This is a genomic window from Cupriavidus sp. PET2-C1, assembly GCF_054515855.1.
Genome location: NZ_CM137259.1, coordinates 3,346,667 through 3,574,248 on the forward strand (window position 1 = coordinate 3,346,667; position 227,582 = coordinate 3,574,248).

201 protein-coding genes, 2 tRNA genes, 1 other RNA gene, 1 pseudogene and 1 riboswitch (2 of these 206 running past the window's edge) are annotated in these 227,582 nt (G+C 64.2%); of the genes and pseudogenes, 88 read left to right on the forward strand and 117 right to left on the reverse strand.

Going from position 1 to position 227,582, the window contains the following annotated elements; all coding sequences use genetic code 11:
- The 3 genes in view from ACX12D_RS15065 to apbC are tightly spaced (at most 16 nt apart) and all read right to left on the reverse strand, a layout consistent with a single transcriptional unit that may run on beyond the window.
- Positions 1-285, reverse strand: partial view of a DUF3306 domain-containing protein gene (locus tag ACX12D_RS15065; RefSeq protein WP_459371737.1) — the 5' end (the start) only. Its footprint begins 354 nt before the window's first position; 285 of the gene's 639 nt are visible here — the first part of the coding sequence; it begins with the start codon at positions 283-285; its stop codon lies off the left edge, out of view.
- A gap of 16 nt (positions 286-301) precedes the next feature.
- Positions 302-874 carry a DUF3305 domain-containing protein gene (locus tag ACX12D_RS15070; protein WP_459371738.1) on the reverse strand — a complete coding sequence of 191 codons (573 nt, stop codon included), beginning with the start codon at positions 872-874 and terminating at the stop codon, positions 302-304.
- Between the two features lie 5 nt (positions 875-879).
- A complete protein-coding gene (apbC, locus tag ACX12D_RS15075; RefSeq protein ID WP_441633295.1) occupies positions 880-1,968 on the reverse strand; it encodes an iron-sulfur cluster carrier protein ApbC in 1,089 nt (362 codons plus the stop codon).
- Between the two features lie 328 nt (positions 1,969-2,296).
- On the opposite strand from apbC, the gene ACX12D_RS15080 reads away from it, so the two are divergent.
- From ACX12D_RS15080 to ACX12D_RS15090, 3 genes are all read left to right on the forward strand, one after another.
- A complete protein-coding gene (locus ACX12D_RS15080) occupies positions 2,297-2,929 on the forward strand; it encodes an OmpA family protein (protein ID WP_459371739.1) in 633 nt (210 codons plus the stop codon).
- A gap of 338 nt (positions 2,930-3,267) precedes the next feature.
- Entirely contained in the window at positions 3,268-5,337 is a 2,070-nt protein-coding gene (metG, locus tag ACX12D_RS15085; RefSeq protein ID WP_459371740.1) for a methionine--tRNA ligase, read from the forward strand.
- 140 nt (positions 5,338-5,477) lie between these two features.
- Positions 5,478-7,346 carry a SulP family inorganic anion transporter gene (locus tag ACX12D_RS15090; protein WP_459371741.1) on the forward strand — a complete coding sequence of 623 codons (1,869 nt, stop codon included), beginning with the start codon at positions 5,478-5,480 and terminating at the stop codon, positions 7,344-7,346.
- Here ACX12D_RS15090 and bamE read toward each other — a convergent pair.
- The 3 genes from bamE to ACX12D_RS15105 all read right to left on the reverse strand — a co-directional run bounded on the left by bamE (position 7,343) and on the right by ACX12D_RS15105 (position 14,040).
- Entirely contained in the window at positions 7,343-7,885 is a 543-nt protein-coding gene (gene bamE, locus ACX12D_RS15095) for an outer membrane protein assembly factor BamE domain-containing protein (RefSeq protein WP_441633474.1), read from the reverse strand. The genes ACX12D_RS15090 and bamE overlap by 4 nt on opposite strands.
- 67 nt (positions 7,886-7,952) lie before the next feature.
- Positions 7,953-12,104 (reverse strand): translocation/assembly module TamB domain-containing protein, encoded by a 4,152-nt coding sequence (locus tag ACX12D_RS15100; protein ID WP_459371742.1) that lies wholly within the window; start codon positions 12,102-12,104, stop codon positions 7,953-7,955.
- A 79-nt stretch (positions 12,105-12,183) separates the two neighbouring features.
- Positions 12,184-14,040 carry an autotransporter assembly complex protein TamA gene (locus tag ACX12D_RS15105; RefSeq protein WP_459371743.1) on the reverse strand — a complete coding sequence of 619 codons (1,857 nt, stop codon included), beginning with the start codon at positions 14,038-14,040 and terminating at the stop codon, positions 12,184-12,186.
- Between the two features lie 255 nt (positions 14,041-14,295).
- On the opposite strand from ACX12D_RS15105, the gene ACX12D_RS15110 reads away from it, so the two are divergent.
- The 3 genes from ACX12D_RS15110 to panC all read left to right on the forward strand — a co-directional run bounded on the left by ACX12D_RS15110 (position 14,296) and on the right by panC (position 16,399).
- Entirely contained in the window at positions 14,296-14,484 is a 189-nt protein-coding gene (locus ACX12D_RS15110; RefSeq protein ID WP_006160566.1) for a DUF3460 family protein, read from the forward strand.
- A gap of 46 nt (positions 14,485-14,530) precedes the next feature.
- Positions 14,531-15,412: a segregation and condensation protein A gene (locus ACX12D_RS15115; protein ID WP_174422669.1), complete on the forward strand. Its 882-nt coding sequence runs from the start codon at positions 14,531-14,533 to the stop codon at positions 15,410-15,412.
- A gap of 138 nt (positions 15,413-15,550) precedes the next feature.
- Positions 15,551-16,399 carry a pantoate--beta-alanine ligase gene (gene panC / locus ACX12D_RS15120; RefSeq protein WP_043348819.1) on the forward strand — a complete coding sequence of 283 codons (849 nt, stop codon included), beginning with the start codon at positions 15,551-15,553 and terminating at the stop codon, positions 16,397-16,399.
- Between the two features lie 387 nt (positions 16,400-16,786).
- On the opposite strand, the gene ACX12D_RS15125 is transcribed toward panC, so the two are convergent.
- Positions 16,787-18,007: a PepSY-associated TM helix domain-containing protein gene (locus tag ACX12D_RS15125; RefSeq protein WP_459371744.1), complete on the reverse strand. Its 1,221-nt coding sequence runs from the start codon at positions 18,005-18,007 to the stop codon at positions 16,787-16,789.
- 225 nt (positions 18,008-18,232) lie between these two features.
- On the opposite strand from ACX12D_RS15125, the gene ACX12D_RS15130 reads away from it, so the two are divergent.
- Positions 18,233-18,784 (forward strand): GNAT family N-acetyltransferase, encoded by a 552-nt coding sequence (locus tag ACX12D_RS15130; RefSeq protein ID WP_459374030.1) that lies wholly within the window; start codon positions 18,233-18,235, stop codon positions 18,782-18,784.
- On the opposite strand, the gene ACX12D_RS15135 is transcribed toward ACX12D_RS15130, so the two are convergent.
- Both ACX12D_RS15135 and ACX12D_RS15140 read right to left on the reverse strand, forming a co-directional pair.
- Positions 18,765-19,415 (reverse strand): ParA family protein, encoded by a 651-nt coding sequence (locus ACX12D_RS15135; RefSeq protein ID WP_183036630.1) that lies wholly within the window; start codon positions 19,413-19,415, stop codon positions 18,765-18,767. The genes ACX12D_RS15130 and ACX12D_RS15135 overlap by 20 nt on opposite strands.
- Positions 19,416-19,578: 163 nt before the next feature.
- Complete coding sequence (locus ACX12D_RS15140; protein WP_459374031.1) at positions 19,579-21,030, reverse strand: cobyric acid synthase; 1,452 nt, start codon at positions 21,028-21,030, stop codon at positions 19,579-19,581.
- 156 nt (positions 21,031-21,186) lie between these two features.
- On the opposite strand from ACX12D_RS15140, the gene cobU reads away from it, so the two are divergent.
- Genes cobU through ACX12D_RS15160 form a run of 4 tightly spaced genes read left to right on the forward strand, consistent with a single transcriptional unit; the run spans position 21,187 to position 24,886 of the window.
- A complete protein-coding gene (gene cobU, locus ACX12D_RS15145; protein WP_459371745.1) occupies positions 21,187-21,897 on the forward strand; it encodes a bifunctional adenosylcobinamide kinase/adenosylcobinamide-phosphate guanylyltransferase in 711 nt (236 codons plus the stop codon).
- Positions 21,897-22,907 carry an adenosylcobinamide-phosphate synthase CbiB gene (gene cbiB, locus ACX12D_RS15150; protein ID WP_459371746.1) on the forward strand — a complete coding sequence of 337 codons (1,011 nt, stop codon included), beginning with the start codon at positions 21,897-21,899 and terminating at the stop codon, positions 22,905-22,907. Before cobU ends, cbiB begins: the two co-directional genes overlap by 1 nt.
- Positions 22,904-23,956 carry a threonine-phosphate decarboxylase CobD gene (cobD, locus tag ACX12D_RS15155; RefSeq protein ID WP_459371747.1) on the forward strand — a complete coding sequence of 351 codons (1,053 nt, stop codon included), beginning with the start codon at positions 22,904-22,906 and terminating at the stop codon, positions 23,954-23,956. Before cbiB ends, cobD begins: the two co-directional genes overlap by 4 nt.
- Positions 23,957-23,962: 6 nt before the next feature.
- Positions 23,963-24,886 carry a cobalamin-binding protein gene (locus ACX12D_RS15160; RefSeq protein WP_459371748.1) on the forward strand — a complete coding sequence of 308 codons (924 nt, stop codon included), beginning with the start codon at positions 23,963-23,965 and terminating at the stop codon, positions 24,884-24,886.
- Positions 24,887-25,390: 504 nt separating this feature from the next.
- Here the strand turns inward: ACX12D_RS15160 and cobC are convergent.
- From cobC to ACX12D_RS15195, 7 genes are read right to left on the reverse strand one after another with little or no spacing between them, the layout of a single operon-like run.
- The gene (cobC, locus tag ACX12D_RS15165) at positions 25,391-25,966 is read right to left on the reverse strand and encodes an alpha-ribazole phosphatase family protein (protein WP_459371749.1); all 576 of its coding nucleotides are present in this window, start codon (positions 25,964-25,966) and stop codon (positions 25,391-25,393) included.
- A complete protein-coding gene (locus ACX12D_RS15170) occupies positions 25,951-26,715 on the reverse strand; it encodes an adenosylcobinamide-GDP ribazoletransferase (protein ID WP_459371750.1) in 765 nt (254 codons plus the stop codon). The genes cobC and ACX12D_RS15170 overlap by 16 nt, the downstream gene beginning before the upstream one ends.
- A 41-nt stretch (positions 26,716-26,756) precedes the next feature.
- Positions 26,757-27,797: a nicotinate-nucleotide--dimethylbenzimidazole phosphoribosyltransferase gene (cobT, locus tag ACX12D_RS15175; protein WP_459371751.1), complete on the reverse strand. Its 1,041-nt coding sequence runs from the start codon at positions 27,795-27,797 to the stop codon at positions 26,757-26,759.
- Positions 27,798-27,849: 52 nt separating this feature from the next.
- Positions 27,850-28,491, reverse strand: coding sequence for a cob(I)yrinic acid a,c-diamide adenosyltransferase (gene cobO, locus ACX12D_RS15180; RefSeq protein ID WP_459371752.1), 642 nt, complete (start codon positions 28,489-28,491; stop codon positions 27,850-27,852).
- Entirely contained in the window at positions 28,484-29,320 is an 837-nt protein-coding gene (locus tag ACX12D_RS15185) for an ABC transporter ATP-binding protein (protein WP_459371753.1), read from the reverse strand. The genes cobO and ACX12D_RS15185 overlap by 8 nt, the downstream gene beginning before the upstream one ends.
- A 5-nt stretch (positions 29,321-29,325) precedes the next feature.
- Positions 29,326-30,324 (reverse strand): FecCD family ABC transporter permease, encoded by a 999-nt coding sequence (locus ACX12D_RS15190; RefSeq protein WP_459371754.1) that lies wholly within the window; start codon positions 30,322-30,324, stop codon positions 29,326-29,328.
- 27 nt (positions 30,325-30,351) lie between these two features.
- A complete protein-coding gene (locus ACX12D_RS15195; protein WP_459371755.1) occupies positions 30,352-32,328 on the reverse strand; it encodes a TonB-dependent receptor plug domain-containing protein in 1,977 nt (658 codons plus the stop codon).
- Between the two features lie 98 nt (positions 32,329-32,426).
- Positions 32,427-32,671, reverse strand: a riboswitch (cobalamin riboswitch).
- A gap of 208 nt (positions 32,672-32,879) precedes the next feature.
- Here ACX12D_RS15195 and ACX12D_RS15200 point away from each other — a divergent pair.
- The 6 genes from ACX12D_RS15200 to ACX12D_RS15225 all read left to right on the forward strand — a co-directional run bounded on the left by ACX12D_RS15200 (position 32,880) and on the right by ACX12D_RS15225 (position 36,457).
- Positions 32,880-33,197 carry a hypothetical protein gene (locus tag ACX12D_RS15200; protein ID WP_459374033.1) on the forward strand — a complete coding sequence of 106 codons (318 nt, stop codon included), beginning with the start codon at positions 32,880-32,882 and terminating at the stop codon, positions 33,195-33,197.
- Positions 33,194-33,535, forward strand: a complete 342-nt coding sequence (locus ACX12D_RS15205) for a cell division protein ZapA (RefSeq protein WP_416049477.1) — start codon at positions 33,194-33,196, stop codon at positions 33,533-33,535. Before ACX12D_RS15200 ends, ACX12D_RS15205 begins: the two co-directional genes overlap by 4 nt.
- Before the next feature lie 313 nt (positions 33,536-33,848).
- A non-coding RNA gene (ssrS, locus tag ACX12D_RS15210) (6S RNA) lies at positions 33,849-34,059 on the forward strand.
- A gap of 183 nt (positions 34,060-34,242) precedes the next feature.
- Positions 34,243-34,737 (forward strand): EVE domain-containing protein, encoded by a 495-nt coding sequence (locus ACX12D_RS15215; protein WP_459371756.1) that lies wholly within the window; start codon positions 34,243-34,245, stop codon positions 34,735-34,737.
- A gap of 84 nt (positions 34,738-34,821) precedes the next feature.
- On the forward strand, positions 34,822-35,634 hold the full coding sequence (locus ACX12D_RS15220; RefSeq protein ID WP_459371757.1) for a sulfite exporter TauE/SafE family protein: 813 nt from the start codon (positions 34,822-34,824) through the stop codon (positions 35,632-35,634).
- A 121-nt stretch (positions 35,635-35,755) separates the two neighbouring features.
- Positions 35,756-36,457, forward strand: coding sequence for an SIMPL domain-containing protein (locus ACX12D_RS15225; protein ID WP_459371759.1), 702 nt, complete (start codon positions 35,756-35,758; stop codon positions 36,455-36,457).
- A 131-nt stretch (positions 36,458-36,588) separates the two neighbouring features.
- Here ACX12D_RS15225 and ACX12D_RS15230 read toward each other — a convergent pair whose 3' ends face one another.
- From ACX12D_RS15230 to ACX12D_RS15260, 7 genes are all read right to left on the reverse strand, one after another.
- Entirely contained in the window at positions 36,589-38,142 is a 1,554-nt protein-coding gene (locus ACX12D_RS15230; protein ID WP_441633470.1) for a malonate--CoA ligase, read from the reverse strand.
- Between the two features lie 134 nt (positions 38,143-38,276).
- The gene (locus ACX12D_RS15235; protein WP_441633246.1) at positions 38,277-39,059 is read right to left on the reverse strand and encodes an enoyl-CoA hydratase/isomerase family protein; all 783 of its coding nucleotides are present in this window, start codon (positions 39,057-39,059) and stop codon (positions 38,277-38,279) included.
- Positions 39,060-39,111: 52 nt separating this feature from the next.
- Positions 39,112-40,098, reverse strand: coding sequence for a Bug family tripartite tricarboxylate transporter substrate binding protein (locus ACX12D_RS15240; RefSeq protein ID WP_459371760.1), 987 nt, complete (start codon positions 40,096-40,098; stop codon positions 39,112-39,114).
- Between the two features lie 101 nt (positions 40,099-40,199).
- Positions 40,200-41,654, reverse strand: coding sequence for a malonyl-CoA decarboxylase domain-containing protein (locus ACX12D_RS15245; protein WP_459371761.1), 1,455 nt, complete (start codon positions 41,652-41,654; stop codon positions 40,200-40,202).
- 123 nt (positions 41,655-41,777) lie between these two features.
- Positions 41,778-42,536, reverse strand: a complete 759-nt coding sequence (locus tag ACX12D_RS15250) for a GntR family transcriptional regulator (RefSeq protein ID WP_459371762.1) — start codon at positions 42,534-42,536, stop codon at positions 41,778-41,780.
- A 333-nt stretch (positions 42,537-42,869) separates the two neighbouring features.
- The gene (locus ACX12D_RS15255; protein WP_459374034.1) at positions 42,870-43,688 is read right to left on the reverse strand and encodes an HpcH/HpaI aldolase/citrate lyase family protein; all 819 of its coding nucleotides are present in this window, start codon (positions 43,686-43,688) and stop codon (positions 42,870-42,872) included.
- Positions 43,689-43,702: 14 nt separating this feature from the next.
- The gene (locus ACX12D_RS15260) at positions 43,703-44,875 is read right to left on the reverse strand and encodes a CaiB/BaiF CoA transferase family protein (protein ID WP_459371763.1); all 1,173 of its coding nucleotides are present in this window, start codon (positions 44,873-44,875) and stop codon (positions 43,703-43,705) included.
- 194 nt (positions 44,876-45,069) lie between these two features.
- Here ACX12D_RS15260 and ACX12D_RS15265 point away from each other — a divergent pair, with 194 nt between their 5' ends.
- A complete protein-coding gene (locus ACX12D_RS15265) occupies positions 45,070-46,056 on the forward strand; it encodes a LysR substrate-binding domain-containing protein (protein WP_459371764.1) in 987 nt (328 codons plus the stop codon).
- Between the two features lie 139 nt (positions 46,057-46,195).
- The gene (locus tag ACX12D_RS15270) at positions 46,196-47,170 is read left to right on the forward strand and encodes a Bug family tripartite tricarboxylate transporter substrate binding protein (RefSeq protein ID WP_459371765.1); all 975 of its coding nucleotides are present in this window, start codon (positions 46,196-46,198) and stop codon (positions 47,168-47,170) included.
- Positions 47,171-47,276: 106 nt separating this feature from the next.
- Here the strand turns inward: ACX12D_RS15270 and ACX12D_RS15275 are convergent, their stop codons facing one another.
- The 3 genes from ACX12D_RS15275 to ACX12D_RS15285 form a co-directional block, all read right to left on the reverse strand.
- Positions 47,277-48,002, reverse strand: a complete 726-nt coding sequence (locus tag ACX12D_RS15275; RefSeq protein ID WP_459371766.1) for an HAD family hydrolase — start codon at positions 48,000-48,002, stop codon at positions 47,277-47,279.
- 11 nt (positions 48,003-48,013) lie between these two features.
- Positions 48,014-48,826 carry a prolipoprotein diacylglyceryl transferase gene (gene lgt, locus ACX12D_RS15280; protein ID WP_441633230.1) on the reverse strand — a complete coding sequence of 271 codons (813 nt, stop codon included), beginning with the start codon at positions 48,824-48,826 and terminating at the stop codon, positions 48,014-48,016.
- Between the two features lie 72 nt (positions 48,827-48,898).
- Positions 48,899-49,909, reverse strand: coding sequence for a LysR family transcriptional regulator (locus ACX12D_RS15285; protein ID WP_459371767.1), 1,011 nt, complete (start codon positions 49,907-49,909; stop codon positions 48,899-48,901).
- A 164-nt stretch (positions 49,910-50,073) separates the two neighbouring features.
- Between ACX12D_RS15285 and ilvD the strand changes: the two genes are divergently transcribed.
- Positions 50,074-51,747: a dihydroxy-acid dehydratase gene (ilvD, locus tag ACX12D_RS15290; protein ID WP_441633226.1), complete on the forward strand. Its 1,674-nt coding sequence runs from the start codon at positions 50,074-50,076 to the stop codon at positions 51,745-51,747.
- A gap of 338 nt (positions 51,748-52,085) precedes the next feature.
- Here the strand turns inward: ilvD and ACX12D_RS15295 are convergent, their stop codons facing one another.
- The 3 genes from ACX12D_RS15295 to ACX12D_RS15305 form a co-directional block, all read right to left on the reverse strand.
- Entirely contained in the window at positions 52,086-52,679 is a 594-nt protein-coding gene (locus ACX12D_RS15295; RefSeq protein ID WP_459371768.1) for a hypothetical protein, read from the reverse strand.
- Entirely contained in the window at positions 52,676-53,155 is a 480-nt protein-coding gene (locus ACX12D_RS15300; RefSeq protein ID WP_459371769.1) for a DNA polymerase III subunit chi, read from the reverse strand. Before ACX12D_RS15300 ends, ACX12D_RS15295 begins: the two co-directional genes overlap by 4 nt.
- Positions 53,156-53,260: 105 nt before the next feature.
- Complete coding sequence (locus tag ACX12D_RS15305; RefSeq protein ID WP_459371770.1) at positions 53,261-54,823, reverse strand: leucyl aminopeptidase; 1,563 nt, start codon at positions 54,821-54,823, stop codon at positions 53,261-53,263.
- 139 nt (positions 54,824-54,962) lie between these two features.
- On the opposite strand from ACX12D_RS15305, the gene lptF reads away from it, so the two are divergent.
- The 3 genes from lptF to ACX12D_RS15320 are packed head-to-tail and all read left to right on the forward strand — an operon-like array spanning position 54,963 to position 57,673.
- On the forward strand, positions 54,963-56,087 hold the full coding sequence (lptF, locus tag ACX12D_RS15310) for an LPS export ABC transporter permease LptF (protein WP_459371771.1): 1,125 nt from the start codon (positions 54,963-54,965) through the stop codon (positions 56,085-56,087).
- Positions 56,084-57,238, forward strand: a complete 1,155-nt coding sequence (gene lptG, locus ACX12D_RS15315) for an LPS export ABC transporter permease LptG (protein WP_459371772.1) — start codon at positions 56,084-56,086, stop codon at positions 57,236-57,238. Before lptF ends, lptG begins: the two co-directional genes overlap by 4 nt.
- Before the next feature lie 36 nt (positions 57,239-57,274).
- The gene (locus tag ACX12D_RS15320) at positions 57,275-57,673 is read left to right on the forward strand and encodes a sirohydrochlorin chelatase (RefSeq protein ID WP_459374035.1); all 399 of its coding nucleotides are present in this window, start codon (positions 57,275-57,277) and stop codon (positions 57,671-57,673) included.
- Positions 57,674-57,758: 85 nt separating this feature from the next.
- Here ACX12D_RS15320 and cobA read toward each other — a convergent pair whose 3' ends face one another.
- From cobA to ACX12D_RS15355, 7 genes are all read right to left on the reverse strand, one after another.
- On the reverse strand, positions 57,759-58,529 hold the full coding sequence (gene cobA, locus ACX12D_RS15325; protein ID WP_459371773.1) for a uroporphyrinogen-III C-methyltransferase: 771 nt from the start codon (positions 58,527-58,529) through the stop codon (positions 57,759-57,761).
- 47 nt (positions 58,530-58,576) lie between these two features.
- Complete coding sequence (locus tag ACX12D_RS15330) at positions 58,577-59,881, reverse strand: sulfate adenylyltransferase subunit 1 (RefSeq protein WP_174427935.1); 1,305 nt, start codon at positions 59,879-59,881, stop codon at positions 58,577-58,579.
- Positions 59,882-60,019: 138 nt separating this feature from the next.
- Entirely contained in the window at positions 60,020-60,982 is a 963-nt protein-coding gene (cysD, locus tag ACX12D_RS15335; RefSeq protein WP_459371774.1) for a sulfate adenylyltransferase subunit CysD, read from the reverse strand.
- A gap of 11 nt (positions 60,983-60,993) precedes the next feature.
- Positions 60,994-61,782 (reverse strand): phosphoadenylyl-sulfate reductase, encoded by a 789-nt coding sequence (locus ACX12D_RS15340; protein ID WP_459371775.1) that lies wholly within the window; start codon positions 61,780-61,782, stop codon positions 60,994-60,996.
- A complete protein-coding gene (locus ACX12D_RS15345) occupies positions 61,779-62,360 on the reverse strand; it encodes a DUF934 domain-containing protein (protein ID WP_459371776.1) in 582 nt (193 codons plus the stop codon). The genes ACX12D_RS15340 and ACX12D_RS15345 overlap by 4 nt, the downstream gene beginning before the upstream one ends.
- A 17-nt stretch (positions 62,361-62,377) precedes the next feature.
- A complete protein-coding gene (locus ACX12D_RS15350; RefSeq protein ID WP_441633205.1) occupies positions 62,378-64,057 on the reverse strand; it encodes a nitrite/sulfite reductase in 1,680 nt (559 codons plus the stop codon).
- Between the two features lie 29 nt (positions 64,058-64,086).
- Positions 64,087-64,860, reverse strand: coding sequence for a sulfite exporter TauE/SafE family protein (locus ACX12D_RS15355; RefSeq protein WP_459371778.1), 774 nt, complete (start codon positions 64,858-64,860; stop codon positions 64,087-64,089).
- Positions 64,861-65,016: 156 nt separating this feature from the next.
- Between ACX12D_RS15355 and ACX12D_RS15360 the strand changes: the two genes are divergently transcribed.
- Together ACX12D_RS15360 and ACX12D_RS15365 are read left to right on the forward strand one after the other, a co-directional pair.
- A complete protein-coding gene (locus ACX12D_RS15360) occupies positions 65,017-65,958 on the forward strand; it encodes a CysB family HTH-type transcriptional regulator (RefSeq protein ID WP_006159509.1) in 942 nt (313 codons plus the stop codon).
- Positions 65,959-66,183: 225 nt separating this feature from the next.
- On the forward strand, positions 66,184-67,335 hold the full coding sequence (locus tag ACX12D_RS15365; protein WP_459371779.1) for a 50S ribosomal protein L11 methyltransferase: 1,152 nt from the start codon (positions 66,184-66,186) through the stop codon (positions 67,333-67,335).
- A gap of 174 nt (positions 67,336-67,509) precedes the next feature.
- On the opposite strand, the gene ACX12D_RS15370 is transcribed toward ACX12D_RS15365, so the two are convergent.
- Positions 67,510-67,662, reverse strand: a complete 153-nt coding sequence (locus tag ACX12D_RS15370) for a DUF1484 family protein (protein ID WP_241754344.1) — start codon at positions 67,660-67,662, stop codon at positions 67,510-67,512.
- Between the two features lie 223 nt (positions 67,663-67,885).
- Here ACX12D_RS15370 and ACX12D_RS15375 point away from each other — a divergent pair, with 223 nt between their 5' ends.
- Positions 67,886-69,088: a DUF6402 family protein gene (locus tag ACX12D_RS15375; protein ID WP_459371780.1), complete on the forward strand. Its 1,203-nt coding sequence runs from the start codon at positions 67,886-67,888 to the stop codon at positions 69,086-69,088.
- Positions 69,089-69,582: 494 nt separating this feature from the next.
- On the opposite strand, the gene ACX12D_RS15380 is transcribed toward ACX12D_RS15375, so the two are convergent.
- The 4 genes from ACX12D_RS15380 to ACX12D_RS15395 form a co-directional block, all read right to left on the reverse strand.
- Positions 69,583-69,951: a DUF1484 family protein gene (locus ACX12D_RS15380; RefSeq protein ID WP_459371781.1), complete on the reverse strand. Its 369-nt coding sequence runs from the start codon at positions 69,949-69,951 to the stop codon at positions 69,583-69,585.
- 663 nt (positions 69,952-70,614) lie between these two features.
- A complete protein-coding gene (locus tag ACX12D_RS15385) occupies positions 70,615-71,121 on the reverse strand; it encodes a hypothetical protein (protein WP_459371782.1) in 507 nt (168 codons plus the stop codon).
- A 434-nt stretch (positions 71,122-71,555) separates the two neighbouring features.
- Positions 71,556-71,981, reverse strand: coding sequence for a GNAT family N-acetyltransferase (locus ACX12D_RS15390; protein WP_459371783.1), 426 nt, complete (start codon positions 71,979-71,981; stop codon positions 71,556-71,558).
- A gap of 215 nt (positions 71,982-72,196) precedes the next feature.
- Positions 72,197-73,042, reverse strand: a complete 846-nt coding sequence (locus ACX12D_RS15395; protein ID WP_459371784.1) for a hypothetical protein — start codon at positions 73,040-73,042, stop codon at positions 72,197-72,199.
- 658 nt (positions 73,043-73,700) lie between these two features.
- Between ACX12D_RS15395 and ACX12D_RS15400 the strand changes: the two genes are divergently transcribed.
- Together ACX12D_RS15400 and ACX12D_RS15405 are read left to right on the forward strand one after the other, a co-directional pair.
- A complete protein-coding gene (locus ACX12D_RS15400; protein WP_459371785.1) occupies positions 73,701-73,994 on the forward strand; it encodes a cyclic-phosphate processing receiver domain-containing protein in 294 nt (97 codons plus the stop codon).
- Between the two features lie 131 nt (positions 73,995-74,125).
- Positions 74,126-74,722: a hypothetical protein gene (locus tag ACX12D_RS15405; protein WP_459371786.1), complete on the forward strand. Its 597-nt coding sequence runs from the start codon at positions 74,126-74,128 to the stop codon at positions 74,720-74,722.
- A gap of 57 nt (positions 74,723-74,779) precedes the next feature.
- Here ACX12D_RS15405 and ACX12D_RS15410 read toward each other — a convergent pair whose 3' ends face one another.
- From ACX12D_RS15410 to ACX12D_RS15420, 3 genes are all read right to left on the reverse strand, one after another.
- Positions 74,780-76,237, reverse strand: a complete 1,458-nt coding sequence (locus ACX12D_RS15410; RefSeq protein WP_459371787.1) for a hypothetical protein — start codon at positions 76,235-76,237, stop codon at positions 74,780-74,782.
- The gene (locus ACX12D_RS15415) at positions 76,234-78,750 is read right to left on the reverse strand and encodes a hypothetical protein (protein WP_459371788.1); all 2,517 of its coding nucleotides are present in this window, start codon (positions 78,748-78,750) and stop codon (positions 76,234-76,236) included. The genes ACX12D_RS15410 and ACX12D_RS15415 overlap by 4 nt, the downstream gene beginning before the upstream one ends.
- 426 nt (positions 78,751-79,176) lie before the next feature.
- Entirely contained in the window at positions 79,177-80,013 is an 837-nt protein-coding gene (locus tag ACX12D_RS15420; RefSeq protein ID WP_459371789.1) for an NYN domain-containing protein, read from the reverse strand.
- A gap of 320 nt (positions 80,014-80,333) precedes the next feature.
- Between ACX12D_RS15420 and ACX12D_RS15425 the strand changes: the two genes are divergently transcribed.
- Positions 80,334-80,930, forward strand: coding sequence for a hypothetical protein (locus tag ACX12D_RS15425; protein ID WP_459371790.1), 597 nt, complete (start codon positions 80,334-80,336; stop codon positions 80,928-80,930).
- A gap of 618 nt (positions 80,931-81,548) precedes the next feature.
- Here the strand turns inward: ACX12D_RS15425 and ACX12D_RS15430 are convergent.
- Together ACX12D_RS15430 and ACX12D_RS15435 are read right to left on the reverse strand one after the other, a co-directional pair.
- The gene (locus ACX12D_RS15430; RefSeq protein ID WP_459371791.1) at positions 81,549-82,172 is read right to left on the reverse strand and encodes an OST-HTH/LOTUS domain-containing protein; all 624 of its coding nucleotides are present in this window, start codon (positions 82,170-82,172) and stop codon (positions 81,549-81,551) included.
- 137 nt (positions 82,173-82,309) lie between these two features.
- Complete coding sequence (locus ACX12D_RS15435) at positions 82,310-83,296, reverse strand: hypothetical protein (protein ID WP_459371792.1); 987 nt, start codon at positions 83,294-83,296, stop codon at positions 82,310-82,312.
- A gap of 389 nt (positions 83,297-83,685) precedes the next feature.
- Between ACX12D_RS15435 and ACX12D_RS15440 the strand changes: the two genes are divergently transcribed.
- Entirely contained in the window at positions 83,686-84,144 is a 459-nt protein-coding gene (locus ACX12D_RS15440) for a hypothetical protein (protein WP_459371793.1), read from the forward strand.
- Positions 84,145-85,256: 1,112 nt separating this feature from the next.
- The gene (locus ACX12D_RS15445) at positions 85,257-86,060 is read left to right on the forward strand and encodes a lipid II flippase Amj family protein (RefSeq protein ID WP_459371794.1); all 804 of its coding nucleotides are present in this window, start codon (positions 85,257-85,259) and stop codon (positions 86,058-86,060) included.
- Between the two features lie 181 nt (positions 86,061-86,241).
- Here the strand turns inward: ACX12D_RS15445 and ACX12D_RS15450 are convergent, their stop codons facing one another.
- Positions 86,242-87,468 (reverse strand): FAD-dependent monooxygenase, encoded by a 1,227-nt coding sequence (locus ACX12D_RS15450; RefSeq protein WP_459371795.1) that lies wholly within the window; start codon positions 87,466-87,468, stop codon positions 86,242-86,244.
- Between the two features lie 139 nt (positions 87,469-87,607).
- Between ACX12D_RS15450 and ACX12D_RS15455 the strand changes: the two genes are divergently transcribed.
- From ACX12D_RS15455 to ACX12D_RS15480, 6 genes are all read left to right on the forward strand, one after another.
- Positions 87,608-88,525, forward strand: a complete 918-nt coding sequence (locus ACX12D_RS15455; protein WP_459371796.1) for a LysR family transcriptional regulator — start codon at positions 87,608-87,610, stop codon at positions 88,523-88,525.
- A 346-nt stretch (positions 88,526-88,871) separates the two neighbouring features.
- The gene (locus ACX12D_RS15460; RefSeq protein ID WP_459371797.1) at positions 88,872-89,510 is read left to right on the forward strand and encodes a hypothetical protein; all 639 of its coding nucleotides are present in this window, start codon (positions 88,872-88,874) and stop codon (positions 89,508-89,510) included.
- A gap of 220 nt (positions 89,511-89,730) precedes the next feature.
- Positions 89,731-90,039 (forward strand): SgcJ/EcaC family oxidoreductase, encoded by a 309-nt coding sequence (locus ACX12D_RS15465; RefSeq protein WP_459371798.1) that lies wholly within the window; start codon positions 89,731-89,733, stop codon positions 90,037-90,039.
- A gap of 204 nt (positions 90,040-90,243) precedes the next feature.
- The gene (gene fusA, locus ACX12D_RS15470) at positions 90,244-92,292 is read left to right on the forward strand and encodes an elongation factor G (protein ID WP_459371799.1); all 2,049 of its coding nucleotides are present in this window, start codon (positions 90,244-90,246) and stop codon (positions 92,290-92,292) included.
- A 40-nt stretch (positions 92,293-92,332) separates the two neighbouring features.
- Positions 92,333-93,124, forward strand: a complete 792-nt coding sequence (locus tag ACX12D_RS15475; RefSeq protein ID WP_459374036.1) for an alpha/beta hydrolase — start codon at positions 92,333-92,335, stop codon at positions 93,122-93,124.
- 40 nt (positions 93,125-93,164) lie between these two features.
- On the forward strand, positions 93,165-93,464 hold the full coding sequence (locus tag ACX12D_RS15480) for a hypothetical protein (RefSeq protein ID WP_459371800.1): 300 nt from the start codon (positions 93,165-93,167) through the stop codon (positions 93,462-93,464).
- A 97-nt stretch (positions 93,465-93,561) separates the two neighbouring features.
- Here the strand turns inward: ACX12D_RS15480 and ACX12D_RS15485 are convergent, their stop codons facing one another.
- The 3 genes from ACX12D_RS15485 to ACX12D_RS15495 form a co-directional block, all read right to left on the reverse strand.
- Positions 93,562-94,212 (reverse strand): hypothetical protein, encoded by a 651-nt coding sequence (locus ACX12D_RS15485; RefSeq protein WP_459371801.1) that lies wholly within the window; start codon positions 94,210-94,212, stop codon positions 93,562-93,564.
- 422 nt (positions 94,213-94,634) lie between these two features.
- Positions 94,635-97,577, reverse strand: coding sequence for a bifunctional diguanylate cyclase/phosphodiesterase (locus tag ACX12D_RS15490; protein ID WP_459371802.1), 2,943 nt, complete (start codon positions 97,575-97,577; stop codon positions 94,635-94,637).
- Positions 97,574-98,809 carry an ABC transporter substrate-binding protein gene (locus ACX12D_RS15495; RefSeq protein WP_459374037.1) on the reverse strand — a complete coding sequence of 412 codons (1,236 nt, stop codon included), beginning with the start codon at positions 98,807-98,809 and terminating at the stop codon, positions 97,574-97,576. The genes ACX12D_RS15490 and ACX12D_RS15495 overlap by 4 nt, the downstream gene beginning before the upstream one ends.
- A gap of 590 nt (positions 98,810-99,399) precedes the next feature.
- Between ACX12D_RS15495 and ACX12D_RS15500 the strand changes: the two genes are divergently transcribed.
- The 6 genes from ACX12D_RS15500 (at position 99,400) to ACX12D_RS15525 (ending at position 107,457) form a co-directional block, all read left to right on the forward strand.
- On the forward strand, positions 99,400-99,783 hold the full coding sequence (locus ACX12D_RS15500) for a hypothetical protein (RefSeq protein ID WP_459371803.1): 384 nt from the start codon (positions 99,400-99,402) through the stop codon (positions 99,781-99,783).
- Between the two features lie 244 nt (positions 99,784-100,027).
- Complete coding sequence (locus ACX12D_RS15505) at positions 100,028-100,789, forward strand: SDR family NAD(P)-dependent oxidoreductase (RefSeq protein WP_459371805.1); 762 nt, start codon at positions 100,028-100,030, stop codon at positions 100,787-100,789.
- Positions 100,786-101,553, forward strand: a complete 768-nt coding sequence (locus ACX12D_RS15510; RefSeq protein ID WP_459371806.1) for an SDR family NAD(P)-dependent oxidoreductase — start codon at positions 100,786-100,788, stop codon at positions 101,551-101,553. Before ACX12D_RS15505 ends, ACX12D_RS15510 begins: the two co-directional genes overlap by 4 nt.
- 25 nt (positions 101,554-101,578) lie before the next feature.
- A complete protein-coding gene (locus ACX12D_RS15515) occupies positions 101,579-102,712 on the forward strand; it encodes a DUF5938 domain-containing protein (protein WP_459371807.1) in 1,134 nt (377 codons plus the stop codon).
- A gap of 15 nt (positions 102,713-102,727) precedes the next feature.
- Entirely contained in the window at positions 102,728-104,614 is a 1,887-nt protein-coding gene (locus tag ACX12D_RS15520) for an acyl-CoA synthetase (protein ID WP_459371808.1), read from the forward strand.
- Between the two features lie 83 nt (positions 104,615-104,697).
- Complete coding sequence (locus ACX12D_RS15525) at positions 104,698-107,457, forward strand: LuxR C-terminal-related transcriptional regulator (protein WP_459371809.1); 2,760 nt, start codon at positions 104,698-104,700, stop codon at positions 107,455-107,457.
- Here ACX12D_RS15525 and ACX12D_RS15530 read toward each other — a convergent pair.
- Complete coding sequence (locus tag ACX12D_RS15530; protein ID WP_459371810.1) at positions 107,446-108,441, reverse strand: LysR substrate-binding domain-containing protein; 996 nt, start codon at positions 108,439-108,441, stop codon at positions 107,446-107,448. The genes ACX12D_RS15525 and ACX12D_RS15530 overlap by 12 nt on opposite strands.
- Positions 108,442-108,593: 152 nt before the next feature.
- Here ACX12D_RS15530 and ACX12D_RS15535 point away from each other — a divergent pair, with 152 nt between their 5' ends.
- Together ACX12D_RS15535 and ACX12D_RS15540 are read left to right on the forward strand one after the other, a co-directional pair.
- Positions 108,594-109,415 (forward strand): aminotransferase class IV family protein, encoded by an 822-nt coding sequence (locus ACX12D_RS15535; RefSeq protein WP_459371811.1) that lies wholly within the window; start codon positions 108,594-108,596, stop codon positions 109,413-109,415.
- Positions 109,416-109,501: 86 nt separating this feature from the next.
- Entirely contained in the window at positions 109,502-110,203 is a 702-nt protein-coding gene (locus tag ACX12D_RS15540; RefSeq protein WP_459374038.1) for a cytochrome b/b6 domain-containing protein, read from the forward strand.
- 14 nt (positions 110,204-110,217) lie between these two features.
- On the opposite strand, the gene ACX12D_RS15545 is transcribed toward ACX12D_RS15540, so the two are convergent.
- The 5 genes from ACX12D_RS15545 to ACX12D_RS15565 all read right to left on the reverse strand — a co-directional run bounded on the left by ACX12D_RS15545 (position 110,218) and on the right by ACX12D_RS15565 (position 115,777).
- Positions 110,218-110,676 carry a CHRD domain-containing protein gene (locus ACX12D_RS15545; RefSeq protein WP_459371813.1) on the reverse strand — a complete coding sequence of 153 codons (459 nt, stop codon included), beginning with the start codon at positions 110,674-110,676 and terminating at the stop codon, positions 110,218-110,220.
- Positions 110,677-110,941: 265 nt separating this feature from the next.
- The gene (locus tag ACX12D_RS15550; RefSeq protein WP_459371814.1) at positions 110,942-111,964 is read right to left on the reverse strand and encodes a class I fructose-bisphosphate aldolase; all 1,023 of its coding nucleotides are present in this window, start codon (positions 111,962-111,964) and stop codon (positions 110,942-110,944) included.
- A 155-nt stretch (positions 111,965-112,119) separates the two neighbouring features.
- On the reverse strand, positions 112,120-113,817 hold the full coding sequence (locus ACX12D_RS15555; protein WP_459371815.1) for an adenylate/guanylate cyclase domain-containing protein: 1,698 nt from the start codon (positions 113,815-113,817) through the stop codon (positions 112,120-112,122).
- A gap of 410 nt (positions 113,818-114,227) precedes the next feature.
- Positions 114,228-115,178, reverse strand: a complete 951-nt coding sequence (locus ACX12D_RS15560; RefSeq protein WP_459371816.1) for an IS110 family transposase — start codon at positions 115,176-115,178, stop codon at positions 114,228-114,230.
- Positions 115,179-115,558: 380 nt separating this feature from the next.
- Complete coding sequence (locus ACX12D_RS15565) at positions 115,559-115,777, reverse strand: hypothetical protein (RefSeq protein WP_459371817.1); 219 nt, start codon at positions 115,775-115,777, stop codon at positions 115,559-115,561.
- Between the two features lie 386 nt (positions 115,778-116,163).
- On the opposite strand from ACX12D_RS15565, the gene ACX12D_RS15570 reads away from it, so the two are divergent.
- From ACX12D_RS15570 to ACX12D_RS15585, 4 genes are all read left to right on the forward strand, one after another.
- Positions 116,164-116,508 (forward strand): DUF4148 domain-containing protein, encoded by a 345-nt coding sequence (locus tag ACX12D_RS15570; RefSeq protein WP_459371818.1) that lies wholly within the window; start codon positions 116,164-116,166, stop codon positions 116,506-116,508.
- A 350-nt stretch (positions 116,509-116,858) separates the two neighbouring features.
- A complete protein-coding gene (locus tag ACX12D_RS15575) occupies positions 116,859-117,803 on the forward strand; it encodes a metallophosphoesterase family protein (protein WP_459374039.1) in 945 nt (314 codons plus the stop codon).
- A 93-nt stretch (positions 117,804-117,896) separates the two neighbouring features.
- Positions 117,897-118,187, forward strand: a complete 291-nt coding sequence (locus ACX12D_RS15580) for a cupredoxin domain-containing protein (RefSeq protein ID WP_459374040.1) — start codon at positions 117,897-117,899, stop codon at positions 118,185-118,187.
- A 227-nt stretch (positions 118,188-118,414) separates the two neighbouring features.
- Complete coding sequence (locus ACX12D_RS15585) at positions 118,415-120,628, forward strand: penicillin-binding protein 1A (RefSeq protein WP_459371819.1); 2,214 nt, start codon at positions 118,415-118,417, stop codon at positions 120,626-120,628.
- 16 nt (positions 120,629-120,644) lie between these two features.
- Here the strand turns inward: ACX12D_RS15585 and ACX12D_RS15590 are convergent, their stop codons facing one another.
- Positions 120,645-121,109 (reverse strand): aminoacyl-tRNA deacylase, encoded by a 465-nt coding sequence (locus tag ACX12D_RS15590; RefSeq protein WP_459371820.1) that lies wholly within the window; start codon positions 121,107-121,109, stop codon positions 120,645-120,647.
- A 309-nt stretch (positions 121,110-121,418) separates the two neighbouring features.
- Here ACX12D_RS15590 and katG point away from each other — a divergent pair, with 309 nt between their 5' ends.
- The 4 genes from katG to ACX12D_RS15610 all read left to right on the forward strand — a co-directional run bounded on the left by katG (position 121,419) and on the right by ACX12D_RS15610 (position 126,187).
- Positions 121,419-123,638 (forward strand): catalase/peroxidase HPI, encoded by a 2,220-nt coding sequence (katG, locus tag ACX12D_RS15595; RefSeq protein ID WP_459371821.1) that lies wholly within the window; start codon positions 121,419-121,421, stop codon positions 123,636-123,638.
- Positions 123,639-123,801: 163 nt separating this feature from the next.
- A complete protein-coding gene (locus ACX12D_RS15600; RefSeq protein WP_459371822.1) occupies positions 123,802-124,404 on the forward strand; it encodes a cysteine hydrolase family protein in 603 nt (200 codons plus the stop codon).
- 240 nt (positions 124,405-124,644) lie between these two features.
- Positions 124,645-125,418, forward strand: coding sequence for an arylamine N-acetyltransferase family protein (locus tag ACX12D_RS15605; RefSeq protein WP_459371823.1), 774 nt, complete (start codon positions 124,645-124,647; stop codon positions 125,416-125,418).
- A gap of 199 nt (positions 125,419-125,617) precedes the next feature.
- Entirely contained in the window at positions 125,618-126,187 is a 570-nt protein-coding gene (locus tag ACX12D_RS15610; RefSeq protein ID WP_459371824.1) for a YdeI/OmpD-associated family protein, read from the forward strand.
- 149 nt (positions 126,188-126,336) lie between these two features.
- Here the strand turns inward: ACX12D_RS15610 and ACX12D_RS15615 are convergent, their stop codons facing one another.
- From ACX12D_RS15615 to ACX12D_RS15645, 7 genes are all read right to left on the reverse strand, one after another.
- Positions 126,337-127,347: a CAP domain-containing protein gene (locus tag ACX12D_RS15615; protein WP_459371825.1), complete on the reverse strand. Its 1,011-nt coding sequence runs from the start codon at positions 127,345-127,347 to the stop codon at positions 126,337-126,339.
- A 536-nt stretch (positions 127,348-127,883) separates the two neighbouring features.
- A complete protein-coding gene (locus tag ACX12D_RS15620) occupies positions 127,884-128,138 on the reverse strand; it encodes a phosphopantetheine-binding protein (protein ID WP_459371826.1) in 255 nt (84 codons plus the stop codon).
- Positions 128,138-129,631, reverse strand: coding sequence for a hypothetical protein (locus ACX12D_RS15625; protein WP_459371827.1), 1,494 nt, complete (start codon positions 129,629-129,631; stop codon positions 128,138-128,140). The genes ACX12D_RS15620 and ACX12D_RS15625 overlap by 1 nt, the downstream gene beginning before the upstream one ends.
- A gap of 2 nt (positions 129,632-129,633) precedes the next feature.
- Positions 129,634-131,214, reverse strand: a complete 1,581-nt coding sequence (locus ACX12D_RS15630) for an amino acid adenylation domain-containing protein (RefSeq protein WP_459371828.1) — start codon at positions 131,212-131,214, stop codon at positions 129,634-129,636.
- A gap of 259 nt (positions 131,215-131,473) precedes the next feature.
- On the reverse strand, positions 131,474-131,941 hold the full coding sequence (locus tag ACX12D_RS15635) for a cupin domain-containing protein (RefSeq protein ID WP_459371829.1): 468 nt from the start codon (positions 131,939-131,941) through the stop codon (positions 131,474-131,476).
- A gap of 136 nt (positions 131,942-132,077) precedes the next feature.
- The gene (locus ACX12D_RS15640; protein WP_459374041.1) at positions 132,078-133,664 is read right to left on the reverse strand and encodes an ABC transporter substrate-binding protein; all 1,587 of its coding nucleotides are present in this window, start codon (positions 133,662-133,664) and stop codon (positions 132,078-132,080) included.
- Positions 133,665-133,998: 334 nt separating this feature from the next.
- Positions 133,999-134,883: a LysR family transcriptional regulator gene (locus ACX12D_RS15645; RefSeq protein ID WP_459371830.1), complete on the reverse strand. Its 885-nt coding sequence runs from the start codon at positions 134,881-134,883 to the stop codon at positions 133,999-134,001.
- Positions 134,884-135,012: 129 nt separating this feature from the next.
- Here ACX12D_RS15645 and argC point away from each other — a divergent pair, with 129 nt between their 5' ends.
- On the forward strand, positions 135,013-135,942 hold the full coding sequence (gene argC / locus ACX12D_RS15650) for an N-acetyl-gamma-glutamyl-phosphate reductase (protein ID WP_459371831.1): 930 nt from the start codon (positions 135,013-135,015) through the stop codon (positions 135,940-135,942).
- Between the two features lie 88 nt (positions 135,943-136,030).
- Here the strand turns inward: argC and ACX12D_RS15655 are convergent, their stop codons facing one another.
- Complete coding sequence (locus tag ACX12D_RS15655) at positions 136,031-136,780, reverse strand: carbon-nitrogen hydrolase family protein (RefSeq protein WP_459371832.1); 750 nt, start codon at positions 136,778-136,780, stop codon at positions 136,031-136,033.
- A 385-nt stretch (positions 136,781-137,165) separates the two neighbouring features.
- On the opposite strand from ACX12D_RS15655, the gene ACX12D_RS15660 reads away from it, so the two are divergent.
- Complete coding sequence (locus tag ACX12D_RS15660; RefSeq protein WP_459371833.1) at positions 137,166-137,396, forward strand: hypothetical protein; 231 nt, start codon at positions 137,166-137,168, stop codon at positions 137,394-137,396.
- 57 nt (positions 137,397-137,453) lie between these two features.
- Here the strand turns inward: ACX12D_RS15660 and ACX12D_RS15665 are convergent, their stop codons facing one another.
- The 3 genes from ACX12D_RS15665 to ACX12D_RS15675 all read right to left on the reverse strand — a co-directional run bounded on the left by ACX12D_RS15665 (position 137,454) and on the right by ACX12D_RS15675 (position 140,055).
- Entirely contained in the window at positions 137,454-137,852 is a 399-nt protein-coding gene (locus ACX12D_RS15665; protein ID WP_459371834.1) for a hypothetical protein, read from the reverse strand.
- Positions 137,853-138,084: 232 nt separating this feature from the next.
- The gene (locus ACX12D_RS15670) at positions 138,085-138,771 is read right to left on the reverse strand and encodes a Vgb family protein (RefSeq protein ID WP_459371835.1); all 687 of its coding nucleotides are present in this window, start codon (positions 138,769-138,771) and stop codon (positions 138,085-138,087) included.
- Between the two features lie 63 nt (positions 138,772-138,834).
- A complete protein-coding gene (locus ACX12D_RS15675) occupies positions 138,835-140,055 on the reverse strand; it encodes a helix-turn-helix domain-containing protein (protein WP_459371836.1) in 1,221 nt (406 codons plus the stop codon).
- Between the two features lie 133 nt (positions 140,056-140,188).
- Here ACX12D_RS15675 and ACX12D_RS15680 point away from each other — a divergent pair, with 133 nt between their 5' ends.
- The gene (locus ACX12D_RS15680; RefSeq protein ID WP_459374042.1) at positions 140,189-140,953 is read left to right on the forward strand and encodes a DUF899 domain-containing protein; all 765 of its coding nucleotides are present in this window, start codon (positions 140,189-140,191) and stop codon (positions 140,951-140,953) included.
- A gap of 8 nt (positions 140,954-140,961) precedes the next feature.
- Positions 140,962-141,801, forward strand: coding sequence for a copper chaperone (locus ACX12D_RS15685; protein WP_459371837.1), 840 nt, complete (start codon positions 140,962-140,964; stop codon positions 141,799-141,801).
- A gap of 10 nt (positions 141,802-141,811) precedes the next feature.
- Here ACX12D_RS15685 and ACX12D_RS15690 read toward each other — a convergent pair whose 3' ends face one another.
- The 5 genes and pseudogenes from ACX12D_RS15690 to ACX12D_RS15710 all read right to left on the reverse strand — a co-directional run bounded on the left by ACX12D_RS15690 (position 141,812) and on the right by ACX12D_RS15710 (position 146,292).
- Positions 141,812-143,056 (reverse strand): Bcr/CflA family multidrug efflux MFS transporter, encoded by a 1,245-nt coding sequence (locus tag ACX12D_RS15690; RefSeq protein ID WP_459371839.1) that lies wholly within the window; start codon positions 143,054-143,056, stop codon positions 141,812-141,814.
- 8 nt (positions 143,057-143,064) lie between these two features.
- Positions 143,065-144,048, reverse strand: coding sequence for an aldo/keto reductase (locus ACX12D_RS15695; RefSeq protein ID WP_459371840.1), 984 nt, complete (start codon positions 144,046-144,048; stop codon positions 143,065-143,067).
- Between the two features lie 54 nt (positions 144,049-144,102).
- A pseudogene (locus ACX12D_RS15700) lies at positions 144,103-144,228 on the reverse strand (aldo/keto reductase); the annotation flags it as partial.
- A 134-nt stretch (positions 144,229-144,362) separates the two neighbouring features.
- Positions 144,363-145,256, reverse strand: a complete 894-nt coding sequence (locus ACX12D_RS15705) for a LysR family transcriptional regulator (RefSeq protein ID WP_459371841.1) — start codon at positions 145,254-145,256, stop codon at positions 144,363-144,365.
- A gap of 127 nt (positions 145,257-145,383) precedes the next feature.
- A complete protein-coding gene (locus ACX12D_RS15710; protein WP_459371842.1) occupies positions 145,384-146,292 on the reverse strand; it encodes a LysR family transcriptional regulator in 909 nt (302 codons plus the stop codon).
- Positions 146,293-146,391: 99 nt separating this feature from the next.
- Here ACX12D_RS15710 and ACX12D_RS15715 point away from each other — a divergent pair, with 99 nt between their 5' ends.
- The 5 genes from ACX12D_RS15715 (at position 146,392) to ACX12D_RS15735 (ending at position 149,637) form a co-directional block, all read left to right on the forward strand.
- Positions 146,392-147,285: a pirin family protein gene (locus ACX12D_RS15715; RefSeq protein ID WP_459371843.1), complete on the forward strand. Its 894-nt coding sequence runs from the start codon at positions 146,392-146,394 to the stop codon at positions 147,283-147,285.
- Between the two features lie 76 nt (positions 147,286-147,361).
- Positions 147,362-147,790: a nuclear transport factor 2 family protein gene (locus ACX12D_RS15720; protein WP_459371845.1), complete on the forward strand. Its 429-nt coding sequence runs from the start codon at positions 147,362-147,364 to the stop codon at positions 147,788-147,790.
- On the forward strand, positions 147,790-148,713 hold the full coding sequence (locus tag ACX12D_RS15725) for an NADP-dependent oxidoreductase (protein ID WP_459371846.1): 924 nt from the start codon (positions 147,790-147,792) through the stop codon (positions 148,711-148,713). Before ACX12D_RS15720 ends, ACX12D_RS15725 begins: the two co-directional genes overlap by 1 nt.
- A 59-nt stretch (positions 148,714-148,772) precedes the next feature.
- Entirely contained in the window at positions 148,773-149,141 is a 369-nt protein-coding gene (locus tag ACX12D_RS15730) for a c-type cytochrome (protein ID WP_441641283.1), read from the forward strand.
- Positions 149,142-149,262: 121 nt separating this feature from the next.
- Entirely contained in the window at positions 149,263-149,637 is a 375-nt protein-coding gene (locus ACX12D_RS15735) for a hypothetical protein (RefSeq protein WP_459371847.1), read from the forward strand.
- Between the two features lie 71 nt (positions 149,638-149,708).
- Here the strand turns inward: ACX12D_RS15735 and ACX12D_RS15740 are convergent, their stop codons facing one another.
- Both ACX12D_RS15740 and ACX12D_RS15745 read right to left on the reverse strand, forming a co-directional pair.
- Positions 149,709-150,116, reverse strand: a complete 408-nt coding sequence (locus ACX12D_RS15740) for a hypothetical protein (protein WP_459371848.1) — start codon at positions 150,114-150,116, stop codon at positions 149,709-149,711.
- Between the two features lie 141 nt (positions 150,117-150,257).
- Positions 150,258-150,344 (reverse strand) — tRNA-Leu (locus tag ACX12D_RS15745).
- A 335-nt stretch (positions 150,345-150,679) separates the two neighbouring features.
- Between ACX12D_RS15745 and ACX12D_RS15750 the strand changes: the two genes are divergently transcribed.
- The 4 genes from ACX12D_RS15750 (at position 150,680) to ACX12D_RS15765 (ending at position 154,166) form a co-directional block, all read left to right on the forward strand.
- Positions 150,680-151,030, forward strand: a complete 351-nt coding sequence (locus ACX12D_RS15750; protein WP_459371849.1) for a DUF1428 domain-containing protein — start codon at positions 150,680-150,682, stop codon at positions 151,028-151,030.
- A gap of 387 nt (positions 151,031-151,417) precedes the next feature.
- The gene (locus tag ACX12D_RS15755; protein ID WP_459371850.1) at positions 151,418-152,716 is read left to right on the forward strand and encodes a TAXI family TRAP transporter solute-binding subunit; all 1,299 of its coding nucleotides are present in this window, start codon (positions 151,418-151,420) and stop codon (positions 152,714-152,716) included.
- A 103-nt stretch (positions 152,717-152,819) separates the two neighbouring features.
- Positions 152,820-153,395, forward strand: coding sequence for a TetR/AcrR family transcriptional regulator (locus tag ACX12D_RS15760; protein WP_459371851.1), 576 nt, complete (start codon positions 152,820-152,822; stop codon positions 153,393-153,395).
- Between the two features lie 75 nt (positions 153,396-153,470).
- The gene (locus ACX12D_RS15765) at positions 153,471-154,166 is read left to right on the forward strand and encodes a pentapeptide repeat-containing protein (protein WP_459371852.1); all 696 of its coding nucleotides are present in this window, start codon (positions 153,471-153,473) and stop codon (positions 154,164-154,166) included.
- A 90-nt stretch (positions 154,167-154,256) separates the two neighbouring features.
- On the opposite strand, the gene ACX12D_RS15770 is transcribed toward ACX12D_RS15765, so the two are convergent.
- Together ACX12D_RS15770 and ACX12D_RS15775 are read right to left on the reverse strand one after the other, a co-directional pair.
- Positions 154,257-154,598, reverse strand: a complete 342-nt coding sequence (locus ACX12D_RS15770) for a hypothetical protein (RefSeq protein WP_459371853.1) — start codon at positions 154,596-154,598, stop codon at positions 154,257-154,259.
- A gap of 122 nt (positions 154,599-154,720) precedes the next feature.
- Positions 154,721-155,158 carry a YciI family protein gene (locus tag ACX12D_RS15775; protein ID WP_459371854.1) on the reverse strand — a complete coding sequence of 146 codons (438 nt, stop codon included), beginning with the start codon at positions 155,156-155,158 and terminating at the stop codon, positions 154,721-154,723.
- A 253-nt stretch (positions 155,159-155,411) separates the two neighbouring features.
- Here ACX12D_RS15775 and ACX12D_RS15780 point away from each other — a divergent pair, with 253 nt between their 5' ends.
- The 3 genes from ACX12D_RS15780 (at position 155,412) to ACX12D_RS15790 (ending at position 157,800) form a co-directional block, all read left to right on the forward strand.
- Positions 155,412-156,116, forward strand: coding sequence for a DUF2076 domain-containing protein (locus ACX12D_RS15780; protein WP_459371855.1), 705 nt, complete (start codon positions 155,412-155,414; stop codon positions 156,114-156,116).
- Positions 156,117-156,267: 151 nt separating this feature from the next.
- Positions 156,268-157,224, forward strand: coding sequence for a prolyl aminopeptidase (gene pip, locus ACX12D_RS15785; RefSeq protein ID WP_459371856.1), 957 nt, complete (start codon positions 156,268-156,270; stop codon positions 157,222-157,224).
- Between the two features lie 195 nt (positions 157,225-157,419).
- On the forward strand, positions 157,420-157,800 hold the full coding sequence (locus tag ACX12D_RS15790) for a RidA family protein (protein ID WP_441641272.1): 381 nt from the start codon (positions 157,420-157,422) through the stop codon (positions 157,798-157,800).
- 1,071 nt (positions 157,801-158,871) lie between these two features.
- Here the strand turns inward: ACX12D_RS15790 and ACX12D_RS15795 are convergent.
- The 3 genes from ACX12D_RS15795 to ACX12D_RS15805 form a co-directional block, all read right to left on the reverse strand.
- Positions 158,872-159,945 (reverse strand): IS110 family RNA-guided transposase, encoded by a 1,074-nt coding sequence (locus tag ACX12D_RS15795; protein WP_459373922.1) that lies wholly within the window; start codon positions 159,943-159,945, stop codon positions 158,872-158,874.
- Between the two features lie 384 nt (positions 159,946-160,329).
- Complete coding sequence (locus tag ACX12D_RS15800) at positions 160,330-161,151, reverse strand: alpha/beta fold hydrolase (RefSeq protein WP_459371857.1); 822 nt, start codon at positions 161,149-161,151, stop codon at positions 160,330-160,332.
- 39 nt (positions 161,152-161,190) lie between these two features.
- The gene (locus ACX12D_RS15805; protein WP_459371858.1) at positions 161,191-161,886 is read right to left on the reverse strand and encodes a dienelactone hydrolase family protein; all 696 of its coding nucleotides are present in this window, start codon (positions 161,884-161,886) and stop codon (positions 161,191-161,193) included.
- 265 nt (positions 161,887-162,151) lie between these two features.
- On the opposite strand from ACX12D_RS15805, the gene ACX12D_RS15810 reads away from it, so the two are divergent.
- A complete protein-coding gene (locus ACX12D_RS15810) occupies positions 162,152-162,961 on the forward strand; it encodes an alpha/beta fold hydrolase (RefSeq protein ID WP_459371859.1) in 810 nt (269 codons plus the stop codon).
- Between the two features lie 68 nt (positions 162,962-163,029).
- On the opposite strand, the gene ACX12D_RS15815 is transcribed toward ACX12D_RS15810, so the two are convergent.
- From ACX12D_RS15815 to ACX12D_RS15825, 3 genes are all read right to left on the reverse strand, one after another.
- Positions 163,030-164,034, reverse strand: coding sequence for a Bug family tripartite tricarboxylate transporter substrate binding protein (locus tag ACX12D_RS15815; RefSeq protein WP_459371860.1), 1,005 nt, complete (start codon positions 164,032-164,034; stop codon positions 163,030-163,032).
- 29 nt (positions 164,035-164,063) lie between these two features.
- Positions 164,064-165,473, reverse strand: a complete 1,410-nt coding sequence (locus ACX12D_RS15820; protein ID WP_459371861.1) for an amidase family protein — start codon at positions 165,471-165,473, stop codon at positions 164,064-164,066.
- 108 nt (positions 165,474-165,581) lie between these two features.
- On the reverse strand, positions 165,582-166,358 hold the full coding sequence (locus tag ACX12D_RS15825; protein ID WP_459371862.1) for a FadR/GntR family transcriptional regulator: 777 nt from the start codon (positions 166,356-166,358) through the stop codon (positions 165,582-165,584).
- A 199-nt stretch (positions 166,359-166,557) separates the two neighbouring features.
- Here ACX12D_RS15825 and ACX12D_RS15830 point away from each other — a divergent pair, with 199 nt between their 5' ends.
- The 6 genes from ACX12D_RS15830 to ACX12D_RS15855 all read left to right on the forward strand — a co-directional run bounded on the left by ACX12D_RS15830 (position 166,558) and on the right by ACX12D_RS15855 (position 171,388).
- Positions 166,558-167,124 carry a DUF6817 domain-containing protein gene (locus tag ACX12D_RS15830; RefSeq protein WP_459371863.1) on the forward strand — a complete coding sequence of 189 codons (567 nt, stop codon included), beginning with the start codon at positions 166,558-166,560 and terminating at the stop codon, positions 167,122-167,124.
- 47 nt (positions 167,125-167,171) lie between these two features.
- Positions 167,172-167,684, forward strand: a complete 513-nt coding sequence (locus ACX12D_RS15835) for a GNAT family N-acetyltransferase (protein ID WP_459371864.1) — start codon at positions 167,172-167,174, stop codon at positions 167,682-167,684.
- A gap of 213 nt (positions 167,685-167,897) precedes the next feature.
- Positions 167,898-168,410 carry a DUF6622 family protein gene (locus ACX12D_RS15840; RefSeq protein ID WP_459371865.1) on the forward strand — a complete coding sequence of 171 codons (513 nt, stop codon included), beginning with the start codon at positions 167,898-167,900 and terminating at the stop codon, positions 168,408-168,410.
- 100 nt (positions 168,411-168,510) lie between these two features.
- A complete protein-coding gene (locus ACX12D_RS15845; protein WP_459371866.1) occupies positions 168,511-169,419 on the forward strand; it encodes a sterol desaturase family protein in 909 nt (302 codons plus the stop codon).
- Between the two features lie 19 nt (positions 169,420-169,438).
- Positions 169,439-170,536 (forward strand): sensor histidine kinase, encoded by a 1,098-nt coding sequence (locus ACX12D_RS15850; RefSeq protein ID WP_459371867.1) that lies wholly within the window; start codon positions 169,439-169,441, stop codon positions 170,534-170,536.
- A 33-nt stretch (positions 170,537-170,569) separates the two neighbouring features.
- Positions 170,570-171,388 carry a LytR/AlgR family response regulator transcription factor gene (locus ACX12D_RS15855; RefSeq protein WP_459371868.1) on the forward strand — a complete coding sequence of 273 codons (819 nt, stop codon included), beginning with the start codon at positions 170,570-170,572 and terminating at the stop codon, positions 171,386-171,388.
- Between the two features lie 100 nt (positions 171,389-171,488).
- Here ACX12D_RS15855 and ACX12D_RS15860 read toward each other — a convergent pair whose 3' ends face one another.
- The 5 genes from ACX12D_RS15860 to ACX12D_RS15880 are packed head-to-tail and all read right to left on the reverse strand — an operon-like array spanning position 171,489 to position 178,329.
- A complete protein-coding gene (locus tag ACX12D_RS15860) occupies positions 171,489-172,073 on the reverse strand; it encodes a glycerol-3-phosphate responsive antiterminator (protein ID WP_459371869.1) in 585 nt (194 codons plus the stop codon).
- 5 nt (positions 172,074-172,078) lie between these two features.
- Complete coding sequence (locus ACX12D_RS15865) at positions 172,079-173,650, reverse strand: FAD-binding oxidoreductase (protein ID WP_459371870.1); 1,572 nt, start codon at positions 173,648-173,650, stop codon at positions 172,079-172,081.
- The gene (locus tag ACX12D_RS15870; protein WP_459371871.1) at positions 173,647-175,326 is read right to left on the reverse strand and encodes a glycerol-3-phosphate dehydrogenase/oxidase; all 1,680 of its coding nucleotides are present in this window, start codon (positions 175,324-175,326) and stop codon (positions 173,647-173,649) included. Before ACX12D_RS15870 ends, ACX12D_RS15865 begins: the two co-directional genes overlap by 4 nt.
- A 22-nt stretch (positions 175,327-175,348) precedes the next feature.
- Positions 175,349-176,872, reverse strand: a complete 1,524-nt coding sequence (locus ACX12D_RS15875) for an FGGY family carbohydrate kinase (protein ID WP_459371872.1) — start codon at positions 176,870-176,872, stop codon at positions 175,349-175,351.
- A complete protein-coding gene (locus ACX12D_RS15880; protein WP_459371873.1) occupies positions 176,869-178,329 on the reverse strand; it encodes an MFS transporter in 1,461 nt (486 codons plus the stop codon). The genes ACX12D_RS15875 and ACX12D_RS15880 overlap by 4 nt, the downstream gene beginning before the upstream one ends.
- Before the next feature lie 341 nt (positions 178,330-178,670).
- Between ACX12D_RS15880 and ACX12D_RS15885 the strand changes: the two genes are divergently transcribed.
- Positions 178,671-179,807 carry a zinc-binding dehydrogenase gene (locus ACX12D_RS15885; protein ID WP_459371874.1) on the forward strand — a complete coding sequence of 379 codons (1,137 nt, stop codon included), beginning with the start codon at positions 178,671-178,673 and terminating at the stop codon, positions 179,805-179,807.
- Between the two features lies 1 nt (position 179,808).
- Here ACX12D_RS15885 and ACX12D_RS15890 read toward each other — a convergent pair whose 3' ends face one another.
- A complete protein-coding gene (locus tag ACX12D_RS15890; protein ID WP_459371875.1) occupies positions 179,809-180,198 on the reverse strand; it encodes a DUF302 domain-containing protein in 390 nt (129 codons plus the stop codon).
- 310 nt (positions 180,199-180,508) lie between these two features.
- Between ACX12D_RS15890 and ACX12D_RS15895 the strand changes: the two genes are divergently transcribed.
- Positions 180,509-181,684, forward strand: a complete 1,176-nt coding sequence (locus ACX12D_RS15895; protein WP_459371876.1) for an ABC transporter substrate-binding protein — start codon at positions 180,509-180,511, stop codon at positions 181,682-181,684.
- A 21-nt stretch (positions 181,685-181,705) separates the two neighbouring features.
- Entirely contained in the window at positions 181,706-182,575 is an 870-nt protein-coding gene (locus tag ACX12D_RS15900; protein ID WP_459371877.1) for an NAD(P)-dependent oxidoreductase, read from the forward strand.
- Positions 182,576-182,604: 29 nt separating this feature from the next.
- Here ACX12D_RS15900 and ACX12D_RS15905 read toward each other — a convergent pair whose 3' ends face one another.
- Positions 182,605-183,543 (reverse strand): alpha/beta hydrolase, encoded by a 939-nt coding sequence (locus tag ACX12D_RS15905; protein WP_459371879.1) that lies wholly within the window; start codon positions 183,541-183,543, stop codon positions 182,605-182,607.
- Positions 183,544-184,241: 698 nt separating this feature from the next.
- Between ACX12D_RS15905 and ACX12D_RS15910 the strand changes: the two genes are divergently transcribed.
- On the forward strand, positions 184,242-185,261 hold the full coding sequence (locus ACX12D_RS15910) for a fimbrial protein (RefSeq protein ID WP_459371880.1): 1,020 nt from the start codon (positions 184,242-184,244) through the stop codon (positions 185,259-185,261).
- A gap of 245 nt (positions 185,262-185,506) precedes the next feature.
- Positions 185,507-185,591: transfer RNA gene (locus ACX12D_RS15915), tRNA-Leu, on the forward strand.
- A 96-nt stretch (positions 185,592-185,687) separates the two neighbouring features.
- On the opposite strand, the gene ACX12D_RS15920 is transcribed toward ACX12D_RS15915, so the two are convergent.
- Positions 185,688-186,593 (reverse strand): adenylate/guanylate cyclase domain-containing protein, encoded by a 906-nt coding sequence (locus tag ACX12D_RS15920; RefSeq protein WP_459371881.1) that lies wholly within the window; start codon positions 186,591-186,593, stop codon positions 185,688-185,690.
- A 74-nt stretch (positions 186,594-186,667) separates the two neighbouring features.
- Positions 186,668-187,702 carry a patatin-like phospholipase family protein gene (locus ACX12D_RS15925; RefSeq protein WP_459371882.1) on the reverse strand — a complete coding sequence of 345 codons (1,035 nt, stop codon included), beginning with the start codon at positions 187,700-187,702 and terminating at the stop codon, positions 186,668-186,670.
- A 441-nt stretch (positions 187,703-188,143) separates the two neighbouring features.
- On the opposite strand from ACX12D_RS15925, the gene cls reads away from it, so the two are divergent.
- Complete coding sequence (gene cls / locus ACX12D_RS15930; RefSeq protein ID WP_459371883.1) at positions 188,144-189,652, forward strand: cardiolipin synthase; 1,509 nt, start codon at positions 188,144-188,146, stop codon at positions 189,650-189,652.
- Positions 189,653-190,485: 833 nt separating this feature from the next.
- Here the strand turns inward: cls and hutG are convergent.
- From hutG to ACX12D_RS15985, 11 genes are all read right to left on the reverse strand, one after another.
- Positions 190,486-191,301, reverse strand: a complete 816-nt coding sequence (gene hutG, locus ACX12D_RS15935) for an N-formylglutamate deformylase (protein ID WP_459371884.1) — start codon at positions 191,299-191,301, stop codon at positions 190,486-190,488.
- A gap of 100 nt (positions 191,302-191,401) precedes the next feature.
- Entirely contained in the window at positions 191,402-192,802 is a 1,401-nt protein-coding gene (locus tag ACX12D_RS15940) for a formimidoylglutamate deiminase (RefSeq protein ID WP_459371885.1), read from the reverse strand.
- A complete protein-coding gene (gene hutI, locus ACX12D_RS15945; RefSeq protein ID WP_459371886.1) occupies positions 192,799-194,091 on the reverse strand; it encodes an imidazolonepropionase in 1,293 nt (430 codons plus the stop codon). Before hutI ends, ACX12D_RS15940 begins: the two co-directional genes overlap by 4 nt.
- A complete protein-coding gene (locus tag ACX12D_RS15950; RefSeq protein ID WP_459371887.1) occupies positions 194,088-194,699 on the reverse strand; it encodes a HutD/Ves family protein in 612 nt (203 codons plus the stop codon). Before ACX12D_RS15950 ends, hutI begins: the two co-directional genes overlap by 4 nt.
- Complete coding sequence (hutU, locus tag ACX12D_RS15955; protein WP_459371888.1) at positions 194,696-196,417, reverse strand: urocanate hydratase; 1,722 nt, start codon at positions 196,415-196,417, stop codon at positions 194,696-194,698. The genes ACX12D_RS15950 and hutU overlap by 4 nt, the downstream gene beginning before the upstream one ends.
- Positions 196,418-196,584: 167 nt before the next feature.
- Positions 196,585-198,165: a histidine ammonia-lyase gene (hutH, locus tag ACX12D_RS15960; RefSeq protein ID WP_459371889.1), complete on the reverse strand. Its 1,581-nt coding sequence runs from the start codon at positions 198,163-198,165 to the stop codon at positions 196,585-196,587.
- A gap of 76 nt (positions 198,166-198,241) precedes the next feature.
- The gene (hutC, locus tag ACX12D_RS15965) at positions 198,242-199,015 is read right to left on the reverse strand and encodes a histidine utilization repressor (RefSeq protein ID WP_416049599.1); all 774 of its coding nucleotides are present in this window, start codon (positions 199,013-199,015) and stop codon (positions 198,242-198,244) included.
- Positions 199,016-199,030: 15 nt separating this feature from the next.
- Positions 199,031-199,810 carry an ABC transporter ATP-binding protein gene (locus ACX12D_RS15970; RefSeq protein WP_441636640.1) on the reverse strand — a complete coding sequence of 260 codons (780 nt, stop codon included), beginning with the start codon at positions 199,808-199,810 and terminating at the stop codon, positions 199,031-199,033.
- Entirely contained in the window at positions 199,807-200,679 is an 873-nt protein-coding gene (locus ACX12D_RS15975) for an ABC transporter permease (RefSeq protein ID WP_459371890.1), read from the reverse strand. The genes ACX12D_RS15970 and ACX12D_RS15975 overlap by 4 nt, the downstream gene beginning before the upstream one ends.
- A 13-nt stretch (positions 200,680-200,692) precedes the next feature.
- The gene (locus tag ACX12D_RS15980) at positions 200,693-201,664 is read right to left on the reverse strand and encodes an ABC transporter substrate-binding protein (RefSeq protein WP_459371891.1); all 972 of its coding nucleotides are present in this window, start codon (positions 201,662-201,664) and stop codon (positions 200,693-200,695) included.
- 442 nt (positions 201,665-202,106) lie between these two features.
- A complete protein-coding gene (locus tag ACX12D_RS15985) occupies positions 202,107-203,087 on the reverse strand; it encodes an NAD-dependent epimerase/dehydratase family protein (RefSeq protein ID WP_459371893.1) in 981 nt (326 codons plus the stop codon).
- A 9-nt stretch (positions 203,088-203,096) separates the two neighbouring features.
- Between ACX12D_RS15985 and ACX12D_RS15990 the strand changes: the two genes are divergently transcribed.
- Together ACX12D_RS15990 and ACX12D_RS15995 are read left to right on the forward strand one after the other, a co-directional pair.
- The gene (locus ACX12D_RS15990) at positions 203,097-204,170 is read left to right on the forward strand and encodes a CDP-6-deoxy-delta-3,4-glucoseen reductase (RefSeq protein WP_459371895.1); all 1,074 of its coding nucleotides are present in this window, start codon (positions 203,097-203,099) and stop codon (positions 204,168-204,170) included.
- A 265-nt stretch (positions 204,171-204,435) separates the two neighbouring features.
- Entirely contained in the window at positions 204,436-205,623 is a 1,188-nt protein-coding gene (locus ACX12D_RS15995; protein WP_459371896.1) for an acetylornithine transaminase, read from the forward strand.
- A gap of 111 nt (positions 205,624-205,734) precedes the next feature.
- On the opposite strand, the gene ACX12D_RS16000 is transcribed toward ACX12D_RS15995, so the two are convergent.
- From ACX12D_RS16000 to ltrA, 8 genes are all read right to left on the reverse strand, one after another.
- Positions 205,735-206,451 carry an ABC transporter ATP-binding protein gene (locus ACX12D_RS16000; RefSeq protein WP_459371897.1) on the reverse strand — a complete coding sequence of 239 codons (717 nt, stop codon included), beginning with the start codon at positions 206,449-206,451 and terminating at the stop codon, positions 205,735-205,737.
- 15 nt (positions 206,452-206,466) lie between these two features.
- Positions 206,467-207,243 (reverse strand): ABC transporter ATP-binding protein, encoded by a 777-nt coding sequence (locus tag ACX12D_RS16005; RefSeq protein ID WP_441636628.1) that lies wholly within the window; start codon positions 207,241-207,243, stop codon positions 206,467-206,469.
- Positions 207,244-207,256: 13 nt separating this feature from the next.
- On the reverse strand, positions 207,257-208,417 hold the full coding sequence (locus ACX12D_RS16010) for an ABC transporter permease subunit (RefSeq protein ID WP_441636626.1): 1,161 nt from the start codon (positions 208,415-208,417) through the stop codon (positions 207,257-207,259).
- Between the two features lie 13 nt (positions 208,418-208,430).
- Complete coding sequence (locus tag ACX12D_RS16015; RefSeq protein ID WP_043349266.1) at positions 208,431-209,366, reverse strand: branched-chain amino acid ABC transporter permease; 936 nt, start codon at positions 209,364-209,366, stop codon at positions 208,431-208,433.
- Positions 209,367-209,574: 208 nt separating this feature from the next.
- Positions 209,575-210,780, reverse strand: a complete 1,206-nt coding sequence (locus tag ACX12D_RS16020) for a branched-chain amino acid ABC transporter substrate-binding protein (RefSeq protein WP_441636623.1) — start codon at positions 210,778-210,780, stop codon at positions 209,575-209,577.
- Between the two features lie 641 nt (positions 210,781-211,421).
- Positions 211,422-212,384, reverse strand: a complete 963-nt coding sequence (gene ispH, locus ACX12D_RS16025; protein ID WP_459371898.1) for a 4-hydroxy-3-methylbut-2-enyl diphosphate reductase — start codon at positions 212,382-212,384, stop codon at positions 211,422-211,424.
- Between the two features lie 51 nt (positions 212,385-212,435).
- Positions 212,436-212,933, reverse strand: coding sequence for an FKBP-type peptidyl-prolyl cis-trans isomerase (locus ACX12D_RS16030; RefSeq protein WP_459371899.1), 498 nt, complete (start codon positions 212,931-212,933; stop codon positions 212,436-212,438).
- Between the two features lie 110 nt (positions 212,934-213,043).
- On the reverse strand, positions 213,044-214,747 hold the full coding sequence (ltrA, locus tag ACX12D_RS16035) for a group II intron reverse transcriptase/maturase (RefSeq protein ID WP_459371900.1): 1,704 nt from the start codon (positions 214,745-214,747) through the stop codon (positions 213,044-213,046).
- A gap of 1,195 nt (positions 214,748-215,942) precedes the next feature.
- Between ltrA and radC the strand changes: the two genes are divergently transcribed.
- The 4 genes from radC to nadB all read left to right on the forward strand — a co-directional run bounded on the left by radC (position 215,943) and on the right by nadB (position 219,052).
- A complete protein-coding gene (gene radC, locus ACX12D_RS16040) occupies positions 215,943-216,617 on the forward strand; it encodes a RadC family protein (protein ID WP_459371901.1) in 675 nt (224 codons plus the stop codon).
- A gap of 200 nt (positions 216,618-216,817) precedes the next feature.
- Positions 216,818-217,051, forward strand: a complete 234-nt coding sequence (gene rpmB, locus ACX12D_RS16045; RefSeq protein ID WP_006157507.1) for a 50S ribosomal protein L28 — start codon at positions 216,818-216,820, stop codon at positions 217,049-217,051.
- A gap of 13 nt (positions 217,052-217,064) precedes the next feature.
- Positions 217,065-217,235 (forward strand): 50S ribosomal protein L33, encoded by a 171-nt coding sequence (gene rpmG / locus ACX12D_RS16050; RefSeq protein WP_006157508.1) that lies wholly within the window; start codon positions 217,065-217,067, stop codon positions 217,233-217,235.
- 218 nt (positions 217,236-217,453) lie between these two features.
- Entirely contained in the window at positions 217,454-219,052 is a 1,599-nt protein-coding gene (gene nadB, locus ACX12D_RS16055; RefSeq protein ID WP_459371902.1) for an L-aspartate oxidase, read from the forward strand.
- A gap of 72 nt (positions 219,053-219,124) precedes the next feature.
- Here nadB and nadC read toward each other — a convergent pair whose 3' ends face one another.
- From nadC to ACX12D_RS16085, 6 genes are all read right to left on the reverse strand, one after another.
- Positions 219,125-220,021, reverse strand: coding sequence for a carboxylating nicotinate-nucleotide diphosphorylase (gene nadC, locus ACX12D_RS16060; protein ID WP_459371903.1), 897 nt, complete (start codon positions 220,019-220,021; stop codon positions 219,125-219,127).
- Positions 220,018-221,169 (reverse strand): quinolinate synthase NadA, encoded by a 1,152-nt coding sequence (nadA, locus tag ACX12D_RS16065; protein ID WP_459371904.1) that lies wholly within the window; start codon positions 221,167-221,169, stop codon positions 220,018-220,020. Before nadA ends, nadC begins: the two co-directional genes overlap by 4 nt.
- 169 nt (positions 221,170-221,338) lie before the next feature.
- Positions 221,339-222,529 (reverse strand): DesA family fatty acid desaturase, encoded by a 1,191-nt coding sequence (locus tag ACX12D_RS16070; protein WP_459371905.1) that lies wholly within the window; start codon positions 222,527-222,529, stop codon positions 221,339-221,341.
- 399 nt (positions 222,530-222,928) lie between these two features.
- A complete protein-coding gene (locus ACX12D_RS16075; protein ID WP_459371906.1) occupies positions 222,929-224,332 on the reverse strand; it encodes a mechanosensitive ion channel family protein in 1,404 nt (467 codons plus the stop codon).
- A gap of 280 nt (positions 224,333-224,612) precedes the next feature.
- A complete protein-coding gene (locus ACX12D_RS16080) occupies positions 224,613-226,364 on the reverse strand; it encodes a serine aminopeptidase domain-containing protein (protein WP_459371907.1) in 1,752 nt (583 codons plus the stop codon).
- Positions 226,361-227,582 carry the 3' portion of an amino acid adenylation domain-containing protein gene (locus tag ACX12D_RS16085; protein WP_459371908.1) on the reverse strand. Its footprint extends 434 nt past the window's final position, so 1,222 of the gene's 1,656 nt are visible here — the last part of the coding sequence; its start codon lies off the right edge, out of view; its stop codon occupies positions 226,361-226,363. The genes ACX12D_RS16080 and ACX12D_RS16085 overlap by 4 nt, the downstream gene beginning before the upstream one ends.

The window sequence follows — 227,582 nt, forward strand, 5'->3', positions numbered from 1 at the left end:
CAAGGTCTTGAGCGCGGCGCGCTTCACGTCTTCGTCCACGCCGCGCACAACGAAGCGGGCGATGCTGTCGCCCGGCTGCAGCAAGGCGGCATCGGCTAGCGTGGGAAGCGGTTCAGCGGCTGGGGTAGGTGGAACGGGGTCTGGCAGTGCCTGGGCTACTGGCGCATCCCTGCCGGGAGGCACGGACGACTCCGCCGGCAGGCGTGGCTCAGCCTCAAGCGGCTTGCCGTCGCGCGCCGCGGCCTTGCGACGGGACCAGCGCGACAGGAAGGAAGCATCGCTCATGTGCGGCCTGCCTGCATCAGTAGCGCGCCCTGTCCTCCGGCGCCTTGAATGATTCCGGGCGGCGGCGTTTCTTGGGCTCGGGGCGGTAGTACTGGGCCACGTAGGCTTGCAGCCACTCCAGCTGGTCAGGGGCCAGCGGCACGTTCTCGACGGTTTCGCCGGCGTCAAGCCAGCGTCCGGCCTCGTTGTAGGACAGTGTCACGGTCACCGGGACCGGCAGCGGCTCGCCGTCGCGCGACGTCGGCACGGCAGCCTGCCCGCCCTCCTCTGCCATGCGCCACAGCACGAACCAGCAGGGCGTGGTGGAAGTGAGGTTGAGGTAATAGCCCTCGGCCTCGTCGCGGAACAGCGTGACGGCGTAGCCCGGGTACAGCCAGCGCGCGCCGTGTTCGTCCTGCGCCAGGCAGTGGGGCACGGCGCCGAATTCGCCAAGATCCGGCAGCACGGCGCCGAGCTCCCATTTCCAAGGCTGCCAGCGGCTGGCCAGCGGCACGCGGTGCATCACCACGGCCATGGTCACGCCGGGCCGGCCGGCGGGCACGGCGTCGGGGGCCGGGTTGCCTGCAGCGGAGTCGGCTGGCGTGTCCATGGGGATCAGGTGTTCTGCACCACGATGCTGGGGAACTTGCTGGTCATATCGCGGGCGCGGTCGGCCACCTTGATAGCCACCTTGCGCGCCATGGTGCGGTACAGCTCGGCGATCGGGCTGTCAGGATCGGACACCACCGTGGGCCGGCCGCTGTCGGCCTGCTCGCGGATCGAGCGGTTAAGCGGCATGCTGCCCAGCAGGTCCACGCCGTAGTCCTCGCACATCTTCTCGCCACCGCCCTCGCCGAAGATATGCTCGACGTGGCCGCAGCTCGGGCAGCAGTAGACAGCCATGTTCTCGACGATGCCGAGGATGGGGATGCCCACCTTCTCGAACATCTTCAGGCCCTTCTTGGCGTCCAGCAGGGCGATATCCTGGGGAGTGGTGACGATGACAGCACCCGTCACCGGCACTTTCTGCGACAGCGTCAGCTGGATGTCGCCGGTGCCCGGCGGCATGTCGACGATCAGGTAATCGAGATCGTGCCAGTTGGTCTGGCGCAGCAACTGCTCCAGCGCCGAGGTCACCATCGGGCCGCGCCACACCATCGGGTTGTCCTGCTCGATCAGGAAGCCGATCGAGTTGGCCTGCAGGCCATGGCCTTCGAGCGGCTCCATGGTCTGACCATCGGACGACTCGGGGCGGCCATCGATGCCCAGCATCATGGGCAGGCTCGGGCCGTAGATGTCGGCGTCGAGCATGCCCACGCGGGCACCCTCGGCGGACAGCGCCAGCGCCAGGTTGACGGCGGTGGTGGACTTGCCCACGCCGCCCTTGCCCGACGCCACGGCGATCACGTTCTTGACGCCCGGCAGCAGCTTGACGCCGCGCTGTACCGCATGGGCCACGATTTTCATGCTGACGGCCACGTTGGCATTGGCCACGCCAGGCAACTGGCGCAGCGCATCCACCACTTGCTTGCGAATCGGTTCCAGCTGGCTCTTGCCGGGATAACCCAGCTCCACTTCCAGCGACACATCGCCGCCTTCGACCCGCACATTGCGAGCCGAACGGGTGGACACCAGATCCCGGCCCGTGTTGGGGTCGATCACGGTGCGCAGGACTTCGGTAACCTGGTCGACGGTGAGGCTCAAGACAATCTCCGCTACTGAATATGGGAATATGGGGGAAGGCGCGTACTGTATCAAAGTATGAGCGAAGTGCGGCGCAAGGGTAACGTGAGGGTAACGCGAGGGCGGCAGGCCCATGATCCGCACGTGGAATTACACGCACTTACAACTGTCACAGCAACAGGCTTGTGCACCCGGCATCATCTCCTTATTGTAGTGCGCCAGGAACGCGAGCCCGGTGAATACGGTCCGGACCCTTGTATTCGGGTGTCTTCCGCGTTATTTCTAGCGGTGTTGCGCGCACCACGTCAAAATCAGCCAAAACAAAACGCTTCGTCCTGAAGGAGAAAGCATGAAACTCAAGCTCGTCAGCCTTGCCATTGTCGCCACCCTTGCCGCGGGCTGCGCCACAGAACAAGGCACCCAGACCGCGGTCGGCACTGGCGTGGGCGCGGCGGTCGGCGCCGGCCTGGGCAACCTGATCGGCGGCAATACCACCGGCACGCTCGTCGGCGCGGCGGTCGGCGGGGCCCTGGGCGGGGCCACGGGTTACAACTGGAACGCAATCCGCGGCAAGCTGAGCAAGGACACGGCGGGCACGGGCACGCAGATCACCGAGCAGCCGGACGGCTCGCTCAAGGTGAACATCCCGAGCCAGGTGACCTTCGATACGGACAGCGCCACCATCAAGCCGTCGTTCCGCTCGGTGCTCGACCAGGTCTCGCAGACCCTTGCCCAGCAACAGGACGTTTCCGCCACCGTGGTAGGCCATACCGACAGCACCGGCAACCCGAACTACAACATGCAGCTGTCGCAGCGCCGCGCCCAGAGCGTCGCGGCCTATCTGGGTGACCGAGGCGTCGCCCGGCCCCGCCTGGCAGCCGAAGGACGGGGCCAGACCCAGCCGGTCGCGGACAACGCCACCGAGGCCGGGCGCGCACAAAATCGCCGGGTCGAAATTTATTTGAAACCAATTCAGAGATGATGCGGTCATAGAAATAGGTACCGCTTGTCACCGTTGCTGGCTCGCGATGGGTGGCTGACCTCCCGGGCGGTACCTGATTTCTCCTCCTTTTCCGTTGTGGAAAGCTGCGCCGGTTCTGACCGGCGCTTTTTTTGTCCTCAGCTTATTGAGTGCACTTTTAGTCACTAAATTACAGCCGAAGCACTCCAGCCAAAGCAGGCTCTTCCCGCCACGCCCCTGCGCAGTGCACGCGCTGCCCGCCCCGCTTGTTAGAATAGCCCTCTCACGGTGCCCGCCCGACCTTGGTGGCGACGCCCCCCGCCTTTCCGTCCAACCCCCTCCTGACCGGCAATTTTTCCATGACCGCACGTCGCATCCTCGTTACTTCTGCCCTGCCCTATGCCAACGGCCAGATCCATATCGGCCACCTGGTGGAATACATCCAGACCGACATCTGGGTGCGCTTCCAGCGCATGATGGCGAACGAGGTCTACTACGTCGGCGCGGACGACACGCACGGCACCCCGGTGATGCTGCGGGCCGAGAAGGAAGGCATAACGCCCAAGCAGCTGATCGATCGCGTGTGGACCGAGCACAAGCGCGACTTCGACAGCTTCATGGTGTCGTTCGACAACTACTACAGCACCGACTCGGATGAGAACAAGCAGCTCTCCGAGAAGATCTACCTGGCGCTGAAGGCCGAGGACCTGATCGCCGAGCGCGAGGTCGAACAGTTCTACGACCCGGTCAAGAACATGTTCCTGCCGGACCGCTTCATCAAGGGCGAATGCCCGAAGTGCGGCGCCAAGGACCAGTACGGCGACTCATGCGAAGTCTGCGGCACCACCTACGTGCCCACCGACCTGAAAAACCCGTACTCGGTGGTGTCGGGCGCCACGCCGGTGCGCAAGTCCTCCGCGCATTACTTCTTCAAGCTGTCCGACCCGCGCTGCGAAACCTTCCTGCGCGAGTGGGTGGCTGACCTGGCCCAGCCGGAAGCGGCCAACAAGATGCAGGAATGGCTGGGCGCCGAAGGCGAGGCTTCCACGCTGTCGGACTGGGACATCTCGCGCGATGCGCCCTACTTCGGCTTCGAGATTCCCGGCGCTCCCGGCAAGTATTTCTACGTGTGGCTGGATGCGCCGATCGGCTACTACGCCAGCTTCAAGAACCTGGCCGAAAAGAAGGGCATCGATTTCGACGCCTGGGTAGGCCCGCACTCCACCGCCGAGCAATACCATTTCATCGGCAAGGACATCCTGTATTTCCATACGCTGTTCTGGCCGGCCATGCTGCGCTTCTCGGGCTACCGCACGCCCACCAACGTGTTCGCGCACGGCTTCCTGACGGTGGACGGCGCCAAGATGAGCAAGTCGCGCGGCACCTTCATCACCGCGCAGAGCTATATCGACACCGGCATGAACCCGGAATGGCTGCGCTACTACTTCGCCGCCAAGCTCAATGCCAGCATGGAAGACCTCGACCTGAACCTCGATGACTTCATTGCGCGCGTGAACAGCGACCTGATCGGCAAGTACGTCAACATTGCCAGCCGCGCCGCCGGCTTCCTGGTCAAGCGCTTCGACGGCGTGGTGGACGAGGCCGCGCTGGCCCACCCGCTGCTCAAGCAATTGCGTGAAGCCGCGCCGCAAGTGGCACAGTTCTATGAAGCCCGCGAGTACAGCAAGGCGCTGCGCCTGGTGATGGAGCTCACGGATTCGGTGAACGCCTTCGTCGACACGGAGAAGCCGTGGGAGCTGGCACGCGACGAAAGCAAGCGCGCGGCCCTGCACGCTGCCTGCTCGGTCTCGCTGGAAGCCTTCCGCCTGCTCACCGTCTACCTCAAGCCGGTGGTGCCGCAGATGGCCGCGGGCGTGGAGCGCTTCCTCAATATCGAGCCGCTGGACTGGCGCGGCATCGACAAGCAACTCTCGGCCTCGCGCCCGGTGCAGCCGTACTCGCACCTGATGACGCGTGTCGATGCCAAGCAGGTCGATGCACTGCTGGCCGCCAACCGCGACTCGCTGCAGGCCACCGCGCCCGCCGGTGAAGCGGATGCCGCCGCTGCATCGATCGAGCCCATCGCCGACACCATCACGATCGACGACTTCGCCAAGATCGACCTGCGCGTGGCCAAGATCGTGGACTGCCAGAAGGTGGAAGGCTCGAGCAAGCTGCTGCAGCTCACGCTGGACCTGGGCGAAGGCAAGACGCGCAACGTCTTCTCCGGCATCCAGTCGGCCTACACGCCCGAGCAGCTGGTGGGCAAGCTCACCGTGATGGTGGCCAACCTGGCTCCGCGCAAGATGAAGTTCGGGCTGTCCGAGGGCATGGTGCTGGCCGCATCGGCAGCGGATGAGAAGGCCACGCCGGGCCTCTGGATCCTGGAGCCGCACGAAGGCGCTGTGCCGGGCATGCGCATCGGCTGACCTGCCGCAGGCGGTGAGGCGCGCCAGCGCCGAGCCGCCAATGCGCCATGGCGCATTGGCGCCGGCGCTGATTGACGCCACGCCGCCGGGAAGCTCATACTGCACCCATGCCCGACAGGGTGTTGATGGGATTTCCTGGCATGCCCGACAGCGTTCCCGGCCACGCCCCTTCTGGCACGCCAGCGCCGCCTGCTGGCGGCGGGCCACGCCTGCGCCAGCCCTTCCCCCTCGCCGCCTTCCACCCGCGCCTGCTCGACAGCCTGCGCGACTACCACCGCGCCCTCTTCTTCAAGGACCTTGCCGCCGGGCTCACCGTGGGCGTGGTGGCGCTGCCGCTGGCGATGGCCTTTGCCATCGCCTCCGGGATGCCACCGCAGGCCGGCCTGTTCACCGCCATCATCGCGGGCTTCCTGATCGCCGCGCTGGGCGGCTCGCCGGTGCAGATCGGCGGTCCCGCCGGCGCCTTCATCGTCATCGTCTACGGCATCGTGGCGCGCTACGGCGTGGCCAACCTGCTGATCGCTACCATCCTGGCGGGCGGCCTGCTGTTCGCCATGGGGCTGTTCCGGCTAGGCACCCTGATCCGCTTTATCCCCGTAGCCATCGTGATCGGCTTCACCAACGGCATCGCGGTACTGATCATGGTCTCGCAGATCGCCGATTTCCTTGGCCTGCAAACCGGCAAGCTGCCTGGCAACTTCCTTTCGCAGATGCGTGTGCTGGGACGCTCCCTGCCCACGGTGTCCTGGCCCACGGTAGCACTGGCGGCTAGCTCGCTGGTGGTGGTGGCGGCCTGGTCGCGCTTGGCCCTGCTGGCGGGCAAGCGCTGGCGCCCTGTATCGACGATTGCGGCAAACCCGGCAAATCCGGCAAGCCCGCCCGATGCGCATGGCCGCATTGGCCGTGCGCTGGCCATGGTTCCCGGCACTGTGATAGCGCTGGTGCTAGCCACCGCGGCCAATGCCCTGCTGCACTTGCCGGTGGAGACCATCGGCACGCGCTTCGGCGGCATTCCGCAGGGCCTACCGCCGTTTGCGCTGCCGCAACTGAGCTGGCAACTGGTCCAGCAACTGGTGGCGCCCACGCTGACGATTGCCCTGCTTGGCGCCATCGAATCGCTGCTATGCGCGCGCGTGGCCGACAGCCTGATCGACGACCGCCACGATCCCAACCAGGAGTTGATGGCGCAGGGCATCGCCAATATCGTCACGCCGTTCTTCGGCGGCCTGCCGGCCACGGGCACCATCGCCCGCACCGTCACCAACGTGCGCAGCGGTGGGCGCACGCCGGTGGCGGGCATGATCCACGCCGCCACGTTGCTGCTGATCGTGCTGGTGGCGGCGCCACTGGCCAGCGCCATCCCGCTCGCCACGCTGGCCGCCATCCTGCTCTACGTGGCGTGGAACATGGGCGAGTGGCATGTGTTCGGGCTGACGCACCTGAAGCGCTACAGCAACAACTACCGCATCATCCTGCTCGGCACCTTCGTGCTGACCGTGGTGTTCGACCTGACCGTGGCGGTGCAGGTGGGACTGGTGCTCGCCTGCCTGTTCTTCATCTACCGCATGGCCGCGCTCACTCAGATCGAGGCGATCGCGCCGGCCGCGCTGCCCCCGGCGGCCGACGGCAGGCCGCTGCCGGCCGGCGAGGTGGCGGCCTATCACATGACCGGCGCGCTCTTCTTCGGCGCCGTCAACAAGGTGGAAGCGCTGATCGACCCCCGCGACCGCACGCAGCCGGTACCGGCGGTGCTGATCCTCGACGTGGGCAAGCTGGTGGCGCTGGACACCACCGGCCTGGACACGCTGGACGCATTGCGCAAGACGCTGGCGCGGCGCGGCGGCACGCTGGTGATCTGCGCCGCGGCAGCACAGGTGATGTCGCTGATGCGGCGCGCGGGCTTCCTGGAACAGATGGGCACGACGAACTATTGCGACACGCTGGCCGCAGCCTGCGCCAGGGCCGGCGTGTTGCTTGCCGAGCGGGCCGAGCGGCCCGCGGCAGGCTAACCGCCCTGCAGCCGCTCGTCGCTGCGCGAGGTGTGCGTCACCTTGCCGTCGGCGTCGAAATGCACGTTGAAGAACGCCTTCTCCTGCGCGCTTTCCCACCAGCGGTAGCCCCACACCTCTTCCTTCTTGAGCGCGAACGCTTCCACCTTGGTCGGCTTGCCGACCAGGCGGCGGATATCGTCGCGGCTCATGCCGGCGCGCACGCGCGCGAAGTTCTCCGCGGTCAGCACCTGCTCGATATTGCGCACCTTGCCATCGGCGCCGATCGTCACCATCCAGGTGGTGGCGCCTTCCGGGCCGCGCGGGTATTCCAGCCGGCGGCCGCCGTCCTCCTCTTCCCAGGTGATCTCCGGGCGCCCGGCCTGTTTGCGCACGTCGTCCTCGCTGGATTCGCCCGCCACGATGCCCTTGAACAACTGGCTGTCGGGCTTGACCGAGTTCCAGGTGGCGTGCGCGGTATCGCCCGCCTTCTTCATCGCTTCGTCGACCTTTTGCTGGTCGCACCCGAACAGGGCAAGCACGGAGGAAATCAGTCCCATGGCGGCAAGGCGTCGGTAAGACGCGGCAGTGGCGGAGGTGGGCGGCACGCACATCATGGTGCGTGTCTCAGGGCTGCGCGGGCGCGGTTGCGTCCGTTGCATTGCTATCGGCATCCTGGCTGGCATCGGTCTGGCTCCTCGCGGTTCCGGCGCGGTTGGACGCGCCCGTGAACAAATTGCCCCAACTGTCGAAGCGGCGGTTAAACAGCACAGAGAGCCCGTTGATCGAGCCGCCCTTGGCAATCAGCGACCAGCGCCGCGAGAATGCCCAGGTCATCTTGACCACGTTGCTGGCGCTGGTCAGGCTCTGCTCATAGCCCACCGAGATCTTCTCGGTCACGGCCTTGCCCACGGTGACCACCTGCTGGTCGTTGAGGCCGGCCGTGCTGGGCCCGATCGAAAACTCGTCGATGCCCAGATGCTGCACGATCCCCTTGCCCGCGCGCCCGCCCAGCATGCCCAGCGCGGCACCACCCAGGGCCCCCGCACTCAGTTGCTGCTGCTGTCCGGCCGCGGCGCCTTCCGCGCCGTAGCCGAACATCAGCCATGACAGCTTATCCTCCTCCGGCACATTCGGCTCGGACACCAGCTTGACGCGCGGCAGGCGTACCGTGCCGGTCACCTCCACCCCCGCCTCCACTTCCTGGTTGCGGCGCATGGCGCGGATATTGAGGTTGGGATTGTCCACCGGCCCGTTGAAATTGACGATGCCGCGCTCGATGTTGAGCTTGCGCCCGAACGCTTCATAGGTGCCGTCGGTCACGCGGATGGTGCCGGTGGCGCGCAGCGGCGTCAGCGGGGCGCTGCGCACGCCAAGCTGCCCGCCCAGGCGCAGGTCCGCGCCGGCCCCGCGGAAGCGGAAATTGTCGCCAAGGTCGAGCGTGAGGTCGATCAGCGGGCTGAAGCGGCTGGCCGGCTTGGCCTCCGGCACCGGCGTGGCGGCGGTCTTGATCTCGCGCTGGTCGCGGCGGCGCACCACCACTACATCGTCGCCCAGCTCCGGGGCGCCGGCCTTGGGCAGGTCGAACAAGCCGCGATCCACGCGGAACTTGCCACGGATCACGATCTGGCGGTTCTCGTTGGCGATGCTGGCATCGCCGGAAATGATCAGCGTGCGCTCGGGGCTGGCAAAGAGCTGGAGCTTGTCGGCCACGATCTTGCCCGTCAGATTGGGATCGGTGTCGCCCAGCTTCACGTTGCCGGTGGCCACGATCTTGCCATCGCCGCCACGGAACTCCACCTGCTTGAGCTCGATGGTGTTCTGGTCGAGCGCCACGTGCACGATGCCATCGGTCAGCTGGATACCCAGGTCGTAGAGCGTGATGGCGATGCCGGTGCCGTCGATATTGCCGGTAACCAGGGGCTGCCCGACGCTGCCCGCCAGTTGCAGGACTGCCGCCAGCTTGCCATCGAAGGCGTATTGCGGGCCGCTCAGCGCCTCCAGCGACTTGATCTTCGGCACATCCAGCGAGACCTTGCCCGCCAGCGTGGAAGCCGGCGTCACCGTCATCAGGCCCTGCTCCTGGATCAGCCCGGCGGACGCGTCTACCACCACCTTGCCGACCCGTGCGGCCTCGATGCCGCCTTTCAGGTTGACGCGGCTGCCGGCAAACTCGGCGCGCAGCGCGGTTTCGCCCAGGCCCAGCGCGGTGTAGCCCCGCCCGGCGCTCACCGAGACATCGCCGCTGCGCCGGCGCAGCTCGGCAAAGCCGGAGGCAGACTCGGCCAGGGTGATGTTCCAGCGGCCGTCCAGCACCAGGTCCGAGCGCACCGGCGGCGCTTCGCCGGTCAAGGCCTCGGCCAGGCGCAGCACGTTGGCCACCTGCAGGCCATCGAGGTTGCCCTGGGTGCGGATGCGGCCGTGGTCGAAATCGAAGCTGTCCACGGTCACGCGGGCGCGCTCGAACTGCAGGCTGGCCGCGCCGAGATGCACACGCTGGTCCGCCACCTGCAGCTGCGTCGGCGCGATCAGGCGCACGTTGACCGTGCCGCGCTCCTCGAGCGTGCGGATGGTGCCCTTCCAGCCGGCCGCCCCCTGCCAGGCGCCCTGCCCCGACAAGGCGAGTTGCATCGGCTTGTCGTGCAGCGCGCCGGCCACCTTCAGGTCGAAGGCGTGGCTGGCCTGGGTGCCGCTGAGCGAGGCATCGAGCGTGCGCAGCGTGGCGACCGGGCCGCGATAGTCGCGGGCGTTCAGTTTCAGCGCGAGCGTGCCGTTCAGGCCCCCGCGCAACTCGGCGCTGCCGCTGGCGCTGGCCACGTGGTGCGGGCCCACCACCAGCGACTGCGCGGCATAGCTGGCCACGATCTCGGGCCGCGCCAGCGTGCCGGTGATGTCCGCGTCGAGCTTTAGCACGCCGGCCACGCCGAACTTGAGCCGATCGAGCTGCGGCGCGTCCACATGCACTTTCAGGCGGTCGCCGCGCGCGCCAAAGCTGCCGTTGATCTGGGCCTGGTTGCCGGCCATCTCCAGCGTGGCCTGGCTCGGCAGCAAGCGCTCGCCGGCCAGGCGCAGCTTGCCCTCGCCACGCATCGGCAGCCCCGCATAAACGCTGTCGCGCACCGCGAAGTCCAGCGCCACGCGGTGCTCCGGCGCTAGCGTGCCGCTGGCGGTGAAGTCCGCATTGATGCGGCCGGGCGCCACCTCGGCCACGCGGGCCGGGTCGAAATTGATCAGCTTGCCCTTGAAGCTGAAGGGTTGCGCGTCCTTCAGCGACAGCTTGCCATCGGCGTTGAGCGTGCCCGCGCCGATGCCGGCGCGCAGCGAGGTCAGCGTCACCGCCTCGCCATCCAGATGCGCATCGGCAAAGAGCTTGTACTCGCCGCCGGCCAGGTCCAGCGCCACGCTCTGGCGGCCGGGCTCCATCCGCAGGCTCACCGGCCCGGACAGGCGCACGCGCTTCAGGCTGCCATAGAGGGCCTGCGGGTCGAGGTCGCGCACGTCGATGTCGAAGCCGCCGCGGCCATCGTGCAGCGCGCCGCCGCCGCGGATCTCGCCGCCGCCGGCCAGCGCCACGTGCAGGTCGCGCACCATCTGCGCCGCCTCGCTGACCTCGATATGCGCTTGCACCGATTCCACCGGCAGGCGCTCGGCGTCGAGCTTGCCGGCCTCGTGGTTGACGATGCGCACGTCGCCCGCCACGCGCAGGGGCGCGTTGTCGTGGGCGCTGCCAGGCTTGGCAGCGGGAGCGGAGGCCGGAGTGGCAGCTGCCGTTGCCGCCGCCACCGCCGATGCCGGCGGTGCCGCCGGGGCACTGGCCGCTGCGGCCAGCGCCGGCGTGGCGGCGCCATCCACCGGGCGCAACTCGGCCTGCACGGAGAGATTGGCGCGCGGCGCCGACGGGCTGAACAGGCGCGGGTTGATGTGTTCGCCATTGACCAGCACATGGGTAAACGGCACCTTGCCAAACGGCGTCAGGTCCGCCTCGGCGCGGCCGCGCAGGCGATCGCCGCTGGCCTCGGCTTGCGCGTGCAGGGCGGCAAGCGAGCCGCGCACATTGGCGCTGATGCTGAACGATTCCTTCTGCCAGCTGCCCTCCAACAGCGCGGCGCCGTTCAGCGCGAACGGCGCCTGGCCGGCGATCTGCGCATTGGCGGCCAGCTTGCCGTATGGCGTGACCAGCCGTTCCACGCTGACGCGGTGGCGTTGCCCGTCGGAATGCAGCGAGCCCGCCAGGTCGCTGAACACCATCTCGCTGGGCGTGGCCGGCGGCCCTTGCAGCAAGGTCAGGCGGTCCAGCGTGAGCGTATCCACGTCCACCGCCAACGGCAGGTCGAGCGATTTGGGCAAGGAAGCGGGCGCGCTGTCGGGCTGCGACGGCGGCAAGCGCAGCGTGACGGCGCCCACGCGCAGCGCGCTGACATGCAAGCGGGTCGGCGACCAGCCAAGCGCCCAACTGCCGTCGACACGGTCAACCGTCACCCGTGTCTCGCCGCTGGCAAACACCACATCGCGCAACCGCAGGCCATGCGCCACCGTGCCGCCTTCGAGCTTGCCAGACAACGCGCCTGAGGACAGGCTCGTGGCCAGCGACCACAGCTGGCGCGTGCCGGCCTCCGTACGCAGGGCCTGCACCACCGCCGCAAGCGCCGTCAGCACCAGCAGCAACAGCACCACGACGCACCACGCCAGCCAGCGCCCGAGGCGCGTGCGCCGCGGCCGTGCCGGCCCGGGCGGAACATCGCCGGAGGCGGGAACGGGAGGCATGTCGGGAATGCTCATGTGGCAAATACCCTGCAACTGCGTTCATGGCGGCCGCCGTGCTGGCGGCCGGGCCGCTTCGTCATCGTCAGAACAATCATCAGAACGCGACTCCCAGCGAGATATGCGGGCGGAACTGCTTTGCCTGGATGCCGTAGCCCACGTCGAGCTGCACCGGCCCCACCGGGCTGCGCCAGCGCGCGCCGATGCCCACGCCGTTGTAGAGCTTGACGCCCGTCAGGTTGTCGGTGGCGGTGCCCACGTCCCAGAAGATCGCGGCGCCCCAGTCATGCAGGAACCAGTACTGGTATTCCAGGCCCGCTGTGCCGAGGTACTTGGCCGGCAGCACGCTGGCGCCGTTGCGGGTACCGATCGACTGGTAGCCGTAGCCCCGGATCGAATCCGTGCCGCCCGCCCGGAAACGCAGCGAGGCGGGGATCTTGGTGACGTCGCCGTTGGTGATATCCGCGCCGAGCTCCAGCCTGGCCACCACCAGGTCGCGCTTGCCCACGGGCACGTACTGGCGGATACGCCCGTACAGGCGGAAGAAGGTTTCGTCGCTCAGCATGTGCTTGGCGGCCACGCCCACCTGCGTGTTGATGACGTTGCCGCGGCGCGGGAACACCGGGTTGTCCACGTCGCGCCGCGTCCAGGCAAAGGCAGGCACCAGCGCCCGGCTTAGCTGGTTCGCCTCGCCGAAGGGCTGCAGGTTGTCGTAGTAATAGTCCAGCGAGATGGTGGTGTCGTACTTCTCGCGCGAGCGGGACCGTTTCAGGCCGGTGCGCAGGCTGGTCAGGTCGGTGCTTTCGAGGTCGATGGTGCGTTCGTAGCTGGCATAGGCACTGTTGCGGTACGTCCTGCTGTCCGGCGGCATCGCGATCTCGCCGAACGCGTACTGGCGCTTTTGCTCGATGCGCGCTTGCGAGTCGAACAGCCAGGCGCGGTTGAACAGGTTGTAGTACGAATACCGGCCTTCGACCTGGGCGCCGGTATCGGTGGTATAGCCCACGCCGGATGACAGCCGATTGACGGGATACTCCCGCACCCGGACGTACACCGGCACGGTGACCTTGTCGGCGCGCATGTCGACCTTGGGCTCGGCGACCCGGTCCGGATTGGTGTCGACAATCTTGCCGTCCTCCGTCGTTTCCTGCTCGCCAAGGTCGATCTGCACATTGGAGAAGTACGGCTGGTTCTGGATCGCGCGCTGGAACTCCAGCAAGCGCTCCACGCGGTACGGCTCACCCTCATACAGCGGATTGACGTTGCGGATGATCTGCTCGGGATAGCGCCGCAGCCCGCTGATCTTCAACGGCCCCATGCTGTAGGCCGGGCCGCTGGCAAAGTGCGCGCTCAGGTCCGCCGCGTGCTCGTCCGGCTCGATGCGGGCTTGCGAGCCGGTCAGGCGGGCGCCATAGTAGGTATTGCTCTGCAGCGCCACCAACGCGTCTTCCTTGGCCTTGTCCCAGTCCGCCTGGCGAAACGGCGCGGCTACCGGCAGGCCCCACTTGGCCCTGATTTCGGCGATCCGCTCCGGCGACAGGCTGGCGGCAGGGCCGGTCACATTCAGGTCAACGGCGCGAATCACCGTGCGCGCGCCCAGTTCCACCGTGATGTGCACGGTCCGCTCGTCGCCGCTGCCGTCCACCTTGGTGGTGGTCTGCGGATCGAAATAACCCTCGGTGGAAGTGAACTGGCGGACCTGCTCGCCCACGGTCTCGACCATGTAGTTGAACTGGTCGGGCGAGATATCGTCGCGGGTGCGGTAGCGCGACAGGTCCAGGTGGTCCTGCAGAATTTCCTTGATCGGCTTGGGCGCGTCTACCTCGACTTTATAGGCGGCGGCAGCGGGCCCCGCGGATAGCATCAGGGCCGCCAGCAGCGGGTGCATCAGGCGGCGCAGCACGGCCGGCGCCACCGGCAGTCGGCCGGCAGGGGCGGCAAGGCCGGCGGGCATGGTGCACGGGTTCCCTGGGTCCATCCTCATCGATTGATGCACGTCGCGCAAAGTCGATATTTGACCACACCCGCGCGGCCGGCCTGTGCGGCGCCGCCAAAAAGACCGGCGCGACCGTCACCACGGCGGCCGCCACAACGGTCGCCGAAGGCTAGTGCACGGGATGAAAACCGCAGAATCGCGCGCAATCCCGTTGCCAGGCCCGCCGATACGGTAAAATCCTCGCTGTTTGTTAATTTCACCCTGTTTCCCGCCATGGCTGCCTACGAATCGGATATCACCCAGTTCCTGAAGTCGCTCAAGGACGAGCGCCCTTCCCTGGAAGCGGAACAACGCCAGGGCCGCGCCCTGCTGTGGGACAAGAGCCCGATCAACCTCGAAGAACGTGCCCGTGCCGACGCCTCGCGCGTGGCGCAAAAGCCGTACGTCTACTCGCTGGACTAAAGCCCTTACCCGCCACACCGCCCCACCTCCGAGCGCCCGCCCCTAGATGAACCAGAGCGAGCAGGACAAGCTGAAGCCGGCGATCGAGCTGCCGAGCGTGACGCCCGAGCAGGATTCCACGCCGGCCGCCGTCGACGGCATGGCGTTCGCGCGCCTGTACGGCGAACCTCTGTTCAAGCTGCCGCAAGACCTGTACATCCCGCCGGATGCGCTGGAAATCTTCCTGGAAGCGTTCGAGGGGCCGCTGGATCTGTTGCTTTACCTGATCCGCAAGCAGAACTTCAACGTCCTCGATATCCCGATGGCGCAAGTGACGCGTCAGTACCTCACGTATATCGAGCAGATCCGCAAGAGCAATCTTGAGCTGGCCGCCGAGTACCTGCTGATGGCCGCCATGCTGATCGAGATCAAGTCGCGGATGCTGCTGCCGGTGAAAAAGTCCGACAGCGACGATGAAGAAGAGGATCCGCGCGCCGAACTGGTCCGCCGCCTGCTCGAATACGAGCAGATGAAGCTGGCGGCCATGCGCATCGACCAGGTGCCGCAGCTCGGGCGCGACTTCCTGCACTCGCAGGTCTACATCGAGCAGAGCATTGCGCCGCGCTTCCCCGATGTGGAAGTGGTGGACCTGCAGGCCGCCTGGGCCGACGTGATCAAGCGCGCCAGGCTCAACCAGCACCACAAGATCTCGCGCGAGGAATTATCCGTTCGCGAGCACATGAGCCACATCCTGCGCCGCCTGCAGCATGCCCGCTTCATGGAGTTCAGCGAGCTCTTCGAAGACGCGGTGCGTTCGGGCAAGGGCGTGCCCGTGGTGGTGGTCAACTTCATCGCGATGCTCGAGCTATCGCGCGAAGCCCTGGTCGAGATCACCCAGGCCGAACCCTTCGCACCGATTTATGTGCGATTGGCGTACATTCCCAGCTAAGCCGCACCAATAGCGCCGCCCGCCTCGGGCCACATGTTCTACAATCCGCCGACAATCGGCGCCACCTAGAGCACCGGACCGGCCTCCCGGCGCCCCCCCGCGCCGGGGCATTCCTACCACGACCAGCACACCAACTTCATGAAAGTCATCTCCTCCATTCACGAGTTGCGGGACCAGTTGCGCGGGCAGAACCGGGCGGCGTTCGTGCCGACCATGGGCAACCTGCACGAAGGCCACCTGTCGCTGATGCGCCTGGCGCGCCAGCATGGTGACCCGGTGGTCGCGTCGATCTTCGTCAACCGGCTGCAGTTCGGCCCCAATGAGGATTTCGACAAGTACCCGCGCACGCTGCAGGACGACATCGAGAAGCTGCAAAAGGAAGGCGTCTATGTGCTGTTTGCGCCCACCGAGCGCGACATGTACCCGGAGCCGCAGGAATACCGCGTGGAGCCGCCGCACGACCTGGGCGACATCCTGGAAGGCGAATTCCGCCCCGGCTTTTTCAAGGGCGTGTGCACCGTAGTGATGAAGCTGCTGTCCTGCGCGCAGCCGCGCGTTGCCGTGTTCGGCAAGAAGGACTACCAGCAACTGATGATCGTGCGCCGCATGGTCCATCAGTTCGCGCTGCCGATCGACATCGTCCCCGCCGAAACCGTGCGCGCCGAAGACGGCCTGGCCCTGTCCTCGCGCAACCGCTACCTGACGCCCGACGAGCGCACCGAAGCCCCGGTGCTCTACAAGACGCTGCACGAAGTCCGCGATACCGTCCTGGCCGCCAACAGCGCCAGCGCGGACCTCGCCGCCATCGAAGCCAGCGCCAAGGCCGCCCTGCAAGCCCGCGGCTGGCAACCCGACTACGTATCCATCCGCAAGCGCGTGGACCTGCAAGCCCCCACCCGCGAAGAATATGTAGCCGGCGAACCGCTGGTCATCCTGACCGCAGCCAAGCTAGGCGCGACCCGGTTGATCGACAACCTGGAAATCTGACAAGCCAGGCAATGACGCCTCACGCCCATACGTCTTAGCCGTGTGACCCGCCCCCAGGCGGGGAACACCCCAGCGCGATGCGAAGCGAGCCGTCAAGGTGTGCCAAGGCCGTATGGGGCGCCTCGGGATTCGGCGAAAAGAGCGGAAAAGAGGGACCCATGTCTGAGTATCGCCTTAAGGCGATGCGAGTTTGGGTCCCGGCCGCTCTTTTCGCCGAAGCCCGAGGAGGTAGTCGCCCCATCCGGCGCGCCTTTTTTGCCTACTTTTTTGGCAAGACAAAAAAGTAGGTCGCCGCCCCGCAGGGGTGGTGAAACTGCAGTTGAATTTGAATTTGCAGTTAAGCCATTGAATCTAAAGCTGATTCTGCAGCCACAGACAACCAGCAAATCAAACCTCAACCACCTCCTCCCTCCCCACCTCAGCCTTACCCCCCTTAGCCCTCTCCATCGTCCGCACCACATGCCGCCGATGCCCTCGCCGACGCTTCCACCAGATCAGCACGCCGGTAACCGCAAACATCAGCGGCACCACCCCGAACACCGAAATAAACGCCCGCCCCACCAATCCGAACGCTTCCCCGGTATGCAGCGGATACATCCAGTTAAGAAACGTATCCCCAGCCGGCGCATCCATCGGATCGCGGACCCCGAGCCGCTTGCCCGTATGGGCATCCAGCCAGAGCCGCGTAGCCCCACTGCCCTGGCGGACTTCACCCGGCTGCCGCAGCCGCACCTCGAACGGATCCCCCGCCTTGCGCGGAAAGCTGACCCGCGTCACCAGCGCCGCAGGATAAAGCGCCTGAGCCGCGCTCACGGCCTGCGCCACGCCTAGCAGCGGCGTGCCCGCGGGCGCTGTTGCCGATGCCGGCTTGCCGGGCGGCGACACCGTCATCACGCCAGCCACGATCGGCGTCACCCACTTGGGCAAATCCAGGTACCAGCCGGAAAACGCCATCGTCGCCAGCACCGGCGCCGCAAAGATGCCAGCCGTGCGATGCAGCGAGTAATTAAAACGCGACCACGAGCCGCCATGGCTGATGCGAAAGGCATTGAGCACCGCGCGCGGCTTGAGCTTGGGCCACCACAGCACAACCCCGCCGATCACCAGAATCAGCAACAGCATCCCGGTGATGCCCAGGATCGTCCGGCCCGTCTCGCCAGAGAGCAGGTAGTGGTGCAGCTGGAACAAGGTGGGCAGCAGCAACGGGCGCGACAGGCCGGGCTCGCCCCAGACCCGCTCGCCCTTCACCGCCAATGTGACGGGATCGACCATCACCTGGCGCGAGCGCCCGGCGTTGGGCGTGCCCTTGAGCGGGTACCACGCGATAAACACCTCATGCGGCGCAGACGGCAGCATCAGCAAGGTGGGGCGGCCATAGTGCGGGTCGGCCTGCAGCCGGTCGGCGACCGCTTGCGCCGTGGCCGGCGCTACCGGCATGGGGACTTCGGCCGATGCCGTCAGCAGCGCCGGGTTCAGCAAGGCATCCAGTTCATCGCGCCAGGCGATGACGGTGCCGGTCAGGCCCAGCATGACAAAGAGCAGGCCCAGCCACAAGCCGAGATACAGGTGAATCTTGACGAAAACAACGCGCAGGCGGCCGGTGACCATGGGAGTCGGGGAGCAGATTTGGGGTTGTGGGGATTGTGTTTTCGGACCCCATGCCGGCGTGAGATGAACGCATCACGCCGGCATAATGAGAATGCGAAAGATTCGCGATTCTAACAGGCAGGGCCTGCCAGTGCGTGACAGACGCAAGGGCCGTGGCGAGGCTTGCCTGGATTGCGGCAGAATATTGATCACGCCCGTTGCAGGCCCCGGACAACTCCCTTGAAGATGACCCATTCCATCGAATTGCTACCTGCCGGCCCGCATGATGCCGCGCTGATTGCCGACCTGCACACGCAGAGCTGGCGCCATGCCTACCATGGCCTGTTGCCGGCGCATTACCTGGAGCGCGAAGCACCGGCCCAGCGCGCGCAGGCCTGGCAGGCTCGCCTGGTGGATGGCGCAGATGGCCCGGTGGAAGTCACGCTCGTGCGCGTGGACGGCACGCCGGCCGGCTTTGCCTGCCTGCAACCCGAGGCCGAGCCGCAATATGGCGTGTATCTGGACAACTTGCATGTGATGCCGGGATGGCACGGGCTAGGACTTGGCAAGCGCCTCCTCGCACATTGCGCGCAGCGTGCCGCCGTTGCCTGGCACGGGCAACCCCTCTTTCTCTATGTGCTGGACGGCAATACCCAGGCGCGCGAGTTCTACCGGCGCCTTGACGGCGTGGAGAGCGAGGCGTTCGATGACCAGTTTCCCGGCGCCGATCTGATGGTGGCCGTGCGCCGGGTGAGCTGGCCGTCCGTGGATGCCCTGCTCAGGCGGCTGGGCGCCTAGCCAGCGCCGGCTGCTCGAGCCAGCCGATGATCGGCTGCCACTGCTCCCAGTCCCGCGCCACGCGTGACGGCGCCACATCCCACAGCGTCAGCCCGTGCGCGGCAAGCTGCACGTAGTTCTGGGTATCGCGCAGAAAGCCCAGCACCGGCAGCCCCAGCCCCGCGACAAAGCGCTGCAGCTGCTCGGCCGCGCGGGTGCGCAGGTCGACCCGCATGCCGATCACGCCCACCTCCACCTCACCGTGGCGCACGCGCTTGTCGTCGGCGAGCCGGGTGAGGAAATCCTGGGTGGCGAGGATATCGAACAGGGACGGTTGCAGCGGCACCACCACGCGGTGCGCCAGTTTCATCACATCGTTGAAGCGCCAGCCATGCAGGCCGGCCGGGGTATCCAGCACCACATGGGTCGTGCCTTTGGGCGGGCGCGCGATCTGGTCGGCGCTGATGTCCCAGGTACGGATGGCCGGCGCCGAGGCCGGGCGCAAACCCAGCCAGGCTCGCGAGGATTGCTGCCGGTCCGTGTCGCCCAGCATCACGGCGTGGCCGGCGCTGGCGAAGTATCCCGCCAGGTTGGTGGCCAGCGTGGTCTTGCCTACGCCGCCTTTGGGATTGGCGATCACGACTACGGGCATGGTTGTCTCCGCAATGGCTTTCCATGGCAGCGCCACCGGCGAGCGCGCCGCTCCGGGCTCCGCCTTGGCCCTGCCGTGGGTCGCTGCCGGGCCCTGGCGGAGCGGGCCCGCCTGCGAGTTTAGCAGTTGGCGCGGCGGGTGGCGGGGCTCGCTCTGACACCCGCTATGACGCCTGTAGCGGCGCCAGCAAGGCATCCATGTCCAGGTGCGCGACGAGCGTATCGGCCAGGCGCTCCAGCGAGGCCTCGCGCAGCGCGGCCAGGTCGACACCCTCCGCCCGCGCCAGCCCGGCCCAGCGCAGCAGTGCGCCGCAAGCCTGCGGCTGGTCGAACAGGCCGTGCACGTAGGATGCCAGCACCTGCCCGTCCTCCGATTGCGCGCCGTCCGGGCGCTCGCCTTCCAGCCATAGCGCCGGGCGCGCCAGCGCGGGGCCGGTGGTCACGCCCATGTGGATTTCGTAGCCTTGCACGGCGGCCTCGGTGGCGCCCGCCAGCGCCAGCCGGCCGCTCACCACGCGCAGCTGCTTGTGCGGCGCCAGCACGGTGTCGTAGTCGAGCAGGCCAAAGCCCTCGCTGCTGCCAGCCTTGCCCTCGTTGCCGGCCGGGTCATCCACGCGCCGGCCCAGCATCTGCATGCCACCGCAAATGCCGATGACCTTGCCGCCATAGCGCAGGTGCCGCAGCAAGGCTGGCTCCCAGCCATTGGCGCGCAGGAAAGCCAGGTCGGCGCGCACGCTCTTGCTGCCCGGCAACACGATCAGGTCAGCCGGGGGAATCGGCATGCCGGGGCCGATAAAGCGCAGGTCCACCTGCGGATGCGCGCGCAGCGCATCGAAATCCGTGTGATTGGAAATGCGCGGCAGCACCGGCACGATCACGCGCAGCAGTTCGCCCCGCTTGGCCGCCTGCGCGCCGATGATGGCGTCCTCGGCATCCAGGTGCAGGCCGTGCAGGTAGGGCAGCACGCCCAGCACGGGCTTGCCGGTGCGCGCCTCCAGCCAGTCCAGCCCGGGTTGCAGCAGCGCGATATCGCCGCGGAAGCGGTTGATGATGAAACCCTTGATGCGCGCGCGCTCCGACGCCGACAGGCAGTCGAGCGTGCCCACCAGATGGGCGAACACGCCGCCGCGGTCGATGTCGGCCACCAGCACCACCGGGCAGTCCACCGCTTCGGCAAAACCCATATTGGCGATGTCGCGGTCGCGCAGGTTGATCTCCGCCGGGCTGCCGGCGCCTTCCACCATCACCACCTCGTAGGCGCTGGACAGGCGCTGGTGCGACGCCAGCACCGCCTGCATCGCCACCGGCTTGTAGGCGTGATAGGCCCGCGCGTCCAGGTCCATGCGTGCCTGGCCGTGGATGATGATCTGAGCGCCGGTATCGCTGCTCGGCTTGAGCAGCACCGGGTTCATATCGGTGTGTGGCGCCAGCCCGGCGGCGGCGGCCTGCAAGGCCTGGGCGCGCCCGATCTCGCCACCGTCCGCGGTGACCGCGCTGTTAAGCGCCATGTTCTGCGGCTTGAACGGGACCACGCGCACGCCAGCGCGCGCCAGCACCCGGCACAGGCCCGCCACTAGCGTGCTCTTGCCCGCGTCGGAGGTAGTGCCCTGCACCATCAAGGTACCGCGCAAGCCACCCGGCAATGCCGCGCCAGCGGCTTCGGAGGAGATTTTTTGCATCGTGGGATTATCGCACCGGCGCCCCGCGGCGCTGTCCCGTGCGCGGGCCACTGCGGGCGTGCGATCCATGGATGCGCCCGCTACAATACCCGGATGACCCCGGCCAACGCTTCCGCCACCGCCACCGAGCCCGTGCGCGCATCCACCCATGCGCCGTCCAGCGAACGCTCGCCCCAGGCTGCGGCCGCGCCGCACGCCGCTGCCGCCCCGGGCCGCGCGCGCCAGCTCACGCTGGTGCTGGGCGGCGCGCGCTCCGGCAAGAGCCACTTTGCCGAGCAGATGGCCACCGACCATGCCGCGGCCACCGGCGGCCCCGTTACCTATATCGCTACCGCACGCCACGGCCAGGACAGCACCGACGAAGAGATGGAGGTGCGTATCGCGCTGCACCGCGCGCGGCGCCCGGCCGAGTGGGGCCTGGTCGAAGCGCCGCTGCACCTGGCGGATGCGCTATATGCCCATGCCGCCCACGATGGCTGCATCCTGGTCGACTGCGTCACGCTGTGGCTCAACAACCTGCTGTTCCTCGATGCGCGCAGTTATCCCGAGCATGGCCTGGTAACGCCACCGGCCGCCTTCACCGAGGAAATCGACGCGCTGCTGTCCGCGCTGCCCACCTTGCCCGGGCACGTGATCCTGGTCTCCAACGAGATCGGCTTCGGCGTGGTGCCGATGGGCGCCATCACCCGCTTCTATGTCGACGAGCTGGGCCGCCTGAACCAGAAGCTGGCCGCCGCCGCGGACCGCGTGCGCCTGCTGGTGGCCGGCATCCCTGTCAGCGTGAAAGGCGCCGACCCGGCGTGATGTCGTGGCTGCCATCGCTGCCATCGCTCTCTTCATGGTGGCCGTTTCCCCTATTCAGCTGGCAAGCCTGCGTGGCCGCCGCCGTAGCCGGCGTCTTGCTGGACCAATGGCTGGGCGAGCCGCGCCGCTGGCATCCACTGGTTGGGTTCGGCCGCCTTGCGGCAGCACTTGAACGCCGCCTGAACCGCAGCCAGGCCGGCGCGCCGCTGCGCCAGCGGCTGACCGGCCTGGCGGCCTGGGCGCTGATGGTGCTGGTGCCGGCCGCGCTGGCCGCCCTGCTGGTGCATGTCGCCGCGCAGTTCAGCGCGGCGCTGGCGTGGCTGCTGCAAGCGCTGGCACTCTACGCGGCACTGGGCGCGCGCAGCCTGGCCCAGCATATTGCGCCGATCGCCACCGCGCTCACGCAGGGCAATCTCGCCGATGCGCGCCAGCTCACGGCACGCATCGTCTCGCGCGACACCACCGATGCGGATACCGAAGCGCTGGCCCGCGCCGCCTGCGAATCGGCGCTGGAGAATGGCAACGACGCCATCTTCGGCGCCTTGTTCTGGTTCCTGGCAGGCGGCGCGCCCGCCGTGATCGCCTATCGCCTCGCCAACACACTTGATGCGATGTGGGGCTACCGCACGCCGCGCCTGCTGTATTTCGGCTGGGCGGCTGCGCGGCTTGACGATGTGCTCAACCTGGCGCCTGCCCGCCTGACCGCGCTCTCGTACGCGCTGCTCGGGCGCACCGCCCAGGCGCTGCGCTGCTGGCGCGCGCAGGCACCGGCATGGTCCAGCCCCAATGCGGGCCCGGTCATGGCGGCCGGCGCCGGCGCCGTCGGCGTGGCGCTGGGCGGCCCCGCCCGCTATCACGGCGAATGGGAAGCGCGCCCACCGCTGGGCGTGGGGCACGCGCCCGGCGCGGCCGATGTGCATGCCTGCCTGCGCCTTGTTCAACGCACACTGTGGCTGTGGCTGGCCGCTTCCAGCGCCAGCGCCGCCCTCCTCCACTACGGCTTAGCATGAGTACTCCGATCCGCCACGGCGGCGACCTGCTCGCCGCCGCGCGCCGCCATGGCCGTCCAGTCGAAGACTGGCTCGATCTTTCCACTGGCATCAACCCGGACGGCTATCCCGTGCCAGCCCTGCCCGCCGACGCGTGGCTGCGGCTGCCGCAAGATGACGACGGCCTGGCCGAACTGGCCGCGCAGGCCTACGGCGCGCCGCGCGCGCTGCCGGTGGCCGGCTCGCAGGCCGCCATCCGCACGCTGCCGCAACTGCTCAAGCCCGGGCGCGTTGGCGTGGCGGTGCAGGGATACAGCGAATACGCACCCGCCTTCGCACGCGCAGGGCATGAGGTAGTGCCGCTCGCTGAGCCGGATTTCGCCCATGCGGACCTGGCCGCGCAGCTCGATCACCTCGTGGTGGTGAACCCGAACAACCCGACCGGGCGCACGCTCGCGCAAGCCACGCTGCGGACATGGCACGCGGATCTCGCCGCGCGTGGCGGCACGCTGCTGCTCGACGAAGCCTTCATGGATTGCACGCCCGAGCGCTCGCTGGCCGCGCTGGCGGATCGCCCCGGCATGGTGGTGCTGCGCTCGCTGGGCAAGTTCTACGGCCTGGCCGGCGTGCGCTGCGGCTTTGTGCTGGCCGAGCCCGCGTTGCTGGCGGCGCTGGCCGAGCAGCTCGGCCACTGGACCGTGGCCGGCCCCGCACGCGCGGTGGCACGCCTGGCCCTGGCCGATCGCGCCTGGCAGGCCGCCACGCGCGACCGTTTGCAACAAGCCGGCATCCGGCTCGCAACACTATTGCGCAAGCACGGCCTGATGCCTGTGGGACGCCCCTTGTTCAGCTGGGTGCCGCATGCCGATGCCGCGCGCCTGCACCAAGCGCTCGCGCGGCAAGGCGTGTGGGCGCGGCTGTTCGACGCCCCGCCGGGCATCCCTGGCGTATTGCCAAGCCTGCGCCTGGGTTTGCCACCTGCGCAGGAGCCAGCATGGCAACGGCTCGATGCCGCACTGGCCCAAGCCCTTGCAACAATGCGCTCCGACACCAGCACCCTATCCAGCTAACGCCCGATGACGCCTACCTCGATCACTACCCGTGCCCTGCTGGTCCTCGCCACGCTGCTGGGCAGCGGCCTTTGCAGCCACGCCGGCGCCGCCGTATCCGTGGTCGATGACGCCGGCCAGACCGTCACACTGGACCAGCCCGCGCGCCGCGTGATCTCGCTCGCGCCGCACGTCACCGAAATGCTCTACGCCGCCGGCGGCGGCTCGCGCATCGTCGGCACCGTAAGCTACAGCGACTACCCGCCACAGGCCCGCGACATCCCGCGGGTCGGCGACAACAAGGCGCTGGATCTCGAACGCATCGCCGCGCTCAAGCCCGACCTGATCGTAGTGTGGCGCCACGGCAATGCGCAGAAACAAACCGACCGCCTGCGCGCGCTCGGCCTGCCGCTGTTCTACAGCGAGCCGCGCAAGCTCGAAGGCATTCCCAGCAATATCGAGAGAATGGGCGTGCTGCTCGGCACCGAGCCCACCGCCAACAGCGCCGCCACCAGTTTCCGCCAGCAGATCGACAAACTGCGCCAGACCTATGCGGCGCGTCCGCCGGTGACCGTGTTCTACCAGGTATGGCAACAACCCCTGATGACGCTCAGCGGCCAGCACCTGATCAGCGACGTGCTCGCGCTATGCGGCGGCCGCAACCTGTTCGCCAACGAAGCGCTGCTGGTGCCGACGGTCTCGGTGGAATCCGTGGTAGCCGGCAACCCGGAGGTCATGATGACCGCCAGCATGGGCGCAACCCGCTCCGACCGGCCGCTGCCGGACTTCGCCATGTGGGAACGCTGGAAACAGGTCACTGCCGTGGCACGTGGCAACCTCTACGCCATCGACGGCGACCTGGTCAACCGGGCCGGCCCACGCATCGCCCAAGGCGCGGAAGTCGTGTGCAAGGATCTGGACAACGCCCGGCGCAAACGGCCGGCACAGTAAGAGCAAGACAGGTCAAAGGTCAGGTCTGACATCTCGTACTTGACGAACGCCCGCCCTCTCCCCCGCCCCTCTCCCACAAGTGGGAGAGGGGAGAAAACCTGCGGGATAAGAACGCGCGACGATAGCCAGATCAACGATTCGTTTTAGCCATGATTCCCGCCAGTCAGGCGGGAATCACCCAAGCGCGACGCGAAGCGAGCCGTGGAGGTGTGCCAAGGCCGTATGGGGCGCCTCGGGATTCGGCGAAAAGAGCGGAAAAGAGGGACCCATGTCTGAGTATCGCCTTAAGGCGATGCGAGTTTGGGTCCCGGCCGCTCTTTTCGCCGAAGCCCGAGGGGGTAGTCGCCCCATCCGGCGCGCCTTTTTTGCCTACTTTTTTGGCAAGACAAAAAAGTAGGTCGCCGCCCCGCAGGGGTGGTGAAACTGCAGTTGAAGTCGAAGTTGAAGTTAAGCAGTTGCAGTTAAGCAGTTGCAGTTGCAAGTGCCATTACCACCCCCAAAACCTCACCCCCGATTCCACCACCGCAACCGCGCCACACCACCACCCAGCGTAAACCGGCAACTCGCCCCATAACCAAGATCCCATCCCAGCGTAGTAGCCAGCGGCACCCCAAGCCAGTGCGCCGCCAGCATGCGCATCGGGCCAGCATGGGCAACCACCCACAACCGGTCTGGCGCATCCACCGGTAAGGCGTCGGCCCAAGCCGCCAGGCGCGCCATCGCCTGCGCCACGGTCTCGCCCCCATGAGGCCGCGCATGCAGCAGATCCGCAGCCCACGCATCCAGCTCGGCGCGCGGCACGGCGTCCCATGCGAGGCCTTCCCAACGGCCAAAATCGAGTTCGCGCAACTGCGCATCGGCTTGCGGCACCAAGCCGAAATCCCGGGCAAGTAAATCAGCCGTGGCGCGAGCCCGCGCCATCGTGCTGCAGACAATGCGCTGCGGCGCAAGGCCATCGAGCGCCTGCAGCATGCGCGCAGGCTCGGGCAAAACGGGCTGGGCCAGCGGCAGGTCAAGCGCGCCGTAGCAGATCCCCTGCGCAACCTCAGGCGCCGCGTGGCGGATCAGGACCAGGTCCATGCCGCCGCCACCAGATAGACCAGCAACTCGGCCAGCTGCTGCGCCATGCCGAGGCAATCGCCGGTGTAACCGCCAATGCGGCGAACAAAGTAGCGCCCCAGCAAAAAGCGCAGCATCACCAAGGCAACGATCACCACAGCAGCAAACAGCGGCGACACCAGCAGCAGCGGCAACGCACCGCAAAGCAGCGTGAAAACCAGCCCGATGCCGGACAGCCGCTGCGCCACCGGCTTGGCCTTGCCCTCGGCACGCACGTAGTCCAGCGTGGCAAGATAGCTCACCGCCATGGCGCGGCTGGCCGCATGCGCGGCCACCAGCACGAGCAGCAACTCCACCATGCCGCTGCGCGCGGCAATCGCCACCAGCAGTTGCCACTTGAGCAGCAGCGCCACCACCAGTGCGATAGCGCCAAATGCCCCAATGCGCGAGTCATGCATGATGCGCAGCACGTCCTCGCGCCGGTAGCCGCCGCCGAACGCATCCACGCAGTCGGCCAGGCCGTCCTCGTGAAAAGCGCCGGTGGCCAGCAGCGTCACGGCCATGCCCAGCAGCAAGGCCACGCCCGGCGGCCACCACTGCAGCGCGCCCCAGCTCGCCAACGCGCCCAGCGCGCCAACCAACAGCCCCACCAGCGGAAAGTAACGCGCCGCCGCGTTCAGGTAGTGCGGCGCAAAGCCGACCCAGCGCGGCACCGGCACCCGCGTGAAGTAGCCGACGGCGGTCAGGAAGTAGCGAAGTTCGTCGAGCATGGGCAGGTGCGTTGGGCCAGGTAGCGGGAGCGTGCCGCAGTCTACGCCGACGCGGTGCTGACGCCAGCCGCGCCGAAGGTGGCCATCTCGCGCAGGAAGGCCGCGGCGGACGCGACCAGCGGATAGGCCAGCGCGGCGCCGGTGCCTTCGCCCAGGCGCAGGTCCAGCGCCAGTAGCGGCTCGGCGCCGAAATAATCCAGCAGGCGGCGGTGGCCGTGCTCGTGCGAGCAATGCGAGAACACGCAGTATTGCAGCACCTCGGGCGCGAGGCGCTGCGCCACCAGTAGCGCGGCCGAGGCGATAAAACCATCGACCAGGATCACCATGCGGCTGGCGGCCGCGGCCAGGAAGGCGCCGGTCATCATGGCGATCTCGAAGCCGCCGAAGGCGGCCAGTACGTCGAGCGGCTCCACCGCGTCCGCGTGCAGCGCCAGCGCCTGCGCCAGCACCGCGCGCTTGCGCGCGAGGCCCGCGTCGTCCAGGCCAGTGCCGCGGCCGATGCAATCTTCAATCGGTGTATCGGTAAGCCGGCTCACCAGGCAAGCAGCCGACGAGGTATTGGCAATGCCCATCTCGCCAAAACCAATCACGTTGCTGCCCTGCTGCGCGTGGCGCAGCACGCGCGCCATGCCGGCGGTGAGCGCCGCCTGCACCTGCTCCGCGCTCATGGCGCGCTCAACGGCAAAATTGCGCGTGCCCGCGGCAATGCGGCAGTTGACCAGCCCGGGCGCGGACGGCAACGGCGCGCGCACTCCCGCATCCACCACCTCCAGCGCCAGCCCGTGCAGGCGCGAGAACACATTGATGGCCGCGCCCCCGGCCAGGAAGTTGAGCACCATCTGCGCCGTGACCTCGGCCGGATAGGCGCTCACGCCGGCATCGGCCACGCCGTGGTCGCCGGCGAACACGATCACCGCGGGACGCTTGAGCTCCGGCGCGCCACTGCCGGTAATCAGGCCGATCTGCAAGGCCAGATCCTCGAGCCGGCCGAGCGCGCCGAGCGGCTTGGTCTTGGCATCGATGGCGGCTTGCAAGGTCGGGCGCAGGGAGGCGTCGAGCGGGGCGATGGCGGGTAACTGCATGGTGTTTCTTGGTGTGACTGAGAAAGGATTCGCTGGAACAAGAATAGACGTTTTACATCTCGACGCCACGTTGGGCCTTGATGCCTTGCTGGAAGGCATGCTTGACCGGCGTCATGTCCGTCACGGTATCCGCCGCCTCGATCAGCGCGGGCGGTGCGCCGCGGCCGGTGATGACCACGTGCTGCATCGGCGGGCGGGCACGCAGGTCGGCGATGACGGTGTCGACATCCAGGTAGTGCAGCTTGAGCGCGATATTGAGCTCGTCCAGCAGCACCAGCCCGATCGACGGGTCGCGCAGCAGCGAGCGCGCCACCTCCCACGCGGCCTCGGCCTTGGCCACGTCGCGCGCGCGATCCTGCGTTTCCCAGGTGTAGCCTTCGCCCATCACATGGAAGGCGCACTGCTCCGGAAAGCGCCGCAGGAACAATTCCTCGCCGCTGGGAATCGCGCCCTTGATGAACTGCACCACGCCGGCCTGCATGCCGTGGCCAAGCGCGCGCACCACCATGCCAAAGCCGGAGCTGGATTTGCCCTTGCCATTGCCGGTGGTGATCACGATCACGCCGCGCTCGTCTTGCGCGGCGGCGATCTTGGCATCCACGACATCCTTCTTGCGCAGCATGCGCGCCTTGTGGCGTTCGTCGCGGGCGGCATCTTCCGACGTGGAAGTCTCAATGGCTTTGGGTTCAGTCATGTTGGGTTTCGTCTGGTGCGGGAAAATGCGCCCCGTCGGCAATCAGCGCGGTATGGCGGCCGTCGCTGACGCTGACAATGGGCGTGCGCAGCGCGTGCGAGCAATGCGCGGGGGTCAGGACCTGGGCAGCGGGGCCATGCAGGCACAGGCCGTCTTCGGCCAGCAGCAAGGCATGGGTCGCATAGCGCCGCGCCAGGTTAAGGTCGTGCAGGATTACCATGATGGCGTGGCGGCCGGCGCGTGCCAGCCGGGCCAGGGTTTCCAGCACCATGATCTGGTGGCGCAGGTCGAGGTGGGCGGCGGGTTCGTCCAGCATCAGCAGCGGCGCCTGTTGCGCCAGCGTGGCGGCCAGCGAAACGCGCTGACGCTCGCCGCCGGACAGGGTCAGCACGTCGCGCCCGGCCAGCGCATCGAGATCCATCTCGCGGATCACTGCCGCGACCACCGCGTCATCCTCGCGGCCGGCCCAGCCCCAGCCGGAGAGATGCGGGTGACGGCCCACCGCCACGGCGTCGCGCACCGACATCGAGAAGGTGTCGTGCACCGCCTGAGGCAGGTAGGCGCGGCGCAATGCCAGGGCCGCGGGCGGCGTCTCCAGCGGCGCGCGGCCATCCAGCAGCACCACGCCGCCGTCCGGCTTGCGCAGCCCGGCCAGCACCGACATCAGCGTGGACTTGCCGACGCCGTTCGGGCCCACGATGCACCACAGCTCGCCCGCCTGCATGGACAAGCTCAGGCCATCGAGCAAAGCGCGCGCGCCGGCGCGCAACTGCAAGGACTGCAGCACCAGCGGCGGACACGCGGTAACGGGTTCGTTCCAGGTCGGCATGGGAGTCAGCGCGGCCTGCGCAGCAGTAGAAAGAGGAAGGTCGGCACGCCCAGCAGCGCTGTGATCACGCCCACCGGCAACTGCGCCGGCGCAATCACCGTGCGCGCCACCAGGTCGGCGGCCATCAGCAAGGTGCCGCCGAGCAAGGCCGAGGCAGGCAACATCAGGCGTTGGTCGTTGCCCCAGGCAAGGCGCACCAGGTGCGGCACCACCAGCCCGACAAAGCCGATCGAGCCGGCCGATGTAATGGCCACCGCGATCGCCAGCGAGGCCAACACGAACACCGACATGCGCACCGCGCCGACGCGCACGCCCAGCGCCTGCGCCACAGTCTCGCCCATCAGCATGGCATTGAGCGAGCGCGCCATCGGCATGGCCAGCAGCACGGCCAACGCCAGCGCACCCAGCGCAAGGCCATAGCTGGCGGTGCCGCCCAGGTCGCCGGTCAGCCAGAACAGCATGCCGCGCAAACGGGCCTCGGGCGCCACGCTCAGGATCAGGGTAATCAGCGCGCCCCAGCCAGCGGCCAGGATCACGCCGGTCAGCAGCAGGCGCGAGCCGGCCTCATGATGCCCGCCCTGCACCTGCGGATGCAGCAGGTCGCGGCGCGCCAGCGTGGCCACCAGCACCATCGAGAACAACGCGCCGCCAGCCGCGCCGGCCTGCACCGTCCACAGTGGCCACATCATCAGCATGGCGGTGAGCGCGCCGGTGGCCGCGCCGCCCGATACGCCAAGCACATAGGGCTCGGCCAGCGGATTGCGCAGCAGCACCTGCATCAGCGCGCCGGTCAGCGCCAGCAGGCCGCCGCACGCGAACGCCGCGGCCGCGCGCGGCAGCCGCAGCTCACGCACGATGGCGCCGGCGGTATCGTCGGCGCCGCCGGACAGCGCCTGCCAGACCTGCGCGCCCGACAGCGGCACGCTGCCCACCGCCAGCGACAGCAGGAACACCGCCACGCCGGCGGCGGCAAGCATCAGCCAGACGGCTAGCGCGCGGCGCATGTCAGGCAACCATCCTCAGTGTCAGTGTCATTTCTGACGCCAGCCCAGCGTGACAAAGCCGGCGCGTCCCTGCGTGTTGAAGGGATAGGCGAGCTGATAATTCTTGTCGAACAGGTTTTCCACACGGGCGGCCACGAACCATTGCTTGTCGATGTTATAGCGGGCATTGAGGTTGACGATACCGTATCCGCCCAGCGTGCGCGAGCTCCCAACCGCATCCAAACGCTCGGAGGACAGCAGCCACTCACCGCCAAAACGCCAGTTGCCGAAATTTCGCCCAATGTCGAAGGCGGCATGTCGACGCGCGCGGCGCGGCAGTAGGATATTGCTCTGCTCATCGACCGGATTCTGGAAGGTTACGCTGGCGCCAACATCTGTGTTAAGAATGCTGGCTCGCCACGAGGCCTCCACGCCTTTGACTTCGGCCTGGCTGATATTCTGCGGAATGGAACGCTGATCGTTCACGATCAGGTTGTCATATTGTGTCCGGAACGCCGTAAGACGTAGCAGGCCAAGTTGTTGCGTCTTGTACTGCGCACCGAGCTCTAAGGATTTCACTCGCTCCGGCTGCAGATTGCGGTTGCTAAAACCAGGGAAGTAGAGATTGTTGAATGTCGGCGCACGAAACGCGTTGCTTGCGTTTGCAATCACTTTGAAGGCTTCGGTCACGTTGTAACCGTAGCCGCCAAAGTAGCTCTTCTGGTTGCCGAAATCCGAATAGTGGTCACCACGCACGTTCAGTTGCAGTTGGTGTTTACCGAAGCGGCCATCATAGCCCGCAAATGCGGAAGTTACATTTCGACTCGGCGCGATGTAGGAAGCATCCAGCTCTTGGCGCACGAATTCAGTGCCAAACAAGAGAGTCTGGCCGGAGGCGATCGCGTACTCATTCTGCCAGGTGAATTGGCGATTGCGCGTATTGAATGTGCCGTTGGGACTGCCGTTCAGCGTATTGCTGCTGCGATCCTCGCTTTGCGCAACTTTGAAATGTGTGCTCCAGTTAGGCGTCAGCTTACCGTTGACAAAGCCGGACACGGTATATAGCTCGCTGTCCATCAGGTTCACATCGGTAGGCTTGCCCGCCGTACTGTCGTACGAAAGCGTGCTCTTCGAGTAGTAGGCATTGACGCCTGCGTCCCAGTCACTGGAGAAGCGATGTTTGACTTGACCCGATAAGCTCTTGTTCTCGTAGGGATTGTCATTCGGATTCGGACCGATTCCCTTCTTTGCCTTGGCCGGATTATCGCCGTTCCATTGGGCTGCATTGATCGCCGAAAAGCCATCTGTTTTGAAGGCTGACCCGGTAATGTTGAACGAGGTATCGCCCACCTGCCCGCCGTAGCCCACCGTGCCCTGGCGTGTATTGTTGCTGCCGTATTCGATCTGAGCGTTGGCCGCCGGCGCTTGGCCGGCACCGCTCTTGGTGAATATCTGCACGACACCGCCGATTGCATCCGAGCCATAGAGCGCCGAGACATTGCCGCGCACTACCTCGATATGGTCGATCTGGTCCGACAGAATATTTGACAACTGCGCCGCACCACTGCTTGCAGATGAAACGCGCACACCGTCGATCAAGATCAGGGTCTGCGTTGGACTTGCCCCACGCATGTAGATGCTGGTATTGGCGCCCATGCCCCCGGTAGTAGCAAACTCCACGCCAGCCTGCGTACGCAGCAACGAACGCAGGTCGGGCGCTTGCGAGTTGGCGATATCCTGCTGAGTCACCACCGTGGTGTGCGGCAATGCCTCGGTCAACGGCTGTGAAGTACGAGTGGCAGTGACCACCACCGGGTCGAGCTGCGCATCGGCCGCTGGCTGCGCGGCGGCTTGCCAGGCGGCCTGGGCCATGGCGGCGCCGGGCGCGCACACGGCAAGCAGGGCCAGCAAGGCGACAGGCGTGGCGCGGACTTGCCGGGAGACAGAAACGGAGACAGAAGCGGGGGCGGTGGCGGGGCGCGCCGGCAATGCCGGACGGCTCGACCTGTAAGACGATGAGCGCATGATGCGGGTTTTGGGAGAGAGCTGCCTGGTCCGTTCCCCCGCGGACCGTCTGGCGACGAAGCGCGCCGCTGGCTTGCGCGGCAAAAAGCAGCGGAGGGCGGCGCACTCTCGTTCAGGCCGGTATCCGGGCTGGCGACACCAGTCCGACCGCCTTCCCGAACCTTGCGGTTCAGTGGCTGAGTGGTCGGCCTTGCGATCTTGCGATCACGGTCGCTTACCGTTGCGGGGGCAGCACAGGTTGGCTCGGCCCTGCCCTGGCGGCGGTGGCTGGCTCCCTGTTTCCCGTTGAACTGCAACCCTGTAGTGAATAGGATTACGAGCACCTGGAACGTGCGCGAGTGTAGGCAGTTTCGAGGCAAGCGTCAATGCCACGGCAAAACGGAGCGAAAGCGCCTGGAAACAGGCATAAAGCCGTCGCCACGGATGCCGTTAAACGACGATGCATGCAACTTCGGCACGCAGGCCCGGTCACATACGTCTGCGTTCGCCGTCCGCACGATAGCGCTTGGGCTAAAATCCCAAAACCCGAGACCCTAGATATGACAGGCTCTATGCTCACCGAACTCGAACAACTCGCCGCCAAGATCGGGCGTGTGCTGCACCATGCCGATACCCTGGCGGCGGAGAACCAGCGGCTGCGGGAGGAGATCGAACGCCTGCAGGCCGACGCAAGCCAGCTGCGCGGCGACCGTGAAGCCATGGCCGCCGACCGCGAGCTGCTCAATATCAAGATCGAGGAAGCGCAGCTGCGCATCCAGTCGATCCTGGACAAGCTGCCCACCGCCAGCGACGCCCGCCAGCTCGACCTGCTGGGCGAAGGCGAAGCGGCCGGCCGCGCCGAACAGAAGGCACCCGGAGAAAACGCATGAGCAATAAGCAAGTCGAAGTGAACATTGCCGGCCAGTCCTACCGGTTCGCCATTGCCGCCGACAACGAGGCCGCGCTGCTGGAGGCCGTGGCACTGGTAGACGGCCAGATGACCCGGCTCAAGGGCGGGGTATCCGCCAAGGGCGTGGAACGCGTTGCCGTGATGGCCGCGATCAGCATCGCCTCGGACCTGCTCTCGCTCAAGCGCAAGCAGCAAGAAGATGGCGCGATTCCCGTTGATGCAGTGCGGGCGCGCATTCGCGAGCTGAACGAACGCGCGGACGAAGCCCTGCGCCAGTACGCGCATGTGGGCACCAATTCGCCCGTGCCGCGCAACTGATGCCCTGCCCTGCGCCGGCGGTGTACCGCACGGCACAGGTAGGCGGCGATACGCGCGCGATTTCGGCCCGATGTGCCCCACATGCCGCGCGCGTCAGCAAAATGTAACGACACGCAAAGACGGGCTTGGTATGGAAAGCCTCGCGGTGTATAGTGGAGCCAAGCCGCACCAAGCCACATAGTTGCGGCACCTTAGGTCGGGTTATCGCGCCTGACCGCCGTTTTCATCCCATCCAAGTTAGAAACGGCAAACGTCTGACAGCCATGCCAAAGCAGTATGCGTTTGGCAGTGCAAAAAAGTCAGACGTTTGACAGTTTCCCTGCCTGGTTCGTCAGGATCATATTCCTTGAACCGATAAGCATTTGTTGGTGCGGGATTATGCCGTGTGGGCGAGCGCGTCGCATGGTTCATAGTTGCAGTCTGGACTCCCTGAATCTGTGATGTACCCGAAATGCGGCTTCCGCAGCCACTCTGAACCTCACTTGGGTTCAGGATGCCGATCCAGCGGCCGAGGCGGGGACCCCTCTAAAGGCGGTGGTTATTCAACCACCGCCTTTTCCTTTTGCGGCGCAGGTTGACCTGCGTTGCCTCTGCAGTGCCCTCCCTCTGTTTTTGCGCCACGGCCCGCATCCGCGAGACGGTTTTCTTTTGGCCGTGCTTGCTGCACCATATCGCTGTTGCCAACGTCACGCCCGCCCTGCCCGCCCATGAGCCGATCCACGCAAGCCAATACCGCCGCGCGCGCCCGCCAGTACTGGCTGATGAAGTCGGAACCCGACGAGGCCAGCATCGATACGCTAGCCGAACGCGGCACCCTGCCATGGACCGGCGTGCGCAACTACCAGGCCCGCAACTTCATGCGCGACGGCATGCAGATCGGCGACGGCGTGCTGTTCTATCACTCCTCCTGCCCACAGCCCGGCATTGCCGGCCTGGCCGAGGTCTGCTCGCAGCCCTACCCCGATCCCACCCAGTTCGACCCGAAGAGCGATTACTACGACGCGGCCGCCAAGCTGGACGCACCGCGCTGGATGCTGGTTGACGTGCGCTTTGTCGGCAAGGGCCCGCTGATCTCGCTGGCCGACCTGCGCGCGCATGACGAACTGGCCGACATGGTCGTGCTACGCCGTGGCAACCGGTTGTCGATCACGCCGGTGACCCCGGCCGAATGGCGTTTCATCACCACGCGGCTGATGCGCTAGCCTGGCACCGGCGGCGACAGCAGCGGCATGACACAATGGCTGCCGACGACATAACTACAACACCAGCAAGGTCGATTCCGCGTCATGAGCTTTTCCCTGATTCCCGGGCTGCTGTTGCTCGGCGCCTTTACCGGCTTCTGCGCTGGCTTGCTTGGCGTAGGCGGCGGCATGCTGATGGTGCCCTTCCTCACGCTGCTGTTCACCGCACTGGCCTTCCCGCATGAGGCCATTGTCCATATGGCCATCGCCACCTCCATGGCGACCATCCTGTTCACCTCGTTGTCCTCGGTGCGCGCCCACCACAAGCGCGGCATGGTGCGATGGAAGCTGGTGCTGGCGCTGGCGCCCGGCATCCTGTTTGGCGGCATGATCGGCGGCGGCAAGGTCTTCGCTGCGCTCAAGACCAGTTGGCTATCGCTGCTGTTCGCGGTATTCGTGGGCTTTTCGGCATGGCAGATGCTGCGCAACCGCAAGCCCGCCCCGCATCGGCAACTGCCGGGCACACCGGGCATGCTGGGCGCGGGCGGCGTGATCGGCTTCTTGTCCAGCCTGGTGGGCGCGGGCGGCGGCTTTGTCTCGGTGCCGTTCATGACCTGGTGCAATGTGCCCATCCACAACGCCGTGGCCACCTCGGCCGCGCTCGGGTTTCCCATTGCGGTGGCGAGCGTCATCGGCTATGTGTGGAGCGGGCTGGGCCGGACCGGTCTGCCGGCCGGCTCGCTCGGCTACATTTACCTGCCGGCGCTAGCGGTGATCGCGGTTGCCAGCGTGCTGACCGCGCCGCTGGGTGCGCGCACCGCGCACCGCATGGATGTCGCACAGTTGAAGAAAGTCTTCGCCTGCCTGCTGTTCAGCCTGTCGGCCTACATGATGTGGAAGGCCTGGCACGCGTTCTGAGGCCGCAGGTGCCAAGCGATGCATGGTGCGGATACAAGTAGATACAAGGTCGCACGCGACGTAGCGGAACGATCACCTGGGCGGCGCGTCTGATACCCATTGTCTTGAACGGGAGAATCCAATGAAACAACTGCTTGCCGCCACGCTGCTCGGTACCACCGCCATGGTTGCCTCCGCCCAAGGCGGCGGCCCGACCCACGAGCCGGCCCCTGCCGGCGTGCTGTCGCTGTCCGCCCAGGCCACCACCGACGTGCCGACCGACGTGGTCCACCTGACGCTCGCCGCCGAGCAGGAAGGGGCGGAACCGGGCGCGATTTCCTCGGCGCTGTCGGCCAAGACGGCGGATGTGATCGCGCAGGCCAAGCGTACCAATGGCGTGCAGGCGCAATCGGGCGGCTTCACCATCTATCCGTCCAACGACAAGAACGGGCGCATCAGCACCTGGCGCGGGCGCGCCGAGGTGATTCTGGAATCGCGCGATTTCACCGCCGTGTCCAAGCTCGCGGGGCAGCTCGCCAGCCAGATGCAGGTGCAGAACATCAGCTTCTCGCTCTCGCGCGAAGCCCGCCACGCGGCCGAGGCCAAGCTGACCGAGCAAGCCGTGGCCTCGTTCCGCGACAAGGCCCAGGCCACCACCAAGCTGTTCGGCTATGGCAGCTACACCATCCGTGAAGTGCAGGTGGGCGAGGTGGGCGCGGTGCAGCCGATGCCGCGCATGTACGCGGCCAAGGCCATGATGGCTGATTCCGCACCGGTGCCGGTCGAGGGCGGCAAGGCCCAGGTCACCGTGACGGTGAACGGCTCGGTGCAGATGCTCAAGTAAGCGCTGTCCAAAGCCACAGGCTGAAGGCTCAAGGGTCAAGGCTGAAGGCAGAAGGCACGGAACAAGGCCCCTGCCGCGCAAGCGGCAGGGGCCTTGTCTTTGATGCCTAGGCCATCAGGGAGCGGCCGTGCTTACAGCGCTCCGAACTGCTGGCGCAGCACGTTCTTCTGCACCTTGCCCATGGTGTTGCGCGGCAACTCGTCCACCACGTGCACGCGCTTAGGCACCTTGAAATTGGCAATACGACCCTTGAGCCCGCCAATCAGGCTGAGCGCATCCAGCGAGGCACCGGGCTTGCCAACCACCACCGCCACCACCGCCTCTCCAAAATCGGCATGCGGCACGCCGATCACGGCGCTTTCCGCCACGCCCGGCATCTCGTCGATAAAGCTCTCGATCTCCTTGGGGTAGACGTTGTAGCCACCAGAGATGATCAGGTCCTTGCTGCGGCCGACGATGGTCAGGTAGTCGTCGGGCACCTTGCGCTCGCCAGCCTGGCTGACGATGGCACCGCCAAAGCGGCCCACGTCGCCGGTCTTGAACCAGCCGTCGGCGGTGAACTCTTCCTGCGTCTTCTCCGGCATGCGCCAGTAGCCCTTGAACACATTCGGGCCACGCACTTCCACATTGCCGATCTCGCCGGCCGCGCAAGGCTTGCCGTCGCCATCCACCACCCGCACCGACACACCCGGCAGCGCCTTGCCGACGGTGCCGCCGATACGCTCGCCGTCTTGCGCCTCGTACGGGTTGGAGACCAGCATCACGGTCTCGCTCATGCCGTAGCGCTCCAGGATGGTGTGGCCGGTGCGCTCGCGGAAGGCATCGAAGGTTTCCATCAGCAGCGGCGCGGAGCCGGACACGAACAGGCGCATGCGGCGGCAGGTGTCGTCGTCAAAGCGCGGCTCCTGCACCATGCGCACGTAGTACGTGGGCACGCCCATCATCACGGTGCAGCGCGGCAGGAATTTCAGGATCTGCGCCATGTCGAGCTTGGGCGCCCAGATCATCTTGGCACCGGCCAGCAGCGCGCCATGCGACGCGACGAACAGGCCATGCACGTGGAAGATCGGCAGCATGTGCAGCAGCACGTCGTCGCTGCGCCAGCCCCAGTACGCATGCAGCGTCTTGGCGTTGGAGGCCAGGTTGCCGTGCGTGAGCATGGCGCCCTTGCTGCGGCCCGTGGTGCCCGAAGTGTAGAGAATGGCGGCGAGCTCGTCGGCACCGCGCGCCACCGTGGCGAAGCGGTCCGGTTGCACGGCGGCGCGGGACAACAGCGAGCCTGAGCGGTCGTCGTCCAGCGTGAAAACGTGCTTGGTGCCGTGGCGGAACGCAACCTTGGACACCCAGCCGAAGTTGGCGCTGCTGCACACCACCACCGCCGGCTCCGCGTTGCCGACAAAGTAGTCGATCTCGGCTTCCTGGTAGGCGGTGTTAAGCGGCAGGTAGATGTAGCCCGCACGCAACGTGGCGAGGTACAGGAACAGCGCCTCAGGCGATTTTTCCACCTGCACCGCCACGCGCGCGCCCTCGGGCAGCTTGAGCGCGGCCAGCAGGTTGGCCATCTTGGCGGTGGCGCGGTCCAGGTCGTCCCAGCTGTAGTAGAGGCCGTCGTGGGTTTCAATGCAGCAGGCACTGCGGTCCGCCGGGAAGCGGGATTCGAATAGGGCGAACAGGTTGGCGTTCATATTGCGGAAGATGAAAAACGGAATCGGCAATAGCATGGGCAATCCGCATGGGCAATCCGATCGATAGCCGGCAATGATACCTAAAGCGATTGCCCGTGCTTTTGCCGGTGCTATTGCCCGTGCTATTGCCCGTGCTATTGCCCGCTAAAGCGCGGCGGCCGGCGCACCAGGAATGCCGCCACGCCTTCGGCATGGTCAGCGCTGTCGCCATAGCGGAAATGCGCGTCGAGCTCCGCTGCGGTGAGCGGCGCGGGCACCGGCGCCAGGCGGCGGATGCTCTCCTTGTTGATGCGGGCGGCCAGCGGCGCGCCGGCTACGATGCGCTTGACCGCCGCGGCGACTTCCTCGCCGAGTGCCGCTGCCGGCACCACGCGCGTCAGCAGCCCTTTCTCGCGCGCCTCGGCGGCGTCGAACACCCTGCCCTCCAGCAGGATCTCCAGCGTCACGGCGCGGCCCGCCAGGGCCAGCAGCCCGGTCAGCTCGCCGGGCGCCATGGGAAAGCCAAGCCGGTTGATCGGCACGCCGAAGCGGCTGTCGTCGGCGGCGATGCGCAAGTCGCAATGGCAGGCGATCTCCAGCCCGCCGCCCACGCAAACCCCTTCGATCATGGCAAGCGTGGGATGCAGACAGCCCGCGATGGCGGCCAGCGCAGGCGCAATCACCGCCTCGTGGTAACGGCGCAGCGCGGCGGCATCGCCCCGCTCCTCTGGGAATTCGGCTATGTCGGCGCCGGCGGCAAAGTTGCCATTGGCGCCGCGCACCACCACGCAGCGCAGCGAGGTATCCGCGGACAGGTCCGCAAAGCCCTGCGCCAGCGCGCGCCACATCGCCACGGAAATGGCATTGAGCTTGCCAGCGTGGGACAGCGTGACCGTGGCCACGTCGCCCTCACGCGCGAACACGACCGTGCCGCTCATGCCTGCGCTCCACGCGCACGGGAAACATCGGAAACCATGCAGCGATCCTCCATCAGTCGATCTTGGCGCCGGACTGCTGCACCACCGTAGCCCAGCGCTTGATCTCGGCGCGCTGGAACTGCGCGAACTGCTCTTGCGTGAAAGCCGGCGTATCGGAGCCGTTGGCAAGCCAGATCTGCTTCATCTCAGGCGTGTTCAGTGCTTTCTCCACTTCGGTGTAAAGCCGGTCGACGATGTCCTTGGGCGTGCCCTTGGGCACCCACATCGCGTACCAGGTGGAGACTTCGTAGTTGGGCACCCCGGCCTCGGCGGCGGTGGGCACATTCGGGAACGCGGCCGAGCGTTTGGTCGATGCCACCGCCAGCGCCTTGATGCGGCCCGCGCGGATGTGCTGCGCCGAGGAGCCGAGACCGTCGAAGTCCATGTCCACCTGGCCCGCGATCAGGTCGGACAGCGCAGGGCCCGCACCCTTGTAGGGAATATGCGTGATGAAGGTCTTGGTCTGCAGCTTGAACAGCTCGCCCGCCAGATGGTGGGACGAGCCGTTGCCGGCGGAGGCGTAGTTCAGCTTGCCGGGGTTCTTCTTGGCATAGGCGATCAGCTCGCCCAGCGTATTGGCGCTGACCTTGGTCGGGTTCACCACGATCACCTGCGGCGGCTGCGCGATCACCGTGATGGGGATGAAATCCTTCTCGATGTCGTAGTCGAGCTTCTTGTAGAACGACGGCGCGATGGCGTGGTGCGCGCCGCCGATGAAAACGGTATAGCCGTCGGGCGCGCCCTTGGCCGCGATGCTCGCGCCCACGGTGCCGCCAGCGCCGCCGCGGTTATCGATCACGAACTGCTTGCCGAGCTGCTTGGAAAGCTGCGCGGTCAGCGGGCGGGCGAAGGCATCGGTGCCGCCGCCGGCCGGGAACGGCACGATCACGGTGATGGGCTTGGACGGCCAGGTGTCAGCCTGCGCCACGGGAGCTACCGCGCCCAACCCCGCGCCCAGCGCGCAAGCCAGCCCTGCCAGTTGAAACTGACGACGATTCATGACTCTGTCTCCTCTCTCTTCTGCTGTGGAAAGTCAAAACGAAGAACTGCTGGAATGGCCCATGAACGCGGCCCGCGGCCTTGTCTGTTACCTGACCAGGGTTACAACAGCTTGCTCACCGCGCGGCTCATGCGCGGGGATCCGTTGCCAAGGCGCACCAGATTGTCATCTAGCGCCTCGGGCACGTAAAGATAATTCACCATCATCCCGCACGACTGCGCGCGACCCTTGCGCGACAGGTCGGCGGCCCAGTTCAGGCGCTCCACGCAGGCGCCATTGCCCAGGTGAAAACGCGCCACCGGATCGGCCGGCAGCGCCTGCTGGCGCTCGCGCACCAGGTAATGCGCGGCCAGCGCCAGCGCGATGTCGCGCACCATCGCATCCTCGGAATCGGCAGGCAGAGCGGCCAGCCAGCCGGCGCCGTCGGCCGGTGGCGTGCCGTGGCGCTCGCTCCAGCGCGCCAGGCGCTTGTCGCCCAGCACCTTGGCCACCGCTTCGCCATCGCGCTTGCGCAGCCAGTCGGCAAAGCCGGGAATGGGTGAGAGCGTGGCGAACTGCTTGAGCTTGGGAAACTCGCGCTGCAATTCCTCGATCACGCGCTTGAGCAGGAAGTTGCCGAAGCTCACGCCGCGCAAGCCTGCCTGCGTATTGGAGATGGAATAGAAAATCGCCCACTTCACGCGACGCAGGTCCTCCAGTGGCGCGGCTTCGTCCAGCAGCGCGTGGACGTTGGCGGCCATCTCGGGCACGAAGGCCACCTCGACAAAGATCAGCGGCTCGCGCGGCATGCGCGGGTGGAAGAACGCATAGCAGCGGCGATCGGAATCGAGCCGGTTGCGCAGGTCCGCCCAGGACGCAATCTCGTGCACCGCCTCGTAGCGGATCAGCTTTTCCAGCAGCGAGGCGGGCGAGTCCCACGTGATGGGCTGCAGTTCCAGCAGGCCCACGTCGAACCAGTTGGAGAACAGCGCCTCCAGATCGTCGTCGAGCGGGCGCAAGCCCGGCACGCGCTTGTGCCAGCGCAGCATGTCCGCACGCAGGCCGATCAGGAAATGCAGGCCGCAGACGCTCGCGCCCTCCTGCCCGTGCAGCGCGGCCAGCCGCTTGAAGAAACGGATGCGCGCATTGGACATGGCCTGCGCAAGCCCCGACGCGGATCGGGGCGACTTGCCATCCTTGCCATCGTTGACGTCGTCATCCGCCTGCGCGCCGCCGCTGGCCGCAACGTCGGCCAGCACGCCGAGCATGGCCTGGCGCGCGTCATCGCCCGCGGCTTCGTACTCGGCCCGCCAGGTTTGCGCGGCGGCATTGGCCGCGCTGTCGGTCAGGCGCGCATCGAAGCACTGACGCAGTTGCTCGCGCTGCCGGCGCAGCACGCGCACGGGCAGCGCCACGGCCTTGGCGTCCGCCTTGGCATCGGCGTCCGTCTTCGGGGCGCGGCCATCGCCCTTGCGGCCCCACCACCGGCCAAAGCGGGACAACAAGGTTTGCGCCGACGGCTCCGGGCCGCTCAGGGGCGCGCTGACTTTCTGTTCGCTATTGCTGAGGGAATCCATGGGCGTACCTGCTATTGGCTGTCTGAAAGTGCTGTCTGTAAGTGCTGTCTGTAAGTGCGGTCTGTAAGTGCGGTCTGTAAGTGCGGTCTGTAAGTGCGGTCTGTAAGTGCGGTCTGTAAGCTGCTATCGATCAACGGATGCTTTGCCGGCCAGGTGCAGTCGGCCGGGCTGTGCTCCGGGATTGGGATCGCCACCGCTATCGTCAACCACGTCAACCACGTCGACCTCGGCAACCTCGGCGGCGTCCAGTGCCCTGAGCGCGCCGCGCTGGCGCAGCAAGTGCGTCTTCATCAAGGTCTCGGCGCCCTCCGGGTCATGCGCCTTGAGCGCGGAGAACACCGACAGATGCTCAGCGCAGGATTCGCGGATGCGGCCCGGCAGCTTCAGGCTCTTGTGGCGCGACAGCCGCAGCACCTTGCGCAGGTCGCTGATCAGGCCGGACAGCCAGCGGTTGCCGGCGAGCCGCTGGATCGCTTCGTGGATCTGGTAGTTGGTTTCGTAGTAGGCGTCGATATTGCCGGCCTGCGCATACCGGGTCAGGTCGGCGTGCAGGCTTTCGAGCGCGTCAAGGTCCTCGGCGGTGGCGTTGCGCGCCGCCTCATAGGCGCAGCGTCCTTCCAGCAGCGCCATCAACGGGAAGATCTCGTCGAGGTCTTGCTCGGACAAGGCGTTGACGAAGCAGCCGCGGCGCGGCTCCAGCCGCACCAGGCCTTCGGCGGCCAGCACCTTGAGCGCCTCGCGCATCGGCGTGCGCGAGATCCCCATCGACTCCGCCACCGCGGCCTCGTCGATCCAGGCGCCGGGCATCAGCGCGTGCTCGTCGATCATGGCGCGCAGGCGCTCCGCGACTTCGAGGTACAGGGCCTGCTGGATGATGCGCATGGTGCCTCCTGGCGGAAGAATGCAATGGCATCGGGGTGGCTTGCGGCACGGTGAAATGTGTCTTGCCAGGCCCAATAATTCATAATTATGAATAACGGCGACCAGATGACAAGACAATTCGATGCTGCGCAGCCGCATGCGCGGTATGCACCACTAAGGTGAACCCGGGTTGTGCGGCCCCTGAACGGGCCGATCGGACGGCCCGGCTAGTGCGCCTCGCCAGCACCGGCGCGGCCCCGGCACAGGCCGTTCAGCTCCCGCAGCAGCCGGCGCCCGCCCTGGCACTCGCTGACGCGCCGCAGCGCACGGGCGTAGCCCAATGGTTGTCCCGGCCTAGCCTGCCTGCTGCAGGATCCTGCTTGCGCGCTCCAGCACCGGGCGATCCACCATCTTGCCGTCGACGGCCACCGCGGCGCCCTGCGCATCGGCGGCGGCCACGATGCGCCGTGCCCACGCCACCTCCGCGGCCGAAGGCGCCAGCCCGGCATGCACGAGTGCGACCTGCTGCGGATGGATCAGCAGCTTGGCGCCGAAGCCGAAGCGGCGCGCGCGCGCGGTCTGCCTGCGTATCTCCGCGGCGTCGCCGATGGCCGTGCAGACGCCATCCACCGGCGCCGGCAATCCGGCCGCGCGCGCATGCATCACCAGCTTGGCGCGGAAGTAATCCAGCGGCTCGTCCTCGTCGGCCACATCGAGATCGAACATCAGATCGATGCTGCCCAGCATCAGCCGCACCACGCCGGCGGCGCGGCTCACCGCGCGCAGGTCCGCGAAGCCTGCCGCGGTCTCCATCAGCGGATAGCAGTTGGCCTGCGGCAAGGCCCGCGCCAGCGCGTCCAGCGCGCCCGCGTCGGCCTTCGGCAGTACCAGGCCGAACGCCTGCTGGGCACGGCACCAGTCCAGATCGCCCGCGTGATATTCGCTGTCGGCGGCGTTCACGCGCACCAGCAGCGCCACGCCGGCCACGGCCGCCTGCGCCTGGCACCGCGGCCAGGATGCGGCCAGGGCTTCGCGCGCCGACACCTTGGCGTCGGGCGCCACGGCATCCTCGAAATCGACAATGACGGCATCCGCGCCCGAGCCGATCGCACGGCCGATCCGCTCGGGGCGCGTGGCGGGCACGAACAGGTAGCTACGGGCGGGCGCCATCATGGCAGCGGCTTTGCTCATACCGCGCCCGCGCCGTGCAGCGCGGCCACCTGCGCGGGCGTCAAGCCCATCTCGGCCAGCACCGTGTCAGTGTGCTCGCCCACCGCCGGCACCGGATCCATGCGCGCGTCCTGCACCCCGGGCGGCAACAACGCGGGCACCGGGCCAGCGGGCGTGTCGACCTGGCGCCAGCGCTCGCGTGCAGCTAGCTGCGGATGCGCCCAGACATCGGCCATGGTGTTGACCCGCGCGTTGGCGATGCCCGCCGCTTCGAGGCGCGCGGTGACCTGCTCGGCGCTCAGCGCGGCAAAGGCCTGCACAATGCGCGCGCGCAGCGCGGCGCGGTTGGCGCTGCGCAGGGTGTTGTCGGCATAGTCGGGGTGCGTGGCGAGCGCCGGATCCTCCAGCACGCGCTGGCAGAACGTGTTCCACTCGCGCTCGTTCTGCAGGCCGAGCATCACGGTCTTGCCGTCACCGGTTGGGAACGGGCCATAGGGATAGATGGTGGCATGAGCCGCGCCCGCGCGCGCAGGCGGCTCGGCGCCATCGAACGCATAGTAGAGCGGGAAGCCCATCCACTCCGCCATGGATTCCAGCATCGAGATATCGATGCGCTTGCCGCGCCCGGTCTGGCCGCGCTCGATCAGCGCCGCCAGGATATTGCTGTAGGCATACATGCCGGCGGCGATATCGGCCACCGAGGCGCCAGCCTTCACGCCGTCCTCTGGCGTGCCGGTGACCGAGACAAAGCCCGACTCGCTCTGCACCAGCAGGTCGTACGCCTTCTTGTCGCGATAGGGTCCGTCGGCGCCATAGCCCGAGATGTCGCACACGATCAGGCGCGGGAAGCGCGCGCTCAGCGCTTCGTAATCGAGCCCGAGCCGCGCCGCCGCGCCCGGCGCCAGGTTCTGCACCAGCACGTCGGCGCGCGCCAGCAGTGCCTCCAGCACCGGCGCTGCCTGCGCGTGCTTGACGTCCAGCGTCACGCTTTCCTTCGAGCGGTTGGTCCACACGAAGTGCGAGGACAAGCCGCGCACGCGGCCATCGTAGGCGCGCGCGAAGTCGCCCGCGCCGGGGCGCTCGATCTTGATCACGCGCGCGCCCAGGTCAGCCAGCTGGCGGGTGCAGAACGGCGCGGCAATCGCCTGCTCCAGGGAAACGACGGTGATGCCTTGCAGCGGTTGGGACATGGCTGGACTCGTTGATGCGTGGAGGCGAGGGGTGGATGCCGGCAGCGCGAACGGGCGAGCTTGACCGGCCAGCCCACAATCTAGCCTTGGCGACACCCGTTGGGAAATAGGAAATCCCTAGTCGCCCATAAGTAGAATAAATACCTCACATGCAAATACGCAAAAACGCGAAATCGCAGAACCTGGGACACCCAATGGATATCCGCTCCATGCGCTACTTCGTGGCCATCGTCGACCACGGCAGCCTGACCCGCGCCGCCGAAGTGGCGTGCGTGGCGCAGCCCGCGCTGAGCCAGCAACTGGCCGCGCTCGAAACGGAATACGGCGTGCCGCTGGTACACCGCGGCCCCAAGGGCGTAAAGCCGACCGAGGCCGGCAAGACCCTGTACCGGCACGCGCGCACCATCCTCAAGCAAATGGAGAGCGCCGGGGCCGACGTACGGGCCGCCGGCGCCGAGGTGACCGGCGCGGTGGCCATCGGCCTGCCTACCACCGCCGCCGCGGCCTTTGGCATGCCGCTGATCAGGGCGGTGCGGGCACGCTACCCGCAGGTGCGCCTGCAATTGTTCGAGAGCATGAGCGGCTATATCTCGGAGCTGCTCAACAACAATCGCCTCGATTTCGCCATCCTGTTCCGCGACACGGCCTCGCGCGCGGTCGAACTGGAGATGCTGGCGAGCGAGTCGCTGTACCTGATCGGCGATCCGCCCGAACCCGCCGCGGATGCGCCCGGCACCGCCGGCAGCCTCCGCCGCCCCGCCCGCGCCCGCCGGGACACCATCGCGCTCAAGCAGCTGGCTGGCGTACCGCTGGTCTTGCCGAGCGGCTCGCAGGGCCTGCGGGAAGTGCTCGAACGCAGCTTCGCCCAGGCTGGCGCGGCGCTCAATGTGGTGGCCGACCTGGATTCCCTCCCCTTCCTGCTGGCCTCCGCGCGCGAAGGGCTGGCCTGCACCATCCTGCCGGCCTCGGCGGTGGACCTGGGCGATGCCGCCATGCCCACGCGCCTGATCCTGCCCGAGCTGCGCCGCACGCTGTCGCTGTGCTGGCCGCGGGCGCTGCCGCGCACGCGCGCGGCGGAAGCCGTGGCAGAGATCCTGCGTGAGATCGTCGACGCGCGCATCGCCCAGGGCGGCTCGCTCAAGCCCGCGCCGGACACGCTCCAGTCCGGCACGGCCGGATAAATAAAACTTATGGTGGTAGTCGGCGATTGAATTTCCCCGGCACAAACCCCTCGTGTAGAGTCGCTGCCAGCGACAGGCAAGGCGTGGATGTCAACAGCCAAAGACAAGCGCGCCGCCACCCCAACACCGAGGAGACACCATGCAACGCACCCGCCATGTCCTGGCTGGCATCGCCGCGGCGATTTCGCTGCTCGCCGGCGCCTCAGCGCAGGCCGAGACCTACCCCGCCAAACCCATCCAGATGATCGTGCCGCAAGCGCCGGGCGGCACCAACGACATCGTCGCTCGCCTGGTCGCGGCCGACCTCTCGCAGCGCCTCGGCCAGCAGGTGGTGGTGGAAAACCGCCCCGGCGCGGGCGGCAATATCGGCACGCAGACGGCCGCGCGCGCGGCGCCCGACGGCTATACGCTGCTGATGACGATCAGCAGCACCCAGGCCATCAACCCCTCGCTGTACCGCCAGGTGCCGTTCGACCCGGTGCGCGATTTCGAGCCGATCTCGCCGGTGGCAAGCGTGCCGAATGTGCTGGTGGCCAACCCCGCCTTCCCTGCCAGGACGCTGCCCGAGCTGATCAGCATGGCCAAGGCCAAGCCGGATTACTACCGCTTTGCCTCCGCCGGCAACGGCACGCTCAACCACCTGCTGGGGGAGATGCTCAACAGCATGGCCGGCATCAAGCTGGAGCACGTCCCCTACAAGGGCGTGGCCCCCGCGCTCAACGACGTGCTCGGCAACCAGGTTCCGCTGGCTTTCGCCAGCCTGCCCTCGGTGCTCGCGCATATCAAGGCCGGCAAGGTACGCGCGCTCGGCGTGAGCTCGGCCAAGCGCTCGCCGTTCGCGCCGGACATTCCTGCCATCGGCGAGACCGTGCCGGGCTATAGCGGCGATCTGTGGGTGGGCCTGTTCGCGGTCAAGGGCACGCCCAAGGAAGTCACGCAGAAGCTCGCGCAGAGCATGCAGGCCGCGCTCGCCGACAAGACCCTGCGCGACAAGCTGGCGGCGCAAGGCGCCGAAGTCCTCTCCGGCACGCCGACGCAGTTCGCCGCCATGCTCAAGACCGACCTCGACAAATGGGCGGTGATCGTGAAGAAGTCCGGGGCGCAGGTGGATTGAGGCTGGTGCAGCCAAGCCCTTCGTCCGCGGCTCGCGGCCGCGGACGTGAATTGCCACAGTGGCCACTGGCCGCATATCCTGGCCGTATGTCGCTGGCCCTATGCCCCTATGGCTCCAGGCCCGCCGGGCCTGTGCGATCGAACCACTGCGGCACAAACGGGATCGCCTCATGCAGCGTGCCCAGTACCCGGAAACTGAATCCGGTCACGACCGCCGAAGGCGGCTTGATATCGGGCACCACCACCACCTGCGCGCCCGAGCGGCTGGCGGCCGTTGCGCCGTTCTCGCTGTCCTCGAAGGCCAGGCACGCCTGCGGCGCCACGCCGAGGCGCTCGGCGGCGAGCTGGTACAGCGCCGGGTCGGGCTTGCCGCGGCGCACCTCGTCGCCACCCGAGACCGACGAAAAGAAATCCAGCACGCCCACGCGCCCGAGCCGGTCCTTGATCTCCTCGACACGGGATGACGATGCCACCGCGCAGGGAATGCCCGCTGCGCGCAGCGCCGAGAGCAACTCCTTGGCGCCGGGCTTCAGCGGAAACCGGGGGCCGGCAGCCGGCGCATGCAGTTGCGCGCCGGCCATTGCCTGCACCTGGTGGAAGGCATGGTCGCCGCCAAGCAGGGAAACCAGGAAGGCATCGGATTCCGGCTTGGCCTTGCCGATGACCTGCACGTAGTCGCTGGCCGCCAGCGTGATGCCGATCTCGCGCGCGGCGCCAATCCAAGCTTGCATGATGGCGCGCTCGGAGTCGATCAGCAGGCCATCCATATCGAAAATGGCGGCGGTGAACGGGGTCAACTGCGGGCTCGTCTGCGGGCTCAACTGCGGGGTCATCTGCGCCCGCTTTAACGGATCGGGGCCTGCGCCGTCTGTCCGTGACGGTTCGCCCAGACCAGCATGGCGATGCCAGCCAGGATCATCGGCAGGCTCAGCCACTGGCCCATGGAGAAGTTCAGCGCCAGCAGGCCCAGGAAGTTATCCGGCTCGCGCGCGAACTCGGCGAGGAAACGGAAACCGCCGTAGCCGATCAGGAACACGCCCGAGACCGCGCCCATGGGGCGCGGCTTCCTGGCGAACAGCCACAGGATGATGAACAGCGCCACGCCTTCGCCGGCAAATTGATAAAGCTGCGAAGGATGGCGGGGAATGTTGTCACCCGCCTGCGGGAAGATCATGCCCCACGGCAGGTCGGTGGGACGGCCCCACAGCTCGCCGTTGATGAAATTGCCGATACGTCCGGCCGCCAGCCCGCAGGGGATCATCGGCGCGATGAAGTCGGTGACCTCCATCCAGTGCCGCCCGCGCAGCTTGCCGAACAGCCACATCGCCACGATCACGCCCAGGAAGCCGCCGTGGAAGGCCATGCCGCCCTCCCACACCTTGAAGATCTCAAGCGGATGGCTCAGGTAGTAATCGGCCTTGTAGAAGAACACGTAGCCCAGCCGCCCGCCCAGGATCACGCCCAGCACACCGAAGAACAGCATGTCGTCCAGGTCCTTGACCGTCCAGCCCTGGGCCGCGATATGCGGCTGGCGGATGCGCAGGCGCCCGAACCACAGGAACATGATGAACCCGGCGAGGTACATCAGCCCGTACCAGCGGATGGCAAGCGGGCCGAGATGAATCGCAACCGGATCGAATTGGGGATGAATCAGCATGGGTGCCGTGGTTAGGGTTGTAGGTAGAGAGATCGCGCACGGGCAAACTGGCGTCCGGCGCGATATCAGGGTTCAGGCTGCGTCCGTCTGGTGCTTTGCCGCAGCGGCAGTGCCAAGCTCCGCGCCCGGCTCCGTGCCCGGTGTTATGCCAGCGTTTTGCGTCAGCGTCATGGCAGCGGCCAGCGCGCCGGCGATCTCGATAAACGATCTCAGCACGGGGCTCACGCCGTCGGCACCGGCCTCCCGCCACACCAGCCCGGTCTCGATATCGGGCCCGGCATCGCGCAACGGCAGGTAGGACACACCGGTACGGCGAAGGTTGCAAAGTGAGGCCGGCACCAGCGCCACTCCCATGCCGGCGGATACCAGGCTGACGATCGTCTGCATCTGGATGGCCTCCTGGGCGATCACCGGCGTGAGGCCTTCGCGCGCATAACAGCCCGTAATGATGTCATAAAACGCGGGCGCGCTTCGCCGGGGAAAGATGATAAGCGGCTCGTGCGCCGCATCCTTTAGCGAAACGCCCTTCTCCGCCGCCGCCGAGCCATCCGGGCGCCAGCCTTCCGGCACGGCCAGCACCAGCGGCTCGCGCACCAGCGGCAGGTAGGCCACGCCATGCGGCATGGCCGGCAGTTGCGGGCGGATCACCAGCCCGGCGTCGATGCCGCCGTCCATCAGGGCCTCCAGCTGGATATCGCTGGTGGCCTCGCGCAGCTGCAACTGCACATTGGGGTGCCGCGCCCGGAAGCGCCGCAACAGGTCGGGCAGGATGCCATAGTCGGCCGTGCTGACAAAGGCCAGCGACAACGTGCCGGCCTCCCCGCGCGCCAGCCGCTGGGCCAGGCCCGGCAACGCGGCCGCATCGGCCAGCACGCGGCGCACCTCGGGCAGCCATTGCTGGCCGGCAGGGGTGAGCGCCACCGAGCGCCGCGTGCGAGCGAACAGCTGCACGCCGATCTCCTCTTCCAGCGCCTGGATCTGCTGGGACAGCGGCGGCTGCGTCATGGTCAGGCGCCGCGCGGCGCGGCCAAAATGTAACTCCTCCGCCACGGTAACGAAGTAGCGCAACTGGCGCAGGTCCAAAGGGGCTCCTGATATGTTTTTCGACTCAATAAAGGTTGAATAATATATTTGACACGATAAAAGGCAAGCGGCATGCTCTCGTCCACAACATGGCAAGAGCCTGCCCGGTCCTCGGAACCCCGGGGCGCCCCGCGCAGGCCGGCACACTTCCCCCGGAGATTCCCATGGCATACAACAAACGCTCGCAGCACATCACGCAAGGCGTGGCGCGCTCCCCCAACCGCTCGATGTACTACGCGCTGGGCTACAAGAAGGAAGACTTCGACAAGCCGATGGTGGGCATCGCCAACGGCCACTCCACCATCACGCCGTGCAACTCAGGCCTGCAACGCCTGGCCGACGCCGCCGTGGCGGCCATCAAGGCCTCCGACGCCAACCCGCAGATCTTCGGCACCCCGACCATCTCGGACGGCATGTCGATGGGCACCGAAGGCATGAAGTACTCGCTGATCTCCCGCGAAGTCATCGCCGACTGCATCGAGACCGCGGCCCAGGGCCAGTGGATGGACGGCGTGGTCGTGATCGGCGGCTGCGACAAGAACATGCCGGGCGGCATGATCGCGCTGGCGCGCACCAACGTGCCGGGCATCTATGTGTACGGCGGCACCATCAAGCCGGGCAACTGGAAGGGCAAGGACCTGACCATCGTGTCGTCGTTCGAAGCCGTGGGCGAATTCACCGCCGGCCGCCTGAGCCAGGAAGACTTCGAAGGCGTCGAGAAGAACGCCTGCCCGTCGTCGGGCTCGTGCGGCGGCATGTACACCGCCAACACCATGAGCTCCTCGTTCGAGGCGCTGGGCATGTCGCTGCTGTACTCGTCGACCATGGCCAACCCGGACCAGGAAAAGGTCGACAGCGCCGCCGAATCGGCACGCGTGCTGGTCGAGGCCATCAAGAAGGACATCAAGCCGCGCGACATCATCACGCGCAAGTCCATCGAGAATGCCGTTGCGCTGATCATGGCCACCGGCGGCTCCACCAACGCCGTGCTGCACTACCTGGCGATCGCCCACTCGGCCGAAGTGGAATGGAGCATCGACGACTTCGAACGCATCCGCCGCAAGGTGCCGGTGATCTGCAACCTGAAGCCGTCGGGCCAGTATGTGGCGACCGACCTGCACCGCGCGGGCGGCATTCCCCAGGTCATGAAGATCCTGCTCAAGGCAGGCCTGATGCACGGCGACTGCCTGACCATCACCGGCCGCACCCTGGCCGAGGAACTGGAAAACGTGCCGGATACCCCGCGCGCCGACCAGGACGTGATCATGCCGATCGAAAAGGCGCTCTACAAGGAAGGCCACCTGGCCATCCTGAAGGGCAACCTGGCACCGGAAGGCGCCGTCGCCAAGATCACCGGCCTGAAGAACCCGGTCATCACCGGCCCGGCCCGCGTATTCGAGGACGAGCAAAGCGCCATGGACGCCATCCTGGCCGACAAGATCAACGCCGGCGACATCCTGGTGCTGCGCTACCTGGGCCCCAAGGGCGGCCCCGGCATGCCTGAAATGCTGGCCCCCACGTCGGCCATCATCGGCAAGGGCCTGGGCGAATCGGTCGGCTTCATCACCGACGGCCGCTTCTCGGGCGGCACCTGGGGCATGGTGGTCGGCCACGTCGCGCCGGAAGCGCACGTGGGCGGCAACATCGCGCTGGTGCAGGAAGGCGACTCGGTCACCATCGACGCGCACAAGCTGCTGCTGGAGCTCAATGTGAGCGAAGAAGAGCTGGCCAAGCGCCGCGCCGCCTGGAAGCAGCCGGCACCGCGCTACACCCGTGGCGTGCTGGCCAAGTTCGCCAAGCTGGCTTCGACCGCCAGCAAGGGCGCTGTGACGGACTGAGGCTGCGGCTTCATCCCCAGAAGGACAAAAAGCCCGCGAGCGATCGCGAGCTTTTTTATGGCGCGTGGATTTTGCATGACGGGAAAGAGAATCACGGCAACGCCCAAACACCCGCGCGGTTGGCTCCCCTCTCCCGCCTGCGGGAGAGGGGTTGGGGGAGAGGGCGGGCGCTGGATACGCCGCCATGCTGGAAACAACCGCGGGCTTCGCTTCCAGTGGCTCCTAGCTAAGCCACCCCTCTCCCCGGCCCTCTCCCCCTGAGGGGCGAGGGAGAAACGGCCGTCGTCATGGCGCGCGGCTTTGGCCTGTTCGGCGGCTTCGTTCAGTGCCCGGTTCCCTCACATCCCGCCCGGATCCCGCTCGATCTCTTCCAGCGTGGCGTCCAGCCATTCCACCAGCCGGGCCTCCATCGCCTGCGTCAGTTCCGCCGCCAGTTGCGCGGTCAGCGGGGCCAGGCGCGATTGCAGCGTGGCTTCGGTATGGGCCTCCACCACCTGCGGCCATTCGGTGCGAAACCGCATCATCACGCGGGTCAGCAGCTCGCTGCGCACGGCGCGCAGTTCGTCCGGGCTGGGCGGCGGGCTGGCGTGGTGCGTGGCGTGCGAAACCGAGTAGGCGCCATCCTGGGTCGACGGGGTTGGCTGGTGCAGTGCCGGGATATCGGGCGCGGGAATGCCGTCGCCGGGCTCACGGGGCATGACGACATGGGTGACCGGGCCAGGCCAGGTCAAGTCATGCACGGGCTGGGCATGGCCTGGGCCGCCAGCGCCGGAATCCGACCAGGCTGCCGCTTGCGTGGCCCCCGCCGGCGTCGCGTCCGGCGCCGGTTGCCTGGCGCCGTCGGTGGGCAGGTCGATCACTTCCGTCAGCAGTGGAATGCTGTCGTTGGGCCCGATGCGCGGGATCACGCGCGAGGTGGTGCGTTCGGTCATGCGGCATCCCCCTTGGCTTGTGCGCCTTGTGTGGCTTGTGTGCCTTGGCCTGCCTGGCCGGCCTGCGCGATATCGTGATGCGCCAGCGGATAGCCGCGCTCGCGGTACAGGCGAAAGCGCTCGCGCCCGGCGGCACGGTCCTCGGCGTCGCTGCCGACCACCTCGATCATGCGCTCGAAGCTGGCGAACTGCACCGGCGGCTCGGCGCTAAGGTTGATCAGCAGCTGATGGTGCGGAGCCTGGTCCAGCGTGGCCGCCAGCACGATCGGCGTCACCTCGGCGTTCGGGCTGTCCACGCCGCAATGCGGCAGGAAATCCAGCGCGGAGAACGTCCACAAGCGCGCATCGAGCTGCGCCAGCTGCTCCGGCGCGCCATGCACCACCAGTTTCTGGCCGGCGCCGTACGCCTTGCGGATCAGCCGGCAAGCGTAGCCGAGCTTGTCGGGCACGTTGCTGTGGAAATCGATACGCGTCATGGTTGAAAGCAATCCTGTGAGAATGAAGCTAAACAGGGACGGACCCGCGCAGATGCCGGCGCCGGCCCGTCCCTGCTGTCAAGCATCAAGCTTAACCATCCAGCTTCAGCCAGCGCGGTCCATCAGGAACTGCGCCAGCAGGGGCACCGGGCGGCCGGTGGCGCCCTTGGCTGCGCCGCTCTTCCAGGCCGTGCCGGCGATATCCAGGTGGGCCCAGTCGTACTTCTCGGTATAGCGCGCCAGGAAGCAGGCGGCGGTCACGCTGCCGGCCGGGCGGCCACCGATATTGGCCATATCCGCAAAGTTGGACTTGAGCTGGTCCTGGTAGTCATCGTCCAGCGGCATGCGCCAGGCGGTGTCCATGGCCTTGCGGCCGGCTTGCAGCAATTGGTCCGCGAGGCCGTCGTTGCGCGCGTACAGGCCGCTGTTGACGTGGCCCAGCGCGATGATGCAGGCGCCGGTCAGGGTTGCCACATCCACCACGGCGGCCGGCTTGAAGCGCTCCACATAGGTCAGCGCGTCGCACAGCACCAGGCGGCCTTCGGCGTCGGTGTTCAGGATCTCGATGGTCTGGCCGGACATGCTGGTGACCACGTCGCCGGGCTTGGTGGCGTTGCCGGCCGGCATGTTCTCGCAGGTGGGAACCACCGCGATCACGTTCAGCTTGAGGCCCATCTCGGCCACCGCCTGCAGCGTGCCCAGCACCGAGGCGGCGCCGCACATGTCGTACTTCATCTCGTCCATGCCCTCGCCGGGCTTGAGCGAGATGCCGCCGGTATCGAAGGTGATGCCCTTGCCAACCAGCACCACCGGCGCCTGCTTGGCCGAGGCGCCGTCGTAGCGCAGCACGATGAACTGCGGCGGCTCCACCGCGCCCTTGGTGACCGCCAGGAAGGCGCCCATCTTGAGGGCCTCGAGCTGCTTGCGGCCCAGCACTTCCACCTTGAGCTTGTGGCGCTTGGCGATGCCGCGCGCGGTATTGGCCAGGTAGGTCGGCGTGCAGATGTTGGACGGCAGGTTGCCCAGGTCCTTGGTCAGCTCCATGCCGTTGGCGATGGCCGCGCCGCGGACCACGGCCTGGGCGGCCGCCTTGGCGTCGGCCGCGTCGACCGTGAGCACCACCTTGCGCAAGCCGGTGAGCTTGTCGGCGCCGTTGCCGTTGCTGCTGCCCTTGGCGTTGGCGCGCTTGAGGCCCGGATGGCGCTCCAGCAGGCGGTAGCCGGATTCGCGGATCAGGGTGACGGTGGTGATCAGGCGCCAGGCCAGGTCGCGGGCGTTGCCAGCCTGCTGCGGGGCCTGCTGCTGGGCGAGGCACCACAGCACATTGGCGGCGCGCGTGCCGGACAAGGCACGCAGCGCGGTGCGCACAGCCTCGGCGAACGCCTTGTCGCCGAACTCGGCTTCCTTGCCGAAGCCCACCAGCAGCACGCGGGCCGCGCCCACGCCGGCCACTTCGTGCAGCATCAGCTGGGTGCCGCGCTTGCCTTCGAAATCGCCCAGCTTGACGAGCCGGGAGACCAAACCCTTGGTTGCCACGTCGAGCGCCTTGGCCACACCGGCCAGGCTCTGTCCTTCAAACAGGCCCACCACCAGACAATCGGTCTTGGTTGCCAGGAAACCATTTTGGCCCGCTTTGCTCCAATCCAAGGCTTTTGTGCTAAATTCCATCGCGCTTCCTTCCAGGGGCTTGTCCACCACGAAAGCTCCTATTATCCGCGATTTGCTGCCGCCGGTCCGCTATGCTTGCTAGCAAGCCCCCCGGCACCGACATCGCCCGCGCCGGCCGGCAGCCCGGAACCGACTCCGCATGATCTTTCAACAAGCCTTGCGTCGCGAGCTCGCATACACCGCCGGCGCGGTGTTTCTGGTCATGCTGACCTTCATGCTGACCTCGCTCGTAATCCGTATTCTCGGCATGGCCGCCAATGGCCAGGCCAGCCCCAATGACGTCCTGATGCTGATCGGCCTGGCCACCATTGGCTACCTGTCGATCCTGCTGTCCGCCACCCTGTTCATCTCCACCCTGATCGTGCTCACGCGCTGGTACAAGGACTCGGAGATGGTGGTGTGGTTCTCGGCCGGCATCTCGCTGCGCGACCTGGTCAAGCCGGTGCTCCAGTTTGCCGCGCCCTTCATCATCATGTCGCTGCTGCTGGGCATGTTCGCCTGGCCGTGGGCCAACCAGCAAAGCGCGCTGTTCCGCGACCGCTTCGAGCAGCGCGGCGTGCTGTCCATGATTGCCGCCGGCCGCTTCATCGAGCCGGCCAAGGGCAATTACGTGCTGTTCATCGAAGGCATCGACGCCGACATGAAGCACGCGCGCAACGTCTTCGTGGCCAACGCCGAGGCCGACAAGATCGGCGTGGCGCTGGCCCACCAGGGCCAGTTCCAGACCATGCCCAACGGCGACCGCATGGTGGTCATGGAAAACGGCCGCCGCTATGCCGGCACGCCCGGCAAGATCGACTACCGCATCGTCGAGTTCGACCAGTACGCGGTCAAGGTGGACAACAAACCACCTGAGTCGGAAGCCAACCTCCCGACCAAGAGCCGCGACACCATCGACCTGCTGCGCAACCCCAACAACGAGAACCTGGGCGAGTTGCTTTGGCGCCTGTCGCTGCCGCTGCTGGCCTTCAACTTTGTGCTGATCGCCATCCCGCTTGCCTACGTCAACCCGCGCCTGGGCCGCTACACGCCCCTGGTCTTCGCGGTGCTGATCTACCTGACCTACAGTAACGTGATCAATCTCTCGCAGGCCTGGGTGCGCTCCGGCTCCATCCCGTTCTCGATGGCCTGGTGGCCGTTCCACCTGATCGCCCTGCTGGGCGCGGTGATGCTGTTCCGCTACCGCCAGAACCGCAGCCTGGGTGGCTGGCGCGCGGTCTTCGGCCTGCCCCGCAAGGGTGGCGCCCGGGGGAACCAGGCATGAAGGTATTGCGCGTCTACGAGCGTTATTTCGCGCGGCTGATCTACGGCGTCTTCGCCTTCATCCTGTTTGCGGTGCTGGCGCTGTTCGTGTTCTTCGACATGCTCAGCGAACTGGAGAGCGTGGCCGGCCGCTACACCTCGCTGGTGGCATTCTTCCACGTCATCCTGCAGGCGCCCACCCGCATCTATGAGGTGCTGCCGATCGCGGTGCTGATCAGCGCCATCTATGTGTTCTCGCAACTGGCCAGCCAGTCCGAGTACACCATTTTCCGGGTGGCCGGCCTGAATACGCGCCAGGCGCTGTTCTCGCTGTTCAAGCTGGCGATTCCGCTGGCCATCGCCACGTTTATCTTCGGCGAATTCATCGGCCCCAAGGCCGAGCAGTACGCGCAGAAGGTCAAGCTCGAAGCACTGGGCGCCACGGTTTCGGCGGGCTTTCGCTCCGGCGTGTGGGTCAAGGACCGCGACCGCGATGCCGCCAAGGGCCATGAGGTCACGCGCTTCGTCAATGTGGCCGGCCTGCGGCCCGACCAGAGCATCACCGGCGTCACCATTTACGAGTTCGACGACCAATACCGCCTGAGCGTGATCCGCGTGGCCAAGGAAGGCCGCTACGAGGGCGGCCAGTCCTGGCAGCTCACCGGCGTGACCGAGACCCACTTCCAGGAACTGCCCAGGGGCGAGCCCGGCAAGGCGGACGCCCTGGCGCCGGCTTTCCGCGGCGAGCAGCAAAGCGTGCCCACCATGGCCATGCGCTCCGAGCTGACACCGCAGATCCTGTCGGTGCTGCTGGTGGAGCCGGAGCGGATGTCCACGGTGGACCTGTTCCGCTATATCCGCCACCTGCGCGACAACAAGCAGGACACCCAGCGCTACGAGATCGCCTTCTGGAAGAAAGTGATCTACCCGCTGACCCTGTTCGTGATGGTGGCGCTGGCCCTGCCCTTTGCCTACCTGCACGCGCGGGCCGGCGCGGTGGGCGTGAAGGTGTTCGGCGGCATCATGCTGGGGCTGTCCTTCCACTTGTCCAACACCCTGTTCTCGCACGTGGGGCTGCTGCATACCTGGCCGCCCATCGTCTCGGCGCTGATCCCCGGCACGCTGTACCTGCTGGTGGCGCTTGGCGCGTTGCGCTGGGTGGACCGGCATTAAGCCAGCCAGCAAGCCGGCAAGCATTGAGGCTCGATGATGAATACCACGCCCCCTCCCCGCCAGGCCATGGTGCTGTTCGGCCATGGCGCGCGCGATGCGCGCTGGCGCGAGCCGTTTGACCGGCTGCACGCCAAGCTGACGGCTGCGCTGCCTGATTGCGCGGTGCGCCTGGCCTTCCTGGAACTGATGACGCCTTCGCTGCCGGATACGCTGGCGGAGCTGGCCGCCGGGGGCGTTACCGACATCAATGTGGTGCCGGTGTTCTTTGGCCAGGGCGGGCATCTGCGGCGGGACCTGCCGGCCTTGCTGGATGATTGCCGGGGCAAGCTTCCGGGTGTGACGATCCGCTGCGCGGCGGCTGTCGGCGAGGATGACAGCGTGCTGGATGCGATTGTGGCTTATTGCGCGGGGACGCTCGCCGGCGGCAACGCCTAGCGCCCACGTAGCCCCATCGAAGCACCCAAAGAAAAAGCCGGGCAACGCAACGTTGCCCGGCTTTTTCTTTTAGCGCGCCAGTGCTTCAGGCTGCGCGCGTTTCCACGTATGCAACGTCGCCATCCACATCCTGCGGCACCACCTCGCTAGCCCGCGAGGCCAGCGCTTCGCCGATCATCAGCAGGCTGGGATGCACCGGGTTGATCCAGGCCGCCGCCTCGCCCGCTGCCATCTGGCGCAGCGTGAACTGGCGGCTGCGCTGGTGCGCCGAGGTAGCGGCCTCGACCACCCAGGCGGGGGTGGAAGCCGGCTTGCCGTGCGCGATCAACTGCGCGGCGATGGATGCCGCCTGGTCGCGGCCCATGTAATACACCACCGTATCGGCCTTGACATCGGCCTCCACGTCGATCGTGTCGGCTGCCTTGGATTGCGTCGCAAACGCCACGCTGCGCGATACGCCGCGCTTGGTGAGCGGCTTGCGGATCGCGGAAGCCGCCGCCAGCGCGGCGGTGATGCCCGGCACGATCTCGTACTCGATGCCGGCTTCTTCCAGCGCCTGCAGTTCCTCGTCGGCGCGGCCGAACAGCATCGGATCCCCGCCCTTCAAGCGCACCACGCGCTCGAACTTGCTGGCCTGATCCACGATCTGGCGGTTGATGAACAACTGCGCGGTAGAGCGCTGGCCGCAGCGCTTGCCCACCTCGATCAACTGCGCCTGCGGACACCATGCCAGCATCTCGGGCGAGACCAGCGCATCGTGCAGCACCACCTGGGCTTCGCCCAAAAGCCGTGCACCGCGCACCGTAATGAGGTCCGCGGCGCCGGGACCCGCGCCGATCAGATAGACCTTGCCCATGCCATGCTCCTTCGCGCTCACTGGATCGATTTGTCTATGCACTCGCCTCAGGCGAACGCACGGATCATGCCAGCGGCCACGGTGTGGTTGGTGGCTTCGTCGATCAGCACAAAAGCGCCGGTTGCCGGGTTGTCGCCATAGTTGTCGCAGACGATGGGCTTTTGCAGCGAGATCTGCACCGAGCCGATATCGTTCAGGCCGATTTCGTGGCGGTCGGTCTCGTGCAGCAGCGTATGCACGTCCAGCACGCGATCCACCGACGACACGCGTGCGAACACGCTGGCCGTGGTGTGCTTGAGCACATACTTGCGGGCCGGATTGAGCGATTCGTCATCGAACCAGCACAGGTCGGCGGTCAGCTTCTTGGCCGAAACGCTGTCCGCGGCGGCCGCCACGAACATATCACCGCGTGACACATCCACGTCTTCCGACAAACGCACCGTCACGGTCTCGCCCACGCTGGCCGATTCGGCCACGCCGTTGGGGGTCAGCACTTCGGCCACCAGCGCATCGCGGTTGGCGGGCAGCACGCGCAGCTTCTGGCCCACGCGCACGGTGCCTGCCTCGACCCGGCCGGCATAGCCGCGGAAGTCGTCAGCCTGGGCGCCATCCTGGCGGATCACCAGTTGCACCGGGAAACGCAGCGCAGCGTCGCCTTCGGGTGCGGGTTCTTCCACCGGCAGGGCTTCCAGCAGCGGCAGCAGCGGCTCGCCCTGGTACCACGGCATGGCCTGGCTGGCATTGACGATGTTGTCGCCACGCAGCGCCGACACCGGCACGTAGCGCACATCCTTCAAACCCAGCTGGCTGGCCAGCTCGGTGTAGGCCGCGCGGATCTGGTTAAAGCGCTCTTCGCTGAACTCGACCAGGTCCATCTTGTTGATGGCCACGATCACGTGTTGCAGCTCCAGCAGCTTCAGGATGGCCGAATGGCGCTTGGTCTGCGCCAGCAGCTCGGCGCGGCCGTCGGTCACGGTCACGCGGGTGGCGTCGACCAGCACGATGGCGGCATGCGCGGTGGACGCGCCCGTCACCATGTTGCGCGTGTACTGCTCATGCCCCGGCGTGTCCGCGATGATGAACTTGCGGCGCGCGGTGGAGAAGTAGCGGTAAGCCACGTCGATGGTGATGCCCTGCTCGCGCTCGGCTTCCAGGCCATCGGTCAGCAGCGAGAAATCGATCTGCTCGCCGGCGGTACGCTTGTTCTTGGCGTTGGTCAGCGCGGTCAGCTGATCGGACAGCACAGCCTTGCTGTCATACAGCAGGCGGCCAATCAGGGTGCTCTTGCCATCGTCGACCGAACCCGCGGTGATAAAACGCAGCAGGCCTTGGTGTGTTGCTTGGGTGCTCATGTCAAATCCTTTCTTCATCCTGCGCAGCGCTCGCTCCGGCGCATAGGCGGGAGGCAGCGCTAGGCGCGTGAGGGCGACGTGTACATTGGTACACGAGCACTCTCGCAACGACGCGATGTGCCCGCCTATGCGTCCGGGTTAGAAGTAGCCTTCTTTCTTGCGGCGTTCCATCGACGCTTCGCTGGTCTGGTCGTCCATCCGCGTAGCACCGCGCTCGGTGATCTCCGTCACGGCCGTCTCGGCGATGATCTCGATCGGCGAGGCCGCGACGCTGGCCACCGGGCAGGTGCAGCTGATGTCGCCCACGGTGCGGAAACGCACCGAGATCACTTCGCTGACGTCGCCGTCCTGCTTCGGCGTGATCGGCGTGACCGGCACCAGCAGGCCGTTCTTCTTCACCACTTCGCGCTGGTGCGCGTAGTAGATCGGGGGCAGCTCAAGCTCTTCGCGGGCGATGTACTGCCACACGTCCAGCTCGGTCCAGTTGGAGATCGGGAACACGCGCATCTGCTCGCCGGCCGCCATGCGGGCGTTGTACAGGCTCCACAGTTCCGGGCGCTGGGCCTTCGGGTCCCATTGGCCGAACTCGTCGCGGAAGGAGAAGATGCGTTCCTTGGCGCGCGCCTTTTCTTCGTCGCGGCGGGCACCGCCCATCAGCGCGTCGTACTTGTTGGCTTCGATGGTTTCCAGCAGGGTCACGGCTTGCGCGGCATTGCGCGAGTCGGTTTCCTTGCGCAGGCGCACGGTGCCGCGCTTGATGGAATCTTCCACATGGCCCACCACCAGGCGCGCGCCAAGCTCGGCCACGCGCTGGTCACGGAAGCGGATCACTTCCGGGTAGTTGTGGCCGGTGTCGATATGCACCAGCGGGAACGGCAGTTCGGTCTTGCGGTCGCCCAGGCGGAAGGCCTTGAGCGCCAGGTGCAGCATGACGATGGAGTCCTTGCCGCCCGAGAACAGCAGCGCCGGGTTACGGCACTCCGCCACCACCTCGCGGATGATGTAGATGGATTCCGCCTCGAGCTTGTCGAGGTGATCGTTTTGCACTTGCAGCAGGTGCGCCACTTCCGGCGCGCCGGTCAGTTCGTTCATGATGCCCATTTCGTCTGGCCTCAATGCTTGATGTTCTGTTCGTGAAGCCCGCACTCTTTCGAGTCCTTGCTCTCCCACCACCACCGCCCGGCGCGTACATCCTCGCCAGCGCGCACGGCACGCGTACAAGGCTCGCAGCCGATGCTGGGGTAACCCTTGGCATGCAGCGCGTTGACCGGCACGTTATGGCGCTTCAGGTAAGCCCACACCTCAGCCTCGCTCCAGTCGGCGAGGGGGTTGAACTTGGGAATGCCGCGTGCCTCGTCCATTTCCTCGAACGGCAGCTCCGAGCGCGTCACCGCTTGCTCGCGGCGCTGGCCGGTCAGCCAGGCGTCCGCATGCGACAGCGCGCGGTTCAGCGGCTCCACCTTGCGGATGCCGCAGCAGCTCTTGCGCAGGTCCACGCTGTCGTAAAACGCGTTCAGGCCATGGTTCTTCAGGTAGTTCTCCACCGCCTCGGGGTCCGGCGTGAAGCGCTCGATGTCGTAGCCGTAATGCGCCTTGACCTCATCCAGCACTGCCAGCGTTTCAGCATGCAGGCGGCCGGTTTGCAGCGTGAACACGCGGATGCCGGCGCGCACCTGCTCGGTGCCGCGCAGGATGGCATCGGTCACCACCATGTCTTCGGCCGCCAGGCTGGACGCAAAGCGGGCGCGGAAAAAGCGGCCGGCGATCTCCGCCAGGCGCAGGCCCAGCTCACGCTCCTTGGCCGCCAGGTCCGCCACGCTGCCGGTGTACTCCGGCGCGGTCCACAGCGCCGGCGGGCGCAGTGACGAGACCGGAGCCTCGACGATAGCAATCTCGCTCATGCCGTTTCCTTGCCCAGCGCTTCGGCGCGGTTGCGGCGGAACAGCGGCAGCGGCTCATCCACCGATGCCTGGTAGGCCACGGTGAACTCGGTGAAGCCCTTGATGGCGTCATCGATGTTCTTGTCCGCGCGCACCGCGAAGGCATCAAAGCCGCAGCGCTTCATGAAGTTCAGCTGGTCGCGCAGCACGTCGCCAATGGCGCGCAGCTGGCCGGACCAGTTGTAGCGCGTGCGCAGCAGGTAGGCGGTGGAAAAACCACGGCCATCGCGGAACACGGGGAAATCCACCGCCACCACGGCCACGCTGGCAAACGCGCCCTGCGCGTCGGCCGGCTCGTCTTCCGGCGCCAGCCAGATGCCGGTGATGTCGGCAGCGCGGCCAGCCAGCACGCCGTCCTTGTGCGCCAGCCATGCGGTCAGCGGGAACAGCACAGCGTCCTTGCCTTGCGCGGCGGCGACGATTTGTTCGTCGGTCAGGGCCGCGCCCTCGGCACCGCGCAGCACCGTCCATGCATCGTCGATGATGACCGGAACCGGGCTGGCGCCTTCGCTGCGTTGCAGTTGAATAATCTTTGCCATGTCGTTATCTCCGGTGCTCAGGCTTCGGCGCGTTCGCGTTGTTTGTCGGCGTAGACGCGTTCCTTGAACGGGGCGATGCCGATACGGCCCAGCACGTCGATGAAGCGTTCGTCGTCATGGCGGTTGGCCACATAGGTGTCGATGATGTGCGACACCACGTCCGGCATTTCCTCAGCCTTGAACGACGGGCCAATCACCTTGCCGATGGCGCTCTTGTTGCCTTGCGCGCCGCCCAGCGTGACCTGGTACCACTCCTCGCCATCCTTATCCACGCCCAGCACGCCGATGTTGCCAACGTGGTGGTGGCCGCAAGCGTTGATGCAACCCGAGATATTGAGCGAGATCTCGCCCAGGTCGTGCACGTAGTCCAGGTTGTCGAAACGCTCCTGGATGGCCAGCGCGATCGGGATCGACTTGGCATTGGCCAGCGAGCAGAAATCGCCGCCCGGGCAGGCGATGATGTCGGTCAGCAGGCCGATGTTGGCGGTAGCCAGGCCACCCTTCTTGGCCTCTTGCCACAGCGCGTACAGGTCGCGCTTCTTCACGTCCGGCAGCACCAGGTTCTGTTCGTGCGCCACGCGCAGCTCGCCGTAGCCGTAGCGGTCGGCCAGGTCAGCGACCAGGTCGATCTGCGCATCGGTGGCATCTCCCGGGGGCGATGCCGGGCCGGGCTTGGTCGACAGCGTGATCGCGGCGTAGCCCGGCACCTTGTGCGCATGCACGCTGCGGCTCACCCAGCGGGCGAAAGCCTTGTCTTCCAGCAGGTGCTTTTCATACGAAGCGTCGGTGTCCGGCAGCTTGTCGTAAGCCGGGGGCGCGAAGTACTGCGCCACGCGGTCGAACTCGGCCTGCGTGATGGTGGCGGGACCATCCTTGCTGTGCTGCCATTCTTCCTCGACTTCCTGCGCGAACTTCTCCGCGCCGATCGCCTTCACCAGGATCTTGATACGCGCCTTGTACTTGTTGTCGCGCCGGCCATAGCGGTTGTACACGCGAATGGCCGATTCCACGTACGACAGCAGGTGCTGCCAAGGCAGGTCTTCCTTGATCACCGAACCCAGGATCGGGGTGCGGCCCAGGCCTCCGCCGGCCAGGATGCGCAGGCGCGTTTCGCCCTCGGCGTTGCGGTAGGCGTAGATGCCGATATCGTGCATCTGCACCACGGCGCGGTCATCGGCCGAAGCGGAGATGGCGATCTTGAACTTACGCGGCAGGAACGCAAATTCCGGCTGGAACGTGCTCCACTGGCGCAGCAGCTCAGCCAGCACGCGCGGGTCCACGGACTCATCCGGCGTGACGCCAGCGAAGTGGTCGGTCGTGATGTTGCGCACGCAGTTGCCGGAGGTCTGGATGCCGTGCATCTCGACGCTGGCCAGTTCGGCCAGCACGTCGGGCACGCGCTCCAGCTCCATCCAGTTGTACTGGATGTTCTGGCGGGTGGAGAAGTGGCCATAGCCGCGGTCATACTCGCGCGCGATATGGCCCAGCATGCGCATCTGCTTGCTCGACAGCAAGCCGTACGGAATCGCCACGCGCAGCATGTAGGCATGGCGCTGCATGTACAGGCCGTTTTGCAGGCGCAGCGGCAGGAACTCTTCCTCGGTCAGTTCATCGGACAGGCGGCGGCGCACCTGGTCACGGAACTGGGCTACGCGTTCGTTGACGATGCGCTGGTCGTATTGGTCGTACTGATACATGGTGTGGGTCCGTTCAGTATTCGTTGAATTCAGGAGACGAGCTTGATGGCCACCAGCGTCAGCGTGGTAGCCAGCGCGGCGCGCACCAGCCGCTCGGGCAACGCCCGCGACAGTTGCGCGCCCAGCCAGATGCCGGGGATCGAGCCCACCAGCAAGGCCAGCAAAAGGGTCCAGTTCACCGTGCCCAGCCACACATGGCCCAGGCCGGCAAGCGCCGTCAACGGGACGGCGTAGGCAATATCGGTGCCCGCCACTTCGGCAGGCTTCATGCGGGGATAGAGCAGCAGGATCAAGGTGGCGCCAACCGCACCGGCGCCGATCGAGGACACCGTCACCAGCACGCCGATCACGGCGCCCACCACGATGGTGGCAAGGGTCTGGGCACGGCCTTCAAGCTGGAATTGGGGGTTGCGGGACAGCCACGCCAGCAGCTGCCGGCGGAACAGCAGCGACAAGACCGTCAGGATCACCGACACGCCGATGGTCATGCGGATCGCGTGCAGCCACTGCGCGTTAAGCTCACCGGCGCTCTTGAGCACCAGGATGGCCACCACCGCGGCCGGCAGGCTGCCGATGCACAAGCGGCGCACCACCTGCCACTGCACATGGCCGTGGGCGCGGTGCGCCAGCGTGCCAAAACCCTTGGTAATGGCGGCGAAAGCCAGGTCGGTGCCAACCGCCGTGGCCGGCGAAAAGCCGAACAACAGCGTCAGCAGCGGCGTCATGAGCGAACCCCCGCCTACCCCGGTCAGACCGACGAGGACGCCTACTAGCAGACCGGAAACGGTATAGGCAAGAGACATTGGGGTTCACCGGGCCGGTAAGCGCCCGTTGCTGCCTAAAAGTGAGGCATGCACACGGAGGTTCCGACCGTTCATTAACAAAGTTCGAGAATCGTAATAAACTGCCCTCATATCTCAAACTAATAAGAAGTTGTTTGTTTATACGAACACAGTTATATGAACCTGCATCAGTTCCGCTTTGTGCGCGAAGCCGTACGTCAGAACTACAACCTGACCGAAGCCGCTAAAGCGCTCTACACGTCACAACCCGGTGTCTCCAAGGCCATCATCGAGCTGGAAGAAGAGCTCGGCGTGGACATCTTTACCCGCCACGGCAAGCGCATCCGCAGCCTGACGGAGCCCGGCCGCCGCATCCTGGAGTCGGTAGAAAAGATCCTGCAAGAAGTGGAAAGCCTGAAACGCGTAGGCAAGGACTACGCCGCCCAGGACCAGGGCAACTTCACCATCGCCACCACCCACACGCAAGCGCGCTACGCCCTGCCCCGGGTGATCGCGGAGTTTACCAAGCGCTACCCCAAGGTGCGCCTTTCCATACAACAGGGCAATCCCACCCAGATCGCCGACATGGTGCTGCACGACCACGCCGACATCGGGATCGCCACCGAAGGCATCTCGGCCGACAAAAACCTCATCTCCCTGCCCGGCTACCAATGGCAGCACGTGATCGTCATGCCCCCCGATCACCCCCTGCTAGAAAAAAAGCACCTGGCGCTGGAAGACCTGATGGGTTACCCACTCATCACTTATGATCCCAACTTCGCCGGCCGCCCCAAGATCGACAAAGCCTTTGAGCTGCGCCACCTCAAGCCCGACATCATCCTGGAAGCCATCGACGCCGACGTCATCAAGACCTATGTAGAAATCGGCCTGGGCGTCGGCATTGTCGCCGGCGTGGCCTTTGATGCCGAGCGCGACCGCAACCTGCGCGGCATCCCCGCCGGGCACCTGTTCGGCACCAATGTGACGCACCTGGCTGTAAAGCAAGGCGCCTACCTGCGCAGCTTTGTGTATACCTTTATTGAGTTGTTCTCCCCAACGCTCAACCGCAAGCTGGTAGAACAAGCCATGTCGGGCGAACACGAAGCCTACGAACTCTGACGCATCACCCCTACCCTACCCAATCCTGCGCGGCTGACCATAGACATAGATAGAGACAGAGAGACAGCCACCAGCCGCGCCATGCCAGCCCCGCCACGGCGCCCCGGATAAGCCACCGGCGCACCGCGGGGACGGATCACCTTGAATGGCCAACCCAGGTTGGCCAGACTTATCAGCACAACGCAGCACAACCCATTGGCCGCCCCAGGCAGCCAGAAAGACCCTATGACAGAGCAAGCCACCATCCACTGGACCGAAAACGGCGAAGAACGCAGCGCAAACTGGCAATCCGAAGCCGGCATGCCCCCGCCCAAGCGCGTCGTCATCGCAGACGACACCACCACCGGCGACACCGCCTACCGCCTCGCCTGCGAAGGCACTGCCATGCTCTGGCGCGGCGACTTCCAAAACGCCCGCCAGCTGCTCCAAGCCCTGGCCCGCCGCGCCGACAAGCCCAAGAAAGCCGCCAAGGCCGCCAAGGTGCCCAAGGCCAAGCCCACCCCCACCGAAGCCTTCCACCTGCACCGCCAGGCCCAGTCCCAGCGCGCCCGCACGCTCTCCATGCTGCTGCTGCCCTTTGACGCCGACCACCTCGTGCCCCTGCGCCGCTCCCCCGATGTGCGCGAAGCCTGCCTCGAAGCCTACGGCGAGGTCGACGCTCCCTACGTGGCATCCATGCGCGAACTCCTCGGCCTGATCGGCGCCCACGAGTGGCGTAAAAAAGGCGTGGAAATCCCCGCCCTGGCCGAACGCATCCACCCCTACTACGGCGTGTTCTCCCCCGTGCGCGGCGAATACATCGACCTGGTGGCCAAGGCCCAGCTACCCGCCGGCGCCCTCAACCTCGCCTTCGACATCGGCACCGGCACCGGTGTGCTGGCCGCCCTGCTAGCCCAGCGTGGCGTCAAACGCGTGATCGCCACCGACATGGACCCGCGCGCACTCGCCTGCGCCAGCGACAACATCCACCGCCTGAAAGCCGCCGCCCAGGTCGAAGTGGTGGAAGCCGACCTATTCCCCGAAGGCCGCGCCCCGCTGGTGGTGTGCAACCCGCCATGGGTACCGGCACGCCCCAACTCGCCGATTGAACGCGCGGTGTATGACCCCGACTGCCAGATGCTGAAGGGCTTTATCGCCGGGCTGGCGGATCACCTGGAGCCCAAGGGCGAAGGCTGGCTGCTGCTGTCGGACCTGGCGGAACACCTTGGCCTGCGCACGCGGGACCAGTTGCTGGGCTGGATTGACGAAGCCGGGCTGAAGGTGCTGGGGCGGTTGGAAGTGAAGCCGAACCACCCGAAGGCTGCGGACATGACCGACCCGCTGCACGCTGCGCGTGCGGCTGAGGTGACTTCGCTGTGGCGTTTGGGTATCAAGTAAGCTGCAGCCGATAAACCGGGCGACGCTCGTCGCCTTGGTTCAAAGACACCAGAGCCGTTTCAACCTCCGCTCTGTTGTCTCCCCTCTCCCGCCTGCGGGAGAGGGGCGGGGGAGAGGGCGGGAGCGAGCAAGAGCGAAGCATCTCACCCTTCCACAAGCCCCCTACCCCCTACCTCAAAGCAACCCCTGCACCCGATTCAAAGCCGCATCCAACTGCTGCTTCAACGGCGTCAGCAAACAATGCAGGCCGTGACTGTCTTCTACCTCGTCACTGTCGTAATCCAGCAATCTCAGAACGGAGCCAAGGCCTGCGCTAACGCGTAGCAAGTCGGCACAGCTTTCCTGCGCGATGCCTTGGGCGTCGTTGCGCAGCGCGTCTAGTTGGTAGGCTAGTTCCTGGACGATGCAACGTATAGCACGACGCTAAGCATGACGGTGCAGCGCGCCTCGTTTTCAATAATTTGCATTTTCCCGACTGAAAATAGGAATCGTCTGATTTTCATCTGATTAAGCCTCTGCTAAAAGAGAAAATTTGGTGATGAGAGCGACTATGAAAAGGTCAGAAAGGCGGATACCATTTTTTGAGCAACGGTTCATTAAGCCCCTGTGGGTGCTCAGACGCGAACAGGAAGGATGCACCATTGAGGACGTAGAAGAGTTCTATGTCTCCACGGAACGGCTTGCACCCCTCCTACGCGACCAACCCCCATCGCCGCCCGCGCCGCCAAAGCCGAAAGCACCAGAGCGCCCGCCGAAATCGCTCATAGAGAGCATTCTAGAGTTTCGAGAATGGCTGAACACGCCGCCACCGCCAAAGCCAACGCCGACTCCCGCCGCGCCGGCAATCAAGAAGCCGCGCATTAAACCGTTTGATCTACAGGATATTCCTGGCGCGATGGATCGCATCGGCTGGCCTATGTCGGCCAAGGTCATGCGTAAATGGTTATCTGGCGAGTTGAACTATGCAGACTCGGACGAAGGCGCGCGTATTGGCATTAACCAGAACGGCGATCCATTTCCGCAAAGCATGATCGACACAACCATGTTCAAATTGAAATGGATACTGGGATTTGAACGAGCAAAAGAAAAATATGATTGGCTAATAGATGAATCGATATACTCGAAATCCGCAAGAGAAGCTATCATCAAGATATTTTCGAAACATCGCCCATCGCCCTATCACAGGGACGCGTGGAAGCTATGCGATGGCGATATGCACAGATACCATAATGAGTTCCAATTCCAGCTAAAGCAGATAGATTCGGAAAATACAGAAAAATTCCTTATGTTACTGAGAGGCATTGCAATGCCGCATGGGCTATTGATGGATGACCTATACGGCTCTCTTGGAGCGTTCTCACTAAATGCAGCAATAGGCGGATTCTTCTTCCACAAGGTCACTGACAAGCGCATGCTCGTTGAGATATTGGACATTTCTGTGTATATGCGTGATGTTTTTACATTTCACGACAGAGGAAAAAGAGGATCACAATACCTTGGTCACTGGAATAGAAAAGGCTTCATCATTGTGCCAAGCGCAACAGCTCTGGGCGAGATAACATCGAATGATTGGATTATGGCACCGGTAGCAAGGCATGGGATCATTTCTGACCACAGTATTTACCACCCCGTGAGAAACAAGGACTACCGCGACTGGCAGCTAAAGCACAATCAAGGCGGCGATCTTATTCTCTACTCGGATAGACGACAAATAAGACTTCAAAATCGGCTAATTGTGGAGTTCGACCTATGAAAATAGGCGCAGAAACCAAATCCGAACCTCGGCTACGTTCGGCAATCAGGCTAGCGGCATTAGCCGCGGCTGCTGTATTTCTTGTTCCCTATGGCTTGGATGCAAGAGACAGATCGACCGCGCACGAATGCAAGCGGGAGGATTTTGGTGATTACATAGGTGAAACCTGCTATTTAGCGCGTGAGTACGGCACTTTATTTCGCCTTTATGCTGCGCGTAGCGATGAATTACTCGCAGAGCGCACGTACCTTGACCCCGACGCTCCGCGCCTACTTTGGTTTCACGACCATGTGCTGTATGACATCGGGGCGCGCGATGGTAAGGGCTATGTGACACTGCCCCCGACGCGTTGGGACTGGCTACGGGCCAGACTCCCGTAACGAACGAAGGCGCTTGCTTCATGCCGTTTGTGGACTGACAGACGTGAACCGGCTGTTTGGGGAGGGGGCCGCAGCAGCGACACGCTCAGAGCCTACTCGCCCCCTCCTCCTACCTCAAAGCAACCCCTGCACCCGGTTCAAAGCCGCATCCAACTGCTGCTTCAACGGCGTCAGCAAGCAGTGCAACCCGTGGCTGTCTTCTACCTCGTCACTGTCGTAATCCAGCAATCTCAGAACGGAGCCAAGGCCTGCGCTAACGCGTAGCAAGTCGGCACAGCTTTCCTGCGCGATGCCTTGGGCGTCGTTGCGCAACGCGTCTAGTTGGTACGCTAGTTCCTGGACGCTTAGCTTTGTGGGGGTGTCTGCTGGGAAGGTGATGCGGATCAGGTCGGCGAGCAGGTCGGATTGCCGGGAGAGGGTGAGCGTGCGCTCGGGTGGATCGACGTAGGTGGTTTGCTCGGCACGAGCGAAGGTGTCAGACATAGCGGCTTCCTAGTTTGGGTTGGAAGACCCGCCTCTCATTTCCACGTGAGGGTGGCGGGCCCGCAGCGAGGGTGGAAATACCGGAAACGTAGGAAACCGGCCAGCCCGAAAGCTGCCCCGCTCGGCCCGCCGTAGACATACTACGCGCGCACGAACGCATGGACACAAAAAAGCCGCAAATAGCGGCTGTCCGCCTACGTTTTCCGGGTTTCCACGCCCGATCACCTTTGTTTGAGGTGATGGGGGGATTCTCGGGCAGGTGTGGGGGGTTGTCAATCTGGAGGGGACTTTCGCTGTGGACGACTTCTGCTATCCGGTCACGTGATCGGCGTGATAGCGCTTGTAGCAGTCGCTCGTCGGCCCCGTGCTGATGCCTGTTTTGAATCGAAGGGAAGCGAGGAGTCAACGTCCTGGTTTGAACCCGGACGTTGACTCCTCGGCCGGCGCTCGATCGCCCCGACTCGGCACCGAATTTCCGTAGTCGACCCGCTGCAGACATACGCGCTTGCCCAAAGCGGTCATTGCGACTTCGCGAAAGCAGACGCTCGCGGCATGCGTTCGCCTTTGCCCATAACGGTATTTGAGTTCGTTCGACAGCGGTCATTCGACAGCGCACTACGTTAGGGGGGGGCGATGCGCTGCTTGGCAAAAAAGACTAGGCCGTTAGCGAATGCACCCGAGTGGCTTAGAAGCTTCTACGTCGGAACCATTCGGATTTGAGCGGCTGACAACCTGAACTTTGCACGTCGGAGCTGCATAACGATTGAACGAGGATTGGCCAACGGCGCGCAGCTGATAGTTTCCTCCCGCTTCCGGCGTGAAGGATAAAGCCTGACCGCAACTAAAACCATCCATGCCCATCATTGTCACCAAATGGATTGGTTGGTCCGCGTTGACCCAAATTCCTTCAGCATTGATGTTCGAGATTAGGGGGTTACCACGCGAGATGACGATTGCCCGCTTGCTATCTGGATACTCTTGACCGCACTTTGAAGGACCAGCTACTACGTCAACGGTCGCGAACCCAGAAATGAGCTTTACCGTTTGTACGTCGATGCTGAGTCGGGCACGAGGCGCAGCGGAATTCGGTTCGATGTATCTTGTCTTGGTGGCGCACCCCGACAAAATAACAATCGTGGCCGCGAGAGAAAATAGACTTGTTCGGTTCATGCTTTGAAGAAACTTCGATGAGAGGGGTTGGTGACTCTTCTCGCCCCCAAAACAACAGTTCGTTACAATCAATATAACGCTGCAACGGTCAGTTTGGCAACGAATAGCCTAGGTAAAAACACTCGGCACGGCCGCGAGCTTGGCTTGGTCAACGGCGGCCCTTCGGACTGCAAGTCGAAACGGCTAAGGGACATCTCCAAAGACCGCTTCCAGGCGAATCAGAGCGCGATGTCCAACGTCTCCTCGTGGCCGCGAAGGGACCTCAGTCATCAGGCAGCCGGCCGCCGCTTCCCAACTCGGTTCATTCAATAGCTCCAGGGCGAACGACCAATGCGGCCGAGGCATGGTCGTTGATTCGCTTCAGGCCGAAAGGCAGCTCCCGACTGGGGATTCAACCCGAAGCCGACATTCAATCGCGCGATCAAGGAAAGATGCTATTCCCCAGATAGGCGGAAGCTCATCTGAACACCATCGTAATAGGTACCGTCCAGGCAGATGGCTTCCGACTCTACGCCGCATGACTGAAAACCCAAGGCAATATAGAGCGCTACTGCAGCCAGATTGGGGACGTACACGGTCAAATTGACGCGGACTATATCATTTTCTCGCGCGTGCGAAAGCGCGCATGTCACAAGGTTTCGCCCCAATTCCTGGCGTCTTCGATGCGGGGAGACGAAAACGCCCCAGAGTAGAGCTCTATGCCGCGAAGACGGGAAGCGGTTGTACAAGGAGATCGCAGCGGTTCCGACAAGTTCTTCGCCTTCGAAGGCGCCGAAGACGGCATTCGGCGCGGGAGAAGAAAGCTGATCACGGAAACCTTCAATGGGCCGGGACAACTCTTCCTCCATGGTCAAGCCCATGGGAATCGGGTTATCTCGAGTAAGCGCACGGCGGAGGCGGGAGAACGACTCCGCGTCCGCTACTCCTAGCTGCCTAAGCATAGGGCATCCTCCATTTACGTATTCACCTTGTGTCCTGCTATTGCCGCAGGCTCGCATACCGCGTCCAACGCAAACCAGCCTCGGCACTCCCATCTGCTTGGTGAGCGCTGAGCAGCGGGCCCTGGATCAGTCGCTTATGATTGCACGGATCTCAAAGGCAGCAGCTTGGAATACGAAGTCAGGTCAGGGAGCCTCGCCACACTTGGCGAAGCGAGAAGAGCGCGTGCATTCACCGAATCTGGCGGAGCAGTCCTGATGTGCTGCTCCACCGCAGCACGGTATCTCGGGTCACCATCCAACGTATTGTCTAAGTAGAACGCCAGCTCAGCGTGGTCTCCTTTGTGTATGAGCCAAGAGGAAATGTGACCGAGTGAAAAGCCTAGCAGTGCAGCGATTCGGCTTTCTTCTAAAAGGCCGAGAGACTGTGGATATCGCGACCGGATGACCTCGTACGCCTGATTGCGAAGACGAGTTCCCCACACAGTCGCACTTCCGTCCACCAATAACTCCCAGATTGGGGTCCCGCAACAGTCCTCCCCGCTCCAGTACTTTATGGCGAGTTGCTCCCAGCCAGGAACAAGATTCGCATCAGCATCGAGCATCCGCGTAATCCAGTTCGCATCGACTCGAGTTGCAGTGCCATAGGTCAGCCCAACGTCAGTCAAGTATTCCGAGTCGATGTGCCCGCCCCAAGCAGCTTGCTCGGCAGCAAGCGCGCTCTCGACCTCATCGAAGACGAACATGCCGGAAAGCCGCGAGACAGCGCTGGGGAAATCGCGCACGCGAATTGCATCGATGGCAAGCTCCGACTGCAACCGCCGAAAATCACCCGAGTCAAAAATGTTCGCAAGGCGCAGCGATACAGCGCCTTGCCCATGCTGCGTCCATATCTGTTCCCGCGACATGAGGCTACCCCGATAGGTGTTCCAGGCTACCACTGGGTGTTCGATGTCGAGGTAGATGAATCCTTCTCTGTCCATATGTTCAGTTCTCAATGTGCGTTGCACTGAAACGGTCAGCGGAACCCCGCTTCTGAAACACTAGAAATCCAGACCGTTATACACGCGTCGCGAACGCGACCACCTATCTGGAGGGATTGCGGTGCGCTCAAATGGCCGCTTCTGGCCGGTAGCGAGCGATTGTCGCCGATGTCGGGACGTCCCAGATCCGCGGAAGACCCGATAACACAGACCTCAGGATTGGGGCCGATGTTTTCGCTTTTCCCACCGCATTGCGATGGCGAATGCCTGATGCCTGAGGCGCTGAGAAAACGCTTCCTGCCGGGAGACCGCAATGAGCAGGGCGGCTATTTCTTCGTCAACTGGTAGTCCCTCACAAAGCCAGGCGAGTGCTAGCTCAGACCAATAGTCAGTTGGCCACTTGAGGCCAGCGATCACAATATCTCTGGCTAGAGGCCCGTCGGGGTGGAGCTGCGCCATCGGCCGCTCAAGATGGATTACTAGTTCGGATGGGTTCATCGGTTGCCCGTCACGTCTGATTCTTGTTCACTCTACCGGCGATAGCGCCGATTTTGGCCACGAGTTTGGGGGTAACCATATTGGTGTAGGCGAAATATGAAGACTTCAGCATAATGCATGTCTCCCGTGCTGATGCACCCCTCTTCAGGGTGAAACAAACATGAAAGTGTTCCTTGATGATGAGCGGCCAACGCCCGACGGGTGGCGCCGCGTCTACTGGCCAGATGAGGCCGTCCAACTGCTCGAAAGCGGGGCCGTCGAGGAAATCAGCCTGGACCATGACCTGGGCAACGACGCCCGGGGCAACGGCTACGATGTCATCCTGTGGATTGAAGAGGCCGTCGCGCTGCGCGGGTTCAAGCCGCCAAGAATTATCGTGCACTCTGCGAATTCTTCGGCGGTCGACAAGATGCGAGCCGGCGTGCTCGCCATTGAGCGGCTGGCCAGCCGCTAACAGTTCAACTGAACGTTATGGAATTTGAGAATCTCCTGGACCCTTCATTTGACTCCGCATTCGCCGCCCGCCCCAGCCTGCCCTGGTGGCCTTGGGTTGGGTCAAAGTTCTCAACCTCGTCGGTGCGGACCATGGTGGTCGGCGAGAGCGTCTACAACTGGGGCGAGGGATTCGATGAGCGTTACAAGCAAGCCGATGGCCTGCGGGAAACGCACTACCGGCATGCCCTGAACTATTGCCGCGACTCCCCTTACGTGCGCAACATCGAGCGGGCTATCTATAGCGCGTCCGAGCCAAGTGAGGAGCAAAAGCGTGTGCTCTGGTCAACGGTGGCTTACCACAACCTAGTGCTGCAGCCACTCAAGTCCATCAAGAAACGACCGACCTACGCCCAATATCAGAACGGCTGGCAGGAGTTCTTGGACCTGTCCCGCCTGATGGCGATCGACCAAGCCATTGTCTATGGGCTCGAAGCCAAGAAGGTCGATGCGCTGGTGGAAGCCATCAAGCTCCGCGGGGCATCCTTCGAGCAAAACCGCTTGCCGGCGAAGGTCGGGCGGACGCGGCCGCGCTTGGTTACTATCGCAGACGATGGCCGCGCGCTGAAGCTACTCTTTATCCGTCACCCGAGCGCCTTCTTCAGTTGGCGCCAGTGGGCCCCGGTTATTCGCGAACATTTGCCTTTGCAGTTTGCTGTCGCGGCCGGGGCGCCGGTGATGACTGCGTGACTGTGGTTTGTGCCAACGGTGACCGGCGCGCTCTGTCCTGCTTTCTGACTCTCCATCTTATTGGCACACGGAACCGCGCGAGAGCGCGCTCGGCTTCTGCAAATTTCCTTGGATGATCAGTATGCAGACCTGGACACCATTTTCCAGGGATTGAAGGCCCACCAACTGCGCGGGGTCACGCGGCGGCCCATTCTTTGGGCTGCAATCCAGCACGCAGAGCACCGCAGTCTTTCTACCTTTCGCCACTGCATAGGATGCTGTCTGATTAGTAAAGCGCCGGCCATCCTCTAGAGCGAAAAGTGCCGATTTCCCAACCTTCAACTCGATAGGGATTCCACGGAACGATAGGTCGGTGGCACCACCCGCTGCGTTGGCATGTTCGTCCAGTTCGATCCCAATGGATGGGCTGCGTCGCAACGCAGCACGAACATCCTGTTGGAACTCCGCCTCAGACCGCGTGCCCGGAAACAGCGCGTCTTGAACCGCACTGCCAGCAAGATTGAACAGCGCCGCCAGGATTGTTAGCAGGTCAAGCAACTCCGGCTGCGCAATGCCCGGCACTCTGCGTAATGCTTCGCGAAACTCGATGAGGCGCCTGTCCATTGCAGGATAGCCGCACAAGGAACGCGACGGATCTGTGCCATCAATTAGCAGTGTACGATGTCCCACAATCGCAACTGGCTGCTCCGATTTGGGTGGAAAAAACTCGGCCGTATATTTGAATTCGAACGGCCTCGCATGGAGGCCTTGCGACACCTTCAAAATGGCGCGACCTCGCTGATGTAAGACGTACGGCGGATCACCAGCCGGACGGGAAAAACGAAAGCTCGGAAACTCGTACGTTGAGGCGGGCTCCACAGAAACCGGCGTAAGTTGCAATTCACTATGCTCCTCTGGCCACCGCGTGACGCGGACTTCCAACTCCAGATCGTGAACTTCTCCAGGCGTAAGCTGGTGGGTGTGCTGCGCGTCGATCAAGTCGATTTTGAACTTCAGAAATGCTACCGTGAGCGGGAGCGGTTCAGCCCCAGTCCGCTCGTCGAAGTGCGGGCCGTGCATCTTCCTTGTAAAAGGGATGTCTTGGGCAAACATGCCTAGCGGCAGCGGTACAGCACCGACTGCATTGAGAAGCTTCACGGCATCGTCCAAGCAAGATACATCAGGCAATGCTTTGCTGGCTTGGACCATACTGGCAGCCGCCACCTGGCTCTCATATTCCTTCAGCCAAAGTTGGTAGCGCGCCTTCGCGCTTCGTAAAAAGCGGTCAGCGTCCGGGAGCGCCGTCAAAACGGCATCGTGCCATTGGGCTAGAGTCGCCGAAATGCGCACCAGCCCCGCAAATGCAGCGTATGCGACAGCGGCGACTGGATGAGCAAATGACGCCGAAATCGAGTCCAGCTCGCCGGCCAGTGCACTCAGATCTTCCGTGTGTGTCTTCTCCGGGAACCCCAGCAACGCTTCCACAGCGTTCAAACGTGGCGAACGCACGTCGGGGCGGACTAGATTTTGTCTCATTCATTGCCTCTGCCGCGTTTCACGTCTTCAAAGATCTGCCGCCATTGGCTAGCACATTCGAGAGCATCCGCATGGTTTCCTACCGCTAGGTGTCGCTCGAACTCTATCCCAAGCACCGATAACTGCGCGTATTGCTTACGCACCAGCATCCGCGTTGAATCAGGCAATATGTCATGCGAATGGCCCGCAATCTTCGCGGCAATATCCCACACACCGACTACGCTGAAAACCTCGATGCAGGCTGCGGTCAACATCCAATCATCGGGGCGTTGCTCGCACAAGGTTACTAGGCTCGCCTGCATACCGAGCAAATAGTCTTTAGGAAGTTCACGCAGCAACGAGACCAATTGATCGTCATAGGTTTCATGACGCTCCTCCGACCGCAAGAGCTTCAGAAGCAGATCGGGAAAGCCTTTTATGGGTACAAGCCGCGTCAACATCCACGAGCGGCCGTGTTGTAGCACGATCGCTACGTCGACCTTCATCAATACTGCAACAAAGACGGGCCCCCATACACCAGCAAAGCGTGGCCTCTCATGCAAGCGACTCACTAGCAACTCGATACAAGTCACAAGAAACGAATCATGTTCGCGGTCGCCTTGAGCATACGCCCTGAAAATCGCCATCACCCGCTCGGTAATTCGATCTTCGTATTCCTCTGGAAAGGAAATACGCTCGAGTGCCTCGACGGCAGACTGATGAACACCGATGATCGGGTCAGACAACAGCAACAGAAATGCGTCATGCACAAGGGAAGGAAGGTCGGTCACGCGCGAGCGACGTAACTCCCGCAATGCCTGCGCGGCCGCCATCCTCACCAACGCGGACTCCCCGACCATTGCGCCATACAGAAACGGGAGTACGGCATTCGTCGATGCCGCTGTGTGCATCAACGGCGGCAAAGCCTTGATGAGAGCGCTGCGGAACTGCTCCGGCCACTGTACGTCGCTAGCGATGAAGTCAATGAATTTCCCCGCAGCAGTGGTACTTTCGGCCGCCGCGCTACTCGCCCATTCCAGAATGGCAGCACGCAGACCAGCCAATTGCTGCCGTCTGTTGCGGTGGTCCATTTGCGCAAGGAAAGCGCTCGCTTCGTCAGAAGACACCTGCACCGGCGAATTAGTGACGTCCGCGAGCGCCTGATCCAACAACGCAGCCGTTCCCAGCAGGAGTTCCATTTGATCGCATGCGACCTGAGTAAGCTGCTCCGGAAAGTGCCGCAAGGCTTCGTGAATCTCCTGCATCACATCTTGATTCTGCGTCGCTGCAACCCACGTCAAGAGGCGGCGTAGCGCTGTTCCGTAAGGCCTGAGATTGGGAATCACGTCGACAGATTCAAAGCGACTGCCTGGCAATCTCAGCAAAGTGGAGTAAACGCCGGCGATCCGCCCTTCGCCAGCAGAGGAAGCTCCTTGATAGTAATTTACGAGCAATATGTCGACCTGCTGATCGTCTGCCAGCATGGCATAGACGAGCGCCCGCTCCAGCTCGTGCACGACATTGCGCATTTCCGAGTCCGACTCGATATCGACTAAGGAATCGACTCGAGCGAGTTTTGCAGCAAGGCTGCGAACCAAACTCAATGGATAGGCATTGCCACCATACGCGAGCGGAATCGCTCTCGCCGCAGCCTTGACAATGAAACCCGAGTGACTAGCAACCGGACTATCTAGCGCCTTTTCCACAGCCTCGGGAAATCTAGACACCAAAGCCTGCAGCGCCTCGGGGCGCTTCTCGGGTTCGGAAAAATCAAAGTCGCTACGCGGCGGCGCAGCCAGCAAGCACAAGCTCTTAACGGCCGTTTTCACTTGGGAGGCATCAACCAAGTCAAGGTGTGCCAGCATGACTTCCGCTGCAGTCTCGATATTGCATTCCCTCGAGAGACATTGCATCGCGCAAGAAACGAGCCGCTTGTGGTCCTGGGATACTATCCGCAGACAGCTCAATGCCGTTTCAACCACCCACGCCTCGTTCGATTCAATCAGATAGAAGAGGTGGTCGACAACGTCATCGGTAAACACCTCGGGCGCGAGATGGGCAGTTGCAATGATCTTCTCGGACGCTGACTCCGTACGAGTTTGATCCAATGCCTGCAGGTCATCAATCAAGGTAGCAACGGGTACTGCGGCATTGGCCTGAAGTGTAGCGCGCACTTTCTGGCGGAAATCGAATTCGTCGCGAAGCTTTTTTTCCTGCCGCTCTTGATCGGCGACCCTGGCAGCCACCTGCCGGTCTCGACGGCCCACGAGCTCCACAAGATTGGGGAAACGCAACGGTTGACGGACCGTGCAATTTAAGCAATTTCGATCATAGAACGCGAGCGCCGCCTCCTCAAGATGCCAAGTTGCGAACCCGCCAGCAGGGGCGTGGTCACAGGCCATTGAGTGATGGCCGATCGGGAAACCGGTAGCGGCCTCGATCATCCCAGTACCACCGATTTTTTCGATCCTCGCGTGGCCACACCAGTTCTGGATAAGAACCTTAACTTCCTGGTTGCGCTGGCCGACTTCCACGGTCCGCTGGTAATCCCGTTCGCTAACCATGAGCTTAGAACCTCTGTTGTTTCGGAGAGAACAGATGCCGAAATTCATTTTAATCGATCGGCGCACCGAAAACGTGCAATGTCCGCTCCGGGTCGAAGCTGTGTGAAAACTCGCGCCGAACGTGCCAGCCGACGAACTCGACCGGTCAGATCGTCGCGTATTGGCTTGGAAGCGGTTCGGGAAGGGTAAAGCGCCCCCCCGAAAACCGGGTACTTGGGCGTTTTCACACAGCCTCGGCCGGTTGCCGACGCCGGCTGCAGTCAGATAGCCTTGGATCGCTGCGGCCGGCTAAGGGCGGCCGGTCGCACTTGAGACTTCAACTTCCCTGGTGCACTATCGCGTGCCGCGTCTTGCCGTATGAGGGTCTCGTTCTCTCATTTAGTCCTCGCTGCGGCCTCACCTGGGCTTCAGGTAGAGCTGCTTCTGAGCTTGGCCGGGCACGGCGCGCTCTTCCGTCACGAAGATGTCCTGGCGCGACCTCACCAGGTCGGATAGCTTCCTGAACCCATAGACCCGGGAGTCAAAGTCCGGCTGCAGTTTCGTGAGGTAACTGCCAAAGGTGCCCAAATGCGCCCAGCCATTCTCGTCGGACGACTGGTCGAGCGCGGAAAGCATGAAGTCCTCCGGGAAGCTAGGCGCCACGGCATGGGTAACGGCAGCCGCCAGTGGTAGTGCAGGAGCCACTAGGGGCTCAGGCCTGGCCGCAGCCGGGACGGTTTCCGCCGGTGCGAGCCGCAGCAACTCCGTGAGCACGAACTTGTTGCAGGCATTCCGGAACGCATCCGGCGTCTTCTGTTCCCCAAAGCCCAGCACAACCAGCCCCTCTTCCCGAATCCGGGTCGCCAGCCCGGTGAAGTCACTGTCGCTTGTCACGAGACAGAAGCCATCGAAGCGCCGGGTGTACAGCAAATCCATCGCGTCAATGATGAGAGTGCAGTCCGTTGCGTTCTTGCCGGTGGTGTATGCGAACTGCTGAACTGGCTTGATGGCGTACTTCTGGAGGACCTTCTTCCAGGAGGCGCTGTTCGGCGACGTGAAGTCACCATAGATGCGCTTCACAGTTGCCTCCCCGAATCTTGCCACTTCCCCGAGAATGCCCTCGATGACCGCAGCTTGCGCGTTGTCAGCGTCGATTAGGACGGCAAGCCGCAGCGCCGGCTCTTCAGCTTCGATTTTGGCCACGAGTTTGGGGGTAGCCATATTGGTATAGGCGAAATATGAAGACTTCAGCATAATGCAGATCTCCCGTGCTGATGCACCCCTCTTCAGGGTGAAGCAAACATGTGGAACCATGAACGTGAACTTCGGGACGTGCGCACGGAAAGAGTTGCGGATTCCTTTGTTGCATTCCTTGCGTCTGTGCACACCGCCTAGCCGATCCGTTTTCGCTGCGCCTATCCAGTTTCTACTGGGGTAATGTGCCCCGAGCGTCGAGTGCAGCGCTGAAGTTCGCTTTTGCATCAACGTATGACCGCATTGGATCGGCTGTTAGATACAATGTAAAGCTCAATAAGGAAGAGACGATGATACGGCCGCGAAATGCAATAATTCGAGTGATCTTTACCTTGGCAGTTGCGTTAACCATGATGCTTACTGCCGAGAGCCGAGCCGCCCAACTGGCGGCGAAGAATGCCTCGGTAGCGGTACTTATCAATCAAGGCGACGCTTTTGAGTATGTCCGCAAGCACGAGGCGTCAGTATTGACCGCCCTTCAGCAGGGGCGAGTACTGCGCGCGGAATTTCGTGACTTTTGGCCAACTAAGGATCAGACCTATCACCTAGACTACGACTACGTCAACGATGGCGGACTCGCGCTGAATTCACACCTGTATGTGACACGGAGCCCCTATATCGCCAAGCGAGTTCTAGCGGACGTTGTCCGTGGCACCCTTGAGGGCGCTAAGAATTCTTCTCAATCTGGGGTGCAGATCACACCGATAAGTGGGTTGGAGGGATGGCAGCAAGAAGTAACGGCTTTTCATGTGACCGCCGCTGGCCGGCCCTTCGGTATTATTGCCGTATTTCGGCGCGGAGCAAACGTTGCGATGGTGAGCGTGCTTGGACAGGCAGCTCCAAAGAACGTACAGGCGTTCAAGGTTTTCATGCAAGCCAAGGCTGATAAGATGCTTGGTTTCGTCCCCGAGTTCTAATCTCTACCTCAGGCCCGGCCATCAGATGGCCTCACCAAGAAGTTACTGGCTGCCATATGCTCTTCTTCGCCGAAACCGATTTGACTGGCTACTTTAAGAGGCTGAATGTGAGCTTCTTGACGAGCCTTTCCTGCTTCGCATCTATTGCCCTAGCAGTTTATACATCTACCAATGACGCAGATCAGCTTGGCCCACTTGGGGTAGTTCTGCTCGCAGGTGTCGTCGCCTTCTGCTACTACTTGTTCTTGTTGGATCACATCGCTTTCCGCTTGAAGAAGAATGGCAGCCTATGGGTCGTGGGTTCCCTTGTATTCGGGCCGGTAGGTTTTGTCATCGGATACGCCAGGATTTTTCTGGCTGTTCGCCGATATCTTGCGAGCGGTAGCAAGTAGCCCCGGCCCACGCAGAGAGAAAGGTCCATCTCGGGAAAGCGGACGGGAGCTAAGGGCAACTCGGAGGATCAGGGCTAGACGGCAATAGTGCGAGCACTCAGGCGGCGGCTGGCTAAGGGCGGCCGGTCGCACTTGAGACTTCAGCTTGGCTACACTTCCCTGGTGCAATCGCGTGCCGCATCTTGCCGTATGAGGGTCTCGCTCTCATTTAGTCCTCGCAGCGGCCTCACCTGGGCTTCAGGTAGAGCTGCTTCTGAGCTTGGCCGGGCACCGCGCGCTCTTCCGTCACGAAGATGTCCTGACGCGACCTCACCAGATCGGATCGCTTCCTGAACCCATAGACCCGGGAGTCAAAGTCCAGCTGCAGTTTCGTGAGGTAACTGCCAAAGGTGCCCAAATGCGCCCAGCCATTCCCGTCGGACGACTGGTCGAGCGCGGAACGCATGAAGCCCTGCGGAAAGCTCGGCGCCGCGGCTTGGGTAACGGCAGCCGCCAGTGGTAATGCAGGAGCCACTAGGGACTCGGGCTTGGCCGCATCCGGCGTGGATTCCGCCGGCGCAGGCCGCAGCAACTCCGTGAGCACGAACTTGTTGCAGGCATTCCGGAACCCATCCGGCGGCTTCTGTTCCCCAAAGCCCAGCACAACCAGCCCCTCTTCCCGAATTCGGGTCGCCAGCCCGGTGAAGTCGCTGTCGCTTGTCACGAGACAGAAGCCATCGAAGCGCCGGGTGTACAGCAAAGCGGACGTAGTAGTGGTCGAGGCGTTGAGGCCCGGGAAATGCGTGGCCGGATCATGCAGCAGGCCAGGCGGAGGGCCAATATCCCGCTTGGCCTCAGCATGCCGGCGCACGCCGGCGAATGTCCTCGAAATCCGGCGGCGGGGCGTGCCGCATCAAGCGCGGGCCGGCTTGCGATACCTGCGCCATCAAGGTGGGCCATTCAGGAAGCGAACGCCATGGCTTCCATGCTCTGTGGCACGCCAGCGCCCTACCCGGGCTCGCGTGTGCCGCAAGGCCGCCCGCCCAGGCCTTGCAAGGCCTCAGCCAGTGGCCGATTGCCGTTGCGGACCGCTTCGTCATAGGGCGTCGCGCAGCCCGGCCCAGGGGCCACCCTGCCATGGATGTCTGCACCATGACTCACCAGAAAGCGCGCCTGCTCCTGGCTTGCTAGCTGACATTCCTTCCATTGGCGCTCAAGGAACTGCGTGGTTCGATGGGCATCCTCCTGCCGCTTGCAGTTGCGCGCCAGCTGGAGCAAGACACCGGCCCGTCCCTGCGCGGGCAATGCATCGGGCGACGCGCCATGGGCCAGCATCGTTTCTCCCAACTGATACTGGCCACGCTGCACCAGCAGTCCGTAGGCGGTATCGTCCTTGTCGGGCAGATTGGGGTCTGCGCCGTTGTCCAGTAGTCGTTGCAGCGCATCGACATCTTCGGGGCGTGGGGGGATCCCGGCGGAGATGTTCTGCTTCACGAACTTGGTCAGGTTCACCGCCCTGGCGGATGCACCGTGCGCAAGCAGCAGTTTCACCAGCTCCAGCCGCTTGTCCCTGTAGAGAGAATGCCGCTCGGCCAACTCTTGCAGCAAGGTGTTGGGGTGCGCTTCGTTGATGTCCGGCGCGCGGTCGGCCAGGTAGGCCACGACGGCCAATTGCCGCGGCCGGATCGAAGGTTCGCCACTGCTGTCCCGATAGTAGTAAACCGTGCTTGCCAGGACGTCGAAAGGCTTGGCAGCGTCGGGGTGCATCTGAAGCAGCCATTGCAGTCGTTCGAGCTCGCCCTGCCTGGCCGCGTCAAGGATCAGTTCGCGGGCACTTCTTGGGGTCAGTGCCTGCACTGCCATCAGGCTGCCGCATAAGACCAGGCCGAGGGGGCCATCGCACAGTTGGCCATCGTTGGAGGCTTGAGCTGCGGGCTGCCAGGCTCCAAAAATCAGGGCGGTCACCAACGTTGGGATCAGGCGGAAGCGATTCATCGGAAGTTTGAGGTCCGTCGGAATCGGTGGACGCCAACGGTCAATCGGTGACTTGAATTAGATAGTTACGCTGCGTGCATGTGAACAGACCCCATGTAACTGCCGCGGGTACCCTGCCTGGATACTAGCGCGATATCGGCGTGGTATCGTGATGCAGGACGGAGTATGCCTTATCCAGGACGGTAAGAAGATGATCAACGCGTTTTTTGGGGAGCACTGGGCGGCCCGTTTTTGCCTACGTTGCAGCGATACTCTGATCGATGAGCATGCTTGCGCTGGTGCGCGGATCAGTGGCTCAGTTCGGCCAGGAACCGCCACTCGACATGCTGGCCTAGATTGCACACAATCCGAAACTACAGCCTATTTTGCTCTCAGGGAAAGTTCGAGTCATGTTCAAGAAAGAACCAAAAATCTCAGTATCGAAAATGCAGCTCAGCCGGGACTATTCTTTCATGTACGAGAACTTTGTCATTCTGACGCAGAGTAGCGCGTATCTCTTGCTTGAGAAGAGTGGCAATAACGTATACGCCCTACACTTTGACTCGCCCCATTGTAAGTACGGTGGCCCAAACGATGAGGCGCATGGCGGGCATCCTCTGGCAAAGCACGGACTAGGGCTCTATGGGCTATTTGCCGTTGATAACTCGCCATGGGTTCAAGAGAGGATGGTCGCCAATCGCACACATCCCCGACACTCTGACGCCATGTTTAGCCGCTACAGGCACTACATTGCATGTTTCAAAGACGTGAAGTTCGAAAGTATGTGCCAAGAGGTTAGAGAGGTCATTCTTTCCGAGAGTGAACTTGAGGAAATTTTTAAAAGAGAACTGCTCTCAATTGAGAGCTAATAACAGTTCATGGTTTATTCGATGTTAGCCCTGGGCAACTGCAAGAATCTGTGCAGGTCTGTGTTTCGGCAGCGAATGACCGCCAAGGGCGAGAGCTAAGAACCGTAACCGCCTGGGTACGGAAGCTCACGACGCTGGCGGCCGACTGGCCCCAGGCGAGTGACCTCCAAGTTCCGAGTTCGGCCAGAAACGGCCCTTCGACATTGTTGCAAAACTCAAGCGGGGCCGGTCTTGGTGACCGGCCCCGTTTGTTTTGGGACCGCCGGCTCGGCCACGGTCGAGCAGACCGAAATTAAGCGGCGGAGCCTTCTTCGCTTCCCGACGGCGCACGCCACAGGAGAATAGCGAGGCCAAGACAGTAAGGGACGAACATCATGGCCAGGCCTTTTGTCGCCAGGTGGTGTGGCGAATGGAGAGGCCAAAACGCGAGGGTGACGAGATACCACAACACCGAAAGCGGGGGGAGGCAAAGCGCGGCGGCACAAAACTGCCGGGTCTTTGGCATCGCGCGGGGCCAAATTCTCGCAACGATAGGAGGCAGCCAGAATGGCAGTGCAAACAGGAGGCCAACGCCGACCCAGAGAGCAACTGCACGGGGATCATGGTAGAGCACGAGTCGGCGAAAGTCCCAAACCAATCCAATCGCGCCAAATACAACGAAGCAGAGAAGCCCGAGAGCTGAGAGTGAAAAACTTCGGAATAGGGACATGTGGCCTCCTTCGAGCCGTAGCGTGGTATTCCCCATAAAACTCCGCGACCGCCAAGACGATTCCCTCAAGTGCGATCGATGGCGAGGCCTCGGCATCTTCATTCCGGCGTCATTTTAGGTACCTGCCGGCAGGTAGAGATACGTCGAGCATGCAGTATCTGGTGATACCTTGTTTTCTGAATGTCTCCTTTCACACATTCCAGAGGGCCGCTTCGGGTCGATCAGAGACGGTCGCGGTTTCGCGGCGGCTATCGGGCCGAGATCGGCCAGGAACGGCCGTTAGATCGGAAGCGCAGGTCTGTTTAGGGACTGAATCCGTAGGAGGGCATCTGGTAAAGTGCCGCAGCAGTCCTAGATTCGCAACGAACCTGCCGCCGCAGACAAGAAAAGGAAGGCCATACCGATGGATCTCCAGCTCTTCTTCATCTGCTTTCTCACTTTTGTGATCCACCTGATCGGGACGTTGGCCTATTCCATCCGAATTGCAGGTGTTCGCACAGGACGCATCGCCGTCTCCTTTGCGCTGTTCAGCGTGATGATGCTCGTTTCCCGTACTTCCAACTCCTTCCTCGGTCCATTTTTGGCCAAGCGTGTGGAGACAAACCTTATGGGGGAGAGTACCGGGAATTTGGTGATGGATTTTAGATGGTTACTGATGGCCGCCGCACTGGCGACGCTCTTCGGCGCCTTCCTCATCCCGACCTTTCAGCGCGTCTTTAGCAGGGCTGTTCTCCACTTTCAGGCTCATCGCTCAATCCCAAAGCTAATCCTGCATGGATTCTTCAAGGGAGGCATCAGCTATATCAAAGACGCGGCCACGGTGCCAGCGAAGGCGAACATCGTCGCTGCGCACCGGGGGCACGGTATAGCACCGTCGGTGATCTGCCTCAACATCATCTCTGTCGCACTGTGGACTGTCGGGGTTTTTGCGTCGTTATACGCAGGTTATCTCGATCCGAACGTGAGGGTCACCTCAAGTACGTTGTCGTCGATCATCAATGGAGGTGCGACCATCGCGATGGCGCTGTTCATCGACCCATATATGTCTGCGATGACCGATGATGTCGTCGAGGGGAAGGTTACCCAGTCGCAATTCAGGAAGGCCGTGGTTTGTCTGGTCGGAAGTCGGCTGGCAGGTACTCTGTTGGCGCAACTGCTCTTTGTCCCCGCAGCGGGCGTAATTGCCTACGTTGCGGCGATACTCTGATCGATGAGCTAGGCTTGCGCAGGTGTGCGGATCAGTGGCTCAGTTCGGCCAAGAGCAGAAATTTGCAACGATCCGTCTGCCAAAGGCCATCTGGTTCTGCTAGTGTGAAAGATACAGGCCAACAGTTCACCGCGAGGAGTCTCACTGCTGGAGACTCCAACCGTTGTTTAGTTTGGCGCGGTCATTCAGGAGCGTACAGACTGCTGACACCGGCACCATCCACAGGCATGCCGCCTGCATAGAGTGGCATGGGCAATCCTTGCGCCCATCCCTCAGCCAATATCTGTACATCACGGACAGGATTGGATGCCTTGGCCCGCTCGTTGCGGATGCGACAGGTTTCTGGGTCAGTCGCAAATAGGGCGCGTGCAAAGATCCGTCCCTTTTCGGCCAGCTTGGTCGTCTTGGGACTGCGGATCTCTGTGAATTGCTGGAAGACTTCGTCCAAGCTACCGCCTGTGCCCTCCAGGCACCGAGCCAGATGCCATGCATCTTCCAGTGCCTGGCAGGCACCTTGCCCCGATGTCGGCAAATGCGCATGCGCTGCATCTCCAATCAGCAGCACATTTGCCCGACTCCATGCATGCAGTGGTTCCAGGTCATGCACCGCAATCAGCCGGATGGCACGCGCAGGCGTGGCCCGAATGATGCGGGCGACAGGCTCGGGCCATCCGGCGAACAGTTCCTCCATCTCCTTGCGCATTTTTGAGGTGGAGGTTTCCCCAGGCAATGGCCGCGCCTGCGCTGCTGCCCAGTAGAGCAAATCGCTCCGGATCGCCACGCATCCGAAGCGCTTGCCCGCCCCCCAGAAGTCCTGAATCGCGATGTCGTCGACCAGCGCACTTTGTCCCTGCGCCACGCCGATCCAGTTCACGAAGCCCTGGTAGATCGGCGTGTTGTCACCCGCAACAAATTTGCGCGCCACTGAATCCATACGGCCGTCGGCCCCGATGAGCAAGTCCGGGCGGATGCTCACGCCGTTCTCAAAATGGGCCACGGCCCTGCCATGGGCATCCAGATCAATGGCCGCCGCCCGGTGTCCGAACTCCACCGGGATGCCTGCCCGCGCCGCATGCTTCAGCAACACCTCCTGCAAGTCCCGGCGCAGCACCGTATGGGTCGGATACCCCATCATCCGATCCAGTAATGCAATGTCGACGCCTCCCAGAGCGTTGCCTGCGTCATCGTAGCGATGCGCTATCACAGGCCGGCCACCAACAGCCTCAATGTCTCGCAGCAATCCCAGTTCTTTCAGTACAAAGCCGGCATTGGGCCAGAGCGTCACGCCAGCTCCCATAGTTGCAGGCTCCGCCCGGCGCTCATAGACACGGGGACGGTACCCCTGCTTGTGCAAGGCTAGTGCCACGCTCAGCCCCGCAATGCCGCCGCCAAGTATTCCAATTTCCACGCTGAAGCTCTCCTTCTCAAGCTGTCCTGATGCACGGCCAAGAGTGACTCATCGGACAAGAAGGGCATCTTAGATTCCACCAACGCGGAGAACTAGTGTGCAAAAATGGGGAGATTTCATACCTCAAACGGGATAATCAATGCGCGATGCACTCGATCTGAATACTGTCCGTGTCTACGCGGCAGTCGTCGATGAGCAGAGCTTCGCTGGCGCATCACGCCTGTTGGCCATGCCCTCGTCGAATGTCAGCCGCCACGTCGCAGCACTGGAGCGCAGACTCGGTGTACGCCTACTGGAGCGAAGTACCCGCCATCTGCGCATGACGGAAGCCGGCCGGCTGCTCTACGAGCGCGCAAAGCCCTTGCTCGACACCTTGCTCTCCACGGAGGAAGAGCTTGGCGTGGTAAAGCGCGAATTGCGCGGTCCTCTGAAGATGTGCATGCCTGGCGAAGCGCCAAGGCTGCTGGCTCCCATCCTCGCCGAATTCTGTAGCCTCCATCCCGGCATCGAGCTGGAATGCGATACACGGATGACCGGACTGGAAGTGCTTCGAGAGGACGTCGACCTTTCTATCGTCTTCCATCGGGGTCATCAGGAGGACAGTGCCTTCATCACCCGCGAACTCGCCACACTGCCCAGCATCGTGGTCGCCGCTCCCTCCTTGCTTGCCAAGACTGGAATGCCACGCTACGTGCGTGAGCTGAAATCTCTGCCCTGCATCACCACCCTCAGTGCACTGAAGGGCCAGCCCTGGCAGTTTCAGGACGCTGCGGGCGAAATCGTCAAGGTGCCGGTCCGTAGCCGCTACCGCGTCAACAGCGGAGAACTGGCCGTGGCAGGCGCACGGCAAGGCATCGGTTTCGCGATTGTGGCGGCTTACCCATGTCAGGAAGATCTTGCCGCAGGCCGATTGCAAGAGGTGACACTGGACCTATGTCCTGCGCCGTTGCGATTGCTTGGTGCCTACAGCCACCGGCATTCCGTAACAGCGCGTGTGCGGGCATTGCTGGAATTAATTCAGATGAGGTTAGGCGAATTGGGCAACCTCGCGAGGTGAAATGCGCGATGCATCTGAATCGCCGAATGTCTGCAATGGGTTGCGGATTCAACCGGTCAACGCAACAGGCGGAGGTCAACAGGCGGAGGTCGCTTGCCGGCCACAAGCAGTCATCCGAGCGGTACTGTCGCACGCCCTGACAGCCCTTTTCTTATCAAGAGCAGCCGGGTTGCGTCGACGGTATGAAAAAAACCCATGACTTTTACGCGGCAGCCTTTATCGTCTCCCTTGGCTTGCTAGTAGGTGCAAGTGGCTACCCCTTCCAATGAGGGGTGTCAGCCTGCAAAACATCTGTTACAAGATTCGTGGTCGGATAAGGACTCCAAATTTTCCAGACAGACAACGAATGAAACATAATTGGACCGCTGCATCGGAGATAAAAAAAGCGGGTGCACTAGCCTTGGCTCTTGCTACGACCGGATGTGCGTCGGGCTTGTACCAGGATGCAACAGGCCCCGATACGGCGAAGCTCCGCATCAAGATGGAGCCCCCCGTGGTCTCCAACCTTTTAGTGGCGTCGGTGGACGTCGAAAAATGCCAACAAGCAGGTCTCTTCGCTTGGGTCGCAGGCGGCCGGGACGATCTTTACGAGAAACGTGTGGGCATGTTCGATCCCCTCCCGCCAGGGGAGGAAGGCTCCCTTGAATTCGTAATTCCGGCTGGCAAGCCAGTGGCCGCACGACAGATAATTCATAACGCGAAAGCGAGCTTCGCTGAGATACTGTTCATTCTTAATCCTGTGATCAGCCAGCAAATCCGCGACAGGCAGCCGGGAAAGTGCCCTGCGCCGGTCCTGATTCCCAAAGCGGGCGAACAGTACGAGATTGCGTACACCGTTCTACCCGAATTCTGCTCTACCCGAATCTTTCAGCTAACGCAGACACAGGACGGCGTGGCACGAACCGACATCACGAGCGCTGCACACCTCGAGGTCATCGACATATCTGTTGGCGAGATTGCATGCGTCAAGGCTACCTCACAATGACACTGCGACACTGCTGCGTAGTCAATGACGGCACCTGATAGCGCGGATATCCGTTCCAAGCGTCCCTAAAAATTAGCACTTCCCGAACACTTTGGCTGTACGCCCTACAGCCTTTGAATTGGAAAATTCGAGAGGCCGCTTTGGGTTGCGGATTCAACCGGTCAACGCAACGGATTGATGGAATCGTTCAACCGGCGACCTCCCCACAGTCCTGGACCTGATGACCGACGACGTCATCTTCATGGTCCCCGGCCAGCCGCCCTTCGGCAAGAAGGAGTTCGCCGCAGCCTCCGAAAGCATGAAGAACCTCCAGATCGACGGCTCCTACGACATCCAGGAAGTCCAAGTCCTAGGCAACTGGGCCTACCTCCGCAACCATATCTGCATGACCGTCACGCCGCCTGGCGGTAGCCCTGCCGTGCACCGCTCCGGCTACACGCTGACCATCCTGCGCAAGGACCCCGACGGCCGTTGGCGGCTCACCCGCGACGCGAACCTGCTGGCAGCGGAAACGGCAGCGACCCCGTGACGACGGCGTCGCCAAGTGAATTGCAGGAGCGAAACGTTCATTGTGCAGCGCACTAAAAAAGAAGCTCCTGCTCACAATCCCCTTCCACGCACCCCACCACGTACACCGTCGCTACCCCGCCCCAGATCAGGATTCACCCCACATGGCGTTCCCACCCCATATCGCCAATAATGATCTCACTGCCATTGCCGGACGAGGGCGACCATGCTTTATAGTCCCGATGCAATTCGTACCGTCGCCCTGCTGGGGCACGCGGGGTGCGGCAAGACCTCCCTGGTCGAGGCGCTGCTGCACAAGGGAGGTGCGCTGCACATGCCTGGCAGCGTCGAGCGCGGCACCACAGTCTGCGATTTTGATCCGCTGGAGCGCAAGTACCACCACTCGCTCACCACCGCGGTGGCCCACCTCCACTATCGCGACACCCGCATCTACCTGCTGGATACGCCCGGCTACCCCGATTTCTCCGGGCTGTCGATGAGCGCCCTGGCGGCGGTGGAGACGGCCGCCATCGTCATCAACGCGCAGACCGGCATCGAGATGACGACCCGGCGCATGATGGCCTGGGCGCAGGCGCGCAAGCTGTGCCGGATGATCGTGGTCAACGGGATCGACAAGGAGAAGGTGGATCTGCCCACGCTGCTGGCCGATATCCAGGAGGCGTTTGGCAAGGAGTGCTTGCCGATCAACCTGCCGGCGGGGCGAGGCGGCGAGGTGGTGGATTGCTTCTTTAACCCGGCCGGCGAGGCGGATTTCCTGTCGGTGGCGTCGGCGCACGAGGCGCTGGTCGATCAGGTGGTGGAGATCGATCCGCAGCTGATGGAGCTGTATCTGGAGCAGGGCGAGCAGATTGCGCCGGAGCAGTTGCATGCGCCGTTCGAGCGGGCGCTGCGCGACGGCCACCTGGTGCCGATCTGTTTTACCTCGGCGGCCAGCGGGGCCGGTATCGCGGAGCTGCTCGATGTGTTTGTGCAGTTGCTGCCCAACCCGGCCGAGGGCAATCCGCCGTTGTTTAACCGCGATGCGGGCGAGCGCCAGGTGGCGATTCGCGCCGAGCCGGTGCCCGACAAGCATGTGCTGGCGCATGTCTTCAAGATCACGATGGACCCGTATCTGGGCAAAATGGCTGTGTTCCGCATCCACCAGGGCACGGTCACGCGTGACAGCCTGCTGTTTATCGGCGATGCGCGCCAGCCGTTCAAGGTGGCGCATCTGCTGATGCTGCAGGGCAAGGAGCGCGTTGAGGTGTCGCAGGCGGGGCCGGGCGATATCTGCGCCGTGGCCAAGATCGACGAGATTGCCTTTGATGCTGTGCTGCATGATGCCAGCGAGGACGGCAACATCCACCTGGCCCCGCTGGACTTTCCTACTCCGATCTACGGCCTGGCGATCGAGCCGTCGCGCCGCGGCAACGAGCAGCGCTTGTCAGAGGTCCTGCAGAAGCTTGGCGCGGAAGACCCTTGCCTGCGCATCGAGCATCCGGCGGGCACCAATGAAACGGTGATACTTGGCCTGGGTGAGCTCCAGCTGCGCTGCGCGCTGGAGCGCCTGACCGGCCAGTACAAGCTGGAGGTGGCGACGCGGCCGCCGAAGATCGCTTATCGCGAAACCATCGGCGGGAAAGCCGAGGGGCATCATCGCCACAAGAAGCAGACGGGCGGCGCCGGCCAGTTCGGCGAGGTGCAGCTGCGCGTGGAGCCGCTGCCGCGCGGCACGGGCTTCGAGTTTGTCGATGCGGTCAAGGGGGGTGCGATTCCGGGCCAGTTCATTCCCGCTGTGGAAAAGGGCATCCGCCAGGTGCTTGAGTGCGGGCCGCTGGCGGGCTTTCCGATGCAGGACGTGCGCGTTACCGTGTTCGATGGCAAGAGCCATTCGGTGGATTCGAAGGAGGTGGCGTTCGCGGCCGCAGGGCGCAAGGCCTTTATCGAGGCCGTGCTCAAGGCGCGGCCGAGCGTGTTGGAGCCGATCGTGGATATCGAGGTGACGATGCCCGAGGCGGCGATGGGCGACATCATCAGCGACCTCTCCGCCAAGCGCGGCCAGGTGCGTGGCACGCGCACCGCGGCAGGCAATAGCGTGCTCGTTGCGGGACAGGTGCCGCTGTCGGAGTTGAACGACTACCAATCGCGCCTGAACAGCATCACAGGTGGCCACGGCAACTACACGATCCAGCTCAGTCACTACGAAGCCGTGCCGCCCGCCCAGCAGCAGCTGATGGCGTCGCAGCATAAGGCGCATGGCAGCAGCGTGGACTGAGCGGATGCCAGGATACCGCGATGCCCCGATGGGCATCGCGATGAAGACTGCCGGGCTTGCGCTATGGCTCGGCTGTCTTCTGCCGTCCCCTGCCCTTGCGGCGCTGCAAGACCAGTTTCTGTATTTCCCCGCCAAGGCGGCGTTGCCGGAGTTGGTTGCTGGCGGGCTAAGGGCGTGGCCGTCTTCGCAAGACTTCAAAGGCTTGCTGGCCGAGCCCACCGGGTCAGTGCGTGCCACCGCGATTGTGTTCCATGGCAATGCCGGACATGCCGGTCACCGTAGGGCATACGCCGCAGCGCTGGCACCGCAGGGCGTGCGCGTGATCCTTGCCGAGTACCCGGGCTACGGGCCGCGCCCGGGGCCGCTGGGCGAAGTCAGCCTTGTGGCCGATGCCGAGCAGATCATCGCGCAGGCCTATCGGCAATACGGCGCCCCGCTGCTGGTGATCGGCGAATCGCTGGGGGCCGGCGTTGCTGCCGCGGCCGCAGCGCGCCAGCGGGACAAGACGGCTGGCCTGATGCTGATCACGCCGTGGGACACGCTGCGGCATGTTGCCGGCTACCACTATCCCTGGCTGCCGGTGTCGTGGCTGCTGCGAGATCGCTATGACAGCGCGGCCAACCTGGCGCGGTTCGACCGGCCGGTTGTGGTGGTGGTTGCGGAGCGCGACAGCATCGTCCCGGCGCGCTTTGGCGTGGCATTGCATGACGGGCTGGCGGCGCCTCGGCAGTTGCGTGTGGTGCCTGGTGCCGAGCACAATGATTGGTTTGAGCGGGTGGACGTTGGCTGGTGGCGCGATGCCGTTCGTTTTTTGCTTGGGGGGGCGGATTGAATTGGCGCTGCCCAATCCCCCACCTGGACAGGAGAGAATTTTGAAAATTGACGGAGCGTGGATAGTCACCGATGCGCAAGCTTTTGGCGGCATGGTTGTTGGCCCAATCACCGTTGAGCCGACGGGCAGCCTTGAACTCACTGGCATGTGTTGCTCTTCAGTGCTAGTCCGCGGCACTGCCGTCATCTCCGGCATGATCTCAGGTGATCTGCTGGTGGAAAGCGGGACAGTGGAATTGCGCGGAATGGTCGCGGGCTCAGTATTTGAGAATGGCGGGGAGTTTAAAGCCTCGCCGTCAGCCATGATTGCTGGCAAGCGCGTCAAGCGGACAGCGCTTTAGTGTCTCGACTCAGCACTCGCGACCAGCGGGCTGGCAGCCCGAAGAATGCAACCCTATGGGGCGTATGCGATGGACCGTCCTACGCAAGCACGGGCAGTCATAGCACGCGAGAGAGTTCTTCGATCACGATATCGCCGTAGTCCGGATCCTTGATGGAGAACTCTCCTACGCCACCCACCGGGTCCAGGTTCAGGAAGACTTCACCGTCGCCGCCCCGTAGAAACACCTTCGTCGCGATCCAGTTTCCAGCAGGCGTACTCGAAAACGTGCCGGCTATCTGGTTACCCGCAGGCTTGCCCGGCGATGTGCCGATGGTCACCTGCACGTTGCCATCCGTCCTGCTTAACCCGGTCCCCAGAATTGCCACGCCGAAAGGAAGCAACTTGACTTTATCAGTCATGGGCTTCGGCTCCCTGGCCATTAGTGCCGCAGAGAGCCGCTGGACCAATACGCGGGAGTCAGAGCCTTCCACGCCAGCGATGCTGCCTTTCGAGAAGGAAAACGGCATATTCGTGTCGCGATTGGGTTGTGTCATCTGTATGGAGATCAGGAACTTGGCAGTGGAACCCCACGACTCATGGGTAGCCATCCAGGTTTTTTCCTGAACGTCCCCAACCGTTCTGCTGGAGATCTCGGCGATTTTGAACGACACCGTATTCGGGGCGGACTCCGTAGGTAAACAGGCAGACAGGACCAAAGCCATCATTACGGAAAGCAGGCGGATGGCAGATCCAAGATAGGATTTCATGGTGTTGGCGAGTTGCTTGTGAAGTAAATTCCGGATCGCGTAGTCGATCCACGCTAGAGCGGGGGCGAATCGCCTATTCGTTAAAGGGACCAGCCTCAAACGTCACCATCCCGGTCGAAAACTCCCGAGCCCAGATATCGCGAGGGTCCTCGCCTACCCCTCGTACGGCAAAGTTCCTGTTCGGCAAGTGAACGGCCAGCGTGGTGAACAGAGCAATAATTGACCAGCTATCCAGATAGAAGAGCGTATTCGCCAGCCAGAACATGCCTGCGGAACACTATCCTATCGGCAGCACCGCGCGGGCTTGCACCCCTAGAGGCCGCCCGAATTTCTCCGGTTCTCGGATTGAGTTAGCGCTGCCGCTACAGGGTGAAGGTGAAGCCCAAATGTTGCATGTTCGGGCGGGCCGGCTCCTTCAGCCACTAAAGCGTGGCGCGGGCCTGGCTACCCGGCCTTTTCTCGATATCCGGCCAGACCAAGCCCTCAAACTGATCGGGCGGAACCGGCTGGGAGTACAAAAAGCCCTGGGCAAAATCACAACCCACGGCGCTGAGGAAATCGCGCTGCTCCGTCGTCTCCACCCCCTCGGCAATGACCTTCAATCCCAGCTTGTGCGCCAGCATGACCATGGCTTCGCAAAGCGCCTGATTGTCGCCGTCAGAGCCGAGGTTCTGTACGAATGACCGGTCGATCTTGAGGTAATCGATGTCGAAGCGCTTGAGATAGGCCAGAGACGAGTAGCCGGTGCCGAAATCGTCGATCGAGATGCCGATTCCCGCGTCACGGAAGGTCAACAGCTTCTCGTTCAGTTCGGCGTCCAGTAACAGGCCCTCGGTGATTTCAACCACAATGCTCTGCCCCGGCATCCCTTCCCGCATGAGATGGTCAGACCATTGCGAACAAACCTGGCCGTCTAGCCGAATCTGCATCGGCGACATGTTGACACCGATCTGGAAAGACGGATGGAATCGGCCGCGCCATTGACGGGCCTGGTGCACGGCCTGCTTGAACACCCAATCCCCGATCGGAACGATGAGCCCCGTGTCCTCGGCCAATGGAATGAAGTCCAGCGGGCTGATGGTGCCGCGTTCGGGGTGCAACCAGCGGATCAGGGCCTCGGCTTTGCGGATTTCCCCGGTGGCCAGGTCAACGATGGGCTGGTAGTAGAGCTGGAACTGTCCGCCAGGCAGGGCGGCACGTAGATCGCTGGTGAGACGCAGGCGCTTTTCTGCGACGACGCGCAAGTCGGGCGTGAAGTAGCTGAAACGGTTGCGCCCGGCGTTCTTGGCCGCATACATGGCCTGGTCGGCATTCTTGAAGAGGATATCCAGTTCGCTGGTGTCGTCGGGGTAAAGCGTGACGCCAACACTGGCGGAGATGAACGCCTCATCCGCGCCGAGCGCGAACGGCTCGGCCAGCTTGCGGATGATGGCCTTTGCGATCCGTTCAACGCTTTCGGTATCGTCCGTGTTGGGCAGAATGACGGTGAACTCGTCGCCGCCAAGGCGAGCGACGATGTCCGATTCGCGCACGCACGCAATGATGCGCCTGGCCGCCTCGATCAGCAGGATGTCTCCTGTGTCGTGCCCCAAGGAGTCATTGACCTCCTTGAAGCGATCCAGGTCAATCAGCATCAAGGCCATATGCTGCCCGGAGCGATGCGCCATGCTGGCTTCGTGCTCGAGACGACTGTGAAACATCTGGCGATTCGGGAGATGGGTCAGCGCATCGAAATTGGCCTGTTTCCAGATTGTCGCCTCGAATGCCATCCGGTCCGATAAATCACGGCCCACCGCCAGCACCGAATTCACCGTGCCGGACCGGTCAATCTCTGGCGTCAGGCGGATATGGGTGCAATGTTCCTGTCCGTCCTTGCTGCGCCATCTCAGCTCGAATTGCCCACTTCTCCCGCTTGAAATGGTGTCGCTGATCTTCTCTTCGTAGATCAGCGCATTGGCGCCGCCGGGGACTTCCGAGGGCCGCTTGCCGAGCGCTTCGGCAAGGCTGCACCCTGCCGAGTTGCAGAAGGCGGGATTGGCGTAAGTGCGGCGAAGGTCTCGATCGTAGCGGGTGATGGTGTCTGGAGAGTTCTCAATCAACGTTCGCGACTCCTGCTCCTTGCTGACGAGTTCCGCGGTGCGCTCGTCGACGGTCTGCTCCAGGGAGGCGTTGATCTCGTTGATCTTCTGGATCTTCTGCTTGATGGCCCCACTCATCCGTTCAAAACGCTGCGCGAGCCGCCCTAGTTCATCCTTGCCGCCGGCATCGGCGCGCACCGGCGCCTCCGACTCGGCGCCCGCATCGTTGCCGGTGTCGTGCATCCTTCGCACCAGCTCTCTGAGTGGTGCGGAAATGCTGTGGGAAATGAAGTAGGCCAGGAAGATCGAAAGCAGGAAACCCGAGATGCCAACCAGTACGATCTGATTGCGCACGGACTGTGCCTCTGCCGTCAACTTCTTTTCAGGGACTGTGCTGACCACGAGCCATGTCGTGCCGGGAATTCCTGTGTACGCGGCAAGGTAGCGCTCCTCGCGCTTGCCCTCGAAGTCGACGAAACCACTCGGCTCCCCATTTAGCGCGTTGTTCGCGATGCGTTTGATCAGGTCAGGCTCGGCCGTCCCGTCGGTGTTCGTGGATATGCCGTCGGTGCGGACAACCAGTTTGTTGTTGCTGGCGTCGAGAACGTAGATCTCTGTTCCGCTCCCCAAGGCGACGTCATTGAAGATTGTCGAGAAATGCTCGGGGCGAATGACCAGGACCAGATTGCCGATTCGCCGATTGTTGCTCTTGCCGATGATGGCACGCACCATCCCAAGGTTTTGTTGTCCGACGCCGTTGTCGTAACTGCCCCAGTAGGGCCGGCCATTGCGGTCAGGGGCCTGCTTGACCAGACGCATGACCCCGCGCGTTAGTTGCGCGAACGTCTGGGTATCCATGATCCGGTTGTTCTTGTCGAGCAGATACTTCTGGTTGATGAAGTCAACGGAGCCGTAATGCTGCAGCAGCAGCCGGGTCATATCCTGGCGCGCCTCGTTCTGCTCCTTTGCACTGCCATTTACCGCGTTTGTCAGTGCATTTTGAACGCGATCGGAAAGGACAAGAAGGCTGCTTTCCGTCTCGACCTGCTCCATGCGCAACGCGATGTTCTTGGATACCTGCTTGACCATCTCTTTCGAGAATATCTCCGCCTTCTCCTTGATCGCGGCGGTGGAATCCACATACGAGATGTAGCCTGAAATCAGTATCGGTATCAGCGACAGCAGGATGAACGCAGTCATCAGCCGGTAACGAATTTCGACACGGCGCAGCAGGTCCAGCGAGAGATAGGCGAAAGCGCTTCGCAGCGAACCTGGGATTGTGCTCATTTGTAGTGCATCTTTGCTTCATTCTTGACGGACGCGTCGAGGAGTTTGGCTGCCTGTCCGGGCGTGATCTTCCTGACCAGCACGTCCTGCATCAATCGATGCAGCTGCTCGATCGAGTTGGAGGGTAGAACCGAATAGTAGGGGCTGGCGGTCACCGGATAGCGGCTGACCATGTTTGTGTAGTCGACCATTCTCTGATCGCTCACCAGCGTTTCCGCGCCTTGCTTGAATGGGGGGATGTTCTGGCGTTTTCTTTGGAGAATGGAGAACCCCTTCCCAGCAATGAATTCGAGAAAACGCATGGCTGCGGCCTTGTTGGGCGTCTCGCACACCGCAAACCCGGTTTCGCTGCCGATCACGGGCACCACCCGCTCGCCGGGCGCGTTCCAGGGCGGAATGAATACGCCAACCTCGAAAGGGTTGCCGTGCAGCAGAAGGCCGGCCGCCCAACTGCCGTGAAAGGCCATCGCGGCCTTGCCTTCCTTGAACAGCCGTATGCCTTCATCGTAATCCGTCGCCATGAATGCGTCTTGTACGTAACCAAGTTGCGGCATCAGCGCAATCCTGGCAAAAATATCGGCTACCTGAGGCGTGTTCAGATCCAGCGTGCCATCACCGATTTTCTGCTTCCAGGCTGGCTCGCGCGCCACCACATTGTTGGCAAAGCCAAAGCTGAAGGGGCCGTTGCCGAGCATGTTCGGGAAGCCGCCGCTCCACATGATGGGGGTCAAGCCGGCTAGCTTGAGCTGCTTGCAAACCATCAGGAACTCGTGGAAGTTGGTTGGCAGTTCCTTGATCCCCGCCTTCGCGAACAGTGCCTTGTTGTAATACATCAGCGTTGTCGCCACGCCGCCGGATATGCCAAAACGCTTGGATTGGCGACTGGTCCAGTCCCCTTTGAGGGCGCTGAGCATGTTGTGCCATGCCGATGTCGCGCTCACGTCTGTGAGGATGCCCTGATCGGCCAGCTCAGCAGCGTAGGCGTTCGGGTTGACACTCACCAGATCCGGCAAGTTGCCAGAGGCGATCCGGGGCTTGATATTCTCCTCGACCGAGTTGCCGATCATGAACTGCACATTCACGCGGACGTCTGGATTGAGCTTGCTGAATTCCGCGGCAATCTGGAGCATCTCCTCCGGCCAGTCGGGCGCCCATATCAACGCGGTAATGGAGGTCCTGACCGGCTCGGCTGCGCCCGACGCAGCGTTGTCTCGCTGTTGGCAACCGCACAAGAGCAAGACAATGAGGCTGACCAGGCCAGCTAGCCGCGAGGAAAACGCAATGCGTCGCGCTTGGTGGTTCACTGTGCGGCTTCGGGATGGATTGGCCGTGCTTCAGCAGGCACTTTCGGCGTACCGGGAAGCGAACCGTTGACGCTTGCATCGCGAAAGAACCGATGGCGAGGCTTGGTGGCGCCTGGGCGGCGATAGCTTGCAACGGCATCGAGAAGCCCGAATGCGCGGCCAACCCGCATCGGGCAACGCTTACGACGGCTGGGATGCGTATGTTTGGCCATGAGAGCAGCTCGGGCGAATTGAGGGGGGCAGTGCCTACACTGCATATCGACAACGAGTGCAAATACTTGACCGGTGCAAACCCGAATTTCTCCGCTATGACGAGTAGCTGCCGGCATCGCCGGCGTCCGCACTCTGGCCGATTGACCGCCGCTGACCGGTGTTCCCGCCGTCTCTTTCAGCGACGCGGACGGCAAAGTTCTATCCTTTGTCAATGACGTGCCGGATGCATCGCGCGGCCACGCTGGCATCATGGCCATCAGCACGTTCTCAGTCACGGCCCAATAGAACAGGACGGCGGTGTCGGCATGACGCGTGTTTATGCACTGATTGCGACTTGCATCATGTTGGTTGCTTGTGTATCGACAGGCGTCGACGTGAAGCCGGAGCAATTGTCGAACTTCATTCCCGATTTCTCTACCGTTGACGACGTTACCGCGCAGCTTGGGGCTCCCACATCCAAGACGACGCTGAGAGACGGGGCCACGATACTGATCTATTCCTTTGCGACATCCAAGCCTCACCCCGAGAGCTTTATTCCACTCATTGGCCCGCTGTTTTCCGGCGGTGAGATCCGATCGTCGACGGTCCTCTTCGAGTTCGACGAGAACGGTGTCCTCAGGAGTCAACGCAGGACGACGTCGAGCGGTGCTTCAGGGTGGAGCGTATTGCCTGCCGGTGCGCAGCCCTAGCGCAGGCGGCGTATCAGGCATATCGGGATGGCTGTGCACGGTCCTGCCTTGAAGCATTTCGACCACCCTGTCACGTAGCAGCAAGGCTGCCTCGGAACGTCCAGGCTCTCGCACAAGCGCAAACACGCGCGCCAGTCCCTGCTGCGTCGCAGCACGAAAAACCAACCTTTCGGTGGGCTGCACATCCGCCTGCGCCTGTTGCAATGTCTCCACCGCCGATCACAGGCGCACAGGAGACAAGGACATGATCGAACTACAGGGCCGCAACGCCCTCATCACCGGTGCGGCGCAGGGGCTCGGCCTTGCCATTGCCCGGCTGTTCGTCGAACGCGGTGCACGGGTCATGCTGGCCGACATCGACGAGGCCGGGGCAGCCAGCGCCGCGGACGAACTGGGCCCGCAGGCGCGCTTCGTGCCCTGCGACGTCACCAGGAGCGCCGACTGGGCCCGCGCGGTGGAGGCGACCACGGCCGCCTTCGGCGGGCTCGACACGCTGGTCAACAATGCCGGCATCGAGATCGTCAAGCCGCTGTTCGAGCAGAGCGAGGAAGAGGTCGGCCGCATCATGGGCATCAACGTGATGGGCGTGTTCCTCGGCATGAAGCACGCGCTGGGTGCGCTCGCGGCCTCGGGCAAGGGTGCGGTGGTCAACATTTCGTCGCTGGCCGGCACCAACGGCGTGCCGCTGTTCGGCTCCTACGCGGCCTCGAAATCCGCCGTGATCCAGCTCACGCGCACGGCCGCGGCCGAGTTGCGTCCCGCCGGCATCCGCGTCAACGCGGTCTGCCCCGGCTTCGTCAGCACCGCGATGGTGGACCGGCTGATCCCCACCGTGGAAGCCATCGTCGGGGTGCCCTTCAGCGCGCTGGTCGCGGTAAAGCAACTGCGCCTCGGCACGCCGCAAGAGGTGGCGGAGATGACCGCGTTCCTTGCATCCGACGCCGCCAGCTGGACCACCGGCTCCCACTACATCATGGACGGCGGGCTGTCTGCCGGATTGCTATGAGCAAGCGACTTCTCCAGGACAAGGTGGCGATCGTCACCGGCGCCGGCCGCGGGCTCGGCGAAGCCATCGCCCGCGCGTATGCGGCCGAAGGCGCCAAGGTCATCGTGTCGGACCTGCACGGGGCCGCGGCACAGCGGGTCGCGGCCACGCTGCCGGGTGCCAGCGCCGTGGCCTGCGACGTTCGCGTGCCCGAGCAGGTCGAGGCCCTGGTCGCGGCCTGCGTGCAGCAACACGGCCGGCTCGACATCATGGTGCCCAACGCCGGCATCGCCGTGGTCGCCCCGCTCGCGACGCAAAGCTACGCGCAGTGGCGCGAGGTCACCTCGACCAACCTCGACGGCGTCTTCCTCTGCATCCGCTATGCGGCGCCCACCCTGATTGCGGCCGGCGGCGGCAGCATCATCACGATGGCGTCGGTCACCGCGAAGGCGGCCTGCGCGCTGATCGGCAGCTATGCCGCGGCCAAGGCCGGCGTGGTGTCGCTAACGCAGACGGCAGCGATCGAGTTGCGCGCGAGGAATATCCGCGTCAATGCCATCCTGCCGGGCTTTGTCGACACAGAGCTGGTCAGCTCGCACCGGATCGAGTTCGAGCAGCAGTTGAACATCCCCGACTTCAACGCCGTCATCGCGCAGCGCCAGGGCCGCTACGGCACGCCAGAGGAGGTCGCCCAGCTCGCGGTGTTCCTGGCTTCGGAACGCTCGAGCTTCTCCAACGGCAGCGGCTTCGTCCTGGACGGCGGCGTGAGCTCGTCCCTGCTTTGAACGTCATCCCTTCAGGAGCCATTCCATGAGCAACAACAAGAAACCGGTCGTCGTCTATGGCGCCAGCGGTTACACCGGCCGCCTGGTGTGCGAGTACCTGCGCGAGTACGGCATCCCCTTCATTGCGGCCGGGCGTAGCGCGGAAAAACTCCACGCCGCCATGCAATCCAATGTGCCCGGCATCGAGACCGCCGACTACGAAGTCGTCGAGGTGCAGCACAACACGGAAGCGCTGACCGAGTTGTTCCGCGGCGCCAGCGTGGTGCTCAACACCGTCGGCCCGTTCGCGAAGTTCGGGCCGGAAGTGGTCCAGGCCTGCCTGGCCGCCAAGTGCCACTACACGGACACCACCGGCGAGCAGGACTGGCTGATCACGCTCGACGAACAGTACGGCGCGAAGTTCGCGCAAGCCGGGCTGCTGCTGTCGCCCGGCCTGGCACAGATGTACACCACCGGCGAGATCGCCGCGCAGCTGTGCCTGGAGACACCAGGACTGGACACGCTGGACATCGCGGTGTTCTGGGGCGGCAGCCCGACCATCGCCTCGACCCAGACCATCCTGGTCAACGCGGCGACCTCCAAGGCCTTCCACCTGCAGCAGAACCGGCTCGTCGAGTGGCAGCCCGATGCGGGCCTCTACCATCTCGCGATCCCGGGCCAGCACGAGATGGCGCTTGCCCTGCCGTGGGGCGGCACCTCGCACCCGGTGTGGTTCCGCAAGGACCCGCGCGTGGCCAACGTCAAGGTGCTGGGCGGGGTGTTCAACAAGCCGCTGATGCTGGGCGTGCCGCAGATCGTCGAGGCCGCCCTCAAGGCCACCGAAGGCATGAACCCCGACGAGCGCTATGCCGCGCTGGCCCAGACCGCAGCCGGCGTGATGAACAGCATGCCGCCACGCGAGAACCCGCGCCTGAACAAGTCGGTCGACTCCGTGCATGCCTCGGGCCCGCTTGGACGCGCGCAGTGCGTGATCTTTGGCAACTGCAACTACAAGCAGACCGGCCTGCTGCAGGCGTATGCCGCCCACGCGCTGCTGCAGCAGGCGCCGAAGCGGGTCGGCTTTGCCTCAGGCTGCCAGGCCTTCGGGCACCATGCGCTGCTGGGCCAGTTGCGCAGCTTTGGCCTGGTGGCGAAGCCCGAACTGATCGTTCACCACTAAGGCGGGCCGGCACCCATGACCAAGGCTGTCTTGCCTCTGCGGAACCTGGCCGATATCGAGGCGTTGGAACGGCTACCGATCGAGTACCGGCTAGCGCAGCCGGTGTCGAGCTATGCCGCGCTGCGCCGCCAGGCCGCCGCCACGCCACGCGCGCCCGCCCTCACCTTCGTGCCCTCGGGCGACCCCGCCGACGGCGAAGTGCGTTACGACTACGCCGCGCTTGCCGAGCGCGTCACCCAGGCCGCCAATGCCTTCGCGAGCCTTGGCGTGGGCCGGCGCGACGTGGTCTCGTACCTGCTGCCCAACCTGCCCGAGACGCACTTCACGCTGTGGGGCGCCGAGGCCGTGGGCATCGTCAACCCCGTCAACCCGTTTCTCGAAGTCGACCACATGGCCGGCATCCTCAATGCGGCCGGCACCGTGGTTCTGGTGGCGCAGGGACGCCAGGACCAGGCCGGCATCTGGGAAAAAGTGGAGGTGCTGCGCAGCCGGGTGCCAAGCCTGCGTGCCGTGGTGCGCGTCGGCGGACTGGGCGCCTGCCCACCCTGGGCGGTGGATTTCGATGCCCTGCTGGCCGCGCAACCCGCCGATGAACTGATCGCCGCGCCGCCGCAGGGCGACCACGTCGCCTCCTATTTCCACACCGGCGGCACCACCGGTACGCCCAAGCTGGCGCGGCGCACCCATTTCAACGAGGCAGCCAATGCCTGGGGCGTGGCCACGGCGGTGGCGATGAGTCCGGCGGATACACTGCTTTGCGGCCTGCCGCTGTTCCACTCCAACGCGATGATGGTCACGGGCCTGGCGCCATTCAGCGTTGGTGCCCATGTGGTGCTGCTGTCGATCGCGGGCTACCGCGACCCGCGCACCTTCGCGGCCTTCTGGCGCTCGGTGCAGCGCTACCGTGCGACGCTGTTCAGCGCGGTGCCGACCGTGCTCTCGGCGCTGCTCAATGTGCCGCGCGAGGATGCCGACCTGAGTTCGCTGCGCTTTGCCATCTGCGGCGCGGCGCCGCTCTCGCCCGAGCTGCTCCAGCGTTTCGAGAGCGCAACCGGCCTCAAGCTGCTCGAAGGCTACGGCATGACCGAAGCCACTTGCGTCAGCTCGCTGAATCCTCGCGATGGTGAGCGCGCGGTCGGCTCCATCGGACTGCGCATGCCCTACCAGCAGATGAAAGTCGCGCACCTCGGCGCCGATGGCGAGGTGCGGCGCGAGGCCGCGGTCGACGAGATCGGGACCATCCTGCTGCGCGGGCCTTATGTGTTCTCCGGCTACGTAAAGGACAGCGACAACCACGGCGTCTGCCTGGCCGATGGCTGGCTCAACACCGGCGACCTCGGGCGCCAGGACGCACAGGGCTACTTCTGGCTCACGGGCCGGGCCAAGGACCTGATCATCCGCGGCGGCCACAACATCGACCCGGGCATGATCGAGGAAGGCCTGATGCGGCATCCGGCGGTCGAGCTTGCCGCCGCGGTCGGCAAGCCGGACGGCTACGCGGGCGAGCTGCCGATGGCCTATGTGACGCTGCGCAAGGGGCAGGCCTGCGAGGCCGCCGAACTGCTGGCCCATGCCCGCGCCACCATCGCCGAACGCGCCGCGGTGCCCGTCGACGTGGTGATCCTCGATACCATGCCGCTGACGGCCGTGAACAAGATCTTCAAGCCGAAGCTGCGCGAACTGGCGATCGCCAGGGCGCTGGCCGATACGCTGCATAGGGTCTGCGGCGCCATCGAGGTACGAGTGGATGTGCAGCCGCACGCGAAACACGGGATCGAGTCGCATGTGGTCGCGCATCGCCCTGCCGGTGCACAGGGCGTGGCCTTGATGCAGCGGGCCGAGGCCGAGCTCGGACGCCTGCCACTGCACTGGCGCATCGATTGGCAGGAAGTGCCGGCGTGAGCCCGGGTTGAGCCCGGGTTGAGCCCGGGTTGACGCCCAATATGGCAAACTGGGCCGCAAAAGATCGACCGGGGACAACCAGCATGGCGCAGCAACAAGCACGTGGAAGGCGGTCGGCCGAAGCATCGGCTGCGGTGCTGGTCGAGGCCAAGCTGGCTCCGCCGCAACTCGCATCGCGCCTGCTGGCGCGCCCGCAACTCTCGAGCCTGCTGCATGCGGGCTTGGCGCAGCGCCTGCTCAGCGTGACGGCACCGGCCGGCTACGGCAAGACCACGGCGCTGGCCCAGTTCGTCGCGCAACTGGCGCCGCTCGGCATCACCACGGCCTGGCTCAGCCTCGACGCCGAGGATAACGATCCGCTGCGTTTCATGCGCTACCTCGCTGCGGCGCTGCACCATGCCGACGCGCGCCTGGGGCGCAACACGCTCGCGCAGGCCGATGGCGGCAACATGGCGTCGCTCGATGCGCTGGTGACATCGCTGCTGCACGATCTGCTCGGCCACGATCGGCGGCTGATGCTGGTGCTCGACGACTTCCACCTGGTGCAACACGAAGGCCTGCACCGCAAGCTGGAATGGCTGATCGCCCACCTCCCGCCGAACATCGGCCTGGTGCTGGCCAGTCGCACCCGGCTGCCGCTTTCAGTCAGCCAGTTGCGGCTGCGCGGCGAGCTGCTCGAACTCGATGCCGTGCATTTCGGTCTCGGCCTGGACGAGGCCGCCGACTTCGTCGGCCGCGTCAGCGGCACGCCGCTCGACCGCGCGCAAGTCGAGACGCTGCATGACCTCACCGAAGGCTGGATCGCCGGGCTGCAGCTGGCATCCCTCGCGCTGCGCGGGTCCGACGACCGAAGGGCATTCCTCGCGGATTTCTCGGGCACCGACCGCGACATCACCGACTACCTTGGCGAGCAGGTGCTCGACAGCCTGCGGCCCGACCTGCGCGCGTTCCTCCTGCGCACGTCCGTGCTGGACCGGTTTTGCGCCGAGCTCTGCGACGAGGTGCTGGACCGCGACGACAGCCGCGCGATGCTGGCCGAAGTCCAGAGCCGCAACCTGTTCCTCTCGGGCCTGGACCGCTCGCGCACCTGGTTCCGCTACCACCACTTGTTCGCCGATTACCTGCGCGGCCGGGCGCGCGAGCTGCCTGGCGACGCCATGCGCGCGGTCCACCTGCGCGCCAGCGACTGGTTCCACCGCCACAAGCTGCCGCATGAGGCGGTACGCCATGCGTTCGAGGCCCACGACCTGGAACGCGCAGCCGACCTCGTGGCCTCGTTCTCGGGCGAGCTGGTGCAACACCGCGGCGAACACGCCACCTTGCTGGGTTGGCTGACCCGCCTGCCTCAGGCGCTGGTGCATGCACGGCCGAAGATCCGCACCGGGCATGCCTGGTCACTGGTGCTCACGCGGCGCTACCCCGAGGCCGAGCAGGAACTGCGCGCACTCGAAGCCGCCTGCTCGGACAGCGGCGCCGTAGACAATGAGGGCGCGCTGCGCAGCGTGATCGAAATGATCCGTTGCGTCTACTGGGCCCATACGGGCGAGCCGCTGCTTGCCAGGTCGCGCAGCGAAGCCTGGCTGCGGCGTTGGCCGCACGCCGACGCCTTCCTGACCGGCGTGGTCGCTAACGTGCTGGCTAGCGGCTGCTGCGAGTCCGATGCCTTCGAGCAGGGTATCCAGGCCCTTGCCGTCGCCAGGCGCGCATTCGAGGAATGCCGCGCCGACTACGGCCTGGCCTGGGCCTCGGCGCTGGCGATGATGATCGCCATGCGCCGCGGTGATCAGCACGAGGCGATGGCGCAGGCGAAGGCCGGCATCGCCATCGTCGCGCGCAGCCTCGGTGTTGCGTCGTATGCGGGTTCGATGCTCACTTTGCTGGCCGCCGAAGTCTGCTATGAACAGAACGACCTGGCGCAGGCGCAGCGTTTCGTCGACCAGGGCCTGCCCTTCATCGACGAGCACGGTCTGGTCGAGATGACCACGGCTGGCTACCTCACGCGCGCGCGGCTGCTGCGCCTGCGCGGCGAGCACACGGCAGCCGATGCCTGCCTGCTTGAAGGCGAGTCGCTGGGTCACCGGCTCAGGCTGCCGCGACTGTCGCTGATCCTGGCGGCTGAGCGCTGCACGCTGCGGCTGCAGGCGGGGGCACCGGACGATGCGCTCAAGCTCGCCCAATCGTATGGCCTGGTCGCGCGTGGTGGGGAAACCGCGCCGCTGCTGGCGGCCGCCGATGAGGACATCGTCTGCCTGATGCGGCTGCGCCTGCGTTTCGCGCACGGCGCCGGGCCTGGTCCATTCGGCGCGCTCAACGATGCCATCCGCCGCGCGCAGCGCGACGGCCATCAGGGCCAACTGGCGCGCCTGCTGGCCCTCAAGGCGGTGCAGCAGCACCGCACGGGCGACCGGGCGCAGGCAATGCGTACGCTGGACGAGGCGTTGCAGCTTGCCGCGCAGCACGGCTTGCTGCGCAGCTTGCTCGATGCCGATGCCCTGTTGCTCGTCATGGTGGAAACCATGGCCGCGGGCCGCGATGCACTGCAGGGCGCCACCGATACGCGGGTGCCGCTTGACTACCTGCAGCAGTTGCTCCAGGCGGCCGGCCGCAGCGTGACAGGCGTGCGAAGCGCGCCGCCCACGCCGGCCGGGACCATGGCGCTGACGGAGCGCGAACTGAAGATCCTTCGCCTGCTCAAGGCCGGCCTTGGCAACCGCGAACTGGCGCAAAGCCTGTTCGTGTCGGAAGCCACGGTCAAATGGCACCTTCACAACATCTTTGCGAAGCTCGGCGTGCGCAACCGCACCAGTGCGCTGGCGCGCGCGCAGGAGAACTCACTGTTCTGACCGGTGCTGTCCGCGCGACGTGATGCCGAGATGGCCGCCCTGAACGGCGTGAGCAGCGTGAGCGGTGTGAGCCGTGCCAGCCGTCTCGTTGCGCATCCATTGGCTGAACGCAAGGATGCGAGGGTCCTGGCTGCTGCGCGCCGGATAGACAAGATGATAGGCATACGCCGGCGCGACGCTCACGCCGATCTCGAATAGCCGCACCAGGCGGCCTTGGGCCAGGTCATTGGCAATCATGGGCAGTTCCACGAGGCCAATGGCAGCGCCGTCGATCACGGCCTGCACGACATGGCTCGAATCGGCAAAGGCAACGCATCGGCTGTCGTCGAAATCGTCGACGCCGGCCGCGGCCATCCACATGTGCCAGTCGGGCCAGGCCATGCCGTCCACCGGGCAGTCGACATAGCACAGCGTGTGGCCAAGCAAGTCCCGCGGCGTTTGCAGCCGGGCACCGGCTTCGCGCAGTTTCGGGCTGCAGATCGGGACGACAACCGTGTCGAACAGCCGGTCCGAGCGCGTGTCTTCATAGTGCCCGGCGCCAAAGCGGATCGCGATATCCACGTCGTCCGCGTCGAAGTCCCGTACCTGATCGGAAATATCGAATGTGAGTTCGAGCGTCGGGTTGGCGGCCCTGAACCGCGCAAGCCGGGGCAGCAGCCAGCTGGTGGCGAACATCGCGCCTAGCGAGATGCGCAGATGCGCCGGTCCCCGCGCCATTCTCCGCGCCCGGCTGGCGGCCCGCTGCAAGGTGTCGAGCGCGTCGGCAGCCGCCTCGAACAAGACGGCGCCGGCTGGCGTGAGCTGGATGCTGCGGCTGGTGCGCGCGAACAGCGTGATGCCCAACTGGTCCTCGATCTCCTTGATCTGGTAGCTGACGGCCGCCGGCGTCAAGCCCACCTCCTGCGCCGCGCGGGTGAAGTTCAAGTGCCGCCCGGCCGCCTCGAAGGTCCTCAGTGCTCGTGTGCCCGGCAGCATTCGCTTCATGGATCTTCAAGCCTTTCTTAATGATCCGGCAAGAAATACTCGTTTCTCAAAGCGCGGTCAATAGCAGATAGTTGCGGCCAACCCTGCGCATGCAGCTGGGACGCGACCCTCGCCAAGCCCACTGCACGCAACCACCGGAGTCACTGCGACCCATGTCAGCTAGCCAGTCTTCTTTTATCGTTCAGCGCAATGGCCTGCCGGCAACCCTCGCCGCGTTGGCCCCCCTCGCCTTTGCGGGCTACGCGCATTTCACCGCGATGCAGGTGCGCGGCGGCCGGGTCCGCGGGCTGGATCTCCATCTCGAGCGGCTCAGGGCGGCCACGATGGCGTTGTTCGGCCGCGCATTGCCCGACGATCAGGTGCGGTCCTATCTGCGCGCGGCGCTGGCATGCACGCCAGCGGACGTCTCGCTGGTGGCCACCGTGTACTCGCCGGCGGGTGAGTTCACCGTGGCCGGCGCGGATGCCGAGCCGGAAGTGCTGGTGCGTACCGGGCCGCCCGCGTCCGGCCCACAGGGGCCGTTGGCGTTAGCCGCCGTCCCCCACGAGCGGGTGCTCCCGGCCCTGAAGCACGTTGGCGAAGTGGCCAAGACGTATTTCCTGCGCCAGTCCGTGGGCAAAGGCTTTGACGATGCCGCTTTCGTTGACGCTCAGGGGCGGCTCAGCGAGGGGACCATCTGGAACCTGGTCTTTTGGGACGGAGACGCGGAAGCGGTCGTGTGGCCCGAGGCCGAGATGCTGGCAGGCACGACCATGGGCATCGTGCGCCGGCAACTGGATCGCCTCGGTGTCCGTCAGCGCGTCCAGCCAGTGACGCTTGCCGATCTACCTGGCCTGGCCGGGGCGGCGGTGATGAACTCCTGGACGCCGGGGGTGGCGGTGAACCGGATCGGTTCCGCGCCCATGCCTGAGGCGCCGGGCTTGCTCGCGCTGCTTCACCGGGCCTATCAAATGGAAGACCCCGTCTCGCCGTGAGTGCATGGCAACGATTGCCCATTGTCGCGGATTGCGGTTGAATGGCCCATGACTTCGGGCCAGCGGCTATGCGGGAGGGCGCATCGATGAAACCTGACGGCCAGGTCCAATCCCCGGAGCAAGCTGATCGTCGCCCCGTGCTGGTGTGGGACTTGCCGACGCGGCTGTTCCACTGGCTGGCGGTGGTGCTGGTAGCGGGGGCTTATGCGACCTGGCGGCTGAACTGGATGGACTGGCATATCCGGATTGGCGAAACACTGCTCGCGCTGGTGCTGTTCCGGTTGCTTTGGGGCTGCTTTGGCAGCGAAACCGCACGGTTCCGCAGCTTTGTGGCCTCGCCCGCCGCCGCGTTCCGCCATCTGCGGCATCTGTGGCACCTGCAGCACCGCGAGGCCGACGTGCAAGTCGGCCACAACCCGGCCGGCGGGTGGATGGTGTTGCTGCTGCTCGCGTTGATGCTGGCCGAGACGCTCAGCGGGCTCTACATCAACAACGACATCGCGGACAAAGGGCCGCTCACCGAATGGGTCCCCGCATCGGTCGCCAATGCGATCACGGCGCTGCACACGATCCTGTGGGACGCGCTGCTGGCGGCGGTGGCGTTGCACGTGCTGGCCATCGCGCTGTACGCGGTGGCCAAGGGCCACAACCTACTGCTTCCCATGCTGACCGGCCGCAAACGCCTGCCGGCGCGCATCGCCACACCGCGCCTCGCGAGCGCGATGCTGGCGCTGCTTCTGCTGGGAGCCGGCGCCGCCGCGGCGGCGCTTCTCTCGGTGTATCTCTGAGCTGCGGCGTGGCTTCAGTAGCTCTTCGGTGGCAGCACCTGGCCGCGTATCTCGCCGTCCGGATGATCCTTTGTGTGGACGTTGATGTACATTTCGCCGGCAAGGAATTCTTGTGCATCGGCCGGGGATAGCGTGGCCTGGCCCTTGAGGGGACTGGTGACCGGAGCGCCCTTAACGGAGATCCAGATTTTCGCGTTCGCGTTCTTGCCGCTTGTGGCAGGCCCGTGGAAATGCGCCATGGTGGCCTCGCTGGGTAGGCCGTTGAGCGTGACTGCCCAAGTGACAACCCGTGTGCCGGGGTCGTAGGTGAGGTCGACGGAACCACTGCCCTTGCTCTGGACAGGAGGTACCTCCTGCGCGCCGCTGAGCGGCACGGTAAACGAGAGCGGCGCCGCATGCACCCAGGTCATCGACCCCGCCAAGGCGAGGCCAGAGAGCCACATGAGGTTGCGCCGCGATATGGAAACACGCATTTCATTGCCTCCTGTCCGGTATGGCACCGGTTGAACAGCGGCCGCCTGCAGTTGTTGCGTGGCGGCGAGAGTACCCGATGCCGGCACTTCCGGCGCCGGGCAAAGCTGTCAGCCAACCGGTCGCTGGCACGAGTCCGAGAAAAGGATAGACCCGGCTGTCTGTCAAATCCAGAACCGTGGTTGGCAGCCAGGCCGACATGGCGCCGCGCGTCCCCGCGCTACTCGACTTCCTGCTGGCGCGCTCCCGCCCGCGCCTGCCGGTTGCTCAGCCCGCAGCGGTCTCCAACGCCGCTTCATATTGCCCCAGGCAGGCCATGCCATTCAGCCGTGCGCGCTGCAGCAGCGCCCGTTGCGCTTGTGCCACGTTAGCGGCCTCGCCGCGCCAGGCCAGCAGGGGCGGCTCCTGCAAGGCGCGCCCGTAGGAGAAGGACAGTCGCCAGGGCAACGGGGCGAGCCGGTTCATGGCATCGAGATTGGCGGTGGCCTCAGTGGGCGTTTGGCCGCCGGACAGGAAGAAGATGCCCGGCACCGCCGCGGGCACCGTGCGCTTGAGCACCTGCACGGTCTCGATGGCAACCTCGGCCGGCGCCGCGTGCCCGGCCTCCTTGCCCGGGAGGACCATGCTGGGTTTCAGCAGCATGTGTTCGAGCACTACCGCATGCCGGTGCAGGGCGTGAAAGACTTCGTGCAGCACGGCCTCGGTGACCTCGGCGCAACGCGCCATGGAGTGCGCGCCATCCATCAGCACCTCGGGCTCGACGATGGGCACCACGCCCGTCTCCTGGCAGATCGCGGCATAGCGTGCCAGCGCCTGCGCATTGGCCTGGATGGCGAGCCGGCCAGGCAGTGTGTCGGACACGTTGTACACCGCGCGCCACTTGGCAAAGCGCGCGCCTTGCTGGCGATAGGCGGCAAGCCGCTTGGCCAGCCCGTCGAGGCCCTCGGTGATCTCGTCGCCGGGAGCGTGGGCGAGCGCGAGCTTGCCCTTGTCCACCTTGATGCCGGGCACGATGCCTTGGCGTGCAGCCAGTTCTGGCAGCGGCGTGCCATCGTCGGCGCGCTGGCCCAGCGTTTCCTCGTACAGGATCACGCCGCTGATGCAATCGCCAAGACCTGGTGTCGACAGGAGCAGGTTGCGCCACGCCCGGCGGTTTTCCTCGTTCGATTCCACACCGATGCGCTCGAACCGCTTGGCGATCGTCGGCCCGCTCTCGTCGGCGGCCAGCAGGCCTTTGCCCGCTTGAACCAGGGCATCCACGGTGGCTTGCAGTTCGCTTCGTGTGTCCATGATGCGGCTCCGTGAAGGTGACATGGGAACAAGCATTAGCGCATCAGCGCGATCGCGCAAGCGGGCCGGGGGGCGTGGCCAGTGCTGATGGTGGCCGACCGAACACTTCGCGCAGCTTGCCCTTGGCCTGCCCGGGCGTGGCGCGCGGGGCGTAGTCAGGCCCGAGGCATCTGCGCCGCCTTGGACAGCACACAGACGGGCACCGGGTCATCGCGGCCTCGCACGTGTGCGGCAAGCTGTGGCAGACCCGCGGCCGAAACGCCGGCTTGCTGGAAGACCTGCTCCGAGACGATCGCCTCGCAAGCCATCTCCTTGGTCAACTGCTCGAGTCTCGAGGCCACATTCAACGGGTCACCAATTGCCGTGAACGTAACATGGTCGCGGAAACCAATCTCGCCCATGACGGCCCGGCCGCAGTGCAATCCGATGCCAAAGCGGATCGGCGTCTGCAACTGCTGCTTGAGCGCAGCGTTGAGTTCGTCAATATTGGCGGCAACCAGCGGCACTGCGCTGAGCGCCTGGCGACAGGCCTCGGCCGGCTCGCAGCGCAAGCCAAAGATCGCGAGCACCGCGTCTCCGAGGAACTGGTTGGGCAGACCGCCCGCCTGAACCACCGCGGCGCAGACCGCACTGAGGAAGCGGCTGACCATGAACAGGCTGTCGAACGGCAATTGTGCCGCCGCAAGCTTTGTGGAGTCCCGCATATCCACGAACATGAACGCCGCAAATCGCTCTTGCGGCATGACGTCCCGCTGGCGCCGCTGCAGGAAGGCCGCCGATGCGGCCGGCGGCACCAGTGGCCACACGCAGAGATCGTGGGTCGGCCGCAACTGGCAGGCCAGGCGCACTGTCTGCGAATCCGCTCCCAGCCGCTCCAGAACGCGCCGCTCCGCCTCCGCCGGCGCGGGCAGCGGCACCGCACTGAGCACACGCACCCGGCACAACGTGCATCGGGCGCGGCCACCGCAAGTGCTGGCATGGGGCACGCCGCCCATGCGGCTAGCCTCCAGCACCGAGAATCCGAGCGGCGCGAATACCTTTCGCCCGTCCGGATACAGAACGCACAGCCGCCCGGCCCGGCGCTCCCGCGCCGCGCGCACCAGGCGCGCTGCGAGCACCAGCAGCAGCGCACCACCATCGAAGAGCAAAAAGTCGTTGCGCAGTCCGGCGAGCCAGAGGTTTTGCAGCCCCGTGCCGATGATCGTCGTCTGGGTCGCCGCGGCGCGCCAGACGGGATCCTGCGCAAGCGCGATCACTTCCCGTCCGCCCTGCAAGAAGCCGAGCAGCGCGAGCACCGGGATCAGCACGGCGACGCTCAGCAGCACACTCCGCCACGCCCCGAACCATGGTTTCAGGCGCAACCAGAACCAGATGCCGTAACACCCATGCAGCCAGGCGACCACCAACAGCATCAGTTGCACGCGGCCGAAGAACGGTGAGTCGATCCAGAACGAGTACAGCAACTGCGCATAGCCCTTGTTCAGGCCGAACTCGGCAAAGGCGACCCGCGTATTCACAACATGGTTGGCTAGCAGCGGCGGTATGCACAAGCCGAGGACGAGTTGCGCTACCTCACCCGGAGTCCAATGCAACGAGCGCCGTTCGTACAGCGCCCACAGACCCAGGAAGAAATGCGTCAGCAGCGCGCTGTACAGCAGGGCCGTTCCAAGCCATCCTTGCCAGATGAACTTCTGCACGAGCAGACCACGCTCCAGCCAGGCGAGCGAGATATTCCCCAGCGAGTGGTTCAGCAGGTGCGTACCCACATAGGTAAACAGCACCAGTCCGGAGGCCAGCCGGACCGATCGCACATCCGCCGGCCGCCACCTTTGGAGATAGGGAACGTGTGACATGCTCTACTCTACCCTCCACGCCTCGCGATGCGCCAGCGCTTGCCACCAGGCGACAGCGCGGCCGGGCGCACGCCAGGTTAGCATCACTTCCAACGTTTGAAATGGGTAGTGCAGGCGCCTGAGGCGCCCTGGCGATTTCCATTTAGGCTCATCCGGCTTTCGTGTGGGTCGATGCATCGCTGGGCGAAATCCAGCGCTGCCGTAGCTCCGGCGTAGTGCTTCTCCCCCACTCACTCCACGACGACGATGAAGTGCTACGACGTGTGCGCGGAGAATTTCGGGGTTCGTGGTTTATCGCAAGCCGGTTTAGCGCTTGGATGCATCGGACCTCAGCGGAAATCGATGCATCGCCGAGCTAAATCCAGGGCTGCCGTAGCTCCCCTCTCCCGCATGGCGGGAGAGCAACCGTGTCAAGCTGGCAGTTTGTTTTCCCACGGCTGACCGGTCTTCGCCATGGTATTGAGGACCGTCAGCAGCTTGCGCATGCAGGCAGTCACGGCGAGCTTGAATGGCTTGCCGGTAAGACTCAGGCGCTCATAGAAACTACGGATGGCAGGGTTATGACGAATCGCTGTTACCGTTGCCATGTACAGCACATTGCGCACCTCGGCTCGACCGCCGCGGATGTAGCGTTGTCCCCGGCGCTTGCCGCTGTCGTCGTTAAACGGCGCCACGCCGACCAGCGCTGCGATCTGCTGGCGGTTGAGCTTACCCAACTCGGGCAGTCGCCCCAGCAGGGTGAACACGCTGACTTTGCCAATGCCCGGGACACTGCCAAGCAATTCCACTTTGTGCTTCCATACGTCGCTGGTGCGCAGCTTGTGGGTCATATCGATATCGAGCGACTTGATGCGGGCGTCCAACCATTCGATATGCTCTTTCAGACTCTTGATGGCAAGCGGCGGCGCAGTGGCGACACGAGCCTTCTCTTGCGCCCGCATGACCACCAGCTGGCTGCGCCGATCCAACAGGTCAGCAAATTCGCGCTGCGCCTCATCGGGCAGCGGACGCACTGGCGGCCGGATCTGCTGGGCAAAACGCGCCAGCACGCGAGCATCGAGCCGGTCGGTCTTGGCCAGAATCCCGCAAGCTTTAGCGAAGTCGCGCACCTGCTTGGGGTTGACAACCGCGACCGGCAATCCGGCACCGGCCAGCGCGATACTGACGCTGGTTTCATAACCGCCTGTCGCCTCGAGCACGATGCGATCGATTTGACCTTCATCGTTATGCTCGGCCAGGTATGCCAGCAGCGAAGCGATACCCGCTTCGTCATTGATGAACTGCAAGCTCGCGCTGTCAGGCAAAGAGTCCAGATCCAGCGTGTTCTTGCTAACGTCGATTCCTACAACCTTGATATCCATTCGGCTTATCCCATCCTTGTGACCATTCGGCGTACTGCCATCCAACCGTTCGGGCTTAGGCTAAACGCTATCAAAAAATGGAAGCCTCGATCCTCGCTCTCCCTCGAACTTGGGCTTTCGCCCAGGGCATGGGGCCATCGATCTGAGGCTTCCAGGACATATTGTCCGACATACAAGGGGTTGGGGGAGAGGGCGGGCCTGCGCAAGAGCGAGGCGCATCACCTTGAGCGAGCGCCCACCCTCTCCCCCGGCCCCTCTCCCATTTCATGGGAGAGGGGAGCAAAACAGCGCTTTGCTCCCCGCCACTTGCACCCGCGTGCCGTACCCACACGACCGTCTGAAGAACCTCTATTCAAGCCGCCGGTGGATCTGGCCGCGTCTTAGCTGTGCGCGCCGTCGGTGAACGGATCGCGCCGATCCGTGATTTTTGCCCCGTCGGAATAAACGTCGAACTTGCCTGCTTTCGCGCCATCCGTGTAGGGATCGCGCGGCCCGACGATGTGGGTGTTGCTGTCAGGGGTTGAGGGGACGCTGGACGACTGGGCCAGCGCTGCGAACGAAGCCAATGCCGCGACAGCGGCCGCAATCAGGATTTTCATGACGAGCTCCAAATACAGTAGGGATAGCTTCCAAAGCGCATCTCCGTGAAGGCTACGCCTGGGCACGTAACTCGCTTCCGGTTTCCGGGGGTATCGATCCATCCCGAGAACTGGTTCGCCGTGCATTTGTAGAACCGCGCAGCCACCCGCTTTATTCCCGCACAAGCGGTTGATGCGGTCAGCGGCCAAGGGAAATTCCTGTTCCCCGGTTCATGTTCCTTTGCCCTCTTATCGCTGATGCCGTGGATCCCGCAGATGCGTCTTTTTCTGCGAGGGCAATCGGGGAATAAGCAGACCGGTGCCCCGGTTTACCCACGCAGAGCGTCCAACTGCGCAGTCGAGTCGACCGCGGGCATCGCTCGCTCGGACAACCAAGGAGTACTGACATGAAATCGAATTCGCTAAATCGGCTTTTCGTGCTGCCCACGCGCGCCTCGCTCATCGTGAGCGCTGCGTTGATGGCAACGTCCGTTGGTGTCTATGCGCAAACGCCACCGGCACCCGCCACGCAGCAAGTCACTCGTGCGCAAGTGCGACATGAACTCGAGGAATTGGAGTCGGTCGGCTACAACCCCTCCCTTGGCGACAATGGCGACTATCCCGCCGACATCCAAGCGGCGGAACGAAAGCTGGAAGCCAAACATCAGGCGGAAAGGAATGCGCTGATGGGTGGAAACCAGGCAGCACAGACCAGTGACAACCAGACCGCACAGACGAAGCCCGCGCCGTGATTCCGGGCGCACGGCGCACACGGTTTCTCGAAAGAGGATACGGCTGGCAGGGCAACTGAACGACTTTTTGTGGCGTACCAATCCAGATCGGATGGGATCATGCATCGCGACCAGTTCAAGTTCTGGAACGCCGTTGGCATCATTGCCATCGGCCTTCTCTTCTACTACCTCTTGGTCAACTAGTGCCCTGCCCGAGAAAACGACGAACGCAGGCGGCACACCGGTCACATGATCGGCGCTTGCCATGCGGAATAAAACAGATGGCCCGGCGGTTTACCTGACGAACCCAATCGGGAGGTCCGTCGGATGGTCCGGTGATCCACCTCTCGAACTTTCATTGTGAGGGCAATATGTCGTCAGATCTTCCATCCAATCCGTCGCGCCGCGGCGCGTTGAAGTGCCTCGCTTTCGGTGGCGCGGGCACCGTGTTTGTCCTGGCAGGCGGCGTTCTCGCGCCGGTGGAACTGGGCCTTGCCGCCGCCGGGAAAGGCCCGTCATCGGCCGCGGGCATCCCTCTTTTCCTGCAGATCAGCGACACGCATATCGGCTTCAACAAGGAAGCCAATCCCGACGTCGCGGGCACGCTCAAGCAGACCATTGACTTCGTCAATGCCATGCCGGTCAAGCCGGCGCTGACGATTCACACGGGCGACATTACGCATCTTTCCAAGGCGGAAGAGTTCGACCACGCGGCCCAATTGATGTCGGGGCTGAATATCACCGAGTTGCATACCGTGCCCGGCGAGCATGACGTGACCGATGGGCCTGGGACGGAGTACTTCAACCGCTTCGGTCAAGCCTCCGGCAACAAGGGCTACTACAGCTTCGACCACAGTGGCGTCCACTTTATCGGCCTGGTCAACGTGATGCATTTCAAGCCAAACGGTTTGGGGGGCCTGGGCGACGACCAGCTCGCCTGGCTGAAAGCCGATCTGAGGGGCCGCTCGTCCAGCACGCCGATCGTCGTCTTTGCACACATGCCAATGTGGACGATCTACCAGCCGTGGGGTTGGGGCACCGGCGACGCCGGCGAGGCCATGAGCTATCTGACGCGCTTCGGTTCGGTCACGGTCTTGAACGGCCATATCCACCAGATCGTGTCAAAGGTGGAAGGCAATATCACCTTCCATACGGCGCGCTCGACGGCCTATCCGCAACCGACTGCCGGCAATGGACCCGGACCCATGCCGCTGACGGTACCGGGCGATCAGCTGCCCAGGATGCTTGGCGTGACCAGCATCAAGATCATGCGTCACCCGCTCGCGGCGACGCTCGCCGACACCACGCTCGCCTGAATTGCCAGGCACTGCTCACCAACCAGGACCCAGATCATGCTAACCGCTATCCTTCGCCGCGCCTTCGTCGTCCCCCTCGGGGTCGGGATTCTCATGGCGGCATTGACTTGCGAGTTCTCCGTCGCGCAAGCGCAGGAGAACCATGTCGTCGTTGTGAAGAATTTCATGTTCTCGCCGATGTCGCTCACAATCAAAGCTGGCTCGACCGTGACCTGGAAGAATCTCGACGGCGAACCGCACACGGTTGTCAACGACGCCGGCCTGTTCCGCTCCAGCGCGCTCGATCAGAACGATACCTACAAGTTCAAGTTCGATAAGCCGGGGGTCTACAAGATCTTCTGCGGCATACACCCGAATATGATGGCGACAATCACCGTACAGTAGGGGCCGGCGAACCCGCCGTCCAGCCCCCGCTCGCCGGGCAGCCGGCGGGCGGGGGCGGCCATCCGGTTCGCGGTGGGCGATCGTCGCTTCAGCGGCTATCGCGAACGTTGTCCACACGAAACAAATGTAAGCATCTGTTAATGCCACGCGTCGCGGCCCCGCATTGATCACAGAAGCGCCCTTCCGCTTTGGTACGATCGCGCTCTTTCCGCCAGCGCCCCGCCACCGTGAATCGCCGATTTGCATCGTTGTTTTGTGCGCATTGCACACGGTGGCTCGCCCGCGTCCAACCGCTGGCCGCCGCCGGCAGCACGATCACCAGACTCGCTCTCAGTAGCGCGCTGCGCCGCCTGCGCCACCCGACGCGACGCGGCGTCGCGCTGACGCTCGCCGCGGCGCCGGCGCTCTTCCTGCTGTATGTGCTTGCGCTCGTGCCGTTTACGCCGGGCATCGGCGACATCCGCAAAGCCCGCGTCGACCGGCCAGCGTTGATCGTGTCGGCCGACGGCAAGCTGCTCGATGCGTTCAAACCGGTCAATCGCGAGTGGGTGTCTCTCAGGCAGGTCTCGCCGCACATGGTGGACGCATTGATCGCGACCGAAGACCGCCGCTTTTACGAGCATCATGGCATCGACTGGAAACGTACCGCGTCGGCCGCGCTGCATACGTTCTCCGGCGACCGGCAAGGTGGCTCGACGATCACGCAGCAGCTCGCGCGCAACCTGTATCCCGACGAAATCGGCCGCGCGCCGACCCTCACGCGCAAGCTCAGGGAAGCGATCACGGCATTCAAGATCGAAGCCGTGTACAGCAAGGATCAGATCCTGGAGACGTACCTGAACACGGTGCCGTTCCTGTACAACGCTTACGGCGTGGAAATGGCCGCACGCACCTATTTCGGCAAATCGGCCAATCAGCTCGACATTCTTGAAAGCGCCACGCTCGTCGGCATGCTCAAGGCCAACAGCACCTACAACCCTGTGCTCAATCCCGAGCGCGCGTTGCAGCGGCGAAACACGGTGCTCGGGCAGATGAACAAATACGGCAAGCTCAAGACCGATGCCTACACCGCATTGCAGCGACGACCGCTCAACGTCGATTTCGAGCTGCAGACCGCGCAGCCGGGCGCCGCACCGCATTTTTCGGCGCAATTGCGCAAGTGGCTGATCGCATGGGCCGATCGCAACGGCTACAACATCTATGCCGACGGGCTGGTCGTGCGCACGACCATCGATTCGCGTCTGCAGGCCATGGCGATGCAGGCGATGGACTGGCAGACGAACCAGTTGCAATGGATAGCGAACGGCGCATGGAACGAACGCACGGGCTGCTGGCCGGGCAACGACCTGTTCCGGACGTTCATCCGGCAGTCGCCCGACTACCGCGCCGCACGCGATGCGGGACAATCGGATGAGGCCGCGCTCAGGAAACTCGCCACGAACCCCGCGTTCGTCCGCGCGCTCTGCCGGAGCAAGACGCAGATCCAGGCGGGTTTTGTCGCGATCGACCCGCGCAACGGCGATGTCAAGGCATGGGTCGGCAGCCGCGACTTCCGTGACGAACCGTTCGATCACGTGCAGCAGGCCCGGCGTCAACCGGGTTCGACGTTCAAGCCGTTCGTCTACGGCGCGGCCTTCGCGCACGGTGCGCGGCCGAGCGATACGATCGTCGACCAGAACGTCGCCATCGCGCTGACCGGGCATGCGATCTGGCGGCCTACCGACGCGGAACCGCCCACCGGCCGGCCGATGACGCTGCGCGACGCGCTAGTGTATTCGCGCAACCGCGTCACCGCCCAGCTCATGCAAAAGGAAGGCCCCGAGAAAGTCGCACGGCTCGCGCAGGCCATGGGGGTGCGCGCGAGTCCGCTCGAAGCGGTGCCGTCGCTCGCGCTCGGCACAAGCCCGGTCACGCTCAAGGAAATGGTCTCGGCGTACAGCACGATCGCGAACCGCGGCGCCTATATCGAACCGCGCATGGTCACGCGCATCGAGGATCACGACGGCAAGGTGCTGGCCGAATTCGCGAGCCCATTGCCGGAACAGGCGCTGCCCGCCGGCGCGGCGCAAACGCTCGTCGACGTGATGCGCGACGTCGTTAGCCGGGGCACCGGCGCGGCCATCCGGACGCGCTTCGGGATTCGCGCCGACGTGGCCGGCAAGACGGGGACGACGCAGGACAACACGGATAGCTGGTTCATCCTGATGCATCCGCAACTGGTCGCGGGCGCGTGGGTGGGTTTCGACGATGGACGTGTGACGCTCGGCAACTATTGGGGCGAGGGAGCGCACAGCGCCCTGCCCATGGTGGGCGCGTTCTACGACATGGCGCTGCGCGCGCGGGTGATCGATCCGGATGCGCGGCTCGGCCCCGAAACCCGGCCGCCCCCTCGCCCGGTCCATGAGCGACGGCATCGACACTTCCTCTTCTGGAGGTTCTGATGTCGCCGCTGGCGCCCTACATCATCCGGTGCGCGAAATGCCCGCGCCGAGCTTCGGTCATGAGGGCGGCAAACTGCTCGGTGCTCATGTGCACCAGTTCCTCATGGTCGCCCGCCTCGAAGTAGACGTCGGGATGCGTCAGCAGGCTGTCGTCGAGCCAGGTCAGCGTGCCGTACGCCATACCGACCGGCGGGAGCGCGCCGATGCTGCAGTCCCTGAACACTTCAAGCACGCCATCCCCATGCGCCAGCGACAGCTTGCGGCCGGTTTGTTCGCAGATATCTAACAGCTTCAGCTGGTGGGTGGAAGGGATCACCGCGGCGAGGTAGCCTCGGTCGTCCTCCAGCAGGATAGTTCGGGCGAGCCGGTCACCGGGGACATACGCAGTCTGCGCAGTTGCCGGGCCGCTTGGGCGACGAACGGTTTCAAACTGGCTCTGCCTCTTGCTCAGGCATCTTGCCAGCGTGGTAGCCATGACCATGATTCCGACCTCCGAGCGCTGATCGCTGCAGTTGCTTACGTTGCTTACGTATCGGAACTATAGGTCAAGCACCGGGCGACAATCGGTGGGGCTAACCCCAGCACGGTCGCGGGCGGCCGATAGCGACGCGCTATTGAGGCGATTGCAAACTCATATTCTGTTGCCGAACGCTTTCAACTATATTTTGTGTGCGGCAGGCCTGCCGACGCAGGTCCCGAGTGGAAGCATTGACGCGGAAATACTAGAAGTCACTAGAAGTCACTAGAACTCACTAGAACTCACGTTTGGTACGCCTCCGAAGGAGAGAGCATGTCTAACGAAAAGTGCCCCTTCAACCACGCCGCCGGTGACGGCACCACCAACCGGGACTGGTGGCCGAAGCAGTTGCGGCTAGAGTTGCTCAGCCAGCACTCCGACAGGTCCAACCCACTGGACAAGAGCTTTAACTATGCCGAGGCGTTCAAGAGCCTCGACCTCGCCGCAGTCAAGAAGGACCTCGCGGCGCTGATGACCGACTCGCAGGACTGGTGGCCGGCGGACTTCGGCCATTACGGTGGTTTGTTTATCCGTATGGCCTGGCACAGCGCCGGCACGTACCGCATCGGTGACGGCCGCGGCGGTGGCGGGCGGGGCCAGCAGCGTTTCGCACCGCTCAACAGCTGGCCGGACAATGTCAGCCTGGACAAGGCTCGCCGGCTGCTCTGGCCCATCAAGCAGAAGTATGGCCAGAAGATTTCCTGGGGCGACCTGATGATCCTCGCGGGTAACGTTGCCCTCGAAACCATGGGATTCAAGACATTCGGTTTTGGTGGGGGCCGTGAAGACACCTGGGAACCGGACCAGGACGTCTATTGGGGGAATGAAAAGACCTGGCTGGGCGGCGACGTCCGTTACGGCAAAGGCGACGAGGAGTTGCACGGCGGTGAAGTCAGCCGCACCGACCCCGGCCGCAACCTCGAGAATCCCCTGGGTGCCGTGCAGATGGGCCTGATCTACGTGAATCCGGAAGGCCCCGAAGGCAATCCGGACCCGCTCGCCGCGGCGTACGACATCCGGGATACGTTCGGCCGCATGGCCATGGACGATGAGGAGACCGTCGCGCTGATTGCCGGCGGCCACACCTTCGGCAAGACCCACGGTGCGGGTCCCGCTGATCACGTGGGCCCCGCGCCCGAAGCCGCCGGCCTTGAAAACCAGGGCCTGGGATGGAAGAGCAGCTTCGGCACAGGGAAAGGCGCGGATTCGATCACCAGCGGTCTGGAAGTCACCTGGACGACCGCGCCGACGAAGTGGGACAGTGGCTTCTTCGAAAACCTGTTCGGCTATGAATACGAGCTGACCAAGAGCCCTGCAGGCGCCAACCAGTGGGTGGCCAAGGATGCCGGCGAAACGGTTCCGCACGCTCACGATCCGTCGAAGAAGCTCAAGCCGACAATGCTGACCACGGACCTGTCGCTGCGCTTCGACCCCATCTACGAGAAAATCTCGCGGCGCTTTATGGCGAACCCTGAGGAGTTCGCTGATGCATTCGCCCGTGCCTGGTTCAAACTGACCCACCGGGACATGGGACCGCGCGCCCGCTACCTCGGTCCGGAAGTCCCGGCTGAAGAACTGCTCTGGCAAGATCCCATTCCGGCGCTAGACCATCCGCTGGTCAATGACCAGGACGTGGCGGCGCTCAAGCAGAAGATCCTGGCATCGGGGCTGTCGGTCTCGGAACTGGTGAAGACTGCCTGGGCATCGGCATCGACGTTCCGCGGTTCGGACAAGCGCGGCGGCGCCAACGGCGCGCGCATTCGCCTGGCTCCACAGAAGGACTGGGCGGCCAATGAGCCGGATCAGCTGGCCAAGCTGCTGAAAACCCTGGAAGGTATCCAGAGCGAGTTCAACGGTGCCCAGTCGGGTGGCAAGAAGATCTCGATGGCCGATCTGATCGTGCTGGCGGGCAGCGCGGGTATCGAGAAGGCCGCGGAAAAGGCCGGGCGCAAGCTGACCGTACCATTCTCCCCGGGCCGCATGGATGCTTCGCAGGAAAAGACCGACGTGCAATCGGTTGGCGCCCTCGAACCGGCGGCCGATGCCTTCCGCAATTACCTCAACCCACGAGCGCGTGTTCCGGCGGAAGCGATGATGCTGGACAAGGCGCAGTTGCTGACTCTGACCCCGCCCGAAATGACGGTGCTGATCGGCGGCCTGCGCGTGCTGAATGTCCACACGGGGAACGATGCGCACGGCGTCTTCACCGACCGCCCGGAAACGCTAACCAACGACTTCTTCCGTAACCTGCTCGACATGGGCGTGGAATGGAAGGCGCTCTCCCAGGATGTGTTCGAGGGACGTGACCGTAAGACGGGGCAGGTCAAGTGGACCGGATCGCGGGTGGATCTGGTGTTCGGCTCGCACTCCCAGCTCCGGGCCCTGTGCGAGGTGTACGCAAGCGAGGACGGCGCGGATAAGTTCGCCAAGGACTTCGTCGCTGCCTGGGTCAAGGTGATGAACCTCGATCGCTTCGATCTGCGTAACCGATAGCCGAGCGTGAAGTAAGGGGCAAATCAGGGCGCCGGACCACGTTCCGGCGCCCGTCCGGGCCGATTGATCGTGGTAGAGTCGATCACATCATCCTCTACCGCGTAGCCTTATGTCGCCACCCGTTGAACGTGGAGCCGTCGATTCATCAGACCATCGACAGGGCATGGAAAGCACCGCTGATGCGCACAGTGTGACCATGCGGATTCAGCCAATTGTTGCAGCGCAAACCGCTCTGGTGGTCATGCACTATCAGACTGACATCCTGGCGTTATTTCCATCGGTCGCGCCCACTTTGCTCTCCAATACGCGCAAGCTGTGTGACGCCGCACGGGCCAAGGGCGTCAGCGTCTATTTCGCCAAGATTCACTTTCGCCCAGGCTATCCGGAAGTCAGCCCGTTGAACAGGAACGGGCAGGGAATCAAGCAACTCGGTCTTTTCGTCGACGACCAGATCTCGCCGGAACTCGGCCAACAGGCCACCGAACCGCTCATCATCGCGCATCGCGCTAGCGTGTTCTTTGGCACCGACCTGCAGGTGCGGCTTTCCGCGCAGGGCATCGATACCCTGCTCATGGTGGGCATTGCGTCGACCGGTGTGGTGCTGTCGTCGGTCGCGTACGCGAGCGATGCGGACTTCCGTTTATTCACGGTCAAGGATTGCTGCTACGACCCAGATCAGGTCGTGCACGACCATCTTTTTTCAACGGCGTTCGAATCGCGCACAACGGTGCTCTCGCTCGCTGATGCCTTGCGGTTGCTTGCCTAGCCTTTGCTGGGATGTCTGTCGCTACGACTTGAAGACCGCGTTTCCGATGTCAGAAGCCAGGCAGGCATTGGCTCGCAGACGGCTCTCATCGTTCTTTGGCAAGACTTTCGGCCTGCCGCCTCTGCATTCTCATTGCCTACTTAACCAAATCTGTTACGTAACAGATTCTTCGCTATTGTATATAGGCCGAAGCTGGCCGGGATGTCACGATGAAAGCTCTTTCACCGAGACTGCCATGAAATGAAAGCAGAGAATTTTACGTTGCAACACTACTTCGACCGGATCGGTTTTGAACGGCCCGCGGTGGCAGATATTGCCACCATTGCTGAAATGATGAGGCGGCAGCTCTTCACTGTTCCATTCGAAAATCTGGACGTGCAGGCAAAAAAAGGCGTTTCCCTCGTTCCCGAGAGAATTGCCGAGAAGATCCTTCATCGGAACCGAGGCGGGTACTGCTATGAGGTGAACGGAATGTTCGCGATGGCCCTGCAAGAGCTTGGGGTACCTTACCAGTTTGTCGCGGCGAGACCGATGTTCTACGCGGTCGAAAGACCCAAGACCCATATGGCACTCGTGCTGACCGTGGCCGGTGAACGCTGGCTATGCGATCTCGGCTTCGGAAGTTACGGAATCAGAGCTCCGATGCGACTCGACTTGATTGACGTCGAAGTCAAACAGGATGCCGATACGTTTATGCTGACCAGGACAAGCGACGGGGAGTACCTACTGAAGGCACTTGTCGATGGGCAATGGGCGAACCAATACTCCTTCGACCTGTCTCCACAGAAATGGATTGACTTTTCCCCCGCCAACTATCTGAATTCGACACACCCCGACGCGGTTTTTGTGCAAAAAGTGTTGATCGTCCTGCACAACGAGACTGGTCGAAAAATCCTGTTTGGCGACGCACTGAAGATCATCGCAAACGGACAAGCAGAGCAATACACGATCTCGCCAGACGACCGCGCATCTGTTCTGTTTCGCGAATTTGGCCTAACCACCCCGGGCAATTAAAGGTGGTGCATTCGTGTTCGAGATTACTGTCTAGCGCCGCGGCGCGACCAACGCATCATCGATGTGCGTAGCGGATCTCCATCGAATGACCGGACTCGGCGGCGCTCCGGTCGCACCACGGACGTTGATGTCCGTATAAACACTGTTAGGCTGCGGACGCCCTCCCCCGCACATGTACTCAACCATTCAGGATAGTGACATGACCGAATGCGCTCTAACATTTTCCAGTCAGACCGAATGGGAAAGTTGGTTAGGGCAAAACGGCAGCACTTCGACGGGAGCATGGCTGCGTCTGGCGAAAAAAGGCACCGAGCAGCGAACCGTAACCTACGAACAGGCGTTGGAAAGCGCCCTCTGCTATGGCTGGATTGATGGTCAAAAGAAGGCTGAGAGCGAGAAGTACTGGTTACAACGCTTCACCCCACGCTCCGCAAAAAGCATCTGGTCCAAACTTAACAAAGACAGGGCTGAAGCGCTGATCGCCGCAGGCAGGATGCGCCCGCCCGGCATGTGCGAAATCGAGAAAGCCAGGAAGGACGGCCGCTGGAAGGCTGCTTATACGTCCGCCAGTAACTCGATAGTGCCGGACGACCTGCAGGTGGCTTTGGACGCAAATCCGGAAGCCAAGAAGTTTTTTGCAACACTGAACAGCCGTAACCGCTATGCCATCCTGTTTCGGGTACAGAATGCCAAAAAACCAGAAACAAGGGCGCGTAAAGTCGAGGAATTCGTCAACATGCTGAACCGTGGCGAAACCTTCTATCCATAGGCTGCCCCCGGCCGGCAAGCGACGACCGCAATCGCCGGGCGACCTGCCGTACCGGGTATGAAGATCAGGGGGTAGTCCACAAACCCCCAAAGAAGACAGGGGGCAAAGTTTGATGCATTCTCGGCCTGCCCAGACGCGGAAGAGGCTGATCAGTATGCTGTAAAACTCCAGGACTTGTTGATCGCCACATCATTTCGCGAGCCGACGAAAGTCGCTGTGTATGTGCCGGCAGCGATGGGCTGCGTGGGGAGCAGGAACACTACCCCTCGAAACAAGCTCGCGTCCTCGACAGCCGAAGCAACCGAGCCAGCCTTGGATTCGGCAGGCACCAGGATGCGAGCCGGTACGCGACTGCCGCCAGGCCCCGTCAGGATGAAGTTCGAAACCGTCAGCACGTCAGATGGCTTTTCAACGTTGACGCGGAACATGATCGGGGGACCGGCTCTGGCCAGATCGGGCGCTGGATTCGGGATCTCCTGGCCAGGAATGAACAAGCCGTGGACGTTGGCATTGTCGGCTGGGTAGTGGGCGCCAGTGCCGGGAGGCAGTTGTTGGCCGCCCCATTGGGCGAGGCCATAGCCGCCGGTTCCGGCTGCGGTCACCACACCAAAGTTCGTCACGCAGTAATTGTCATGCATGGCGAGGCCGATGGTCTCCTGATTGCTGGTAATCCCTTGCAGGTGGTAAACCGAGTTCGCCATCGAGGCAAGGCAGCGGCCAATCTCGCCGTTGTAAGCATTCTGTCCAACCCATTGCTTGTGCCATCCGCCCACGGTGAGTACTTGCTGGTACGGATCGGGACTGGTGAAACCAGGATTCCCGGGGATCTCCGTGTGGCTCATCACCGCGTTGAGCTTCATATACTCCAGGTGGTTCTCGGCCGCGGCGTCCAGGGCGGCGTCTTGCCGCAACGCGCCTACACCCATTGCGATGCGCAGGGAGTTGAGCGCATTGAAGAATTCGAGGCGCGGGTCGGTTCTGGAGTAAGTGGACGTGAGCGCGATCGCGGTCGAAGCAGAAGAAGACGGTACCTTCCTGATGCTCGGTGTGCGTGGCAGGTTTGAAGCAATCGTTGGAGGGGTGGCGCAAGCGCTACCAATGCTGGCGCAGACCGCGACGAAGGTAGACATCGCGGCGATTGCGAAGAGGCTCTGTTTCACGTTTTTCCGGTTATTTTGGGTCTGTACAAGCGGGGCTGAGGATCCGCAGGTGACCCTGGCGAATCCGCTTCCAGAGGCTTAACGCGAGATGGGGAAGATTCGTGCACAGGAGCATGCGCGCGTGGTGCGGCAAGCTGGGGCAGTAGGTAGGGCGCGCCGTCGGCGCCCATGCAGATGCAGGAACCTAGAGACGGTCCAGGTGCCCACGCAGAGGGATCTGAGTATTAGTGCTTGACCCTGCGATTGGGTGGCGGCACAGGAAAAACTGCTTATCGGACAACCTGCGGGGAGAACGAAGGTCGCAGATCGACCCACTTCAGCCCGTCGACCCGGCGCGACCTCTACGGCGGCTTCCAAGGTACAACGGCCGTTGCTTGGGCACTGCCAACACGCCAACCAACAGGATTGCCTTCGTCTCCAAAAGGACTCTCTATTTGCGCGTGGGTTGCCCATCACTGCGGGCAAGTACACCTGACATTCATAACCCTTTCAACGCGCGGTCGTTTGCCCGTGGTAAACGACGACTGTTCGGCAGGCTATAGAGCCGCCCTTTCACGAACCAGCGCCTCAATTTCATCGATCGAGTCTATAAGATTGACGTCAAAGTCAACGGTGGCGAAATCAATATCGAATTCCGCCTCCAAATGAGCGACGAGCATCAGCATCGAGAGCGAATCAAGTCGGCCGCTGATAAAAAGCGATTCATGATCGGCAAGTTCGCCGTTGTCATTGCGATTGCGCAGTGCGTCAACGACGAACGCACGAATCTGTACCTTATGTTGATTATCCATCAATCGACTCCGATAAGACTAGCCATGAACGTGATGCGCTGTTCGAGGGTATAGAAACGCGTTTCGTTGCCAAACGGATGAAGGCATATGACGAACAGCCAAATCCCAACGAATGCGGCCAGGCGGGCCGCCCGTGTGCGCGGCACTCGTGGACCGGAAAGTGAACGGACTTGCGAAATGCCGATGCCCAGCGCCAGTACGACGCAATAAAAGACATAGCTCGTAAATGTCTCGCACGTGGCCTTGAACCCAATCACCGCGACAAGTCCGATATCTCGAACGAAGTGGTATATTGCATTGCCGACGCCCGCTGCCATGAATGTCGCGAAGAAAATCCGCAAGCGCGGATGTTGGCGGAAGGCCCTAAGAAAAGTCGGCAGGAAAAAGAAATCAACCAGTAGTTCTTTGAAATAGTAGTAGTACCGGTTCCAGAAATCCGCGAGCGAGCGCGACTCGAGCGGGCGCCACGTATTGCGCGGCAGACGATAGCCGGCAAGGCGCGCCACCGCGATCGCCTGATGCCCCGCAGCAGCGAGCGTCAATGCCGAGAACACGACATCCAGCACGAGCGCTGTCCAGCCGATCGCAATCGGATATGGCCGATGCTGAAAATACGCGGCCTGCACACCTTCGAGGGTAGGAATTCGCAGGACCGACGCGCCCATCCAGTGCGCCGCTGTGTTGATGTCCGCCAGAACGCACGACCAGAGTAGCAGCTTGACCGCTTTGAGTTGTGTCACCGCGATTTCGCGCCGCGTCGTCGACTGGACCTTGCGCAGGAATGCTGCTCCTTTACCCCACGGCGTTGAGGTCGAACCCCAGAACGGGTGAAAGAGACCTAGCTGGTACAGCATCGGTCCCCGTGCGCGGGAACGCTGATCGACGAGCGCATAGGCGAAAAACCAGATGTTCGGCGTTGCGATCGCCAGAAACGCCCATACGCCGACTCTTAGCCATCCGTGGACGAACGGCATACACGTGAGGCCGCACAGCACCGCTTCGATGGCGAGCAGCGTCGATACCGGTCGGCGCGCTACGAACAGCGCGTCGTTGTGTCGAGCCGCGCTCAGCGTGAGCCATGCGACCAGCATGAAGGCGATCAGCGCCATGTACGCCAGCACAACCGCCGACGCGCCTGCGACCCGTTCATGCGCCATCGCCGCGGCGATAATGTCGAACGAAAACCATAGGCCCGAAGCCGGCAGCAACGATAAGCTGGCAACAAACGTGGCGATGCCGCGAAAGCGCGGCGCATATGCCGACAACGCAGCGGCCCCGCCGGCGATCAACATTGGCCAGCCATTCACTCGTATCAGCACGAGGGTAAACAACGTGACGATCAGCAGCCGGCCGCGCGCGGTCTCTGAAAATGCGACGATCGGTTCGCGTCTGTCGATCGAGATGATTTCGCGGAGCGACCGTCTGGGCGTCCTTGCAACGGTCTGCGGATTCTCGATGGCCGGGTCGATTATCAGGTCGCGCCGCTGGCTCACTTTCAGCTCCCCCGTTCGAGCAGATCCAGCAAGGCATGGCGGTCTACTTTTCCGTTTCGATTGAGCGGCATGCCGGGCAACGCGATAACCCGTGAAGGCACCATGTACGCAGGTAGACGCCGCGCGAGATCGCGCCGCACCTTTGCAGTGTCGACCGCGTCGCCGGCGACGAACGCTACGATGCCGCGTGTTGCGTCGACATCGCTTGGCCAGCCTACGGCCCCCACCAGGTCGGCACCAGCGACGATCCTCAAATGGGCCTCGACTTCTTCGAGTTCAACGCGATGACCGAGCACTTTCACCTGGTTATCCACCCGGCCCAGGTAATGCAATGTTCCGGACGCATTGCGCACAACGCGATCGCCGGTTAGATACCACCGCGCGCCCGCGCGAGTCGGAAAGCGCTGTGCCGTGAGCTCCGGCGCATCCAGGTAGCCGATGGCGAGCTGCGGGCCGCCAATTCCCAACTCGCCGGATTCGCCGTCGGCGAGCATCGCCCCCGTCTCGCTGAACACGGCTGCGAGATTTCCGGGCAATGGCCGCCCGATCGCCACCACATCGCGCCCAGGCGTCAGAGGCGTCGGCTTGCCGACAACCTCATTCAGACAGTACACGGTAGTCTCGGTGGGACCGTAAAGGTTGTGGATCGTGCTGTTGGGCGCTGCAACTCGCCACGCATCGACGATTCCAGCCGACAACTGTTCACCGCCAAAAGCAGCAATGCGAATATCGGGCAGCACGCCAGGACGCAACGATTTTAGCTGACGCAGCATCCCAACCAGCGACGGCACGGAGTTCCACACGGTGAGCCGCGCTTCGACTGCACGCTTGACCGCATTCATTGCCTGGTGCTTCGGAAGGACATATAGCGATGCTCCGGCTTCCCATGTCGAAAACATGTTATGCACCGATGCGTCGAAAGACAGTTCAGCGGTTTCAAGCACCCGGTCATCGGAGGTCAATCCTAGTATCGCGGAGATCGAGTCGATATAGTGGTGTACAGCGCCCGCCGGGATGACGACGCCCTTTGGTGTGCCGGTCGTGCCTGACGTGAAGATGATGTAGGCCGGGTGTCCCGCGCCGACATGCTTCGGTTCCGACACCCGCGCGGACGGCAGCGCATCGGTCGAGACCACCTTGACGGCACCACCACTCAATGCATTCAACGCCTGTGGATCAGGCGCGACGACAAGTGGTGGGCAAACATGAAGGAGCTCCCGGGCGAGTAACGCCGCACCTTGTGTGTCCACCACGATCGCGGCGAGGCGACAGCGCGCCAGGATTTCGGCGATCCGCTCGGGCGGGGCACTTATGCTGATCGGCACATAGGTGCCCCCCGCCCAGCACGTGCCGAGCAGTGCGACATACGCCTCGATGCTTTGCGGCGCGAGAACGCCAATGCGCGGCGGATGCCCACCGTTTATGCCCCACTCAGGGCTTTCACGTAGGAAGTGAGCCAGCCGTGCGGCACGTTGTGCGAGGTCGGCATAGGTCAGGGAACGGCCGTCACAGCAAATGGCGATTGCCTCGGGCGTCTCGATACTGTGATGGTAAAGCGTCAAAGCCAGATTATGGTTGTCCATAAATTGCTCGACTGCGATCGATTTTCGTTACACTGATCCGGCAAACCGGCCGGCAATATCGATGCGATGCTCTCCGTGGGCATCGTTCTCGTGCACTTGATTCTAATGTGAAAAAAAAGCGCGAGGAGCTTTTTTGTAATGTGGGGCGGGTCGGGCAGCAGCAACTGGCCGCCAGGACACGGCCGGAGGGAACAGGGGGGGCGAGAACAAGCTGGCCTCTTGCGGGAGCCAGAGCTTCCGCCTTCAGTGCGTTGATGTTTCAGGGAAGCATATGGGTATCCCCGGCAGCCTGCGGCGGCAACTTGATTGCCAGCGCCTTGAAATCGCCGCTGGTTGCGATCGAACCCGCGTGCGCGACACCCTTTGGAATGATAATCAGGTCGCCCGGGCCGACCTCGCGCTGTTCACTGCCCAGCCAGAATGTGCCCTTTCCTGAAATGACATACTGGATCTCGTCGGCGCTGGTGTGATAGTGCTTCGGAACATTGCCCGATTGCACTGCAACGGTCCCTTGTGGCGTCGCCACCAGCCCTTTCGTACGTAGCGTGCCCATATTGGGAACCTGCGGTCCGATGTCTTCATTGCTCATGGCAACCAAGTTGATGATCTGCGGCGCCAACGTGGCGGGCGGGATCTGCGCGTGGGCCGGCGGCAGTCCCGTATGGGCTGCAAGGTAGCCACAGGCAAAAGCGATTGGGACAGCGGAAAGAGCGACAAAGCGATGCATATTCATCTCCCTTCGGTTGGTCTGCGAGCATTGGATCGCTACGATGCATAGTTCGTGCGATACGGCTGGATTGTCTCACCGCGATCCGCGCCCAGAATTGAGGGAAAACCCGCAAGCACTGAATCAGCGACCTTCCTTACTGCGGCGCGAAGAAATATGCGAGGGTCCGCTCGTCAGTACGGGGCACATAGATAATGCCCTTGCGCGTGGCCCAGGTAGTCACCTGCAGGTGGATCGGGATGATGCCGCCATCGTTGAGGGCAATTTCGGTCGCCTCCTGAAGTAGCTTGGATCGCTCGTTGTCATCCACGGTTGCCAGCGCCTTCTCCAGTACGACATCCATCTTGGGATTGCAGTATTCGCCCCAGTTGTATGTCCCGAAGCCCCTCTTATTGTCCTCGCAGGCCAGCAACGCGCGCAGCGGCGAACTGACTTCTCCGGTCTGCGCGCCCCAGCCGCTCAGCCCGAACGACCATTCGTGCTTGATGCCCTTGGACGCGTACGTGGCCATCGGCATGCCTTCCACCTTGGTCACGAGGCCGATACGCGTGAGGTTCTGCGCAATGGTCTCGGCAATCTGCTCGTCGTTGACATAGCGGTTGTTCGGAGTATGGAGCGTCAGGCCGAAGCCGTTGGGGTAGCCGGCTTCGGCCAGCAGTTTCCTGGCCCGCTCCGGTTCGTACTTGACCGGCTTAAGGTCCGGGTTGTAGCCGAACAGGGTCGACGGCACCAGGTTGTTGGTAGGCTCCGACAGGCCTTCCATCAGACGGTCCTTGATGCCCTGCCGGTTGATGGCCATGCTGATGGCATTGCGCACCCGCGCATCCTTCAGCGGGTTCTTGTCCATCGGCTGGCCCTCCCGAGTCGTCACATAGGGCGACTTGTCACGCTTGGCATCGACGTACAGGTAGATCACGCGGTGCGAGATCTTGTGGAAGAAGATCAACCTTGGATCGTTGCGAACCTTGGGTAAGTCGGGCGTTGACACGTTCTCGATGGCCTGCACGTCGCCGGAGAGCAAGGCGGCCAGGCGCGTGGCCGGATTGGGAATGAAGCGCAACGTTACCGCTTCCCATGCCGGCCTGGGGCCCCAGTAGTCATGGTTGCGCACCAACTCGACCCGGTCATCGCGCGCATAGCTGACAAACTTGAACGGCCCCGTGCCGATCATCCCCTTGCCGTGCGCAAAATCGTCCGAGGTCAGCCTCTGCGTGGCAATCTTCTGCACGATCGAGATCGCCGTGAGGTCGCTCAATATCTGCGGATACGGCTGTTCGGTGGTGAGCTGGATGGTGTACCTGTCGATCACCTTTTTGTTGACGATCGCCTTGGTATAGACGTCGAACTTGCCGGGACTGTTCTGGATGGTGGCCGGGCGGTCCAGCGACCAGGCAATGTCCTCGGTGGTCAGCTCTGAGCCGTCATGGAATTTCACGCCCTTGCGGATCTTGAATTCCCAAGTTAAGTCGTTGACCAGTTTCCAGGATTCGGCAAGACCCGGGATGATGCGGCTGTCCGCGTCCCTCGACACCATGGTATCGAAAATATGCGCGGCCACGTTGTTGTTCGCGTAAAGGTTGTAGAAGTGTGGGTCCATAGAGGTCGGCGCCGAACTCATGGCCAGTTTGAGATCCGCGGCCTGTGCCAAACCGGCCAGCGCAAGGCTTATTAGGCCCGCCGCCGCAATGGCACCAAATGCCTTCCTGAGTGCGCAAAGGGACATCGTGTAGTCCTCCCTGTCTCCCTGTAAGTAAGACATTGGACGTGACCGTGCAGCGAAGCGGTCGCCGACTGCTTTAACCATTGCCGTAGGCGCGCAGCGTTTCCGTCACCAATGCCTCACTGAGGGCTAGATTCTCTGATAGTCATGCGAAAGTGCGAATCTGTACCGTGTCCTAGTACACACAAGCAAAGAACTGCCATGCGTTGGGGCACCCGACGTACCGGTCTTGACAGGGCTATACAGCGAGGGAGGAAGTGCCCTGCCGATGGGGTAGGAGCCCAGAGAAGTCGGCGAACTTCGGAATTGGCAAATGGCAAATGGCAAATGGCAACGCCTACGCCAATCGCAGCCCCCACAACACATCAAGTACGTGTTGCGTGGAACGCTCAACGTACCCCGCACGATGTGCAATGCCAAGCCGACGCCACAACGCCGGGCGCAGCGCACGCATGACAATGCGGTTGTCGGGCAATGGCGTAGTGGCCTCGTGGGGCAACAGCGCTGCGCCGTAACCTGCCGCTACCAGGCTCTTGATCGCGTCGTTGTAGTTGAGCTGAATGCGCGGCGCAGGATGGTGCCCCGCGGTCGCGAACCACTCCGCAGTCAGACGCGAGAGACGCGTGGTTGCGTCATTGAGAATGAGAGGTTGGGCGGCGAGCCATTCAGGCGTGACGCGGGCCGGACACCGCCAATGCGCCGGCACAAAGGCCATCACGGGGTCGCGGCGCCAAGGCTTTATCACGAGTCCAGCCGCCGGGGGCTGAGGCAGTGCGATCAGGCCAACATCCAGCGTTCCATCCGCCAGTCGGGACAGCGTTTCATGCGAAGTGAGTACTACAACCTGAATGTCGATAGCGGGATGGTGCTGGCGCAGCACCTCAAGCGCTTGCGGCAACAGGTGCGCGATCACGCCAGTCGACGCACCAAGCCGCACACGCCCTTCGAGCCCCTCCACCTGGCGTTGAATATCGTCTAACGCCTGCTCCGCATCGGCCAGCAGTCGACGCGCGCGTTCCACCAGCACCTCTCCTATCGCCGACGGCCTGACGTGTCCGCGCTTGCGTGACAGGAGTGGAGCCCCAATGCGGTCTTCGAGTTCAGCAATGTGGAGGCTGACCGTTGGCGGCGCCAGGTGCAATGCACGCGCCGCATCGGCAAACGAGCCACGGTCGGCAATGGCGACCAGTGTGCGCAAACGGTCCAGGCTGATCTCTCGCATGTCGGCGTCCAGATTCAGAAAAACTGAATATTCACGTTATGAAATACAACTTTCCCTATTCTATCGCTCCATGGAACATAGGGGCTCGCTCTACTTGTCACAACCCACAGTCACCGGAGTATTTCACTTATGAGCTCTCCCGTTGTTTTCATCGACGGCGACCAAGGCACCACCGGGTTGCAGATCCACGAACGGTTGCGCAACCGGACCGACCTTAGACTGTTCACGCTTGCCGCTGCGGAACGCAAAGATCCGCGGCGTCGCGCGGAAGCCATCAACGCCTGCGACATCGCCATTCTCTGTTTGCCTGATGCCGCCGCGCGCGAGGCGGTGCACGCCATTGTGAATCCTGCCGTCAGGGTAATCGACGCAAGTTCCGCCCACCGCACACATCCGGACTGGACTTACGGCTTTCCGGAAATGACGCAGGGACAGGCTGAGCGCATTGCCAACGCACGTCGGGTCACCAATCCCGGTTGCTATCCGACCGGTGCCATTGGCTTGCTGCGTCCCCTGCTGCAGGCTGGGCTCATACCAGGCAACTACCCAATCAGCATTCATGCGGTGTCGGGCTATTCCGGACGCGGGCGTGCCGGCGTGGAGGAACATGAGGGGCAAGGTGCCGCCAGCGCGCCTTCATACCAGGTATATGGTCTGGAACTCGCGCACAAGCACCCCCCGGAGATCCAGCAGCACGCCGGGCTCGCGCAGCGTCCCATCTTCGTCCCTGCGTATGGTGCGTTCCGCCAGGGCATCGTGCTGACGGTGCCCCTGGAGTTGCGGCTGCTGGCGCCCCACGTGGATGGCGCCACGTTACACGCATGCCTCGCACGCCACTATGCCGGGGCGGCCCATGTACGTGTGTTGCCGCTGCACGAATCGTCCGTCTTGAAGCATCTGGATCCACAGGCGCTGAACGGTACGGACGACATGCGCTTAAGCGTATTTCCTAACATGGAGCACGGGCATGTCCTGCTGTCCGCGGTGTTCGATAATCTTGGCAAAGGCGCATCCGGCGCTGCGGTTCAGAACCTGAACCTGATGCTCACGCAGCAATAGTGGCCGAGGTCGGGCTAGCGGTCGACACGCTTCGCTTGCCCGCCCTCCCCGCACGGCGTGGCGATACAAATGCACCACTCAAATTGGTTCATCGCAACGAGACGACTTCACCGTGCCAGCCGGCGTCGGCCCTGCTCGCGATGACCAGCGCGGCCCCTGGTCCGTCCACTGCGACGACGCAGCGGCCGCCCTCGTCCCAAAACGCACTCTTGCCTATGGATGACCATCCGCCTGTGTCGGCGCCGTGGTTAGCCATCAGTACGGCGAAGCGGTGCTGTTCCGCATAGCGCCGGAGCAACGCGGTATCCGCGGCGTAACCGTTCGCGGTGAATAGCACGCCCGCCGCGTACAGGACCGCGCCCATGGTGGACGCTTGCGCTGCATGCTCTGGATGGCCCGTGTCTGCACAAACGGCGAGCGCGACAGTCTCGCCGTCAACGGAAATCGGCGGCCCGCCTGGTCCGGGCGCGAAGGTCGCGTCTTCTCCTGGATGCAGGTATTGCTTCGTATAGCTGGTGACCTTGCCGTCCGGCGTCAACGTCAGCGCGCCGATCCGCACCCCATCGTCGAAGCGTAAGGGAGCGCCCACGACGGCGGTCAGTCCGCTTCGCGTGCATTCGTGACGCAGGGGCGCGAGCCGCGCGTCGTCGTCGTGGATTGCGACTTCGCTTGCAATGGTGCTCTCGTATCCGGTCAGCGACAGCTCGGGAAAGACGACCAGGCGCACGCGTCTCGCGGCGGCTTCGCGTAGAAATGAGAGATGCCGGTCGACGTTCTGCTGTATGTCACCGGCGACGGAAATGGATTGGGCTGCGGCTACGACGAAAGACGCTGACATCGTGGGAATCTCACAACGGTCAATCAGATAAGACGTCCGGAAACGCGGCTCGGTATCCGTCGACCGCCATCACATCGCCCTGTGCCGCCCAGGCCGCACAGAGTGGGGAACGCAACCGAATAAATGCATCGAGATTGTCGATGATCCCGACACCAATGTCGAACAAGCGAAACTGGCCGAGAGCGGCCGTGCAGGCAAACGCAGGGCCTGCACTGAGCCACCTCCAGCAGCCCGGGGACGCACATTTGACCAGCGGGAGCTTCCTGGACTATGTTCTACTCTTGGCAAAGAAGAGAGTCGTGGAAGCACTTCAACGAAAACGGGGACCATGCGTCACGACGCTTGCGCCTCGCTATTTGCAACCGCATGGAGGACCGAGGCACCTATGTCAAAGACCACCAAGAAGCAATATCTGAAGGCACTCAACCGGCGCCTGAAGAAGGAGTCGGCAGGCAGGTTCGATACGGAGTTTGTGTGCTATCCGGTCGGCTCAAAACCGAAGGACGCGACCGGCGTGACAGCAAGTGCGCCCGCCAATGCGCAAATCCTCGCCGTCATGGATGCTGTCCAGGCTCGGGTATTTGCCAAGTTCGAGGACATGGCAAAACACGGATAGGCCAATGTTTCGGCGACGGCGGGCTGCAACCGGAACCCGCCGCCCGAGGCACGCCGCTCAGGCCTTGGCCGGACGCCCGGTCTTGATGGCTTCGACTTTTGAGACCGCGCTCAGCAATTGCTCCGGCGAGCTTGCGGCAAGCAGCAGCAATCCGGCGCGCAGGATCTCGCTCTTCTTGATGTGCACGCCCGCGTCCAGGCACCGCTGCTTGAGCTCGGCGAGCTTCGTGTAGTCGGACTTCGGCATCGTGAAGCTGTCGCGCAGCACCTTTTCCTTCTTGGCGCCCTGCACTTTTTTCGGCGCGGCCACATCGGCGCGAGCTTCCGCCTTCGATGGCTTGCTCTTCTGGGGTTTCGTCTCGGCCTTCGTTGCAGTCTTGGTCTCGGCCTTCGGTGCAGCCTTGGGCTTGGCCTTCGTTGCGGCCTTCGTTGCGGCCTTCGTTGCGGCCTTGGTCACGGCCTTCTTGCTACCCGAGCCCCTTGGGATCTTCCCCTTGGGGGCGGCTGCGTTGCTGTCGGCTACCGGCGCGCTCGTCGGGAAATGAAAGACTTCTTTCGTCGGCGGCTTGATGATGGGTGAATTCACGGTCATTCTCAAATCAAAAACAGGCTAAACAGTATATACCGTTTAGCGACGGGCATCAGGCGGCTCCTCAAGCCGCCCCCCTCGCCCGTAGGGGGCGCCTCGGTTACTTGCTAGTGGCGTCGACGGGGATCCCGGAGCCGCTGCCGGCCGCGCCGCTTCGCCCGGGCCGGCGCACGGCTCTTACCTTCCCGCTGCTTCCGCCTCCGCAGAAGAACTGGTCGCCGCCATCGGATTCGAGCCCCGACACGCCGACGCCGGCTGGCATCTCGATGCTCTCCAGGACCTTTCCCGTTCGGGGATCGACTTGCCTCAACTCGCTCTGCTCGCCTTCCCAGGTGCCGTGCCAGAGCTCTCCCTCGATCCAGGTGACCCCGGTGACGAAGCGATTGGACTCGATGGTGCGAAGAATCTCGCCGGTTTGGGGATCGACCTGATGGATTTTCCGCTCCCGGTACTGCCCCACCCAGAGCGTCCCTTCGGCCCATGCGAGTCCCGAGTCGTTGCCGCCGCCGGGCGCCGGAATCGTGGCGACCACGCGGCCGGTCTGCGGATCGATCTTTTGGATGCGATCCTCGGCGATCTGGAACAGGTGCTGGCCGTCGAAGGCCGTTCCTGCGTGTGCGGCGACATCCATCGAGCGCAGCGTCTTCCCGCTCGCCGGGTCCAGCGCGATCAGCTTGTCGCCGGTGGCAAACCAGACTTGCTGGCCGTCATACGTGACCCCATGCACGCTATCGACACCCGGAAAGGGACCATATTCACGGATGATGTCGGCCGCAGATCGTTTCATGTTTCCATCCTCGTCATGCTGTAGTGATGTGCTTTCTATGAAGTGCTTTCCATGAAGTGCATTCTAGTCACCCGGCAGTGGCGCGGGGAGTAACAAGGTCGTCGCGAATCCCGGCACGGGCGGCGTCAGCCAGCGGCGCGCCCGCCCGCGCCCAAACGACTGCACCTTGCCGGCTGCCGCAAGCGCGTCGAGCGCCCGCTGCACGGTGCGCTGGCTGGCGCCAAGGGCCACCGCCAGGGCTGAGCTAGACCATGATTCACCGTCCGCAACGAAGGCGAGCACTGCCGCATGCGCCTCGTCGACGGGCCTCGCCAGCACGACAACCTCACGGGCGACGTGCGGCACCAGCGCAAACCCGCGCTGGGTCGCGCTCACGCCAGCCAGCGGCCCGAGCACCGTGCGAAGCCGCCCGATTTCAACGCGTAGCCGCGCGCGATGCGACTCATCGGCATGCCTGGCGCGGAATGCCCGCGCAACGAGCGCGTCCCTAGGCACGTCCGCGGGCCACGCTTCGGCCAGCGCGCGTGCGAGCGCGAACAGCACCGGACGCCTTGCCAGCGAAACCACCGTGCCCGCGTCACGCACGGCATGACGGCACGCGTCGACGACGAGCGCCTTGGACCCCAGCAATACCTCCACCTCATCGAGCAGGAGGAACCGCTCCTCGCCGCGCGCAATCAGGCGCGCCGCGGGCGTTTTCAGGATGAGGAATGCGCTCTGGACCTCCGCCGTCAGCGCGGGGATGCCGGCGTGGCGCGCGGCGCGCTCGGCCCGGGCAAGCGCTGCGCGTGCCGCCTGCGTGCGCAGGCGCCGCATGGCAATCCCCGCGACGACCAGCGCATGGGCGGCGCTGGACGCGGGCGGAAACGGCGCGGGGTCGAGCTGGGCCAGCGCAAGCTCGGCCTCGTCGAGGCGCCCGATCAGGAGGAGGCGCCGGGCTTCGAGAAACCGCGCATGCGCGGCGTTCACCCGGTCGCCATGCGCCTCCAGGGTTGCGCGCGCCGCGTCGAGCGTCTTTGCCGGCCAGCTCAGGTCGCGCGAGGCCAGCGCGATCTCGGCCTCGGCGACCACGCACCGCGCGCGGGCCACGGCCTCCTTCGGGCCGAAGGCGCGCGCCGCGCTTCGCACCAGCGCCTTCGCGCGCACGAGATCGCCAAGCTGCGCCATCGCGATGCCGCGCAGCGCAAGCGCTGGCGCGTCGTCGCGCAAGGCGACCCGGTTCAGCGCGCCGAGCGGGTCACCCGCCGCGAGCGCGCGCGCCGCAGCGGTGATCAGCGAATCCATCTGAATCCCAATCGCGCCACACTTGTCACTCCCATCGTTCGGATGCCCGGCACTAATCTATCACGACCACCAACCCATACATCGTACCTAGCACTAAGTGAGCGACGATGGACACCCAACGGAGGAAAGCATGATGACGCAACACATGACCGCGACACGCGAAGAGTGGCTGGCAGCGCGGCTCGAGCTGCTCGAGGCGGAAAAGGACCTGACGCGGCGCAGCGACGAGCTGGCGCGGCGACGCCAGGCGTTGCCGTGGGTCCGGGTCGACAAGGCGTACCGGTTCGAGACCGACGAAGGCAGCGCCTCGCTGGCAGACCTCTTCCGGGGGCGCTCGCAGCTCCTTGTCTACCACTTCATGTTCGGGCCCGACTACACGGCGGGGTGCCCGTCCTGCTCGTCGATCGCGGACGGGTTCAACGGCGTCGTGGTTCACCTGGCGAATCACGACGTCACGCTGACGGCAGTGTCGCGCGCACCGCTGGCGAAACTGCAGGCGTACAAGCGGCGAATGGGGTGGACGTTTCCCTGGGCGTCCTCGTTCGGCAGCGATTTCAACTTCGATGCCAACGTCTCCTTCACCGAGACGCAACAGCGCGAGGGCGGCATCGAGTACAACTACCAGCGCGGTGGCCACGCGATGGACGCAGCACCGGCCCCGGAGCCCGTCGCCCAGTTCGCAGCCACATGCGGCACCGACGCAGCCACGTACTCGCGCGATCGGCCGGGCCTGAGCGCGTTCGTGCTCGAGGATGGCGTGGTCTATCACACCTACTCCACCTATGCGCGCGGGGTGGACGGCCTCTGGGGCATGTACCAATGGCTCGACCGCGCCCCCAAGGGGCGCAACGAGACGGGCATCTGGTGGCGCCGCCACGACGAGTACGGCGAGCGCTGAGCCAAGCCATGGGCAACGCAGACGCATCCCGGGGAGCGCAGCCTCCACGAAGCTTGGTCTCCGAGCGCGCCTTCCTGGGCGTCTGCGCGCTGCTCTTCTCCGCCTGCACGGCGGTGACGATCGCCTGGTCCGCGTCCATGTCGGCGATGGGCGCGATGCCGATGCCCGGCGGCTGGACGATGTCGATGGCGTGGATGCGGATGTGCGGACAGACGTGGCCCCGCGTTGCGGCGTCATTCCTCGGCATGTGGGTCGTGATGATGGCGGCGATGATGCTGCCTTCCCTGGTGCCCATGCTGTGGCGCTACCGCCAGGCCGCCGGCACGACAGGCCCGACGCGCCTGGGCCGGCTGACCGCGCTGGTGGGCGTGGGGTACTTCTTCGTGTGGGCCGTGCTCGGCATGGCCGTCTTTGCGCTGGGTGCTGCGCTGGCGGCGCTCGAGATGCGGCTGCCGGCGCTGGCACGCGCGGTTCCGCTCATGGCGGGCGTGGTAGTCCTGAGCGCCGGCGCATTTCAGTTCACCGCCTGGAAGGCCCGCCACCTTGCCTGCTGCCGGGAGGCACCTGGGCCCGGCCGCGGGCTGCGGGGGCACGCCGGCACGGCGTGGCGAAATGGACGAAATGGGCTGCAGCTCGGCCTGACCCTCGGCCTGCACTGCAGCTGCAGCTGTGCAGGCCTGACTTCGATCCTCCTTGTCATCGGGGTCATGGACCTGCGCGTGATGGCTGCCGTGACGGCAGCCATCACCGTCGAGCGTCTCGCACCGGCCGGCGAGCGCGCCGCGCGCGCCATCGGCGCCGTCGCCATTGGGGCAGGGTTGATCCTGATCCTGATCGCGCTGGCGTGAGACGCCATGTTCAAGCGCACGCCGATGCCGTGCCCGGCACGACGCCGGTGGACGGCACCAGAAGCCGTGCGCAAAGCAGGCTGCCGATCCCCATCAGCGCGATGACCCATCCCATCGGCCACGGCGTGCCGTCGGCGAACAGGCCGACCAGCGCCGACCCCAGGATGCCGGTGCCATACTGGATCGCGCCGATCAGCGCGGACACCGCGCCGGCGCCTTCCGGGAAGCTGCCGAGCGCGCCGGCGATCGAATTGGCGACAATGAACCCGGTCGCTGAAACATACAGAAAGAGCGGCACCACGAGGCCCGTCAGCCCGCCCCACCCCGTCCATGCGTCGACCGCCAGCAACATGCCCGCGAGCGCCGCGCCAAGGGCGCCGGCCCGCATCAGCCGATCGCTGCCGAGCCGCGCCACCAGCCTGGCGTTGAACTGGTTTGTGATCATGATGCCGATGATGCCCGCGCCGAACAGCAGGCCATAGCGTTGCGGCGATACCTGGTGATAGTTGATGTAGGCAAACGGCGTGCCGGCGATATACGCATAAAGGCCGCCATAGAAAAAACCGCCTGCGCCTGCGTAGCCGAGCACCCGGCGGTGGCGCAGCAGTGCGGCGTAATCGGCCAGCGCGTGCCGCAGCGGTGCGCGATTGCGGCGCTCCGGCGGCAGGGTTTCGGGGAGAGCGCCGAGCATCGCGAGCGTCGCCAGGCCAACCCCCACCAGCGCCCAGAAAATCGCCCGCCACGATGTGACATGCAGGATCTGCCCACCCACACTCGGCCCCAACAGCGGCGCGATGGCCATCACCGTCATCAGCGTGGACATCATCTGGGCCGCGCGGTGGCCGCTATAGAGATCGCGCACCATCGCGCGGGCGATCACGACACTGGCGCAGGCACCCACGGCCTGCAGTGCGCGCCAGCCGACCAGCATGCTCGCATTGGTCGACAGCGCGCAGCCCGCGGAACCGAGGATGAACAACACTAGCCCGACGCAGATCGGCAGGCGGCGACCGTACCGATCGCCGAGCGGGCCCCATAACAGCTGACCCAGGCTGAAGCCGACCAGATAGCCCGAAATCGTCAGCTCGACCGTACCCGCATCCGCATGCAGCGCCATGGCCATGGCAGGCAGCGCGGGCAGGTACAGGTCCGTCGAAATCGATGCAAAGGCCATCAACGTGCTCAGGATGGCAAGGATCCGCAAGCTGTGCGTGTTCGCGGCGTGACGTAGGACAGTGCTGGTTCCGGGCAACATGGCGTGAGTTAGCGGTCGACGCGCTGCTGCAGGTGGGCCGGGTAGCGATCCCCCACGACCGTGATCTGCCGCAGCGCGGCTTCGATGGCGGACAGGTCGTCAGCCGACAGTTCGACCGTGGCCGCACCGATGTTCTCTTCCAGCCGATGCAGCTTGGTGGTGCCCGGAATCGGCACGATCCACGGCTTCTGCGCAAGCAGCCAGGCGAGCGCAACCTGCGCCCGGGTGGCGCCCTTGCCGTCGGCAATGGTGCCAAGCACCTCGACCAGGGCCGCGTTGGCCTTGCGGCTTGCCTCGGAAAAGCGCGGCACGATATTGCGGAAATCGGTCTTGTCGAACGCGGTGTTCGCGTCGATCGCACCGGTCAGGAAACCCTTGCCCAGCGGGCTGAACGGCACGAAGCCGATGCCCAGTTCCTCGAGAGTCGGCAGCACCGTCTCCTCCGGCTCGCGCCACCACAGCGAATACTCGCTCTGCAGCGCGGCAACCGGCTGCACGGCGTGCGCGCGGCGAATCGACTGCGCACCCGCTTCGGACATGCCGAAGTGCTTGACCTTGCCTTCCCGGATCAGATCCTTGACGGTGCCGGCCACGTCCTCGACCGGTACCGCCGGATCGATGCGGTGCTGGTAGAACAGGTCGATGCAATCCGTCTTCAGGCGCTTGAGCGAAGCCTCGGCAACCGCGCGGATGCGCTCTGGCCGGCTGTCCAGGCCCTTGCTCGAGTCACCATCCTTGAAGCCGAACTTGGTCGCGATCACCACCTGGTCGCGAAACGGCGCAAGCGCTTCGCCAAGGAGCGTCTCGTTGACAAACGGGCCATAGGCTTCGGCGGTGTCGAAGAACGTGACGCCGCGTTCGAATGCAGCCCGAATCAGTTTGATGCCTTCGGATGTCTCGGTGGCAGGGCCGTAGCCAAAGCTCAAGCCCATGCAGCCCAGGCCGATCGCCGACACTTCGAGGCCACTGTTTCCCAATTTGCGTTCTTGCATGATCCATCTCCTTAAGCAACTACAGCAATCGAAGCAACCGAAGCAACTTCAGCCTCAAGCGGCTCGACGACCTTCGATCGGGTATCCGGGATCCGTGTAGCCCGGCGTTGACGCGTGGCCGGGAGCCACCAGGCTATCGACGAATTGTTCGTCGTCCGGGCCGAGCTGCAGCTTCCTTGCGCGTCAAGCCAGCTGAGATGATAGGGACGTACCGGCTATCGAAAAAGCCTGGAAAACCGCAAGCCTTTATGAATTGACCTCATGAATGCCCGCGCCGCGACCTAACGTGAGGTACGTGAGGTAGGTTGCGTCAGCTACGCACGGTAGCGAAGCGCATCGATGACCAGCGCCATGGCTCGTGAAGACTGGCGCCGGCTGGCGTAATAAGCGTGCAAGCCAGCAAAGGTGGGACACCAGTCTTCAAGCACCCAGACGAGGCGGCCCGCTGCCACGTGCGCCTGGGCCAGATCCGCGGGCACGTACGCAAGACCGTACCCGGACAGCGCGGCATCCAGTATCTGATAGGTACCGTTGAAGGCTAGCTGGCCCTCTACCCGCACCTGCACTTCGCGCTTCCCTTTCTTGAGCTCCCATGCGTAGAAGCCACCCAGCGTCGGCAGACGCAGGTTGATGCAGTTGTGCGCCGTCAGGTCCTGAGGGGTCTTTGGCAGCGGCCGCTCTGCCAGATAGGCGGGCGACCCAACGATGGCCATGCGCATATCCGGCGCGATGCGCACCGCGATCATGTCCTTGGCCACCTGATCGCCGCTGCGCACACCGATGTCATAGCGATCCGCGACGATATCGGTGAGGCCATAGTCCGTGATGATTTCCACCTTGATCTCCGGATACGCCCGAAGCACCTTGGACAATTTCGGCCACAGGACGGTCTTGGTGGCGTAGTCGGTGGCTGTGATGCGAATGGTGCCCGTGGGCTTATCGCCAAGCTCGGTCACCGCGGTCAGCTCGGCTTCGATCTCCTCGAAGCGAGGGGCCACCGTCTGGAGAAGGCGCTCCCCGGCCTCGGTCGGGGAAACGCTGCGCGTGGTGCGCGTCAGCAGGCGCAGGCCAAGCCGCGTTTCGAGCGCGCGGACCGTGTGGCTCAATGCGGATTGCGACACCCCCAGCTGCGCCGCCGCGCGGGTGAAGCTGCGCTCGCGCGCAACGGCAATGAAGGCAAGCAGGTCGTTAAAGTTCTCGCGCGGCATCGATGAACCCACCCAATAGATAATAGATGTTTGCGGATTCTAGCGTCTGGTCACGCGCGGGCGCGATGATTTGTGGAGGCGCCCTGGATAGTGGGCACGGATAGCGGGCACGGATCCGCCACAGCGCCTATTTCGACGGACGCGGCGACGTGTGCATCAGCCGGCTGAGGAACCAGCGGCCGGCGGGGCCGGGCGGCGTGTCCTTGCGGTAGACCGCGAACATGGCGATCGGCGGCGTACGCGGCTGAAAGCTCTCCAGCCGCAGGGTGACCAGTTCGCCCGCATCGAGATCCCCCTGCACCATGGCCGCTGGCATGTGCCCCCAGCCGAAGCCGGCGCGCAGGAAGGCATGCTTGGCGCCGAGGTCGGCCAGGCGCCAGGTCAGCGGCGAGAACACGCCGAAGGTTTTCCCCTCGGTCAGCGTGGTGCGGTCGGTCAGGACCAATTGCACGTGCTCCTCCAGCTCCCGTACCCGGATCACGCCCCTGCGCGATGCCAGCGGATGCGAGGGCGCGGCCACGGTCACCATCGGCACGTCGAGCAGCTTTTCCGCGTCCAGCGTCTCGGGAACGGCCGGCATCGATCCGCTGATGCCGAGCCGGCAAACGCGCTCCAGCACCGGGCGCATGACCGCGCCCAGTGCCTCGACATACAAGCGCAGCGGCGTATGCGGAAACGCGTCGCGGAACGCGCCGACCGCCCCCGTCAGCGGGGCCATCGGGTACATGACATCCACCACCACCGACAGCTCGGGTTCGAGCCCTTCGGCAATGGCGCGCGCCTTCGACTTGAAGCCGTCCATGCCGCCCACCACCACACGCGCCTGCGCCAGCAGCGCGGTTCCCTGCTCTGTCAGGCGCGGGTAGCGGCCGCTGCGATCGAACAACTGCACATCGATCTGCCCCTCCAGGTTGGCCAGCGTGTGGCTGACCACAGACTGCGCGCGCCGCAGCTTGCGCCCCGCCGCGGAGAAGCTGCCCTCGTCGGCGGCAGCGATGAAGGTGCGGAGCTGGTCCAGGGATACGCCGTCGAGCATGTATCTACTCCTTAGATGGATCTCATCGAGAAATATAGGCTACCAAGAGAGATGTCTGGCACCTAATCTTTGGTCATGCGATCACCGAAGGAGACTTTCATGGAAAACGCAGCGCAGGCCCGACATGCCGGGGAGCCGGCCCGGATCGATCACCGCACCGCACGGCCGGATGCGGCAAACAACCGTGGCATCGTGCTTCGCACCGGTGGCCGCCGCCATGGCGCCGTCTCGCGGATCGTCAGTCCCGGCGACGTTGGCAAGCTGATCAAGCCTTTTGTCTTCCTCGACTACTTCGACTTCGCTCCCTCCGGCGACGCGCTGTTCCCCATGCACCCGCACTCGGGCATTGCCACCCTCACCGTGCTGATCGAGGGCGAACTGCAGTATGAGGACACCACCGGCGCGGCCGGCGTGTTGATGGCGGGCGGCCTGGAATGGATGCGGGCGGGTAACGGCATCTGGCACTCAGCCAGCCCCGCGAAGGGCGACCGCCTCCAGGGCTACCAGCTATGGCTTGCCCTGCCGCGCAGCCTGGAGAACGGCACCCCGCACAGCCAATACCTGCCCGCGTCCTCCGTGCCGCGCAGCGGACCGGCGCGCGTGATACTCGGCTCGCTGGCTGGCAGGGACAGCCCGGTAGCGGCCCCGTCCGGGGCGGCACTGCTGCACGTGCGCCTGGCCGCTGGCGAGCGCTGGCGCTACCAGGCACCCGCCGGCCACACCGTGGCTTGGGCACACGTCAACCGCGGCACGCTAGCGACTGGCGGCGAGCGGCTGAAGGACGAACTCGCGGTCTTCACGCAGTCCGAGGACGCGCTCGAATTCACTGCCGAAACCGATGCGGATTTCATCGTCGCGTCAGCCGTTCCCCATCCGCACGACCTGGCACTTGGCTACTACTCCGTCCATACGTCGAACGACGCGCTGCGCAAGGGCGAAGCCGAAATCGCCAGGATCGGCATGCAGCTACGTGCCGATGGCCGCCTGCGATAGCCCGCGGCACGCGCGCCGCATTGGCGCATTGGCGCTTTGAAATCCACGTACCCAACAATCCGGGAAGGAGAACATCATGAACATCGCAGCAGAGCTATTGCAGCAACACCTCCGGTGGCTGGTTGATGACAACCAGCAATGGCAGGAACTGATTGCCGAGGACATCGTGTGGGAGTTGCCCTACGCACCCGGCATCGGGCATCCGGCGCGATTGAGCGGCCGGGACGCGGTGATCCGCCATGCCGCCTGGTTCATCGGCGCGGTCTCCGGCTTCCGCTTCTTCGACGCGCAGATCCTGCCCGCGGCGGATCCCCAGCAAGCCGTTGCGCGGGTGCATGCAGAAGGGCTGATCAAGTCGACCGGGCGCGTCTACCGGCAGGAGTACGTGGTTTTTCTGACCGCCCGCGACGGCAGGATCGCCCACCTGCGCGAGTACTTCGACCCCGTGCAGGCCGCACTGGCGCTGGACACCCCGATTGTGGGCATTACCTCAAGGAGCCTTTGATGAAAGCCATCCGTGTAGCCGCTTACGGCGGCCCCGATTCACTAGTACTGCAGGAACTCGATGATCCCCGCCCTGGCGACAATGAGGTGCTGATCGATGTTGCCGCCACCTCGGTCAACCCGATCGACTGGAAGATCGTCAGCGGGGCCATGCAGGCGTTCATTCCGCTACCGTTGCCCCTCACGCCCGGGGTGGATGCTGCCGGGACTGTCATCGCGGTTGGGCGCAACGTCACCACGCTGGCGCCGGGCGACGAAGTGCTGGGATTCATCGGCATCGTCGGTGGCTATGCAACCCGCGCCGTGGTGGAGTCCGGGCGCCTAGCCCGCAAGCCGAAGCATCTCGGATTCCTGGAGGCCGCCAGTATTCCCGCGGCTGGCTTGACTGCCTGGCAGGCGCTGCACGAGCACGGCAAGCTGCAGGCAGGACAGAAAGTCCTGATCCATGCCGCTGCCGGCGGCGTCGGCAGCGTGGCCGTGCAACTGGCAAACCTGGCCGGCGCACAGGTGATCGGCACAGCTTCGGCCGCCAACCGGGGCTACCTGCGGGAACTGGGGGCGGCGGAGGTGATCGACTACACCGCGGAAGACTTTGCCACCAAGGTTGCAGGAGTCGATCTTGTCCTCGACCTGGTCGGCGGCGACACGCAACAGCGTTCCTGGCCGGTACTCAAGCGCGGCGGCGTGCTGGTCTCCACGGTCAGCCCACCGGATGCCGGGCGCGCCCAGGAAGCCGGCGCAGCGGGAAAGCACTTTGCGACGCGCTCCGATGGCGCCCAGCTCCACACGCTGGCCGCGCTGTACGCGTCCGGAAAGCTGCGCGCTGAAATCGACGCCACCTATCCACTCGCCGATGCTGGCGAGGCAATGGCAAAGAGCATGGCTCGGCATGTGTGCGGCAAGGTGGTCATCCAGACGGCATAGGGAGCCGCACGGCCTCGGCGAATATAATGCCGGGTTGCTCCCTTGCCCCGCATCCGCCCATGAAGAAAGCCGCATTGTTGACCCTGGCGCTGGCCTTGCACGCAACCGCGCAGGCCGCCGGCGACGCGCAGGCCGGCAAAGCGGTATTCACCTCGAAGTGTGCCTCCTGCCACAGCGTCGGGCCCTCGGCGCGCGCCGCGTTTGGCCCCCAGCTCAATGGGATCTTTGGCAGGGTCGCCGGCGCGACGACCGACTACAAGTACTCCCCCGAGATGAAGACATCGGGCGTTGTGTGGTCCGAGAAAACCTTGAGCGCGTTTATCCAGTCGCCCAGCAAGGTTGTGCCCGGCACCAGGATGCGCTTCTGGGGGATCAGCAATGAGCGGCAGATCGCGGACCTGCTGGCCTACCTGCATGCGTACCAGTAGCAAGACCAGCAGCAAGACCAGTAACAAGCGCTACAGAAAGATTCAAACGCTCCGTAACCGATAGAATAGGTGCCAGCGCCACAAGGCGTGGCGCCCCCAACAGATCTGATCCGGAGTTGGCATGGAACCCCTTTCATTCGAGTTTGTTACCGTCGAGGAAGCGAGGCTGATCCTGGATGGCGCCGTGCCCACGCATGGCAAGCCCGACTGGACTGGCCAGCGGCAACCTGAATCCGCGGAAGCGAAGGCCCTCACGGCCAACGCGCTCAAATGGCTGGCCGTGCTGCCACCGCAGGTGCGGCCCCTGGAACTGTGCCGCAGCTATCCGCGCATCGGCAACCAGCTGGCAGCGCTCTGGGTTGACCCGGCCGCGCTATCGGCCTACCTGGCCGACCTGCTGATCGACAAGCGCGGCGGCCGCCAGGGGTTCCCCGACGGCATCGCGCTTGAATTATCGCAATTACAGGAGCACCTTCTGCGCACGATGGAGCCGTAACGGCTTAGCGCCATTGCCCCTTTGCCGCTTTGCTGCATTGCGGCGTGCCGGGCTAGGACTCTGCGTTCCGCTTAGTGCGCTCTTCCCGGCGTGCAGTCTTCCACCATGCCGGAGATGCGGCTGGCGCTCAGCATGGGGTGCCATTCCCCGGAGCTGCGGATCTCGACGTCGGTGCCTTCGGCGCGCTCGGTAGCGCGGCGCAGGCTGACCAGGTGGAAGAACTTGTATTCATCCGCGTCCGCACGCCCGACCCGGATATCGACCTTGCCGGGTTCCGGGTACGCAATCACGGTGGCGTCGTCGCCCAGCCGCTGCTTCAGGCACAGCACCAGGTCGCCTACGCTGGCCTTGGAGTGCACGCGCTTCGGATCCATCGCCTGGATGGAATTCGCGGTCACGCCGCCCGAACAGGCTGACAGCAATTGCGCCGCCATCGCGGCAACCAGCCATACCCGTACCCGTACCTGACCTTTTGACATTCCCGCTCCCCGGCTAAATGAGTCGGATGATGTTACATCAAGTGAATTCGGATGCTGATGCGCGCCGCGCGCATTAAGACGATGCGGCGGAAACAAAAAAGCAAAAGGCCTGCACGGATGCAGGCCTTTTGCTTTCAATCTTGGTGCCCAGGAGAGGACTCGAACCTCCACAGTGTTGCCACCGCTAGGACCTGAACCTAGTGCGTCTACCAATTTCGCCACCTGGGCTAGGTGAGGTTGCGAATTCTACCCAACGTAACGAAATTTGCAAGTGCTGGCCGCGCTGAATCAGAAGAAAAGTGCAACCCTCCCCGGGCATCGCCCGCTGCCGGCCCCGCTGGTGTCCGCCCAGCCCAGGGAAATGGACAAGCAGCCGGAAAGATTCCCATCCATCACTTGGCGCGCAGTGCACGGCCCACGCCGGTTGGCCGCCCTCCCCGCCCTGCGTATTTTTTTCTAGCATTCCTTCCAGCCCTGTCGATTTCGACGGCGCCCGTTCGTCGTCCCAATGACGGCGCGCGCAAGGCTCGCCGCTTCGCAGGCAATCCCAAAGGAGATCGGACATGCATTACATCGATGGATTTGTTGTCGCCGTGCCCAAGGCCAACCGCGACCTCTACCGCGCGCACGCCGAGGCCGCCGCCGTGGTGTTCAAGGATCATGGCGCGCTGGGGCTGGTCGAGTGCTGGGGCGACGATGTGCCCGAGGGCAAGCTCACCTCGTTCCCGATGGCCGTCAAGCTGGAGAAGGACGAGACCGTGGTCTTCTCCTGGATCACCTGGCCATCGCGCAAGGCCCGGGACGAAGGCATGAAGGCCTCGATGGAAGATCCCAGGCTGCGCAGCCAGGGGCCGATGCCCTTCGACGGCAAGCGGATGATCTTTGGCGGTTTCGAGATGATCGTCAACGCTTAGTGGCTTGACGGCGGTGCCTGATGGACCTTGCCCGGGGTTCCCGGGCTGGGTTCGTTTTGGCCGCAGGAGCATCACCGCCCTGTCCATGGCCGGCGACGGATCGATCACGGTGCAGTTCGGTGGCTGTGAAGCGCAGACGGCCAACTGCCTGCCGATCGTCCCGGGCTGGCACTACACTGTGCGCCTGTACCGCCCGCGTGCGGAGATACTGAGCGGCAGCTGGACATTTCCGGCGCCTCAGCCGCTTGATTGAGCGACCTTCCCACAACCGATCAGGCCGCTAGCATGATCCCGCGCCCTCCTTGGGCCCGCGTGGGCGGGACCTGACGACGGAGGCCGACAATGCCCAGGCACAACCCAGCGCTGCACCGTACCCAGAAAGCCCCTATGACACCGGGGCAGCGGCGGCTTCTCATCATTGGCGCGATACTGCTGCTGGCGGCGCTAGGCTGGGCGCTGACGATCGTGCTCAAGCCCGCCATCCAGCGCACGATCGTCATCACCACCGGGGCCGACAAGGGTATCTATCGCGGCTTTGCCGAGCGCTACGCCCCCATCCTGAAGCGCGACGGCATCAAGCTGGATATCCGCGGCTCTTCCGGCTCGATCGAGAATTATGAGCGGCTGAGGAATCCAGACAACGAATACGAAGCAGGCTTCATCCAATCTGGCACCGCCAGTCCACAGGAAACAGACGGCCTGCAGACCATCGCCGCGGTCTCCTACGAACCGATCTGGGTGTTTTACCGGGGCGATGCCACCGTGGACCGGCTGGCACAACTGCGCGGCAAACGGGTCGCCATCGGCGTCCCCGGCAGCGGCCTGCTCAACGTCGCCCGGGTATTGCTCTCATACAGCGGCATCACAGCCAGCAATACCAAGCTGCTGGAAATGAATGCCATGAAGGCCTATCAAGGCCTCGAAGAGGGCCAGCTGGATGCGGCCTTCTTTATCGGCAGGCCGGATGCCGAGATGCAGCAAACGCTGCTCAACAGCAATCTGAAGCTGATGAGTTTTGCCCAGGCCGATGCCCTAGTACAGAAATTCCCATCGCTGTCCAAGATTGTTTTTCCGCGGGCCTCCACCAGCATCGTCAACGACCTTCCGCAGACCGATGTCACGCTGCTCGCTGCCACGGCCCTGCTCGTATCCAAGGACACCCTGCACCCTGCCCTGGTCTACCTGCTGCTGGAAGCCGCCAGATCCGTCCACGGCGGCGATGATTACTTCACGCCGCTCGGCACGTTTCCCAACTTGAATACCAGTGAATTTCCCGTTTCCGACGAAAGCACGCGCCACTTCAAATCGGGCCGTCCCTTCCTGCAGCGCTACCTTCCGTTCTGGCTTGCCAGCTTTATCGAAAGGCGCCTGCTGATCCTGCTCCCCTTCATGGCCTTGCTGCTCGGCTTGCTGCAGGCATTGCCGCGCATGGCGCAAGCGCGGATAAAAAACCGGCTCGTGGTCTGGTATCGGGAGATCAAGGCGCTGGAAGATGAAATATGGACGACCACGCAGCCGACCCCCGGCCAGATTGCGCAATGGCGCGATGAAATCGAGAACATCGATGCGCATGCGAGCCGGATACGGATTCCGGAGCGCTATTTTGAGGATGTCTACGCGCTCAAGCAGGCAATCGGCGTCGTACGGGACCGGATTGCCCAGGCGGCGGCGAAGGGGAAAGCGTAGCCGCGGATACGCCAGCGCGTCCTTTGGCGCCGCCTCAGACAGCGTGGTCGTGCCGATGGCTGCGACGATGCTAGAATAATAAATCCATCTGGATGGATTTATCATGTCCGAAGCAAGCAAGCGCCCCAAGAACCCCGAACTGATCCGAACCCAGTGCCTGGCCGTGATGCGGGACCTGCTGGTCTCCCAAGGCCCTGAATCGGTGACGCTCGACCTGGTGGCACAACGCGCCGGCGTGACCAAAGGCGGGTTGCAGTATCACTACCGCAGCAAGAATGCCCTGCTCGAAGCGCTGAGAGACCAGCTCTTCGAGGAATTCGACAAGACCTATCAACGCGCGCTGTCTGCCGAGACAGATCGTCCTGGCAAACATGCCCGCGCCTACATCAAGACGTGTTTCGACGATACGGCGCCCAACAACGCAATCGGAACGCAGCGTGCCATCGCCATGCTGGCCTTGACGCTCCCCTCGTGCCGCCAGGCATGGCGCGAGCGCATGACGGACGCCCTCGCGCATGACCTCGCCGGCACCGCCGCCGAAGACCAGCTCCTGATCTGCCGGCTGGCGGCGGATGGCATGTGGTTTGCCGGGATGTTCGAGGTCTATGACGTCGATAGGCCACGCAAGGCGCGCCTGCTTGCCCTGTTGCTAGACATGTGCGACAGGGCCACCTCCTGATCAGGCTGATCAGGCTGACGGACAAGACAGACCACATTGACCTGGAGCGCTACCCACGCTCCCACCGCGAATTCCATGCCCGCCCCCACTCCCCACACCATCAGCAACACCACACTCTCGCGCAATGGCATCGTTGAAATTCTTGCGCAACGTCCGGCCCAGCTACGTTTCGAGCAATGCGGCTTTGACAATCAAGACCTGAACGGGCTGGATTTTTCGTCCGTGGAATTCCTGATGTGCACCTTTGCCGGTGCGCAGCTGAAAAGGGCGAAGCTAGTCGAGTCGAAGTGGATGCGCTGCAAGGCTGCCGGCGCCGACTTCACGCTGGTGGACGCAGTGGAAGCCCGATTCTGCAGCAGCGACCTGAACAACACGCAATGGGACCGCGCGCGGCTGTCCAGCGCCATCTTCACGGAAACCAAGCTGACCGGCGCCCGGTTCCGCGAGGCCGCCACCCTGGGCCTGGTGTTCCACAGCAGCCTGCTCGTCGGCAGCGACCTGCGCGGCTTGTCATTCCGCAAGCAACACCTGGAGCAGCTCGACTTGTCCGATGCCGACCTCGCCGGCTGCGACTTCCGGGATGCTCTGTTCGACGGCGGCAGCCTGCGCGGCGCCAACCTGAAGCAAGCCCGCTTCGATGGCGCGGACCTCCGCCTGGCCGAGCTGGGCGGACTGAACCTGATGTCTGCCGCGGCTTCGTTCAAGGGCGCCATCATCTCGGTTGAACAAGCCGCGGAGATTGTCGGCCAAGCCGGTATCCGCGTCAGCTGAATGGCCGCACAAGGCACAAGGCTATGCGGATCGCGTCCGATACGCGAAGAACGACGCGAAGCACGACGCGATCCAGGCCTTGGTACGGCCTTACCCCCGGCGTACCGCGGTCACCTTGCCGTCCTTGACGTCCAGCGTGCGGCGCTGCGGGTTGTAGTCCATGGTGCCGGGCATATGCTGGCCTTCCCGCTCACCAAATCGCCAGGCGCAGCCGTTGAGCAAGGCAACGGCATTGGCCTCGCTTTTACCAATCAGGGCTTCATCGCCAAGCTTGTCCGCCTGGCAACCCTCCGGCGTGCCGCGGCCGCCCTGCGGGCCCGGGTCAGGCACCGCGCTGGCGGGGGGCTGGGCGGCGCATCCCGCCATGAGCGTTGCGAACACGATCGCGCCCGCCGAGACATGCCGGGCCCATGTGCTTTGCTGTTTTGGCATTCAATTCCCTGATGGTGAAGTGGAAAAAGCCAAGTTTAGAGCAGAAAGGCGCCGCCCGAGCGCCTTGGTGCCCATGCCGCAGCACAGCCTCAACACTGCCATGACCTGGCCTTGGCTTAGCCTTAGCGCGTCCTCTTCGCAGCGTCTTGCGCCTCCGCCCACAGGCGCTCCTCCTGGGCCCGCAGCTCTGGCGTGAGCTCGGCACCAAAATCGTCGAGCTCGAACAGCGGGCGAATCTCGATCTCGGAATCGCTTTGCATGGGGTTGGGGCAGCGCTTGACCCATTCGACGGCCTCTTCCATGGACTTGACTTGCCACAGCCAGAACCCGGCAACCACCTCCTTGGTCTCTGCGAACGGTCCATCGACCACGGACCGCTGGCTGCCAGAAAATTGCCCCCGCTTGCCTTTGGCACTCGGGTGCAAGCCCTCGCCCGCGAGCATCACGCCCGCCTTGACGAGCTCTTCATTGAATTTGCCCATTGCGGTAAGCAGCTCCGTGCTGGGCATTTCGCCAGCCTCTGACTCTTTCGTTGCTTTGACCATCACCATGACACGCATCGTCGCTCTCCTTGAGTGAATTGAGGGTGCCGCACGTCCTGAAACCGGATCAGGATTGACGGGCGGCTCTGATACTACGACGAATCGGGATACCGGAAATCGACACCACCTTCAGAATATCTGGCGGGGAGCCGGCCCGGCTCGCCCGCGGGGCGCGACAATCACATCCGATCGGGTTCTTTAAGCCTCGCTTAAGACTCGGCCCGTAGACTGCGATCACACAAGACAACCCGGATCCCGGATAGGAGCTGCCATGACCCCCCAAGAGATGCAAGCGCTGGAAGGCTTCCTGACCCAACTCACGCAGGCCAGGGCTGGCGCCAAGGATCCCCAGGCGGACGCCCTCATCGCCGACGCGGTCGCCAGGCAGCCGGATGCCGCCTACCTGCTGGTCCAGCGCGCCATGATGCTTGACCATGCCCTGGCCACGGCCAAGACGCAGATCTCCACGCTGCAGGGCCAGCTGCAGATGGCGCAGGCCAACGGCGCCAATCGCTTCCTCGACCCGGAAAACGCCTGGGGCAACAGTGCCAACCGCGTGGCACCCAGCCCCGTCATGCCGCCGCCGATGGCCGCGCCCGCGCCCGTGGCAGTGCCGCAGGCCTTCCAGGCGGCCCAGCCTGCGCCCGCGCAGCCATCCCGGCCCGGATTCCTGAGTGGTGGCCTGGGCGGCACGCTGGGCGGCATTGCCACGACGGCAGCCGGCGTGGCCGGCGGCGCGCTCCTGTTCCAGGGCATCGAGAACATGTTCCATCGCAACGGCAATGGCAACAGCGCAAGCGGCTTGCTGGGACAGCCAGGCACAGGCACGCAGCCAACGGAGATGGTCGTCAACAACTACTACGGCAATGACGACCGCTCGCCGCTGGGCTCGCCGGATGCGGCATTGGACAGTGGTCTTCTGGATGATGCGTCGGGCAACGACGACTTCCTGAGCGACGACACCTGGAACGCCTAGCGCGTTCGGGGGCTTGCCAGGCGTGCATGGCAGCGGCCTGGCGGCCCCGCCGCGCTGATTGAACCGCGGCACCCGGGGTGGAGATGGCACCGGCAACGGCGATACACTCTTGCACTTCTTGCGCTACGCTCGCACCCTGGGAACCCGATCCATGCCGCAACCTCACTTGCTCTATCCCGCCATCGAACCCTATGAGACCGGCACGCTCGATGTCGGCGACGGCCACGTGGTCTACTACGAACGCGTCGGCACACCCGGCGCCAAGCCGGCCGTCTTCCTGCATGGCGGCCCCGGCGGCGGCATATCGGCCGACCACCGCCGCCTGTTCGATCCGGCGCGCTACGACGTCATGCTGTTCGACCAGCGCGGCTGCGGCCGCTCCACGCCCCACGCGGGACTGGAGGCCAATACCACGTGGCACCTGGTGGACGACATCGAGCGCCTGCGCAAGCTCGCCAACGTAGAGCGCTGGCTGGTCTTCGGCGGCTCCTGGGGCTCCACGCTGGCGCTGGCCTATGCGCAAAAGCACCCCGAGCGGACCAGCGAACTGGTGCTGCGCGGGATCTATACCGCGTCCCGTGCGGAACTGGATTGGTACTACCAGTACGGCGTATCCGAGGTGTTCCCCGAGAAATGGGCCCGCTTCCAGGCGCCCATCCCACAAGCCGAACGCGGCAATATGATGGCCGCCTACCGCAAGGTGCTGACCGGCAGCGATACCGCAAAGCAGCTGGAGGCCGCCCGCGCATGGAGCGTGTGGGAAGGGGAGACCATCACCCTGCTGCCCGACCCCGTCAACAGCGCCAAGCATGACGACGGCCATTTCGCGCTGGCGTTTGCGCGGCTGGAAAACCACTACTTCACGCATCTCGCCTGGCTGGAAGACGGCCAGTTGCTGCGCGACGCGCACCGCCTTGCCGGCATCCCCGGCGTGATCGTGCACGGGCGCTACGACATGCCCTGCCCGGCCCGCTACGCCTATGCGCTGCACCAGGCATGGCCGGGCTCGGAGCTGCATCTGATTGAAGGGGCGGGGCACGCCTGGACCGAGCCCGGTATCCTGGATCAGCTGATTGCCGCCACCGACCGGTTTGCGGCGGCGCAATGATCGACCAGGTGCTGCCAGCCCTGTGTGGCACAGCACCGACAGCATCGACAGCGCCGAAGCGGACTTTTGATGGCCGGCGGTTGGGGTCTTGAACACCCGTGTCCTAGACTTGAAGACCGCATTGCCACCACCCGGCTGCGCATTGGCCGGCGGATAGCAAAGCGGCATTCAAGGCTCTCACCGACAGGGTGCACTATGGAATTCCTGAACTCCGGCAAAGTCCTCCCCGCAGGGCTGCCCTTCTCCGAAGCCGTGCGCGTTGGCGATACGTTCTACCTCTCGGGACAGATGGGCATCGTCCACGGCAGCACCCGCCTGGTACCCGGCGGCATCCGCGAAGAAGCCAAGCAGGCGCTGATGAACATCCGCATCACACTGGAAGCACACGGCCTGTCGCTCAAGCACGTCGCCAAATGCACCATCTTCCTGGCCGACATCAGCGAATGGCAGGCGTTCAACGAGGTCTACAAGGAGTTCTTCCAAGCGCCCTACCCGGCGCGCAGTGCGCTTGGGGCGAATGGGTTGGCGCTTGGGGCCAGGGTGGAGGTGGAGTGTATTGCGGTGTTTAGTGGCTGAGGTGGTGGTGCGTGGCTGCGAGCGGCCATCCCCCCGTTTGGGGGAGGGGGGGTGGCACAACTCGCCCTGCTGCTCTCGCCTAGAGCATGCCTCGATCTCCCCCCTCGATACTTGCTCGCTTCTAGCCCCGCTGACGCGGGGGGCGTCTCTTGGGGGCGGGGTTTTACTGCTTCTAGCTGCTGGCGCGGCTGTGCGGTGTTGGCCGTTTTGGAACGTGTGAGATGTCACTTTTCTTTACTCGTAAAGAAAAGTAACCAAAAGAAAGCGATCCTTGCAGGAGGCTGGCGTGTCGGGGTTGCGTAGCCCGGTAGTTTCGTCGTCAGGCCCTGGGTGCTAATAGCCTCATGCCGTTACCGATTTGAATGGCCACGATCCTGCGGATGGCGATGGTTTCGTGGTGAGGCTGCTCGGTAGCGGCATCCCGGCTCATTCACACATCTGCCGGTACCGGTTCGAAGCGCCACGATATATCACACCATGATGGTTTCGTGGTGGGGTGGGCGCGGTGGAAGAATACTTCGGCCTTTCAATCCGGTGCCACCGCGCCCACGACGGAAACGGGACGCTTGCAACTTCGTGGCCGGTCGCCCCGCGAGCGACAGACGGCTTGAAAAGCGTGATGGCCGCTACCGAGGGGACCACCACGAATCCCCGGGCATTGGCTGGGTCGTGGCCATTCAAACCGGTAACGGCATGAGGCTATTAGCACCCAGGGCCTGACGACGAAACCACCGGGCTACGCAACCCCGACACGCCAGCCTCCTGCAAGGATCGCTTTCTTTTGGTTACTTATATGAACGCGCCCCGGTTTGCCAGGTAAATCATCTCATGATGCTCGGCGAGGATTTGGTTGCAGCCTTATATCCGGCCTCATGCAGGTCAAGCCTGCGGGCCCCTATGGAATTCGCCAAGAGCGGCCCTCGTCTTTTCAGCGTGCTCGAAGCACTTGTAACCGATCAGGGTCTCGTTCTTGCGGTCCAACCTGCCTTGCCATCACTTCACGTCTACCCGCGCAACCTGCTAGTCGAATTCAATTAACCTGCTTCATAGCCGCAGCTAGGGCTGCTGTGCCTACGGTTTTGGTAGGCGCAGATGCCCTAGCGCGGAATCCGCCATTTGCCTGGCCCTCGCCGCTTTCTTCAATTCGTGGTCTCTTTCATACGGCTCCTTGCCCCTCAGCACCGCCCAGGCAATTCTCGCCGCCTTGTTCGCCATCGCCACCACCGTCACGTTGGTCGGGCGTCGGCGCGCCAGCTGGTCGCACCAAGTCCCTTTGTCCTTGGCCCGGAACAGGACTGCCCTGGCACCGTGGATCAGCAGCATGCGCAGGTAACGGTCTCCGCGTTTGCTAATCGCCCCCAGTTGCACCTTGCCCCCAGTGCCACGCTGGCGCGGCACCAGCCCCAAGTAGGCCGACAGTTGCCGCCCCGATTCGAAGCCCTGCGCATCGCCAATCGTCGCTAGCATCGCCGTGGCCGTGAGCATGCCAATCCCCGGAATCGCCATCAGTTGCTCGCACGCTGGCTGCGTTTGGGACCAGGCCTTGATCTGTCCTTCCAACTGCTCAATGCCTTTGTCTAGCCGACCGATCAGCTCGAACTGTTCGCGCAACGCCTCGAAGACCCTCGCCGGCACGTCTTCCTCCACTTCGGCCAGTCTCTCGTTCATCTCCGCCAGACCTGCCTGACGCCCCCTCTTGAAGCTCAAGCCAAACTCATAGAGCGCGCCGCGCAAAGCGTTGATCATCATGGTGCGCATCTTGATGTGCTGCTCTCGCATCCGATGCAACACCAGCGTGGCCTGCTGCTCCACTGTCTTCGGCGTCACTGTCGGCATGCCCGGCTGTTGCGCCGCCGTCCAGATTGCGCGCGCATCCGCGGCGTCAGTCTTGTTGGTTTGCACGAACGGGCGGACGTATTTCGCATGCAACAGCTTCACCTCATAGCCCATCTCTAGGAGCTTGCGGGCCCACCAGTGCCCGCTGCCGCACGCCTCCAGCGCCACGCGTCCTTTGTGCTGAGCTAGAAACTCGATCAGCTTTTGACGCTGAAATCGCCGGTTGTGAATCTCGCCAGTCTCAGGGTCAACCCAGTACAGCTGGAACACATGCTTTGCAATATCCAGCCCAAATGTCATAGCATTCATTTCGGGTCCCTCCGTTCCTGTAGTGGTGGTGACATCTTCCACTCTGGCACATTGCGATGCCGTTCGGTCTGGAGGGACCCCCTCTCATCAGACTCTTTTCTGCCTGACCCACACTACCGTCTCGCTACCTCGCGCTCCACTGCGGGGACGGGGCGCGTTCATACCATCTTTTCTTTACGAGTAAAGAAAAGTGACATCTCACACGTTCCAAAACGGCCAACACCGCACAGCCGCGCCAGCAGCTAGAAGCAGTAAAACCCCACCCCCAAGAGACACCCCCGCGTCAGCGGGGCTAGAAACCTCGCACGTCAGGAGCTACGCCAAACCCCTAGGCCGGCCGCCAAGGGGAACGCCAAAATTTGCTGCATTCCCCTCCCCATCTCCCTACCTCTGAATAAACTCAAGCAAATCCCGATTGATCAAATCAGGATGGGTAGTACACATCCCGTGCGGCAGCCCCTTGTAGACCTTCAGCGTGCCCTGCTTCACCAACTCGGCAGACAGCAAAGCCGAATCCGCAATCGGCACGATCTGGTCATCGTCTCCATGCAGGATCAGCACCGGCACATCGATCTTCTTGAGGTCTTCCGTAAAGTCCGTTTCCGAGAACGCCTTGATGCAATCGTAGTGCGCCTTGATCCCGCCCATCATGCCCTGGCGCCACCAGTTCGCCATGATGCCTTCGGATGGCTTTACCCCCTCGCGGTTGAAGCCGTAGAACGGGAACGGCACGTCCTTGTAGAACTGTGCCCGGTTGGCGGCCAGCTGCGCGCGGAAACCGTCGAACACCTCCAGCGGCAGGCCGCCCGGGTTGGTCGCGCTCTTGACCATGATCGGCGGCACCGCGCCGATCAGCACCGCCTTGGCTACGCGGCCAGCGCCGTGCCGCGCGACGTAGCGCGCCACCTCGCCGCCGCCGGTGGAGTGGCCGATGTGCACGGCGTTTTTCAGGTTCAGATGGGCAGCCAGCGCGGCGACATCCGCGGCGTAGGTGTCCATCTCATTGCCGGTGTCGGTCTGCGTGGAGCGCCCGTGGCCGCGGCGGTCATGTGCGATCACCCGGAAGCCCTTGGCGACGAAGAAGAGCATCTGCGCGTCCCAGTCGTCCGCGCTGAGCGGCCAGCCGTGATGGAACACGATGGGCTGGCCCGTGCCCCAGTCTTTGTAGAAGATGTGCGTGCCGTCCTTGGTTGTGATCTCACTCATGGAATGACCTCCTTGTGGGTTGCAGCGGGACCTGCCGGATTACTGCATCGCCTGGAAGAAAGACAGCGTCCGCGCGTTGGCGGCCTTGGCTGCTTCGGCGTTGTAGTGCACGCCGGCGTTGCGCGCGAAGGCGTGCATGCAGCCGGGGTACGTGTGGATTTCCACCTTGGGGCGATCGCGCAGGGCTTCGATGATTGTTGCGCGCGCCTGCGGGGGCACGAACTCGTCTTCTTCCGCGATGTGCATCAGCAGAGGGACTGAGAGCTTGCTGGCTTCCGCCAGGTGCTGGTCGATGCCGACGCCGTAGTAGGAGACCGCGGCGTCCGCGTTGGTGCGCGTCGCCGTCAGGAAAGCCAGCAGGCCGCCAAGGCAATAGCCGACCGTGCCTACGCCGCCGCCCACGCCCGACTGTTTGCGCGCGGCCTGGATGGTGGCATCGAGGTCTGCCACGCCTTTATCCACGTCGAACGCGGTGTAGAGCGCCAGCGCCTTTTTCCATTCGGCCTCGGACTTGTCGGTCAGCTCCACATTGGGCTCTTGCCGCCAGTACAGGTCGGGGCAGAGGGCGACGAAGCCCTGGCTGGCAAAGTCGTCACAGGTCTGCCGCATGTCCGCGTTGATGCCGAAGATCTCCTGGATCACGACGATGGCGGTACCGCGCGCGTTGGCGGATGGCGTGGCCAGATAGGCAGCAAAGCTGCCGTCGGCGACGTCGATGGTGATGCGCTTGCCCATGGAAAGACTCCCTTGCATTGGTGTGTCCGAAGTACCACCGTACCGTTATAGGCGAAATCGCTGGAGACGGCGTCCGGCCGGGTGCGATGATGTGGCACATGAAACACCTGGATGCCGGCGTTGCGCGCCGCCTGGACTACGCCGTTTCTGGGCCAATAGTTTGACGCTAAGTAGAATTCGCAGATGGCAACGGGGACCCGCGGTAGTCGCCGTCACTCGATCGTCATGTCGTTGGCCGCATGTTTGCACCAGGAGTCATTTCAAAATGGAATCCTTCGATGATGACCTTACCCGCTTCGAGGCGCACGGCGCCGCGCCGCTGCCGGCCACCGGCGATGCGGGCTACGTGGACAATGAAGGCGCCCGAATCTGGTATGCCACGTACGGGGCAGCCGGCACTCCCGTGATCCTGCTGCATGGGGGTCTCGGCCATAGCGGCAATTGGGGCTATCAGGTTCCGGCGCTGGTCAGCGCCGGCCATCGCGCCGTGCTCATCGACAGCCGCGGACACGGTCGCAGCACGCGCGATGGACGCCCCTTCACCTATGCGTTGATGGCGTCCGACGTACTGGCCGTGATGGACGCCTTGCACATCGATAAGGCCGCCATTGTGGGTTGGAGCGACGGTGCATGCATCGCCTTGATCTTCGGCATGACAGCCGCTGAGCGCGTCGCGGGGGTGTTCTTCTTTGGCTGCAACATGGACCCCAGCGGCACAAAGACGATCTCGCCTGGTGCGATCATCAACCGATGTTTTGCCCGGCACGCCATGGACTATGCGCAACTATCAGCAACGCCAGACGCGTTCGATGCCTTCGTGGGCGCGGTCAGCGAGATGATGAAGACCCAGCCCAACTACGCGGCGGGCGCGCTGGCCGATATCCGTGTGCCGGTAGCCATTGTGCAGAGCGAGCATGATGAGTTCATCAAACGCGAACATGCCGAATACCTTGCGCGGAGCATTCCCGGGGCGGAGTGGGTCCTGCTGCCGGGCGTGAGCCATTTCGCGCCGCTGCAGAGGCCGGCGTTGTTCAACGGGGCTGTGCGGGATTTTCTCGGGAAGGTCGCTTCTTGAACAAGCGGACGCGAGGGCTGCGTCCGCTTGTCGAGAATCGGTGCCCCCTCAGTCCCCCTCAGTCCCCTTCAGTCTCCCTTGAACCCCGAAGCCTTGATCACCGGCGTCCAGCGCGCGGCAAGCGCGTTCGCATACCTGGCCACCTCATCCGGCGCGCCACCAGGCAGCAGGTCGTAGCCGGTGCGCGCCAGCTTCTCCCGCACATCCGGCATGGCCAGGATCTTGCGCACGGCGTCGCCCCACTGCGCGGCCACGTCGGGTGCGGTACCCGCGCGCACATACAGCAGATAGCGCGACGAGGTCACCAGGTTTGGAAACCCGGACTCCGCAAACGTGGGCACATTGGGCAGCGCATCGGCGCGCTTGTCGCCGGCCACCGCCAGCACGCGGAGTTTGCCGGCGCGGTGATATTCCATGAAGGTGGTGGTTGCGTCCATGCCGGCGGATATCTGGTTGCCCATCAGGTCCGTGACAAGGGGGCCGCCCCCGCGATAGGGCACCAGGGTGCTGCCCGTATGGGATTGGGCAACGAATTCCACCGCCAGGAAATGAAGCAACGTGCCAACGGTGCTGATGCCGATGGAGTGCTCGGCGGGACGGGCCTTGGCCGCCTGGACAAATTCCGCCAGCGTCTTGATCGGCGAGCTGGCACTCACCGCCAGCCCGAACTGAACGCCGGCCACGTCGGTGATGGCCTTGAAATCGGTAACGGGATTAAAGCGCATGTTGTTGTAGATCAGCGGGCCGATGAACATTGGATCCACTGGCGCCAGCAGCACGGCGTTGCCGTCTGCGGGCGCGTTCTTCAGGACTTCGGCCGCCACGCGGGTGCCGGCGCCGGGACGGTTGTCGACGATCACGGTGCGGCCCATCGCGTCCTTCAACTTCTCTGCCAGCAAGCGCCCCATGAAATCGGCTGGCCCGCCCGCCGGGAACGGCACGATGATGCGCGAGACGGTCTGGCCCCATGCGGCACGCGAGATCACGCTGCCCGCACACAGGACGGCGGCGGTGCCGGCCAGCATGGCGCGGCGCGAGAGCCGCACGGCGGCGTTATGGTTGCGGTCGTTCATTGGATGCTCCTGGTTGGTTTGCGGGGGGATTACCGGGCGGCGAATGGTGTGAAGTGCGCTGCGTCTTCGATGACCTGCCCTGCTCGCAGCAGCAGGTCTTCCCTGAAGCGCCAGGCCATCAGCTGCACGCCAACGGGGATGGCGCCGGCCATGCCCGTGGGTACCGAGAGGCCCGGCATGCCAAGCATGGCCGTGGCGAGCAGCGGGCTCTGGGCGTCGAGCAGGGCGTGCGTTTGTTCAAGCGTGCCGATGTCCGCGTCCTGCGCGCAGGGCCGCTGCCATGACACCGGCATCAACACCAGCGGATAGCTTTCCAGGAAGACCGACCAGTTGCGCGCCAGTGTCTGGCGGCGCGCCAATGCATCGAGAAAGCCATCGCGGCTGGTCTGCGCCATGCCCTCGATCATGTTGCGCTGGCTGCGCCGCATGGCTTCGTCGCCGTGTTGGTCCACCCCGGCGATGATGTTGCGGCGGCTGTCGTCCGTGATCAGCGTGCGCCATAGCGCGGCGGCTTCGAGGAAATCCGGCAAAGCGGCTTCTTCCACCGTGTAGCCGGCTTGCCGCAACCAATCGGCGGCGCTGTCCAGGGCGCGGCTCACCGCCGGATCGATGGGAATGCCCGGGCAGTGCTTGAACAGCGCCACGCGGATCGGCCCCACTGGTGGCGGCAACTCCAACGGCGCCGGCACCCACGCCGGATCGCGCGCGTCGTAGCGCGCCATGGCTTGATAGCCAAGCTGCAGGTCAGCCATGCTGCGGGCCATGACGCCCTGCACCGACATCAGTTGCGGCGTGATGCCGCGCTCGGCGCTGGCGCTGGGGTTGTACGCGGGCACGCGGCCGACCGTTGGCCGCAAGCCGGGCACGCCGCAGGCATAGGCCGGATAGCGGATGGATCCGCCGATGTCGTTGCCATGGGCTAGCGCGCCCATGCCGCAAGCCACCGCGGCGGCGGCGCCGCCACTGGAGCCTCCGGGCGTGATCTCCGGATCCCAGGGGTTGAGCGTGCGGCCGTGCAGGCCGTTGTCCGTGAACCAGCGCGACGAGTAGGTGGCGGTGTTGCTGCGCCCGACAATGATGGCGCCGGCATTGCGCCAGTGCGCCACCACGGGCGCGTCTTCACGCGCGATGTTGTCTTTGAGCGGGATCACGCCGTTGGTGGTGGCGTGCCCGGCCTGATCCACATTGATCTTGATCGTGACCGGCACACCATGAAGCGGGCCAAGTTGCGCGCCGCTGGCGACTAGCTGATCGGCCGCATCGGCACTCGCCATCGCTTGCCCGGCCAGCACCTCTGCCAGCGCGTTGATGCGCGGGTTGAGCTGCTCGATGCGTGCGAGCGCGCTGGCGGTGGCCTCGCGGCAGGAAATGTCGCGGCGGCGCACGGCGGCGGCAATGTCGACGGCGCTCCAGCGCCACAGCGTTTCGGGGGTATTCACGTTGAGACTCCAGGAATTTCGGGCAAAAGCGATCCCGCCCCCAGTGCAATGCGGGAGTTTGGCGAGGCGGATGGTGGATGCCGGCGAGCGGGCCCGCGCGGCGGTGGCTTAGTCGCTAGGGCTCATCAGCAGGCTTCCCCGGTCGACGCGTGATTCGGCCTCAAGGGCCAGGGCTTCGGCGTGCTCCATATGCTCGTGCATGAGCGCGCGTGCACGGTCGGCATCGCGCGCGCGGAAGGCGTCCATCAGGCCAGCGTGGCTGTGGAGGATTTCATCGTCGAAACGCGCGAAGCTGTCCTGCGCATTGCGCACCACGATCACGCGGCGAATGATGTCGTTGAGCAGGCGGCAGAACAGCGCCAGCATGGGGCTGCTGCACGCATCGGTCAGCCGGTCGTGAAACAGCAGGTCCGCTTCGCGTCGCTCGTTCCAGTCCGCGCTGCCTCCGTGCGCCGGATGGCTCAGCCCGATCAGCGCATCGAGCTCGGCCAGGTCCGCGTCGGTCAGGCGCAGTGCCACGTTGGCAGCCAGTTCGGGCTCTACCGCGCGGCGCAAGGCGTACAGCGTGGCGATATCGACTGGCTGGAAGTACAGGAAGTTGGATACAGCCTCCAGGCAACGATCGTACGAGGGCTGCGCCAGCGTGGCGCCGCCGTTGGGCCCGGTGCTGACGGTGACCAGGCCCTGCACCTGCAGGGCGGCCAGCGCCTCGCGCACGGTCCCGCGCGCCACGCCCATCTGCTCGATGAGGGCCGCCTCCTGCGGCAGCTTGTCGCCGACCTTCTGGTGGGTCTGGACGATCCAGCGCTTGATGTCGGTGACCACCTGGTCCGAGCGCTTCACGCGCCTGGTGCCAGAGATCTTGGGCTTGGGGTCATTGGACATCGCTTGCAGCCTATTTATGATCATAATTATCATGATTATGATCGGCTGGATGATTCTTCCAATACGGGTATTCCCGGTGCGGGGCGGGGGCGCCTGAAACGCCCGGGCCCCACAGGCCCGCCCGGTATCACCAAACGCTTGCGCATTGCCAATCAGGGCCAGCTATGATTTGCCCGGTGCCCAAATGCCGGCAAGCAAAATGAACCGTGAGATCACCGACGCAGCCACGCTGCGGGAAGCGCTATCCGAATTGGGAGCGGATGACATCGATCACCATGGTCGCGCGCTGTCCGCGCATCTGCTCGGAACCTATGCGCTTCTTGGCGCCTGGGGCAATCCCGGCTTCGTCGCATTGGCCGGGGCGTTCCACAGCATCTATGGCACGGAAGAGTTCGCGGCCAAGGCACAGCCGCTTTCGCGCCGCGGGGCGATCGCTGGCCTGATAGGGACCGAGGCGGAGAACCTGGCCTACTCCTTCTGCATCGCCGACCGGAGAGCGCTATACAACGTGCCGATCGAAGGCCCATTTCACATTGTTGCGCCAGAGCATGGGCATCGGGTTGCCATCAGCAGAGACACCTATGCGGCGCTGTTGGAAATCGAGGTGGCCAATATAGTGGAGCAAGCTGCAAACCAGAAGGGCGTTTCTCAAGCCGTGGTTCAATTCTGGCTGCGCGCATTTGAGTCACGGCGGCTGTTTCTTTCGAGTGGCGCCGTTGCGGCTTATCGGTTGGTACTAGCTGATTACGAGGTTCGTGGAGCGTAGACCAGGGACGTCCCCCGGCACCAATGCAGTCCATAGACAAACCCGCCATGCCAGAGACCCTGAAAATCCGGAAAGCGACCAAGGCAGATGCCCCTGCGCTTTGCTCGGCCGAGCGGACAACCGCCGCCACCCCGGGACTGCTTGTATCGCAGCCAGATGAGTTCCACGAATCTGCCTTCGAGCAAAAGATCGAAGTCCTCTCGACAAAAGGCGCCTATCTCGTCGCCGAGATCAACGGCGAGCCGGTGGGCCACGCGCTGCTGGAGCCGTTGGGACTGGCGTCCATTGCGCACGTGTTCACGCTGACGATCGTCGTCCATCCCGGGCACCTTGGCCTTGGAATCGGGACGGCGCTGATGGCGGCACTGCTGGCGTGGGCGGATCGCACGCCGGCTGTCGAAAAGATCGAACTGCGCGTGCGGGCGACCAACAGCCGGGCTCGCGTTCTCTATGCGCGTTTTGGCTTTGTTCAGGAAGGACGTTTCGAGAAGCGGATACGCCTGCCCGATGGGTCATACCTGGCCGATATCTCCATGGCCAGATTTCCCCAGCCTGGATAGAGGCCGATTGGCGCCCCCCCGAAAGCGAAGCCGGATACACCCGGCCCCGGCCACCTCGTTCGGAACCGCCAGCCACGCACTGGCGACTCGACCCGCACCGCCTGCACTTCGCGACACCATCCGGCATTTCATCGCAGCGGCCAGCACACCGCGCCGGTGTCAGCCGAATATGAGCACCATCGCGTTCCCCCCTGACAAGACTGGATGCCCCCCATGCTCACTGAAATCCTCCACCACACGCCCCGATGGGTCTGGATCGTGCTCGCGGGCCTGATCGCGCTCGGCCTCTCGCAAACCGTTCCCAGACGGATGACGCCAGCCCGCGCCACGGCCGTGCCCGTGGCCATGGCGATGGTCTCGCTGGGCGGCGTCATCTCGGCCTTCTCTGCGCAGCCGCTCGCGCTGCTTGGATGGGGAGTCGGCGCGGCTGCCGCGCTGGCGCTGGCCCACACCATCGGCGCCTGGAGCGGCATTCGCTGGCTGGAAGCCGATCGCCGCCTGCTGGTGCCGGCAAGCTGGGTGCCGCTGGCGTTGATCCTCTGCCTGTTCATCACCCGCTACGGTGTGAGCGTGGCCATGGCGGTGAACCCCGGTTTGCTGTGGCACGGCGGCGTAGCGATGCCGATCGGCTTTATCTATGGTGCCGTTAGCGGTATCTTCCTCTCACGTAGCCTGGTGACCTGGAGGCTGACCCGGCAAGCAATGCCGAGCAGCGTGCCGGGCTGATCACTCAGGCCGCCACCGCAGCCAGCAACTGAAGCCGGCAACTAAAACCAGCAACCGAAGCCAGCAACCCCCGTCCCGAACCACGTCCAGGCCTGCCGTCATGAACGCATTCGAGAAATTTCAGCTGTTTATCGCGGCCCCGTCGGTACTGGCATTCGCCTTGATCGAGGCCATCGTCTTGTCGCGCCGCCAGCGCTACGACTGGCGGGCGTTCGGGGTGTCGGCGCTGGATCTGGTGGCGCGCATCGCGGTGGGCATTGCCTTGCCGCTGTCGATCGCGGCGCCGCTGGTGCGGTTGGCGTTCGAGCACCGCTGGATGACGATTCATCCCACCGGCTGGATCGCGTTGCCGCTGCTGTTTATCGGGCAGGAGTTCTGCTACTACTGGTATCACCGCGCGGCGCACAGGGTGCGGTGGTTCTGGAGCAGCCACGCGGTGCACCACTCGCCGAACCAGCTGAACCTGTCGGCGGCGTTTCGCATCGGGGTTCTCGGCAAGCTGACCGGCACGGCACTGTTCTTCGTGCCGCTGGCCTGGATCGGCTTTGCGCCGCAAATCGTGTTTGCCGTGTTGTCGCTGAACCTGCTCTATCAGTTCTGGATTCATGCGACGTGGATTCCGCGCTTGGGCTGGCTGGAGGGGATCTTCAATACGCCTTCGGCGCACAGGGTGCATCACGCGTCCAACCTTGAGTACCTGGATGCAAACTATGGCGGTGTGCTGGTGGTGTTCGATCGCTTGTTTGGCACCTACGTGAAGGAGCGCGAGGACCTGCCCTGCCGGTATGGCCTTGTGCATCCGATCGAGAGCGCGAACCCGTTGCGGATCGAGTTCACGCAGTGGGCGCATCTGCTGCGCGACCTGGCGGGGGCGCGCAGCTTGCGCGCGTTCCTTGGGTACCTGCTCATGCCGCCGGGCTGGACGCCGCATGGCGAGGGCAGCACCACGGCGGAGCTGCGCGCGCGGCGCCCGCAGGCTGAGCTGTCCCGGGGCGTTGCTGGTGGCTGACATCCGGCCACAGCCCGTCATGCGCTATCCCACCAAGGCACTGGCCTGGCTGTTTCGCGAACTGCGGATTGGCGTGCCCGTGGCGCTCGGTGCCGCCGGCTTCTTCTCCGTCGTGTTCCGCGAGCCGTTTGGCATGAACCTGGCCTATGCCCTGTGCATCACGATGTTGATACAGGCGCTGGTGAAGCTGGGCCGCTATGGCCTCACGCGCCGGCTGCCCGACGGCTCGCCGGGCGCTTCCACCACGCAGCGGCGCTGGCCGGACTGGAAGTGGATGTTTCCGTGGATCGTCGTGTCCGGCGTAGCGGGCTATTTTGGCGGGCATGCGATTGCCGACCTGCTCACCGGTAGCCACGGCACGGCGTCGGATCTGATGCGCAATCCGCGCGCCCTGCTGCTTAGCATGACGGTGGCGCTGGTGCTGGCGCTCGGCATCTCTTACTTCCACTATGCGCGCGGACGCATGGCGGCTGCGGAAGCACGGGCGCAGGCGGCCATGCGCAGCGCCGCGGAGAACCAGCTGCGCTTGCTGGAGTCGCAGCTGGAACCGCACATGCTGTTCAATACGCTGGGCAACCTGCGCGTGATGATCGGGCAGGATCCGCAGCGCGCGCAAGAGATGCTGAACCAGGTGATCTCGTTCTTGCGCGCCACGCTGCAGGCGTCGCGCTCCGGCTCGCATCCGCTGTCATGCGAGTTCGATCGCATCAAAGACTACCTGGCGCTGATGCAGGTGCGCATGGGCGCGCGGCTGCGGGTCGAGCTGGACCTGCCCGCCGGCCTGGCCAACCTGCCCGTGCCGCCGCTGCTGCTGCAGCCACTGGTTGAGAACGCCATCAAGCACGGGCTGGAGCCCATCGTCGCGGGCGGCTGGATCAAGGTGACGGCCCGCCGCGAGGGCAGCACGCTGGTGCTCGGCGTGCGCGACACCGGCGCGGGCTTGAGCGAGCTGCCGCCCGGCTCGGATTGCTTTGGCACATCGCAGGTGCGCGAACGGCTCGCCCAGCTCTACGGCAAAGCGGCGAGCTTCGAGCTGCTGGGTGCCGGCGATGACGGCGATGACGGCGATGGCAGCGGCGGCGGCACGCTGGCCGTCGTGCGCCTTCCGCTATCCTGACTCACTGCCGCCCCCCTCCCCGATATCGCCTCCATGCAAACCACTGCCCTGATCGCCGAAGACGAAGCGCTGCTGGCCGCGGACCTCCAGGCGGAGCTGGCCCGCTTGTGGCCGGCGCTGAACATCGTCGCGACGGTCGGCGACGGCGAGGCCGCCGTGGCGCAGGCGCTCGCGTTGCAGCCCGATCTGCTGTTCCTGGATATCCGCATGCCGGGCATGAGCGGACTGGAGGCAGCGCAGACCCTGGCCGAGGACTGGCCCGACTCGGCCAAGCCATTCCCGCTGATCGTCTTCGTGACGGCTTACGACAATTACGCCTTGCACGCATTCGAGCATGCGGCCGTCGACTACGTGCTAAAGCCCGTGCAGGCCGACCGCCTGGCAAAGACCTGCGCGCGCCTGCAAGCCACGTTGCAACAGCGTGCGGCCCCGCAGGCCGCCCCGCCATCGCTGGACGCCGCCATGGATCAGTTGCGCGCGCTGCTTGCCGTCGGCATGTCCGCGCCGCCAGCCGCGCCGGCGGCCAGCCCGTTGCAGGTGATCCAGGCCAGCGCCGGCAATACCATCACGATGGTGCCGATTGACGAGGTGCTGTATTTCGAGGCTGCGGACAAGTATGTGCGGGTGGTCACCGCGCAGCGCGAGCACCTGATTCGCATGTCGCTGCGGGAGCTGCAGATGCGGATCGACCCGGCGTGCTTCTGGCAGGTCCACCGCAGCACCATCGTACGCTGCACGGCCATTGCCAGCGCGCTGCGCGATGACAGCGGCAAGCTCACCCTGACCTTGCGCGACCGGCCGGAAAAGCTGGGGGTCAGCCGGCTTTATGCGGACGCGTTCAAAGGGATGTAGGCGCCGACGGCGCCAGGGCCTGAGTCGCGCCCGGCGAGCGAAAGCACGCACAGGCGTGCTTTCGCTCGATCAGGCTTCAGGGCTTGAGAACATCAGGACTTCAGGACTTCAGCACCGAAGGCTCCAGGTTCCACAGATTGCTGTCGCTGGTGGACACCGCCACGGCGCCTTCCCGGATCGCGCTACGGATGTCTTCCTTGTTGCAGACGAACCCCGAAGTCACGATGGGCGGCAGCGCCTTGCGGTCCTGGGTGGATAGATGCGCGAGCATGGGCGCGGGCATCAGCTGCACCAGGTTGGGATCGCTTTGCTCCAGCGCCTTGACGCTGCGCGGCCAGGTCGATCGGTCGGTCACGAACACCTTCTGCATCGTGATGAGGCCAGCCCGGTTGGCGCGCTGGATGGTGGCCACCCGGGTCGAAACCAGACTGGTCACCCCGATATCGGCGAGATACTCGACGCCGCCCTTGTCCTGCGACAGCCCTTCGCAGCTGTCGATATTGACGATGACGTACTTGCCGGCCTTGGTGAGCGTGGCCACCACGGGCTGCAGCTTGCGCAGCTCCACATTGGCAACGATGCAGACCTCGGCGTGGCTCTCGATCAGGATATCCGCCTGCTCGACACCGAAGAGCGTCGCGATGACCGGGTGCCGCGTCAGGCGTGCCCCGAGTGACTTGTCCATGGTGCTTACCGATCCGGGTCGTGGGGCAGCGCGTCCGTCAGACCGAGCTTTCCGGGGTTGAGGATGTTCTTGGGATCCAGCGCTTGTTTGACCGCCATCAGCACCGGAAAGGCGCTGCCCAGCGATTCGCGCATATACGGCGCGCGCAGCAGCCCGATGCCGTGATGGTGGCTCAACGCGGCATTGTATTTGATCAACACCGCGTTGGCGGCATCCCAGGCCTGGCGATACCACTTCGCCCGGTTCTCCACCTCGACCTCGCCGCGCAGCGAGAAGTACAGGCACGCGCCGTCCACATAGGCATGCGACTGGTGCGCCGAGCCGGCGAGCGTGCCGGGCACGGCGTTGATGGCGTTGACCACATCCGTGTAGATGGCGGGCAGGTCGCTCCAGGGGCCGGACATCTCCAGCGTGTCGGCAACAAAGCCGGGGCTGCGCTTGAAGCCTTCCGCGCTCTTGCCGGTCAGGTAGCGCGTATCCAGCCAGCGCTCGAAGATCGCGTCGCTGTCCAGCGCATCGCCGAGCGCCTTGCACACGCCTTCGCTGATGGCCATCACGGCGTCGACCATCTCGCGCGCGCCTTCGTCGGCGATCAGCAGCACGTTGGTGTCGGGCAGGTTGAACTGCACGCGGCTCTCGAGCTCGTCGTACAGGCGCAGGGCTGCGGGATTGGCGCCGCGCTGCATGATCTCGCGGCAGGCTTCCAGGCCGATGGCGAAGGTCTTGAAGCCATAGGCAATGGCGCGGCCGTAGTCCGGCAGCCGATGCAGCTTGAGACGCACGCGCACGATCACGCCGAGCGTGCCTTCCGAGCCGATGAACAGTTGCTGCAGGTCCGAGCCGAGCGCCGCGCGCGAGTAGCCGCCCACGCTGATCAGGCTGCCGTCGGCCAGCACCACATCCATGCCGAAGACCATGTCCTCGATCTTGCCGTAGCGCGTCGAAAGCTGCCCGGCGCCGCGGCACGCCACCCAGCCCCCCACGGTGCTGATGGCGAAGGACGACGGCCAGTGGCCCATGGTCATGCCATAGTCCTTCTGGATGGTCTGCTCGAACACGTCGCCGAACAGGCCGGCTTCCACCTCGACGATCTGGCTTTCCCTGTCGAAGCCCAGCACCGTGTTCAGCGCGCACACGTCCAGCACGATGCCACCGCGCACCGGCAGCGCCGCGCCGGTGACGTTGCTGCGGCCCGCCGACACCGTCAACGGGATCGCCGCCGCGTGGGCGATCCGCATGACGGCCTGGATCTGCCCGATCGTGGACACGCGCACGATGACGGCCTGCGGCGTGGCCGGCCGGCCGGCGGTCTCGGTCATCATGGAGCCGGCCCACCAGTCGCGCGTCCAGGCCACCACGCTGGCGGTATCGGTCAGCACCTCATCGGCCACGCCGCGCAGCGCATCGATGTGCGCGGCATCCACGGCGACGGCGTTGCGCTGCAGGCCGGGCGCGCCGGGCCTGCCAGGCATGGAGGAGGTTTCCTTGATGGTGGCCGCATAGGCCGGCGGCGTGTGCGCGCCGACGACGTAGTTGCCACGGTTGTAGCCGCGCTTGATGGCTTCCTTGCTGATCATTGTGCTTCTCCCAGTAGAACGGATTTTTCATGTGCGACGGCAGCCAGGTAGTCATTGACCTGCTGCGCCACCACGGATTCGGACAGGCCGAGCTCGGCCTGCAGGATTGCGCCCACGCGCGACGCGGCGCGCACCGAGGCATCGCGCGCCATCAGCCGGGCGCGGATGCGGCGCGAGAGCACGTCGTCCACGCTCCCCGCCAGCTCGTGGCGCGCGGCGTAGACGATCTCGGCTTCGGTATAGGGAAGCCCTTCGACAATCGGTGCCTGCAGGCGCGCATCGGCCTGCAGGATGTCGCTGACGAAGCGGGCTTCCGTGCCATAACGCTCGCCCAGGTGGGCGGACAAGCCGCCAGAAGCCACGATGGCCTGTGCGTCGTATCCCGCGGCACCCAGCAGGTACGCGGATTTGGTCTGGCATCGGTTGCGCTGGCCAATCACTTTCTGGGCCGCGTCGATGGTTTGCTCGGCCATGTGCCGGGAGGTGGTCAGCTTGCCGCCGACGATGGTGACGAGGCCATCGGCGGCGGTATGGATCTCATGGTTGCGCTTGATCTCCAGCGTCTTGCCCCCCGGCGGCGCCACCAGCGGCCGGCAGCCCGCGATGCTGCCCAGCACGTCTTCGGCCTGCAGGTCCGTCTTCAGCGCCCAGCGCGCGCCGTCCAGCAGGAAGTCGAGTTCCTCGCGGGTGCAGCAGACGTTGTCGAGATCACCCTCGTAGTCTTCGTCCGTGGTGCCCAGGTAGGAGACGTTGCCCCAGCGCGTGATGGTGGCGCGGCGGTTGCGCCCCGGCACGGGAATGGTCACGGTGCAGTCGTTGCGGACCTTGAGCCAGGGAATGGCCACGTGCACGCCCTTGGCCGGGCGGATATGCAGCGTTTTTTCCTCGCCCTTCTTGCGGCCGGTCCAGTCGCGCAGCCACACGCCAGTGGCCATGACGACGACGCCGGCCCTGGCGCGGATCTCTCGATCCCCGGCATGAATGATGGCGCCGTCGACCTTGCCGTGACCGTTGCGCGTGATCTCCACCACCTTCGCGTGGTTGACCACTGCCGCGCCGTGAAAGGCCGCGGTGCGGGCGAGGTTCAGCGTGAGCCGGGCATCGTCCACGCGCGCATCGAAGTACATGAAGCCGCCGAGCAGGTTCTCCTCGTTGAAGGTCGGGCAATGCGACAGCACCTCGGCCTTGGTGAGCTTTTGATGCAGGATGCCTTCGCGCCAGCCGCCCGCCAGGTCGTAGGTCCAGAGCAGGCTCTCGAATGCCTTGGACAGGCGCTTGTCGAACACGCCGTCCTTCTCCATCACGGGAAACAGGAACGGCAGGCGCTGCACCAGGTGCCGCGCATTCCTGCGCAGGCGTTGGCGCTCCAGCAGGGAATGGCGCACCAGCCCGAGATTGCCCTGCTCGATGTAACGCAAGCCGCCATGCACCATCTTGGAGGACTTGGACGACGTGCCGGAGGCGAAATCGTTCTTCTCCACCAGGGCGACACGATAGCCGCGCAGGCTGGCATCCAGCGCGGCATAGGCGCCGGTCACGCCGCCGCCGACGATGAGGATGTCGAAGGTCTCGCTGCCGAGGCGATCGAGCTGCGCCTGGCGCGCCAGGCGCAGCGGTTCGGTGGATGTCATCCGGGCGCGGTCCCGGCTGGGACTTCTGGATGGAAAAACCATCATGTTTCGGTGATCTCCTGGCAGGTCAGTGGTGATGGAAGGTTTGCGCGTGGCGCAGCTCGGACGCTACCCGTGCGTGCCAGAGCGCGCGGCGCTCGCCGCGCTGGTCGGCGCCCAGGCGCGGCTCGAACACGGCATCGGTTTCATTGGTCGCGCGGGCGTCCTGCAGCGAGTCCCACAGCAGCCCCGACGAGCCCGCGAAGAAGGCGATGCCGCGCAAGCTGGCGCGATCGGTCTCGCGCATGCGCCGGATCGGCATGCCGGTCAGGTCCGCCTGGATCTGCAGCAGCGCGTCGCTGCCCGAGAGACCGCCACCGACGATGAGTTCGGCCACGGGCACGCCGGCGACTTCCTCGTTGGCCTCCATGCAGGACGACACCGCATGCGCGATGCCTTCCAGGATGGCGTAGGCCACCTCGGCCTGCGTGCTTGCGATGGAGATGCCGGTCAGCGACGCGCGGGCTTCGGGCTGCATCTGCGGGACGCGCAGCCCGGTGAGCGCGGGCAGGAAGGTCACGCCGCGCGCGGAGCCGACGGTGGCGGCCAGCGCGCTGATCTGCTTCGCGCTCTCGAACCAGCGCAGCTTCTCGCAAACCCAGTTCAGCGCGGAGCCCGTGGTGGCGACGAAGGTCTCCACGGAAAGATGCGAGACATCGTGCTGCCGGCGCGCGGTCATGGTCAGGGTGCCGTCGTACAGGCCGGCCTTGGCCGGTGGTTGCGGCCCGATCACCAGGTCCACGAAGCTGCCGGTGCCGTGCACGCACATCGACTGCCCGCGCTCCAGGCATCCGAGCCCTGCGGCGCCGGCAAGCTGGTCGCCCGCGCAAGCGAGGATCGGCACGTCGATGCCCAGCAGCGCCGGGCGCGTGCGCCCGAAATCGTCGGCGTCCTGGCGCAGCGCGGGCAGCAGCGTGTGCGGGAAGCCCAGCGCATCGAGCCAGCCGAGGTGATAGCGGTGCCCGGCCAGCACGTAGGCGCTGGCGGAGGTGGCGTTGGTTGGCGTGGTCACGCAGGCGCGCTCGGTGGACAGATGCCAGAGCAGCCAGGTGTCGATGGTGCCGAACGCCAGGCTGCCCGCGCGGAACGCCTCGGCCACCTCGGGCGTGTCCCGCAAATGGCGCGCGGCCCAGAGGTAGGGAGAACGCACGCCGACCGGGCGCCCGACCTGCTCGAGCAGCGTCTTGTCCCAGGCCGGCGCCAGCGCGTTGAGCTCGCTGACATAGCGCGTGTCCTGCCAGACCATGGCGGGCACGATCGCCCGCCCGCTGCGGGTATCCCACAGCACCGCGGTGGCACGCTGCGTGGCAATGCCCAGCGCGACAATGCGCAACTGCTCTTGCTGCGCGCGTGCGATGGTGGCTCGGCAGACGGCGATCGTCTTTTCCAGTATCGCGTTGGCATCTTGCTCGACCACGCCGGGCCGTGGCGCGTCCACCTGCAGCGTCGTGTATTCGAGGCACGAGACATGGCCGTCGGCGGCAACCACGGCCGCCCGCGTGCCGGACGTGCCTTCGTCGATGGCGAGTATGACGTTGCTGTTGGTCTTCATCGTTGGGATTTCTCTATCGCCGGGTTGAGGAACGCCGGGGCCGGCGCCTCGTCGCCGCTGAATTGCGGGGCGTCGGCTTCGTTGTCAGGATGGATGGCGGTGCGTGTCGGGTCCCACTTGATGGCAAAGCAGATGATGCTGGCCGTCAGCGGCACGATCGAGAGAATGAGAAAGGTCGTCTCCAGGCCGTATTTCTCCCGGAAGAGCGGGAAGATCAACAGGCCCAGTGCGGCGCCGGTTGAGCCCAGTGCGCCGATGATGCCGTTGGCCCCCGCGCGCAGTTCGCTGCGAAACGACAGCGACGAAAGGCTCTTGCCGTTGGCGCCGGGACCGCCTGAATGGAAAAGGATGAACAGCGACGGCACAATCACCGCCACCCAGATCGGCATCTTGCCGTTGAACAGGCCGAGGATCAGCAGCATGACAAAGACGGCGGCGAAACCAAAGGCGGAAGCACGGCGCAAACCCAGCTTGCGCCCGATCAGCGGCGACATGAAGCCACCAAGGATGCCAAAGACGTTGAAGACCAGCGCACCCACCGTGGCGTAGACAAAGTCCTTGCCGAACAACGCCGCGCTGATCAGCGGCAGATACCAGCCCACCGCGAAGTACTGGATGGATTGCCCGATCTGCACCGTCGCCGCAAGAATGGTGCGCGGCAGATACACACCGCGAAAGATCAGCAGCACATTGGCCAGCCCGCGCTTTGCCTGGTTCAGCACGGGCAGGCGCTCTCCCACCGGCGCGGCGGCAAAGGGCCGGCCATAGATGCGCGTCATTGCCTTGGCGGCGTCGACCAGGCGCTCCTTGCGCGCCAGCCAGATCGGGCTCTCCACCAGGAACGCAAGCTGCAGCACCAGGATGCCAAGCCCGAAGATGGCGGTGGCGGCCACGGAGTAGCGCCAGATGGCGTCGCCCACATTCCACGAATGGAACAGCAACGCCAGCAGCAAATTGCTGCAGACCGCGGTGTACCACATGCCCTGCCAGGTATTGAGCCGGCTCTTCAGCCTGACCGGCGTGAACTCGGCCAGCACGGCCATGGCGATGGCAAAGTCGATGCCGTAGGCCGCGCCGACAAAGAAGCGCCCGACTAGGATCACTTCGAAGCCAGGCGCGAACACCACCAGCAGCGCGCCAATCACCGCCAGGAATTTCGCGATGATCAGCGGGCGAATGCGGCCCCACCGGTCCGCCATCCATCCGCCGATGGGATTGAAGGCGATAGCCACCCACGAAGCAAAGGATGTCAGCAGCGCAACCTGCGAAGCGGCAAGCTGCAGGTTGCGCGTCATGGGCCCGAGCCCGGCGCTCAATGCCGAATTGGAAAATGCGTCGAGGAACAGTCCTCCCAGCGCAAGCCACCAGATGAGGCCGGCTCTACCTTTTATGCCCGGGCAGGAATCAATAAATGCGATGACATCATCGATGCCACGGATCTTGATCGTGGATTGCACAGCGGTCTCCTTGTTTTATTTCTGTAAGAGGCCGCAGCAAGCTGCACGCAGGAAGAGACCATCTTACAGATGGTCTCTTATCTAGATCTGCAGGCAAACTTTAGGTTGAAAGTTTCGGGGTGTCAAGCAGGGGAAGCGCGGGGCCGAGCACACATGGATCCGCTTCTATCAGCGCGATGCATGACGGTCTGTCGGCAGGCGCATGACCTGAATATCCGGCCCAGTACGCGTTTCACAGGAACTTGCTACATTGCTGACTTGCCCGGCAAGAGCAACCTCACGTTGCCGCCTCGCTCATCTCTCACCGCACACCGCACACCGACAGATCAAGGAGACATCGAATGCGCACCGGCCTTCAACTTCGTTCGCAAATCAAGAGCAGCGGTGAACTCGAGCTGTCGCTAGACAGCATCGACACGCCGCACCCCGGCCCGGATGAAGTCCTCATCCGCATTGAAGCCTCCCCCCTCAACCCGTCCGATCTCGGCCTGCTGTTCGGTGCGGCCGACATGAGCACGGCCAAGGCCAGCGGCACGGCAGAGCGCCCCGTGGTCACCGCGCGCGTCCCGGAAGGGGCGATGCGCAGCATGGCCGGCCGCATGGATGCGTCCATGCCGGTTGGCAATGAGGGCGCGGGCGTGGTCGTCGACGCAGGCTCTTCCCCTGCGGCGCAAGCGTTGCTGGGCAAGACCGTAGCTGCCATCGGCGGCGCGATGTACTCGCAGTACCGCTGCATTCCCGCGGACCAGTGCCTGGTCCTGCCCGAAGGCGCCACGCCCGCCGATGGCGCGTCGTCATTCGTCAACCCGCTCACCGCGCTGGGCATGGTGGAGACCATGCGGCGCGAAGGGCATAGCGCCCTGGTGCACACCGCCGCGGCCTCCAACCTGGGCCAGATGCTCAACCAGATCTGCCTCAAGGATGGCATCAAGCTGGTGAACATCGTGCGCAAGCAAGAGCAGGCAGACCTGCTCAAGGCACAAGGCGCGGTCTACGTCTGCAACGCCACGTCGCCCACGTTCATGCAGGACCTCACCGAGGCACTCGTCGCCACCGGCGCAACGATCGCGTTCGACGCCACGGGCGGCGGCAAGCTCGCCGGCCAGATCCTCACCTGCATGGAAGCGGCCTTGAACAAGACCGCGCGCGAATACAGCCGCTATGGCTCGGCCACCCACAAGCAGGTCTACCTCTACGGCGGCCTGGACACCAGCCCGACCGAGTTCAACCGCAGCTTCGGCATGGCGTGGGGCATGGGCGGCTGGCTGCTGTTCCCGTTCCTGCAGAAGATCGGGCGCGAGCGGGCCAACGAACTCAAGCAACGCGTGGTGGCGGAGCTGAAAACCACCTTCGCCAGCCATTACTCGAAAGAGATCTCGCTGGCCGAAGTGCTGGACCTGGACGTGATCGCCGTCTACAACAAGCGCGCGACGGGGGAGAAGTACCTGATCAACCCGAACAAGGGCCTGGCCGGGTAAATCATCCCGGGGCGCCTTGCGCGCCCACCGTGTCAAGAATCAGCCGCTGCGCCACGGCCAGCGGCGCTGCGCTGCCTGCCGGCAATGGGTGGGCGCTTTCCAGTTCCGCGGCGGTGTGGAAGCTCACCCAGGTGCTGCCCTGGCCGTCGTCGCGCACCAGCAAGCGCAGGGGCAAGTCCAGCGCAACGCTGGGCGCCGCGAGCATCAACGGCGTTCCCGCCTTGGGGTTGCCATAGATCAGCACCTGCGTCGGCGGCATTGCCAGCCCGGCGTTACGTGCAGCCTCGGCATGGTCGATCCGCGCGAAGATCGTCATGCCCTTGTCGTTGAAGGCCGCGAGCAGGCGCTCAACGGTCGTCGGAACATCGTAGCGGCTGAGGATGGTTTCCATGGCAGTGTGGCGTTGGTTGCCTCCATCACTCTATATCCCCGCCTCCCGCCTGCCACGCACAACTTGGGACAGAGCCGTCAATGAAGTGCGCGATCAGAACCTCGTCTTAAGTTGATGTGCCTTTTTGCCCACCCTGCGGGTGGGCGGCGAGTACGGTAGCTGGCCACTGCCGATTTACAATTGCCGACGCATGGCGGCGAATTCCGGAAGGGACGAACCTGTATCGATGCCTCGAGCCGGAAGTTCGACTGCCCTGTTGATCGCGCGCCAGGCCAACAACAAGAAACAAGAAACACAGAGGAGACTACCCGTGCCCCACCCGTTCGTCCGCATCCGCCTGCCATCCGCCGCCCTGCTGCTCGCTTGCCTCGCCGCCCTCCCCGCCCACGCCGACATCCGCGTGGGCGTCGACGTTTCCACCACCGGCCCCGCCGCCTCCATCGGCATCCCGTCCAAGAACACCATCATGATGTGGCCGCAGACCCTGGGCGGCCAGCGCGCGCAGTACGTGATCCTGGACGATGGCTCCGACCCGGCCGCGGCCGTGCGCAATGTGCGCAAGCTGATCTCCGAGGAAAAGGTGGATGTGGTGGTGGGCCCCAACATCACGCCCACCGCCATTGCTGCGCTGGACGCCGTGGCGGAAGGCGAGACACCGATGGTGGCGCTGGCTGCGTCGGCTGCCATCATCGAGCCGCAGTCGGACCCCAAGCGGCGCTGGGCGTTCAAGATGCCGCAAAACGATTCGCATATGGCTACGGTCCTTACCGAGTACATGAGCAACCACGGCATCAAGACCGTCGGTTTCATCGGTTTCAACGACGCCTACGGCGAGAGCTGGTGGCGCGAGTTCTCCAGGCTGGCGGACGTGCGCAAGCTCAAGGTGGTGGCCAACGAGCGCTTCTCGCGCACCGATACCTCGGTGACCGGGCAGGTGCTCAAGCTGATGGCGGCCACCCCGGATGCGATCCTGATTGCCGGCGCGGGCACGCCATCGGTATTGCCGCAGAAGACCCTGGCCGAGCGCGGCTACAAGGGCAAGGTGTATCAGACGCACGGCATCGCCACCTGGGATTTCCTGCGGGTAGGCGGCAAGGACGTGGAGGGCACGCTGTTCCCGACCGGGCCGGTGGTGGTGGCGCGGCAGTTGCCGGATGGCCATCCGGTAAAGAAGGTGGCGCTGGATTTCGTGACGCGCTATGAGGCGAAGTACGGCGTGGACAGCATCACGCAATTCGCCGGCGATGCCTGGGGCGCGTGGATGCTGCTGGACGATGCCGCGCGCCGTGCCGCCAAGAGCGGCGCGCAGCCGGGCACGCGCGAGTTCCGCCACGCCATGCGCGATGCGCTGGAGGTGACCACCAACCTGACCATTCCCAATGGCGTGATGAACCTGAGCGCGAGGGACCATCAAGGCTTTGACCAGCGCTCGCGCGTGATGGGTGTGATCCGCGACGGCAAGTTTGCCTACGCGTCAGACAAGTAAGGATATGCAAGGATATTTGAGATGAGCAATACGACGATTGGCTTTATCGGCCTTGGCGCCATGGGCACGCCGATGGTGCGCCACCTGCTCGCCGGCGGCCACGCCGTGCGCGCCTATGTACGCCGCCCCGAGGCCGCCGACGCGGCCCGCGCGCTTGGCGCCGTGCCCTGCACCACGCCGGCGCAAGCCGCACACGGCGCCTCGGTGGTGTTTACCAACGTCACGTCATCGGAAGACGTGCAGGCCGTGCTGCTGGGCGAGCACGGCGTGATCGAAGGTGCGGCGCCGGGCACCATCTGCATCGACCACAGCACCATCTCGCCCATCGTCACCCGCGAGATTGCCGCCAGGCTGGCCGAGCGCGGCATCGAAGCGCTGGACTGCCCGGTCTCCGGCGGCACGGTTGGCGCCGAGGCCGCCAGCCTCACCATCATGGTGGGCGGCAAGGCCGAGATGCTGGAGCGCGTGCGGCCGCTGCTCGCGCTGCTCGGCAAGACCATCACCCACATCGGCGATCACGGCGCAGGGCAAGTCGCCAAGCTGTGCAACCAGATCGCGCAGGTGGTCAATATCGAAGGCATTGCCGAAGCCATGCGCTTCGCGCAGGCGCAGCAGGTAGACAGCGGCCGCGTGCTGCAAGCCATGGCCACCGGCATGGCCGGCAGCCGCATGCTCGACATGATGGGGCCGAAGATGGTCGCCCACGACTTTGCCCCCGGTATCGAAGCGCGGCTGCACGACAAGGACTTCGGCCTGGCCGCGGAGATTGCGCGCCAGCTCGGGCTGGAGCTGCCGGCCATGCAAGCCACCTCGCGCCAGCTCGGCACGCTGATGGAAAAGGGCTGGGGCAAGGACGATACGTCGTCGTTGCTGCGGGTGCTGGAGGGCTGAATGGCCGAAGAGTGGCCAAAAACGAGGCGCTAAGCCACCCCCATCATCCGCCGCACAGCCAGCAGCAACGGGCTGTCCCTGTCGGCGAAATCATCCATCACGTTGAAATGGTGCCTGGCGGGCATCGGCACATGCGCCGCACCCGGTGCCTGCGCGTTGGCGGGCCAGCCAGCGCGCAGCAGATCGGTCTGCCGATGGTATTCGCCCGGCTCCAGCCCGCCCACCGCGGTAACCAGCGGTGCATCCGTGGCCGGCGGCAGGAAGGCCGGCGAGAGCCGCTCGACATCACGCGCCGATAGCTTCAGGTCGACCTGCAGGAAGTCCGCCCGGCGCAGCGGCTCCAGGTCATGCAGCCCGCTGACCGAGACCACGCCCTTGATCAGGTCGGCGGGCAGATCGCCGCCTACGCGCGGCCATAGCGTGGTGAGCATCATCGCGGCCATGTGGCCGCCGACGGAATGGCCGGCCACGAAGATGCGCGACCTGTCATGGCCAAGCCGGCCGGACTCCCGGTACAGCCAGGCCACGCTGCGCACGGCCTGCAGCACGATGGTCTCCACCGTCACCGCCGGGCACAGCGAGTAATTGATCACCGCCACCGACACGCCGCAGTGCGGCAGCGCATTGGCCACCAGGCTGTGGTCGCGCTTGTCCAGCGCGCGCCAGTAGCCGCCGTGGAGGAACACCAGCAGCGGCGGCGGCCCATCGGCAGCGCCCGGTTCGGCCGGTTCGGCCGGAAAGTAATCGAGCCGCTCGTCCGCTGCGTGCGGGCCAGGCTCGGCACCGGCGTAGCTCAGGTCCTCCAGCCAGCCGGCGCGCTTGCGCACCTGCAGCGACAGCGCCGCCCAGCGGGCCATGTGGGCGGCGTTGTCGGGCACGTTGGCCCGGTTGTTGTATTCGCGTGCATAGAAGGCGGGATCCTGCGACGGCAGCCGTGCAAGACTGGCGAGGGAGGGCTGGGCTGACATGTGGCTCCGGGGTGGATGTGAGAAACCGGGCGGTGCCACGGCTGCAAGCATGCTAGCGAGTTCGCACAGCGCCAGATATCGACAACTTCCCGGATGCCGCCCCATGGCCGTTCAGCGCCAGTTGCGCACCAGTCAGGGCCACCAGCTGGGTCCGCCCCCGACGCTTCAACCGTGCGAAGGCTTAGCCTGCAGCTGGCTTCCATGCGGCGCGCGCCATGGGGTCATCGGGCATCGATTGCCTTGGCAAACCGCAGAGAATCCTCCCTATGCCGGCGCTGAATTTAGGACTTGTACTATTTTTTGAGTAGAAATTTAGGACACGTCCGATTTTAATTTTTCCCCACAGAAAATACACTACAGCTGCACCAGCAAAACAGCCACATCATGTCACATGATATATGAGCTGCCGGCACGGGTAATTCAAAGTATTACCAGAAGATTGAGGCGGCCTGCCCGGCAATGCCAATACATCAATCCAGATCACAAGTTAAACATAACTCAACAGAAAATATCAGGTGGAGAAATGTTCCTGGAACTTGTACAGAATGCGAGACGAGAAACCGCGGTCACAGCGGCACCTGGAATCATATTATCTTTTGATAATAACGGTTCACGCATGCTTGCTGGCTACGGAACCAATAACGGTGGGCGACTCGCCTTGCGACAAGGCCTTATTAAAATCTTACCTATTCCGTAGAATGATGAAAAAACTGATTCGAATTTTTGCTTTTTTAAGCATATCCATTTTGTTGAATGCAATACCTTCCATAGCGCAAGCCCAGCTGGCATGTCCTTGGAAAACGACTATGTCACCGCCGCCGACGATTGTTTTCGATCCAGGGGTCCCAAACGGAACTGTGCTATGGAAAGGAGACATTCCTACGAATTTTCGTGGCACCGGTGAAGCTTTGGGTGGTTACTGGTGCCCCCAAGGGACCTTTAACATGGGCTACGCAGGAACAACAGCCTACCTGGGCGGTAATCTCTACGAGACTGGTATACCCGGCGTTGCGTATCGGTTCAAGATGTCTGGCACGCCGCCGTCCATGCCGTGTCTTTCGGATAAATATTTCCCAGGCGCTTGCTATACCCAATGGGGAGGGGGAATGTATAACCATACGTTGTCCGTTGAACTTATAAAAACAGGTTCAATTACCGCCGGCGGTGTATTGTCAGGAAAGTTTGCATACTGGTACGGGGCACAAGGGTCGAACGGGACACCGGAATTTGCCACCTACACTTGGTCGGGAGGAGGTGTCGTGGTACAGCCAACCCTCCCCACGTGCAAGGTTTCGATACCATCGATTGCTGTCCCCCTCAAAGACGTAAACGCGCACATTTTCACTGGCATCGGCAAAACGTCGTCGGGACAGTCATTTAATATTACACTGCTGTGCTCTGGGGGAACTACCGGCCCGGACACAAATATCTATGTGACACTGACCGATCAAACCGACCCGGGTAATTTTTCAGATACCCTGCGCCTTACAAATGACTCCACGGCATCCGGTATTGGCATTCAGGTTTTATTCGGGTCCACGGTGATCAAATATGGCCCGGATTCCAGTGCAGCCGGCAACAAGAATCAGTGGAAGGCTGGTTCATATGGCCAGGGTACATTCCAAATACCGCTGACAGCCCGGTACATTCAGACCGCATCCGCGGTGAAACCAGGAAAGGCAAATGGTCGTGCGACCTTTACGATGAGCTATCAGTAAAGGGAGAATACGCGATCATCAAGGTGGCACCAGGGTGAACGGACCGCCGTGGCCATGCCGAAAGCTGCCCGGCTGCGATCGCGGCCGGGTGACGCGGGCCAAGCGCAGGCGCCAGGGCTGCGGATGGGACGTGTTGGGGGCCGCTGCCGGGGCCAGTTGTGGCCTGGCAGGATTTGCGGCATAATTCCCGGCTCAGCACCGTGCTGGCACGCCGGACTCCCGGCAAATCCGCCAGCACCCACTCAGCCCGGGTGGTGAAACAGGTAGACGCAGGGGACTCAAAATCCCCCGCCGCAAGGCGTGTCGGTTCGAGTCCGACCCCGGGCACCACTATCTTTCCCAAGAAAACAAGTCCATACGCATACGCCCAAGGGCGAGCGCAGCTTCACCACACGTTGATATTCCGTACAGCGTGTTGGCCTGAAACTAAGCCGGAAAGAACTCGACCCGCTCCCCGGCGCCAGCCATCGACTGCCCGAACGTAATCCAGCCGTGCCCTCTCAGCGCGACTTCGTCGCGGCGCAGGATGATTTCGTCGTCGCCGTCGATGGCGACATGCGTGCCGTTCGCGCTTCGGTCGATCAGCATGTACTTCCCGGCGCGGAACTCGATCATTGCGTGGAACCGCGATGTCTGCGGATCGGCAACGACGATCGTCATCGCGGCGTCGCGCCCTATCGTGACCAGCGGCGAGGCGCCGTTCATGCGGACCTCCGTCTCCCGATACCGCAGCGTTAGCAGCGCGGGGCGGATCGCGCGCTGGCTTACGTCGGCGAGAATGGTCATGTCGGCGTTCTGCTGCCATATCGCTTCGAACAACTCCACGGGCACGTCCTTGCCGCGCACGTGTATCGGGTAGAGGTAGCGCATCGCCTGGCGCAGGCTTGCCGGCAGATGCGCCACGGCGTCCTTGCTGGTAATGATCTGCCCCTGCGATGCGAGCTTGGAGAGGCGCGCGGCAAGGTTCACCGTGTCGCCGAACACGTCGCCCGATGCATCATGCAGGAGCGGGCCGTGGTGAAAGCCGATATGGATCGACATGGGGATGCCGGATACGGGCGGCAGCGCTGCAATCGCCATTTGCATGTCGAGTGCAGCCCGCATGGCATTTTCGGCGGAGGGAAACACCGCCATGACCTCATCGCCGATGGTCTTCACCACGCGGCCTTGCTGCGCCGATGAACAGGACTTCATCAGGGCGATGCACTGCCCGATTGCACCGAAGGCGGCCGTGTTGCCTGCCTTTTCATACAGTTTGGTGCTGCTGCTGATATCCGCGAACAGCACGGAACCGTCACCGTCGGACATCGCAGGCATCGATTCCCGGTCCATATGCACCTCAACCTGTTCGCTCGCCGCGCGCCTCGCGCGGCGCCCTGCACTGATGGTAGTACGCGGCCGAATGCTCAAAGAAATGTTTCAGCGATATCGATCGATGAGCGCTGGCCGAGTGCCTCGAAGTTTGCCGCGAGCCAGGCGTCGGCCCGCTCGCGCCCCAGAGTGAACAAGCCGCGCAGGAAGGCCCAGTCCGCGTTGAACTTGCTGGGCGCGCCCAGCCGTGCCATCTCGGTTTCGGCATCGACGCTGTGGATCAGCATGCGGCGGTAGCGTGACGGGTCGAGCGCGCCTTCGTCGATCAGCCGGGTGATGAACTCGATGGCGCGCATCTCGCGCATCAACGAGGAGTTGAAGCTGAGCGTGTTGATACGGTCCAGGATTTCGCGTGCCGTGACAGGCACCTGGGGAATGTGGATCGGGTTGAGGCGGATGATCAGCACATCGCGGCTGTCTGTCTCATAGATCAGCGGATAGATCGGCGGGTTGCCCATGTAACCGCCGTCCCAGTAATACTCGCCGTCGATCTCCACGGCCTGGAACAGCGTCGGCAGGCAGGCCGAAGCCATCACGGCCTTGGCGCAGACCTCGCCAGTGCTGAACACGCGGATGCGTCCGCGCAGCACATTGGTTGCGCACAGGAACAGCTTGACGCTCTTGCTGCGGCGCAGCACCTCGAAATCGATGGTCTCATCCAGGATGTTCTGCAGCGGGTTGAGGTTGCAAGGATTGAGCTGGTAAGGCGAATAGAAGCGCGTGAGATGGTCGAACACCATCCACGCCGGCGACATCTCCATATTGCCGCCGGCACCCATCAACCGGTCCAGCCAGGTAGGTTGCAGGGGACTCAGCTTCGCGCAGTCGGACACCTTGCGCCAGCACGTCTCCAGGGCCTGCCGCGCGCCCTCCGGCCCACCGCTTGCCAGGCCATAGGCGAGCACGGTGGCGTTGACGGCACCGGCGCTGGTGCCGCTGATGCCGTCGATGCCGATGCGCTTGTCTTCCAGCAGCCGGTCCAGCACGCCCCAGCTGAATGCCCCATGGGTGCCGCCGCCTTGCAATGCAATATTGATGTGGCGGATCGCGGCGGGATGCGTGGCTTGCATGGTGGCCTCCTGTTTGCGTGCCTTTGCGTGCCTGGGGCTCGGCCCGTGCTGGCCTTCCGGCTCCCTTTGGTTGCAGCGTAGTGCATGCGGGCGAACAACCGGCTCACACTGGCTCAATCCAGCGCATTGCCCGCCTTCGCCGTCCATCGAGCGGACAGAAAGCGCCCAGATCTGTTCACCCTATGCTGACCTGCATGACGATGGGAACAGATGTGGCCGGGGTGCTACCCCTGCACGCCTGGTTCGATCCGCAAACTGTTCGAGGAGTACGTGGACCGGTACAACGAGGCCACAGGGAGCAAGGCGCGCAAGGACGTGATGAAGAAGTAAGCCAACGGCTTGTGACGGGCAGATGCCGGCATGGCCCGGCGTCCGCCTGACAGGCGCTTCCACGCGCGGCTCTGGTATGGTGGACGATCCGCCACACCGCAGCCGAGCCGCATGTCCCATTCCCTTCTCGCTACCGTCCTGCCTGCGTCCTGGTTCGCCGCGCTGCAAAGCGCCATGCCAGCGGGCTTTTCCTGGTGGTGGCCGTCGCTGTTCACACTGGCGGAATGGGCGATCCGCCTGGCCATGCTGGTCTATGTGCCGCAGCGCCGCGCCCCGGCGGCGGCGCGCACCTGGCTACTACTGATCTTCTTCCTGCCATGGCTGGGGCTGGTGCTCTATGCGCTGTTCGGCCGCATCTACTATCCCAAATCGCGCCGCCTGAAGCTGGCCCGCATCAACCAGGGCATCGCAAACGTCCGTGACCGGGTGGCGCGCTTCGCGCCATTGCAGCCGCTGCCCGCCGCCGTCGCCGCCGATGCGGCCGGCCTGATCGAGCGGCTCGGCTCCTACTCGCCGATGCGCGGCAATGCCGTGGCGCTGCTCGACGACTATGACGCGACGGTCGCCGCGATGATTGCCGATATCGACGGCGCCCGGCGCCAGGTCCATCTGCTGGTCTATATCTACGCCGCGGACGCAACCGGCCGCGCCTTTACCGACGCCCTGCTGCGGGCGAGCGCGCGGGGCGTGCGCTGCCGCCTGCTGGTGGATGCACTGGGCGCGCGCGCCGGCTGGCGCGTGTTTGCCGATACGCTGCGCGACGGCGGCGTGGAGGTGGTGCAGGCCCTGCCCATGCGCTCGCTGATGGCGGTGCTCAAAGGCAAGAGCGCGCGCTTCGACCTGCGCAATCACCGCAAGATCATGGTGGTGGATGGCAGCATTGGCTACATCGGCTCGCAAAACGTGATCGATGCCGAGTCGATGCCCGGACTACCTAATGAAGAACTGGTGGCGCGCGTGACCGGGCCTGTGGTGGCGGAGTTGCAAGCGGTCTTCCTGGCCGACCGCTACCTGGAAACCGGCGACAGCAACTTCGACCTCGACAGCTTCCCGCCCATGGAGGCGCAAGGCCCGCACATCGCGCAGATGCTGCCCAGCGGCCCTGGCTACGGCACGCAGAACGCGCAGATGGCACTGATCAGCATGATCCACCGCGCGCGCAGCGAAGTGGTCATCACCACGCCCTACTTCGTGCCGGATGAGTCCTTCCTGCAAGCGCTGCACCTGGCCTGCTACCGTGGCGTGGCGGTGCACCTGGTGCTGTCGCAACGGATCGACCAGCGCTTTACGCAGGCCGCGCAGGAGGCCTACTTCGGCGTGCTGCTGGACTCGGGGGTGCAGATCCACTTGTATCGCCCCGCCTTCCTGCATGCCAAACACGTCACCATTGACGATGAAGTTGCCATGGTGGGATCGACCAATATGGATATCCGGTCGTTCGCGCTCAATGCGGAAGCCGCGCTGGTGATCTATGACCGCGACGTGGTGGCGCGCATGCGGCGGATCCAGCAGCGGTATCTGGCTAATAGTGAGACGGTGGTGCGGGCGGTTTGGCAGCGGCGGCCGTTGCATACGCGGACTTGGCAGAATCTTTGCCGGTTGGCGGATTCGTTGCTGTAGGGAGAGAAGAAGGGAGGTGCGGCACGTGGCTATGGGGTGCGTCTTTTGCCCCGCTAACGCGGGCGTGGCTCCGTGGGCGGGGTTTTCATTCTTCTAGCTGCTGGCGCGGCTGTACGGTGTTGGCCGTTTTGGAACGTGTGAGATGTCACTTCTCTTTACTCGTAAAGAGAAGTAACCAAGAGAAAGCGATCCTTGCAGGAGGCTGGCTTGTCGGGGTTGCGTAGCACTGTAGTTTCGTCGTCAGGCCCCGGGTTCTGATGGACTCGTGCCGTTACCGGTTTGAATGGCCACGATCCTGCGGATGGCGCTGGTTTCGTGGTGAGGCTGCTCGGTAGCAGCATCCCTGCTCATTCACGCATCTGCCGGTACCGATACAAAGTGTCACGATATATCACACCATGATGGTTTCGTGGTGGGGTGGGCGCGGTGGAAGAATTCTGTGGCCTATCAATTCGGTGCCACCGCACCCACGACGGAAACGGGACGTTTGCAACTTCGTGGCCGGTCACTCCGCGAGCGACAGACGGCTTGAAACAAGTGGTGCTAACTACCGGGGGGCCCACCACGAATCCCTGGGCATCGGCAGCGTCGTGGTGATCTAAGCTGGTAACGGCACGAGTCCATTAGCACCCGGGGCCGTACGACGAAACCATTGGGGCCCCCAATGACGCCACGCCAGCCTCCTGCAAGGATCGCTTTCTCTTGGTTACTTCTCTTTACGAGTAAAGAGAAGTGACATCCCACACGTTCTAAATCGGCCAACACCGCACAGCCGCGACAGCAGCTAGAAGCAGTAAAACCCCGCCCACAAAGGCACAAAGACACCCACAACCTTAACGCGCTTCCACGTACCCCAACACCGTCTCCAACATCATCTTCAGCGTGGGCTGAATGCGTGTGGCCCGCGCTTCGTCATAGGCGAAGGGATAGGTCTCGCTCATATAGGCCGACTGCGTCAACTCCAGCTGCACGGCTTGCACGCCCTGCGCCGGCGCCCCGTACTGCCGCGTGATATAGCCGCCCTTGAAGCGCCCGTTCAGCACCGACGTATAGCCAGGCAACGCGCCTGCGATATCCAGCAACTGGTTGGCCAGCGCGGCGTCGCAGCTGGCACCATTGGCGGTGCCCAGGTTGAAGTCGGTCAGCTTGCCTTCGAAAAAGCGCGGCAGCACCGAGCGGATCGAATGCGCATCCCACAGCGCCACGGTACCGTGCTCGGCGCGCAAGCGGGCCAGTTCCCCGGCGAGCGCACCGTGGTACGGACGCCAGATGGCGTCGCGGCGCGCGGCGATTTCGTCGTCGGCGGGCAGGCTGCCGGCGTCGGCGTAGATCGGCGTCTTGTCGAAGGTATCGACCGGGCACAGGCCGGTGGTGTCCTGGCCGGGGTAGAGATTGGCGTTGTCGGGCGGGCGGTTCAGGTCCACCACGTAGCGCGAGTGGGTGGCCACCAGGATGGAGGCGCCGAGCTCGCGCGCGAAATCGTACAGGCGCTCCAGGTGCCAGTCGGTATCGGACACGGTGCGTGCCTCGGCGGTCAGCCGGTCGGACACGGAGGCGGGCAGGTGGGTGCCGACGTGCGGCATCGACACCAGCATCGGGCGCGTGCCGCGATGCAGGGTGAAAGCGGGGGTATCGGTCGAGAAGGCCATGTTTTCTTGTTTGCTACTTTGCAACATAAAGGCGCAGTGCCCATCAATGCGGGCCTGAAGCTTGTAGCGTCAAGCGTCAGGCCGCGTGGTGCACCGGGTTTTAGTCAGTCAGCAGGCTTGCGCGCGCAGCGGCGAAGCGCTTGCCAGCGTCGGCCTGCAAGGCGTGCATACCATGCTGCACGCGCGTGCAGCCCGCCGTGCGGACTTCCGCTAGTGTCTCATGCCCATGGTTGGTGAACACATGGACCGCCAGCGCCTGGCTGCCCGACAAACCCGAGAGCGCGGCATGCGCGCCGTCCAGCACGACGAAATCCGCCTGCTGCCCGACAGCAATCGCGCCGATATCCCGGCCCGACGCGCGCGCGCCACCAAAGGCCGCATCGAGGTATAAGCGGTCCGCCACCTGCTTGTGCGCGTCGGATGCCAGCACATTGCGCTTTTGCAGCGCCAGCCGCTGGCCGTACTCGAACAGCCGCAGCTCTTCCACCACGCTGACGCTGGCGTGGCTGTCCGAGCCGATGCCCCAGACACCGCTCTGCCCGAGGTAGGGCGCGGCATCGAATACCCCATCGCCCAGGTTGGCTTCAGTGGTCGGGCAGATGCCGGCCACCGCGCCGCTGTGCGCCAGCCGCCGCCGTTCGTCCCAGTCCAGGTGCGTGGCATGCACCAGGCACCAGCGCGCGTCCACCTCGGCATGGTCGAGCAGCCATGCCACCGGGCGTGTGCCAGTCAGCGTGATGCACTCGTCGACCTCGCGCTGCTGCTCGGCGATATGGATGTGCACCGGCGCTGTTGCATCCAGCGCGCGCAGGCCCGCCACGGCGTCGGCAAGGCTCTGCGGCGGCACCGCGCGCAGCGAGTGCGGGGCAAGGCCCAGGCGGGCCTGGCCATGGCATTGCGGACCCAGCCGGCCAAGCAAGGCGAGCATGGCGTCAGTCTCATGCAGGAAGCGGCGCTGATCCGGCACCGCGGGCTTGCCGCCGAAGCCGGCCGTCTGATACAGCACCGGCAGCAGCGTGATGCCGATGCCGGCGGCCTGCGCGGCGCGCAGCAGGCGCAGCGACATCTCGGCGGGGTCGGCGTAAGGCCTGCCGTCCGTATCGTGATGCACGTAGTGGAACTCGCAAACGCTGGTGTAGCCCGCGCGCAGCATCTCGATATAGAGCTGCGTGGCGATGGCCTCCAGCGTATCGGGCGAAAGCCGCAGCGCGAAGCGGTACATCAGCTTGCGCCAGCTCCAGAAGGAATCGCTCTCCTGGCCGTCGGCCAGTGTCTCGCTGCGGAACTCGGTCAACCCGGCAAAGCCGCGCTGGAATGCGTGCGAATGCAGATTGGGCATGCCCGGCAACAGCGGCCCGGCGGCGCGCGGCACGTCCACGGCGGGTTCCGCGCCGGCCTGCACCGTCGTGAATGCGCCGGCGTCGTCCCAGGCCAGCAGCACATTGCTGGCCCAGCCGGTGGGCAGCAAGGCCTGCGTGGCGAACAGGCTTCCGGCGCTCATGGCCGCACTCCTTGCGCTGGCGTGGCGGCGGGATAGACCTTGCCCTGGCGCACCACGGCGGCGGCGGGATTGCGCCCGAACCAGTACGCCAGCTCGGCCGGCGAATCGACATGCCACAGCACGAAATCGGCGGTGCGCCCGGCGGCCAGCAAGCCGTGCCGGTCGGCTGCGCCCAGCGCGCGCGCGGCGTGCGTGGTGACGCCTGCCAGCACTTCCGGCACGGTCAGCCTGAACAGGGTGCACGCCATATTCATCATCAGCAGCAGCGAAGTGACGGGCGACGTACCGGGATTGTGATCGGTGGAGATCGCCATCGGCACGCCATGCCGGCGCAGCAGGTCGATCGGCGGCAGGTTGGTGTCACGCAGGAAATAATAGGCGCCAGGCAGCAAGACCGCCACCGTGCCCGACTCGGCCATGGCAACGACGCCGGCCTCATCCAGATGTTCCAGGTGATCGGCCGACAGCGCGCGGTAACGCGCCGCCAGCGCGGTGCCACCCAGGTTGCTGAGTTGCTCGGCGTGCAGCTTGACGCGCAAGCCGTGGCGCTCGGCGGCCTGGAACACGCGCTCGGTCTGCGCCAGGCTGAAGCCCACGGATTCGCAGAAGGCGTCCACCGCATCGATGAGGCCCTCTTCGGCCAGCGCGGGCATCATGGTTTCGCACACCAGCGTGATGTAGTCGTCGGCGCGGCCCGCGTATTCCGGCGGCAGCGCGTGCGCGCCGAGGAAGGTGGTGTGCACCGTCACGCCAAAGGCCTCGCCCAGGCGGCGCGCCACCCGCAGCTGCTTGCGCTCGCTGGCGAGGTCCAGGCCGTAGCCGGACTTGATCTCCAGCGTGGTCACGCCTTCGGCTAGCAGCGGCGCAAGACGCGCGGCGGCCAGCGCGAACAGGGTGTCTTCATCGGCGGCGCGGGTGGCGCGCACGGTGGAGACGATGCCGCCGCCGGCGCGCGCGATTTCCTCATAGCCTGCGCCGGCCAGGCGCATGGCGAATTCGTCGGCGCGCTGCCCGCCGTACACCAGGTGGGTGTGGCAGTCGACCAGGCCCGGCGTGATCCACGCGTTGCCGGCATCGTGGCGCGGCAGCGCTGCGTACGCCTGCGGCAGCTCGGCCTGCGTGCCGAGCCACGCGACGCGGCCTTGTTGCACGACCAGCGCGGCGTCACGGATGGCCTTGGCGGGATCCCCGTCGGGCAGCAGGTGGCAGCGATGCCAGACGCCGTCGGCGGACTTGGCAGATTCAGTGGACGAAGCGGTAACGGCGGCCTGCGCCGGGTTCAGGTTCATTGCGGGTTCTCCAACTCCAGTTCCAGGGTGACGCACAGGCATAGCGCGGGCTCCGACATCGCCTGCAGGCGATATGGCACCGCCACGCCTTCGGCAAACAGCATGCCGTCGTCGCTCGCCAGCACGGCTTGGCCGCCCTGGCCGGCAACGCCGTGGCGCCATGCCCCCTCAACCACAAACAACAACACCACATGCGCGCCGGGAGCGATCGTGAATTCGCCGCGCGCCGCGACCACGCTCGCGCGGCACTGGCCGCGCCGCGTCATCACATTGAAGTCGCGCGTGGCGCCATCCAGCAGCGTGGCCTGCACGCCGCGCTCGCCGGCAAAGGCAAAGGGCTCGCCAACGGCATCGAGGCGATGATCGAAGCTGCCATCGTCAGCCAGCAGGCGTACACCCTCGCCGTCCAGCAGCACGATCTGGCGATCGATGCCGGGAAAGGCGGAGAACGGCCCATCGGCGGCGATGTCGGCCACGCTCACGCGCCACAGGAAGGCGTCCATGCCGGCGCCCGGCGGCCACACCGCGATCTCGCGGGTGACGCCGCCGCCGTTCTTCCAGGGCTGCGCAGCCAGCGCGCCGAGCGAGAAGCGTTCGACGCCGTTCATACGCCTGCCGCCTTCGGCACCATTGGCAGGTTCAGGCCCTTCTCATGGGCGCAGTCGATCGCGCTTTCGTAGCCGGCATCGGCGTGGCGCATCACGCCGGTGGCCGGATCGTTCCACAGCACACGCTCGATGCGCTTGGCCGCAGCGTCGGTGCCGTCGCAGACGATCACCACGCCCGAATGCTGCGAGAAGCCCATGCCCACGCCGCCGCCGTGATGCAGGCTGACCCACGTGGCACCGCCCGCGGTGTTGAGCAGCGCGTTGAGCAGCGGCCAGTCGGACACCGCATCGGAGCCGTCGCGCATGGCTTCGGTCTCGCGGTTGGGGCTGGCAACCGAGCCGCAATCCAGGTGGTCGCGGCCGATCACGATCGGCGCCTTCAGCTCGCCGTTCTTCACCATCTCGTTGAAGGCCAGGCCCGCGCGGTGGCGCTCGTCCAGCCCCACCCAGCAGATGCGCGCGGGCAGGCCCTGGAAGGCGATGCGGTCGCGCGCCATGTCCAGCCAGCGGTGCAGGTGCGCGTCGTCGGGGAACAGCTCCTTCATCTTGGCATCGGTCTTGTAGATATCCTCGGGGTCGCCCGACAGCGCGACCCAGCGGAAGGGGCCCTTGCCGCGACAAAACAGCGGGCGGATGTACGCCGGCACGAACCCCGGGAAATCAAAGGCATTGGCCACGCCCTCGTCAAAGGCGACCTGACGGATGTTGTTGCCGTAGTCCAGCGTGGGCACGCCCATTTGCTGGAAGGCCAGCATGGCCTGCACGTGCTTGACGATGGAGGCCTTGGCGGCGGCCTCGACCGACTTGGGATCGGCCGTGCGCGCGGCTTCCCATTGCGCCACGGTCCAGCCCGCCGGCAGGTAGCCGTTGACCAGGTCGTGCGCCGAGGTCTGGTCGGTGACGATGTCCGGGCGCATGCCGCCGGCCTGCGCCCGCTTGACCAGTTCCGGCATGATCTCGGCAGCGTTGCCGAGCAGGCCGACGGAGATGGCCTGCTTGTTGCGCGTGGCTTCTTCGATCATGGCCAGCGCTTCGTCGATGCTGGTGGCCTTCTTGTCGACATAGCGCGTGCGCAGGCGGAAGTCGATGCGCGACTCCTGGCACTCGATGGCCAGCACACAAGCGCCGGCCAGCACGCCGGCCAGCGTCTGCGCGCCGCCCATGCCGCCCAGACCTGCCGTGAGGATCCACTTGCCGGTGAGATCGTTGTTGTAGTGCTGGCGGCCGGCTTCGACAAAGGTCTCGAAGGTGCCCTGCACGATGCCCTGCGTGCCGATATAGATCCACGAGCCGGCAGTCATCTGGCCGTACATCATCAGGCCGGCGCGGTCCAGCTCGTTGAACTTGTCCCAGGTGGCCCAGTGCGGCACCAGGTTGGAGTTGGCAATCAGCACGCGCGGCGCGTCGGCATGGGTGCGGAACACGCCCACCGGCTTGCCGGATTGCACCAGCAGCGATTCTTCCTCGCCCAGGTTGCGCAGGCTATCGAGGATGGCATCGAAGCACTCCCAGTTGCGCGCCGCCTTGCCGATGCCGCCGTACACCACCAGGTCCTGCGGGCGCTCGGCCACATCGGGATCCAGGTTGTTCTGGAGCATGCGGTAGGCGGCTTCGATCAGCCAGTTCTTGCAGTGCAGCTCGGTGCCGCGCGGCGCACGGATCTCGCGCTGGCCACGCAGGGGGGCCGCTTTGGTGAATTGGTGTTCGTTAGCGTTCATGTCTGGTTCTCCTGCGTGTTGGGTTCAACCCTGCGCTGCAGTGTTTTTTGGGGCGTCGCATTCGGGGGCGCCCGCCCTCTCCCGTGACGGGGATAGAGTTGGGGAGAGGGGCGGTTTGACTAGGAGCCACTTGAAGCGAAGCCAATTGTTTTCTTCAGCACGGCGGCTTACGCCACGCCCACCTGCGACGGCAGCACCTGCCGCACCGACTCGGGCCAGCCGGCACCCGCATCGCCCTGCTGCACCCACTGCTTCATCGCCTCGATATCCGGCGCGAAGTAGCGGTCGCCTTCCACAAAGGCCACGCGCTCGCGGATGCGTGCGATCTCGATCTCGATCAGCGGCGAGGATTCCAGCGGGCGGTGGAACTCGATGCCCTGCGCGGCGGCCATGGCTTCGATGCCGACCACCACGGCGGTGTTCTCCGCCATATCGCCCAGGCGGCGCGCGCCGTAGGTGGCCATCGACACATGGTCCTCCTGGTTGGCCGACGTCGGCAAGCTGTCCACGCTGGCAGGGTGCGCCAGCGACTTGTTCTCGGAGGCCAGCGCGGCTGCAGTGACCTGCGCGATCATGAAGCCCGAATGCAGGCCGCCGTCGCGCACCAGGAACGGCGGCAGGCCGGACAGGCCGGTATCGAGCAGCAGCGCGAGGCGGCGCTCGGAGATCGCGCCGATCTCGGCGATGGCCAGCGCGATGATGTCGGCGGCAAACGCCACCGGCTCGGCGTGGAAGTTGCCGCCCGAGATCACGTCGCCCTGCTCCGGGAACACCAGCGGATTGTCGGACGCGGCGTTGGCCTCGATCTGCAGCACGCGCGCGGCGTGTTGCAGGTTGTCCAGGCAGGCGCCCATCACCTGCGGCTGGCAGCGGATGGAGTACGGGTCCTGCACGCGGCCGCAGCTCACATGCGAGTCCACGATCTTGCTGCCATCGAGCAGCGTGCGCACGGCGCCGGCCACGGCAATCTGGCCGGCCTGGCCGCGCGCGGCGTGGATGCGCGCGTCGAACGGCTTGACCGAGCCTTTGATGGCTTCGAGCGACAGCGCGCCCGCCACCAGCCCGGCAGCGAAGATGTCTTCGGCGGCAAACAGGCCCGCCAGCGCCAGCGCGGTGGAAACCTGCGTGCCGTTGAGCAGCGCCAACCCTTCCTTGGGGCCTAGCGTGAAGGGTGCCAGGCCAGCGTGGGCCAGCCCTTCGGCAGCCGGGCGGCGCACGCCGTCGATCATCACCTCGCCCACGCCGATCAGCGTGCACGACATATGCGCCAGCGGCGCGAGATCGCCGGACGCGCCCACCGAGCCCTTGGCCGGAATGCACGGCGTGACACCGGCGTTGGCCAGCGCCAGCAGCGCCTCGATGATTTCGGGACGGATGCCGGAATGGCCGCGCGCCAGGCTCACGGCCTTGATCGCCAGGATCAGCCGCACGGTGTCGCTGTTCAGGTCCGCGCCGGTGCCCACGCTGTGCGACAGCACCAGGTTGCGCTGCAGCTCCGCCAGCTTGTCATGCGGAATGCGCGTTTGCGCCAGCTTGCCGAAGCCGGTGTTGATGCCGTAGACCACCGCATCGGCGTCGATGATGTCCTGCACGGTGGCCTGGGATGCGCGCACGCCAGCCCACGCGGATGCATCCATCGCCAGGCTCACTTCGCCGCGATGGATGCGGCGCAGGTCGGCCAGCGTGACGGAGCCGGGCTGCAAGGTCAGCAGCGGGCGGGAAGTTTGGTTGGCTTGGGTGGCGCTCATTTGTATGTCCCTGTCTATACAGCCGGGTTCGTGCGTTGGCTGGTGGATCTGAAAAAACTAACGGCCCTCGGCGGGTTCAGCCGAAGGCCGGATTGCCATCGGCGCGGAATCGGCTGCCTAGGCGGTAACGGTTGCCTGGGTGCAGGCAACGTACAAAGGTCACGGGGGTGCCGCCCGTCCAGGTGCGGCGGGTCAGCAGCAGGCACGGCTGGGTAGCCGGCATTTCCAGTTGGGTGGCCTGTTCCGCCGTGGCGGAGATGGCATCGACCACGTGTTCGATCTGGTCGTAGGGCACGTGGCGCAGCAGGTACTCGCCCGGCTTCACCGCATCGGCGGCGGCGAAATCCTGGTTGATGAAGTCCGGCGCGACGCGCGGGTTCACATAGCGGTCTTCGAGCTGCACCGGCACGCCGTCCTCGCGGTGCACGCACACGGAGTGGAACACCGATTCACCGGTGCGCAGGTCCAGCGCGGCTGCTACCTCGATGGAGGCAGCCACGCGTTCCACCACCATGACGTCGCAGGCGTAGTCGTGCCCGCGCATGCGGATCTCATCCTGCAGGTTGACCACGTTGAGCAGCGTCGACTGCGGCTTGTGCTCCGCCACGAAGGTGCCCACGCCGGCCACGCGCACCACCCTGCCCTGCTCGGCCAGCTCGCGCAGCGCGCGGTTCACCGTCATGCGCGACACGCCAAAGCGCGTGACCAGTTCCTGCTCGGATGGCACGCGGTCGCCCGGCTGCCACGCGCGGCTCTGGATATGGCGCGCGATGTACTCCTTCACCTGCTGGTAGAGCGCGGCGGGAGTGGCATCGGGAACGCCCCGGCGGTTGGCGGTGGCAGCTTTCATGGCTTGGCTGGCAACTCAGTGCTCCGCGGAGGCCATGGCCTCCGCGCGGATTTCCTCGGTCAGCACCGCCTTGAGTTCCGAGAACGCTGGCGAGGTCTTGATCGTGTAGTGGCGCGGGTGCGGAAAATCCACGTCGATGGTGCGCTTGATGCGGCCCGGACGCGCCGAGAACACGGCAACGCGGTTGGCCATGAAGATGGCCTCGTCGATATCGTGCGTGACGAACAGCACCGTCTTGCGCGAGGCTTCCCAGATGCCCAGCAGCAGTTCCTGCATCAGCACGCGGGTCTGGTTGTCCAGCGCGCCGAAAGGCTCGTCCAGCAACAGGATCTTGGGGTCGTTGGCCAGCGCCCGGGCAATGGCCGTGCGCTGCTGCATGCCGCCCGAGAGCTGCTTGGGGAAATGATGCTCGAAGCCGCGCAGGCCCACGCGCTGGATAAAGAAGTCGCTGCGCTCGCGCTGGCCGGCCTCGCTCATGCCGCGCTCGCGCAGGCCAAAGCGCACGTTCTGCTCGATGGTCAGCCACGGGAACAGCGTGTACGACTGGAACACCATGCCACGCTCGGCGCCCGGGCCGGTGACTTCCTGCCCGTCGAGCAGCACGCGCCCGGTGGTGGGCGTATCCAGCCCGGCGACGATACGCAGCAGCGTGGACTTGCCGCAGCCCGAGGGACCGAGGATGGTGACGAAGTCGTTGTCCGCCACTTCGAAATCGGTCGGCTGCAACGCCAGGGTCTGGCCGCCGCGCGGATTGACGAAGGTACGTGAGACCTGCTGGATGGACAGCGCGCTCATTTGATCGAACTCCACGGGAACAGGCGCTGGTTGGCCAGCTTGAAAGCCAGGTCGGAGACCAGGCCGATGCAACCGATCACGATAATGCCGAAGATGATCTGCCCGGTGTTCAGCAACGCCTGGCTGTCGGTGATCATGTGGCCGATGCCGGAGGACGAGCCGATCAGCTCGGCCACGATGACATAGGTCCAGGCCCAGCCCAGCACCAGGCGCAGGATCTCGGCGATTTCCGGCGCGGCGCCCGGGATCAGCACGCGCCGCACGATGCCGCTGCTGTTGGCGCCCAGCGTGTAGGCCGCCTCCACCAGGTCGCGCCGCGCGCCGCCCACCGTCACCGCCACCATCAGCACGATCTGGAAGAACGAGCCGATGAAGATCACCAGTACCTTCTGCGCTTCGCCGATGCCGGCCCACAGGATCAGCAGCGGAATAAAGGCCGACGCCGGCAGGTAGCGGCAAAACGAGACGAAGGGCTCGAAGAACGCCTCCGCCGCCTTGTACGCGCCCATGAAGATGCCCAGCGGCACGGCCAGCACAGCGGCCAGCACGAAGCCGCCCAGCACGCGCCATACCGTCATGCCGATGTCGCCGATGAAGTTGTACTCGGTAAACAACAGCACACCCTCGTGGGCCATGGTCATCGGGTCGGCCAGGAAGGTGCGCGGCACCATGCCGCCCAGGGTCACCGCCGCCCACACGGCAAAGAACACCACGAAAAACGACAAGCCCAGGACCCAGCGCGCGCGCTGGGTGACCGGCGCCAGCGGCGCCATCCAGGGATGCCGGCGCGCGGCCGCCGGCGTCGCCGCGGCGGGAGCGGGCGTTGTAGCCGCACCGGCGGCGGGCGAACCAATGTGAACCTGCGTCATGGCACCGGCCTCGTTACTTGATAAAGCGCGCGTCGTACAGCGCCGTGACGTCCGGCACCTGGCGAATTACGCCGATCTCCAGCAGCACCTGCGCCGCTTCCTTGCTGAAGCTGGCCAGCTCGCCGCCGAAGAATTTGCGGTTGGCGTCACGATCCTGCCAGCGCAGGTAGGCGGACGACTTGGCGAACTGCTCGCCGCTTTGCTTGACCGCCGCGCCCATGATGTCGTTAGCCTTGGCCGGGTCCTGCTTGATCATGTCGAGCGCTTCGAAGTAGCTGTCCACCAGCGCTTGCGCGGCCTTGGGATTGTCCTTGAGCCACTTGGGCGCGCAGCCCAGCGTGTCCATCACCATCGGGTAGTCCAGCGTGGTGGCGAGGATCTTGCCCTTGTCCGGGTTCTGGCGCACCGACGACAGGTACGGCTCATACGTCATGGCCGCATCGTTCTGGCCCGAGACGAAGGCCTGCGCGGCGGCTTGCGGCGACAGCGTGGTGGTCTTCACATCCTTCAGGCTCATGCCGTTCTTCTTGAGCATCCAGGCCAGGCCGAAGTAAGGCGCGGTGCCCGGCGCGTCCACGCCGATGGTCTTGCCCTTGAGGTCGGCAAAGCCTTTGACGTCACCGCGCACGGCCAGGCCGTCGGCGCCGTAGGACTTGTCGAGCTGCACGATCTGGGTGATGGGCACGCCGTTGGCGTTCCAGGCCACATGGGTCTCGACCGTGGTGGCGGCGCACTGGATGGCGCCCGAGGCGAGTGCCAGGTGGCGGTCCTTCTGCGGAATCATCTTGATGTCGACGTCGACACCATGCTTCTTGAAGATGCCCGCCTTGTCAGCCAGCGTCAGCGGCGCGAAGCCGGTCCAGCCGCTCATGCCCAGCGTGACCTGCGTGGCTTGCGCTTGCGCGGTGCCTGCGGCACCCAGCGTGGCGACCACTGCTGCAACGGCGACGGCTAGCGGCTTACCGCTACGGATACGAAATCCCATCTTCCTGGCTCCTTTGGTGTGATGCGAACGGGGCCGCGCCAGCGTTGGCGGCGGCCGGACCGCCCGGCTCGGGCGGCGCCGTACTTGCGGCGCCGGTCATTTGCCAGGCAATTTAGCAACCCTGTATATACAAGTCAATGCAGTAGTTAACCCGAGGCGAAACGCAGAACTGGCGTGGCCGGCACTTACGCACCGCCTGGTCTGGAACGGCACGAAACGAGCACAAGACGGGCAAAAGACGGGCACAAAATGGCCGCATTACGGGATCAGGCGGGTGCACGCCAATGCCCGTTGACGGGGCATCCGGCCCTTGCCGCTTTCGCCTCCGCGCACCAGAGCCGCGCACGGTTACGCTGAATGCATCCCTTGCTGTCTATACAGGATCGAGCGGCAACACCAATGCAAACGGCGTGCCACCGGGCGATGCCGAGAGCACCCGAATTCAGGCGTCGAAAAAGGAGGCCACGGTGGGATAGCGCAGCCGCAGGCGCAGCTCGCGTTTGAGACGGGCGTTTTCCAGCCGGCGCGATTCGCTCATAAAGCTGAGCAAGGTTGGCTCCACGGCTTCGCGCAGTTGCGCGCGCGCAAGGCGCGGCGGGCGGGGCAGGCCGCGGCGGTCGGCCACCAGGTCGAAGTAATCGGCCATGCGCATTTCCGAATCGTCGCTGGCATGCACCACCCGCTGCGCGCGGCCGCGGAACAGCGACGCCACCATGGTGCGGGCCAGGTCTTGGGCATGGATGTGGTTGGTATAGACGTCGTCCTGCGGCGCCAGCGCCGGCGTGCCCTTGGCCAGACGGGCCAGCGGCAGCCGGTCCTCGCCATAGATGCCGGGGATGCGCACGATGGAAGCACGCCAGCCGGCATGGCGGCCAAAGTCCCGCACGGCCTGCTCGGCCGCCACGCGGCGCCGGGCGCGCGCGGTCTGCGGGCGCACCGCCTGCGATTCCGCCAGCCTGGCGCCGCCCCGGTCGCCATACACGCCCGAGGTGCTGGCATAGACGAACGCGGGCGGCGCGGCGCTTCGGCCAGACCTGCCGTAGCGTCGGTCGGGTAGAATAGCGGGCTTGGCAGACCATCCGCCAGGCCGCGCGGCGGACTGCCGCCAGGCACCGCGCCGCAAGGCGCGCAGCAGCGCCAGCGTGCGGGGATCGCTCTCGCCGCGGGACGGCGGCGGCGCCAGGTGCAGCACCTTGTCGGCCAGCCCGGACAGACGCGCCAGCGTGGCGGGCCGGTCCAGGTCGGCTACCAGCGGCACGGCGCCGTTGTCCCGCAGTTCAGTGCGGCGGGACGGCTGCGAAGTGATGGCAAAGACGCGCCAGCGCGTCGATAGAATACGCAGGCAACGCGTGCCCACATCCCCACAGCCAACGATGAGTAGGCGCGGGCGACCCAGGCGGCGTCGCGACAGATTTTTGCTCATAGAGTGATTATGGCTTATCAAGTTACCGTCATGCCCAGCGGCCGCACGTTCGAAGCGGCCGCGGATGAAACCATCCTTACCGCGGCCCTGCGCCACAGCATTGGCCTGCCCTACGGCTGCAAGAACGGCGCATGCGGATCCTGCAAGGGCCGTGTCACCGCTGGCGGCATCGAGCAGGGCGATCATGCCGCTTCCGCGCTGTCCGCGCAGGAAAAGACCGAGGGCCGCGCGCTGTTCTGCTGCGCCAAGCCCACCTCGGACATCACCATCGAATGCCGCGAGGTGCAAGGCGCCGGCGACATCCCCATCAAGAAGGTGCCGTGCCGCGTCGCCACGCTGGAACGCGTGGCCGACGACGTCATCGTGACCCGCCTGCAACTGCCCGCCACCGAGCGCATGCAGTTCCTGGCCGGCCAGTATGTCGAGTTCCTGCTGCGCGACGGCAAGCGCCGCAGCTACTCCATCGCCACGCCGCCGCACCAGGATGGCCCGATCGAGCTGCACATCCGCCACATGCCCGGCGGCACCTTCACCGACTACGTGTTCGGCGCCAGGGAAGGCCAGCCGGTCATGAAGGAGCGCGACATCCTGCGCTTCGAAGGCCCGCTCGGCAGCTTCTTCCTGCGTGAAGACTCCGACAAGCCCATCATCCTGCTGGCCTCGGGCACCGGCTTCGCGCCGATCAAGGCCATCGTCGAGCACGCGGTCTACACCGGCATCACCCGCCCGATGACGCTGTACTGGGGCGGACGCCGTCCGCGCGATCTCTATATGCACGCGCTGTGCGAGCAATGGGCGCGCGAGCTGCCCAACTTCCGCTACGTGCCGGTGATCTCCAACGCCCAGGACAGCGACGACTGGGACGGCCGCACCGGCTTTGTCCACGAGGCCGTGATGGAAGACCATCCCGACCTGTCCGGTTTCGAGGTCTACGCCTGCGGCGCGCCGGTGATGATCAATGCCGCGCGCAAGGACTTTTCCCTGCGCTGCGACCTGCACGAGGATGCCTTCTTCGCCGACTCGTTCACGTCGGAAGCGGACATGCATCCGGCAGGCTCGGTACCGGCGGCACCGGCGGCCTGAGCGCCCCGCTGCCGTTCCCAAGCTACAACAATGCCCGGCTCCGCCAAAATTCGTTTTGACAGCCGGGCGCATGGCCCTTATATTGGCGGCCATGAACTACGCTATCCACAACCGACGCAGCTACCGTACGTCGCTCCCCACAGGGGTGCCTCGCGGCTGACCGTCCATAGCTTCTGTTCAGGTCAACAAGCCACGGGCAATCCCCGTGGCTTTTTGTTTTTCTGCTCTCCTCTCCCCTGTTTCACGCCGACCCCTGGAGTCCGCCATGGCATTTGCTGAGTACCCCGTCCAATCCCTGATGTACATCACCAACCGGCCCGAGCTCGTCTTTACCGAAGGCAAGGGCTCGTGGCTCACGGATCATAACGGCAAGCGATACCTGGACTTCGTGCAGGGCTGGGCGGTCAACTGCCTGGGACACTCCAACCAGGCCATGATCGACGCGCTGGTTGACCAGTCGAAGAAGCTGTTCAACCCCAGCCCGGCGTTCTACAACGAGCCCATGCTCAAGCTGGCCAGGCAGCTCACCGATGCCAGCTGCTTCGACAAGGTGTTCTTCGCCAACAGCGGCGCGGAAGCCAACGAAGGTGCGATCAAGCTGGCGCGCAAATGGGGCCGCAAGCACAAGAACGGCGCGTTCGAGATCATCACCATGGACCACAGCTTCCACGGCCGCACGCTCGCCACCATGAGCGCGTCGGGCAAGGCCGGCTGGGACACCATCTTCGCGCCGCAGGTGCCGGGCTTCCCCAAGGCCGACCTGAACGACCTGGCCTCGGTCGAAAAGCTGATCAATGACAAGACCGTGGCCATCATGCTGGAGCCGGTGCAGGGCGAAGGCGGCGTGATCCCCGCCTCGCGCGAATTCATGCAAGGCCTGCGCAAGCTGGCCGACCAGCACAAGCTGCTGTTCATCGTCGACGAAGTGCAGACCGGCTGCGGCCGTTGCGGCACCATGTTCGCCTATGAGCTGTCGGGCGTGGAGCCGGACATCATGACGCTGGGCAAGGGCATCGGCGGCGGCGTGCCGCTGGCAGCCCTGCTGTGCAAGGCCGAAGTCGCCAGCTTCGAAGCCGGCGACCAGGGCGGCACCTACAACGGCAACCCGGTGATGACGGCCGTTGGCAGCGCCGTGATCTCGCAGCTGACCGCGCCCGGCTTCCTGCAAAGCGTGCAAGAAAAAGGCGCCTACCTGCGCGAGCAGCTGCTGGCGCTGACGTCCGAGTTCGGCCTGGGCGGCGAACGCGGCGAAGGCCTGCTGCGCGCACTGGTGCTGAACAAGGACATCGGCCCGCAACTGGTGGAGGAAGCGCGCGACATGCAGCCGCAAGGCCTGCTGCTGAATTCGCCGCGCCCCAACCTGCTGCGCTTCATGCCCGCGCTGAACGTGACCATCGAGGAAATCGACCAGATGATCGGCATGCTGCGCTCGCTGCTGAAAAAGCTGGCCTGAGCCTCGTCCTGAAGCCGGCGCGCCGCCGGCCCGGCACCATGAAAAAAGCCCCGCAAATCGCTTGCGGGGCTTTTTTTCCTTGCAGCAAACTGCAGCGTCACTGGCGCAACATCACTCGCCCAGATATGCCGCGCGGACCTTCGGATCGTCCAGCATCTGCTTGGCGTCGCCGCTCATGGTGACGAGACCCGACTCCATCACATAGCCGCGGTGGGCGGCCTGCAGCGCCAGCCGCGCGTTCTGCTCCACCAGCAACACGGTCACGCCCAGCGCGGAGACGTCGCGCACCACCTCGAAGATCTTCGCGACCATGATCGGCGACAGGCCCATCGAGGGCTCGTCCAGCAGCAGCAGCTTGGGCTGGCTCATCAGCGCGCGCGCCATGGCCAGCATCTGCTGCTCGCCGCCCGACATGGTGCCGGCCAGCTGGTTGGCCCGCTCCTTGAGGCGCGGGAAGATGCCGAACATGCGGTCGATGTCGCCCTTGATGCCGGCCTCGTCGGTGCGCGTGTAGGCGCCCATCTGCAGGTTCTCGGTGATGGTCATGCGCGCGAACACGCCGCGGCCTTCCGGCACCATCGCCAGCCCTTGCTTGAGCAGCGTGTAGCTGGGCACGCCCTTGATGGACTTGCCCATGTACTCCACATCGCCGCCGGCCCAGCCCTGCAGGCCGGTGATCGCCTTCATGGTGGTGGTCTTGCCGGCGCCGTTGGCACCGATCAGCGTGACCAGTTCACCGTCCTTGATCTCGAGATCGATGCCCTTGACCGCCTGGATGCCGCCGTACGCGACCTTCAGGCCGGATATCTTCAGTAGTGTTTCTTTCATTGTGTCTTTCCCCCGTCAGTGCGCCGGGGTACCGAGGTAAGCCTCGATCACCGCTGGATTGCTCTGGACTTCGTGCGGCAGGCCTTGCGCGATCACCTTGCCGTAGTCGAGCACGGTCAGGCGGTTGCACAGGCCCATCACCAGCTTCACGTCGTGCTCGATCAGCAGGATGGTCTTGCCATCGCTGCGGATCTTGTCGAGCAGGCCGCGCAGTTCCACCTTCTCGGTAGCGTTCATGCCGGCAGCCGGCTCATCGAGCGCCAGCAGCTTGGGCTCGGTGGCCAGCGCCCGTGCGATTTCCAGGCGGCGCTGGTGGCCGTAGGACAGGTTGCGCGAGGTGAAGTGCGCGTACTTGCCGATGCCGACATAGTCCAGCAGGTCGTGAGCCCAGTCTTCCACCGACTCTTCTTCGCGCCGCACCGAGGGCGGACGGAATACCGCGCCAAGCAGGCCCGCCTTGGTGCGCACGTGCCGGCCCACCATCACGTTTTCCAGCGCGGTCATCTCGCCGAACAGGCGGATGTTCTGGAAGGTGCGGGCAATCCCGGCCTTGGCGACTTCGTGCACGGCGGTCGGCTGGTAGGCCTTGCCGCCCAGCACGAACTCGCCGGAGTCCGGCGTGTACAGGCCGGTAATCACGTTGAAGAAGGTGGTCTTGCCGGCCCCGTTGGGACCGATCAAGCCGTAGATCTCACCCGGCTCGATCTGCAGGCCCACATCGGACAGTGCCTGCAGACCGCCGAATCGCTTGTTGACCCCCTGTACCGACAGGAGGAGATTCTCGTTGCTCATGATGTCCTCCTGGTCAGAAACGGCCAACGCTGCCCGGGCGGCGGATCACCGGCCGGTCTTCCTTGCGCGGCGACGGCCACAGGCCCGCCGGGCGATACAGCATCACACCCACCAGGGCCAGCCCGAACAACAGCTGGCGCAACACTTCGGCGTCGACGATGGTATGGCCGAAGAGCATGTTCTGCGCCGGCTCCGCCACGGCGCGCAGCAGTTCCTGGAAACCCACCAGCAAGATACCGCCCAGGATCACGCCGGGAATGTGACCCATGCCGCCCAGCACCACGATGGCCAGGATGTAGATGGACTCCCACAGCACAAACGACTCAGGCGACACGAAGCCTTGGAAGGCACCGAACACCGCGCCCGACGCGCCGCCGAACGACGCGCCCATGGCAAAGGCCAGCAGCTTGATGTTGCGGGTGTTGATGCCCATCGCCTTGGCGGCGATCTCGTCTTCGCGGATGGCCACGAAGGCGCGGCCGATGCGCGAGTTCTGCAAGCGCAGGCAGATGAACACGATGGCGATCACCAGCACCACCAGCAGGTAGTAGTACATGAACACCGGCGTGAACTTCAGCCCGAAGATCTCGTGCGACTTGGAGAAATCGAAGCCAAAGATGTGGACCGGATCCACCGCGGTGATCCCCTTCGGGCCATTGGTGATGTTGAGCGGCCGGTCGAGGTTGTTCAGGAAGATGCGGATGATCTCGCCAAAGCCCAGGGTCACGATAGCGAGGTAGTCGCCGCGCAGCTTGAGCGTTGGCGCGCCGAGCAGCACGCCGAAAGTCGCCGCCACCAGCACGGCCAGCGGCAGCACGAACCACATGGAGACGTGAAAGCCATGCGGGAAGAGCTGGTGGATCCACTCGAACTGGTTGGCCAGGTGGGGCGAGCCCAGCAAGGCCATCATGTATGCGCCGACGGCATAGAAAGCGATGTAGCCGAGGTCGAGCAGGCCGGCAAAGCCCACCACGATGTTCAGGCCAAGCGCCAGCATGATGTAGATCAGCGCGAAATCGAGCACGCGCACCCAGTAGTTACCGCCCAGGGTCTGCACCAGGAACGGGGCGCACAAGGCGATGACCAGGAAGCCAAGCAACGCGGCCATGGTCTTGGCCGGCGTCTTGGTCAGCGGCGCAGCCTGCGCCGCCGGGGATGGAATCGGGGTATTCATGGATTCTCTCTCCTTAGGCGCGTTCGGAAACCCGCTCGCCCATGATGCCGGACGGACGGAATACAAGGACGATGATCAGCACGATGAAGGCGAACACGTCCTGGTAGTTGGAGCCAAACACCCCGTTGGTGAGATCGCCGATATAGCCGGCGCCCAGCGCTTCGATCAGGCCCAGCAGCATGCCGCCGACCATGGCGCCGGCAAGGTTGCCGATGCCGCCCAGCACTGCGGCGGTGAACGCCTTCAGGCCCGGGATGAAGCCCATGTAGAAGTGCGCATTGCCGTAGTTGGTCGCCATCATCACGCCGGCCAGCGCAGCCAGCGCCGCACCGATCATGAAGGTGGCCGAGATCACGAAGTTCGGGTTCACGCCCATCAGGCCCGCCACCTTCTGGTTCTCGGCGGTGGCGCGCATCGCGCGGCCCAGCTTGGTGCGGTTGACGAGGGTCAGCAGGCCCGCCATGACCATCAGCGCCATGCCGATGATGACGATTTCCTTGCCCGTGATGGTGGCGCCGGTCGAACCGATATCGATCGGCGACGAGGGCAGCAGCTGCGGGAAGGTCAGCGGGTTACGCGACCAGATCATCATCGCCAGGGTCTGCAGGATGATGGACACACCGATAGCGGTAATCAGCGGGGCTAGCCGGGGCGCGTTGCGCAACGGCCGGTAGGCGACCCGCTCGATGGTGTAGGCCAGCGCGGCGCAAACCGGCATGGCAATCAGCGTGGCAATCACCAGCGTGAGCCACTCCGGCAAGCCGGGGAAGAACTTCTGCAAGCCAAGAATGGCTGACAGGGCGGTCAGCGCGCCGATCATCAGCACGTCGCCGTGGGCGAAGTTGATGATCCCGAGAATGCCGTAGACCATGGTGTAGCCGAGTGCGATCAGCGCATAGATGCTGCCGAGCACCAGACCGTTCACGATCTGCTGGATAAAGATATCCATGAAAACTCCTTGCTTCCGTCCAAATTCCCTCGACATGGTGTGGATGTCGGGGGGACGTTGATATGTGGGTGGTTTGGTAGTGTCGATATTTGCTGGTAAGCGGCCTGCCTACTCCACCCATGGTAAGGATGCTGCACGTATGGCAAGGCTAAAAAAACGGCACCGCAACATACTCGCGGTGCCGTTCGGATGGGCCGGTAAGCCCGGTTTACATCTTCACGACGTCAAGGACGGTCTTCTTCTTGTCCTTGTACTCGTACAACGTGATGGTGCCTTCCTTCATGTCGCCCTTTTCATCGAAGGCGATGTTGCCGATCAGGCCCTTGTAGTTCGTCTTGGGCATCTCGGCCAGGATGGCCGCCGGCTCGGTCGAGTTGGCGCGCTTCATGGCGTCAACGATGACCATGACGGCGTCATAGGTGAACGGTGCGTAGATCTGCACCGGCGCATTGAAGCGAGCCTGGTAGCGCTTGTCGAAGTCCGCGCCCTGTTCCATCTTGGACAGCGCCAGACCGGCTTCCGAGCAGATGATGTTGGACACGGCGTCGCCGGCCAGCTCAGCCACCTTGTCGGTACAGACGCCGTCGCCGCCAACGATCTTGGAGCTGATGCCGAGTTCCTTGGCCTGCTTGGCGAACGGGCCGCCGGTGGCGTCCATGCCGCCGTACATGATCACGTCGGGCTTCTTGCCCTTGATCTTGGTCAGAATGGCCTTGAAGTCGGTAGCCTTGTCGTTGGTGGCTTCACGTGCCACCACGTTCACGCCCGAAGCCTTGGCGGTCTTCTCGAACTCGTCGGCCAGGCCCTTGCCGTAGGCAGTGGCATCGTCGACGATGGCCACGGTCTTGGCGTGCAGGCTCTTGGTGGCGTAGTTGGCCAGTGCCGGACCTTGCTGGGCGTCGGTGGCCACCACGCGGAACGTGGTCTTGAAGCCTTGCTTGGTGTAGTCGGGGTTGGTCGACGACGGCGAGATCTGCACGATGCCAGCATCGCTATAGATCTTGGAGGCCGGAATCGATACGCCCGAGTTCAGGTGGCCAACCACGGCCACGACCTTGGCGTCCACCAGCTTCTGCGCCACAGCCGTGCCCGTCTTCGGGTCGCCTGCGTCGTCTTCGCCGACCAGTTCGAGCTTGATCTTCTTGCCGTTGATCTCCAGGCCGGTCTTGTTGACCTCTTCCACGGCCAGGCGGGCGCCGTTTTCGTTGTCCTTGCCAAGGTGAGCGATGCCGCCGGTGAGCGGTGCCGCATGGCCGATCTTTACAACGACATCGCCACTGCCTGCTGCCGGCGCGGTGGCCGCCGCAGGAGCCGATGCTGCCGCATCAGCGGGCTTTTCTTCTTTCTTGCCACAAGCAGTAACCAGCGCCACTGCGGCTGCGATCGGCAGAATCTTGGCAAACGTGATTTGCATGAGTGATCTCCTAGGATTCACATGATCAGGGTAAACCAACGCCCCCCGGACGCTTCCCTGAACCGCCTTAGTTTAGTTTCAATTTGAAACGCGCGAATTGTATTCCCTTTTTATACGGATGCAATATGCGACGCAACAACCTGAAGGATTAACCCACCAAATGAGCTAGGGAATTTCCCCAATGCACACATTGGGGCAATTCCCACCTACATGGAGGCTAGCCGTTGATACTAACAAGATTCGTGCCTACCGCTTGCCACAGGTTGGCTTTGCAGCCTTTAAGTCACTTCACGGGGACGCGTATTAAATAGGTGTTTCATTTAATATCAACAGTCTCATTCAAATACAACGAACGAGTGCGCCGGCACCATAATAGGGAAATCCCCAATTACAGGGATTTCCCTTATTTGTCTTTTCAGACAGACAGGTATATGGCCGTTCATGCCGGGCTTGTGCATTATCCAAGGGATAGCAGGCAATATAGAGTGCTATATATTGGTGCAACCCTGGCGAGAGAATGGTGCGCGAAGGCGTGCAACCGGCGCGCGCGAGGTGCGCCTGCCAGGCAGAAGCGGCTGCGCAAAAAGCAACGGCCCGCTAGAGCGGGCCGTTTTGCCAGACGGTCAGGTGAAGCAGGCTGATCAGGCGGACGTGGCCTGTTGCAGGCCGCGTGGCAAGGGGAACGACATCTTCTCCTCGATCCCATCCAGCGCGCGCACGTTGCGCGCACCCAGAAGGTGCAGGCGCGCGACAATGGCCTGCGCCAGTGCCTCGGGGGCGGAGGCGCCGGCGGTCAGCCCGATGCGGCGCTTGCCCGCGATCCATTCCGGCTGGAGCTGATCGGGCGAATCGATCATGTAGGCCGGCACGCCCAGGCGCTCCGCGAGCTCGCGCAAGCGGTTGGAGTTGGAGCTGTTTGGGCTGCCCACCACGATCACCACCTCCACCTGGGGCGCCATGAACTTCACGGCATCCTGGCGGTTCTGGGTGGCGTAGCAGATGTCCTGCTTCTTGGGCTCGCGGATCAGCGGGAAGCGCGCCTTGAGCGCGGCGACGATCTCCAGCGTTTCGTCCACCGACAGCGTGGTCTGGGTCACGAATGCCAGGCGCTCGGGATCCGCTACGTGCAGCTTGGCGACATCCTCGGAAGACTCGACCAGCAGCATGCCGCCTTCGGCCTGCCCCATGGTGCCCTCGACTTCAGGATGGCCCTTGTGGCCGATCATGATGATCTCGCAGCCTTCGGTGCGCATCTTGCCGACTTCCACGTGCACCTTGGTCACCAGCGGGCAGGTCGCATCGAATACGTTCAGGCCGCGCACGGTGGCGTCGGCGCGCACTTCCTTGGATACGCCGTGGGCGCTGAAGATCACGGTCGAGCCGGGCGGCACTTCCTCGAGCTCCTGCACGAAGACCGCGCCCTTGCGGCGCAGGTCCTCCACCACATAGGCGTTGTGGACGATTTCGTGGCGCACGTAAATCGGCGCGCCGTAGCGCGCAAGGGCACGCTCGACGATCTCGATGGCGCGATCCACGCCGGCGCAAAAGCCGCGCGGCTGCGCCATCAGGATCTCGGCATCGGGGGCTGTAGTGGGTTCAGACATGCAAGGATTCGACTCAAGGGTGCCGGCACGACGGCCCGGCCGGTGGTCTGCTTAGAGAATGCCGATCAACTGGACATCGAACAGAATGGTCTGTCCGGCCAGCGGGTGGTTGAAATCGAACAGCGCCGACGTCGTGCCGATCTCCTTGAGCACACCGGCGTACTTTCCGCCGCCGGGCGCGTTGAATTCAACCAGGTCGCCCGGCGCGTAGTCCTCTTCAAACGACGAGTTCTCGCGCAGCGTCGCCAGCGAAACCCGTTGCAGCAGATCGGGGTTGCGCGGGCCGAAGGCGTGCTCCGGCGCCAGCCGGTAAGTCATGCGCTCGCCCTCCGGCATGCCCAGCAGCGCCTGCTCCAGTGTAGGCGCGAATTGGCCTTGCCCAAGCAGCAGCGTGGCCGGCTTCTCCGCGAAGGTACTGACGATCTCAGTGCCGTTCTCCATGGAGATGCTGTAGTGAAGGGTCAGGAAGGAGTCCGCCTGCACGGTCTTGCGGCCATCCACGGTGCCGTCCCCATCCGCCGGGCCGGAAGCAAAAGTTTGCAAAGTCATAGGTGCTCAACCAGTGTTGGGTAGGGACAGGTCCTTGCGGACCCATCCCCCCCTCAGAACCGTACGTGCGAGTTTCCTCGCATACGGCTCAAGCCTACACAAAAACACCTTCAGATCGAAGGTACCGGCTTCACAACAGAGAGGCCGTGGTTATGTACTTGAACATGACAGTTCGGATGCAGCAGCACGCGATTTCCTAGAGCATCCGATCCCCCGCTAACGCGGTAGACGATGTGGTGATCATGCCACCCAGTCTCTTTGGTCATCTTGCACTGACAGAGCGCACACAATCCTCGCTGGGACATGTAGAGCTTAATCCATCGCTTCCGGTGCGCCATGCTGTTGAGCATGCGTTCCTGCCGCAAGGCTTCGCCGTACATCTCCTGCGCCGGGTCAAAGGGGTTGAATTCGCCTTTGACTTTCTTGTGACGCTTGATGGCTGTTCCCGCAAGCGAGTACAACGCCATCAGCACCTCACTATCGTCGCTTTTCGTGACAGTGGTTCCAAACACCCAGTTCCGCTGACCCTCAGATACGAAATACTTAGCTCGTACCCAGTCGGCCCTCTTCCCCGGATGTCTCCGCTTTGCCCATCGCCAGATAGCACGAAATATGTCGTGCCCCAGACGATTGAACGCCGCCTTCGCAACAACAGGGCTGTGATACTGCGCCCAGCCCCTCAGCATCGGGTTCAACAGCCGAATTAGCTCCGACTGCTTCACCGTCTTGTGGCTACTTATGACCTCCTTCACCTTGCGATAGAACGCTTGCACATTCCTCTTGCTCGGCTTGATGAGCAGCGTTCCCGAGTACTTCCGGAAATTCCACCCTAAGAAGTCAAAACCTTCCGCAATGTTGACGATACGCGTTTTCTCCGTCGATAGCGTCAGTCCCCTTACCGCCAGGAACTGCTCCACCCATGGCTTCACTTCGCGCTCTAGTACTTCCGGCGTACTGCCGGTGATCACGAAGTCATCCGCATACCGCACTACATTCACTTTCAGCTTCTTCGTGTTGGCGACCCCCAGCTTTGTCCCTAAGAACTTCACTAGTTGCTCTTCCAACCCGTTTAGCGCCACGTTTGCCAGCGTTGGGGAGATGATGCCTCCCTGCGGCGTTCCAGCATCGGTTGCCTGAAACTGGCCCTGAAATACCACGCCAGCCTTCAACCACTTCCGGAGGATCACTCTGTCCATCAGGACATTGTTTTCCAGCCAGTCATGACTGATATGGTCGAAGCAGCCTTTGATATCCCCTTCCAGAATCCATTGGGCCGAGGCCTTTTTGGACAGGTTCAGGAACAGCTGGGACATGGCATCCGCCGTTGAACGATTGATTCGGAACCCATACGAGTTCGGATCGCTCGTCCCTTCGGACACCGGCTCCAGCGCCAGCAGGTATAGCGCCTGCATGGCTCGATCCAACATGGTCGGAATGCCTAGTGGGCGTTCCTTCCCATTGGCCTTAGGGATGTAGACCCGCCGCAATGGCATGGGCCGATACCCTCGGCGCTTCAACTTCCCGATGGCTTCCCACCGGGATTCAGGCGAATCCCACAGCACACGATCAACGCCTGCCGTTTTCTTCCCACGATTTTCCGTCACTCGCCGGACCGCCGATGCCTTGGCGGACCACGAGCGGGTCAGCGATCGTTGCAGAGCTTTCACCCTGCGCCAATCCCTGTCCTGCGTTGCCTTCGCAATTCGTATCTGCATCTCCCGAACGTTCCGTTCCACTCGGCGCCAATTGATGGCATCCCAGCATTGCGGTGCGCCGGAGAGCGCAGATTCATCCTCTCGGATCAACTCTTCCATGCTGCTCTCCTGTCTTGAGAATTCTTCCCAAAATCCAGAGACAACATGCCCCTGAGGGAATGTTGTCCCTCAGGGAAGAAACTTCGGTTTCAAGCGAGATCTGTCAGTCGTCCTGCGACGATAGACCCGTTGGAAGTCTGCCCGCTTTCGCGTGGGATGATGTCTCAACCCCTATCCGGACCATTACAGCCCGGCGTTCGCTTTTTCCAACCTCCCATACCCGCACAGTCAACAGCGTTCCTTGCGGTTCGCCTGCCTTAGCCCTACTGCACTTTGGCAACCATACGGGCTTACCACGTTCCCTGCACGCTACAAGACCGGGTTAGGGCCTGCCTATTCGCCGATGGTCGTTTTGACGACGTGCCCCGAATGTTGAGCGGGACAACCGACCAAACACCTTTTGGTTAGTGCCTATCAGCAGCTTTGGCACTGCAATACTCACGACGTTTATCAGCAGTTCACTTACGTTGCCCATACCAGCCAGCCTAGCTCCTCAACCCCGTTCTGCTCGGAGTCTCTACTGCCCCGCCTCACGGCTGGACAGCACCCTTGCGGGGGCTACATTGTCAGGAAAGCTTCACACCCCACCGTTACCAGTGACGCGTGTCTCCCTAGGCTACTGCTAGTCGCATAGCAGGTTCTCTATCTGGACATCCTCACGGACCGACCAGATCGAACCATAGCGTGCAGAGCTTTCGCTCCGCTCGATTCCTGCCTGCCAGTCCCAACGGACCGGACCTACAAATGCTATCGCCTTGTGGGCGAATGGCATCCGCCCACTGGCGTTTCGACGACCCATTCGGGCCGATTTCAAGAAACAATGTGTCGAAATCCGACACGAATTCAACGCCAAACAGACCCCATACTGCGGGTTGGATGGAACTTCCCGCCAATGGCGGGAAACAACCATCGGGGGGTGCTGACCGGTAAGCCAGCCTTGCAGAACAATGCCCAAGGGACGAACCCATGGGTATCAGCAGGTGCTAGCGGCGTCAGCTATGGTGGGCTGCGTTTCGCTAACTATTGAAGGACATCATGGGCCGGAAAACCGCCTGCCCACTGCCTTCTAGGGTCGATGCGTCTAACGCGACGCTTACGGACACGAGTGTGCGTGTCGCACCAACAACCCGTATTGTAAGCGACTCGACCGAGCGCCGCCTTGTCCGCGGTGCCATTGTTCCGAGGGGATCGTGCCATGCGCATTACCGATTGGCCCAGCAACGAGCGGCCACGCGAGAAACTGCTGAGCGGCGGGGCCGCCACGCTCTCAGACGCCGAACTGCTTGCCGTGTTCCTGCGCGTGGGTGTGGCGGGAAAAAGTGCAGTCGACATCGCCCGGGAGCTGCTGAACGATTTCGGCACGCTCAGCAGCCTGTTTGCGGCGGACGTCGGGCAACTGGCACGCGTCAAGGGCGTTGGCAGCGCCAAGTACGCGCAGTTGCAAGCGGCCCGCGAGCTGACCCGGCGCGCGCTGGGCGAGCAGCTGCAACTGCCCGGGGCACTGGATTCCCCCACGGCGGTGCGCGACTACCTGCGCCTGTCACTGGCGGGACTGACCTACGAAGCGTTCCTGTGCCTGTTCCTGGACGTGCGCAACCGCCTGCTCGCCAGCGAGGAGCTGTTTCGCGGCACGCTGACCCAAACCAGCGTCTATCCGCGCGAAGTTGCCCGCAAGGCACTTGCGTATAACGCCGCGGCGGTCATCGTGGCGCACAACCACCCGTCGGGGAACACCACGCCCAGCGCCGCCGACCTCACCATGACCCGCGCGCTGTCCCGCTCCCTGGCCCTGATCGACGTGCAAGTTCTTGACCATTTCATCGTCGCAGGTAGTAACATCCACTCCTTCGCCGAACACGGCCAGCTGTGATGCAAGATGCGATGCGTGTTGTGATGCGCACCGCACGGATGCACACCCCTGAACGGTAAACGAGAGAAGGCATTGATTCACCAGTGCTTTCCGGTCTATAATGCTCGTTTGCTGAAGTCTCAACCGCTGCAGTCCGGGCCAGCGCGCCTTTTGTTGATCTGTTGCGAACATTGTCCACGTAGAAGAGTTAGGAGTGCTTCATGGCACGCGTCTGTCAAGTGACCGGGAAAGCGCCGATGGTCGGCAACAACGTTTCCCACGCAAACAACAAGACCAAGCGTCGTTTTCTGCCCAACCTGCAGAATCGTCGTTTCTTTGTTGAATCGGAAAACCGCTGGGTGAGCCTGCGCGTCTCGAACGCCGGCCTGCGCCTGATCGACAAGAAAGGCATCGACACCGTGCTCGTGGATCTGCGCGCACGTGGCGAAGTCTAATTAGGAGCACATCATGGCCAGCAAGGGCGGACGCGATAAAATCAAGTTGGAGTCGACTGCAGGTACGGGTCACTTCTACACGACCACCAAGAACAAGCGCACGATGCCGGAAAAGATGGAGATCATGAAGTTCGATCCCGTCGCCCGCAAGCACGTGTCGTACAAGGAAACCAAGATCAAGTAATTGATCCTGTCTTCCGCATGCCGATCGCGCGGCATGTCTGTAGAAACCCCGCTCACGCGGGGTTTTTGCTTTTCCGGGCAGCATGCGCCGCATTGCGCGGCCAACGCCTCTCGGCACCCGGCTCACGCATGGCTTGCCTGCCCACGCAAGCACGCTGGCGGTGTACACTTTCCAGCTTTCCTGCCTCCCGACCGCGCGCCGCGCGCGTCTCTCGCACCATGAACTTCGATGTCGCCATTGTCGGCAGCGGACTGGCCGGTCTGACGGTCGCGCTGCAACTGGCCGACACCCATCGGGTTGTCATCATTTGCAAACGTGCCATGACGCAAGGCGCCAGTGACTGGGCCCAAGGCGGCATTGCCGCGGTCCTGGACTCAGGCGACAGCCACGATGAGCACACGCAGGACACCTTGGTGGCAGGTGCTGGCCTTTGCGATGACAGCGCCACGCGCTATATCGTCGAGCACGGGCGCGAAGCGATCCAGTGGCTGATCGACCGCGGCGTGCCGTTCACCCGCGATGACCAGGCGGAACTCGGCTACCACCTCACGCGTGAAGGCGGCCATAGCCGCCGGCGCATCATCCACGCGGCGGACGCCACCGGCCATGCCGTCGTGTCCACGTTGAGCGAGCAGGCGCGCCAGCACCCCAATATCACGATCATCGAGGACCACTTCGCGGTGGACCTGATCACCTCGAGCAAGCTTGGCCTGCCGGGCAACCGCTGTTACGGCCTCTACGTGCTGGAAGACGCCAGTGGCGAAGTGCGGACCATTACCGCCACCCACACCGTGCTGGCGACAGGCGGCGCGGGCAAGGTCTATCTCTACACCACCAACCCCGACACCGCCACCGGCGATGGCATCGCCATGGCCTGGCGTGCGGGCTGCCGGGTGTCGAACATGGAGTTCATCCAGTTCCACCCGACCTGCCTGTATCACCCCTACGCCAAGTCTTTCCTGATTTCGGAAGCGGTACGTGGCGAAGGCGGCCTGCTGAAGCTGCCCGACGGCACCCGCTTCATGCCAGAGCACGACGAACGCGCCGAACTGGCTCCGCGCGACGTGGTGGCGCGCGCAATCGACTTCGAGATGAAGAAGCGCGGCCTGGATTACGTGCATCTGGACATCAGCCACCAGCCCGAATCCTTCCTGCGCGAGCACTTCCCGACCATTCACGCAAGGTGCCTGGAACTTGGCATCGACATCGCCCGCGAGCCCATCCCCGTGGTACCGGCGGCGCACTATACCTGTGGCGGCGTGGTCACCGACACCGCGGGCCGCACCGATCTGGCCAATCTTTATGCCGTAGGCGAGACCGGCTGCACGGGCCTGCACGGCGCCAACCGCCTGGCCTCCAATTCGCTGCTCGAATGCATGGTGATCGGGCGCGCGGCAGCCCTCGACATTGCCGGCCAGGATAAGGCCGGCCAACCGGACATCGCCCTGCCCCAGTGGGATGAAAGCCGGGTTGCGGATGCCGACGAGGAAGTCGTGGTCTCGCACAACTGGGACGAGCTGCGCCGCATGATGTGGAATTACGTGGGCATCGTGCGCACCAGCAAGCGGCTCGAGCGCGCCCAGCACCGCATCACCCTGCTGCGCGAGGAGATCGCGGAGTACTACGCCAACTTCCGTGTCACCCGCGACCTGCTGGAGCTGCGCAACCTGGTGGAAGTCGCCTCGTTGATCGTGGATAGCGCGTATTCGCGCCACGAAAGCCGTGGTTTGCATTTCAGCCGTGACTATCCCGAGACGTTGCCGAAGGCGCTGCCCACGGTGATGCAGCCGGTGTTCAAGCGGGAACGGGTGAAGTAGGCCCGCGCCTGGATCTCGCCATGAAAAAAGCGCGCCTTGGGCGCGCTTTTTTCATGCTCCGACCGATCCCGATTATTCGATGATCCGCAACGAATAATCCGTCGCGCGCACGTCCTTGGTTAGCGCCCCCACCGAGATCCGGTCCACACCGGTCTCCGCAAAAGCACGGATCGTGTCTGCATTGACCCCGCCCGAGACCTCCAGCAAGGCACGCCCAGCGTTGATACGCACGGCATCGCGCATCATCGCCTCGGTAAAGTTATCGATCAGGATCGATTTTGCGCCAGCCGCCAATGCCTCTTCCAGCTCGGCCAGGCTTTCCACCTCGACCTGGACCGACACACCAGCATCCAGCGCGGCGGCTGCCTGCATGGCGGCGGTGATGCTGCCGGCCGCGGCAATGTGGTTTTCCTTGATCAGGATGCCGTCATACAACGCCAGGCGCTGGTTGTCGCCACCGCCGACCCTGACCGCGTACTTCTGCGCCAGGCGCAGGCCCGGCAACGTCTTGCGGGTATCGAGCACGCGCGCCCGGGTACCTTCGACCAGGTCGGCATAGCGGCGCGTGGCAGTCGCCACGCCGGACAACAACTGCAGGAAATTCAGCGACGGCCGCTCCGCGGTCAGCAGCGAACGAGCCGGGCCGGTGATCTCGCAGACCACCGAGTCCGGCGCCATGCGGGCACCCTCGGCCTGCTTCCAGACGACCTGTAGCGCGGGATCGACCGCGCGCATGCACGCCTCGAACCACGGCTGGCCGCACAGCACGGCTTGCTCGCGCACGATCACGCGTGCCCGCGCCGGCTTGCCGGCGGGCACCAGCATGCCGGTCAAGTCGCCGCCGCCGACATCTTCGGCAATGGCGGCGCTGACATTGGCCTGGAGCGCCTCGGCGAGCGCCGGGCCATAGCTGTCGAAAATAGCGTTGACGTTCGAATTCACGGAGTTCAGGTTTGGATTGCTGCTCATGCCGGGCCGATTCCCTTGAACAAGGCCTGCTCGCTGGCCAGGTCGGCCTTGGGCCGCACATTGGCCTTCTGCTGCGCGGCGAAGTCGAGCATGCGGTCGATGCAGGTCACGGCCTGGCGGCCGATATCCGCGTCGACATGGATTTCGTTATGACCCTTCTCCAGCACTTCAGCCAGATTGGTCAGTGCATTCATCGCCATCCAGGGGCAGTGCGCGCAACTCTTGCAGGTCGCGCTGTTGCCGGCAGTGGGGGCTTCGATGAAATGCTTGTCGGGTGCGGCCAGGCGCATCTTGTGCAGGATGCCGTTGTCGGTCGCAACGATGAACTCGCGCGCGTCCAGCTCCTTTACCGCCGCGATCAGTTGCGAAGTCGAGCCCACCACATCGGCCTGCTCAACCACATTGGCCGGCGACTCCGGATGCACCAGAATCTTGGCATTGGGAAACTCCCGGCGCAGCAGGTCAAGCTCGATGCCCTTGAACTCGTCGTGCACCAGGCAGGAACCCTGCCACAAGAGCATGTCGGCGCCGGTCTGCTTCTGGATATAGCCGCCCAGGTGCTTGTCCGGGGCCCACAGGATCTTTTCGCCGCGCGCGTGCAGGTGCTCGACGATCTTCAGGCCAATGCTCGAGGTCACCATCCAGTCGGCGCGCGCCTTCACGGCGGCGCTGGTGTTGGCATAGACCACCACCGTGCGATCGGGATGCGCGTCGCAGAACGCGGCGAATTCGTCGGACGGGCAGCCCAGGTCAAGCGAGCAGGTTGCGTCCAGGTCGGGCATCAGCACGGTCTTTTCCGGGCTGAGGATCTTTGCGGTCTCGCCCATGAATCGGACCCCCGCCACCACCAGCGTCTTGGCCGGATGATCGCGGCCAAAGCGCGCCATCTCCAGCGAGTCCGACACGCAGCCGCCGGTTTCCTCGGCCAGGTCCTGCAGGTCGGAATCCACGTAATAGTGCGCGACAAGCACCGCATTGCGTTGTTTCAGCAGGGTCTTGATGCGCGCTTTGAGCGCCGTGCGCTCCTGTGCCGACAGCACGGGAGGCACTTTGGCCCAGGCGTGGGCGACACAGCTGCCGCCTTCGGGGGACTCCGTCGAGAGGTTCGGCTTTTCGAACTCGACGGCTTTGATCGTTTGGGGGGTCATCTCCGATACTCCTCTTGGACAGCGTGCCTCGGAATTCCGCTTGGTATCCGCTTGTCGCCGCTGGCCCTGATATTGGGGGAGTTTAGCGAAAACAAAAGCCCCGCCAGAGGCGGGGCTTTTGGGCGAGCTAAATTGTATCAGGCCACGCCAGCTCGGGCATCAGCCCGCATCAGGCATAACGGCGCAGGCGCAGCGAGAAATCGTGCAGTGCCTGGATGCCGCTGGCCTCGGCGCGGTGGCACCAGGCCTGCAGCTGCGCCAGCAGCTGTTCGCGCGTCAGGTTGGAGCGGCCCCAGATCGCGGCCAGCTCGCGGCGCATTTCCACGAAGGTATGCAGCGACTTGTTCTGCTCCACGATGCTGGCCAGTTGCTGGCGCTGCGGATCGGCCAGCTTGGCTTCTTCGCGGTGGAACCACTTGCGAGCCGGCTTGAGGCTGCTGTACTCGGCCACGCGGGCTTCCTTCAGCTTTTCCAGTTCCTGCTTGTAGGCGCTCTTGACCGCCTTGGCATAGCGCGCCATCACATCATAGCGATTGGCAATGATGGCTTCCAGCGTGTTGTGGTCAACCGGGCGGGCATCCACCAGGCGCGCCTTCGGCGGGGTCTTCTTGACCTTGGCCAGGCCAACAGCCTGCATGGCGCGGATGTAGCCCCAGCCGATGTCGAACTCGTACCACTTGATCGAGAACTTGGCCGACGTCGGGTAGGTGTGGTGGTTGTTGTGCAGTTCTTCGCCGCCGATGATGATGCCCCACGGCGAGACATTGGTCGAAGCGTCCTCGCAATCGTAATTGCGATAACCCCACCAGTGGCCCAGGCCATTGATGATGCCGGCGGCGTGGATCGGGATCCACAGCATCTGCACGGCCCACACGCTCAGGCCGATCACGCCGAACAGGGCGACGTCGATGATCAGCATCAGGCCAACGCCTTGCCAGCCAAAGCGCGAGTAGACATTGCGCTCGACCCAGTCATTGGGCGTGCCATGACCGAACTTGGTGATGGTTTCCTTGTTCTTGGACTCGGCGCGATACAGCTCCGCGCCTTCCAGCAGCACCTTGCGGATGCCGCGGGTCTGCGGGCTGTGGGGATCGTCTTCGGTCTCGCACTTGGCGTGGTGCTTGCGGTGAATGGCGGTCCACTCTTTGGTGACCATGCCGGTGGTCAGCCACAGCCAGCCACGGAAGAAATGCGAAACGATAGGGTGCAGATCCAGCGACCGGTGCGCCATGCAGCGGTGCAGGTAGATGGTGACGCCCGCGATGGTGATGTGCGTCACCACGAGGGTGTAGATCACGATCTCCCACCAGGACCAGTTGGCGAGGCCATTAGCGGCCCAGTCAAGAATAGTGTCGAACAAACTGTTCTCCGTCGATTAAACAGGGGCATTCAGTGCGGCACGACAGGGCGAGCCGCAAACAAAGTGCAGAAAAAGGACTGCAAATTCAATGATTGCGTCATACGGCACCTGCCTGAAACCCCGGCATTCGCCGGAGCCCCCAAGGCACGCGCGCCTGGCGCCATGGGCAAAACTGCTGCCTGCCGGCGGACTGGACACGAGCCGCTGCAATCTGGCGGCTGTCTGGTGTGGGGCGGGAGGTCGAACAAACTCACCCGAACGAAACGTGCTTTCCGAATGAACCCGCAACTACCCTGGATTCTACCGGAACCGCATCGCACGGACATCCGCTTTTTCCCTCAGTTTGACGCTAAGCAACACGGATTGTTCCATAAGGTGGCCTAAACGCCCCGTGAACGCTCAGAATGCCAATCCCCTGCGGACACCCGGCAAATCGAGTTGTGCCCCTTGCACTTCTTTTACGGGGCCAGCATTGCTGTCGACTTCCACTTTCCCCAGCACCCGCACCTCTCGCTGCGGATACGGGATCGAGATGCCATGCTCCTTGAACTTCCGCCATATCGCCCGGTTCATCGCCGATTGCACGCTCAGCTTACCATTCTGAGGATCGGCGATATAGCCGGCAAGCTCGTATTCGATGCCATTGTCGCCGAACAACACCAGAAATGCCGACGGGCCCGGCTGCGGCATCAAGCGCGGGATATCCTGGGCGGCCTCTACGAGCAAGGCGAGCACCACTTCAGGATCCGCCGCGTAATCGGCCTGCACACGTGTCGCCACGCGCACATGGGTATTGGAGAACGAATGGTTCTGCACCGCCTGCGCCACCAGCTGCTCGTTCGGCACCAGGGTTTCGCCATCGCCGTTGCGCACCACGGTGTACCGCGTCCGGATCTGAGAAACGATCCCCGTGTACTTGTCGACGGTGATCTGGTCGCCCAGCTTGACCGACCGGTCCAGCAGGATGATGAATCCGGAGATGTAGTTGCTGGCGATCTTTTGCAAGCCCAGCCCCAGGCCAACGCCCAGCGCGCCACCGAACACGGACAGCACGGTGAGGTCGATGCCGACCAGCGACAGGCTCAGCAGCAGGGACACGAGCAGCAGCAGCGCCTTTGAAATCCGGCTCAGGACCACCTTCAGGTTGCTATCCAGCCCGGCCGACCGCATCAGGCGCTCTTCCAGCCATGAGCCGAACCACATCGCCACCAGGACGGTGACCAGGATCCAGACGATGGCCACCAGCGTGTCCGCCAGGCTGATCTTCTGCTTGCCGCCCAGCGAAAAACGGATGCCGTCCATCCAATTCACCACATCCCACAGCAAACCCAGCACATAAAGCGCCATCGCCGCCCAAACCAGGGTCGTCAGCACTTTTTCGACCAGTAGCAGCATGCCATGCAACTGGCCATTGCCCGACATGACGCGACGCAGGATGTAGAAGGCGAAATACAGGAAGGTAATGCCGGAAAGGGGCACCAATGCGAGCCGTAGCACGCTGATGGACATCATCGGCTCCAGCCCGAAGCGCGCACCCATCACCAGCAGCCAGCCGAACAACGGGAACATGGCGCGTTCCAGGCTGGCGGCGGCGAAACGCAGGGAGAAGCTGGATCCGGCGTAGCGGGCTTCGAGGCGCTTGACGATCAGTCTGGCCAATGGCCAGGCCACCGCCAGGCAAGCGGCGAGGACCGCCAATTGCCAGATGAAGCCAGGGCCACCCGCGTCGCGGATCAGATCATCGAGCATCTTGCCAAAGGCCGGATGCGCAACATGGAGTTCGTTCAAGGAAATGGGATTCATGCTCTGCCGTGGCTGGCAGGGTCCATCCGGTCAGGATCGGCGGTCCCTGGCAAGGTAAGCGGGACACTGCATGCGTGTTACTGCATGCCCCGCGGCCAAAAAGTCAGCCATTCTAGCCGCCCTGCTCCGCACGGCGCAGGATTGGCGCCGGGCCTGCCGGGCCTGCCGGGCCTGCCGGGCCTGCCGGGCCTGCCGGGCCTGCCGGGCCTGCCGGGCCTGCCGGGCAAACGGGCAAACGGGCAAACGGGCAAGCGGGCCTATGCGCCGACGCCGAGCACTGTCAGCCGCACGTTCGCCGGCAACCCGGGGGGCGACGCCACGGCTCGGCAATGCGTTGCAGCCGATCCCGAAGGTCCGCCCCGGGATGCAAGGGGCCGCATAACAGGTCGACGCAATAGTCGATCACCCGCGCCCGCCCGGGCGGGTTGAGCATGCCGTGGTCCAGGCCATCGATGGTCTCGATCTGCAACTGCGAGAAGCCGGCGAGGCCGGCCAGCGTCGGCCCGAAGAACCGCGCCAGCTCGAAAGGCCCGGGATCGTCCGGCCCGAACAGCAGGCGCAGCGCCGTGCCGCGCGCGTCGAGCGACTGGAGCAAGCCCTCGATCTCCTGCTGCTCGTGCGCGGCAGGCTTGGGCAGGACCGATGCCGCATCGATGCCGGGTGCGCCCTCTTCTGCCGTGGGTGCGCTGCGGCCATGGATCAGCCACCGGGGCCGGGTAAAGGTCTCCCGGCGCAGCAAGCGCTGCAGGTTGACCAGCACGGCGCCCACCACGCCCGGGTGCGCGCCCGCGGCGTGCAAGCTGACATTGGCGCCGTAGCTCACGCCGAAAGCCACCACCTCGCGATGGCCGTGAGCAAGCAGCCAGTCGCAGGCAGCGACAGCATCGCGGTACCCCTCCGGATCGGCCGGCACCGCCGCGATGGCCTGCGCGCCAACCGATGCGTCCCCGATGCCCCGCACATCGATGCGAAACGAGGCAACACCGCGTGCCGCCAGCCGGCGCGCCAGCATGACCCCGCAACGGCCGGCACCGACGTGATGCGTGCCGCCGGAATTGTTGATCAGCACGGCCGGCCGCTCGATGCGCGGCCCGCGCGGCTCGCACAACATGCCGAACAGGCCCTGGCCAAAGCGCACCGGCGTTTCCGCCCACTCGCCGGCGCGCAGGCACGAAACCGTCCCCGCTGCCATCGCGCGGCCAGCCGGAGCGGGCTCGCCAACTGGCGCCGCTGACGCCATGGCGGCAATCCAGCCGGCCACCTCCGCGAAGGTCGCGTCCGGCGGCGTGCCATGCAACGGGTCCTGCAGCCAGTCGATCAGGTCAGGGAAAGGCAACATCCGCACCTGCGCGCCCAGCGTGCCGTAGTGGCGCGCCAGCGGGGCCATCTGAGGCTCGCCGCCCGCGATCAGGATTTGTGGGGCGGGGGCGCACGGCGCATTGATCAGGTCGATGCCGCCAAGGCCATCGATCGCGGCATCGGTGAAATGGATGCCCAGGATGTCCATGCCCGATTGCTGGCCAGCGCCAGGCACCGGCCCCGGCTCCGGCTCCACAGCGCGGCAAGCAAGCGAGCGCCAGGTCTGCGCGATCATCTTCATCTCCCGCACCAGCAGCCTGCCGCTCGCCACGGGCGCGAGCAGGGCCAGCGCATCGACGCGCCGCCCGGCCACGCCGCGCCCGGCAGCCAGTGCCGCCAGCAAGGCGCCCCCGCGCACGCCCAGCAGCACGAGTTCCTGGGCACCGGACAAGCGCCTGAGCAACTTGCCAGCAGCATCGATCCCTGCAAGCCAGGCGTCGACACAGGACGCGCCCGGCACGCCGGCATGGTCAAGGTCGGCGGAGTCACCGGTGCCTGGATAGTCGAACCTGAGCACAGGCACGCCCTGGGCCGCGAGCCGCTCCGCCAGCCGCGCCAGGCCGGCATGCGTCCACAAGGCTTCGTGCCCGATCGCATTGCACAGCAGTACCGCGCGCTGACCCTGGGCCGGGTGGTACCAGCCAAAACATCCGTCGAAATGCAGCGGCGTCATGGCGCAAACGCCTTGCGGCTCGCCTGCCGTGCATCCCCGCCACCAACGGCCAGGCGCTCGCAGCGCGCCTGCAACTGGCCGCGATCGATCTTGCCGTTCACGTTCATGGGAAGGCCGTCGAGGCTGACAATGCGATCCGGCTGCGCGTAGACGGGCAGGCTCTGCCTGCACGCCTGGCGGATCCGCGCCAGGCGCGCGCCGAGCTCGCCCGGCGAGGCGTCGCCCGGTGCCTGCACAAAGGCGACCAGCCCCATCGGCTTGCCGGCGTTATCCAGTGGCCACGCCAGCACGGCGCACTGCGCGCTGCCGCTGGCAGCCTGCACCACCTGCTCGATCTCCTGCAATTCCACGCGGTTGCCGCGAATCTTCACCTGCGTGTCGATGCGGCCGTGATAGAGGAAGCCGTCGGGGGATTCGGCCACGGCATCGCCGGTGCGGTACCAGCGGCTGCACGCCCGCTCGGGATAGGCGCGGGTAAAGAAGCGCTGCGCGTCGAGCGGGTTGGCACCGAGATAGCCCTTGGCAAGCTGCGCGCCGCCAATCAGCAGTTCACCCTGCGCACCGGGCGGCACCGGCGCAAGCGCATCGTCGACGATCATCAGCTCGACCCCGGAATATGGCTTGCCGAGCGGCACCGCGGGGCGCGACGCATCGGCAAGAAACGCCTCGGTCAGCTCGAAGGTGAGCATGATCACCGTCGCCTCGGTGGGTCCGTAGCCGTTGACGATGCGGGTGTTCGGCGCCGCCCGCGACCATGCCCGCGCCAGCGTCTTGGGCAAGGCCTCGCCCCCCATCAAGGTCATCCGCACGCTGGGAAACGCGCAAGGCGTGAGCTTGCGAAACTGCTGCATCAGCGCCAGCACGGAGGGCACGCTGGCCCAATGGGTAATCCTGTGCTCCTGGATAAAGCCGGCCAGGTAAAGCGGGTCTTGCAGCGCGGGCACATAAAGGCAGCCCCCGTTCGCCCAGCAGACGTGCATGTCATGTACCGAGAAATCGAAGGTGAGATCGGCGAACTGGCTGAAGCGCGCCCCGGGCTCGCATGGAAAGCGCTGCATCTGTGCGCTGACATAGGCCACGGCGCTGGCATGCGGGATCATCACACCCTTGGGCGGCCCGCTGGTACCGGAGGTGAAGATCAGGTAGGCAAGATCGTCTCCCGAGACGGCGGCAAGCTGGCCGGGCGGGTCATGCACGAAAGGCGCCGGAGGCAGCGGG

Excerpts from the sequence above, each read along its gene's own strand:
- ACX12D_RS15500 (WP_459371803.1), top strand. The coding sequence starts at position 99,400 with ATGACGCGTGTTTATGCACTGATTGCGACTTGCATCATGTTGGTTGCT.
- ACX12D_RS15740 (WP_459371848.1), bottom strand. The coding sequence starts at position 150,116 with ATGTCAAAAGGTCAGGTACGGGTACGGGTATGGCTGGTTGCCGCGATG.
- ACX12D_RS15305 (WP_459371770.1), bottom strand. The coding sequence starts at position 54,823 with ATGGAATTTAGCACAAAAGCCTTGGATTGGAGCAAAGCGGGCCAAAAT.
- ACX12D_RS15950 (WP_459371887.1), bottom strand. The coding sequence starts at position 194,699 with ATGAACGGCGTCGAACGCTTCTCGCTCGGCGCGCTGGCTGCGCAGCCC.
- ACX12D_RS15565 (WP_459371817.1), bottom strand. The coding sequence starts at position 115,777 with ATGAAAATCCTGATTGCGGCCGCTGTCGCGGCATTGGCTTCGTTCGCA.
- ACX12D_RS15365 (WP_459371779.1), top strand. The coding sequence starts at position 66,184 with ATGACAGAGCAAGCCACCATCCACTGGACCGAAAACGGCGAAGAACGC.
- ACX12D_RS15705 (WP_459371841.1), bottom strand. The coding sequence starts at position 145,256 with ATGCCGCGCGAGAACTTTAACGACCTGCTTGCCTTCATTGCCGTTGCG.
- ACX12D_RS15555 (WP_459371815.1), bottom strand. The coding sequence starts at position 113,817 with ATGTCACACGTTCCCTATCTCCAAAGGTGGCGGCCGGCGGATGTGCGA.
- ACX12D_RS15215 (WP_459371756.1), top strand. The coding sequence starts at position 34,243 with ATGAGCCGATCCACGCAAGCCAATACCGCCGCGCGCGCCCGCCAGTAC.
- ACX12D_RS15190 (WP_459371754.1), bottom strand. The coding sequence starts at position 30,324 with ATGCGCCGCGCGCTAGCCGTCTGGCTGATGCTTGCCGCCGCCGGCGTG.
- lptG (WP_459371772.1), top strand. The coding sequence starts at position 56,084 with ATGAAGGTATTGCGCGTCTACGAGCGTTATTTCGCGCGGCTGATCTAC.
- ACX12D_RS15920 (WP_459371881.1), bottom strand. The coding sequence starts at position 186,593 with ATGGACCGGGAATCGATGCCTGCGATGTCCGACGGTGACGGTTCCGTG.
- ACX12D_RS15505 (WP_459371805.1), top strand. The coding sequence starts at position 100,028 with ATGATCGAACTACAGGGCCGCAACGCCCTCATCACCGGTGCGGCGCAG.
- ACX12D_RS15725 (WP_459371846.1), top strand. The coding sequence starts at position 147,790 with ATGAAAGCCATCCGTGTAGCCGCTTACGGCGGCCCCGATTCACTAGTA.
- cobT (WP_459371751.1), bottom strand. The coding sequence starts at position 27,797 with ATGCAGTTACCCGCCATCGCCCCGCTCGACGCCTCCCTGCGCCCGACC.
- ACX12D_RS15380 (WP_459371781.1), bottom strand. The coding sequence starts at position 69,951 with ATGTCTGACACCTTCGCTCGTGCCGAGCAAACCACCTACGTCGATCCA.
- cls (WP_459371883.1), top strand. The coding sequence starts at position 188,144 with ATGTCCCATTCCCTTCTCGCTACCGTCCTGCCTGCGTCCTGGTTCGCC.
- ACX12D_RS15640 (WP_459374041.1), bottom strand. The coding sequence starts at position 133,664 with ATGTCCCTTTGCGCACTCAGGAAGGCATTTGGTGCCATTGCGGCGGCG.
- radC (WP_459371901.1), top strand. The coding sequence starts at position 215,943 with ATGCGCATTACCGATTGGCCCAGCAACGAGCGGCCACGCGAGAAACTG.
- ACX12D_RS15970 (WP_441636640.1), bottom strand. The coding sequence starts at position 199,810 with ATGAGCGCGCTGTCCATCCAGCAGGTCTCACGTACCTTCGTCAATCCG.
- ACX12D_RS15275 (WP_459371766.1), bottom strand. The coding sequence starts at position 48,002 with ATGACCCCGCAGTTGAGCCCGCAGACGAGCCCGCAGTTGACCCCGTTC.
- hutI (WP_459371886.1), bottom strand. The coding sequence starts at position 194,091 with ATGAACCTGAACCCGGCGCAGGCCGCCGTTACCGCTTCGTCCACTGAA.
- ACX12D_RS15905 (WP_459371879.1), bottom strand. The coding sequence starts at position 183,543 with ATGTCAGCCCAGCCCTCCCTCGCCAGTCTTGCACGGCTGCCGTCGCAG.
- ACX12D_RS15375 (WP_459371780.1), top strand. The coding sequence starts at position 67,886 with ATGAAAAGGTCAGAAAGGCGGATACCATTTTTTGAGCAACGGTTCATT.
- ACX12D_RS15245 (WP_459371761.1), bottom strand. The coding sequence starts at position 41,654 with ATGGATTCCCTCAGCAATAGCGAACAGAAAGTCAGCGCGCCCCTGAGC.
- ACX12D_RS15200 (WP_459374033.1), top strand. The coding sequence starts at position 32,880 with ATGCTCACCGAACTCGAACAACTCGCCGCCAAGATCGGGCGTGTGCTG.
- ACX12D_RS15240 (WP_459371760.1), bottom strand. The coding sequence starts at position 40,098 with ATGAATCGTCGTCAGTTTCAACTGGCAGGGCTGGCTTGCGCGCTGGGC.
- ACX12D_RS15185 (WP_459371753.1), bottom strand. The coding sequence starts at position 29,320 with ATGCCGACCTGGAACGAACCCGTTACCGCGTGTCCGCCGCTGGTGCTG.
- ACX12D_RS15435 (WP_459371792.1), bottom strand. The coding sequence starts at position 83,296 with ATGAATCGCTTCCGCCTGATCCCAACGTTGGTGACCGCCCTGATTTTT.
- ACX12D_RS15815 (WP_459371860.1), bottom strand. The coding sequence starts at position 164,034 with ATGAACGACCGCAACCATAACGCCGCCGTGCGGCTCTCGCGCCGCGCC.
- ACX12D_RS15720 (WP_459371845.1), top strand. The coding sequence starts at position 147,362 with ATGAACATCGCAGCAGAGCTATTGCAGCAACACCTCCGGTGGCTGGTT.
- ACX12D_RS15475 (WP_459374036.1), top strand. The coding sequence starts at position 92,333 with ATGAAGACTGCCGGGCTTGCGCTATGGCTCGGCTGTCTTCTGCCGTCC.
- ACX12D_RS15545 (WP_459371813.1), bottom strand. The coding sequence starts at position 110,676 with ATGCGTGTTTCCATATCGCGGCGCAACCTCATGTGGCTCTCTGGCCTC.
- ACX12D_RS15465 (WP_459371798.1), top strand. The coding sequence starts at position 89,731 with ATGACCGACGACGTCATCTTCATGGTCCCCGGCCAGCCGCCCTTCGGC.
- ACX12D_RS15990 (WP_459371895.1), top strand. The coding sequence starts at position 203,097 with ATGGCTTATCAAGTTACCGTCATGCCCAGCGGCCGCACGTTCGAAGCG.
- ACX12D_RS15440 (WP_459371793.1), top strand. The coding sequence starts at position 83,686 with ATGTTCAAGAAAGAACCAAAAATCTCAGTATCGAAAATGCAGCTCAGC.
- ACX12D_RS15690 (WP_459371839.1), bottom strand. The coding sequence starts at position 143,056 with ATGTTGCCCGGAACCAGCACTGTCCTACGTCACGCCGCGAACACGCAC.
- lptF (WP_459371771.1), top strand. The coding sequence starts at position 54,963 with ATGATCTTTCAACAAGCCTTGCGTCGCGAGCTCGCATACACCGCCGGC.
- ACX12D_RS15550 (WP_459371814.1), bottom strand. The coding sequence starts at position 111,964 with ATGGACACACGAAGCGAACTGCAAGCCACCGTGGATGCCCTGGTTCAA.
- ACX12D_RS15780 (WP_459371855.1), top strand. The coding sequence starts at position 155,412 with ATGACCCCCCAAGAGATGCAAGCGCTGGAAGGCTTCCTGACCCAACTC.
- ACX12D_RS15420 (WP_459371789.1), bottom strand. The coding sequence starts at position 80,013 with ATGCTGAAGTCTTCATATTTCGCCTATACCAATATGGCTACCCCCAAA.
- ACX12D_RS15600 (WP_459371822.1), top strand. The coding sequence starts at position 123,802 with ATGGAAAGCACCGCTGATGCGCACAGTGTGACCATGCGGATTCAGCCA.
- ACX12D_RS15170 (WP_459371750.1), bottom strand. The coding sequence starts at position 26,715 with ATGCTCGACGAACTTCGCTACTTCCTGACCGCCGTCGGCTACTTCACG.
- ACX12D_RS15800 (WP_459371857.1), bottom strand. The coding sequence starts at position 161,151 with ATGAGTGAGATCACAACCAAGGACGGCACGCACATCTTCTACAAAGAC.
- ACX12D_RS15685 (WP_459371837.1), top strand. The coding sequence starts at position 140,962 with ATGGGCAACGCAGACGCATCCCGGGGAGCGCAGCCTCCACGAAGCTTG.
- ACX12D_RS15885 (WP_459371874.1), top strand. The coding sequence starts at position 178,671 with ATGCGCACCGGCCTTCAACTTCGTTCGCAAATCAAGAGCAGCGGTGAA.
- pip (WP_459371856.1), top strand. The coding sequence starts at position 156,268 with ATGCCGCAACCTCACTTGCTCTATCCCGCCATCGAACCCTATGAGACC.
- ACX12D_RS15635 (WP_459371829.1), bottom strand. The coding sequence starts at position 131,941 with ATGCATCGCTTTGTCGCTCTTTCCGCTGTCCCAATCGCTTTTGCCTGT.
- ACX12D_RS15675 (WP_459371836.1), bottom strand. The coding sequence starts at position 140,055 with ATGGATTCGCTGATCACCGCTGCGGCGCGCGCGCTCGCGGCGGGTGAC.
- lgt (WP_441633230.1), bottom strand. The coding sequence starts at position 48,826 with ATGCTGATTCATCCCCAATTCGATCCGGTTGCGATTCATCTCGGCCCG.
- ACX12D_RS15975 (WP_459371890.1), bottom strand. The coding sequence starts at position 200,679 with ATGACGCAGGTTCACATTGGTTCGCCCGCCGCCGGTGCGGCTACAACG.
- ACX12D_RS15645 (WP_459371830.1), bottom strand. The coding sequence starts at position 134,883 with ATGCGAGAGATCAGCCTGGACCGTTTGCGCACACTGGTCGCCATTGCC.
- ACX12D_RS15350 (WP_441633205.1), bottom strand. The coding sequence starts at position 64,057 with ATGTATCAGTACGACCAATACGACCAGCGCATCGTCAACGAACGCGTA.
- cysD (WP_459371774.1), bottom strand. The coding sequence starts at position 60,982 with ATGGGCATCATGAACGAACTGACCGGCGCGCCGGAAGTGGCGCACCTG.
- ACX12D_RS16075 (WP_459371906.1), bottom strand. The coding sequence starts at position 224,332 with ATGAATCCCATTTCCTTGAACGAACTCCATGTTGCGCATCCGGCCTTT.
- ACX12D_RS15300 (WP_459371769.1), bottom strand. The coding sequence starts at position 53,155 with ATGACGCGTATCGATTTCCACAGCAACGTGCCCGACAAGCTCGGCTAC.
- ACX12D_RS15110 (WP_006160566.1), top strand. The coding sequence starts at position 14,296 with ATGGCTGCCTACGAATCGGATATCACCCAGTTCCTGAAGTCGCTCAAG.
- ACX12D_RS15080 (WP_459371739.1), top strand. The coding sequence starts at position 2,297 with ATGAAACTCAAGCTCGTCAGCCTTGCCATTGTCGCCACCCTTGCCGCG.
- ACX12D_RS15510 (WP_459371806.1), top strand. The coding sequence starts at position 100,786 with ATGAGCAAGCGACTTCTCCAGGACAAGGTGGCGATCGTCACCGGCGCC.
- ACX12D_RS15580 (WP_459374040.1), top strand. The coding sequence starts at position 117,897 with ATGGCGGCATTGACTTGCGAGTTCTCCGTCGCGCAAGCGCAGGAGAAC.
- metG (WP_459371740.1), top strand. The coding sequence starts at position 3,268 with ATGACCGCACGTCGCATCCTCGTTACTTCTGCCCTGCCCTATGCCAAC.
- ACX12D_RS15695 (WP_459371840.1), bottom strand. The coding sequence starts at position 144,048 with ATGCAAGAACGCAAATTGGGAAACAGTGGCCTCGAAGTGTCGGCGATC.
- ACX12D_RS15750 (WP_459371849.1), top strand. The coding sequence starts at position 150,680 with ATGCATTACATCGATGGATTTGTTGTCGCCGTGCCCAAGGCCAACCGC.
- ACX12D_RS15530 (WP_459371810.1), bottom strand. The coding sequence starts at position 108,441 with ATGAAGCGAATGCTGCCGGGCACACGAGCACTGAGGACCTTCGAGGCG.
- ACX12D_RS15485 (WP_459371801.1), bottom strand. The coding sequence starts at position 94,212 with ATGAAATCCTATCTTGGATCTGCCATCCGCCTGCTTTCCGTAATGATG.
- cobO (WP_459371752.1), bottom strand. The coding sequence starts at position 28,491 with ATGACTGAACCCAAAGCCATTGAGACTTCCACGTCGGAAGATGCCGCC.
- ACX12D_RS15250 (WP_459371762.1), bottom strand. The coding sequence starts at position 42,536 with ATGCGCATCATCCAGCAGGCCCTGTACCTCGAAGTCGCGGAGCGCCTG.
- nadB (WP_459371902.1), top strand. The coding sequence starts at position 217,454 with ATGAACTTCGATGTCGCCATTGTCGGCAGCGGACTGGCCGGTCTGACG.
- ACX12D_RS15910 (WP_459371880.1), top strand. The coding sequence starts at position 184,242 with ATGATGAAAAAACTGATTCGAATTTTTGCTTTTTTAAGCATATCCATT.
- ACX12D_RS16080 (WP_459371907.1), bottom strand. The coding sequence starts at position 226,364 with ATGACGCCGCTGCATTTCGACGGATGTTTTGGCTGGTACCACCCGGCC.
- ACX12D_RS15870 (WP_459371871.1), bottom strand. The coding sequence starts at position 175,326 with ATGATGGTTTTTCCATCCAGAAGTCCCAGCCGGGACCGCGCCCGGATG.
- hutC (WP_416049599.1), bottom strand. The coding sequence starts at position 199,015 with ATGAAAGCTGCCACCGCCAACCGCCGGGGCGTTCCCGATGCCACTCCC.
- ACX12D_RS15130 (WP_459374030.1), top strand. The coding sequence starts at position 18,233 with ATGACCCATTCCATCGAATTGCTACCTGCCGGCCCGCATGATGCCGCG.
- ACX12D_RS15255 (WP_459374034.1), bottom strand. The coding sequence starts at position 43,688 with ATGATGGCGCCCGCCCGTAGCTACCTGTTCGTGCCCGCCACGCGCCCC.
- ACX12D_RS15390 (WP_459371783.1), bottom strand. The coding sequence starts at position 71,981 with ATGGGCTTGACCATGGAGGAAGAGTTGTCCCGGCCCATTGAAGGTTTC.
- ACX12D_RS15295 (WP_459371768.1), bottom strand. The coding sequence starts at position 52,679 with ATGACCGAACGCACCACCTCGCGCGTGATCCCGCGCATCGGGCCCAAC.
- ACX12D_RS15850 (WP_459371867.1), top strand. The coding sequence starts at position 169,439 with ATGCGCTATCCCACCAAGGCACTGGCCTGGCTGTTTCGCGAACTGCGG.
- ACX12D_RS15770 (WP_459371853.1), bottom strand. The coding sequence starts at position 154,598 with ATGCCAAAACAGCAAAGCACATGGGCCCGGCATGTCTCGGCGGGCGCG.
- ACX12D_RS15265 (WP_459371764.1), top strand. The coding sequence starts at position 45,070 with ATGGATATCCGCTCCATGCGCTACTTCGTGGCCATCGTCGACCACGGC.
- ACX12D_RS15100 (WP_459371742.1), bottom strand. The coding sequence starts at position 12,104 with ATGAGCATTCCCGACATGCCTCCCGTTCCCGCCTCCGGCGATGTTCCG.
- ACX12D_RS15385 (WP_459371782.1), bottom strand. The coding sequence starts at position 71,121 with ATGAACCGAACAAGTCTATTTTCTCTCGCGGCCACGATTGTTATTTTG.
- ACX12D_RS15225 (WP_459371759.1), top strand. The coding sequence starts at position 35,756 with ATGAAACAACTGCTTGCCGCCACGCTGCTCGGTACCACCGCCATGGTT.
- ACX12D_RS15620 (WP_459371826.1), bottom strand. The coding sequence starts at position 128,138 with ATGGATAATCAACATAAGGTACAGATTCGTGCGTTCGTCGTTGACGCA.
- panC (WP_043348819.1), top strand. The coding sequence starts at position 15,551 with ATGAAAGTCATCTCCTCCATTCACGAGTTGCGGGACCAGTTGCGCGGG.
- ACX12D_RS15405 (WP_459371786.1), top strand. The coding sequence starts at position 74,126 with ATGGTGGTCGGCGAGAGCGTCTACAACTGGGGCGAGGGATTCGATGAG.
- ACX12D_RS15575 (WP_459374039.1), top strand. The coding sequence starts at position 116,859 with ATGTCGTCAGATCTTCCATCCAATCCGTCGCGCCGCGGCGCGTTGAAG.
- ACX12D_RS15925 (WP_459371882.1), bottom strand. The coding sequence starts at position 187,702 with ATGCAAGCCACGCATCCCGCCGCGATCCGCCACATCAATATTGCATTG.
- ACX12D_RS15525 (WP_459371809.1), top strand. The coding sequence starts at position 104,698 with ATGGCGCAGCAACAAGCACGTGGAAGGCGGTCGGCCGAAGCATCGGCT.
- ACX12D_RS15840 (WP_459371865.1), top strand. The coding sequence starts at position 167,898 with ATGCTCACTGAAATCCTCCACCACACGCCCCGATGGGTCTGGATCGTG.
- ACX12D_RS15490 (WP_459371802.1), bottom strand. The coding sequence starts at position 97,577 with ATGAGCACAATCCCAGGTTCGCTGCGAAGCGCTTTCGCCTATCTCTCG.
- ACX12D_RS16010 (WP_441636626.1), bottom strand. The coding sequence starts at position 208,417 with ATGAATACCCCGATTCCATCCCCGGCGGCGCAGGCTGCGCCGCTGACC.
- ACX12D_RS15455 (WP_459371796.1), top strand. The coding sequence starts at position 87,608 with ATGCGCGATGCACTCGATCTGAATACTGTCCGTGTCTACGCGGCAGTC.
- ACX12D_RS15985 (WP_459371893.1), bottom strand. The coding sequence starts at position 203,087 with ATGAGCAAAAATCTGTCGCGACGCCGCCTGGGTCGCCCGCGCCTACTC.
- hutG (WP_459371884.1), bottom strand. The coding sequence starts at position 191,301 with ATGGCCTTCTCGACCGATACCCCCGCTTTCACCCTGCATCGCGGCACG.
- ACX12D_RS15730 (WP_441641283.1), top strand. The coding sequence starts at position 148,773 with ATGAAGAAAGCCGCATTGTTGACCCTGGCGCTGGCCTTGCACGCAACC.
- ACX12D_RS15845 (WP_459371866.1), top strand. The coding sequence starts at position 168,511 with ATGAACGCATTCGAGAAATTTCAGCTGTTTATCGCGGCCCCGTCGGTA.
- ACX12D_RS15860 (WP_459371869.1), bottom strand. The coding sequence starts at position 172,073 with ATGGACAAGTCACTCGGGGCACGCCTGACGCGGCACCCGGTCATCGCG.
- ACX12D_RS15345 (WP_459371776.1), bottom strand. The coding sequence starts at position 62,360 with ATGGCAAAGATTATTCAACTGCAACGCAGCGAAGGCGCCAGCCCGGTT.
- ACX12D_RS15760 (WP_459371851.1), top strand. The coding sequence starts at position 152,820 with ATGTCCGAAGCAAGCAAGCGCCCCAAGAACCCCGAACTGATCCGAACC.
- ACX12D_RS16015 (WP_043349266.1), bottom strand. The coding sequence starts at position 209,366 with ATGGATATCTTTATCCAGCAGATCGTGAACGGTCTGGTGCTCGGCAGC.
- ACX12D_RS15570 (WP_459371818.1), top strand. The coding sequence starts at position 116,164 with ATGAAATCGAATTCGCTAAATCGGCTTTTCGTGCTGCCCACGCGCGCC.
- ACX12D_RS15825 (WP_459371862.1), bottom strand. The coding sequence starts at position 166,358 with ATGTCCAATGACCCCAAGCCCAAGATCTCTGGCACCAGGCGCGTGAAG.
- ACX12D_RS15260 (WP_459371763.1), bottom strand. The coding sequence starts at position 44,875 with ATGTCCCAACCGCTGCAAGGCATCACCGTCGTTTCCCTGGAGCAGGCG.
- ACX12D_RS15830 (WP_459371863.1), top strand. The coding sequence starts at position 166,558 with ATGAACCGTGAGATCACCGACGCAGCCACGCTGCGGGAAGCGCTATCC.
- fusA (WP_459371799.1), top strand. The coding sequence starts at position 90,244 with ATGCTTTATAGTCCCGATGCAATTCGTACCGTCGCCCTGCTGGGGCAC.
- ACX12D_RS15890 (WP_459371875.1), bottom strand. The coding sequence starts at position 180,198 with ATGGAAACCATCCTCAGCCGCTACGATGTTCCGACGACCGTTGAGCGC.
- ACX12D_RS16020 (WP_441636623.1), bottom strand. The coding sequence starts at position 210,780 with ATGCAAATCACGTTTGCCAAGATTCTGCCGATCGCAGCCGCAGTGGCG.
- ACX12D_RS15805 (WP_459371858.1), bottom strand. The coding sequence starts at position 161,886 with ATGGGCAAGCGCATCACCATCGACGTCGCCGACGGCAGCTTTGCTGCC.
- ACX12D_RS15605 (WP_459371823.1), top strand. The coding sequence starts at position 124,645 with ATGAAAGCAGAGAATTTTACGTTGCAACACTACTTCGACCGGATCGGT.
- cobU (WP_459371745.1), top strand. The coding sequence starts at position 21,187 with ATGACCCCGGCCAACGCTTCCGCCACCGCCACCGAGCCCGTGCGCGCA.
- cbiB (WP_459371746.1), top strand. The coding sequence starts at position 21,897 with ATGTCGTGGCTGCCATCGCTGCCATCGCTCTCTTCATGGTGGCCGTTT.
- ACX12D_RS15135 (WP_183036630.1), bottom strand. The coding sequence starts at position 19,415 with ATGCCCGTAGTCGTGATCGCCAATCCCAAAGGCGGCGTAGGCAAGACC.
- ACX12D_RS16000 (WP_459371897.1), bottom strand. The coding sequence starts at position 206,451 with ATGAAAGAAACACTACTGAAGATATCCGGCCTGAAGGTCGCGTACGGC.
- ACX12D_RS15330 (WP_174427935.1), bottom strand. The coding sequence starts at position 59,881 with ATGAGCACCCAAGCAACACACCAAGGCCTGCTGCGTTTTATCACCGCG.
- ACX12D_RS15710 (WP_459371842.1), bottom strand. The coding sequence starts at position 146,292 with ATGCTCGACGGCGTATCCCTGGACCAGCTCCGCACCTTCATCGCTGCC.
- ACX12D_RS15460 (WP_459371797.1), top strand. The coding sequence starts at position 88,872 with ATGAAACATAATTGGACCGCTGCATCGGAGATAAAAAAAGCGGGTGCA.
- ACX12D_RS15230 (WP_441633470.1), bottom strand. The coding sequence starts at position 38,142 with ATGAACGCCAACCTGTTCGCCCTATTCGAATCCCGCTTCCCGGCGGAC.
- ACX12D_RS15590 (WP_459371820.1), bottom strand. The coding sequence starts at position 121,109 with ATGGTCATGGCTACCACGCTGGCAAGATGCCTGAGCAAGAGGCAGAGC.
- ACX12D_RS15360 (WP_006159509.1), top strand. The coding sequence starts at position 65,017 with ATGAACCTGCATCAGTTCCGCTTTGTGCGCGAAGCCGTACGTCAGAAC.
- ACX12D_RS15395 (WP_459371784.1), bottom strand. The coding sequence starts at position 73,042 with ATGGACAGAGAAGGATTCATCTACCTCGACATCGAACACCCAGTGGTA.
- ACX12D_RS15535 (WP_459371811.1), top strand. The coding sequence starts at position 108,594 with ATGTCAGCTAGCCAGTCTTCTTTTATCGTTCAGCGCAATGGCCTGCCG.
- katG (WP_459371821.1), top strand. The coding sequence starts at position 121,419 with ATGTCTAACGAAAAGTGCCCCTTCAACCACGCCGCCGGTGACGGCACC.
- ACX12D_RS15995 (WP_459371896.1), top strand. The coding sequence starts at position 204,436 with ATGGCATTTGCTGAGTACCCCGTCCAATCCCTGATGTACATCACCAAC.
- ACX12D_RS15340 (WP_459371775.1), bottom strand. The coding sequence starts at position 61,782 with ATGAGCGAGATTGCTATCGTCGAGGCTCCGGTCTCGTCACTGCGCCCG.
- ACX12D_RS15320 (WP_459374035.1), top strand. The coding sequence starts at position 57,275 with ATGAATACCACGCCCCCTCCCCGCCAGGCCATGGTGCTGTTCGGCCAT.
- ACX12D_RS15790 (WP_441641272.1), top strand. The coding sequence starts at position 157,420 with ATGGAATTCCTGAACTCCGGCAAAGTCCTCCCCGCAGGGCTGCCCTTC.
- ACX12D_RS15655 (WP_459371832.1), bottom strand. The coding sequence starts at position 136,780 with ATGTCAGCGTCTTTCGTCGTAGCCGCAGCCCAATCCATTTCCGTCGCC.
- cobD (WP_459371747.1), top strand. The coding sequence starts at position 22,904 with ATGAGTACTCCGATCCGCCACGGCGGCGACCTGCTCGCCGCCGCGCGC.
- hutH (WP_459371889.1), bottom strand. The coding sequence starts at position 198,165 with ATGAGCGCCACCCAAGCCAACCAAACTTCCCGCCCGCTGCTGACCTTG.
- ACX12D_RS15610 (WP_459371824.1), top strand. The coding sequence starts at position 125,618 with ATGACCGAATGCGCTCTAACATTTTCCAGTCAGACCGAATGGGAAAGT.
- ACX12D_RS15755 (WP_459371850.1), top strand. The coding sequence starts at position 151,418 with ATGACACCGGGGCAGCGGCGGCTTCTCATCATTGGCGCGATACTGCTG.
- cobA (WP_459371773.1), bottom strand. The coding sequence starts at position 58,529 with ATGGGCAAGGTCTATCTGATCGGCGCGGGTCCCGGCGCCGCGGACCTC.
- ACX12D_RS15070 (WP_459371738.1), bottom strand. The coding sequence starts at position 874 with ATGGACACGCCAGCCGACTCCGCTGCAGGCAACCCGGCCCCCGACGCC.
- ACX12D_RS15810 (WP_459371859.1), top strand. The coding sequence starts at position 162,152 with ATGGAATCCTTCGATGATGACCTTACCCGCTTCGAGGCGCACGGCGCC.
- ACX12D_RS15105 (WP_459371743.1), bottom strand. The coding sequence starts at position 14,040 with ATGCCCGCCGGCCTTGCCGCCCCTGCCGGCCGACTGCCGGTGGCGCCG.
- ACX12D_RS15195 (WP_459371755.1), bottom strand. The coding sequence starts at position 32,328 with ATGCGCTCATCGTCTTACAGGTCGAGCCGTCCGGCATTGCCGGCGCGC.
- ACX12D_RS16030 (WP_459371899.1), bottom strand. The coding sequence starts at position 212,933 with ATGACTTTGCAAACTTTTGCTTCCGGCCCGGCGGATGGGGACGGCACC.
- ACX12D_RS15875 (WP_459371872.1), bottom strand. The coding sequence starts at position 176,872 with ATGAAGACCAACAGCAACGTCATACTCGCCATCGACGAAGGCACGTCC.
- nadC (WP_459371903.1), bottom strand. The coding sequence starts at position 220,021 with ATGAGCAGCAATCCAAACCTGAACTCCGTGAATTCGAACGTCAACGCT.
- rpmG (WP_006157508.1), top strand. The coding sequence starts at position 217,065 with ATGGCCAGCAAGGGCGGACGCGATAAAATCAAGTTGGAGTCGACTGCA.
- ACX12D_RS15660 (WP_459371833.1), top strand. The coding sequence starts at position 137,166 with ATGTCAAAGACCACCAAGAAGCAATATCTGAAGGCACTCAACCGGCGC.
- ACX12D_RS15715 (WP_459371843.1), top strand. The coding sequence starts at position 146,392 with ATGGAAAACGCAGCGCAGGCCCGACATGCCGGGGAGCCGGCCCGGATC.
- nadA (WP_459371904.1), bottom strand. The coding sequence starts at position 221,169 with ATGACCCCCCAAACGATCAAAGCCGTCGAGTTCGAAAAGCCGAACCTC.
- ltrA (WP_459371900.1), bottom strand. The coding sequence starts at position 214,747 with ATGGAAGAGTTGATCCGAGAGGATGAATCTGCGCTCTCCGGCGCACCG.
- ACX12D_RS15795 (WP_459373922.1), bottom strand. The coding sequence starts at position 159,945 with ATGAATGCTATGACATTTGGGCTGGATATTGCAAAGCATGTGTTCCAG.
- ACX12D_RS15520 (WP_459371808.1), top strand. The coding sequence starts at position 102,728 with ATGACCAAGGCTGTCTTGCCTCTGCGGAACCTGGCCGATATCGAGGCG.
- ACX12D_RS15115 (WP_174422669.1), top strand. The coding sequence starts at position 14,531 with ATGAACCAGAGCGAGCAGGACAAGCTGAAGCCGGCGATCGAGCTGCCG.
- ACX12D_RS15140 (WP_459374031.1), bottom strand. The coding sequence starts at position 21,030 with ATGGTGCAGGGCACTACCTCCGACGCGGGCAAGAGCACGCTAGTGGCG.
- ACX12D_RS15735 (WP_459371847.1), top strand. The coding sequence starts at position 149,263 with ATGGAACCCCTTTCATTCGAGTTTGTTACCGTCGAGGAAGCGAGGCTG.
- ACX12D_RS15270 (WP_459371765.1), top strand. The coding sequence starts at position 46,196 with ATGCAACGCACCCGCCATGTCCTGGCTGGCATCGCCGCGGCGATTTCG.
- ACX12D_RS15235 (WP_441633246.1), bottom strand. The coding sequence starts at position 39,059 with ATGAGCGGCACGGTCGTGTTCGCGCGTGAGGGCGACGTGGCCACGGTC.
- ACX12D_RS15355 (WP_459371778.1), bottom strand. The coding sequence starts at position 64,860 with ATGTCTCTTGCCTATACCGTTTCCGGTCTGCTAGTAGGCGTCCTCGTC.
- ACX12D_RS15540 (WP_459374038.1), top strand. The coding sequence starts at position 109,502 with ATGAAACCTGACGGCCAGGTCCAATCCCCGGAGCAAGCTGATCGTCGC.
- ACX12D_RS15400 (WP_459371785.1), top strand. The coding sequence starts at position 73,701 with ATGAAAGTGTTCCTTGATGATGAGCGGCCAACGCCCGACGGGTGGCGC.
- ACX12D_RS16005 (WP_441636628.1), bottom strand. The coding sequence starts at position 207,243 with ATGAGCAACGAGAATCTCCTCCTGTCGGTACAGGGGGTCAACAAGCGA.
- ACX12D_RS15940 (WP_459371885.1), bottom strand. The coding sequence starts at position 192,802 with ATGAGCGCCGGAAGCCTGTTCGCCACGCAGGCCTTGCTGCCCACCGGC.
- ACX12D_RS15090 (WP_459371741.1), top strand. The coding sequence starts at position 5,478 with ATGCCCGACAGCGTTCCCGGCCACGCCCCTTCTGGCACGCCAGCGCCG.
- ACX12D_RS15775 (WP_459371854.1), bottom strand. The coding sequence starts at position 155,158 with ATGCGTGTCATGGTGATGGTCAAAGCAACGAAAGAGTCAGAGGCTGGC.
- ACX12D_RS15630 (WP_459371828.1), bottom strand. The coding sequence starts at position 131,214 with ATGGACAACCATAATCTGGCTTTGACGCTTTACCATCACAGTATCGAG.
- ACX12D_RS15765 (WP_459371852.1), top strand. The coding sequence starts at position 153,471 with ATGCCCGCCCCCACTCCCCACACCATCAGCAACACCACACTCTCGCGC.
- ACX12D_RS15670 (WP_459371835.1), bottom strand. The coding sequence starts at position 138,771 with ATGAAACGATCTGCGGCCGACATCATCCGTGAATATGGTCCCTTTCCG.
- ACX12D_RS15205 (WP_416049477.1), top strand. The coding sequence starts at position 33,194 with ATGAGCAATAAGCAAGTCGAAGTGAACATTGCCGGCCAGTCCTACCGG.
- ilvD (WP_441633226.1), top strand. The coding sequence starts at position 50,074 with ATGGCATACAACAAACGCTCGCAGCACATCACGCAAGGCGTGGCGCGC.
- ACX12D_RS15160 (WP_459371748.1), top strand. The coding sequence starts at position 23,963 with ATGACGCCTACCTCGATCACTACCCGTGCCCTGCTGGTCCTCGCCACG.
- ACX12D_RS15220 (WP_459371757.1), top strand. The coding sequence starts at position 34,822 with ATGAGCTTTTCCCTGATTCCCGGGCTGCTGTTGCTCGGCGCCTTTACC.
- ACX12D_RS15680 (WP_459374042.1), top strand. The coding sequence starts at position 140,189 with ATGACGCAACACATGACCGCGACACGCGAAGAGTGGCTGGCAGCGCGG.
- ispH (WP_459371898.1), bottom strand. The coding sequence starts at position 212,384 with ATGTCTGAACCCACTACAGCCCCCGATGCCGAGATCCTGATGGCGCAG.
- ACX12D_RS15125 (WP_459371744.1), bottom strand. The coding sequence starts at position 18,007 with ATGGTCACCGGCCGCCTGCGCGTTGTTTTCGTCAAGATTCACCTGTAT.
- hutU (WP_459371888.1), bottom strand. The coding sequence starts at position 196,417 with ATGAACGCTAACGAACACCAATTCACCAAAGCGGCCCCCCTGCGTGGC.
- ACX12D_RS15560 (WP_459371816.1), bottom strand. The coding sequence starts at position 115,178 with ATGGATATCAAGGTTGTAGGAATCGACGTTAGCAAGAACACGCTGGAT.
- ACX12D_RS15855 (WP_459371868.1), top strand. The coding sequence starts at position 170,570 with ATGCAAACCACTGCCCTGATCGCCGAAGACGAAGCGCTGCTGGCCGCG.
- cobC (WP_459371749.1), bottom strand. The coding sequence starts at position 25,966 with ATGGACCTGGTCCTGATCCGCCACGCGGCGCCTGAGGTTGCGCAGGGG.
- ACX12D_RS15515 (WP_459371807.1), top strand. The coding sequence starts at position 101,579 with ATGAGCAACAACAAGAAACCGGTCGTCGTCTATGGCGCCAGCGGTTAC.
- ACX12D_RS15445 (WP_459371794.1), top strand. The coding sequence starts at position 85,257 with ATGGATCTCCAGCTCTTCTTCATCTGCTTTCTCACTTTTGTGATCCAC.
- ACX12D_RS15865 (WP_459371870.1), bottom strand. The coding sequence starts at position 173,650 with ATGATCAGCAAGGAAGCCATCAAGCGCGGCTACAACCGTGGCAACTAC.
- rpmB (WP_006157507.1), top strand. The coding sequence starts at position 216,818 with ATGGCACGCGTCTGTCAAGTGACCGGGAAAGCGCCGATGGTCGGCAAC.
- ACX12D_RS15835 (WP_459371864.1), top strand. The coding sequence starts at position 167,172 with ATGCCAGAGACCCTGAAAATCCGGAAAGCGACCAAGGCAGATGCCCCT.
- argC (WP_459371831.1), top strand. The coding sequence starts at position 135,013 with ATGAGCTCTCCCGTTGTTTTCATCGACGGCGACCAAGGCACCACCGGG.
- ACX12D_RS15410 (WP_459371787.1), bottom strand. The coding sequence starts at position 76,237 with ATGAGACAAAATCTAGTCCGCCCCGACGTGCGTTCGCCACGTTTGAAC.
- bamE (WP_441633474.1), bottom strand. The coding sequence starts at position 7,885 with ATGGGACTGATTTCCTCCGTGCTTGCCCTGTTCGGGTGCGACCAGCAA.
- ACX12D_RS15980 (WP_459371891.1), bottom strand. The coding sequence starts at position 201,664 with ATGGGATTTCGTATCCGTAGCGGTAAGCCGCTAGCCGTCGCCGTTGCA.
- ACX12D_RS15900 (WP_459371877.1), top strand. The coding sequence starts at position 181,706 with ATGAGCAATACGACGATTGGCTTTATCGGCCTTGGCGCCATGGGCACG.